Source organism: Phyllobacterium sp. SYP-B3895 (assembly GCF_009647635.1).
Taxonomy (GTDB): domain Bacteria; phylum Pseudomonadota; class Alphaproteobacteria; order Rhizobiales; family Rhizobiaceae; genus Phyllobacterium; species Phyllobacterium pellucidum.
Genome location: NZ_WJIG01000004.1, coordinates 512,379 through 699,260, shown reverse-complemented (window position 1 = coordinate 699,260; position 186,882 = coordinate 512,379). Strand labels below are relative to the sequence as shown.

Below are 186,882 nucleotides of genomic sequence, written 5' to 3'. Positions count from 1 at the left end.
ACGTTGTCCTCGGCATTGTCGGGGCCGTAATCGCCAACGCAATCCTTTCGGTGTTTGGGGTGGTGCTGGGCGGTTGGTTGGGATACTTGGTCGCTGGCTTCATCGGCGCGTGTATTTTGATTGCGGTTGCCAGGATGTTTCGAAGGAACACATAAATAAATATCCGGAGGTTTTATAACCCTCCGGATACTCCATAACTTCCCTCGAGAAGGATCATTGTTAGTAAATCCGACGCTCGCGCACCGGAGCTTAATCTTCATCACTCTTCAACCGTTCCGACGCGACGTCGTAGACCGCGTCGGCCACTCCGATCGCTTGGTCATAGGCGTCCGTTGCTACTTCCTTACCTTTATCCAATAACTCGTCTGCCTTTTCCGAAACGCTTTCCTTGACGCGCTCGGCAGCATCGCCGACTACTTTGTCCTCCACCTCCGTATGGGGGAGTGCCGCGCCGATAGCTGCGCCTACTGCAAAGGCAAGCGCACCTCCGACGAGCGGTTGGTCCCGGAAATGGGAAACGATCGTTTCGTTAAGAACACTGGTCTGATTGCGCACCGAAGCACCTGCCGCCTGGGTTTTCTCTCCCAGCGTTCGCGCATGTTCGCTCGTCTTGCCAGATATTCCGGCCGCTGTATCGCTTACCTGATCCCATGTGTCCGAAAGCCAGTCTGCGGCGCTGTCCCACAAGGCCCCGGTCTGATCCTTGATGGCGGAAATGCGGCCGCCGGCAGAGTCCGCGAAGCCACGGTAGGTTTTGCCGGTCTCGTCGACGAAATCGCCGGCACGTTTTCCTGCGGCGTCCTTCAATGCCTTGAACCGCTGGCCCGCATCATCGACAAAGTGCGAATATTGCGCTCCTTCATCCTCTTCCGTCCCCTCAACTTGCCAGATGTCACCGGTGATGGTCGCAAGCGGATACGGCTGCGCGTCCTCTCGAAATTCTCTCTTCGTCGGCGCGCTACTACCAGCCCCAGCCATAAGCCAGGCTAAACTAACGCCCATCATCGCCACGGGTATCGGATTCGTTTTCATGGCAGTGCCAAGGTTGGCTACGTAGTCGCCGCCACCACTGTTTTTGAAGTACCCCATGACCTCGTCGATCAATTGGCCGGGAGACATCCGGTCTTGAATAGCATCGATGCGCCCTTCGATACGCTTTCGGTCCTGATCAATGTCCCGTTGTATCTCGGCTGCAGTCTGTGCGTTTAAATCCAAAGTCATGATGTCTTCTCCTTAATCACATCAGCGTCGCGGCTGATTGATGCTGCGGTGCGCTCGAGTTTCCAGTTGTTTGCTTTTAGTGCGGAGACGCCTTTTGAGATGGTCGCCCAAGCTGCAATCGCTACGAGAATGCCGACGATAAGGGCCGCAGCCGCATTTGATCCGGGTTGGCTATAACCCTGCGCAACCAAGACGGTGGTTAACCCGGCAACAACGGCACCGAGCAGCACTCCCATGGCTCCGATTGCCAGCACCAAGCCGATGGCCAGGGCTTCGATGCCGCCGAGCGCTCGCGAAACGCTCTCCGACGCTTCGGCCTTGGCAAGAGTAATTTCTTTGCGCACCAGCCCTGAAACATCGGTCAAAAGTCCGCCGATTAACTCCGGCAACGGTCTGTTTTGATTAACTTCAGACATCAGCTTTCTCCTGACCGGACTTGTTGGAACCGCCCGTTTCACGAGCTCCCTTGGGGGCGGATGCCGTCAAAAACCGACTGGCCACGAGGCCTGCAAGCGCGGCAGCCCCGAGGAAAGCAAGGGGTTGCCGGCGGCCAAAGTCCTCAGCCATCGCGGCAACGTCTCTCAGCTTTTTATCTTCGACGTCCCTGGCAAAAGACTGGATGGAAGTGCCCAAGTCTTCGGCATACTTTGCAATTTCAGTGTCATCCGCATTTTGCATTTCTGCCCCCACTTTCTGCAGGGCAGCACCAAGAGAAGCTGCATAGCGGGCAGCGACGTTTTTGTGATCGGCCGCCACTTGTTCGGCCTTTTCGGCGACACCCTGAATATGTTCCTTGGCCTTGTCTTTGACCGTACCAAGGTCATCTGCAGCCTTGCGTTTGAGGTCTTCGAAGCTTGTCTCGTTTTCGACGACGCCGGTCAGTGGGATGCTCGGTCGTTCTTCAGAGTGAGCGGAATCGTACTGGTCTGTTGGGTTCTCTTGCATCGATAAATCTCCCGGAAAATGGGGTGAAGCTATGAAGCTCGAACAGCAAGCCCACCTTTTTGTTCCGGACAGAGCCTCTTTAACATTTGAGGGTAACCACCCTGAGCAGTTGGTTCGCGACGAGAGCCACCATCGCCTGCGTGTCAGATATTGTTCGACTGCTAGTTGGAACAAACGTCTCTCGGCGCCCTTTGATCAATAACCGCTGCACCCCCGCCGCGGATTTGCAGGAAGGACATCACTATGGCTAAGACACTCGAAATTCTGTTTCACGAGACTCTCAAGGACATCTATTACGCCGAAAATCAAATCCTAAAGGCTTTGCCCAAAATGGCAGAGGCCGCTAACTCCGAGGATCTGAAAGCCGCATTTGAAAAACATCACGCCGAGACACAGGGCCAAATCGATCGACTTGAGCAAGTGTTCGAAATTATCGGAGAAGAACCGACCGGCAAGAAGTGTGACGCGATCGAGGGTATCCTGGCTGAGGGCGAGGAGATCATGAACGAGTTTGAAGGCGAGCCCGCGCTTGATGCTGGTCTCGCTTCTGCAGCCCAGGCGGTAGAACACTACGAAATCGCCCGCTATGGCACTCTGGCAAAGTGGGCGGAGCAACTTGACATGACGGATGTTCAAGCACTGCTCGAAGCGACACTTGAGGAAGAAGAGGCTACGGATGAAGCGCTGTCGGCACTTGCGGAAGGCAGGCTCAACGAGTTTGCCGTCGCAGCCTAACTTCATAAAGAAGCGCGCCCCAGCAGGGCGCGCTTTTCTCCGCTTAACTATGACGAGGTCCTCCGGGCGCGCATAATCTACGGCCGACCAGGCGCGCGTCGATGAACTCTCGGCGCTCGGACAAGGTCGACCGCGAGCACGCCGCCATCAAGCTCTACCTAGCCGCGGCAACTTTCGGATTATGAGGTGGGCCGGGCGCGCGAACTTTTCGGCGCCTTCGTCAAGCTCGAACAGGTCGGCGACATCATCGTGCGCAACATGCTGGCGCGCGTGCAAAAGAAGATGGCCCGGAAGCTGCAGTTTACCGATGAGGGCGGCGCGAACTCAGCGATTTCCATGCAAGGTTCTGACCAATGCGAGAATGGCGTTCAACGTCCTCGTGAAGTGTCATAACCGTACAAGGTGGCGCGCTGAGCACAGGGGGGTCATGCTGACGATCGCTCCCGCCACCAATCCTGTGCTTGGAGTTTCCAGTAGGTAATTTGTGCTGCGGACAAGCCGCCCAGGCCTCCGGCCCACACGAGGCCGAACGGTTTAAACAACTGATAGCGATCCGACTGGCCCAGAATGGCCTCAGCGACAACTTTGCCGGCAATCGCGGTGGTGTTCAGTCCATGACCTCCAAATGCCGTGCAGAACCACACGTCCGGGTATAATTGGCCGATTTGGGGCATGAAGTGTCGCGCATATGACATTAGCCCAGACCAGGAAGTCTCAATCTTCAAATCAGCAAGCTGTGGGTAAGTGCTGACCATTTCCCGTCGTAGTTCAAGGGCGAGCGCTCGAGGCGACGCGGCTCTAGTTGTGATGCGCCCGCCCCAGAGCAGACGCTTGCCGCCATCGACGATGCGGTAGTAATCGCCGGCTCGCCGATTGTCGCCAATTGCGTCGGTCGTGGCGACAGCCTGGCGGATGAGGTCTGGAGCTTCTTCGGTCAGCATGACATAGGTGGCAATAGGCAGAAAGCTGCGTTTTATTTTCGGGAACAATCCTGTTGTGTACCCTCCGCTTGCGACGATGACACGTCGCGTTCTTACCTCGCCTCGATTTGTCCGCACGATCTTCTCGGATCGACTTAAATCGCAGGATAAGGCCGGGCTGCCTTCAAATATTCTTCCGCCAAGCCGCTGGATTTCGCGCGCCAAAGAACGAAGGTAATTCAGCGGATGCATGTGAAACGCGTGTGGATCACGCAGTGCTTGGAAATAGCGTTTCGAGTGAAGCACCTCCTGTACCTGGTCCCGATTCATATACTTGACTGAATAATCAAATTCGCGCTGGAGATAGCCGGCATGCGCGAGAAGAGATTTGCTGTTTTCATAGCGCACCACTCTCATTATTCCGTGCGTGGGGGCTGCGCTGGCGATCTCAAGTTCATCAATTATATCGCGCACGAACTTCATGCCTTCGATAGACAGGGCGTGGAGTTTGCGGGCGTGGTCAGGGCCCACGGCACGCTCGATCGCATCGCCGCCATTGGCATAACCCGGACTTACAAAACCGCCATTGCGTCCTGAAGCACCCCAGCCGATGCGTTCGGCTTCTAGCAGAACCACTGTCTGCCCGGCCTTCAGCAACTGCAAAGCCGTCGTTACACCGGCGAGGCCGGCTCCGATAACGCAGGTCTCGCATTCCGCGACGCCAGACAATGCCGGATAGGTGTAGTTGTCATCGATCGTTCGCCGGTAGAAAGTATCGATATAACTCATTGCTCTGGCTTCCAGGTCACAAAGTAACACACGGCTTTGAGTCTCCCTGTTAGAGGGGTCGACAATCAGTGACGTAGAATCTTACTCAGGAAGGTGCGACTTCGATCCGTCTTTGGATCTGAGAAAAACTCCTCCGGTGTACCGGTTTCTATGATAGCGCCCTCATCCATGAATACGACCCGATGCGCAACTTTACGGGCAAAACCCATCTCATGGGTCACCACCATCATCGTCATGCCCTCTTCGGCGACACCCACCATCACGTCCAGTACCTCACTGATCATCTCTGGATCGAGAGCCGATGTAGGCTCATCGAAGAGCATGATTTTTGGGCGCATACAAAGGCAGCGCGCGATAGCGACACGTTGCTGCTGGCCGCCGGAAAGCTCGGACGGATAGGCGTTAAACTTATCGCCGAGCCCGACTTTCGCCAGCATCTCGCGGCCCGAAGCCTCGGCCTCACCGCGAGCGATTTTTCGCACATGGATCGGAGCGAGCGTTACGTTTTCGAGCGCCGTCTTATGTGGATAAAGATTGAAAGCCTGGAAAACGAAGCCAATTTCGGTACGCAGTTCGATCATGTTGGTGGCGCGGTCGCCGATACGCTGTCCATCGACGATAAGGTCGCCGTCCTTGATCGTCTCGAGTCCATTAATGCAGCGGATGAGCGTGCTCTTGCCTGAACCGCTTGGGCCGCACACGACCACGACTTCGCGCTGCTCAACACTAAGCGTGATATTCTTGAGAACATGAAGCGCGCCGAACCATTTGTTCACGCCGTGAAACTCGATCATAACTTGCTGCTTTCGTTGATAGGACACGTCACAATTGTACCTCGCCATGGGCGGCGCCCATGCGTCTCTCCAGACGGCGGGCGAGCACGATGAGCGGATAGCACACGACAAAATAACCGATGCCGACAATTGCGAACACGAGCAATCCATTGGGTACCCGTTGAACCACAAGCCAGCCGACCCGGGTAAGGTCCGTCAGGCCGATAGCGGAAACAACAGACGAATCCTTGATGAGAAGCACATATTGGCCAACAAGCGGCGGTAGGGAAACACGCATCGCTTGCGGCAGGACTACCTGACGCATCCGCTGCCACTGCGACAGGCCCGACGCGAGCGCAGCCTCAACTTGTCCGGTTGGCACCGAACGGATACCTGCGGCAACGATCTCGCAAATGAAGCAAGCCGCGAGGTTAGTCAGGGCCATAATGCCGGCAGTGAAGGCATCGAGCTCAACACCAAGTTCCGGCAGGATGAAAAAGATCAGGAAGATTTGCACGAGGAATGGGGTTCCCCGGATCAGGTCGACCCACAATCCGATCGCAGAATCCAACAAGCGGCTGCCGCTCGTGCGCAGGACACCGAGCGCAAAGCCAAGGATGGTACCGAGCAGCAGACTTATTCCAGAAAGGGCAATCGTCATGCCGAGCCCCCGCAACGCCAAGGGATAGCTGCCCATCAGGCTCTGGAGCTGGAACCAGATCATATGCGACTCCCGGCCGGGCGCGCGCCTAGCCAGCGCGCCGAGAATGCTGCCACTGACTTCAATCCGTAATAAAGGATGAGATAGCACGCAGCTGTCGTGATGAAGCCTTCTGCGGGCATGAACCTGTCGGACGCCAGCAACTGGCCTGCCCTCGTCAGTTCGGCTACAGAAATCAAGGACAGCAACGCCGAGTCTTTCACTAAAACGATGGCTTGTCCGAGCAGCGGCGGAATGGTTACCCGGATGGCCTGTGGCAGGATCACCAAGCGCATGCGCTGGGAATAGGTCATCCCGGACGCAATGCCTGCCTCCACCTGTCCACGCGAAATCGACAGGATGCCGGCGCGGATGATCTCGGCAATGTAGGCACCGCTGTTTAAAGCCAATGCGAGAATGCCGACGAAAAGCTCCGGCAACACGAAACCAAGCCGTGGCAGGCCGAAATAAAGAAAATAAAGCTGTGCCAGCAGTGGGGTCGCACGGATCGCGTCGATATAGATTTTTGCCGGAAGTTGCAAAAGCTGCGAACGCTGCAAGTTCATCGCACAAAGGATGATGCCAATAGCGAGGGCGCCGCCGAACGAAACGATCGACAGCCACAGCGTTGCAGCAAATCCCTGCCCGAACAGGGGCAGATATTCGACGATGGTGCGGAAGCTGAAGTTTTCTAGCATGCCGGGAAGATTCCTCAGGCGGCGGGACAGGCGCTAAAAAGCGGCCAGACGGCGCGCGTGAGGCGAACCCGCTCCACGCAACGCCGTCCGCGACCTGCTATTGATGGTCTTTCTTCCAATCTTCCGAATTTACCCAGTAATCCAGGTTCTTCTGCAGACGGCCATCGAGTGCTACCTGGTCGAGGAAGAGATTCATCCAAACGAGAAGGTCCTGCTCGTCATAGCGTGTGGCGAAAGCCAGCGGCTCTTTCGACAGGACTTCCGGCATGATGGTTATGCTTCCCGCCGGATAGGCGGCCTGTTGACCCTTTACAGCCGAGACATCGTTTACGCCGCAATCGGCCTGGCCATTAACGACAGCATCGAGCAGGAGCGGGCCACCACCTTTATAACTCTTGATTTCGGCATCAGGGAAAGTCTCCTTTGCCACTTTTTCGCCGGTCGCTCCGAGAAGCACGGCGATTTTCGTGCCCTTGGCTTTACATGCATCCATGGTGCCGAACTTGCTGTCAGTTTTGGCAAAGACAGCGCTTCCCGTGTACATGAAAGGCTTGGTGAAGGCCACCTTCATCGCCCGCGCCAGTGTAGGGGTCATGTCTGCAACAAGCAGATCGGCCTTGCCGGAAAGCAACGCTGGGATCAGACCGTCCCAATCATAATCTTGGAACGTGATTTTTACCCCCATTTCCTTCGCCATCATTTCGGCAAGCTCGACAGAGCTGCCCGTGCGTTTCCCCGCTTGGTCGACCATGGAAAAAGGAGGGCCCTGGGTCTGAACTGCGACCCGGAGTTCTCCGCGCTTGGTTATGTCGTCGAGAGATCCGGCGTTCGCGAGGCTTGCAGTGGTCAGCAGTGCCAGGCCTGCGACAAATAGTTTGGCGATCTTCATTAATATTCCTCCCTTTGATTGTTAAATGTTTCCGCCCTATTGGGCACTTGCTTCCGACGTCCGCAGTCTCCCAGAAACGTCGCAGACTTAGCTTCCGCGTCTAAGTGTTCGGATTTCCTTCGCCAAGACTTCGCTCCTCGAGGTACCTCCTTTGAAATAAATGAAAGCGATCAAGTCGCCACTGCGCGCACAGGCACTTCGGGACCACTTGACCAACACCCCTTGGGCAGACTGACCCATTTGTTACAGGCTGCCATGACAACGAATGTTTCTGTACGCGTGATCTCGCCCGGTTCGCCGACTCCCGGGATCAGTTCACTCGTGACGCGATAGAGGTCAGCGACATCCCCAGCCACGACAACATCAACGATTATGTCGAAACGGCCGGTTACAACGCATGCTGAGTTGACGAACGGGAGCTCTGCAATACGAAGCGCAATCTCGCGTGCACGGCCATGTCCTTTGGCATTGATACCGACGATCGCAGAAATTAATTCGGGTCGCTCAGACAGATTCAGCAGTCCAACAATTTTGATAAGGTTTTGGCCCAGAAGGTTGCGAAGGCGCGAGCGCACGGTTGGCACTGAGATCGCCATGCCCTCGGCAAGACGATTCACGCCGACCTGCGCATCTTGCGACAGCAATTGCACGAGTTTGCGATCCGTATGGTCAAGGTGTTCTCTCAATATAATTCTTTCATAAAAGGAAAAAAGCTTGACGGTATCTTTCCCATTATTAGCGAACTTATACCAATTTTTTTCTTATGCAATGATTTGACTGGCTCATAGCGTAGCAATCCTCGCAGCCTTTTCGGCCTGCCAGCGCTACAGATAGGCATACTCGACAATGGTGCCGGAGTGATAGCGCGGCTCAGTCATGATCGTTTGCAAGCTGGGTGTCGAGCCGGTCGAGGATCATGGTGCGCAGTTGGGGCGGCGTTTCGTCGATGCCGTGGACGCGACGCGGATCGTTGGTCTTCATCAACTTTTCAAAGGTCTCAACAGAGAGGACAACGACGCTTTCGCGTCCGTGCTTGGTCAGGACGACTGGCTCTTTTTGCGCCTGATCGTGGAACCGGCCAAAGTGGCGGATGAATTCGGCGGTGGTGACTTTGATCGTCATGGTGCGGGCTTTCCTGAATAACTCTTATTATACATATAATTCAGTGTTAGTCAGTAAAGGGTGGCTTGCCCCGCCCTCGGCACCGCCCATCTCATTCGATACGACTAACAATTTTCACTTGTGGGCTGAGCGCCACCCGGCCCTTGGCCGGCCCAAGGTGTACTTTCCTGTCTGGCCCGCGGCTTGACAAACTTTCTCGGGTAATCACGAACGGGATGCGGCCACGTGCACCTTGTGCTATTTGTCTATCAATACGGGGCCGGAACACGGATTGTTCACATGTCCGAGATTGAGGGGTTCTCGACACTGGTCGGCGAAGTTTATGATGCTGCGCTAAACCCTGACCTGTGGCCAAGAGTGTTTGATCTCGCCTGCGGGTTCATCGGCGGGAGCTCGGCCAATCTTATTTCGCACAGTGCGGTTGGCAAAAATCCTGATTTTTACTTCGCTGCCAATCAAGATCCTCAGTATATTCAACTCTATTCTGAAAAATACTTTAAGATTAATCCGATCTTTCCAACCGTGATATTTTTCGATGTCGAAGAGACACATTGGGTTCCTGATGTCCTCCCACGCCACGAGTTCTGCCGGACGCGGTTTTTTCAGGAATTCCTGCTGCCCCAGGGCTACATGGATGGTCTGTTCACAAACCTCGAAAAAACGCCAACCGGTTGCGCACTTTTCACCGTTTTCCGCCGCATGAGCGATGGTATGGTCGACGACCGGATGCGCCAACGGTTCAACCTCATCGTCCCGCATGTCCGGCGGGCCCTTCTGATCGGAAGAGTGATCGATCTCAAGAAGGTCGAGGCCGCGGCCCTTGCTGACAGCCTCGATACGCTTGCGTCCGCGATGTTCCTAGTCGACGGCACCGGCCGTGTCGTTCACGCCAATGTCAGCGGCCACATCATGGTGGCCGAAGCGAGTGTCGTGCGAGCGCGCAACGGCCGACTTGGGGCGATCGACCAGGCGGCTGACCGGGCGTTGCTGGATAGCTTCAACGCTTCGGACGGCGGCGATGCGACGTTGGGCCGGAGGGGTATCGCAGTGCCGCTGCGGGCGCACAATGGTGAGCGGTTTGTCGCCAACGTGCTAACCCTGACCTCCGGTGCGCGGCGTCGGGCGGGTATCTCCTACGAGGCCGTGGCAACTGTCTTCATTCACAAAGCTGCACTGGATTTGCCATCGCCGCCAGAGGCGGTCGCGCAGGAGTTTCGCCTGACGCCGGCGGAATTGCGGGTTCTCTTTGCTATCATCGAGGTCGGCGGCGTTGCGGACGTGGCAGCGGTGCTTGGACTTTCTGAGGCGACCGTCAAGACGCACCTGCAACGCCTGTTCCACAAGACTGGCAGCGCCCGGCAGTCCGATCTGGTGAAACTGGTTGCCGGCTATTCAAACGCCCTCGTCGGCTGATCCCCTCGGATCATACGGATCTGGCCCGCATCAACCGAACGGTTGACGCGGACAAGATGTGTAGCTGCTAGAACAAGATCATAGCGAACAGTCCGAGACATAAAGGAGGTTCCCATGAGCGCTTTGGCTCGCAGCGTCGGCTTAATTTTCTTTGCCCTGACAACGGTTGCCCATGGCGCAAGCCAGACAACGCAAGTCGGCGGCTCCGGGGGTAGCCCCTTCAAGATCTTGTGTCCCCCAAATCATGTCCTGATCGGATTCAATATGAGCACGGGCAGTGCACTCGACGCAATTGCACCGGCCTGCAAAAGGCTTAAGGCAGACGGTGCGACACTGATGCCGATCAGCAATCCCGGCGCAACCGGCGGCAATGGTGGTCACTCGAACCGCGTGAACTGTATAGGCGCCAACACCTTCGTTGCGCGTTTGAATGTCTTCGTCGACCGTTTCGAGATCGTCAATCACATTGAAATTCAATGTCGCACATTGGCGAACAGTGCACCATCCGGCATATTCCGACCGCAAGAAGGCATCGGTGGGCAAGCCGTGCGCAGTTTCACTGTAGAATGCCAAACAGGCCATATACCGAACGGAATCATTGGCCGGAGTGGCGCGCTTATCGACCGGCTTGGTCTGCACTGCGACGCCTCAAGTGTGATCGCTCCGCGACAACTCCAGGCTATCCGCCGGTATTGGCCCTATTGACCTCGCCATTTGGAGACCGCTGCGACACCGATACGCGGGCGCATAGCGAAAATCATTGCCGTTGTGGGTACCGCCGCCCCCGTTGCCGTTCGGCGGCTTGCTGATAGGATGCGAGGAGCTCGGAGGGGTGTCTAAATTAACGAAAGTGCGCGCAGCGGCGCCGAGATGCCCCGCCACGAGGCAGCACCATTCAGGTCTGGAGGCAAATCCATGAAACAGGGTGCGGGGATCGGGCGTCGGGCGGTGGTCGGCGTGGTGGCCGGAGCACTTCTTGTGCTCCCATTCAACGGTGCGCCGCCGGCCCGCGCCGCCAATCTGCCGGTGATTGCGTTCTTCAGGAGTTCGCCTGCCGGACCCTTCGCTTCCCTTGTAGAGGCCTTCCGCAAGGGGGTGGCCGAAGAAGGGCTGGTTGAGGGCGAGACCGTCGTGATCGAATATCGCTGGGCCGACAACAAGCCGGAACTGCTGCCGCAGATCGCAGCGGAACTGGTGTCTGCCAAAGTCTCCGTGATCGTGGGCAACAGCGTCGCTGTGGAAGCGGCGCGAGCCGCTACTTCCGACATCCCCATTGTTTTCGTGTCGGCCGACGATCCGGTCAAGGCGGGCCTCGTCGATAATCTGGCCCGGCCGAACGCCAATTTGACAGGTGTCACGTTCTTCGGCGGCGGCGAGCTTGCGGGTAAGCGAACCGAAATCCTGATGGAGCTGGCGCCCGCCGCGGTCGATGTCGCCTTGCTGATCGACACGAAATATCCCGGGTTCGAAGCAAATCGCGCCAAGGCCGAGTCTGCAATCACCTCGATTGGACGGCGGCTGATTGTTGCAGAAGTCAGTGGCGTCGAGGAGCTTGAAGCTGCCTTCGACCGGATTTCCGCAGCAGGAGCCGACGCGGTTGTGATCGGCGGCAGTCCCTTCCTGACGAGCCAGCGCGCCACGATCGTCAAACTAGCGGCCAAGCACAAGCTCCCCGCCATCTATGACCAGAAGGACTACGTGATCGACGGCGGTCTAATCAGTTACGCCTCGAGCTTCTCGGAGGCCTATCGTCAGGCGGGCGTCTATGCCGCGCGAATGGTCAAGGGCGCGGCTGCTTCTGAATTGCCGGTCATCCAGCCGACCGTGTTTGAACTTGCGGTCAACCTTTCCACAGCCAAAGCCCTCGGAATAGAAGTGCCGCGCTCCATTTTACTGATGGCGGACGAGGTGATTGAGTAAGCTCATCTATTCGCACACCCGTCCCTCTTTCATCTTGATGGCGAATACGCGGGTGTCTGCTTCGAACCCTTTCAACAGGCGCTCTCCAAGGTCATCCAGTGGAATAGCAGGTCCGATCTGCCGTGCAGTGGCAGCGTCGATGAGGATCTGCCCATCTTTCGCCGCGGAGCAAAGGCGCGACGCCAGATTGACCACGGGTCCGATAGCCGTGTATTCGAGCCGCCCCTCATAGCCGATCCGACCTACCGTCGCGGCACCCGCTGCCATCCCCATCCCGAACCCAATACCATAGCCGACGGAAGTCCAGCGGAAGACGAGTTCCTGAACCGCCTCCTGTATATCCACCGCCATACGCGCTGCACGCCCTACCGGATCGTCACGCGGCACGGGGGCATTCAACAGCAGCATAAAACCATCACCAGAAAAGCCGGTTTGCGTCGCTTCGTGCTTCTGCACCAGCTGACCGAGCACGGTGAAGAACTCTTCCAGTACCGCCATGATTTCGCCCGGCTCCGCTTTCGCCGAGAAGGCTGTAAAATTGCGCAGGTCCCCGAACACCACCACGACATCGGCCTGCTTGCTTTCCAGCAGTTTCTCGGAGCCCTCGATCTCAATCAGCTCCGCCACTTGCGGCGCAAGAAACTGCCTCAGCCGGGCGATGCGCTCCGAACGCTCTTTCGAAAGCGCGATTTCGTCGGCCATTATGTTAAATCGTTGCGCCAGTTCCTCGAGTTCATCGCCGCTGTCGATGCGAACGCGATGATCGAACTGTCCCGCACCGATTTTGCTGGCGCCCTGTTCCAGCAAGCGGATGGGACCGGTGATTCTGCCTGCGAGCACGTAAGCGAGTGCAGCCGATACCCCGATACCTGCGATGAGGAGGACGCCGGTCCGCCACAACGCGGCATAGATCGGAGCGAACGCCTCCGATAGGGGTTGCTCGACATACACGGTCCAATTTGGTCCGGGAACGATGGCGCTGCCGGCGATCACCCACGCCCCGCTATCCCCGCGCCGGACAATCACCGGGTCCGATCGGACCGGCACCTGCGTTATATCATCGGCCACAGCCTGCCGTTCGGGAACTGCCATAAGGTCTCCCGGGTCCTCGCCACGAAGCACCCGGACAATTTCGGGGTGCGCGATCAGCCGCCCTATGCGGTCGCGGACATGGGCGTGTCCCTTCTGGCCGACCCTGATGTTGGCGATCACGCTCCAGATCAGCTTCAGGTTGACTTCCGCGATCGCCACCCCGGTGCTACTCTTCTCGCCCGCAATCGCGATAGCCATATAGGGCTCCGATCCTCGCGAGAAATGGACCGACCCAAACCGGCTCCCGTTTTCCATCAATTCCTGAAAGCTGGCTTCGTTCGACAGATCACGCCCGCTGTCCATGATGTCCGGCACGACGCGGGAGACGCGCAGGAGTTCCTTGCCTTGGCGGTCGGCCTGCGCGAACTCGGTGATGGCGGGCGCTTGGCGCAGCAGGCGAAGGGCGTCGAACCGCCGTTCCTCAGGGCTCACAGAGGCGACAGGCAACTGGACGGTCCATCCCATCTGGTCAATGATTGAGTTCAGGAAACTGCTGATGCGTTCCGACGATGCGCGCGCCTCCGACAAGAGCCTGGAATCAATGGAGGCGCGCTGGTCGCGATATCCAAGCCATGCCTCGATCGTTCCGCCGATGATGATCGGCAGCAGAACTGCAGCAAAAATCGTCGTAAAGTATTTCCTGAATAAGCTACGCCTCAATGGTCCGGCAGCTGTTGTCACTGCTGATCGCCTATGCCTGTTGGCTGTCTGAAACGCGGTGTTCCAACGCGGATTGAATATGCGAGGCTTTCAGCCGTTGCAGGGCGAGAGCAATTGTGGCCCTGTCCGTTCGACGGAGAGCATCACAGCCGCCTCCGCCCACGGCCGCTGCGTATCTCTGCACTTTTAAGTTGATCCAGAATTGCGCGACGGTCAATGCGCACGATTCACCAGGCAGACGGGTTGTAGCCTCACCTCGCTACGCGATGGCTGCGGCAGGTTCGGCTAGGTGCTATATTTGTTGCCGGGTCCCAACATCACTCGCTTAAGGTCGGCCGTGGGCGCAAAGCCGTCGTGGAATGCATTCGCCTGGCAAGGCTGACAAGTCCGCCGACTACTCCTTCGCCGGATCTCGCCAGGCCCGCTCGAACGGCAGGCGCCAGGCATGGGGTGCGATGAGCTGGTGGATCGATTTCGGGCCCCAGCCGCCCTGATCATAGAGGCGCACCGGTGGCGGGTTTTCCAAGAGCGGTTGCGAGATTTCCCAGAGCCGCTCTATACCCTCGGCGGTGGTAAACAGCGTGTGATCGCCACGCATGGCGTCGAGGATCAGGCGCTCGTAGGCCTCGAGCACTTCGCCGATAAGACCGGTTTCGCTCATTGCGAACTGCAACGACAGCTTGTCGAGCCTGAACCCTGGGCCGGGTCGCTTGCCATAGAAGGACAACGAGACCTTTGAGGCATCCGCAAGGTCGAACGTAAGGTGGTCCGGTCCTTGCGCCCCAACACCCGAGCCGGCCGGAAACATCGACTTGGGAGGCTCTCGGAAGGCGATCGAGATGATGCGCTGGCCCTCCGCAAGACGCTTTCCCGTGCGCAGGAAGAAGGGCACGCCCGCCCAGCGCCAATTGTCGATGGCACATTTGAGGGCGATGAACGTATCGGTGTCACTCTCCGGATCAACTCCCGGCTCCTTGCGGTAGCCGATGTATTGGCCGCGCACAACATCGCGTGGCTCGATCGGCAACATGGAGCGGAACACTTTGTTCTTTTCTTCCGAGATCGGCGCCGGCTCCAAGGCCGTGGGCGGCTCCATCGCCATGAAGGCCAGGATTTGAAAGAGGTGGGTCACCACCATGTCGCGATAGGCGCCCGTCGTCTCGTAGAAGGCCGCGCGGGTGGAAAGCCCCAGCGTCTCCGGAACGTCGATCTGGACATGGTTTATGAAGTTGCGGTTCCAGATTGGCTCGAAAAGTCCGTTGGCGAAGCGGAAAGCGAGGATGTTCTGCGCCGGTTCCTTGCCGAGGAAGTGGTCGATACGGAAAATCTGCTTTTCGTCGAAAACCTCGTGCAGTCTCTTGTTCAGTTCCATCGCACTGACAAGGTCCGTGCCGAACGGCTTTTCCATAATGATGCGGCAACCCTCAACGAGTTTCGCCTCAGCAAGGAGTTGCACGGCCGAAAGCGCCGCCCTCGGCGGCACGGAGAGATAATGCACGCGCCGCGTTTCCGGCCCAAGCGCCTCCTCGGCCCTGTTCACCGCTTCCTTTAATAAGCCCGCGCCAGCGGAAAGCGGGACATAGTCAAGCGATGCGGAGAAATCTTCCCATTCGGGCTCGGTGAATTTGCGGGTCAGGAACGTGCTGAGCGACTCGCGTGCGATGGCGCGAAAACCGTCGGCATCGATCTCGTCGAGGGAGACACCGACGATGCGGCACCCGGGTATAAAGCCAGCCCTAACAAGATGGAACAGGCCCGGAAGAAGCTTGCGCCGGCAGAGATCGCCCGTTGCCCCGAAGAGGACGACGACCTGCGGATAGCCGGGTCCGACCCGAGTCAAATTCTTTTGCACAATGCCCGCTCCACTTTCTGCTGTTGCCCAGCCTTTGGCAGGCTGCCCCTGATGCTTGCCGCCCCGCAGCATACCTCGCCCGATTGAAGGCTGAATAGAGACATGAATAACCCTGTCGATCAAGGATTTACGGGTTTCTCCATCCCTCAGGCGTTCGCATCAACCGAACGGTTGACGCGGGCAAGATGTGTCGCTGCTAAAACAAAACCATGGTGAACGGCGGGAGACAGTAAGGAGGTTCGCCCATGAGCGCTTTGGCTCGCATCGTCGGCTTGCCCATCTTTGCCCTAACAAGGTTGCCGCTGGCGCAGGCCAGACAACTCAAGTCGGCGGCTCCAGAGGCAGCCTCTTCAGGGTTTTTTGGGCCCCAAATCAATTCCTGATCGGATTCTGCATGAGAACAGGCATGCGCAAATCGTTTGCGTTTGTAACAGTGGGAGGGTGAACAAAATGAGTGGCACAGTCTGTGTAATATCCGAAAGTGGCGAGGTCTTGCGGTATGACGGCAATGGAACTTCCTGGCACCATATCGGTGGCTCCGCCGTCGAACCCGCAGTCCAGATTATCAGCGGCGACTGGGGGCTGGTAGCCAGGAAAGGCTTCACCGGAAATACCTACCACTTCTACAACGGCGGCAACGAATGGGAAGACATGGGCGGCCCTCGCGGTATGGCTTCTATCGGACACGAGACAGCTTTTGCATTTCCCAGAGATGATGTCCCGGACCTGCCGCTCGGCGTCTATCAATTCGATGGCTACGATCAGAACAATGGTTCGCCGCTCTGGAGTAAAATCGGCCCCGCTGAACAGGGCTGTCTCGCCGGAAAATGGGGCGTGGTCGGCTACCGCGGCGGCGGCTTCGGCCCCGACACCAAATTTTATCATTACACGGGTACGCCGAACGTGTGGGACCACATCGGCTACGGCACTGGAGGCTTAGCCATGGTGGTTGGCCAAGACACGGTGTACAGGGTAGGCTCCGATTGGGCCCTTGAACAATACGATGGCACTGGAACATCCTGGACCAAGATCAGCGAGCCCCTGGTCAACCACGGAGTAACCATGGCCTATGGGCTCTTTGGACTGGTGTATTCAGACCACAACACGAACAGCATGTACCTCTATCTTGGCGAGCCGAACGCCTGGCAGCGTATTGGTCCTCATCGGCCTTGGTTCGCTGTCACTGATGACACAGTCTATGCGATCCCTCTTGATAGGAGTGGGGTGTACCGTTACGACGGCGACACCTGGACCAGAATTCTCAGGGGCCGTGTCAAGGATAACTATATCGTCGCTACGGACTAGATCGCTATGCGTGGCTTCTGACCCATACTTCCTGACCGGTAGTCCTCGGTGGCTGGAGTGCTCACGGAAAGACGCTATTTCGAACTATAGATTGCTACAACCCGAAAGGGGGCTTATTGTGTATCGAATGGTGCAGCCGAACTCTACAATGTAGAGGTGTGCAATGGATTTCATTGAACGTTGGTTTGGCGTCTCTCCCGATGGCGGGGATGGATCGACCGAGGCGCTCTATATCGCTGTAGTTCTTCTCGTCATTGCGTTGATTCTCGGTCGCCGGCTGATCGCGAAAGCGCTCGGGCGATGGCGCTCCTGAAAGCTGCTTCGCGATACTACCGGCAAAGGCCAGTTCTTCATCGCTCGTAACTTGAATTACTCAAGGAAAAGAGGAACCTCCAATGGCAAAGGCACGCCGTGATCGTCCCCCTCGATCACGACCCGATTACCACAATGGTAAAGGCGATGGGCACGAACCTTTCGATGATCCAGAGGAGCACCTCGAGATCGAGAGCAGAAGGTTCCGAGATGGTCTGCCTCCAACGCCGGAACTCTATGCGCGCGCTCGTGCGCAGTGGAATCGTCTGCCCGGCTCCCTGATGAGGTCGCCGATGGACCCTGTCGCCAGCGATTCCGGCACCGATGAGCAACAAACTTCGCAGCCTGAGCACAGGGACAGGGATCGGGGCGAACAATGAGCCTGAACGGCACCGTCTGGGCACCCATTGGCCCCAGTCCAATCGACCAGGGTGCGATCTTGGCGAATGGGCAGGTCACCGCCATCGCCGTCAACCCGAACAATCCCGACATCATTTTCATCGGTACTGCGTGGGGCGGAGTTTGGCGCACGCGCGATGGGGGCACGACCTGGACGCCGATCTTCGACCGGGCACCCTCGCTCGGCGTCGGCGAACCCGGCGCCATAGCGATTGACCCGACCAATAGCGACATTCTCTATGTAGGAACCAGCAATCGGAACGGCTCGCAGTTCTCGAGCGATGCAACGCAACCATCCGCCGGCTTGTTCAAGTCGACCGATGGTGGTGCGAGTTGGATCCGCCTCGGCTCCCCCTACCCTTTAAGCACTCCAAGTAACGCAAGCATTTTCTTTAATCAGGTCATCAACGTCGTCATCGTCGATCCCGCCAACAGCCAGATAATATACCTCGCGTCCAATCGCGGCCTCTTCGTTTCGACAGATGGCGGGTTCAACTGGACCCAGGGGACAGCCCCTTTCGGAGACGCACGCTCGTTGGTGCTGGACCCGACCTCGCCCCCCGCCGGACGCATCTTGTTCGCAGGTATCACCAGCGTTGGGGTGGTGCAGTCCACCAACGGTGGGCAGACATGGGTCACGATCGTCAACGCCACCACCCCGGTCGTGTCCACCAGCCTCACCGCCGGCGGATTTAGCGGATTTAGCAAGGTCGTCGTCGCATTGGCACCGCCGACTTCGCCGCCGAACGCCGCGGGCATCCAGGTGCTCTACGCGACGATGGTCGGGACAGGCGTCGCGTTTACCGCCCCGGATTGCATCGGACTGTTTCAGAGCACGGACCAGGGCGGCACCTGGACAACACGCGCGACGGCGGCGGTCCTTGGTGCGGCTGTCGGTACGAGCTACCGCGGTTACGCCTGTCATATGGCCGTCGATCCCGCTTCCCCCGGTGACGGGGCGGGCGACACCATCTATCTTGGCACGCTGGGTCAGGCGCGGTCCACCGACGCAGGTTCGACCTTCGCGGGCTTGAACGGGCTTCACGCCGACACCCACGCATGGGGTTTCGCGCCGCAGGCAGGGCCCTTATCTGTCGTTTATTGCGGCAATGACGGAGGCATCTTCAGGTGCACGGCCGGCGTCAACTTCACGTCGCTCAACGGAGGCGGTTTCCAAGCGACCCTGTTCTACAATATCGACGTAAAGCCGGACGCAACGGCGAGCGTGACACTCGGCGCTCTTCAGGACAATGGTATCGTCACGACGGCTGGCGCGGCCGCCCCGACCTGGAAGATGGGCGCTGGCGGCGACGGCTTCGACGTCGCGCATGACGGGCAACTGGCGACGCAGGTTTACGGAAGGAGCAACTCGACGATCCTTCGATCGACGGATGACGGGGACTCCTACGCAGGGATCTCGCCGCCATGGCCACCCGCTGAAGTCGGGGTCTTTCTCGCCGCCGTCGCGACCGACCCGAACACGAGCGGCTGCGTATATGCGAGCAGCAATCAAAATCTCTGGCAAAGTACCGACGGCGGCGCGACCTGGCCCAATACCGCACCCATTCCCGGAACCGCCAGCGAGGTGGACGTCGCACCGACCAACAGCAACAATGTGGTCGTCACCGTTGGAGGCCGGGTTCTCGTTTCCACCGATGCGCTGGTGCCGGGAGGTTTCACCCTCAACGACATCACGCGCAATCTTCCCGGTCGATTTGTCGGAGGCGTTGCCTTCGATCCCAACGACCCCGCGACGATCTACGCTGTGCTCGGCGGGTTCAGCGGCACGCCCGGCGGCCACGTCTTTCGGACCTCGCTCACAGCGGCGACCTGGACCGATATTTCTCCGCCGCTCGATCTCCCGTTCAACGCCATTGCGCTCGATGGCACCGAGACACCCACTGCACTCTACACCGGGACCGATTTCGGGGTCCTTCGTTCCGTCGATGGAGGAGCGAACTGGAGTGTGCTCGACGATATTCACTTCCCAGGCGCGCCCGTGTTCGAACTGGTCCATCACCAGGGCGAGTTGCGAGCCGCGACCTTCGGCCGGGGCGTCTTTTCATTCGTGAGGCCGAATGGTCCGTCGATCGCAATCAACCTGGAGAACGACCTCGAGTTCGGTACGGTCTGCAAGGGTCCGCAATTCCTGACGCTTGAGATTTTTAACGTCGGTGTGTCGGATCTTGTCGTTACGAGCGTCCAGCGCCTGATGGGGTCGACGGGCTTCTCGGTGCTCGCCACGCCCGGCACGCCACTGGTCATCGCAGCCGGCGAGCATGTCGACTTCACCGTGAAGTATGTCCCGACAGGCCTTGTCGCTGAAGCTGCGACCATCCGCATCCTTAGCAACGACCCGACGGCTCCGGCGGTCGACCTGTCGGTAACCGGCGTGCCAGGCAAACCGCGCCTGAGCACCGCGATCGCCGACGCCGGCGATTTCGGCAATGCATGTCTGCGAAGCTTCGTCGACAAGTGCCTGACCCTGAACAATAGCGGGACGTGTCCGCTGAGTGTGACGGGCATCGCGTCGTCATCACCCGAATTCGAACTACCGAGCGTTTTGTCCTACCCGCTGGTTCTCGGCGCTGGCGACTCCATCGCATTGCCGGTACGGTTGCGCCCGGCAAGCTTCGGCGCGAAGGCGGCGACGCTTAGCATCTTCAGCGATGACCCAGCGGGAGTGCATTTGGTCGTCGTCTCGGGTAACGCACCAGCACCCGAACTCGACTTGGTGATCCCCGATACCGGCAATTTTGGCAAAGTATGTGTCGATGCCTTCAAGGACCTGCCGCTTACTTTGATCAACAGCGGAGCGTGTACGCTCACGGTAACGGCCATTGTATCGTCCGCGGGCGAGTTCCTGGTCCCGGGTGTCGCGACTTATCCGATCAGGATTGCGCCGGCTACCGCGGTGGCCATGCCGATCCGGCTGGCACCATCGAGCTTCGGCGCAAAGTCGGCCACTATCACCGTCAACAGCGACGACCCCTCAGGGCCGAAGATGGTTTCGGTCTCGGGCAAGACACCTGCGGGGCGGCTCGTCGTCACGGGATCCACGTGCATAGGCGGCGTCAAGGAATGCTGTCTGGGTGAGCGCACCATCGCCATCTGCAACATTGGGGAATGCAACCTTCACGTCACCGGCGTTGGCTTCAAGCGCAAGAGCAGACACTGGAAGCTCATCAACAACCCGTTCCCGGCGACACTGCATCCGGGTTCGTGCTTAAACGTGCTGATCAGGTACAAGGCGACGGAGAAGTGCCCAAGGGCGTGCGAGCTCATCATCACCAGCGACGATCCGCTGACGCCGGTCAAGACACTCGATGTGATGGCCTACACCATCCCGAACAACTGCGGTTGCAGCAAGTGTTGTGACGATTGTCGCCAAGGCGGCTGCAACAAGGCGCACGACGCCTGCTGCAATGCACAGGCGATCGACGGCTGCTGCGATGACGAGGGTGAGGAATGCGACGACGAATAGCAGGCATCGACGATGAGACGTGACGGCCGTACCGCTGGGCCTCATGAAGACCTGCAAGAAGCTCGGCATCTTCTTCTATCACTATCTCGGCGACCGGCTTGGCATTGTCGATCGTCATCAGGGCATCCCGCCCCGAGCAAGCCTTGTTAGCGCAAACGTCTGAGCACTACGGATTCAGATCAGAACCCAGGACAATGCTCGCCAAATAGTGGGTGCCCATCAAATCTGCCCCGTACAGCAAGATATCGTATGCGAACCGGTTGAAGGATGAAGTGTGGCTCGCGAGCGATAGCCAGGTCCTAAGGTATCCTGTCTACGTCGGGTCATATCGTACTTTCGTTCGATTTTTTGCGTGGGCCCTGTCGGTATGGAAGCTCCAGCTTCGTCCTGCGGACAGAGGTCCATTCAACAGGAGGATGCACGATGAAGGTTACGCAACATCTTTGGTTCGAGAAAGACATGGAGGCGGCAATCCGCTTCTACACCTCGCTGATTGGCGGCTCTTCCGTCGAATGGGTCTCGACCATTCCGGCAGATACGCCAAGCGGACCGGCGGGGAGCGTTAAACTCGCAGGCTTTACCCTCGGCGATCAACGCTACATGGCTATCGAAGCCGGACCGCTCGATCCGTTCAATCACAGTTTTTCGATCATCGTCGAGTGCGAGACCCAAGGTGAGATCGACCGCCTGTGGGAGGCGTTGCAAGAGGGAGGCTCGACCGAGCAATGCGGATGGTTGCGCGATCGCTGGGGTTTGTCCTGGCAAATTACCCCCAAGCGTCTCGGTGAATTGATGAGCGACCCCGACCCGGCGAAGGCCAAGCGTGTCACCGAGGCCATGCTCAAGATGAAGAAATTCGACATTGCCGGACTGGAAGCTGCAGCAAAGGGCTGACCCTCCAGAAAGCCGAGGCATCTAAGGAATTCTTCCAAGACTTCGCGGCACAATGGGGCGGCCGCACATTGCCGCCGCCCCGTTGATTGCTGCTTAGCGCAGCGACTGGAGCCCCGTTCTAAGTTCGGTAGTGAACAGCGCCGGCTGTTCCCAGGCAGCGAAGTGGCCACCCTTGTCGAGCTTGTTGTAGTGGATCAGCTTGGGATAGGCCTTCTCCACCCAACTCCGGGGCGCCGTATAGATCTCGTCGGGGAAAGCGCTTACTGCCACCGGGATCGTGACGTTCTTCGGCGCGAAGAATGGAAGCTTGTTTTCAATAGAGACGAGCCGAAGACACGCCCGTATTCGTCAGCCAGTAGAGCGTAATGTTGTCGAGAATGTCGTCTCGCGTAAGGCCCTCGGTTTTACCGTCGAAGATGCGCGTGATGAGTTCATAACTGCGGATGTCGTGATCGAGTATCCAGGCGGCGAGACCGACGGGCGAATCCTCAATCGCATAAAGGGTCTGGGGTCGGTTCCCCATCTCCTGCGCGTAAGCCAGCCCATGCTTGTAGAAGAAGGCAAGCTGGTCATAGGCATTCTTCTCTTCAGGCGACAGTCCCTCGGGAGGCGCCGCTCCTGCGAAAGCCGCCTTATCGATCTCAGGCGGAACTGCGCCGGCCATATTGGTATGAATGCCGATCAGTTCCGGCGGCGCCTGCACGCCCATCTGATCGACAATTAGCGCGCCCCAATCACCGCCCTGCGCGACAAATTTCGTGTAGCCGAGGCGCTTCATCAACGCGGTCCAGGCGGCTGCGATGCGGACGGCGTCCCAGCCTGTAGTGGTCGGCTTACCGGAAAAGCCGTAGCCGGGCATTGACGGTATGACGACGTGAAAGGCGTCCTTTTCCGTGCCGCCGTGTGCTGTCGGGTTTGTGAGCGGGTCAATGATCTTCAGTTGTTCGATGATCGAGCCGGGCCACCCATGTGTGACGATGAGCGGCAATGCGTTCTCATGTTTCGAGCGGGCGTGGATAAAGTGAATCTCCAGCCCGTCAATCTCGGTTGTAAACTGCGGCAAGGCGTTGAGCCGGGCCTCGACTTTTCGCCAGTCGTAATCCGTTCCCCAATAGCCGGCGAGTGCCTTGATCGTCGCGAGCTGCACACCTTGTGTTGCATCCGTCACCACTTCTTGCGGCGGCAGTTTGGTAGCGGCGATGCGCCGACGCAGATCTTCGAGTTGGGCGTCCGGAATGTTCACCGTGAACGGGCGGATTTCTTCCGTCGCGGCCATAGCGTCCGGTCCGGCAAAAAGGCTCGCCGTGGTTGCAGCCGCAATCCCCAGTGCGGCAGTGCTCAAGAACTCGCGCCGGCTTTGTCGGATAGGTCTGACCGCCGGCACTGATGAATGCTCGTTGGGATATTCTGTGTCTGCCATTGTAGTGCTCCCGTTGGTCGGGCCCAAACAGAGAGACATGTCCTGCAGGTGATACGCTTAAGGTTACGCCGGTAGCATCTCATGTACTCTGTAGATGTGGCCCGTGCGAAAATCACCACGCCGCGATGCCAACAAGAGGAGTGAACGGCGTGCGTGCGGGACCGATGATCCTTTCCAAACATACCCGCGGACAAGTACGTTACGGTAACATCGCTTGCCTTCGCTTTTATCGACGCGCGGCTGGCAGTCGTTCCAACCCGGTGACTAACCCCTGCCCGACGTTGGCGTTTCACGGCGCTCAGCTGCTTCAAGCATCTGAGCCGCCTTGGTATAGCCCCCGCCCAATCCGTCGAGGAAATGCAAATGCGAATTGGGCTGTCCCGATGGTACCAGACAGGTCATCAGGGCATGCGACTGTCGATGCAATCCGAAGTTGATTTCGCCGCGCGCCCTTGCCTCGATGAGCAAGGCTTCCACTGTCTCGATTTGTTCGGTTGTGCAATCCAGCGTCAGGCGCAACCCATCGTCAAACTTGCGGAAATCGGAATTGGAAGCGATCTCCGTCCACATTTTCGCATCGATGTATTTCTTGCTGTCCCTTGGGATGCCGATCTCCTCGGGAAGCGGATGAGAGCGGCGCGAACCGGTATCGAAGACTGCAAGGACCGCTCGCGCGACCTTGGCGAAGGCTTCGGGGTGCGTATTTTCCGACGGCTCTACCAGAAGTGACAGGATCTCCCCTCGCCGGCTGGGAAAGGGTGTCCAGTCGCAGGTAAGCCCAGACAGGTCAGGCTTGGTGTTGTCTGTACCCTGCTCGACGAGAAAACGCCCGCCCTTGATCTGCTGCTCGGCCCATTTCACCCCGCCTCCGGCAAACATAGCATAGGTGGCCTGTTCCGACGCCGCGTAGCGGGCGATTCTGACATCGCGTCCAGCGGCGCGAATGTCTCCAATGGGCACCAGGCCAGTTCGCAACTTGAGATTGAGATCGCTTTGCGCAAATCTTGAGACCTGCCGCATCACCGATGTTGCGATCCTATGGCCGTGTGGCGGCAACGCGAACGCGGCGCCGTCGCCGCGAAACACAAACGGAAAATCGAACGACCCCCAAGCATTGCCGAGCGCGGCTATGATCGTCGCCCCGGCGTAGTTTACGTCTTCATATCGCCCTGCCTCGATCGCAGAGGTTGAATCGATGACGTCCGTTATTCCGATGATCCAATCGTCCGGCAAAGCCTCATAGATGGCGGGGTCGAGCACGCGTGAAAACTCGCTGTAGGCCGGGCTTGACCTTCCATTGTCATCGATCATCGAACGCGCTCCTGTTGGGATGTCACTTTTATCAAAGTGGTCGGCCTGCCATGTTTGAACAGACCGACCGATCTGGCCTCATATGAGTTTGGTCGCAACTTCAATATTGCCGTGCACTGCCTTGGAATACGGGCAAATCGTATGAGCCGCTTCGAGCAACTCTTCGGCCAGAGCGCGGTCGATTCCCGGCACGCTTACATTGAGTCGCGCCCGGAGAAAATAGGAGCCCTCGTCGACATTCAGGTCGATTTCGGCGTCAACTTCAGTCGCTGCTGGAAGCTTGATATTCCTTTGGGCGGCGGCGACCTCAATCGCTCCCATGTAGCAAGCGGACCAAGCGGCGCCGAATAGATTTTCGGCGGCAGGATGCGGCTGCGGCACTTTGAGGTCCAGCTTGCCGTCGCTACTGCGCGTGCTGCCGTCGCGCCCGCTCGTGTTATGGGTCTTTCCAGTAAAAAGGAGCTTCTCGGTCATCGTCAAATCCTCGCGTTATTATCTCGTATCCGATTCTTTCGGATGCGATGTAAATAGCCGGATGCAACCCTAATGTCAATACCATTGCGATTTAATCGTATGCGATCTATATAGGATCAATCCAAATTATGTCCCAGGAGGCGTCATGTCTGTTTCGAAAGCCAAAGGCACGGACTTGACCGCGCCTTCTTCTACGGTGCCCGCCAATGAGCGCCGACAGCTATCGAATTTTCTGTGTTTCGCGGTTTACTCGGCGAATTTGGCGTTTGGCCGTGCGTACAAACCCATCCTCGACAAGCTTGGCCTGACCTATACCCAATATATCACTCTGGTCGCGCTTTCCGAAGGGGACGATCTGACCGTTGGCGCGCTTGGTGAGAAATTATTTCTCGAATCCAATACGCTGACGCCCATTCTCAAGAAACTCGAGACAACAGGCTATCTGCAACGTCGCCGCGATCCAGCGGACGAACGGCAGGTGCGCGTGAGCCTACTGCCTGCGGGACGGAAACTTCTCGATAAAATCCCTGCCGCGTCGGTTGTTGACGCCACCGGCCTCGGTGAGGATTTTCCAGAAGTGCAGAAATCGGTGACGAAACTGCGCGACAACCTTTTGCGGGCGACGCAAGGCCGCAGCGGCACGGCGTCAGAGGACGATGACCGCGAATCCGGCACATAGAGCGGTATGTCGATGATCCGCCCGTGGCATGTGGCTGACCCTGGCTTCTGGATGGCTATTGCCTCCACTGGCGGCTTGAATCCCCCACCGAAAAGTAATACCTTCTGCGACAGGAGCATTACCAGAGGCAGAAAATGACCACCACCGTGACGACGAAAGGGCAAGTGACGATCCCCAAGCCCGTGCGTGACTTCCTGGGAATTGGGCCGGGGAGCAAGGTCGATTTTCACCGGGCGGTCGATGGCAGCGTCGTCATTACCCGCGCCGACAACAAGCAGCCGAAGAGCCGTTTTGGGAGCCTGCGCGGCCACGCTGGTTCGGGTCTCGATACGGATGCAATCCTTGCCCTCACCCGCGGTGAGAAGTGATCCTCGTTGATACCAATGTGTTGCTCGATCTTGTCACCAACGACCCGAAATGGGCCGACTGGTCGATCGCGCAGTTGGAGGCCGCGTCGTTGCGGGGCCCCCTGCTGATCAACGACGTTGTCTACGCCGAACTTGCGGTTCGCTACAATCGCATCGAACACCTCGACGCGTTCATTGATGAGGCCGGACTGGAAATAATACCAATGCCGAGAGAAGCGCTCTTCCTTGCCGGTAAAGTCTTCTTGCAATATCGCAAGGCAGGGGGGGCCCGCACAGGCGTGCTGCCTGACTTTTTCATAGGAGCCCAGGCGGCCGTGGCCCGGTTGACTTTGCTTACGCGTGACGTCGGACGATACCGTACCTACTTTCCAACACTGACGCTGGTGACACCCGGCAGCTAGATCACTCCTATAATTAGGCATGATGCTGCTAACCAATGCGGTTAGGTCGCTACGCCCCGCGTATTATAGAATGATTTTGTCTCTCCATTCATTGTCGAAAACGCCGACAACGAAGGAGATAAGTTATGAAGATTGTCATTATTGGTGGGACCGGGCTCATCGGGTCGAAGACTGCGCTACGCCTGCGCAATAAGGGACACGAGGTGCTCGCCGTGTCGCCAAACACCGGTGTGAACACCATCACAGGTGAAGGCCTGGCGGAAGCGCTCGTCGGCGCCGAGGTCGTCGTCGACCTGGCAAACGCGCCTTCATGGGAAGACAAGGCTGTGCTTGAGTTCTTCGAAACGTCGGGCCGCAACCTGCTCGCCGCCGCAGCCAAGGCCGGCGTAAAGCACCACGTCGCCCTGTCGATCGTCGGAACGGAACGGCTGCCTGAAAATGGCTATTTCCGGGCCAAACTTGCCCAGGAAAAACTCATCAAAGAATCGCCAATTCCATACACGGTCGTCCATTCCACCCAGTTTTTTGAGTTCCTGAAGGGCATCGCCGATGAGGCGACAGTCGGCACCGTCGCTCGTCTTTCTCCCGCAGCTTTCCAGCCCATCGCCTCGGACGACGTTGCCGATGTGATGGCCGATGTCGCCACCGGCAAGCCCCTCAACGGAACGATGGAAATTGCAGGGCCTGAGCGCGCTCCCATGAACGCGATCATTGCCCGGTATCTGCAAGCCGCCAACGATCCTCGAACGGTCGAGGCAGACGTGCATGCGCGCTATTTTGGGTCTGAGCTCAACGATCAGTCGATCGTGCCTGGCGAGGGTGCACGGATCGGCAAGATCACCTTCCAGGACTGGTTCCGCCAGGCCCAACAGCCAAAGTAAGCCACCCATCTATTTGCGTTCAACAACCTAAGGGATCACGACAATGAAATCAGCTTTGTTGAGGCTATTTGTATCCGCCGCCGTTTGTCTCGTTGGCACCTTGCCGTCGGTCGCCGCTGGCGACACTGCAAAAGTCACGCCGCTCATGAAAAAGGACCTCCCGAACTATCCCGGCAAGGAGGGCTTGATGATCTCGGTCGAATATGGCCCGGGTGGCTCATCACCTATTCACAAACACGAAGCAAACGCATTCGTCTATGTGCTTGAGGGTTCAATCGTGATGCAGGTCAAGGGAGAAAAGGAAGTCACCGTGTCGCCGGGCGAGACCTTCTACGAGAGTCCTGACGACATTCACCTGATCAGCCGCAATGCCAGCAAGACCAAACCGGCGAAATTCATCGTCGTGCTGCTGAAGAAAAAGGATGCCCCGGTTGTCATGCCGGTGAAATAAACTGCGCGAGACACAACGCTAAAGGTTAGGGTAACGGGGAGAAATGCGATGCGGGGTGTGGGTTCGCCGTATACGCCAAAGACATCCATCGAGCGCTGGCTGGATGCCCGCATGCCGCTGCCCCGGCTGGTGTACGATTCGTTCATCATCTACCCCGTCCCGCGCAATCTGAACTACGCCTATTCCTTCGGCGGCATTCTCACGGTCATGCTGGTTTCGCAGATCCTGACCGGCGTCGTCCTGGCGATGCATTATGCTCCCAATACTGTGCTCGCCTTCGATTCAGTCGAAAAGATCATGCGTGACGTGAATTCCGGCTGGCTGTTGCGCTATCTGCATTCGAACGGTGCGTCGTTCTTCTTCATCGCAGTCTATATTCATATCGGCAGGGGCCTTTACTATGGCTCCTTCAAGTCGCCGCGCGAGCTTTTGTGGGTCCTCGGCTGCACCAACTTCCTGTTGATGATGGCGACGGCCTTCATGGGCTACGTGCTGCCCTGGGGACAGATGTCGTTCTGGGGCGCCACCGTCATCACCAACTTCTTCACCGCCATACCGGTGGCAGGCCGGTGGGTACGGCAACTGTTGTTGGGGGGTTTCGCCGTCGACAATCCCACCCTCAACCGCTTCTTTGCGCTGCACTACTTGCTGCCATTCATGCTTGTCGGCGTGGTGACCTTGCATGTCTGGGCCTTGCATGTGGTCGGCCAGAACAACCCGATCGGCATTGACGTAAAGTCGAGCGCCGACGTCGTTGACTTTACGCCCCACGCAACAGTTAAGGACGCGCTTGGAATTGTCGTTTTCTCGCTCGTATTGGCCTATTTCGTCTTCTATATGCCGAACTTTCTCGGCCATCCGGACAATTACACGGTTGCCGAGCCACTGAAGACGCCGGCACACATCGTGCCTGAATGGTACTTCCTCCCGTTCTACGCCATCTTGCGTGCCATCACGTTCAGCATTGGACCGATCGATTCGAAGCTCGGCGGCGTATTGGCCATGTTCGCCGCGATCGCCGTGTTGTTTTTCGTACCGTGGCTCGACACGTCAAAGGTGCGCTCGGCGGTGTACCGTCCTTGGTACAGGCTGTTCTTTGCGCTCTTCGTCGCCAACGGCCTCTTCCTCGGCTGGCTGGGCTCACGGCCGCCGGAAGGCGTTTACGTCATCCTGTCCCAGTTCGCGACGCTCTACTATTTCGCATTCTTCATCGTCATCATGCCGCTGCTGGGGCTCATCGAAACACCGCGTCGACTGCCGAATTCGATAACCGAAGCTGTCCTCGAGCAAACAAGGCAGGCAGCAGAACGGGACTGAAGACATAAATCGCAATAGACTTTGGCGATGCGCCAACCCTGGCGAATTTTGCGGACGGCCGGCATGTCAAGTTCACGGTGCCTTTGCTGAGAATCCGCAGACTAGGCCTGGCGTCCATTTCTTCGGCATGCGTTGCTTGGGGAAAGCGATCCTTGTTGACGTTGGTGCTTCCTGAACATTGAACTCACTAGCGAACGAAACGAATTTCTCGAGGAGGTCGTCATGAAATCGTTGAATGTGGCCATTCTTGTTGTAAGCGCAACTGCATTGCTTTCGGCCTGTGCCACGAACGAACAGGATCGGCGTGCAGGAACTGGCGCAGTGGTCGGTGCGGGCGTCGGCGCCGTTGCCGGCCAAGCCATCGGCAACAATACGCGCAGCACCGTGGGTGGCGCTGCTGGGGGTGCCCTCCTTGGCGCTGTCGTTGGTACAGCATCGACGCCGAGCCAGGACCGGAGCAAGTGCCGTTATCGGCGCAGCGACGGCACGATCTTCATCGCGCCCTGCTGAGCGCAGATCGGCGCTAGTGGCCGATCGTCCCGACCGCAATAATAACGATGACATACCAAAGGACGCATAGGCAGTAGGTTTGGCCGTTTCCGGTATAGACCTTTCTGACCCCGTCCGCAGCGCCTAGCGTTAACGCCGACACACCGCGCCAGAATGTGATCGCGACCGGCTTCAACACGCGCGCAAGCGTCGGCTGATAGAATGCGTAAAAGACCGCGACGCCCGTCGTCGGGGTCCTGCGGTAGCCGTATACGTAGCGAAGCCAGACCACGAAGAAGAGGACCGCGGCAAGCGCCACCGTTATCGCCATGACGGGTAGCGGATTCCAGTAACCGTAAATGGTTTCGAGCGACATGCCTTCCCACACCAGCGTCGATGCAAAGGTCGGGTCGATCGCCGCGGATACTGGCTCCATGAAGATCTTCGGGAAAAAGGTCAAAGCCAGTATGGCTGCGACCAGCACATACTGCGGTATAAGCAACGCCAGGGGCGCTTCCTGAACAGCGTCAAGTCCGGCCCTTCGCTCCCCGAGAAAAACCGAATAGGCCAGGCGGAACATGTAGAGGAAGCCGACGAACGTCGCGACGACAGCCATCGCTGCCAGTCCGTACCAGCCCTTCTCCACCAGGGCGCTGAGCAGCAGCCATTTTCCCCCGAAACCGGCAAGCGGCGGCAGGCCTGACATTGAGATGAGCGCCGTGGCGACGGCCGCAAAAGTGAAAGGCATGTTGCGCACCAATCCGCCGCTTCCATCGATCAGACGCGTTCCGGTTCGCAGGATGATGCCGGCTGCGGCAAGGAATAAAATGCCTTTCACCATCATGTGGTTGGCGACGAGATAAAGCGCTGTGACCCAGCCGAGATGGCTCATCAGTGCGATGGCAGTGACAATATAGCCGAGTTGACTCATGCTCGAATAGGCCAGCATGCGCTTCATGTCATTCTGCTGCAACGCCATCAGAGCCCCGAATACGGTTGTCAGCAGGCCGACCCAACCCACGACATGCGCCATGTCGAGCCCGATCTGCGAGCGAATGGCCAGATATGTGACTGAAAACAGTCCAAAGATGGCGACCTTGCTGACGACAGCTGACAACATCGCCGAAAGGTCGTCGTCGGCTTCCGCATAGGCGCCCGGTAGCCAGACATGGACACCAGCGGCACCCGCTTTGATGAGGAAGCCGATTGCCAGCAGGACGAATGCCGGCCAGGCATCGTTTCCGGCTGCGCCAAACGCAGCAAGATCCATCGTACCATTGGCGGCAGCGGCAATGGCAAAGCCAGTGAGCAGGCAGAAGGCAGAAGCAATGGAAAACAACAGGAATGGCAGCGCGTAAGCATGTGCGCCGCGCGCTTGGGCGATCAGGAAATAGGACGCGAGCGTGATCATCTCCCAGCTGAAGAAAAATTCGAGGCTGGTTTTCATCCGCAGAAGCGCTGCGATGGAAAGCAGCAGGAGCGCCATGAGTGGGTAATAACCCGGGCGAGGATCGGTGCGATAAAGACTTGCCGCAGCGACGACCAGACCGCCTGCAAGAAGCAGCACCGCAAACAGCCGGCTTATGCCCTCTGCGGGAGAAATGATCCACACGCCAACGACAAGAACGAGGACGAGCATCAACACGGATTTCAATCGGCCCGGAAGCCGGTCGAGTAGACAAAGAAAGCCCGCCCCGCCAAGCGGCGCAAACAGCCAGAGAGAGGCGGCACCTGAAAGGCTTGCCGCGATATAGCCGGAAAGGCAGAGAAGCAGGGCACACATTCCCGCCGGTACGAGATGACCGGGCGAGACGTCCACGATCTCCACTTCCGGCGCGGCACGGGTCGCCTGCTTGAACCAGCGGAACATATACGCGATCTCGAAAAGCGATCCGACCAGAATAACGGCGATCCATCCATACTGCCCGGCATTGGCCACTCTCATGACCAGTTCCCACTTGGACCAGAACCCCGGAAAAGGCGGAAGGCCGCCAATGGCAAGGAGCAGCATGGCGAAGACCAGCAGGAGTAGCGGACGTCCGGCGATGGCAGCCCAGCCATTGACCTTATCCCGGTCGACAGCGCCTGCCAGAAAGAAGAGACCGGCCTTTGCCAAGAGGTGATTGACGAAGAGACCGCCAACCACAAGCGGCATCGACGCGTCGGAGCCAAGCTGCCGCATCAGCGCAAGCGCGAGCGTCAGCAATCCCATTTGTGCCATCGACGAATAGCCGAGGATGCGCTGAACATTGGTCTGGCGCAGCCCTGCGAGGTTGGAGAACAGAAACGTGGCGCCCCCCGAAACCGCAATAAGTGTGAGAAAATCGTCAAAAAGCGGGAGCAATTTGAACAGGGCAAAGAACACGCCTGCCGAGACCACACCGGACACGAGCGCCGCGATGCCGCTCGACGCTGACTCGTAAACATCGAGGCCCCAGCCATTGGCAGGAAACGGCTTCAATTCGATAAGAAGGCAGGCGAGCACGAGCAGAAGTGCCGTCGTTCCGATCGGGCCCGCTATCTGGTCACGGTGAACGATCAGATCATCGATGTTGAGCGTGCCGGTCACATGATAAAGCAGGACGGTTCCAAGCAGGAAAAAGGTCGATGCAAGCACAGTCGCCAGAATGTATTTGAAGCCGGCGGCGAGCGCGGCGGGGGTCCCGTAGAAGCCCAACAGGCCATAGGTCGCGATCGATACAATTTCCAGGAACACGAACAAGTTGAACAGATCACGCGTCATCACCATGCCGTTCACGCCCATGATCAGCAGCAGAAAGAGCAACAGGGCTGCGTAACTTTGACGGAGCTGGCCCCACAGGTGCCAAGCAGCCAGAAGCCCGACAATGTTGATGCTGAAGGCACAGATGGCTTCCCAAGGGCCAATGCGTAGATTGATCGAATAGGGTGGCACATTGCCGGCCGTAAAACTCTCCAGCGCAGGCTGCCCATGATAAACCGCCCACAGGCAGGCAGCACTGATGGCTGTCATCCCAACAAGTGCAAGGCCGAACGCGACCGCGGGCAAAGGCTTGGCGATCCGGTAAAGCAGCGGGATAAGAAAGCTGCCGCCAAGGCCGAACAGGAAAATGTTCAGCGGTTGCAACAACGCCTCTACCATTTCGACTCCGTGAAGGCGTCGATATCAAGCGTCTTCTTTGCATCGTACAGGCGTATCGCGAAGGACAACATGATCGCAGTGACGGAAAAACCGATCACGATGGCGGTGACAACCAGCGCCGACGGAACAGGGTCCACAGCGTTCGCCGCAGCGTCGGCCTTTTCCAATGCGGCATCGATGATTGGCGCAGTACCTCCGGTCACATATCCGGTTGCCACCATGACGATGTGAATGCCGGTGTCGATCAGCGAAAACCCGATGATGATGCGCAGGATATTGCGGTGGGCAAATATTCCCCAAAATCCGATCAGGATCAAAAGAAACCCCGTAACGAGCAAAATTTGCGAAACCGGCAGTCCCATCAACGTACCTCGCCTGCCATGTCAGCTTCGGAACCGATCGATGACGACACTCAGCTCCGCGCCGACCTTGATGCCAAGCAGTGCCGATATCACCGGGATCGCCCCAGCGCTGACGAACGTGCCAAATTTACCGAGCGGGAGAATATGGCTGTCGAGAAATCCGCCAGCAAAAACAATGCCGAGGACGCCTATCGAGACATAAATTACGCCTGCGAGCGACTCCGTCACGCTGAGGAAGCCGTGATGGAGTTGGCTGGCCGGGCTCGCCAGCATCAGCAACATGACGCCGGATGCCACCACAGCGCCGCCTTGAAAACCACCGCCGGCTGAAAGATGGCCGTTCATGATCACATAGGTGCCAAAGAGGAAAATGAGCGGCAAGATCACTTCAGCTCCGGTGCGAACGAGCTCGCTCGGTTCGCGCCCTCCGGCACTTGGCGCATCTTGCCCAGTCTTGCTTTTGAGGAGCACGCCAACACTCGCAGCCACCATGAAAAGTACGGCCACTTCCCCAAGCGTATCGAAGCCACGATAGGTGATCAGGATTCCGGTCACCACATTCGGCGCACCAAGTTCGCGCGGGACCTGCGTGAGATAGTATTCAGCAAGCGGCGATATCGTCTGGCGTTCGGTATATCCTGTAATCAGGCAGAAAAAGATCACCCCCAACATGATCACAGCGAGAATGGCGAAGCTTCGTTTCATTGGGCGCCCTTCCCTTTCTGATCGTTCTCCGCGTCACGCAATGCGTCGGTGAAGGTCGACGCTGCCATTGGAATGCCGATCCTGTGAGCGGCACGCGAAAGTGCGTGGGATGACAGGGGATTCGTCATCAGCACGAAATAGGCAACAATCAGCAGCTTCAGGCTCCAATCGGGGTGGTAAAAGCCCAGCCCGACAAGAACGAGAATGTTGCCGAGTGTCGATGCCTTGGTGCCGGCCTGTATGCGCGTGAAAGCATCGGGCATGCGCAAAAGACCGAGCCCGGCGGAAAACAGAAAAAATGCACCGGCAAGGATTATGATACTGCCGATCAGTTCCATCATGGCTCTCTCCCGCCATCGGTCTTGAGCATCGTATAGAGGAAGATCAGGGTCGCTAGTCCAGAACCGATAGCCGCCTCTGCCATCGCCACATCGGGAGCCGCAAGCAATACGTAGGAGACGGCGGCAAACAAGCTGGCAAGGCCCGCGCTGATCATCGCGGCGAGCAGGTTGCTGAGCCAAACGGCAAGGACGCCGCTCACAAGGATGCCGGCACAAACGAGGATCACCAGAAGTTCCAGCATGGCGCTACGACCTCCGCTCGAGGTAACGCGCGATTGCAAGCACTGCAAGAAAGCTCAGAAGGCCATAGACGAGCGCCACGTCGATATAGACGAAACGGCCCGACAAGTGGGCGTAAAGGGCGATAAGCGAGATTGAGACAACCGTCAGCATGTCGATGGCAACGACCCTGTCGACGATCGTGCGCCCGATGACGAGCCGGATGATACCGCATGTGATGCTCAGGAAGATCAGGGCACCGGCAATCTTCAGGATGATATCAGCCAAAGACCGCTCCCAGATGTTTCTCGAAGGGCGCTGCGATCATTTCAGTCGCAAGCCCTGGATCGACGGTCTTGACGTCCAGCCAGTGAATGAAAATCACATCGTCTTGGATATCCATGACCAGGGAGCCGGGAGTGAGCGCAATTGAGTTGGCAAGAGCCAGACGTCCTATCGGCGATTTGAGCCCCGTATTGATCTTGACGATGCCGGGGTGAATGTCGATGCGCGGCGAATAGACATAACGCAGCATATTCAGATTGGCCTTCACCAACTCCACAAAGAAGACACCGGTATAGGCAATGAAATGGACCACGCTTTTCGGGGTCAATATCACCTGCCACCAGGTGCCGCTGCGACGCATGAAGATCCAGTCGATGACCACTGCGATCACGGCGCCAGTGAGGACGACCGGAAGCTCGATACTGGCATTCATGATCAGCCAAAGCGCAAACAGCAGCAGCCAGAGGCTGATCGAGCCCAAGGGCGAAGGTGCGACGCCATTGTGAGCTGTCCCACGGTCTGAAGCCATCGAAGCGACCCTCGTAGAAAATCGGGATGATGCAACCGGCTGGCAGTAGTTATGCCACGCATTAACCGGTTCTATTATAAGCGAATTTCTAGGAAGAATGCTTTCGAATTGTTGCTGGCTTTTTGGTTTTTATTTGCCGGAGGGACTGCTTTTGTTCTGGCGAATAGTATCCGGTGCAAAGGTTTGGGACTGGATGCCAATCACACCATCGCGGCCGAAAGTTAAAGTGATTGCGGGGTCGCCTGGCGGCCGGCACGATTCGGCGAAATCAGCATCTGCTTGTGGGGCGAAATGATATCGACATCCGAGACAAAATTCTCCGTATGGGCACTGATGGCCATGGTGGTCGGATCGATGGTCGGCGCAGGCATCTTCTCCCTGCCCCAAGGCTTCGGCCGCGTCACAGGGCCTTTCGGCGCATTGATCGCCTGGTCGATCGCCGGCGTCGGAATGCTCATGCTGGCCTTCGTGTTCCAGGTCCTTTCCCGCCGTAAACCGGACCTCGATGCCGGCATCTACGCATATGCCAAGGCCGGCTTCGGCAATTATCTCGGCTTCCTGTCGGCCCTCGGCTACTGGTCGGCAGCGTGCCTAGGCAATGTTTCGTATTTCGTGCTGATCAAATCGACGCTCGGCCTGTTCTTTCCGGTCTTCGGCGATGGCAATACGGTCATCGCCGTCGTCGCCTCATCCGTCATCCTGTGGAGTTTTCACACGCTGATCCTGAAGGGTGTGAAGGGGGCGGCGTCGATCAATACGATCGTCACCTTCGCCAAGATCATACCGATCCTTCTATTCATCGTCTTCGTCATCTACGGCTTCAAGGCAGACGTGTTTGCCCTCAATTTCTGGGGCGGCGAAGACGTCAGTTTCAGCAACATCGCCAGTCAGGTGCGCGGCACTATGTTGGTCACGGTCTTCGTGTTCGTCGGCATCGAAGGCGCAAGCGTTTACTCCCGCTACGCGCGCAACCGCAATGATGTCGGCGTGGCCACGGTTGTTGGCTTCCTCGGCGTGCTTTGCCTTCTCGTCCTCGTTACCATCCTGTCCTATGGCGTGATGTTGCGCACCGATCTTGCCCAGTTGCGCAACCCGTCGATGGCGGGCGTGCTCGAGGCGGTGGTCGGACCCTGGGGCGCGATATTCGTCAGCTTCGGCCTGCTGATTTCGGTTCTCGGCGCGTATCTATCGTGGGTGCTTCTTGCCGCGGAAATTCTCTTCTCCGCCTCGAAATACGAGACGATGCCGCGGTTTCTCTCCCATGAAAACAAGAATGGAGTGCCGTCGCATGCACTCTGGCTGACCAATATCATCGTGCAGTCGTTTCTGATCATCACGCTTTTCACTGAATATGCGTTTCGCCTCGCGATCGAGTTGACGAGTTCGATGATCCTCATCCCCTATCTGCTCGTGGCAGCCTACGGGTTCAAGCTTGCCTGGACAGGCGAAACCTATGACCGCGATCCCGCCGGCCACCGGACCGACCTGATCAGGGGCTTGGTTGCGCTCGTCTATACTTCAGGTCTCATCTATGCCGCAGGCGCCAAGCATCTTCTGCTCTCGCTTGTACTCTACGGCCCAGGCACGATCTTGTTCATCATGGCCCGGCGCGAGCAGGGCAGGAAGGTCTTTACACCAACAGAAATGATCATGTTCGCCATTGCGGCTCTCGGGGCGGCTATCGCGATTTTCGGCATCGCCACGGGACGCATCACCATCTGAATCAGCAAAAAAAATGGGCCGCTCCAAGCGGCCCCAGGGATAGTTCAGATAAGTCCGGCTAATCAGTAGTCGACCGGATCGCGGGCGATCGGGCAGGTCATGCAATGGCCGCCACCCCGGCCACGGCCAAGTTCGGCGCCACTGATGGTGATTACTTCGATGCCTTCCTTGCGCAGCAAAGTATTGGTGTAGGTGTTGCGGTCATAGGCATAAACGACACCCGGCGAAGCGCAAACGAGATTGGCGCCGCTGTCCCACTGCGTGCGTTCACGCATATAGTCGTTGCCGCCCGTCTCGACGACGCGCATTTTCTTGAGGCCAAGCGCATCGCGTACGGTCTCGACGAACGTGCCCTTGTCTTTGTGAAGTTCGACAGTTCCTTCCTTGTCGCCGGGGCGATAGGAGAAAGCGTCGATACCGTTGACGATATCCGGATAGAGCAGCACGCAATCGCGGTCGGCAAAGGTGAACACCGTATCGAGGTGCATTGCTGCCCGCAGCTTCGGCATGGCCGCAACGATCACGCGCTCGGCGGCACCTTTTTCGAAAAGCTTGGCCGCGAGCTGGCTGATAGCCTGGCGCGAGGTGCGCTCGCTCATGCCGATAAGAACATTGCCCTTGCCGATGGGCATGACATCGCCGCCTTCGAGCGTAGCGAGACCCCAATCCTCAGTCGGATCGCCCCACCAGACATTGACCTTGCCGGCAAAGCTCGGATGGAACTTGTAGATCGAGGTCGTGAGGATCGTCTCCTCATGGCGCGCAGGCCAGTAGAGCGGGTTCAAGGTAACGCCGCCATAGATCCAGCACGTCGTATCACGGGTATAGAGCGTATTGGGCAGTGGCGGCAGCAGATACTCATTGACGCCTGCAGCGTCCCTGACAAGTTTCAGCATCTCGCCGCCATGGGTCTCTGGAAACTCATAGGTGGAAAGGCCGCCGATGAGGGTCTCCGCCAGTTCGCGGTTGGAAAGTCCCTCGAGATAGCTGCGGATCTCGTCCACCAGTCCCAAGCCAACCTGATTGACGACAACCTGATTGTCGAGAATCCACTTCTTGCCTTCAGGAACCGCAACGGTCTCGGTAAGGAGATTATGCATTTCCAGCACTTCGATACCGCGGTCACGCATCTTGGTGATGAAATCGAAGTGATCGCGCTTGGCGGTATCGACCCAGAGCACATCGTCGAAGAGCAAGTTGTCGCAATTGCTGGGTGTCAGCCTTTGATGCGCGCGCCCCGGTGCGCATACCATGACTTTCCGCAGTTGCCCGACCTCGGAATGGACCCCGAAGTCGCTGGTTTGAGTATTTGGAGAAGCTGACATGGTTGTACCTCCCGAGGTAGCTTAAATTGTGATGTAGCCGGATATGAGCCCGATCAGCGCGGCGACACAGCCGATCGCTGCGGCAGCGAAAATCAACCAATCGACAGTTGTGTTGAATATGGGCTTGCCGCGTTCGCGGCGGGCCCAGAAATAGAGAATGGTTCCCGGCGCGTAGAGCAGCGCCGAAAGGAGTACGAATTTCAGTCCGCCCGCCGCAATCATGAACAGGGTGTAGACAGCGGCAACGCCGGCAACGATCAGATCGCGCTGGCGCTCCTCAGGCTTCTTTTCGTAGGTCTCCCCTCGCCGCGCCAGCATGACGCCATAAGCGGCGACGAAGAGATAGGGTATCAGCGACATGGCGCTGGTAAGGCTCAGCATCAGCGCAAAGGCGTCTCGCGACCAGTAGGTGCTGATGACGAAAAGCTGAACCACGATGTTTGTCAGCCACAACGCGGCCGCCGGAACCTTGTTTGAATTCTCGGTCCCGAACACCCTTGGCATATCCTCCTTCTGCGCGGCGATGTAGAGAACTTCCGCACAGACCAGCGACCAGGCGAGATAGGCGCCGAGCACCGAAATGATCACGCCGACGCTGATGAATATGGCGCCCCAGTGGCCGACGACGGCTTCGAGAACGCCGGCCATCGACGGCTGTCCCAGAGCCGCGATATCGGCGCGGGCCATGACCGAATAGGGTAGCAGCGACACCAGCACCATGAGCGTGGTGACGCCGATGAAGCCGAGGATGGTGGCGGTACCGACATCCGACCGTTTTGAGGCGTAGCGTGAGTAATTGCTCGCGCCCTCGATACCGAGGAACACGAAGACGGTGACCAGCATCGTTGCCCGCACCTGATCGAAGATGCGCGAGTCCGGCATGCCGACGCCGCCCCAGAAGTTGGCGCTGAACATGTCGCCCTTGAACATGACGATGAGGATCAGAATGAAGGTGAGGATGGGCACGATCTTCGCGACGGTGACGACCGTGTTGATGAACGCGGCCTGTTGGACGCCTCTCAGGATCGTAAAATGAAACAACCAGATGCCGATTGATGCGACGACGATGGCGACCACCGTATTGCCATCTCCGAAGACCGGGAAGAACAGTCCGAGCGTGGACTTGATCAGCACCCAGTAGGAGACGTTGCCGATGCAGCTGCCGATCCAGTAACCGAACGCCGAAAGGAAGCCCGGATAATCGCCGAAGCCCGCCTTGGCATAGGCGAAGACACCAGCATCGAGTTCGGGCTTGCGCTCGGCAAGCGACTGGAAAACGCGGGCAAGCATATACATGCCAGTCCCGGCAATGCACCAGGCGATGATCGCCCCGAAGGGACCCGTTGCGTTACCAAACGTGCGCGGTAGCGAGAAAATGCCGGCGCCCACCATCGACCCCACGACCATGGCAGTCAGCGCGAACAATGAGAACTTTTGAGTAGAACCTGAGGCCATGAGTTACCCCCCAAGAATTGGTCAGGTTAGGGGAGCGCAAGGTGTGGCTCCGTCAAAGATTATAGGAGGTTTCAATTCTCTATGTGATCAGCACAGAATCCCACGAATAGGCTGCGCGTCTCTAATTTTGCTGCCGTGGGCGGCTACGTCGGAGTATTGCGGACAAACGCCAGCAAATGCGATAGCGACAACACAAGGATGCCAACTGCAATGCGGCGGTTTCTGTCGCGCCGAGCATTACCCGGCGCAACGCAGCGCCTTTAAATCCCTGATCTTCATGCAAACTTCCGGTGGGCGAAAATCCCGCATGGTCCTGGGCCACGCTGAGCACTTAACGAGCGTGCGCCAACGCCAGCATCGCGGAGCATACCTCAAGGCCGCTTCTCGCACTGCGGAAATTGGGATTCCGGGCGGGCATTTGGGATTTCTGACCAATCACAAACGATTGGCAGACGTTATAGTCGAATGGCCCCGCAGACGTATGCTTTGTCCCATTTCACGAGAGTTTCCTGGAGTCCATGAGAATGCTGGTTTCAGTGAATAAATCGATGCGAAGGGTGCGCGCGCTGGGCGCGTTCATAGGCCTTCTGATGGCAGGTCCAATGCTTGCAGGATGCCGGGATGAAGCCAAGGATGAGCCTCCGGTCATTCGCCCGGTGCGAACGGTCACGGTTGAGCAGCGCAAGCTGGGCGACAGCGTCAGCCTTACCGGACATGTCGAGGCCGAGAACCAGGTCTCCTTCGCGTTTCGCCTTGGCGGCCGCATGATCGAACGCCTTGCCAACGTCGGTGACCCGGTCGAACCCGGGAAGATTCTCGCCCGCATGGACCCGCAAAATGAAATCAGCGCGCTGCGCACCGCACAGGCAACCCTCGTCGCCGCCGAGGGGCAACTCGTCAAGACGAGCAATGCATTCGCACGGCAGGAAACGCTGCTGAGACAGGGCTTCACCACGCGCGCGCAATATGATGCGGCACAGCAGGCTATGCGCGCGGCGCAATCGCAGGTCGACAGTTCGCAGGCGCAGCTGGAAAATGCCGAGGATCGCGTGGGCTTCACCGAGCTCTACGCAGATGCGGCGGGCACCGTAACCGCTGTCGGCGCCGAGCCCGGCGAGGTCGTCCAGGCGGGGCAAATGGTGCTGCAGGTTGCGCGCCAAGATGGACGCGATGCGATATTCGACGTGCCGGCGCAACTGCTGCGACAGGCGCACGACACAGCGATTGTCGAGGTTGCGCTGACTGACGATCCGACGGTAAAGGCCACCGGACGGGTGCGCGAAGTGGCGCCGCAGGCCGATCCGACGACGCGGACCTTCAGGGTGCGCGTCGGCCTCAGCGACACGCCCGCTGCCATGCGGCTTGGATCGACCGTGACGGGCCGTGTGACGGTTGATTCATCGCCTGAGATCGCGATACCAGCGACGGCCCTCACCAAGTTCAACAGCCAGCCCGCGGTCTGGATTGTCGACCAGGACAAGAAGACCGTGTCGACGCGCAATGTCGAAGTGGTTCGCTTCGATCCCGCCACTGTCATCATTTCGCAGGGCCTCACGCCCGGTGAGGTCGTCGTGACGGCCGGCGTCCAGGCCTTGCATGACGGCCAGGAAGTGCGTCTGCTCGGATCCACCCAATGAACGGCTTCAATCTCTCCGCCTGGGCGCTGAAGAGCCGCTCGCTCGTGATCTATGCGATGATTGCCGTCGTCGTTGCCGGCGTATTCGCCTTCATCAATCTTGGCCGCAACGAGGATCCAGCCTTTACCATCAAGACCATGGTCGTCAGGGCCGGCTGGCCCGGGGCAACCCTTGACGATACGCTGAAACAGGTGACCGAACGGCTCGAGCGCAAGCTGCAGGAAATACCCGAAGTCGATTTCCTGCGCAGTTTTACCAATGCGGGCGTGACGACCATCTTCGTCAACCTCAAGGACGCAACGACGGCGGCCGAAGTTCCCGATGTCTGGTATCAGGTACGAAAGAGCATAGGCGACATTCGCCCGACCTTGCCGGCGGGTATCGTCGGCCCCGGATTCGACGATGATTTCGGCGATACATTCGGCATCATCTACGGTTTCACGGCGGACGGCTTTACCCAGCGTGAACTCGCCGACTATGTCGATGAGGCGCGTTCGCGCCTGCTGCATGTGCCGGACGTATCCAAGATCGAAGCGCTCGGCGCTCAGCCTGAACGCATCTTCATCGAGTTTTCCACCGAACAGATGGCCGGCCTCGGCATCGACAGGACCGCCGTGATCGCCGCCTTGCAGGCGCAAAATGTGGTCAGCCCTTCGGGTACGCTGCGAACCGCCGACGAGCGCTTGAGCCTGCGCGTCAGCGGCGCCTTTGATTCCGAAGAGGACCTTCGCAACCTGAATTTCGTCGCAAATGGCAGGCTTATCCGGCTGCGCGACATTGCCGAAATTCACCGCGCCTATGCGGACCCGCCGCAGCCGATGTTCCGGGTGAACGGCAAGCCTGCCATGGGCCTTGCGATATCGATGCGTGAAGGCGGCGATATTCTCGCGCTCGGCCACAACATTACCGCGGCGATGAAAGAGATCACCGCGAACATGCCGATCGGCATCGAAACGACGCTCGTCGCCAATCAACCGCAGGTGGTCGACGACGCAATCGGCGAGTTCACGGAATCGCTCTGGCAGGCAATCGTCATCATAATGGCCGTCAGTTTCATCAGCTTGGGCATACGCGCTGGAACCGTCGTCGCCCTCGCGATACCACTGTCGCTAGCGATGGTCTTTGCGGTGATGCAGATCCTCGGGATCGATCTGCAGCGCGTCTCCCTTGGCGCCCTGATCATCGCGCTCAGCCTGCTCGTCGACGATGCCATGACGACGGTCGATTCCATGACGACCCGGCTAGCACTCGGCGATGAAAAGGAAGAGGCCGCGAGCTTCACGTTCCGGACGCTCGCTGCCGCCATGCTGGCCGGCACCCTGGTCACTGCAACCGGCTTCGTGCCGATCGGCTTTGCGCGCAGCTCCGCCGGCGAATATACATTCTCGATCTTTGCCGTCGTGAGTATCGCGCTGGTCGTATCCTGGCTTGGCGCCGTGATCTTCTCACCGCTCCTCGGCGTTGCGCTGCTGAAGAAGCCCGACAAGATCGAGACGGGAAAGCCCTCCATCATTCTTCGCTTCTTCCGCAGCCTGCTTGTCGGCGCGCTGCGCATGCGCTGGTTGACGATCGGCATCACGCTTGCATGTTTCGTGCTCGCCCTTTTGGCGCTTCCGCTGGTGCCCCGGCAGTTCTTTCCTTCGTCCGACCGTCCCGAACTGCTTGTCGATATAAGGCTGCCGCAGAACGCGTCCATCGAGGCGAGCCAGCAGGCATCGAACCAACTTGACGCGCTCCTCAGGGACGATCCGGACGTGGCACATTGGAGCACCAATGTCGGGCGCGGCGCCATCCGCTTCTACCTGCCGCTCAACGTCGAATTGCCCAATGAATTCTTCTCGCAAGCGGTCGTTGTTGCGAAAGACGTTCCGGGCCGTGAGCGGCTCCGCGCGCGACTTCAGCAGGAATTGGCGGAAAAGGTGCCAAGCGCCATTTCGCGTGTCTCGCTGCTCGAACTCGGTCCGCCAGTTGGCTGGCCGGTGCAATATCGTGTAAGCGGCCCTGATGCCAACGAGGTGCGCGAGATCGCTCAGCGCCTCGCACAGGTTATGGGCGCCAATTCGCAGCTCAACCGCATCAATTTCGACTGGATCGAACCGGCTCGCTCCATCCGCGTCCATATCGATCAGGATCAGGCGCGCCTCCTGGGCCTGAGTTCGCAGGCGCTGGCGACGGCGCTCAATACCGTCGTGTCCGGAATGGCGGTAACGCAGGTGCGCGATGATATATATCTGGTCGACGTCGTCGTGCGGTCGACCGACGAGCAGCGCGTATCGCTCGACAATCTGCGCACGCTGCAGTTCCCGCTTCCCAATGGCCGTACGGTACCGCTCAGCCAGTTCGCGACCTTTGAAGTCGACCAGGAGTTCCCGGTGATATGGCGGCGGGACCGCGTGCCGACACTCACCGTGCAGGCGGATGTGACGACGGGCGGTTCGCCGGAAGCGATCGTCCAGGCAATGGAACCGGAAATCGACAAACTCAATGCCACGTTGCAGGTGCCCTATCGCATTGTCGCAGGCGGCACCGTGGAGGAAAGCGCCAAGTCGCAGGCGTCCGTGATTGCCGTTGTACCGATCATGCTGTTCCTGATGATCACCATACTCATGGTGCAACTGAAGAGCTTCAGCCGCCTGTTCCTGGTGATGAGCGTTGTTCCGATGGGATTGATCGGTGTCGTCGGTTCGCTCTTCATCTTCAACCGGCCCTTAGGCTTTGTCGCCATTCTTGGTATCCTGTCGCTGCTCGGGCTTATCGCCAAGAATGCCGTCATACTCATCGAACAGATCGAGACGGAGCGGGCCAAGGGAACGGATGTGTGGAATGCCGTCATCGACGCCACGGTGTCGCGCTTCCGCCCGATCATGCTCACCGCGATATCCACCGTGCTCGGCATGATTCCGATAGCCTGGACCATCTTCTGGGGACCGATGGCAATTGCGATCATGGGCGGCTTGCTGGTGGCAACCGTTCTTACACTGATCTTCCTGCCGGCCCTCTACGTGGCCTCCTTCCGCGTCAAGGAACCAACAACCGATCAACCTTCGCGCCAACCTGCGCCAAGCCCAGCATAGATCGCATGAAAGGATGCGGTCATGGATGGCCGTATTGTGGTCGGCAAAGTCCTTTGACGACCCCTGCGAAGCTTTGGCCTAACAACGGGCACTTGTCGGCAGGAGATCGTCAGTCGTGCAACCCGTTTGGTAACAGTTACGTACTGAACAGACGATAGAGGTTGTGCCATACTATTCAAGACGAGCATTCGTAACTGCGTGATTTGTCACTTCGGGGAATTTTTGGGGTAGCAATGCCAGCATTTTCTTCAGCAAGAACGGATCGAACCAGTTTGCCCGGTACGGACAGCATGCACGGGCAAACGTTTTCACTCTACCGCTGCGGCGCATGGTGACGGCATGAACGCCCATGACCACACCACACCGTCTGAAGCGTCGCTTGATCACAACTTTGCCCAAGCGGCCGCGATATCTCCTATCGACTGCCCTCCATTGCCTTCGAAGCGGTCTCCCTATCCTTCGACGATACCCGCGTTCAAGTTCGACACCCGGGTCGTGCCGCTTGACGATCAATATGAATCCTGGCGCAAGAGTTTCTCCTCCATGCTGGAGTTCGGGGACCGCAGGGACAAGGCGAACGGCTTTGAAGGCCGGCAAACCGTCTGGGACCTCGGCAATCTTGCCTTTTCCAGGATCAGGACCAACGCACTCGAATTTGCGAGCGTTCCCGGTCATACGCGCAGGGAAGCGCTCGATCACTGGACAATGACACTTCCGCTCGACGGAGCGATAAGCACCCTCGGTCCGGCGGGCAGTTTTGCAGGCGGCGCGGGCATCGTGCAGATCCATTCGCTCGGACGTTGGTTCGAAGGCAATGTAACGGACAGCGATATGCTGATGCTTTTCGTCCCGCGTGACTTCGACCCGGACGTCGCCCATGCGCTTAGCGCCGCGGAGTTTTCCTCCGTCGATACGGCGATGGGCCGGCTGCTCGCCGACTACTTCATGGGGCTGGCCAAGCGGCTGCCGGGGGTCGAGGCGGAGAATATTCCAGAACTGGTGGGCGCGACGCGCGCGATGATCAGGGCTTGCGTCATGCCTTCGCCCGGCACCATCGAGGAGGCGCAGGCGCCGATCACGCGCGTTCTTCTCGAAAAGGCGCGCAGTATCGTAAACGCCAGATTGTTTGATCCCTCATTCAACGCCGAAGCGCTGCGGCGCGATCTCGCAATCTCGCGGACCGGGCTTTACCGGATGTTCGAACCTTTCGGCGGCGTCATGCATTACGTACAGCACCAACGGCTCCTCGATGCGCATGCGGCACTAGCTGATCCGAATGACAAGCGCCGCATCGTCGAAATTGCCGAGCAGCGTTGCTTCAGCGACGGCGCGGAATTCAGCCGGGCATTCAAGCGGGAATTCGGTTACACACCCACGGAGGTGCGCGCGGGACGCAAGAGCGGGATACCGCGCAGGCCGGCAAGCGAAATCACCAGTGCTGCTCCCGAAGAACGTCTCGGTCTTCTCCTGCGCAAGCTCCACGGTTGATCTGCAACAATTGATGAGGTTTTCGATGCGTCATGAAGATGTGGATGAACGATTGAGAAAACTCGGCGTGAATGTCGGTCCCTTCACCTTCACCGTATTGCTCCTGATCGGCGTCATCGTTGCGGCGGGTCTTGGCTGGCTCTTGTACTAGTCTCGCCTGCTGGCTGGAGGTATTGACTACGATGTTCGACAGTGACGATTGGAAACTGGCGATTGAGGATACGCGGTTTCGGCAAAATGCCATCGTCGCCCTCATTCATTCGAGCAACAATCAGGCCTTGGGACTTCTGCGGCTGTTTTCCGTCATTGCCCTTGCCACGGCGACCGGGGCGGTTACGTCACTTGCCGCAGGCGAATTCTCGCCGGCCGTCGGCTGGGAGCTTGCGTCCCTGACATTGGTGCTTGTCTGGTCCTCATGGCAGTGTTTCCGGGCCCTCGAAGTCGGGGATATCGACCTGCCCGGCCGCGATGCCGAATTCTGGCTGCGTGCGGCGGAAGCCGGAGACGACCGGCCTGCCTTTTCCCGCCAATATCTTGAAGGGTTCAGGGAACGCTACCGGACCAACCGCAGGGTAAGCGAGCGTCAGGCACGCGCGCTGAGGAGAGCAAAACTTGGAGGAATAATTGCGCCCCTCATCGGCATCGCCGTGGGCTTGATCCTCGCCTTCTTCCAAATACACTATGCTTGAACTCGCGCGCGCTCACTGTGTCATGGTCGTGATGGCGAATTGGATACCCATTCAGTGCTCAGTCGAAGCGTATTGATCCTCCGTGCAATCCTGCTGATGCTCGTCGCGGGCGGCATTGCCGCATGCGCCTCCCCGGCCCGCGGTGTTCTCGCGCCCGTGGCTCCGCCATCGCCCGACACCGCAAAGGTTGATATCCTGGTGGCCACGACCCGCGCGCCCACGACGCAGAAAGGGGTCTTCTTCAGCGGCGAGCGCGGCAGCGATTTGAGCTTGGCCAATGTCGTGGTTTCAATTCCGCCGAACCGTCAACCCGGTACAATTCAGTGGCCGCGCCGGCTTCCTGGCGATCCTGAGCGGAGTTTTGTAACGACAGCGGTGAACCCGATCAAGATCGGAGATATTCGTACCTGGTACCGATCGCATGCGGTAAGCGACAGGCGCGTATTGATCTTCGTTCACGGCTTTAACACCCGGTTTGAGGATTCGGTGTTTCGCTTCGCGCAGATTGTTCACGACTCGCGCGCGGAGGTCAGCCCGGTCCTGTTCTCCTGGCCATCGCGCGGGGCCCTGCTCGATTATAATTACGATCGGGAAAGCACCAATTTTTCCCGCTCCGAACTGGTCTATGTCATTCAGCAGGCGGTAAAAAGCCCCGACGTCTCCGAAATCACGATTGTCGGCCATTCGATGGGCAGTTGGCCAGTGATGGAAGCACTGCGCGATATATCGATGCAGAACAAGCGCATATCGCCCAAGATCACCGACGTCATCCTTGCCTCGCCGGATCTCGATATCGACGTTTTCCGCAAGCAGCTCACGGATATCGGCCAGGAACGGCCGCATATCTCAATATTCGTTTCGGCGAACGACAGGGCGCTGCGCCTTTCGAGGTTAATATCCGGCCAGGTAACGCGCGTAGGGGGCGTCGACCTTACCGACGCGGCCTACAAGGCCCAGCTTGAAAAGGCGACCGGGATTACGGTCTATGACCTTACTCAACTGCGCGACGGCGACAGTCTCAACCACACCCAGTTTGCAACGAGTCCCGAGGTTGTCCGCCTATTCGGCGAACGGCTGTTGCGAGGACAATCGCTGTCCGACGCCGATCCGAATGCGACAGGAAATTTCGGTGCCACCGCAATCGAGGCCGGCCAGACCATTGGCACCGTGACAGGTGCTGCGCTAAGCGCGCCTATCCGCATTTTCGAGAGTGCCGTGCGTCGCTGATACGCGGCTATCGGCTGTGGGTAATTCAATCCGGCGTTATCGCCGAGGCAGCCATTCCTTCTTGATCGCCAATACCTTTCCGGGCCCGTGCGCTGCCGCAAAGAGCAGACCGGCGGCAAAAGTAAAATGGTCGATGAAGAATCCGAACTCGGCCTGGTTTCCGGCCCAGTGTGACGGGCCGTGAAACGCAAATGCCAGAAACAGAACGTAGGCGGCAGCTACAAGTGCTGCTTCGGAAAAATAGGCGCCGGTCAGGAAGCATGCGATGAGAGCAAGCTCAAGCAGCGCAGCTAGCCACGCCAGCAGGGTGGGAAATGGAAATCCTGCCCCCGCGATATACGTCGCCGTTCCGCCGATATCCATCAACTTGAAGCTCACAGCCATGATGAAGACGAGCGCGAAGATAAGTCGCCCCACCAGAATCGCCGCCGTCGTCCATCCCGCATTGCCTGTTGCCGTTGTCATACTGGTCCTCCTGAAGCAAGTCTCGAAGCTTTCGCTGCAAGGACGAGTGCTGCGGACCATTTCCGACACCACGCGGGCAATTTTCTTTTTTGAAGCCGATCTGTACCTGAATGGGCTCCGGCAGCGCTTATGGTCCTTGACGATCAGAAACTGTTGCGCTCGTGATAAGTACGCAGGAAAGACTGGATACGCGCATCCTGGGGATGATGCAGGATGCGGTCGGGGCTATCGACGCCCACGAGTTCGCCCTTTTCCATGAATCCGACCTGATCGGCGACGTGCGCGGCGAAACCCATTTCGTGGGTGACCACCACCATCGTCATCCCCTCCCCGGCCAGTGTCCTCATGACGCTCAGCACCTCGCCCACCAGCTCCGGGTCGAGTGCGGACGTCGGCTCGTCGAAGAGCATGAGCCTCGGTTCCATGGCGATGGCGCGGGCAATTGCAACGCGTTGTTGCTGTCCGCCGGAGAGCCGCGAAGGATGGTTTGCCATCTTGTCCGCCAGCCCCACCTTGGCCAGCGCCTCCACAGCGCGCCGATCGGCGTCGGCTTTGGACATGCGGCGCACGCGGATCAGCCCCTCTGCGACATTCTCCTTGGCAGTCATATGCGGCCACAGATTGAACTGCTGGAACACCATGCCGATCGAGCGGCGCATCTCGCGGAGCTTGCGGCCCGACATCTTCTTGTTGGGCGCCTCATAGCCAATCAACTGGCCATCAATGCGGACTTCGCCGGAATCATATTCTTCAAGGAAATTGATGCAGCGGAGCAGCGTCGACTTGCCGGAACCGGAAGGTCCGATGAGACAGGTGACCTTGCCGGGCAGAATCGACAGGTCGACATCCTTCAGCGCCTGAAACTTGCCGTAGAATTTGTTGACCTTACGCATTTCGACGGATGACGCTGCAAGCATCTTACGTCCTTTCAATCAGATGTTTCGTGATACGCGCTTCCAGTTTGTGGCCGACGCGCGAGATCGTCTCCACCAAGCCCCAGAAGAACAGCGCCAGCACCAGGTTTGCCTCGACATAACGGAAGGTTTCGGCCGACATGCGCTGCACCTGGTACAGCAATTCGGGAACGGTGATGATCGACAAAATCACGGTTTCCTTGGTCAGGATGATCGAGAAGTTCACCAGCGCCGGCAAGGCGGAGACCAAGCCGAGGGGCAGCAGGATACGCCGCACAATATGCCCTTCGGCCATGCCGATGGCGCGGGCGGCTTCGATCTGCCCATCGGGCACTGCCCGGAATCCCGAACGGAATATTTCGGCGAAATAGGGGCTGCCATAGATTGTCAGCCCGAGCAGGCCGGCTGGCAATGCATCGAGGCGCAGGCCGATGAGTGGGCCACCGTAATAAAGCACGAACAATTGCACGAGGAACGGTGTGCCGCGGATAACTTCGATATAGGCCTGGATGATCCACGTCACCCAGCGCGGTGCATAGCGTTGAATGAGCGCAATGACGAGGCCGAGCGCCATGCCGAAGACGGTGCCAAGCGCCCAGCAGACGATGGTATTGGCGAACCCCTTGAGCAGCGACGGGCCATATTGCTGCAACATGCTCCAATCCATCAGACGGCCGTCCTGTGTTCGAGGTAGCGTCCAAGCGCCGCGAGGCACAGATTGATCGCCAGATAAATGCAGGCGGCGGCGATGTAGACCTCAAGCGGCCGGAAGGTGGTAGCGGCCTGCGCCTGGCTGGCGCGGGTAATTTCGAGAATACCGACAACCGAGACCAGCGAGGAAGCCTTCACCAGAAGAATAAGTTCGTTGATCAATGCCGGTAGCGAAAGCGTCACGGCTTGCGGAAGAATGACCCGGATCCATACGTCGAATGGCGTCATGCCGATGGCGACCGCCGCCTCTGCCTGTCCCCTAGGCAGCGCCGCTATCGCACCGCGCCAGATTTCGGAGATATAGGCGCTGGCGCAGATACCAACGGTCACCACGGCAGCGACCATTGCGGGAACGTCGAGGCCAATGACCGGCAGCGCGTAGTAGAACACCAGCAATTGCACCAGGAGCGGCACGCCGCGCAGGAAACTGACCCAGATGGCTGCAAGGCGACGCAGCAGCGGGTAAGGCGACAGGCGAGCTGCGCAGACCAGCGTGCCGATCACAAGACCCAGTCCGATACCGAGTACAGAGATCAGCAGCGTGTATCGCGCTGCCCACAACAACGGCTCGAAGCTTTGAAGGAAAACCGCTAAGGAAAACATCCGCCCTCACTTGACCCAAGATGTGCGGGCGGAGGTCACTCCGCCCGCCGCAACTTACTTGGTCGGAACCTCACGCGGCAGTTCGGTGTAGGTGCCGAGCCACTTCTCCTGGATCGCCTTGACGCGGCCGTCGTCGGTCATCTTAAGCACCGCATCGTTGATGGCCTTGTTGAAGCTTTCGCTGTCGGCATCCTTGCGCAGCACCCATGCGAAATACTTCGGCTCGCCGAACTGGGCAGGGGTGAAGAGAGCAAAGCTCTCAGGACGGCTCTTTACGAGATAGGTAAGGTTCGGAAGCGAGCCCGCAACCGCATCGAGACGGCCGGCAGCGAGGTCGGCATAGGCTTCGTCGGTGGTGCCATATTCCTTGATCGTTACACCGCCAAGCTTCTGGCCATAGGCTTCAAGCTGCTTGAATTGCGCGGTGCCCTGCTGCACGCCGACGGTCTTGCCCTTGATGTCTTCCGGCTTGGTGAGTTCGGTGTTGCTCGCAGCCTTCAGCAGCGAAACGGTGGCATCGGCGATGGGCAAGGTGAAGCCGTAGCGCTCGAGACGCTCCGGGGTGATGGTAACGGGGGCGATCACGATGTCGAACTTCTTGACTTCAAGACCCGGCAGCTCGGCGGTCCACGGGATATCCTGGTAGACCGGCTCGACACCGATTTCCTTGGCAACCTGGTCGAACAGGTCCTTGGTCATGCCCTCATACGTGCCGTTGTTGAGCATGTCGAAGGGTGCATAGTGCATGTCGGTGGCGGTGACGATCTTGCCCGCGGCCTTGACGTCCGCAAGCTGGTCCGCCTCGGCGGCGCTGGCAAGACAGAGTGCGGCCAAGCCGACAAGCGCCCCTTTGAAGGTCATGTGAATGCTCATTTCAGTTCTCCTAGTTGTTCCCACGGGATTGACACGGCGGGCACTTATTGTGTCGCCGTATTTTTTAGATCAGAGAAATGCCTCGCCGATCGAGGCCGATGTCGCTCCTCGACCGGCTGTTATGTTCGCGTTGGCGAAAGCGCGACGGATCACGCTTTTCGCCAGATTATTCCACAGCGCAGGAGTCCACCGCCGCCCGGTATCTTCCGCTTCGCTGCGCAACCTTACCATGCCAGAATGCAACGAAAAGTACTCAATAAGCGGATTCGGCAAAGCAGCAAGACCGGCGTCTGGCCGGTCACCACTGGATAGGAACGCGACGAGCGGAGGCATTACCCTCCGCCGGTTCTTGCCGGTTGTTCCTACGGCGATCGCTGGGAAACCATTGGATGCATTACGCTTTGACTGATGCACGGGTCGCCTTCGGTCAGTTCAGCATATGGCCGGAAATGATAATGCGCTGGATTTCACTCGAGCCTTCGTAGATCCGCATGATCCGAAGATCGCGATTGATCCGTTCGATGGGGAAATCACGCGTATATCCATAGCCTCCATGCAGTTGCAGCGCGATATCCGCAATACGGCCCGCAGCTTCTGATGCGTGCAACTTGGCCATGGAGGCCGCGAGCGAAAACCGCCCGCCACCTGCATGCGCCAGATCCCGTTGTCGCGCCGCGTCCTGCGCAACGAGCAATGCCGAGCGATAGGCCAAACCCATATCGGCGATCATCCAGCGTATGCCCTGCCGGTCACTCAGTGGCTGCCCGCCGATGACACGCTCCTTTGCGTAGGCGATCGCAGCTTGCATTGCAGCCTCGGCCATGCCGAGGCATTGCGCGGCAACCTCGATACGGCCATTGTCAAGCACTTGCATGGCCGTGCGAAAACCCTTGCCTTCCTCCCCCAGCAGCGCATCGGACGGCAGCTCGCAGTCGATATTCAGTGTAAAGACATGACCGCCTTTGAGACCCATTGTCTCTTCAGCCGCACCAGCTTCAAGCCCCGGTGTCCCCTTGGGAAGGATAAAGGCCGAAATGCCGCGATGTCCCTTTTCCGGATCGGTCACGGCATAGAGAATAATGAAATCCGCGACGCCGCCATTGGAGATGAAGCATTTCGTGCCTTTGACATGCCAACCCGCGCTCGTGCGGCGCGCCCGAGTCTTCATGTCGGCAGGATCGGATCCGGCTGTGGGTTCGGTCAGTGCGAATGATCCCAAAGCCTCGCCCGTTGCCGCCTTGGGCAGCCATTTCTGTTTTTGCGCTTCCGTTCCGCCCATGAGAATGGAGTCGGTCGCCAGATAGTGCGCGGTCAGCGCAGAAGCAGTTGAACCGCAGGCTCCGGCGACGATCGCCACTGCCCGCAGCAGCGCAGTTGCCGAGATGGAGCTCCCGCCATAGGCTTCCGGCAGATTTGCGCCCAGCATTCCGGCTTCGGTCAAAACCGCGAGTTGTTCATGGACGAAGGTAGAGGCTTCGTCGGTCGCCGCTGCTTTGGTCGCGATGCGTTCTGCACACAGCCGCCCAAGCACGTCGCAGAACAGCCGCTCCTCGTCGGCCAGCATGTACCATTCATCCGTCATGCGCGCTTCTCCAGTCCGAACTCCCGCAGAATTGTTTCGCGATCGCCGCCGAGCTGGGGCGCCGAAGCTGCTGCAACCGGCTTTTCGCCGTCGAAGCGAACCGGCTGACCGACTGTCGGCGCCTCCCCCAGCACTGGATGCTGAAGTAGGCGGACCAGTCCACGCGCGGCCGAATGCTCATTCGAAATTGCCTGGGCAATGTCCCAGATCGGGGCAGCCGGCAGACCAGCCGCAGAGAGAGCGGCAATGGCCTCTTCGGTGGTCAGCTTGCGCGACCAGTTTTCGATCAAGGCCTTCAAAGCTGGTTCATGTTCGGTGCGGCTGGCATCTGTGGCAAAACGCGGGTCGTCCAAGGCCTCCGGGGCGCCGACAAGTTGAGCAAGCGCGGTAAACTGCCTTGGGTTCAGAACGGTTATCACCACCTGACCATCGCTGGTGGCAAAGCAGCCAAAGGGCGTCGAGAGCGGATGGCGATTGCCGACGCGTTGCGGCAATAGGCCAGCATAGAGGTGCAGCGCATGGCTGGTCGTCAACACTGAAAACAGGGCGTCATACATGGCGACGTCAAGTGTGGCGCCCTTCCCTGTGGAATTGCGTTGCACCAGCGCGGCCATGATGGACCAGCTGGCAAACAATCCGGCGAGCAGATCGGCAATGCTTTCACCGGTCTTGAGCGGGGCGCCTCCCTCCTCGCCGGTGCTCGCCATCAGACCGGACATGGCCTGCACGATGAGGTCATAGGCCGGCAAATCCTTGAATGGTCCCTCCTGGCCAAAACCGGAGATCGAGCAATAGATAAGCTTGGGGTTCGCCGCTCGCAGCGCCGCGGCGCCAAGGCCCAAGCGCTCGGCCACGCCGGGACGAAAATTCTCGACCACCACGTCTACTCGCTCGGCGAGCATCTGTGCCAGCGCCTGGTCTTCCGGAACCTTGAGGTCCAGTACGATGCTGCGTTTGCCGCGATTATTAAGAGTAAAAAGTGCGCTTTCACCATGGCTGAACGGGCCTACATGGCGATAATCATCGCCTGCCGGCGGTTCGAGCTTGATGACCTCGGCTCCGAGATCTGCCAGGAGCGCCGTGCAGTAAGGACCCGCCAACACACGCGACAGATCCAGCACCTTGATCCCCGCCAGCGGCCGGTTCATGCCGGCGCCTCCGACATTGGACGCGCCGCAAAATTGCTGGCTGCCGTATAACGGGAACGGTACATCTGCACTCCTCCATAGCGCGCTGTCACGGAATATGTCTACACATAAGCCCGCAAATATGTCTATACTTATTTTCTGGATATGTCTAAACTTGCCCGCATTCCGCTGGATATTTATCGGCGGAAGCAGCCATAGGCGGCAAACCATGCGCAAGGCCCAAAGCATCGCTGACGAGGTACGTCGTCGCATTGTCGAACTGAAGTGGCGTGAAGGCGAACGCATACCGGACGAGGCGGATCTGGCGGTCGAGTTCAGCGCCGCGCGGGCAACGGTCAACAAGGCGTTGCAAGTGCTCGCCGATGAAGGCCTTCTCGATCGCCGGCGTCGCGCGGGCACGCGGGTGGTGGTCAATCCGGTGCGCAAGGCAACCTTCTCGATTCCCATCGTGCGTGAGCAGGTCGAGGACGCGGGCCTGATCTACAGCCACCGTGTCGTTGCGCAGCGGCTAAGTCCGATTCCCGTACACATCGGGGCACGCCTCGGTCTTCCGGAAGGGGAACGGCTGGTCCATCTCAGGGCGGTGCATTACGCCGACGGCAAACCCTACCAGCTCGAAGACCGCTGGATTAATCCGCACGTCGTGCCGGGACTTGAACACGCCGGCTTCCGGGATTTGAATGCCAATGAATGGCTGGTGCGCAACGCACCCTATCTGCGGGCTGAATTCTCTTTTTCAGCTGAGAATGCCGACCGCCGCGATGCACGATTATTGCAGACGAGGCAAGGCCAGGCATTGTTGATCCTGCATCGCACCACCTGGAATGATCTTGGGCCCATTACCACAGTCCGGGTGGCCTTTCAGCCGGGCCACAGTTTCGGCGCCGACGAGGGCCGAGACCAAACGGCCAAAATCTGAAAGACAGCCGGAAGGCTTTCGCAGACGTTATGCCCAATCCGGAATCGGGCTGACTGTGTATGGGTGGCTGTTAACAACCTACTGTGGAACGCAACGCGGCTCCTTCGCGGCGAGCCATCACTTTCCAATTGCACGCTTCCGCTCTTCGTAGATCTCTTCCTGGAGATATTAGATGAAAGTTCCGGCAAAAGGTTCCGCAATCGCGAGTATTAGCAACCAGACGGATGGATTATCGAAGCAGACGAGGGCCAAGGCCAACAAATTGCGAAGATCCACGTTGGAAATAACGCTAAGGTCCAACGGACAGTTCTGCGGGACATGCCGTTCTTCAATTTTTAGGTGTAACCATCGGGCAACTGTTGACGTGAGAAGTATGAACTTTCCCAACGACGTAGAGCATTTCCTTTGTACGAATCAATTCAATCGCCTAGTTTTCCCAAATGTTGAAGAGGACCTCCTGTCTGATCTTGCTACTTCTGGTTGGCGGCTGCGCGTCCGGGGGGCCGCCTCAGATCCTGGCATCGACGCGAACCGTCGACGCGCAGCAGGCCTATGCGCTACCGCCGCCTGGCGGTCCATCCATCGTCAGCGTCGTCGAACGGTCCTACAACAATGCCGTTCAACAGGAAATTCTGTTGGCAACGTCCGCCCGCACGCCTGGGCAGAATGTCCTGCGCGTACAGCTGTTCGGACCGGTGAAGGCAAACCTTTCGGGCGGTGATACGCTGCGCGACCGTCAGCTTGGTACAACGAATATCGATCGCGAGCTCCGCGGCACGCTGCCGGGCGTTCCAATGCATCGTTCTCCCAACTTCGTGCAGAACCGCTACGGTGCCTTCGGTTTCGCCAGCGGGCATTCACGCTCCGGCGATACTTGCGTCTATGCCTGGCAGCGCATCCGGCCACCTGAAACACAATCGCGCTGGTTTACCGGGCGCGGCTCGATCCAGATCCGGCTGCGTCTTTGCGACGCGCGCTTGACCGAAGAACAATTGCTGGCGTTCATGTATGGCTTTACCATCAACGCAGCCTTCAACAATTACAGCTGGAACCCTTATGGCGAACCGGCCGGCGTGCCGGAAAGTCTTGGCCGCCCGGGCGCCAATGTCTTTCCAGCTGGGCCTGACATGCCGCCATCCGCCGCATTGATGCCTCCCCCGGCGCCGCAACCAGTTGCAGTGGCGCCAAAACGGCGCGCACTGTCCCCCGCGGCGCCCGCTGTCGAGACCCGTCCGGCAAGACCTGCGCCGATCGGACCCATCGTACCGCCCCCGCCTGTATCGGGTGCGGCCCCGCCCATGCCCGCACCGGCCCAGATCAATCGTGCCGTTGTTCCACCCCCGCCACCAGCCGCCCAATAAACCGGAGCCAAAACGCAGTTACATTCATTGGGGAATGACCCTCCCATTAACCCACCGCCGCCAGGACATGAGATGAATTCTTCGCCCGCCCGCCTATCGAAATGCACGGCCGTCCATGCGTAAGTTCCTCATCATCCTGATGTGGCTCGTAACGTCGATCAGCGTTCTGCTGCTGGTCACGCTCCCGGTGAATCTGCAGACGCAGCTGATCGCCGGCGCCTCGGTACTATTCCTCATGATGGTGTTGAAGACGCTGAATGCCGGCGGCATCTGGCGGTTGATCGCCCTCGCTTTCGGTACGGCCATCGTCATGCGCTATGTTTACTGGCGTACGACGAGCACGCTGCCTCCGGTCAACCAGCTCGAAAACTTCATTCCAGGTTTCCTGCTCTATCTCGCCGAGATTTACAGCGTGATGATGTTGGCGCTCAGCCTTTTTGTCGTCTCGATGCCACTGCCGCACCGCACGACACGGCCGGCAACCAAAGGTGAATTGCCAAGCGTTGACGTGTTCATCCCGACCTATAACGAGGACATCGAACTGCTTGCAAACACCATGGCCGCAGCCAAGGCCATGGACTATCCGGCTGACAAGCTCACCGTATGGATACTCGATGACGGCGGTACGCTGCAAAAGCGCAATGCCGACAAGATTGTCGAATCCCACATCGCTGAAAAGCGCTTCAAGGATCTCTCGGAGCTCTGCGAGGCTTTGGGCGTTCACTACCTGACGCGTGAAAAGAACGTCCATGCCAAGGCTGGCAATCTCAATAACGGCCTTGAACATTCCACCGGGGAACTGATTGCCGTGTTCGACGCGGATCACGCGCCAACACGCGATTTCCTGCTCGAAACGGTCGGGTATTTCGATGAGGACGACAAACTGTTTCTCGTGCAGACGCCGCACTTCTTCCTCAACCCGGATCCGCTGGAGCGCAATCTGCGGACATTCGAGGAAATGCCATCCGAAAACGAAATGTTCTACGGCATCATCCAGCGCGGGCTCGATAAATGGAACGCGGCTTTCTTTTGCGGATCGGCCGCGGTGCTCCGCCGCGAGGCCCTGAATGTTACCGGCGGCTTCAGCGGTATCAGCATTACGGAAGATTGCGAGACAGCCATCGCGCTCCATTCGAAGGGCTGGAACAGCGTCTATCTCGACAAGCCACTCATTGCAGGATTGCAACCCGCCACATTCGCAAGTTTCATCGGCCAGCGCAGCCGCTGGGCGCAGGGGATGATGCAAATCCTGCGGTTCCGCTTCCCGTTATTCAATGGCGGGCTCACGATCCCGCAACGCCTTTGCTACCTCTCTTCGACGTTGTTCTGGCTCTTTCCATTCCCGCGGGCAATCTTCCTGGTCGCGCCGCTGTTCTATCTGTTCTTCGGGCTTGAAATCTTCACGGCATCGGGCGGCGAATTCCTCGCCTATACGCTGATCTACATGGTCGTGAACCTGATGATGCAGAACTATCTTTACGGCGCATTCCGCTGGCCGTGGATTTCCGAGCTCTACGAATATGTCCAGACCGTGCATCTCCTGCCTGCGGTCGTATCGGTTGCCCTGAACCCGCGCAAGCCGACATTCAAGGTCACCGCGAAGGACGAGCGTATCGACCGAAGCCGCCTTTCGGAATTGAGCACGCCCTTCTTTGTCATCTTCCTGGTACTGCTTGTCGGCGTGGGGGTAACGATTTATCGAATTTACACCGAACCGTACAAAGCGGATGTGACGCTTGTCGTGGGTGCGTGGAATCTTCTCAATCTGGTTTTCGCGGGCTGTGCGCTTGGGGTTGTATCCGAGCGCGGTGACAAGCGGCCTTCGCGACGCGTCAAGGTGAGCCGCCGCTGCGAATTTCGCGTGGGCGAGCGCTGGCTGCAAGGAACGATCGACGACGTGTCGGTGAATGGTCTGCGCGTCCAGGTGCTGGGCGACGTGGCCGAGGCGGTTTCTATCGGCATGCTGACAGACGTCCGCTTCAAGACATTCGCAACGGGAGATCTCGGCGATCTTCCCTTGCAGGTCCGCAATGTCAGAAAGCAAGCTGGAGAAACGTCGGTCGGCTGCATGTTCATGCCTGACCAGCCCTCCGATCATTCCTTGATCGCCGATCTGATCTTTGCCAATTCGGCTCAGTGGACCAAGTTCCAGCTGGATCGGCGTGGCAATCCTGGCCTGTTCAAGGGTACGATCTGGTTTTTCGGGGTCGCCATATTCCAGACATATCGTGGATTTTCCTATCTTTTCCGCCACTTGACTGGAAGAGGTAAAAAGGAATGGGAGGGTACGCTATGAAGCGGCTGCTTAACGCCTGCCTGTTTCTCGGCCTTTCCACCCTGAGTTCTTACGCGCAGGTTGCGCCTTTCGACATGTCGCCGGAGCGCCCCGCCGAACCCGCACCTGTCGAGAAGCCGGCCGCGCCGTTCTCGCCACTCCCCGGCCAACAAGCACCGGCCGCGCCCGCCCCCGCTCCCAAATTGCCGCCGGCGCCGATCAGGGCCGACGGACAATGGCGACGCTATATAGTTCCTCAGGACAGTCTTTCGTTCAGCGGTGAGAACGGTGACAAGACGTGGGCGGTTTTCATTACTGCGGATCAGGCGGCAGCTCCCGCCACTCTGACAATGGCCTATCAGAGCAGTCTGGTCGTGGCGCCGGAGTGGTCCACCATGACCGTTTCGATCAACAACGCCCGCATCATCAGCGAGCCGGTACAGTCGCCGGAGGGCCGGAAGACTTTGACGGCGAAGATACCGGCCGGCGTCCTGAAAGAGGGGCTCAACACATTCCGCATAAACACCAGCCTTCGCCACCGCACCGACTGCACGGTGCAATCGACCTACGAATTGTGGACTGAAGTCGATCCGTCAAAGACTTATCTTTCTTTCACCGGGGACAATCCGCGCAGGCTCAAGAAGCTGGACGACATACGTGCAATCGGTGTCGACGGGACCGGACGAACGGCGTTCAACATTGTCGTTCCCGCCATTGACCGCACCCAAGCGACGGCTCCCATGCTTCACACAGCTCAGGGGTTGGCGATCCTTGCCAATATGCCGAACCAGACCGTGACGGTCTCGTCCACCCTGCCGGCAGAGCAGTCGCCCGGCGCGCTGACGGTCCTCCTTGGTACCGACGAGGAACTCCAAACCCTCGCGCTGTGGGCAGGAGACAGTCGAACGGCGCCCGGCGTTGCATTTGTGGACGACCCTGCAACCGGCAGCTCGATCCTCCGCTTTCGCGGCGCCGATTGGCAATCTGTCACCAATGCGGTTGCCGGGTTTGTCGACCCGCTGAAGCGCGATCTCAGCGTGCCGCGGACGTTCATTTCTACGCAGACATGGCGGTCACCCGACGTGCCGCTTTTCATTTCTGCATCGCGGGTAAAGCTCAGCGAACTTGGGGTCGATACGAAGAATTTCACCGGACGCCGGCTGCGAACAGAATTTGCTATTGGCGTTCCTTCGGATTTCTACGCGAACGAGTATGGAAAGGCGACCATTCTCCTCGACGCCGCCTACTCGGAAGACGTTTTGCCGGGCAGCCAGATCAATATTTACGTCAACGACAATATTGCCGCCACATTACCTATAACCACTTCAGGCGGCGAAATTCTGCGGCATTTTCCGATCAGCTTCACCATGCGGCACTTCCGGCCCGGCGTGAACCTGATCACCATCGAGGCCGCGCTCACCACCAAGACCGATTCCATCTGCGCGCCTGGATCCAACGCATCCTCGACGACGCGGTTCGCGCTCTTCGATTCGTCTGAATTCGTCATTCCAAGTTTTGCCAGGATCGGTACCCTCCCCAACCTTGCCGGCTTGAGCGGAACGAGCTTCCCCTATAACCGTTCGAGCAAGCCATTGCCTGTCGTGATGAACAACGCCGGGGAAAAAAGCCTGTCGGCGGCCGCAACGCTGCTTGCCCGCATGGCCGTGGCTGCCGGGCGGCCGATGGAGGTCGACCCGAGGGCTACCGCGAATTCCGCCATGAATTCAAATGCCCTGTTTATCGGCGCCATCCCGCAAATCGAATCGAGCGTCCTGACGCAGACCGGGATTTCCGAAAACACTCGGACGATCTGGAGCGCCGTCAAAGGCAATGTCGAACCGGCACCCGAGGAAAATACGCAGAGCGACTTCAACGAGTGGCGCGAGCGGCTTTCCGGAAGAGGTTGGCGCGGCCAGATTTCCTCTTTTGACGACTGGCTGAACCGCACGTTCAACATTTCCCTGGCGAGCCTCATGACCTCCGATGAGAGCGATGCGCCCTATACGCCGGAACCTGCCGCTACGCTGCTTGTTGCCCAGCGGCCAAATCCGAACGGCGACGGGGTGTGGACGGTGGCAACGTCGGCAACAGACGACAATCTCATCGAGGGCGTCCGCGCCCTGACGCGGCAGGATCACTGGCCCGAACTCCAGGGCCATATTTCCATCTACAAAGCCGGCACCGACGAAATGCAGATGGTACCGGTGGGTAACTACACCTTTGTTCAGTCACAGCCACTGTCATTTTCGAACATGAGACTGGTCATCGCCAATTGGCTCTCCGGCAATATATTGTGGTTTTCATTGATCCTTGTTGTCCTTGCCTGCTTGCTTGGCATCACGACCTCGCGGATGCTGGCAAATCTCGGGAGGCGCATATGAGAGCCTATGCCTGCCTTCTATGTCTTTTGCTCGCCTGGGCCGGCAGCGGAGTTGCGATGGCACAAACCTTGTCGGGAACCGTGAAACCTGCGGATTGGGCCGCCTATAAATCACGCTTCATCGATGCAGGTGGGCGGGTGATCGACGATGCGAACGGCAATATCAGCCATAGTGAAGGCCAGGGTTATGGATTGCTGCTCGCATACCTTGCCAACAGCAAAGCGGATTTCGATCTGATCTGGTCATTTACAAAAACCGAGCTTTTGTTGCGCGACGACGGCCTCGCCATGTGGAAATGGGATCCTTCAGCAAAGCCGCACATTACCGACAGCAACAATGCCTCCGATGGCGATATTCTGATCGCCTATGCGCTGTTGCTGGCGGGAGGCGAGTGGGAGCGCAACGATTTCATCGGCGCCGCAAAAACGATCATCGGCGGAATTGGCAAATCGAACGTTGTCAAATGGCAGGACCGCCTGCTTCTGCTGCCGGGTGCCAAGGGATTTTCCGAAACCGACCGCACTGACGGTCCGATCATCAATCTGTCCTATTGGGTCTTCGAGGCCTTTCCGAAATTTGCCTCGATCGACAAGACGACTGACTGGATGCAATTGAGCATGACTGGCGTCGGGCTACTCAATAAGGCCAGTGCCGGTCCGCGGTCGCTGCCCACAGACTGGATGTCAGCGAAAACCCAGTTAAAGCCCGCCAAGGGATTTCCCGCGGAATTTGGGTACAATGCCTTGCGCATTCCTCTTTACCTCATGCGTGCCCGCATCTACGACCGGGAATTGCTTACGAGATTGCGCAAGGGCATGACCTCGGAAAGCGGCCAGGTGGTCATTACCGACAGCGACAGCGGAAACGTGAAGGAAACGCTCTCCGATGCGGGGTATGCGATCATTCCGGCACTCGTCGCTTGCGTGCTGGACAAGGTAAAACTGCCGGATGCCGTACGCTCGTTCGAACCGTCTCTATACTACCCGTCAACGCTGCATTTATTATCGCTTTCGTTCGCCCATAGTCAGCATCCGGAATGTTTATGAAGAAGCCGGTCCTCATCATCGCACCCCTGATAGTCGCTTGCGCCGCAGCCTTTGCGCTTCAGCAAAGCTATCTGCCGGAGTCGGCGACGGCCGGAGAGACGATCCGGTCGGCGCTGTTGGGAGGCGCAAAAGGCAGTTCGGCCCAAGCGGATTCAGCCGGTGAATATGTCGTCGCGCAGTCCGGCCGAACGCCTGCCCGCCGCACACAGCCTGCACCGGAGCAGCCGCCGGCTCCCACGACGACGCCGAAAGTCGATGAAACCGCGTTGCGCTATTTTGCCCGCCAGGGCGACCAGCGCCGACTGGCGGCGGAGATCGCCCGGTTGCGGGCGCTCTACCCCGATTGGACGCCCCCCGCCGATCCCCTCGCCGTGCCCGTTCAGACCGATGCGTCGCTCGATGCCATGTGGAAGCTCTATGCCGACGGCAAACTCGCCGAATTGCGCAAGGCCGTGCAGGATAGGCAGAGTACAGAACAAGGCTGGACACCGCCCGCCGATCTGATGGACCGATTGGACCTTGCGGAAGCGCGCGAGCAACTGATCAATGCCTCCGACCTGAAGCAGTACGATACGGTTATCCGCGTCGGCGCGGCCCACAACAGTCTGATGACCTGCAGCGAGATCGACGTGCTGTGGCGGACGGCCGAAGCCTTCGCCAAAACCGATCGCGAGGCCCGGGCGAAAGCTGCCTACGCATATATCCTCGACACCTGTACCGATCCGGCTGAACGGCTTGCGACGGTACAGAAGGCGTTGCCGCTGCTGACGCGGCCCGATCTCGACACCTTGTTGGCAAAGGCCAAAATCCTGCCCGACGGGAAGAGCGAATTCGATTCGATACGCGACGACCTTGCGCGCAAAGCCGTCGCCGACGCAGGGTCCGATCCGAAACTTGTCGTACCCCAGCCAGATGTCGAGCGGGTGGAGAAACTTGCGACCGCTACAACAGGGCCTTCCGATCCGCTTATCCTCGGTTGGTATTATCTGCGCCGCAATAATTTCGAGGCGGCGGAAAAATGGTTCAAGCTTTCATATGATCGCGAAAGCGCGCCGTCATCCGCACAAGGCCTCGCCCTTGCGATGATCGCGCGCTCGCGCCCGGCAGAAGCCGAAGCAGTCATGTATGAATGGCGCGACAGCTCGGACGACACAAAGGCGGTCTACATGGCTGCCGTGGCAAATCTTCTGGCGCAGGACCCGCCGGTGGAGATTGCGCCCGCGATCCTGCAACGGATGGTGCCAGAGGTCGTGGAAGCAAAGGATGCCAATGCCGCGCAGCAGCTCGGTTGGTACGCCTATCTGCTCAATCAGTTCGAGACCGCTTCAGGCTGGTTCTCGATGGCCCTGCAGTGGAAGCCGGACGACGAACCATCGTCGTACGGGCTCGTACTGACGCGCCAACAGCTCGGTGATGCGGCAGGCGTAGCGGCGATCCAGCGGCGCTGGGCTGGTCGTTCGGAGCGCATCGCGCGGCTCGGTGAACAGCGCAAGACGCGGCAACCCGGGCTAGCGCCCTCGCCCGAGCGGTTCGGCGACACGCTGGAGCAAACGCAACTGCGGCCGACCCTGACCACGCCGCTTGCGCTGCAGGATATGCCAGCCCCGACTTCCCCTCCCACCCCACCGGCGGCGCCTCGGACCCTGGCGGACCAGGTCGCCGAGACCATTTCCCGCCAGCGAGCCGACGCATACGACCAGCCTGCACTCCAAACCGAGCAGGAGCCTCGACCAAGATCGCCGGAAGCGCGTCCGCGTCAGGCGCCCCGCGCGGCCACCAACAATGCCGGCGCGCGTTCGGTCCGCGGCTGCACGACAACAATCGACCCGCAGGCACTTTCACCCGAGAACGCGTTGTCGCGCGGCTGGTGCCTGATGGATATCAATCGCCCACTCGAGGCAGCCGCAGCATTCGAACGCGGCCTCCTGAGCCGGTCGGAGGCACAGCGGAGCGACGCCGCCTACGGCCAAAGCCTTGCCTATCTGCGTGCCGGTCTCAGCGACAAGGCCGCGGTGGCCGCCTCAAAGGCTCGCCAGCAGCAATCCCGCCAGATCGAACTCGACATCGCGCTGCTTTCGTCGCGCGCAACGGAGGCCTTCAACGCCGGCCGTCCGAACGAGGCCATCCTCGCGCTCGACCAGCGGGCGCGGATCGCTCCCGAACGCACCGATCTCATGATCCTGCGCGGCTATTCCTACATGAAGTTGAACCGGCTCGCCGATGCCTTGCGCATTTTTGAGGCCGTTGCGGCGACGGGTAACAAGGAAGGCTTGCGGGGGATAGCAACGATAAGGGCGATAAGGAACAAAGAGTACTGAGTCAGAGTAAATAGGCAGCTTGCAAATGCCAAGGATCACGAACGACCCAGGATGTGTTCGACAAGGCGAGCTGCTTCGTCGGCGACCGCCAATATGATGCCAGACTTGCGTGTCGAGCCGAAATCCAGTCCCGCGAAATAGAGGCCGGGCAGAACGCCGACGCCATCCTTGTGAACCGGCTGTCCGGCGGCGTCGAGCGCATTGGCAAGCCTTACATAGCTGAAATCGCCCTTGAAGCCGGTGCACCACACCACACTCGTGATACCGTACCCGGCAAGATCGAGCGAATTGATGGCGGGATCCGGCCGATGCCACTCGACCGTCTCCGCTGGGTCAGGAACCGGAACCGGCGCATCGATGTGGGCTCGCACGATATATTCATCGATGTAGCGTTTGGCATTGTCCGAGGCTTCGTCTCCAAAGCGAACATTTGCTTCGACATCGTCGGCGAAAGCGAGGCGGCCATCCACAACGCCGGTCAATCGGCCGAGAAGCGCAATCCCCTGGGCGGCGAGCGCCTGAAGGCTTATCGTGTGCTCCGACCCGAGCACACCACGCGCCGGGATGCGTCCCGCCGACCGAATGATCTCCTCTCGCCGCAGGTCGAGAAATCCGCTTTCATCAAGCCAGATCATGATATCGCGCCCGCGGTAACGCCGTGGAAGCCGCCCGACGCGGCTCGTCGCAAGGAATACCGTCCGGCCCGCTAGCGCCAGTTCCTCGGCGATCTGCGCGCCGGATTGACCGCTTCCAACCACAAGAACCGCTCCGCGCGGCAGACCGGCAGGACTTCGATAGCCGGAAGCGTCTGGCTGATAAATGTCAGGCGGCATCGCAGTTGACGAGACCGGACGCACCGGACGATTGAGGCTGCCGCTTGCGATGATCACGTTGCGCGCCCAAAGTGTTCCGCGTGAGGTGTTCAGCCGATAGGCGCCATTTTGGTGCGTAAGTTCGCTCACTGCTGTATCGGGCTCGATCGGCAGTCCGTTCCTCCCGGCGAAATCCTCAAGCAGGGCGACGAACTGGTCGCGCGTCAGGGCGCCGTACGGATCCGTACCCTCGTAGCGATCGCCAGGCATGACGGTTTGCACGTTGGGCGTATTCATACGAAAGGCATCCCACCGCTGCGTGCGCCACGTCTCTCCTATGCGACCGCGCTCCAGTACGCTATGGCGCAAGCCCCGTCGTGCCAGCCAATAGCTTACACCGAGGCCCGCCCAGCCGGCCCCGATGACAACAGCGTCGAGAACATCGCCACTACTATCCATTCGCTGCGGTGATTTCATGATCGGCATCCCCCGAGCCATCCCCGATCGTTATTAAGCCTTGTTGACGGCAACGAGTCCAGCGCCGCCGATCTCTTCCCGATGAGCTATCCGCTTGGTCTGTTAGGAGACGCAACAAGGAACCAGAAGCAACGGTCGCAAGTTGCTGCTCAAAGGAGATACCGATGTCAAACACTGCCAAAGACCGCGATTCCGACAAGACCCCAAAAGCGGATGCCAAGGGACAATTTGCGCGCACGGGCCACGGCTCGGACAATGACGGCGTCGTAAGCGCGAACCCCCGCGTGCTGTCGGGAAAGTCGGATGGTGACGCGACATTCAAGACAGATGCAAAAGCGAATGAACGTGACAGGCGGGCACCGGCTAAATAATCGGCGGTGCTTGCAGGCCGATCGCGATCATCGGCTGCAACGATCTCGGCATGAAGCTCTGATTCGAACCAATGTTCAATCGAAGACTGTCCCAACATTTGGAAATGGCCAGAACCGACGAAATTTTGGAAGCTCGGCTCTAGCTCAGGCTGATCCGGCCTCGGCAGGTCTGGTCCGGAACGTTCCAGGAATTGTGTCGTTAAGAACTGAAGACAATACACGTTGACGTTTAAGATCGGTCGGAGAGGTTGAATGCGTTTCCTGCGAAACAATGGGCTGACAATTGCGCTGTTTCTGGCCTTTGCCGGGAGCGTGGTCGGCATGATCTGGTCCGGTTGGCGGCAACAAAACCATGAGTTGAGTCTTCATGGGCAAGCGCTCCTGTCTCTGACCGGCTACCTGTCCGATGAGGCATTCTGGTCCGCCTTGTTTGAAAACTGGGAAAGCGAGTGGTTGCAGATGGCAACCTACGTTGTGTTGACGGCTTATCTTTTTCAAAAGGGCTCTTCTGAATCGCGCGATCCCGACAAGCCTGAAAAAAAGCAGGTCTCCGGCAGCGGAAGCTGGATTTACGATCATTCCCTGGGATTGGCACTGTTGAGTTTGTTCGGCTTATCCTTTGCCGGGCATTTCTTCGCAAGCCTCGCCACTTACAACTCTGAGGCCGCCTTGCACGGGGAGGCGGCGCTAACGCCGTTGAGCTATATGGGCAATGCCCAGTTCTGGTTCGAGTCGTTTCAAAATTGGCAATCGGAGTTCTTCTCGACTGCCATGCTCGTCGTTCTGTCCATCTTTCTGCGGTATCGTGGGTCCCCGGAATCCAAGGAAGTTATGGCGGCTAATCAACAGACCGGAGATTAGCGACGGCGCGATATATGGGATCGTGGTCCTATCGCGGTCCTTGTGACCGGATATCGGCAAGCCATCGCGCGGTGTTACGGAACGCTAGTGTATCTCCCGCGTTGGAAGCCTGTAGATATCCCACTAGGAGAACACACTGATGGCCGACAAAACACTCGAAACACTGTTTCATGAAACGTTGAAAGACGTCTACTACGCCGAGCGCAAGATTTTGAAGGCATTGCCCAAGATGGCACGTGGCGCAACCTCGCCTGACTTAAAAGCCGCTTTCGAGAAGCACCGCGGCGAGACCGAAATCCATGTCGAACGTCTCCAGGAGGTATTCGAGATTTTGGGCAAGCCGGCACGTGGCAAGACTTGCGACGCTATCGAAGGTATCCTCGCCGAAGGCGACGAAATCCTCGAAGATTTCAAGGGACAGCCAGCTCTCGATGCGGGCCTAGCCTCAGCCGCGCAAGCCGTCGAACATTACGAAATGGCTCGCTACGGGACATTGGCCCGCTGGGCCGGCGAGCTTGGCCTAAAGGATGCGCAGAAGCTTCTCGTCACCACTTTGCAAGAAGAAACAAAAACCGACGAAGCTTTGACCGCATTGGCGGAAGGCGCTTTGAATCCGGCAGCCATGGCTGCCTGATTCGACAGGGAGCGCTTTCAAAAGGCGCTCCCCCTCTTCTCCAGCGTCAATGTTCCATGTTGTCAACGGACAGGCGTCATGCGCTGGGCGATATCGACTTCCCATAGCGGTCGAGCAGGACCGCGACATCCTTCAGAATCGCTGTCAGGAGTCTGGTCCTATCAATCGCGATTGTCAGGTCCCGACGCTCAAACAGCGCTATGCAGATCTCGCCGGGATCGTGTCGCGATTGGTAGGCCAGTCCATCAGGCTGGTCGGGATGATCCCATAGTGCGTCAGCCCACTGCCCGCATGGCTCATACGGCCCTGTGGAAATCGAGTTGTCCGTGCCCAGCGCCTGCAACCCCGTTCCGTGCACCCGCACGATACGAAGATCGCGTTGCGATCTGAGTTCGGTTGCGGCTCGACTGGTAATTTCGGACGCGGCCACCATCAGCCGCTGCGGGTTACGCAGGATTGTTTCCGCCAGTGCACCGCTCAGTGACATTCCCACATAGAGTACTCCGAAGCGGCCGCCGGCGCTGTCGAAGCGATTTGTGGGCGAGCCGCCTTTTCCCGGTCCGAAGAAGACCGGGGAAAGTGTGGAACGGTGGATGCGATGCAGCACCGTTCCGGCAGGCAGTAGGTCGATTGGCAAGGGCTTTGTGTCGAGCCAGGCAGGTGGCGGCGGCGCGGCCCCGGAAGGGCCCCGCTGATCAGTGCTTGCCGCCATCAGGCAAAGCCATCTGATCCATCCGCGCGGACAAGCCGTAAGACGGCGTCAACCTCTCCGTGCCGCAGCGTCTCAAGTGGTGACCGCCCGCCAAGCACCGTGTCGGGAGCAAGCAAGAAGTCGAGCGTCGCCCATGGACCTGCCGACGCAAGGCCACGCACGACATCGGCGATCCCGGCAATCACCTCACCCTCATTGAGTTGGCAGGTTGGATAGCGCCAGTCGCCGCCTTCGCGAATAGCCAGCATAGTATTCGACCGCCGTCTCTTGTCGACCGCCTGTCTGGTGATGCCAAGGATTCGGCCCGCTTCGTCTGCGGACAATACGCCGCCCGAAAGCTTGAGCAGCCGCTGGCGATGTTCGACATTCCGGGCGAGCGCCGGGACCAGCGGATCGAGATCGGTCACCGCCGATCCCAATATATCCGAGCGGCTGAGTAGCTGGGCAAGCGAGCCGGCGTCGGTCGGGGCGGCAAGCGCCTCCGTTAACGTCTTCGCCGACGCATTCGCGGAGATGCGCTCCAGCGCCGACATTGCCCGTCGAAGGAACGCCGCCTGGACCGAATTCGGATCAGCATGAATATTGAGCGTCAGGCTCGGCGCAGCATGTTCGCGGGCCATCGCGACCTCCAGTGGTTGTCTTTGTATTTATATGGTTCAAGAATATACAAAGTCAACCTACTCTACTACGAGGCACCGCGCACGAGGTCGATGCCGTTTGCGCTTGCCCATTGCCCGATGTCCTGCCGCGTCAAGGCGCATGCCATCATATCCGGAAACTGATCCCGCGTGCAGGCAAAGACCGGACAATCCATCGCGGCGATCGCGCCGGCATTGCGCACGTCGTAGCTCGGCCGGCCTTCGTCGGACAGCGCCAGCAGCACGATTACGTTGACACCCGACTGCTTGAATGCCGCTACGCGCGCCAGCATCGACGCTACGTGTCCGCCCTCGCAGAGATCCGTGACGAGAACGAGGTGCGTCTTGCCTGGGCGGTCGATTTTCGTCTCACAATAGGCAAGCGCCGCATTGATGTCGGTGCCACCACCCAGTTGAACCCCGAAAAGCACCTTTACCGGGTCCGCCAGATCCTCGGTCAGGTCGACGATGGCCGTATCGAAGCAGATGAGTTTCGTCGAAAGAACCGGCAGGGACGCCATGACCGCCGCAAAGATCGACGCATAGACGACGGATGTCGCCATCGAACCCGATTGATCGACGCACAGCACAACGTGATCGAGATCGGCTCTCGTGCGGGTCTTGCGGGCGAAACCGATCAGAGTCTCCGGCACCACTGTGTTGTAGCGCTCCTGGTAGTGGCGAAGATTGGCACGGATCGTTCGCGGCCAGTCGATATCGGCGTGCCGCGGCCGACGCGTCCGCCGCGACCGGTTGAGAGCGCCGGACAGTTTCTCAACCGTCTTTGCCCGAAGCCGCTGCATCAGGTCATCAACGACCTTGTCGACCACCATCCTGGCGGTCTCCAGCGTCCTTTCGGGCATCGATCCTCGCAGCGAGATGAGGTCGGCGACGAGATGCACATCTGCTTCCAATGTCGCAAGGAATTCCGGCTCCAGCATCAGTGCCTTCAGATTGAGACGTTCGAAGGCGTCCTTCTGGATGATCTGCACGACCGGTGCGGGGAAGAATTCGCGGATATCGCCGAGCCAGCGCGAGACCTTCGGCGAAGAAGCACCGAGCCCGCCGCGCTTCCCCCGCGTCTCCGACGCGTAGAGAGCAGACAGCGCGTGGCCCAGTCGCTGGTCGCGTTCGCCAAGTCCATCCATGTCGTCATCGCCAAGTGCCAGTTTCCAGCGGCGGATTTGTTCCGACGTCATGCGCTTATTCCCAGGATTTGCTTCAGCAGCGGCAGCGCGCGTTCGAAGGCGGTATTCTCTTCGCTCGGGGATCGCACTGGCCTCCGCTCCTTTCTGCCCCCAGCGATGCGCTCCAGCACTCGCTGTCGGCCGACGGAATCAAGGCCGGCAAGGGCGCGTCGGAAGAGCGGCAGGCTCTCGACGAAAGTCTCCTCGTCCAGTCCGCAAAGCCATTCGTCGATCAGAAAGAGCAGCGTCTGGTCCTGGATAAGCACGTCCGCGGACCCGGCAACGAATGCTTCGATGAAAGCGCCGGCGCGGGACGCCGTTTCACCAAGCACATGCCGCGAGAAGGCAGCCGACACCTGCAACTCATCCCACAGGCCGAGATCGTGCAGGCGGCGCAGGCTGAAACCGATGAGAGGCGCAAGGGATTGCGCATCATCGACCATAAGCGCGAGTTGACGCCGCCACTCCTCGAGCAGTCCTGAATCTCCAAAAAAGGCGAGAGCTTCGTCATAGGCGCGCATTGCGTTCAAGCGCTGCAACGTTGCCTCGTCGTCGAGCTGGCGAGATCCGACGCGGACACCGGCATTGGCTTCTGCACTAAGCGCCGTGATCAGTGCACGCAATTCCAGCTCCGGTAGCTTGCGGGCGGTGCCGTAGCGCACGATCCGCACGAGCGGAGCGACCGCGTTCATCACGTCGGTAATATCGTTGTTGTGCACCGCGGTCGCCTGCAGAAGGTTGATGCAGGTGCTGGCAGCCTGCGGAAGATCGGCAACCAGTGCGTAGCGGACAAGTTCGGCAAGTTGCGCTATGCCATCCGTTTTGTGGGCGCGTTCGACAGTCGCGGACGCCGCGGCCTGCTCAATGGTAAGCCCCCAGATCAGGGCTTCGGCCAGGCGGACAGACATGTCGGGAGACCAGGACACGCTCCAGATCTCGCGATAGGTTCCCCGACCCGCCTCGGCGTCAATCAGGCGGCCCCAATTAACGCGGATAAGATTGAGACGGTGCAGCAAGGTTGATTTGAGGAGGCCTGCCTCGCTGCGAAGATCGAGCTTTATTTCGCTCGGCTGCTCGTCCGGCTTGAGCCGCGTCTTGCGGCACCAAAGCTCGAAATCCTTCGCCAGCGGCATTTGCGGAACCGCCTTATCGATCTTGCCTATACGGCTGTCGATATAAAGTTTCCGCTCGATCATCGCCAACTGGATATCGTCTCCGTGGCAAAGGCTCGAAAGGGATGCATCCCGCATTTCGGCAAGGCCAGGCATGGCGATCCCGCGCATGCTTGCAAGTGCGAGCGCGAGGCGCGCGGCCTCTATGGCGGAAGCTGTCGAAGCGTCGAACCCCTCCTGCCGCAAAAGCGCCGCCGTCCGGGCCTGCCAGCCGGCCGCAAAGGCCTCTGGTCCATCGTGACGGTCGCCCGAATAAAGGTCCCAGAGATGCCGATACCATCCCGGAGAAACCACGCCTGCGCCGTATCCGGAGGCACGGCTCAGCCGCCCATCGCTCCAGGGCGCCCAGGTCGCTTCGACCTTTATTTTCGGAAGATCCTTTATGATTGCACGGTCCTCGGCAACGGTCGTGGCCGTGCTCAGCCCGCCGATGTGCCAGGCGCCTACCACCACCGCGACTTCGCCGTCGTGCTGCTTCAGCGCATCCCTTACATGGATCCGCATGAAAGCTTCGCGGCGCTCTTCGCGCAGCCGCTCCGCCGCGCTCCTATCATCGAAGCCGCCGGAATTCTGGCGCAATTCGGTCATGGCCGTTTCAATGGCGGCGAAGATGTCGAGGGGCGACTGGCCGCCACCATATTGTTCGATCAAACCGTTCCAGAAGGTTTCCCCGTCACTGTATCCGGCTGCGCCGGCAAGCACATCGAGAGGATCGAGGCGCCCTGCGTGACCGGGCTCGTTCCCGCTCTCGTCCGCTTCAGCGTCAGCGTCTGCCGCTACGTCCTCTTCGCGCCCGGCCTTGGCGAGCGCCAGCGAAACAGCGGCGGGCCAATCGATGAACCGCACCGGACGGCCGCGCGCGAGGGCCCATTGCATCGCAACCCACTCCGGCGAGAACTCGGCAAACGGGGCAAAAGCCGCATTGGCAGCTTCTTCGGCTGCGTAGAACAACATCGCCAGCGGCGGCTTCATGCCGGGGAGCGCCGCATATTGGATCAACGCATCGCCCTCGGGCGGGCCCTCGATCAGCACACAGGCGGGATCGAGCGCATCCAGCGCACCCTTCAACAGGGCCGCCGAGCCCGGGCCGTGGTGGCGAATTCCAAAAAGATGCGCCTGGCGCTTCACGGCTCAGACCACTTCGCGAATAGCTTCGTAGAGGTCGCTCCAGCCATCGCGCGTACGCAGGACGGTTTCGAGATATTCAGACAGCGCAACGCCGTCCTGCACCGGATCCTTGACAACTGCACCGACGATGTTGGCAGCAAGGGCATTTGCATCGATACGGCCATCGCCAAAATGCGCAGCTTCCGCCCATGCCGACACGCCGACGGAGATCGCCTCCGCAGTTGACAGCGTGCCGGTCGAGGTCTTGAGCTTGATCTTGCCATTCAACGTCTTGCCGTCACGGATCTCCCGGAACAGGACAACGATGCGGGCGAGTTCCTTGTCCGCAGGCTGGATCGCCGGCAGTCTTAGATTGTTGCCGATCTCGTTGACGCGTTTGACGACGATCTGCGTCTCCTCCTCCAGCGTGACCGGCGACGGCAAGACCACGACGTTGAAGCGACGCTTCAGTGCTGAGGATAGATCGTTGACACCCTTGTCGCGATTGTTGGCGGTAGCGATGATGTTGAAGCCGCGTTCAGCATTGATTGCAATGTCGAGCTCCGGCACCGGCAGGGTCTTTTCCGAAAGGACGGTGATCAGCGTATCCTGCACCTCGGACCCCATGCGGGTCAGTTCTTCAAGCCGAAGGAGCGTGCCCTCTTCCATCGCCCGAACCAGAGGCGTCTTGACCAGGGCCTCCGGCGACGGCCCCTTGGCGAGGAGCAGCGCATAGTTCCAGCCGTAGCGGATCTGGTTCTCGTCCGTGCCGGCGGTGCACTGAATCAAACGTTGCGAGGAACCGGAAATCGCGGCGGCGAGGTGTTCGGAGACCCAGGATTTGGCGGTGCCCGGCAAGCCGAGCAGCAGCAGCGCCCGGTCAGTCGCGAGCGTCGCGATCGCCGTCTCGATCAGCCGGCGGCTACCGACATATTTGGCCGAGATAGGCGTTCCATCGGCAGCATCGCCGCCCAGTAGATAGGTAGCGACCGCCTGAGGTGAGAGCTTCCAATTGGTGGGACGGGGACGATCGTCGACCTTTGCGAGCGCCTCCAGTTCGGCCGAGTAAATCTCTTCCGCAGGACGACGAAGTAAAGCTTCAGACATCTATGGTCTCCAGTTTGTCCATGAGATCGAGAAAAAGGATGGCGTTGCCGCACTGCGCCGGATCGAAGGCGGCAAGTTGGGTGCGAAGCAGGGAGCGCATCGGTGCCGGGCACATGATGGCCATACTGGCTGCAATATCCGTATCAAGGTACGTCTTTTCATTGCCGAACGATTGCCACTGCTTGGATCGCAGCAGGTCACTGAAGACGGCTTGTGTCGCCTCGCCGCCGAGAAAACGCGCCATCTGGCCTATGATCCACCGTGCAGTGTCGTTCGTCCACCTGTCCGGGCGGAAGACATAGGCGGCCCAAACCTGACGCATCTCGGGCGGATATTCTGCCAGCAGATCAGCCTCCAGCCGCATGAACGGCTCCCAACTGGCATAGAGATGATCATCGGTGATCAATTTCACGATATCGAGGCGCTTGTCCTGTGTGGCCATGAACAGCAAGGCGACCAGAAGTTCGTCTTGCTTGGCTGCTGCCACCATCGCCTCCACCGAGAGCGACAGGGCGTTGGCGAGCTTATCCAGTCCGACGGGGCCGAAGGTTTCGTTGAGCCAGGCCATCACGGTGTTTTCCCTCACCGTTGCGGGCAACTCCAGCGCGAGGCTTTTCTTCTCGAAAAGGATGCCGGACTTCGTGACCTTGACGCGCTCCAGTGCAGCGCGCAGAGGCGGATCGTCCCCTTCAAAGCCCGGCAACCGAACCAGCAGTCTTGCAGCAAGGTCGCGCACGCGAGGCGCGCGATCCTTATCGAGACCCTTGAGAAAAGGCGCGTCGGTTTCCGACAGGTTCTCCCGCAAAGCTTCGAGAAGTCGAACGCGGCTTTCGGCGCTTTCAGACTGCCAGGCCGCCGCCACCAGGCCACGCGCCGCTTCCGGGTCCGACATGCGGCGTTTCTGGATGTATCCCGCCTTGACGGCGGGCGTCGCATACATCCAGTTGTTGTCATTCAGGCTGTCGGGTGCGAAGTAGTTTTGCTGCTGCGTGACAGGGACCTCCCGTTGCGAAAAAGCAAGGGCTTCGGCACCGAGATGCTCCGCATATGCCCTCACCATGGTCTCGAGCTTTGGCAGGTCGAACGGATGCAACCGAAGCCTTCTCTCGGTCAGTTTGCGAACGATGGCGGCTGTCAGCCGGCTCGATGCCTGGTTCTTGGCGGTGAGGAGCCGCAGCAGAAGCTTTCTTGCTGCGTCCGGCACGATTGTCGCGTTATCAACGACAGCGTTCCCGGCATCAAACTTTTCCGGCGATATGGGACGCTCCAATCGCATCGCCTGGCCCGCCAGCGCGAGAGCCTGCAGGGCGTCGCTGACACCTGCGGCGTCGAGCGGCAGTCCGTCCTTTGCGCCGGAGAGAAGGCGCGGCACGATCACATCTGTCAGACTGGATACGTTCACGCTGTCCACCGCCCGAGTATTGTTTCCGCCCAGAACAACGTGAACTCATAGCCATCCCAAAGACCTGCACCGTCGATGTTTTCGAGTTGCAGAAGCGGCCAGACCGCATCGGCTTGCGATTTCGCCACCGGCAGGCAGATCGTTTCATCATCGAGATAGATGTTCTCCCCCGAGGTCCGGAGCCGGGCCGCGCGAAACATCACTGGAAACTCGCCAAGCCAGGGCTTTGCAATCAACGCATCCTCGTAACGGCCGTAGGCCGATGCGAGGTCTTCGGCGGGAAGGTTCAACGGTGCGTCGGACGGCAGGGTACTCCCGGTCTGGACCGCGATCTGTGCTCGCAGCGGAACGCTAGACGGATAGAAGACGAGCTCTGCATCGAATGTGTCGCCGATGCCATAGACGCCCGCGGACACACCTGCCGCAACCGGGACGTATTCGATGAGAACGGCGGGCCGGTCGCTGCCCAGGAGCCAGGTTTCGATACGCCGCAGCGTGTCAGGCTGGGTCTCGCTGCGGGTAGCCCAGACGCGCCAGGTATCCGATATGCGGAGCGCCGCCTCATCATCGAGCAATGCGGCACGCGTGATATTCCAACCAACCATCTGGCGGACGTCCTGACGCAGCGGATCGGCGAGGTGGACCTGACGGCGATAGGCGGCGGCCAGAAGATGCAGCATTGCAAGTTCGGTGATTGCCGCAGTCGGACGGGCCGGTGCGGGAAGCACAAAAAGTCGCGTCGGCAGGGTATCCACACGCAGCGCCAGGCCGGGCGCCTTGGCATCAAACAGGCGTTGTGCCATCACCCGGCATGCGGCCGAAGCTTTGGCCGGAAACGCGGCAAGACCGCCATCCAGTTGATCGCCAAGCCAGATATCCAGTTCATCGAGGCCATTGGCGATTGAAGCCTCACGCTCGATCCGGCTTCGCTCGCGGGCAGCGGCGGCGCGGGCATCCGCTTTTGGATCAGCCGGGGCCTCGGCGTCTTCAACCGCCTCGATCGAGACCCGAGGTTTATCAGCAGCGTTCGTGGCGGGCCCGGCAGAAGGGCCACGGCGGCGCGATACCCATTCGGCTACCCACTCGGGAGCCGCTGCGGTCGCAAATTCTGCCTCGCCTTCAGCGCGTAGCCACATGAGCGCGAGGCCGTGCTTGCAAGGAAACTTTCGGATTGGACAACTACATTTATACCCGGCGTCGATTTCCGAGACGACGGTCCGGTAAGGCGTGGAGCCCGACCCCTGGCACTCGCCCCAGACCAGGCCAAAGCCGTCCTGGGCGAGCGTCGGCCAATTTGAGCGGTTGAGGAGTTTCTTCGCCGCCGCGAGCGATGCCTGATCCGGCGCAAGCGCTTCGAGCCTTGCCAGGGTCAGGCTCAATGAACCCTCCGGCACGGTTGCATCTGCCTGGAGCTCTTCGTTTTCGCGCTGCTTTCCGAAGTTTCAGTCCGGTCTAACATAGGCTTTGATTACATATTCTTACGTAAAATTCGTCTAATACAAGCTAATAGTCGCAATCTTACGTTACGTCCTCTCCCCGAGTAAAGCAGCCCAAAGTTGTCTTTGGATGTGTTCGGGCGGAGCGCTTGAGCGAGTTGCGATCAGCTCGACCGGATCACGTATTCTGCCAATTCCTAGGCACCTTGCGCCTCAGCCACGAGACGCAGGTCAGCGTGAAACCGCTTGATTTCCAAGTGCTGGTGATCGAGGTCCGGCAGGCGCAGCAGGTAGGAGGGATGAACCGTCGCAAGAAGCGATCGTGTACCATCGAGCGGCATCAGGACGCCTCGAACATCGGTCAAGCGTCCCTGCCGCCCGGTCAGCGAAGCCAAGGCGGTCACGCCGAGAGCAACCACGAGTTGCGGCTTCACAAGATCGATCTCCTGCCGCAGCCACCATTTGCACGCCTCGATCTCGCCGGCATTGGGCTTTTGATGTATGCGTCGCTTACCCCGCGGCACATATTTGAAATGCTTGACGGCGTTGGTGATGTAGACGTTTCTGCGATCGATGCCGACGTCCGCCAATGCATTGTCGAATACTTTGCCAGCCGGACCGACAAAGGGGCGTCCCGCCAAATCCTCCTGATCGCCTGGCTGTTCCCCGACAAACATTACCCTCGCATCGGCCGCGCCTTCGCCGATTACGGTTTGCGTGGCGTTGCAGTGAAGCGAGCAGCGGGTACACCGCCGCGCTTCTGATCCAAGCTCCTCGAGCGAGCCCGGGACAGCAATTTCGTGGTCCCCGGAAATTCGAAGCGTGGTCGCTTCCTGCAAGCGATCGTGGAAAAGCGGCGGCATCGTGGGCTGCCGCTGCCGCATTTCCATTACGCTTCTTTCGGCGTTTCCGACGAGTCCAGGTATCAGCACTGCCTCGGGAAGGTTCTTCCAGTACTTTTTCGGCATTTCCGCGCGCATTGCCTTCAACTTCAAACGTGCCGGATTGAAGATGCTCGCGTAATAGGTGCGCCAGAGATCGTCAGTTGTATCGGAGGCAATCGATTTTTCCGCGGGCTCCCGCGACGTGACAAGATTTTGGCCGTCCCACATCATCGACCCCCTGGGTGTGGCGATGATCCAATCCATATCCGTGAAACGCCGCTGGAAAAACGGCGCTACACGCTCCACGATAAAGTGGTCGGGTTCAAACCACGCCACGAACTGTCTTCGTGCGCCGACTTCCTGGTGGACGACTTCCTTGAAGCGCACAAACGCCTTCATCTTGTGGCTGTCGCGCCGCACCGATTTTTCCAGTTTCAGTGCTGCCGCCACGTCCTCGTCACAAGCCACGTTCAACAGGCTCTTGTCACTCTGCATCCGCGACAGGATACGGTACAACAGGCCAAACCGTGCGGGGCTGCTATGGCAGATAGCGGTTTCGGCGAGGTCGATAAATCTTTCAGTTGCAGTGACGGCATGGGACCCGTTCGCCGCTTCGCCAGCGTCGGGGATCGAAAGACCGAGCATGTTGGATGCCCCTGCGGCATCGCTCCACATGACGTCGTTGGATTCAATGCCGTGCGACAGCAAGCGCCGCGCGGCATCGCGCCATTCGATGAAATCTCCCCTGCCCTCCAGAATGACGCTTCTCATCAGAGCAGTGCGAGTTGTTCGGGTTTCTTTTGGAACATGTGGTTGAGGTCGGCGCTGTCAATCAGCCGGTGCGGCGACCAACCGTCAGCGACAATGAACGCCTTGACCTTTTTCAACGACACGCCAAGCCGCTGCAGATCTTCGAGGCGTAGGCGCCGATGCCGCCGCCCCGAAAGGATCGCCTTGACCGTCTTCGTTCCAAGCCCGGGAATGCGCAGAAGGATTTCGCGCGCCGACCGGTTGATATCCACGGGAAATCGCTCACGATGCGCCAGAGCCCAGGCGAGCTTTGGGTCCATGTTTAAATCCAGCATTCCGTCCGGCCGCGCCGATGTGATTTCCTCAATGTCGAAACCATAGAAGCGATAAAGCCAATCCGCCTGATAGAGCCTGTGCTCGCGTTCGAGCGGCGGCCGGATCAGCGGCAGGTTCTTCGACGCGTCCGGTATGGGACTGAACGCGGAATAATATACCCGGCGCAGCTGGTATCCACCGTAAAGGCGCGAGCTGGCGCGCAGGATCGTCGCATCGCTGGCACCATCTGCGCCGACGATCATCTGCGTGCTCTGGCCTGCCGGAACAAAATGCTTCCGCCGCTGTGTCTGCAGCGTCGGCTCGTTTGCCGCCTCAATTTTCAGTCGCAGGTCGGCCATCGATTTTCGTATTTCGCCCGGCCGCTTGTCCGGTGCAAAACGGGCAATGCCCGAATCCGTGGGCAATTCGATGTTGATGGAAAGGCGATCGGCATAGAGGCCGGCCTCCTCGATCAAATGCGGCGAAGCGTCGGGTATCGTCTTCAGATGAATATAGCCGCGAAAGCCGTGGGTCGTGCGCAATTCGCGGGCAACGCGTACCATTTGTTCCATGGTGTTGTCCGATGAGCGGATGATGCCCGATGAAAGGAACAGGCCTTCGATATAATTGCGCCGGTAGAATTCGAGCGTGAGCCAGACCACTTCCTCCGCCGTAAAGCGTGCCCGCTCAACATTGCTCGAAGATCGGTTGATGCAGTAGGCGCAATCGAAGATGCAGAAGTTCGTAAGAAGAATTTTGAGGAGCGATATACAGCGCCCATCCGGTGCGTAAGCGTGGCATATGCCTGCGCCCTCGGTCGATCCTAATCCGCCCGACCTGGACGAATCGCGCTTCACAGTTCCGCTGGAGGCACATGAAGCGTCGTACTTTGCTGCATCCGACAAGATGGCCAACCGGTGTTTTAAGCTCTTCTTCATAATGTTCATGATATGTTCTTGCTGCAGTTACGTCAAGACTGACCTTTCTCGCAGGGGACTGGACCAATCGGAACCCATCAACCGAAAATAGCGCGCACCCTGGAACGGCAGGAAAGCGGTTCCCGGCCGATCCGGCCTTGTTTATCGAGCCGACTTGCATTTCGCGCCGGCGGTCTTTGTGGATCAGGGCAAGTGCCGGGGCGCTTTGCTTCAGCCTTGTCGATTTTATGTTGCACTTGAAACTTAGCGTTTGACGCCGCCTGCCAATGGTTCTCTAACTGGATGCAGCGCTGGGTCTTCTGACGGCATGCCAGCGCTTGCGAGCGTTCAGTGCTCCCGCCATCACGAGCAGGAGAGCGATATGGCCAAAGGTCAACAACGTAGCAACAAGGAAGTTCGAAAACCCAAACAGGCCAAGGCCCAAGAAGTGAAAGCGGCGCCTGCAGCCTTTAGCACGACGGCGAAGCGCCTGGAGAACCCCAAAGGGCGCTGACGACAGTTGGGTTCTGCTACCCCCTCTCGCGGCGTAGCGCGAGAATATGCCGGATCTTGCGTGCGAGTGCCTCACGCTGATAGGGCTTGGAGAGAAGCTCCACGCCCGGGTCGAGCCGCCCGCCATGGACGATGGCATTTTCCGTATAGCCAGACGTGAAAAGCACGGCAATCTGCGGCTGGCGCTGGCGGGCCTGGCGCGCTAGCTCGGGACTTCCGAGCGGTCCGGGCATGACGACATCGGTAAAAAGCACGTCGATCGGAACGCCGCTCTCTATTATCGATAGCGCGCTCGCCGCGTCCTTGGCCTTGAGTACGCGGTAACCGAGATCACCCAGCATTTCAACGACGGTCGCCCTCACCTCCTCGTCATCCTCGGCAACGAGGATCGTCTCGGTGCCGCCTATCGTCGGGCCAAGATCGGTCTCGATCAACTCGTCTTCGTTCTGCTGCGCGCGCGGCAGATAGAGTTTTACCGTCGTGCCCTGGCCAACTTCCGAATAGATCTTGACGTGACCGCCTGACTGCCTGACGAAACCATAGACCATTGAGAGGCCAAGCCCGGTGCCGCGACCGACCGACTTCGTTGAGAAGAACGGTTCGAACGCCTGGGCGAGGACGGCGGGCGTCATGCCTGTCCCCGTATCCGTAACCGCCAGCATCACGAACTGACCGGCTTCCGCCTCCGGATTGCGCCGCACATAGGCATCGTCGAGCGAAGCATTGCCGACCTCGATCGTCAGCCTGCCGCCATCGGGCATGGCATCCCTCGCGTTGATTGCGAGATTGAGCAGCGCGTTCTCGATCTGCGCCGGGTCAATCAGGGTATTCCACAGCCCGCCGGAGCGAACGATCTCAATCTCGATCGATTCACCGATGGTCCGTCGCATCATGTCGCCCATCCCGGCGATGAAACGGCCGATATTGACGACCTTGGGTTCGAGTGCCTGCCTGCGTCCGAACGCAAGAAGCTGGCTCGCCAGCTTCGATCCGCGGCTTACCCCCGCCAAGGCGTTTTCGATCCGCCGTTCGCCCCGCGCGTTGCCGGCCATGTCCTTGGCCAGGAGTTGGAGATTGCCCGATATGATCTGCAGGAGATTGTTGAAATCGTGGGCAACGCCGCCGGTGAGCTGACCCAATGCTTCCATCTTTTGCGACTGGCGCAGTTGTTCTTCCGTTTTCGATCGCTCGGCGATTTCGTCGAGAACCCGCTGTTCCAGCGTGGCGTTAAGCCGTTGCAGCGCCTCTTCCGCGTTGCGCCGGACGGTGAGTTCGCGATCGGCCGCCTGAAACAGCCTGGCGTTGTCGATGGCGGTCGCTGCCTGACCCGCCACGCCGACGAGGAGCGTTTCATGATCAGGCTGGAACTTGCCAGGTTCGTTATGTCCGAAGAACAACCCGCCGAGTACCTCTCCGGTCCGCGAAGTCACGGGTACCGCGAGATAGCTCCGAACCGGCAGGTGACCCTTCGGCATGCCCTTGTGAGGAGCATTTCTGCCATAGCGCGGATCTGCGATAATATCGTGCGAGAGGACGACGCCTTCGCCCTTGAACGTCGGCTCGAATACCGCCGTATTGCGCGGCATCGGAAATTTCGAAAAGGCATCCTTGTCGACGCCGGAGAGCGCGTAGAGCATGTAGCTCTCGCCCTCCTTGTTGAGAACATTGTAAAAGAATGCGCCAAACTGCGCGCCCGTCAGCTCCACGCCTGCGTCAGTCACCATCTGCACCACTTTGCCAAGATCAAGCTCGGCGGCAATATTGGCGCCCGTACGGTTCAATATCTGAAGCAGGCGCGTTTCATTGCGAAGGGCTTCTTCGGCTTTGATCTTTGCAGTCGTCTCGACAACGATCGCCATGACGCCGCAGGGCACACCGTCCTCGTTAATCAGCGGCGAATAGTCGAGATTCATCCAGACCCGTTCCGGCTTGCCGCTGCGATGAAGGACGAGCTCCTGATCCAGATAGGCGAGCGTTTTGCCCTCCAGCCCGACTTTCATGACATTGTCGTTGAAATCGGCGACCTCCGGCCAGCCTTTTCTCACCTCGCTGCCGAGCAGCTGTGGGTGTCGCCCGCCGGCAAAGAGCGAGTAGGCGTCGTTATAGATCATGATGCCGAGTTCGCCCCATAGCGTCACGATCGGCACTGGTGAATGAAGAATGAGCGAGATCGTCGACTTCAGACTTTGCGGCCAGGCGTCAATTGGGCCTAGCGGCGTCAAGGTCCAGTCATATGCTGCGATCAGCCGGGCAAGTTCGCCGTCGACGCGCAGGAATGTGTGATCGTTGACAAGTGACACTCCTTCTTCAGCGCGCATATTGGCTCCCACAGCTCCAGGCGTTGATCAATTGCATAGCTAAGAACGTTAAGTCTTTGCAACTCCCCTGCAAAACGCACTAACGCAGAGGTGGTGTGAAAGGTTGTTCCCGGCGGTGTAATGCCGATCCCTCCTGCCGCCTCATTTCGCGAGCGCCTTGGCGATCTGGGATGCAAGTTCCGCTTGCGTATAGGGTTTGCCGAGCCGTGGCAGATCAATTCCCGACCCGGGCGGCAGGTCTGCATATCCGGTTGCAACAAGGATCGGCAGTTGCGGATTTAGCGACAATGCGCTTTCCGCAAGTTCAGCACCGGTCATGTGCGGCATGGAGTAGTCTGTGATCAAAAGGTCGATTTCCTTGCCACTTTCGAGGAATTTCAGCGCATCGGCGCCGGAATTCGCCTCGTAGACCTCATGGCCGAGGTCTTCCAACATGTCCACGGTGCTCATGGCGATCAGAGCGTCGTCATCGACAACCAGTATGCGCGCCCTGACGCCGCTGCCGGCAGTGCTGGCTTCTTCACTGACAGGTTCTGCTTGCTTCACGGCACCGGTAACTGGCAGCCACAGTTCTGCGGTGGTCCCTTTGCCGAGCCGGCTTGTCATGCGGAGCGCGCCCTTGAGTTGGAGAGCAAGGCCGTGAATCATGGAAAGGCCCAGTCCTGTTCCCTTGCCGAGTTCCTTGGTTGAAAAAAACGGGTCAATCGCGCGCTTCAGCGTCTCCGGCGCCATGCCCAGACCAGTATCGCTGACGCCCAGAATAATATAGTCGCCGGTACCAAGGTCATCGGTTGTCGCAGCGATGTCGGCACGCCTGAGGCTGACGACGACGGCGCCGCCATCCGACATCGCGTCGCGTGAGTTGACCACGAGGTTGAGGAGGGCAAGCTCGATCTGGTTGGCATCGGCGAGCACCGGCGGCAGGGCATCGGGAACGTCGTAGCTGATGTGAACTCCGTTTCCGACGGATTTCGCCAGGAGGTCGTGCATGCCGCCGACAAGCGCGACCAAATCGGTGGGTTCGAGCTGCAGGTCCTGACGGCGCGCGAAGGCAAGCAGACGCTGCGTCAGGGCGGCGCCCCGTTGCGCCCCTTGCAAAGCGCCGTCGACAAGCCGCGCCGCCTTCGAATTGTCGGCAACCGACTTGCGCAACAGGTCGAGATTGCCCAGCACCGCCATCAGCAGATTGTTGAAATCGTGCGCAACGCCGCCGGTCAACTGGCCGATCGCTTCCATCTTTTGCGCTTGCCGCAACTGGTCTTCGGCGACCTCGCGCTGGCGGATTTCGTCAAGCAGCGTGCGGTGAGCCTGTTCGAGTTCACGCGTTCGCTTGAAAACCCGATCCTCGAGAGTCTCGTTCAGCTGGACAAGTTCGGCCTCGGCGATTTTTCTGTTGGTGATATCGGAACATACCCCGACCAGCCGCTCGGGCTGGCCGAGCCTGTCGGAAACGACGCGTGCCCGTGCGTCGGCCCAGTGGGCGCTGCCGTCCGGCCACACCGTTCGGTGTTCGACCTGGAAATCGCGTCCGGTGCCTTTCGTCGTCGTAATGGCCGTGAGGACAAGTTGCCTGTCGTCAGGATCGATGCTCGCAATGAGATCGTCATAGGTGAGGGCCTGATCGGCGCTTCGACCGAAGATGCCCCTGAACACATCGGATGTGATCAGTCCGTTGTTGGTAAAATCGAGTTCCCACGTGCCGAGATTGCCGGCAAGAAGCGCCGTTTGCAGGCGCTCTTCGCCCTCGCGAAGTTCTTCGAGGCGGCTGAGGGCCTCATATTGCCGCCCGCGCGCCTTGAGCGCCGTCTTGGCGACACTGACAAAGGTGGTGGCATGGAACGGCCGCTCGAGAAACGTCACGTTGCCGAGAACCTCGGACAGTCGCGCGGCCGCTGGATTGCGCTCAGGACCGCCGCCGCGATGCGTCACGATTATGAATGGCAGATCCGACCAGCTCGGCTGAACTTCGACCCATGCGGCGAGGGGCTTCAGGTCGGCGTTCCTTATGGCTTCCTCGGTAATCACCACAAAGCTGGCGCTCTCGCCAAGTCGGGAGGTCAGTACGTCGAGGCTCGGACAGACCTCTGACGCGATTGACGCTTCCGCGAGAATGGCGGCAGCAACAGCCGCGTCACGGCCCATCGGAGCGTGTATAAGCGCCCGAGTGACATGATCGTTAAGAATTTTCATCCCCTACGCCCAACGCCAGCAGCGGATCGGCCTTGCCGACGAATGTGGGAACGCCGCGCAAAACACCTTGGAATTCATCAAGAGGCTGGCCGAGAGAAAGGCCATTCTTCGTTATCCGGAACTCGCGGATGGTATCCTCGTGATTTCCAGTGCGTTTCTTTATGACAGAGACCGCACGCCGCACCTTGCCGCGCGCCTCGAAATAGCGAAGCAGCACTACGGTATCGGCAAGGTACGTAACGTCGACGGGCGCCTTCATGTCGCCGACAAGCCCGTGCTGCGCCACCGTGAGAATGGTGGTCGTGCCCTGGCGGTTCAGATATTGCAGCAATTCGTGCATGTGCAAGACGAGGGCATTTTCCTCGGGCATAGATGCCTGATAGCCGTTGAGGCTGTCGATGATCACGGTCCTTAGGTTGGCGCTATCGACGCGCTCCCTCACCCTATGTGCAAATTCACCCGGCGAAAGTTCCGCTGCGTCCACCTGCTCGATGTGGAGGTTGCCTTCGTCGCGCATTTTTTCGAGGTCTATGCCGATGGCGCGGGTGCGATCGAAGAGAAGGCCCAATTCTTCATCGAAGACGAAGATTGCCGCTTTCTCGCCGCGCCGGATGGCAGAAACCACGAATTGCAGCCCAAAGGTGGTCTTGCCCGTTCCCGCAGGACCGAGAACGAGACAACTCGATCCCCGCCCGAGCCCGCCCCCGAGAAGATCGTCGAGCTCTCCGATGCCGCTCGAGAGCCGGTCGCGTGTAAACTGCTTGCGATGTTCGAGAGCGACGAGGCGCGGAAAGGCGACGACGCCTCCCGTCTGAATGATGAAATCGTGATAGCCACCGCGAAATGCCTGACCACGATATTTGACAATACGCAGGCGACGGCGCTCGGAACCGTAGTTCGGCGCCAATTCTTCAAGCTTGATGACACCGTGGACGACGCTGTGCACTGTCTTGTCGAGCACGTCCGAAGTCAGATCATCGAGCAGCAGGACCGTTGCGTTGCGCTTGGCGAAATAGTGCTTCAAAGCCAGTATCTGTCGACGATAGCGCAGCGAACCTTGCGCCAGCAGGCGAATTTCCGAAAGGCTGTCGAGAACAACTCGCTTCGGCTGGAGACGCTCGAACGTCTCGAAGATTGCCTTGGTCGTTTCGCCAAGTTCAAGGTCGGATGAATATAGCAGACTTTGCTGTTGATCGGCGTCCAACAGGCTTTCGGGGGGTACCAGTTCGTAAACGTCGATGTTGTCACCGATGATCAAGCCGTGGGATAGAGCACCCTCGCGCAGTTCGTCCTCAGTTTCCGACAATGTGACGTAGAGGCCCTTCTCGCCTGCAGCAGCCCCTTCGAGCAGAAAGCGCAACGCTATGGTCGTCTTGCCTGTGCCCGGATTGCCTTCAAGCAAGAAAACCCGCCCTTCGCTCAAGCCACCCGACAAGATGTCATCCAGTCCCGGTACGCCCGTGCGCGCTTTTTTCGAAGTCGTGGGTGCAACCATGCTTTGCTTCGTTCCCTTTGCCATCCAATAAGCACACGCAATTGCTCTCGCTCCCTAGCGTAGCAATTGAATGAAGGGCGGAATAGAGAAGTGCGCCCCCTGCGCTGTCTGAGAGCCAATAACGTCGCGGCGCGGCGATCGTTCCACGCGGCTCAAAATATATAGGTAATTAGTATCATGCAGCCAGGCGACAGGGCCTGACTCTTTGCTAGACCGTGCTATTTCGGATCAACGTAACCGCCCGGCTTGGCATCGTGCGGCAGCGACCAGCCGAAATAGACTTCAACCGCAGCAATCTTGCCATCGCGGATTGTCAGTATCTCGGTATTGCGAAACCGGTGTCCATCAGACCGCTTGCCCTCATAGGTGACGAATACCTCGTTGCCTTGCGCCACAAGGTGGATGAAGCTAAATGCCTCTATGCTATAACTCGTCGGCCAGCAGCGCTCAAGATAGGTCTGCCGGTCGATGCCGTTGTCGAGCGGACTGGTGAAACAAAAATCCTCTGCGACGAGGCGCTCCATGGCGTCTCTGTCCTTCGCCACATAGGCGTCGTAACTCGCGCGGGCGACGGCAATATTGTTGTCAACCATCACGATCTCCCTAAGGCAATCGTTTGACTACTGCGTTCCATTTGGTTTGGCCGGCTGTTGATCGCCTCCGGAACCCGTCTGCGGCGTGGGATTGGTCTGCGCCGGGGTGTTCACGGTAGGTTCGTTTGTTGCCGGAGTTGCTGGCGCTGCCGTTGTGCTGTTCTCAGCTTTCGGCGTGTTGTCGGTGCTTCGGCCGTATAATTCCGCAGCGCCCCAAGCAACAATGGCAAGGAGCAGGCCCCCGATGAGAATCTTGAGCACCGGGCGGCCGGGCGGTCCCTGACGAGCCTCGTTGGCAGTCTCCTGTACCGGAGCTTTCGCCGTATCATTGTCCATGACGACATCCTTTTCATTTAGATAGGAACCGACGAAGCAGCGGGAAGTTCCGTTGCGCCTGACTTTCCGCAAGTGCAAAGACGCTCCCCCGACGATGGCCGGGGAGCGCCCAAAATTCATGCGTTCATCAGAGCGGGCGGTATTCACGCGCCCGCTCGCGTTCGCGTACGAGCTCTTCTTCTGTAAGATCCGGGTTACGTTCGTCAAACCCCTGCCAACCCTCTTCCCGATACATTGCGCGGCGCGCGTTGACATCGACCGGAGTGTTGTCGTCAAGGATCGAGCGCACAAGGTCGGTCTGGCTCTCTTCGGCCTGGACCGTGACGAGCGTCCCGCCTCGGCGAACGCCCTCAGCGTAGACGTGGGCATCTTCCTCACTGACACCAGCGCCTGTCATCGAGCCGATGATTCCGCCCGCGGCGCCGCCCGCAACTGCGCCTGCTGCAGCACCCGCAGCCGTTGCAGCAAGCCATCCGGCCGCCACCACGGGTCCAACGCCCGGAATGGCCAGCATTCCAAGACCAGCGAGAAGGCCACCGGCACCGCCTACAACAGCGCCCACGCCTGCGCCGGCCGCTGCACCTTCGCCCGCATTGCTTTCACCGTCACCAGCGCCGCCGCGGCGCACGATGCTTATGTCTGAAGACGCGACACCCGCATCTTCCAGGGCGTTTACGGCCGCACGCGCATCATCATAATCGTCAAACAGTCCAGTAACTATCGTCATTAGGATTCTCCCTTGATATCTTTATTTGGCGGATGCTGTGATATTGCCCTGGAAGTCGAGCTTTACCTCGACCGACTTTCCGTCCTTCATGGCAGTACCAGTCCAGATCCCGTCCTCGCCCTTCGTCAGGCCATTTACATCGGTGTAACCCTGCCCTTCGATGCGTTCCTTGGCCTGACCTTCGGTGAAGCTATTTGCGCCTGGAACGGGAGCCGCAGGATTGGTTGTGTCTGGCGTTGCAACCGCCGGCGTCTGTGCGTCCGGCTTTGTGGTGGTGTCCTGGGCATAAGCTGCCGAAAGAATGGAAAGTGCGCCAAGCGCAAGTGCGATACGTTTCATGGTTTCTCCTTTTTATGATCGGCGATCATGCAAGAACTAACCCATAGATCAGCGTGAAGTTCCGCGCTGATCCGCGGCTTGAGGGCAGTTTATTTTTTTGCATTTCCGGAACTTTTGGGGCTGTGCTGTCATGGTTCCATAGCTGCTGCCCCGCGGTAGGATGAGGTTCAGGCAGCGGGTGCCCCAGGGACCATGCTCCGGATGACTGGGGCAGTGTCACCTTCGCGCTGAGGATCCCGCGGCAGGTGACTCTTTCTAGATTTGAACCGGCTTGACGTTGTCTATTCTGATGTTTCCACTGATAATTCCGCGCGCAAGGTCGGTTCGATCGCGCTCGATTTCGATGACCGAATAGAGTTTGTCATCTCGGAAGGCGCTTGCGTTTATGGTGGTAACATCGTCCGCCGGCGCCGCGTCGATCTCCATGAAGTCAAGTTCGCCGCCCGCTGCGACAATCCTGGCGTCGCCTGTTGTTCGGGCAGCGACCGTTACTTCGCCCTGATAAGGCGAGTTTTGCCATCGCGGATCATCCGCCGACGCGGTCGGGACCAATCGGTAAACGTTGAGCGCCTCGCCGCTTCCAACTTCTGACGAAGACCGGCTTTCGGCATCGGCAATTTGCGCTTGGCTTTCCACGGACTGGCCAAAGCTGGTGGGACTGCTTCTTCCTGTCTTATCTTCTTGACCAATGGACACAGCGAACCTCCTGTTGAATGTTCGCCAACGCCACCCCGCCGGGATTGTTCCACGCGGGGCGTCGTCCCCCGGCATTGCCTGCGGCCGACAGTCGATTTCGACGGCCGCTCGGGATGGGCGAGTCATCAGGAAGGACGCCTAACCGGTCTTATCTTCCCACATTGTCGAGCGGAGAAGCGCCTGCATTTGCTCAGCCAGGTCCAGTTCGCCTCGCGCCTCGATTTCCAGTAAATATCGGGCCTTGGCCTTACGGTCCGCTTCGCCAACTGCTGGATAGGCGCATACAGCCAGCAGCGCCTTTTCCTCAGCTCGGCTGGCACTCTCGTGGTCGTGGCTACTTCTAATCGTTTTTTGGAACGCCGCGTACATGGCCTTGTGCGCGGCGATCAGCGCCTGCAGATCGCGGGACAATGGCAGATCCCGGTCTGTCGATGCGGTGGCGGGAGCCCGACCCGCAACCGTTGAGGCGATGATTGCACCGCCGGAATTGAGAAAGAAGGCGCGGCGATTGATCCTGGACATGACATCTCCACTTCACTTCAACGCAGTCGCGCGATCGTAGCACGACCGATGGCGCGTTCATGTCAGGAGATGTCAGAACACAGCGGTCCCTCGTGATGCTCGTTTAAAACGCTTCCGGTTCGTAATCTCGCAGGCCCTGCTCTTTCGCGAATAGCACACAAGCGCCATAGGATCCCCGCGGGTCATAAGCGAAGCCTTTTGCGGCGAGGGCCTGCGTGATCTCACGGATGCCCGACAATCCGTAGAGATGATCGTGCAGTTCAAGAAAGACCCGATCGATGCCGGCAAGCTCAGACTTGCAAAGCAGATCCTGTTCGGCGCCCTCAATATCCATGACGAGAATGTTGATGGCGTGGTGCGCGATGAAATCGTCAATGTTCGTTGAAGTCAGCGATATTTCGCGTTCGTAAGGACCTTGGTTTTTATCCATGGAAGACATCCAGAGGTCCTTTCGGACATAGAACGGGATGGTGTGCGGTTCGCCCGCTGCCAGCAATCCTTGGGACAAAACAACGTTGCCGACGCTGTTGGCACTGATCACGCGTTGAGCGAGTGCTGCTGTCGATGGATTTGCTTCGAATGACCACACCTGGACACCTGGAATCTTTGCGATCAGCGAAGTGATCACTCCGATCCCTGCCCCCAACTCCAGCACCCGGTCATTCGGCCTGACGGCCTTGAACACCCACTTGGCTTCTTTTGCCTCGTAGCAGCCACTTGTAAGCGCCTGCCAGATAACTGGTGAAACTTCATCTGATGCCAGTGGCACCGCAATTCCGTGGACGGTCAGCAATTCGAACTCAAACTCCCTTGTTGGCTGAGGAATGGCTGGCGGGTCAAAGGACCAAGCGGCTAGCTACCCATGCCCGACACTGCCTTCACATCAATAAGACCTTCATACTCAGTCAGGCTTACGCCATTGCTGGCCTGGCGGAGATGGTCCAGTTGCGTCGCGGGTACGGGCCGGCCGATCAAGAAGCCTTGCACCTGCTCGCATCCGACCTGTTTGACGCAAGCGAACTGTTCCTCGGTCTCGATACCTTCCGCTATCGTCGTCATTCCCAGGCTTCGCCCGACGCCCGTCACAAGTTCCACGATGGCGAAGGCATCTGCGCGGGTGGTGACATCGCGGATGAAAGAACGATCGATCTTGATCTTGTCGAAGGGGAAGCTCCTGAGACTGCCAAGCGAGGAATATCCAGTGCCAAAATCGTCCATCGCAATCTGGATGCCGACTGCCTTTAGTTGCGTCAAGGTTTCGAGCGTCTGTTCATTCTTGTCCAGGAGAACGGACTCGGTGATCTCCAGCTCGAGCCGGTCCGGGTCGAGGCCGCTTTGAGTGACGATGGTGACGACGCTCTGAATGAGATTTCGGCTGCGGAACTGAACCGGCGACAGGTTGACCGCGACTTTGAGCGAGCGTGGCCAACGGGCAGCTTCCGTGCAGGCCGTCCTTAAGACCCAATCCCCCAATTCATGGATCAACCCGATGTTTTCTGCCACTGGAATGAATTCGGATGGGGGAACTTGCCCACGTATCGGATGAAACCACCGCAGGAGGGCTTCATAGCCACAAATCTCACGGGTAATCGTGTTGACTTGTGGTTGGTAGAATATCTCCAGTTCGCCCTTGCGCAGCGCCTGCTTGAGATCGGCTTCGAACGACTTCTTTTCCGTCAGCCTTGTTTGCATCTGGGACTGGAAGACACACGCATGCCCGGAGCCGAGAGACTTTGCTTCGTAGAGCGCAAGGTCTGCCTGTTTGAACAATTCATCGGTACCGGACCCGATCACCGACAGGGCAACGCCGACACAGGTGCCGATCTTTATCTCACGCTCGCTGACAAGGTAGGGAAAGCTGATTTCATCCATGACATCGCGGGCAAAATCAAAAGCCTGTTGCTCGTTCAGCCCCGCGGTCAGGATGGCGAACTCATCTCCGCCCAACCGGCAGACGAGGTCGCCTTCGCCACCAAGCTTTGTGAGGCGGCTTGCCACACCCTGGAGCAGGCCATCACCGACGTCATGGCCCAGCGTATCGTTCACATCCTTGAAGCCATCGAGGTCAAGGAGAAAGATCACAGCCGTTGGTCCACCGGCTGTCGCTGTTTTCAACCGGTTTTCCAGATCCTGCCGGAACAGCACACGATTGGGAAGGCCGGTCAGGGCGTCATGGTGGGCGACATGTTTCAGCCGGTAGTTCTGCAGCTTCAATTCACCCGAAGCCTCACGGAGATTGTCTGTAAGGTCCTTCATCTTGCGGTGAGCACCGTCGAGAAGGCTGTTGTGGCGCAGAAGGAGAACAACGAGCCCCACCCCGCAGAGTATGAGCCCGCCCGCAAGGCCCGTATAGATCAGATGGAGCTGTCGCAATTCTGCCTGGGCGGCGTCTATCAGACCGACATCATATTCAACCGCGGTAGATGCAAGCGCTGTCATCGACGCATCGAGGGCGGCCATGGTTTTCAGTGTCGCTTTGAGGCCCTCGGTATCGAGGGTCTCGAACCGCTGATCAAGCACATCGAGCACCTTGGTTAGATCTGAAAGCAGTTCACGGCGCTGCGCGTCATCCTCGATAAAGCTATGGAGACTACCCTGCTTGAGCAGCTGTAACCGACCGATCATGATATCAAGTCGCAGGCGAACCTCATCGCGATCGGCGTCGTCCATACCCATGGCATAGGCGGCCACGCGATGTTCGAGCCTCATATATTCGGAGACAGTCTGTCCGATGGCCCAGGAGTCATTATAGCGGGCAAACTTCTGCAGCGCAGTTTGGCGCTCCGCAATGACATAGGCGATGTAGGCCGTCGCCACGACAAAGCAACAGATAATGATCCCTAGAAACCGTTTCACTGCGTCTCTACTCGATGATCAGTTTGGCCACCTGCCACGCGGATCGTGTGTAATAAGTCTGACTTTGCAGCTGCGGATCGCTTTCATAAGGATAGACAATAAACAACGGTCCCTTATCGCGGACCGGCATATATTCTCCATCGCGCTTGAGGGCGAGCACGACCTTGAATTTCTTGAAATCATCCAGCGGAATCGTTGTCACATAGTCGTTGAGCGCAACCGCCGTCACTTTCGTTCCGGTGGCGCCGACCAGTTCCATCAGCTTGTCGAGCGGCACACCCTCGAAGCGTACGCGCTTGTCATACCAAGGCGTTGTCGTTTCAATGGTCTGCAAGCCGATGGCTTCCAGCATCGCACGGTCGAATTCGGCCGTGGAGCCCTTGTTTGTGTTTTCAATTTTCCCGGAAATAACCAAAATAGGCTTGCCATCAGGCTTGGCAAGTGAACCAGCAGAAGCGCCCGAAATCGTCGCGATCGACAAGGCCAGGTAGATGATTAGGCGGATTAGGCTCATTACATTTCTCCATGATCCATTAGTTTAATAGAGCAAATGAGCTAGACCAGCATCAAAAATAAACATCCGAAGCAATTCGCCGCACAGTTTCTTCGAATATCGACCCGCAGCACTCCTCAATCCGGCATTCTGAGGTGTAGGGTGCGAACCAACCTTTGCGGGAAATCAGCCCCGCCTCTGGCCGATATCAGTCGGAACTCACAGGACTTCGCGGAGCATTCATGTTCGACCACGTCAAATTCGGCGTCACCAACTATTCGGCAAGCAAAGCGTTCTTCCTCAAGGCACTCGAACCGCTCGGCGTAGCGGTTGTCTCGGAGGGGTCGCCGACATACGGCGTCGAAATGAGCTCCAAGGGCAAGGCATCGCTTTGCCTGTACCAATCCGATGAGAAGTCAGCACATCTTCACTTGGCATTCACGGCCGAGAATCGAAGGCAGGTCGAAGCTTTCTATCGCGCTGCTCTCGAGGCTGGCGGCAAAGACAATGGTGCGCTCGGTCTTCGCCCGCACTACCACGCGAACTACTATGCAGCTTTTGTCATTGGTCCGGACGGGCACAACATCGAAGCGGTTTGTCACACAGCCGTAGCCTGAAACTCCGCAGTCACTTCATGTCGACAGTTTCGCCGGCAGTGTAGAAAACCATGGGAGGGCCGTACTCGTCTCCTTGCTTCACGTCCTGGCTCCAGGCAATGACGCCTGCATGCTTTGACGCCAAATCATCGGCAGCCGTCTGCGCTTCTTCTTCTCCGTCGAACCGTTGCGGTTCGCCGGATCGAAACAATTCTCCAGCTTCACCCTGATCATACACCGCTACAAAATAAACCTGTTTCATCCCATCTCCTGAAGGCACTGGACGATCTCGCCGAAATCGATTCCCAGTCCATGACAATTCTCGTTGCTTGTCAGACTGAAACGCGCAAGCCAAATGGGTGTTCCAAAGCGGGGACCGGCAGACGCAGCCAAGAGACACTGGATTTTGCAGGCAATGACTCGTTCACGACAGTTGGACCGCTGCGACGGCTTTTCAGATCACATCATCCAGGATTTTCGGCGGGCCATGGGCTTCGTTCTGGACAGATACCGCCACGATCCCCTCATCCTCTGCCATCCACGCGTCCAGGAGGGTGTAGGCAACCGCAAGCAGGGTTGGTCCCACGAATATTCCAAGAATTCCGAATGAGATCAGGCCGCCGATGACGCCTGCGAAGATCAGCAACAGCGGCAGGTCCGCGCCCTTTCGGATCAAGAACGGCCGCAGGAACCCGTCCATTGTCCCGGCGATGATGGCAAACAGCAAAAGGACCGTCGCCCAGAGGGTGTCGCCGCTGTAGTACATCCAGAATACGGCCGGCGCCAACACCAAGGCAGGGCCGATCTGCATCAGGCAAAGGACAAAGACCAGGGCCGTCAATACGCCAGCCAATGGTATGCCGACGACGAGAAGGCCGATCGCGCTTACGGCGGTCTGCGCGACAGCCGTGACGACCACGCCAAGAGCAACGCCGCGGATAGCCCGACCAGCGAGACGTACCGCCATTTCACCCCGGTCACCTCCAAGCCGATGCCCGAACCGGACGGCTGTCGCAGCCCCCTGCTCACCTTTTGCGTACATGATGGCGGCTATCGCGGTCGTCAAAAGAAACTCGAGGACCATGCCGCCAAGGCTTCCCGCTGCCGCCGCGAACCAGTGTGCAAAGGAGCCGGCGTAGGGCTGGAGCCTCGGCCCGAGTTCATTCACGCCAAGGCGCCCAAGCCGTTCCCAGCTGTCGTGCAGTCGATCTCCGACCAGCGGAATTTCATTAAGCCAGATTGGCGGCTGGGGTAATTTGAGTGCAAGCGCGGTCTGGATGTTGTCCGTGATGCGATCCATGTTGTCCATGATGAGACTGATTGCCAGCAGGAACGGCACGATAAGGACAAGGAGAAGGACGACGGTCATGACAAACACGGCAACGCCGCGGCGGTTGCCCGTGTGACGCTGTACCCAGATCATTAGCGGCCACGTGGCGATGACCAAGGTCAAGGCCCAGATAATTGCCGCAAGAAATGGCAGCATGATCCAGATCGAGCTGACAAGCAGCCCGCCAATAAAGAGGACCGCGAGTGTCACGCGGGTAATATCCTGGTTTCGAGCACTGGTCGAAGGAGCAGTTCCCATCAGCTGATCGTCTCCCGTCCGCTTTGGCCCGGAGCCAGCCTTGCCATCGCCAGGACCTGGTTTGAGTACCTGTGTTCGCCTGTTATCTCGATGCCCAACCAAACAGGACGCGGATATAAATCGCTTTCGCTTTGCAACTCGATTTCTGCGACCGTCAGTCCCTGGTGGATGCCGTGGTATACATCAATTTCCCAGCGCTGGCCTGCATCGACGAGTTCATGGCGGGTCTTTTCAACAACAACGCCTATGCAGTGACGAAATATCTGGAGAGCGTCCGCGTAGGGGATTTCATATTGGAATTCTTCGCGTCTAAGTGGACCAAGACGAACCTTTACTGTGAGCGTCGCCCGTAGATTATCAATGGTTCGAACCCGCACCGATCGTTGTCCGGCTGCCAGCAGATAGGCCTGGCGCAAAGTTGAACCGTTGGAGGCATGTTTCCTCCAGCGTTTGTCCTTGACGAGGTATTTGCGTTCGATCTCGATAGCCAATTTTGCAAGTCCGGTACGTTGTGGTTCAGTCCGCTGCGTTCGGTCGGGACCAGCCTTATTAAGGATAGCCCTTGGACCCGAGCGCTTCAGCGATCTCCTTCGCGAGACTGTCGGCCATCTCCGCGAATTCGTCGCGCCGTTTCTCACGAATATGAACAGGCAGGTGTTGAGCATTTTCAAGCGCGCGTTCAGCTGCCGCAAGGTCGGAGCATAGCTCCTTAAATGCTTCGTTTCCCAGCATGAGTTGTCGAATGCGAAATGCGGATTCCGGAAATCTGCGAAGAGCCGCAGCCAATCCATCTTCCCGCTCCGTGTCCCAGGATCGCAACGTCATCGGTGCCTCCGCTGACTGCTTTCGTTCATCGTCCCATAGTATTGGAATAACTTCAGTTAGAGGCGTAAGATACTGTACCATACAGCCGTGAAGGACGGTTGCTTGTTCGGGGAAACAAGGGGTGAGCGTTGCCGCAGACGGCGTGCCGGTAGACAAGCAAGCTCTGCCGACGGATGCCGATGTCCTTGCGCAACTTGATCGCATTCGATCGAGTGCAGAATTCGATGTGCCTGAGCGCGCGCGCAGATTCCTGACCTATGTTGTTGAAGAGGCAATTGCGGGCCGCGGCAACCGGATCAAGGCCTACTCGATCGCCATGGAAGTCTTTGGGCGCGATTCATCGTTTGACGCGCAATTGGACCCCGTGGTCCGGATCCAGGCGGGTCTGATCAGGCGCGGCCTCGAACATTATTATCTCGTTGCCGGCAATGACGATCCAGTCGTTATCACCATGCCCAAGGGCGGCTACATTCCCAACTTCTCGCGCAAGGATCCGGTAACGGCGCCCGATAGCTATTTTAAGCCCATTCATGGAAAAAACCTCGGCCGTTTCTTCGAGCGCGCGTCTTCTGGCAAATGGTCAGTACTGGTCGTGACCGCCATTGTCGTTGGCTCAGTCATGTTCGCTGGCGGCTATCTGTTTCGCCTGGACCCGCTGGACTTTACGGGCGGAAATAATATCAGGCAGGCTGGCCCCGACATCCCGAAAGTGCTGGTCGAACCAATCGAAGACCTTTCGGGGACACAGCGCTCTGCAAATATTGCGCAGGATTTGACTGATGAAGTCATCAGTCAGCTCGCGAAATTCAAGGAAGTTGTCGTCGTGGCAGGACGCTCATCCAACGCTTCCAGCACGTTGTTTAGGATCAACGACCCGCGACCAAGCTTTGCGCTGCAAGGGCGTGTTCGCATCGAGGGGGAGAAGCTTCGGTTAAGCACGCGGCTCATGAATCGCGCCGACAGCTCCATTGTGTGGACCGGCAACTACGAGAACGACCTAAAAGCCGAGGGTCTGGTCCAACTTCAGGCCGACATAGCCCGTTCCGTGGCGACCTCGCTGGCGCAACCTTACGGCATTCTCTTTCAGAAGGATTCGGCTCAGCTCGCACAATCACCGCCAAATAATATCGAGGCCTATACCTGCACTTTGGCCTATTATCGCTACCGCGCAAACCTTAATCCGCAAACCCACACTTCGGTCCAGAGCTGCTTGAAGCGAGCCGTCGAGCGCTATCCGGGCTATGCAACTGCCTGGGCACTCCTTTCATTGACCTATCTCGATGAGGTCCGCTTTCGATACCGCCTGGACTCGCTGCCCGCCCCGTCGCTAGAGCTTGCGGCCTCGGCCGCAAAGCGGGCCATCGAACTCGATCCGCAAAACGTACGTGGTCTGCAGGCGGAGATGCTGACGTACTTCTTCCGGGGTCAAGTCCAGGAGTCACTGCAGATTGGCGCACGCGCCTACGCGATCAACCCCAACGACACGGAACTATCGGGTGAGTATGGGTTCCGCCTGGCATTATCGGGAAAATGGGACGAGGGTTGCAAGCTGATCGCTTCGGCGGTCTCGCGCAATCCGGGACCGTCCGGATATTTCGAGGCAGCGCTTGCCGTTTGCTCATACGTGGCGGGCGATTATGTTGCAGCCGAACAATGGTCGCAATTGTCGGACCTTGGCCCCAATCCGATCTTTCATATCATACGCATGGCGATCCTTGGAAAACTCGGCAAGCTCGAGGAAGCCGACATCGAACGGAAGTGGCTTGAACAAAATGCTCCGGCTTTTCTCCCAGACATCAGGAATGTCGTCGCCACTCGCATCCTTCGACCGGAAGACCAGTTGATCTTTATCGATGGACTGAGAAAAGCGGGCCTTGCGATCCCGGGAAACTAACCGCTTTGCTGCCCGCTCTGTAAGCGGGCGCCGTATATTACACGATGCTACACGTATTGGCGTTCGCATCGGTCTACACTCTAACCACATGAAACGGGCACAGCGCCCGCTCGAGGGAGGTAGCCGTGTTTCTCGATTACTCCGCGTTGGGTGTGCTCTTGTTCGTGGCCTTGACCCCGATCGATGGGGTCATCGCCATTCACAATATCGATTAAGATGGTCGCGGCAACGCATCCCTGGCCTGTTTTTAAGAGCCTGGCGGGCTATCGGGCCAATTGGCTGGGACGCGACATCGGCGCGGGTCTGGCGGTGGCCGCCGTTGGATTGCCCAGCGCTATAGCTTATCCGGCAATTGTCGGCCTGCCCCCGGAAACAGGTATTTACGCCAGTATCGCGGCACCAATCGCCTATGCACTATTGGGACCATCTCAAAGGCTCGTACTCGGACCCGATGCGGCTACGATGACGGTGCTCGGCGCCGCCATCGCGTCAATCATAGCGTCGATGCCGGCGGACGCCGGGGTTGACCGTGTAACCATAGCTTCGGCGTTGGGGCTCGCGGTCGGGGGTGTCTGCCTGGCAGCACGGCTATTGCGGCTCGGGGTCGTTGCCACGTTTCTGTCCCGCCCGATTCTGGTCGGCTTTTTCGCCGGTATCGCGATATCCATTGTCGTCGGTCAGATTGGCCGGCTGACGGGAGTGAAGATACGATCGGAAGGGCTTGTCGCGCCCGTGCTCGAACTGATCGGCAAAAGCGCCGAAATCCATTGGCCATCCCTGCTGCTTGGTGCAAGCATGTTTGTTCTCCTGCAAGCGGCAAACAGATTGCGGCTCCCCATTCCCGGGCCAGTCCTTGTCGTCGTCCTCGCCGTGGTCCTCTCGGCACTTCTTGGATTTCGCGAAATGGGCGTGAAGGTGGTGGGAGACATTCCCCTCGGACTCCCATCGTTTTCTATTCCCTCGTTTCGTGGGCTGCCATTGGACAAGATGCTGCTCGGTGCTGCCGCGGTTTTTCTTGTGAGCTTTGGCGCGGGCATTATTACGGCGCGCAGTTTCGCGGCGCGCTCGGGTGAAGCGGTCGACGCCAATGGTGAACTGATTGGGCTCTCGGCCGGCAATATTGCTGCCGGTCTCTTCGGCGCATTTCCGATCAGCATGTCGGACTCACGGACGGCGATCGCGTTCGCGGCGGGCGGCAGATCGCAAATTGTCGGGCTCGTCTCGGCAGCTACCCTGATCGCCACACTGCTCTTCCTCGGAGAAGCATTGCGAATTTTACCCTTGCCAGCGCTTGGAGCAATCCTCGTATCCGCGGCCATCGGCTTGATCGATATCGGCGAGTTGAAACGCATCTGGCAAATCAGCCGGCCCGAATTCGTGTTCGCCATGATAACCATGTGGGGCGCGATAAGCTTTGGCGTGCTAAATGGGGTGGTCATCGCTATCGCCGCGACCCTGGTCTACTTGTTGCGCAAGTCGATGTACCCGCGCGACGCGCAGCTCGGCCGCATTCCTGGCCGGGACGGACTTTATAAGCTGCATCGCTCGCCCGAGGCCGCGCCGATACAAGGTCTCGTGCTCTATGTAATCCAGGGCAGCCTCCTTTTCGTCAACGCCGATTACGTTGGGGAACGCATCAAGACAACGGTTCGCAAATTGGCGTCGGGATGCCGCTGGTTCGTCATAGACGCCAGCGCAATCGTCCAGGTCGACAGCACGGCTGCTGCAATGCTCGACGAAGTCAGGGAGGACCTTGCTGCCAAGGACATCAGGCTGTGCCTTGCGGAGGTCCACACAGAGGTGAGGGAAATACTCGAACGCAGCGGCGTGATCGAGCGCATCGGCACGCAATATGTCTTCGATGATTTGGAAGACGCGGTCGCTGCTTTTCAAACTGAAGCAGAGCGGCCTCGCGCCCAAGAAGGATTGTTGTCATCGGCATTGCCGATGCACGTTTCGGAGGTGAAAAGATGAGTAAGGACAATCACAAATCTGCTGCCACGGAAGGTGACGACAAGAAGGGTTTCAAGGACCGCTACAACAAGGAGATGAGGAAGCTTCAGATCGAGCTTGCGCATCTGCAGGCGTGGGTAAAGAAATCAGGCGCCCGTGTCGTCATCCTGTTCGAGGGGCGCGATGCAGCCGGCAAGGGGGGCATGATCAAACGGATTACCGAACGCGTGAGCCCGCGGGTTTTTCGTGTCATCGCCCTGCCAGCGCCAAGTGATCGGGAAAAATCCCAGATCTTCATGCAGCGCTACATCGGATACCTTCCCGCTGCCGGTGAGATCGTGATCTTTGACCGGAGCTGGTACAACCGGGCAGGTGTCGATCGTGTGATGGGCTTTTGCAGTGAAAAAAAGGCCCGCCGCTTCCTTGAGCTGGCTCCGCGTTTTGAAGCAGCCATCGTCGAGAGTGGCATCATTCTGCTGAAGTATTTCCTGACAGTCAGCGAGGAGGAGCAAGATCGCCGCTTCCGTCGTCGCATTGACGATCCATTGCGGCAATGGAAGCTCAGTCCTATGGACATAACATCCTATCAGCGGTGGTGGGACTATACGCGGGCCTATGACGAAATGCTCAAAATGACGGACAGCCAACACGCGCCGTGGTGGATCGTGCCATCCGACGACAAGGAGCGCGCGCGCATAAATTGCATTTCTCACATCCTCAAATCGATCCCTTATGAAAGGGTCAAGTTTGACGAACCCGATCTTGGCAAACGTCAAAAGCGGCCCAGCGACTACATCGACCCCGAGATGACCCTAAACGTGGTTCCGAGGATTCTCTAAGCGATGAGGTGCTGGCCTCGTATTCTCGACGAAGTGGAGGAAAGAGATGTCTGACAAAAAAGAACTTGACGTGAACGCGATGCCTCCGAGTGCGACGGAGCTTCGCCAGGAAGTTAAGAAGCGGGAGTCGGAGGAGGCAAAAAAGCAGGCAAAAGCCAAGTCCGTCCAAGAGCAGAAGATCGCCGATTTCGCCGAAGACTTTCTCAAGAGCCATGTCGGTGAGGCGGACATTCTCGCTGTACGCCGCGCTGTGGCGGCTGCGGTCGAAAATGGCAAATTCGAAGCCATGGTCTATACCTTCTCCTCAGACCTTTGTTCGGACAGCGGTCGTGCGATCAATAGCGGCGACAAGAGCTGGCCTGAGACCCTTCAGGGGAAGGCGAAGGAATTTTACGATCGCTACCAGAAATTCGGTAAGCCGCAAGGCTTCAGGCTCAAGGCAATGATCATCAGTTTCCCCAATGGAATGCCCGGCGACGTCGGCTTCTTCCTGAATTGGGGTTCCGATCTAGGCAGCTGAACAGCAAGTTACTCAAAAGGAAGCCGAAACATGAAGTTAGCGCTTTTGCTGGTCTTGCTTTCTGTGTCGCCGGTCAACGCAATGAGTGCAGCCGAACTCTTGAAAGCCGATAAGGGATTCGCCTCAGGCTACATTTTCGGTGCGATCGAATATCAGATTGCCGTCGCATGCGATGACGATGTCTCGGTGCGCCGTCAGGAAATTCGCAAGTGTCTTGTCGATGGCAAATTCAAGTCCCAACAGCTCTATGGGACAGTCATCAGCTTCATCAAAATTCATCCTGAACAAACGAGCGCGGTGGGTGCGATTGTTCACGCGGTGGACGAAATTTGCCCGCGCTCCGGGAGATAAGCAACAATGAAAGCCACGAACGCCTGTGTGTTGAAATCAGCGATTGCCATGCGCCAGATCTCGTTGGCATTGGCAATCTCCTGCCTCAGCGTGTCCGCCCTCGCGGAGGCGCCATCCTTCGCAAAACTTCAAGCGATGTGCGGCAATGTGAAGGACCCATTGGACCATGGATATTGTGTAGGATTTCTTGAAGCGGTTGCACTTCGTATTGTCCACGACAACAAGCACTGCACGGTCCTTCAAGAATATATTGACCACCCCAACTCAAGCCTCGCATTCCCGGATTTGATTGCAGACGTGGACCCCAAGGAATATTCAGGGAGCGCTCTTGAAGGCGTCGAGAAGTATTTCCTCAACAAAGGGTGCATGTAGGTCATCGGTGAGGCAATGAGCGCGAAAGCCAGGGAAACACGGCGCATTTTCTTCAGAGAGTTCTTTCGCCAGCTCGGCGTTGTTTGGCCAATCCTGTCCGGAATTCTTTTGTTGATGGTGGGGTTTGGGCTCGTGATTGGCAGAATAGAAGATTGGCAGGCAATGGACACCCTCTACTTCACCTTCGTTACCGGCCTGACAATAGGCTATGGTGATCTCGCGCCGACCCACGCTTTATCGCGCTTGCTGGCTGTCGGAATTGGTTTTTGTGGAATCGTGCTGACCGGGCTCATTGCGGCGGTCAGCGTGCAAGCGCTTATAGCCGCAGCCACAGCCAGGAAGCCATGACTATCGCATGCAGTGGATTTTAGTTTCGCATAATTTTTAATTCAAACAGAGCACAGGAGAAGATCATGCATTTATTCGCTTGGACTACCCTAGCAGTCGCTGTCCTCGCCGTTCCATGTGAGGCCGCGGTCACAAAATATGGTTCGGCGGCGGGCTGGGACATATATGTCGACGACACCATGGGCCCTGGTTGTCTTATCATGCGGGATAATCCGGATGGTGAAACACAGGCGCAGATCGGTATCGATGCGACCGCGGCCCCCCGCGGCTTTCTCGCGCTTTATACCAAGACACCCACAAAAATTACCGCAGGTGAAAAGCTTGATGTCGTTTTCGATGTCGATGGTCAGAAATACACGGGCGTAGCCAAGGGACAGCAGATGCAAGGATATGACGGCGCTTATGTTCCGTTCGACAACCTCGATTTCATCTACGACCTCGCCAAGAAGAAGGCGCTAACGATCACCGCGAAAGGACGCAAAACCGTAGTGGTAAATCTCACTGGCACCGATGACGCGTTCAAGGCGTTGCGGGCTTGTCAGGCCGCCCAGAAATAGCCGGAAGCCTTTTCTGATGCCCGCGACATGGCCCCATCCATGTCGCGGGATCACCCTGGTCAGGCCAGCAACATCACCAGCACCATGCCCCAGATGGTCAGCAGCGTATTCCCCACCGCATAGGTAACCGTATAGCCGAGGCCAGGGATCGTGCTCTTTGCCCGGTCATTGATCATGCCAAGGGAAGCAGTGGTCGTGCGAGCGCCTGAACAGCACCCCAAGAGGATGGCGGGATGGAATCGGAATACGTATTTCCCGACATACATGGCGAGGACGAGCGGGATGGTCGTCACGACAATGCCCCAGAGGAAGAGGCTGAAACCGAGTTGCTTCAACCCCGCGACAAAGCCCGGCCCGGAAGAAATTCCGACCACCGCAATGAAAATATTGAGGCCGACCGAATTCATGAACCAGACGGTCGACGAGGGAATGCGGCCGAATGTTGGATGTACCGAGCGCAGCCAGCCGAAGAAGAGCCCTGAAATCAGCGCACCGCCTGACGTCGACAGAGTGAGCGGAACGCTGCCGATCTTGAAGACAAAGGCGCCAACGAGCGCACCGATAGCGATAGCCCCGCCTATGAAGGCGACATCGGCGATGTCGGTCTGCCGGTCGGGTACGCCGAGAGCCTTGGTCGCTGCTGTGGTATCCTGGGTCCGCCCCACGATTGTGACGATATCGCCGCGGTTGATTTGAGTGTTCGGCAGGATTGGGATCGATATTGCGGTGGCGCCCCGCGTTATCTTTCGCAGAAACACACCACGTGCTGACGGCATTTTTGCGAGTTCAGCCAGGGTCTTTCCATCGACCTCCTTATTGGTCACAAATACGTCAACGCCTTCAGCCGGAACCGCCAAAAGCTGCGGATCGTCGATTTCTTCGGCGGTGTGGCCAATGACATTCACGAGGACTTCGCGGCGCCCGGCAACGGCGACGATGTCGCCCGCCTGGATCACAGTGTCGGCGGTGGCGTCCAAGAGCTTGCCGCCGCGGCGGATGCGCTCGATAAAAACCCGTTGCTCCGGAAGGAGTGCTTCGGCTTCGTGCGCCGTCTTGCCGATGATGGGTCCACCTTCGCGCACGCGGTAGGCACGCAATTCGTAGTGGTGCCAGGCCGTACCAGCGCCCCCGATTTCCTTGTCGCCGCCGCCTTGGTCCTGCTCGTAGCGTTTGCACTCCGCTTCTAGATCGATCCCGAGCAAGGCGGGTCCGAGAAGAGCAAGCACAATAGCTGAGCCTACGGTGCCGAAGATATAAGTAACGGCATAGGCAACAGGCATTGCATCAAGCAAGGCCTTCGTCTGGTCGGGCGGCAGCGCGAGGCGATTGATGGCATCGGTGGCAAGCCCCATGGAAGCCGAAATCGTCTGCGAACCCGCGTAGAGGCCGACAGCGGAGCCGACGTCATAGCCCGCGAGAATTGCGCCAAAATAAGCGGTCGCCAGACAGAACAGGCAAACAACGACCGCAAACAGAGCCTGAGGAATCCCATCTTTGGCGATGCCCCTCACGAATTGCGGGCCAACGCCGTAGCCAATGGCGAACAGAAACATCAGGAAAAATGTTGCCTTCAACGGCGGCGAGATGGTGATGCCGAGCTGTCCTATGAGGACGGCGGCAATGAGGGTGGCCGTGACCGCGCCTAGTCCAAGGCCCTTATAGGTGAAGGACCCGAAATAGTAACCGAGCGCAAGAGACAGGAAGATGGCGATTTCGGGATAGCTACGCAGCACATTAACGAACCAGTCAATCATCATGCCCCTCCCAGAAAGCTGAAAGAAACGCCCCGCGATCCAACAATTTGGAACGGTCCATCGTTGTCGGCCGGAACAGATCAATCATGCGAGTTTTACACTGCGGAGCCCATGGAAAAAGTAGTATCCTGTATCATACTGTATGGTACGTGCTGCAAACCTAGAGGGTTTGCTAGTCTCAACTGTGACGACTTCAAGTAATTTGAAGAGTTGCACTATGGCTTACCAGCTTCCCGATTCTGCTCGCCGAAGTGAAAGCCGGAACGAATTTTTCCAAAACTGCCGTGGCTACTTTGTATTACCGGGGAGGAAGACCCTATGACAGTCATCGATTACCGCGACTACGAGAAGATGAGCCCGTTTGAAATCAAGGACGGATTGATCAAGCTCGCGAAACGCAGTTCACAGAAATCGGCAAAGGTGCTGCTCAATGCAGGGCGCGGTAATCCAAACTGGATTGCGACCAGGCCCCGCGAGGGGTTCTTCCTGTTCGGCCAGTTCGCCTTGTCCGAATGCCGCCGTACGATGGACAATCCCACCGCTGGTGTTGCCGGCATGCCGCAGCAGAAGGACATCGCCGAGCGCTTCAAGGCCTGGATCGAGAAGCATGCCGATATGCAGGGGGCAGACTTCCTGACAAAGATGGTTGAACATGCCGTCACGGCCTTCGGATTTGACGCCGATGCCTTTGTCTTCGAGCTGACGGATTCGATCATTGGCGATAATTACCCCGTGCCTGACCGCATGCTGGTCCATGCCGAACAGGTGGCGCACCGCTACCTCATGTGGGCGATGTGCGGCGACAAGGTTCCACCCGGTAAATTCGACCTTTATGCGGTGGAAGGCGGCACTGCCGCGATGTGTTACATCTTCAAGTCATTGATCGCCAACCGTATCCTCAAAAAGGGCGATACGATCGCGCTGGGGACGCCCATATTCACGCCGTACATCGAAATCGCGGAACTTGAAGACTATGCGTTCAAGGCCGTCCACATCAAGGCAACGCAAGAGCATCGCTTCCAATACTCGGACGAAGAGATAAAAAAGCTCGAGGATCCGAAGATAAAGGCCTTCTTCGTCGTTAACCCCGGCAACCCTACTTCGATGGCGATCGATGCGCCTACAATCAAGAAGATCGTGGATCTCGTCAAGAAGAAGCGGCCCGACTTGCTGCTTCTGACCGACGATGTCTATGGCACCTTCGTGCCGGGCTTCCGCTCATTGGTCGCCGAACTGCCGGAGAATACCATCGGCGTCTACTCGTTTTCAAAATACTTCGGTTGCACTGGCTGGCGGCTTGGCCTTATCGCCATTCATGAGAAGAACATACTGGACGAGATGACAAAGAAGCTCCCTCAAAAGGAACTGGAGGCTGTCGACAAGCGCTACATCTCGATCACGCTCGAGCCCCGCAAGCTCAAAATGATTGACCGGATCGTTGCTGACAGTCGCGACGTCGCTCTCAATCACACCGCAGGGCTGTCCCTGCCGCAACAGGTGATGATGACCATGTTTTCGCTCAGCGAATTGATGGACACCGAAAAGCTTTACCAGAAGGCGTGCATGGATATCTGTCACAGCCGCGTCGATAGTCTTCTTGAAGGCCTGCCGCTTGATGTCCAGCCAAATCCAAACTTTGCCTACTATTACGGCACGATCGACTTCGAATTCTGGCTGCGCAGATATGTCGGCGACGACATGGTGAAGTGGCTGAAAAAGCATGTCCATCCGCTCGACCTCGTCTATCGCCTGGCGGAAGACCATTCGATCGTGCTTCTCAATGGCGGCGGTTTCGATGCGCCGAACTGGAGCGTCCGCGTCTCCTTCGCCAATCTTTCCGATGATGTCTATGACGATATTGGCAGAGGCGTCCGCGCTGTTGCACGTGGATATATTGATACGTTCAACGCCTCTAAAAAAGGAAAATAGGCTTGGCACGTGCAATTAGCCGGCAAACTCACGAGCGATCGTGGGGCTGACGGACGATAGACAGAGGGCACCATTCGGAGGGCAAATATGTACAGGGTTCGAGTAGCGCTTTTGGTCACGCTGTTTGCCACAGTGACCGGATATGGTGCGCAAGCAGCCACAATAAAGGATCTCCAGGGTGCCTGGGCGATGAAAGGTAGCAAATGCGAAGAGATCTTTCAGAAGGTCGGCAGTAAAATCGAATTCAAGGATCGGATTGCTTCAACCACAACCGGCCTCCTTTTCGCTGGGAACAAGGTTGCGGGGCCGATGGCGGTCTGTACGGTCACGAAGATTCGAACGAAGTCGTCGCATCTTTCGGCCCAGCTATCCTGTGAGACGTCGATGATCGTTGAAAACGTTTCCGTCGGGTTCGACATTCCCAACCCGTCGGAGCTTAAGCGGTTCGATCCCTTCGGCGAGAACACATATGTAACTTACCAGAAGTGCAATTTATAGCGGCAGCAGGCGGCATGTATTGACAGAACGAATTGTCTGACCTAAGTCAGATAAAATGACTTACGACCCCGTTTTTCGCGTCCGTCGCTTCAACCGTGCTGTCACCGCCGAAGTCGGAGCTCTCGATACCTCGTTCCTCGGACGCGGCCGTCCGCTTGGCGCGGCGCGCGTACTTAATTTGATCGGCCAAGGACAATCCGATGTTGCGGCTATCCGCGATGATCTCGATCTCGACTCGGGTCTCATGAGCCGTCTGCTGCGCAGCCTTGAAGAAGAAGGTCTCATTGAGACTGTATCCAATCCGCAGGATGCGCGTCGGCGCATCGCCAGGTTGACCAAAACCGGCCGCTCCGAGTTTCAGGCATACGAAGCGCTTTCCAATGCGCAGGCGACAACATTTCTGGCGCGCCATTCCCAGCCGGAAGAACTTCTGCGCGCCATGGATATCGTTGCTTCCGCGCTGAGGCGCAGCCACATCGCAATCGAGGAGAAAGATCCTCGACATGCGGACGCCGCCTATTGTCTCGGTGAATACTACGCCGAGCTCGGGCGCCGTTTCGAGAAGGGTTTCGACGTTTCGCTGTCGCGTGATCCGGACGCCGGGGATATGATCCGCCCGCGCGGTGTATTCCTGGTAGCCACATCGGATTCTCTGCCGATAGGCTGTGTCGGGTTGAAGGGCAGTGGCGGCGAGGTTGCGGAGATCAAAAGGCTTTGGGTCGCGCCATCGGCACGGGGACTTGGGCTGGCAAAACGGCTTATGGCTGCCGCCGAAAATTTCGCCCGTGAGCTATCCATAGAGGTCCTGCGTCTGGATACGAATAGTGCGCTGACCGAAGCGCAGCAGCTTTATCGCAGAACCGGTTGGACTGAGATCGCACGTTTCAATGACGACCCCTACCCTGACACCTTCTTCGAGAAGCGCCTCTAAAGCGGCGGCGGCCCAGACCGCCGTTGGTCGATCGTGCGTGATTTGATCCCGTCTACCCATTATACGGCCAGCTATACCCTCCTGGTTAATGGATGAGCGAACCTATGCTTTGGTATCGCTGCCCAATGCTGCAGGGCCATCAGCTTTACCAGCGCGCGTAACATATGCCCTCGCGCGCCGAATGGTGCGCTCAAAGGCAATCCCATTTCTGATGCCGCCAAAGGCCGTTCGAAACGCCGGTTTGGCGGCGTTATCGCCCGTTTCCGCTGCGTCGGCTCGCCCGTCGGCCGTGGTAGCCGGACCTATACGACCGTATGGCCCGGTCTGTCCCTGACCCCAATTGTCCGCAAACAGGCCGCGAAATAACGTCAACCATGCCGTGCACAAGACGGCGGTCAGCAGGCGAAGAAACAGGAGAACTGATATGAATTTACAGACCTCACACCCCGCCGTTAAACCTGCGCCCGACGAGCTGGTCCCGTCGCGCTACGCACTGAAGATCGGCGAGATTGACGTAATGGTTGTAAGCGATGGTGTACTGCCGTTGCCAGGCAAGATGTTAGGCCACAACGCCGATGCTGCCGACCGGGCGGCTTGGCTCAGCTACAATTTCCTGCCCACGGATAAGCTCGACTGGGGGCTGAACGTGGTCGTGGTGCGTAGTGGCGGCAAGACCATCCTCATCGACGCCGGGCTGGGGGACGACCCCAACTTGAACTTGCCGCGTGCCGGGCAGCTGGCCCATCGGCTGCAGGCCGCCGGCATCGAGCTTGCGTCGGTGACCGACGTGATCCTGACACACATGCACATGGACCACATTGGCATGTTTCTCGTCGACGGGGTGAAGGAGCAGCTGCGTTCCGACCTGCGGATCCACGTGGCGGAAGCCGAAGTCGAGTTCTGGACACACCCGGATTTCTCCCACGTCTCCATGCCTGAGGGCTTCCCGGATGCGCTTCGTGCGGCGGCCAAGCGGTTCGCAGAAGAGTACCGCAGCAATCTGCAGACGTTCGAGGAAGAGTACGAGGTTGCGCCCGGGGTGGTCGCCACCCGCACCGGCGGTCATACCCCGGGGCACAGCGTGGTGCGCCTCGCGTCCGGCAACGACCGGTTGATGTTCGCCGGCGACGCCGTGTTCGCGGTCGGCTTCGAGCATCCCGACTGGTTCAACGGCTTCGAACACGACCCCGAGGAAGCGGCCCGGGTCCGCGTCCGCCTTTTGAAGGAGCTGGCAGCGACCGGCGAGCTGCTGGTAGCAACGCACCTGCCGTTCCCATCCATCGGCCATGTGGCGGTCGAGGGGGATGCCTTTCGCTGGGTTCCCATATTCTGGGATTACTGACCGGACCGGGGCGTGAACCACTACGTCGCGTGGTCCACGCCCTGGCTCCTGCATTACTAAAGTCGTCCGTACCGACATGCCGGCGTCACGGGCTGCTTTGAGCATGAAATCGATAATTGATGGCTTAGTGAAAGAACCGGCCAAGGACCACGGAGAACCCCATCCACCCGTTGGTCCCCGATGAATAAATTGGCGTGCCCGCGTGTTTAGTTTGAATGGCCTTGTTCGAGGAGGCATTGAATGCCTGTAACAGGATAGGCAGGACTGGACATAGAAAACACAATGGAGCGAGCCGCTGACGACGACATTCGCCAAATCCGCTCCACCAACTGAAACGGCCGAATTATTCGGTGGAATGACGCTTGCCCGTCAGTTCATCCTCGCTGCGAGCGCCGTGTTGATTGTAGGCATGGCCATCATTGCCTTCTGGGTCACCTCCCGCATTGAGGAGTCCGTTACCCGCAATGCGGCATCCGCCACCGCGCTCTATGTCGACAGTATCATCGCCCCCCTCACCCAGGAGCTGGCCGACTCGGACACTCTTGGGGAAGGTGCGCGCCTGGCATTGACGGAGACACTTGGACAGGGTGTGCTTGGCGACAAGATTGTGTCCTTCAAAGTGTGGAAGCCAGATGGCAGCGTAGTCTTCAGCAATCAACCTGAAATCGTAGGTCGCCGTTTTCCAATCAGCGATCGTTTGCAGGGAGCTTTCGCGGGCACGGTTCAGGCTGAGTTCGACAAACTCGACAGCGCTGAAAATGCGCCGGAACGCGCCAAGGGAATTCCGCTCCTAGAAATCTACAGCCCTATCCGGCAGCCATGGTCCGGCCGGGTGATCGGCGTTGCGGAGTTTTATGAGATCGCCACGGACCTGAAAGCCGATCTAAACCGCGCCCGCCTGCGCAGCTGGATTGTCGTTGGTCTGGTCACACTCGCCATGCTCGGGGTGCTTTTTGGGATCGTGGCGCGCGGCAGCCGCCTGATCACACGGCAAGCCGAGATCTTGAGAGTCAGGTTCGACGAACTAAATCGCCTGTTGAATTCAAATCGGGCGCTTCGATTACGGGCGGAGCAGGCCGCGCACCGCACCGCGGCGCTCAATGAGCGATATCTTCGCCGCATCTCGGCTGATCTGCACGACGGTCCCTCCCAACTCATCGCTTTCGCCTGTCTGCGGCTCGAAACTGCAACAAAGGGATCGGTGATGGGTCCTGATCTCGAAACAGTCACGACTTCGCTCGAGGAAGCACTGCAGGAGGTCCGCAATATCTGTCATGGGCTGATGCTGCCGGAACTCGACGACCTTGAAACGCGGGAGATTTGCATGCGGGTGATCAAGGCGCATGAAAGCAGAACCAGAACGAGCGTTGAATTCCAATGCGGTGACAACCTCCCGGAATTGAACCAGGCCGAAAAGATCGGCCTCTACCGATTTGTCCAGGAAAGCCTCAACAATGCGTTTCGCCATGCGAACGGGATAGGCCAGAAGGTCACCGTCGTATCTGCAAACGAGGGGCTAAGCGCGACAGTGGCCGATGGAGGCAAGGGCTTTGATCCAGCCAGGGCAGACAAGGGCCTTGGATTGACCGGACTTGAGGAGCGATTTGCAGGTTTGGGTGGGACATTCGTCGTCAACTCATCGCCGGGGCACGGCACGATCGTTACAATGCATCTACCGGGAGGGCGGGACGCATGACCACGGCAAGCATCAGGATTATCATCGTTGACGATCATCCATTCTTTCGGCAAGGCGTTGCTGTCAGTCTTTCCGAGCAGGGATTCACAGTTGTTGGCGAAGGTTCGAGCGCCGATGACGCCGTCCGCCTGGTCAACGAGCTGCGGCCTGACGTAGCGCTTCTCGACCTGTCGATGCCGGGCGGAGGACTGAGTGCGCTCCTCACTATTCTGGAAGCCAGCCCGGAGTTGAAGGTCGTCATCCTCACCGTCTCGGAGAGCGACGAGGATGTGTTGCAGGCACTACGGAGCGGGGCCCACGGCTATGTTCTGAAGGGTGTCCGGGCAGCAGGCCTCTGCGAAATCATCCAGAATGTCGTTGCCGGCGAACGCTATGTTTCACCGGCGCTCGCAGCGCGCATCCTTACGGAAATGCGCGGTTCGGGCGCAACGGTAGCGCCGAGCCAGCCTGTTGCCGAAATTGCCGATGCCATTCACTCCCGGACGCCGCGCGAGGAACAAATCCTTACGCTCGTCTCCAACGGCAAAAGCAATAAGGAAGTCGCACGCGAAATCGGCCTGCAGGAAAAAACCATCAAACATCACATGACCAGCATTCTGCAGAAACTACAGGTGCGCAATCGCACCGAAGCTGCCTTGTTGCTGCGCGAGGCGCGCTGGCAATCCTGAAACGGCCTAGCGGGAGCTGCTTTTGTCGATGCGGAGCGCATCGGCAGGGATCGCCTTCCTGTTGATGACCGAGCGGCCCTGTGGGTCGAAGATTTCGTAGCGGCCGTTACGGATGCGCTCGGTCCATCCTCCCTGATAGACGCGTTCCTGCCCTGCGGAACGGGAGGGTGTTGCCTGCGATTCGCTGTCACTTGAGTTTGCGCGAGAATTCTCTGAACCGGATCCCGAACTACTGGATCCTCGCGAACCGCCCGATCCAGAGCCTGAATTGCTCGATCCGGAGCCGGAATTGTCCGAACCCCCACCGGATCCGGAATTCGACCCCGATCCCGAACTGCCGGAACCGGAGCTACCGCTACCCGATCCTCCACTTGAGCCGGAACCGGAGCTTCCCGAAGATCCGGAACCCGATCCCTTGTCGCCCCAGGCATAGCTCGTCGGGCCAATAACCCCCGACAACAGGGCAACGGCAAGCAAGGAGACACGGATTGCAGAGGCAGCCCTGCAATCTGTCGCGATGGAACGGATACCTGCCCGATTCAAAACTCACCTCATATGACTCTGTGCCGCCGCTTCGTACAGCGCGACGACACAGTTTTTCGGCAACGTCGGTCTGCCACTCAGCAAACGCCTATTCCGGCGTCACCTGTAAGCATAACACGTTGATCGCTGACTTTCCTGCGTTGATGCAATCCACGATCGTCGTTCTGGTCGTGGATACCCCGGTGGACACCGTGATCGTCGTTCTGATCGTGGACGCCTTGGTGGACACCGTGATCGTCCCCCGGCGCATCGTCAGCGCCGCGTCCATGCCTGGCTTCACCGCGACCGCCATGATCGTCGCCTGCGGGATCATCAGCCCCACGACCATGATGGCCTCCGTCGTCATTGCCCCGGTCTCCGTGATCATCACCGCCGCCGTTGTCACCGCGGCCGCCGTGGTCATCGCCACCGCCATCATGATCGCTGCCCCGGCCACTATTGTCCGAGCCACTGCGGGCCATCAGGATCATGTTAGTCGTGCCGGATTCGGTCAGATGGGGATCGAACTGAGTGGAAGCGCTGGTACTAGCAGTCAGTCCGAGAAAGCTTAGTGCGATCACTCCGGCACCGGTCATAATGGATTGAGCGATTTTCATGGGTCAAATCTCCCTAAGGAGGCCGCGGCCCGCCTTGGCGGGAAGGGCCGGCGAGCCACGGTGGCCCGTCTTCTTCCCTAACTAAACCGCCGTCCATCAGGAAATTATACGTCCTACAGACCTATACGCGACCCGTTAGGACCTTAGTCTTACCCGCTCGACCTGGCGCGCCAAGTCGAGGTTTCTTCATCCTCGAACAGTTTTCAACGAGCGCCGCCCCCGCAGCAGGATGACTGTTTTACGAAACGCGCGAATCTTGAAAAGAATAGTCTACCAACTTGGTAGACATTGTGGAAACATTTCGTCTCGTCCTCGCCACTTTGGCTGATGGGTAAATAGAGAGGGTACAACCGTGCGCATCAAAACAGTTCTCGGAGCTTTCGGTCTGATTGCTTCGCTTATCGCCTCCGCGCATGCAGAGGATACGAAAAAAGTCGTCATCGCATATCAGACCGGCGCGGTTCCATACCTTGTCGGCATTGCCAATGGCGAACTTGCCAAGGGAACCGGATGGGATATCGAGTTCCGCCGCTTCAACTCCGGCGCCGATATTTTTGCGGCGATCGCTTCGGGCGACGTCCAGATCGGCGACGTAGGTTCCAGCCCCTACGCGGCGTCGGTCAGCAAGGACCTCGACGTCAAGGGAATCTACATTACGGCGGGCGCTGGCGACAGCGAAGCCCTGGTCGTTCGGCCGGAGATCAAGTCCGCGGCTGTTCTCAAGGGCAAGAAGTTTTCAGCAGCTCCGGTCTCCACCGACCACTATCAGCTGCTGGCCTATTTGAAGCAGGAAGGCCTGACCGAAAATGATGCTCAGGTCATTGCGATGCCCCAGCCGCAGATCGTCGCCGCATGGAAGCGTGGCGACATCGATGGCGCGTTCGTCTGGGATCCGGCGCTTTCCGAACTGAAAAAGGATGGCAAGGTCTTGATCACCTCTGGCGAAGTCTCCAAGCGCGGCGCGCCCGTGTTCAGCTCGCTCGTCGTAACCGGCGACTTCTCGAAGAAGAACCCTGACTTTCTCGCCAAATATGTCGGTCTCATCGACAAGTATTACGTCGACTTTGCCAACCACCCTGATGCCTGGGGCCCGGCGTCCGACAATATCAAGCTGATCGCCAAGCTTCAGGGCGGCACGCCCGAAGAAAATGCCGGCTGGCTCAACACCACCGTGGTTGTTCCGTTGGATCAGCAGGTCACCGATGCATGGCTTGGCGGCGGGGACAAGGGGAGCGTCGCCAAGACGCTGAAGGACACGGCTGCATTCCTCAAGGAGCAGAAGAAGATAACGGCGGTCAAAGACGGCTACGGCGACTTCGTCGACCCGCAGTATGCAGCAGCCGCACTTGCTTCCAACTGAAATCTTGCAACCGCATGGCGGCCGCCACTTGCCGGCCGCCATCCTCATTGGAACTCGACAATGCTTTCAATCCGCAACGCCACCGTAAAGTTCGAAGCCGCCGACGGAACGGAAATTCACGCGCTCGATCGGGTTTCGTTCGACATTCCGCCGGACTCCATCGTTGTCGCACTCGGTGCGTCGGGATGTGGAAAGTCAACCCTGCTCAATGCCATTGCCGGCTTTCAATCGCTGACCGAGGGACAGATTCTTATCGATGGCCTACCCGTCGATAAGCCCGGCGGTGATCGCGGTGTCGTCTTCCAGAAGGATACGCTCCTGCCCTGGTCGAATGTCATCGACAATGTCGCGCTTGGCTTGCGCTACCGCGGAGTGCCCAAGCTTGAAAGGTATCGTCAGGCGCGCGAACTCCTGCAACTGGTCGGCCTGTCGGATTTCGAGACCAAGCCCCCTTATGAACTCTCCGGTGGCATGCGTCAGCGGGTCGGCATAGCGCGTGCACTCGCCACCGACCCCAAGATACTGCTGATGGACGAGCCCTTCGGCGCACTTGACAGCCTCACCAGGGAAAACATGCAACAGCTTCTGGCGACGGTCTGGGCCAAGACGCGAAAGCAGGTCTTCTTCATCACGCACTCGATCGAAGAAGCTCTGGCGCTCGGCACCCATATTCTGGTGATGTCCCCACGGCCTGGGCGTATCGTCGCTCGCTACGAGGCCGATTTTGTCCGGACATTTGCAGCAACCGGTGACCTCGGACCCATCCTCGCCCACCCCCGATTCGTGTCACTGCGTGAAGAAATACGCTCGATCATCCACACGCCCGCCAGCCACAACGAGCGACACGCGGCCTGATAACTATATGCCGCGATTGCAGAGAGGAGCTCATGATGAGCGCAGTGATAGACCCCGCAGTGGCCATTTCCGAAGTCAAGAGACAACGGACGCAGCAGCCGCGTCGCATTAAAAAGACGCATGGGACCGCCGTGATCAGTTTCGCGACCCTGATCGGGTTGCTGGCCTTGTGGATCATCGCAACGAAGTATCACTTCGCCTCAGCGCTATTCCTGCCCTCACCATCAGATGTCGCGGTGCAGGCCGTCGCCGTCGCTTCGGAAGGCTATGCGAACGGGACCCTCCTCGATCACATCCTTGCCAGCCTTGGACGCATAGGCGTCGCCCTCGCTTTCGGGATCGGCCTCGGCATTCCGGTTGGCCTGCTCATGGGCCTCAACCGCTGGGCCAAGGGCATCCTCGGTGTTCCCATCGACATCTACTGGGGCCTTCCGCCTCTCGCTTACCTGCCGCTCATGATTATATGGCTCGGAATCGGTGAGGCGTCCAAGATTGTTCTGCTCAGTCTGGCCGCGTTCGCCCCCATTTGCTTCGCGGCTCAGGCGGGTGTCCGCTCGGTACCGCAGGAGCGCATCAACGCTGCCCGCTCGCTCGGCGCGACATCCTATCAGGTATTCACGTCGATCATTTTTCCTTCGGCGCTTCCGGAGATCTTCACTGGCGTGCGCATTGCAATCGGCGCGACCCTTTCAACGCTGGTGGCGGCGGAGCTGATCGCTGCGCAGTCCGGCGTCGGCTATATGATCATGTCGGCTGCCAATTTCCTTGCAACAGACGTTGTCTTTGTCGGGCTCATCGTCATCGCAATCTTCGCCTTCGCGTTCGCCACGGGGATGCGCTTTCTCGAAAATCGTATCGCGCCCTGGAAGGGCAAACTCTAATTTAAGGTTTGAAACCATGACTGCATCTGCTGGTCCACTGGACATATACTGGTACCTCCCGACCCACGGCGACGGCCCCTACCTTGGCAGCGACGAACGTCATCGCCCGCCGACCTTCGGTTATATGCGCGATATCGCCCAGGCGGCGGACCGTTTGGGCTTCAAGGGCGTGCTCCTGCCAACGGGGCCATACTGCGAAGACGCCTGGATCACGGCAGCGGCGCTCGTGCCACTGACGGAACGGCTTCGCTTTCTCGTTGCGCTTCGCCCCGGGAGCGGGACCCCTGCAATGTTCGCGCGTCACGCTGCCGCGCTTGACCGGATCTCCAACGGACGGGCGCTGTTCAATGTCGTGACTGGAGCCGATCCCAAGGATCTCGCGGGCGACGGCAACAAACTCGGCCATGGTGAACGCTACGAACAGACCGACGAGTTTCTCACGATCTGGCGACGGATACTTTCTGGGGAAGCAGCAGATTTCGAAGGCAAATATCTTTCTTCCCACGGCCGCGGCCTCTCCTTCCCTCCAGTCCAGTCGCCGCATCCGCCAATCTGGTTCGGCGGCTCTTCAGACGCTGGCATCGACGTTGCCGCGCGGCATGCGGATGTCTATCTGAGCTGGGGAGAGCCCGTGCACCAGCTTGGAGAAAAGCTCGGCCGCGTACGGGCACGCGCTCTTGCCCAGGGCCGCAGGATTCGTTTTGGCCTGCGCATCCATCTCATCGTACGAGAGACCGAAGAGAAGGCCTGGGCTGCCGCGGACGACCTTATCAGCCGGATCACAGACGATCAGATCGCCGCAGCCCAGAACGAGTTCCTTAATGTTTCGCAATCCGTCGGGCAAAAGCGGATGTCGGCGCTGCATGGCGGACGCCGTGACAAGCTGGTCGTCGGCCCCAACCTATGGGCTGGTCTTGGTCTGGTGCGGGGCGGCGCCGGCACTGCGCTCGTCGGAAGCCCAGAGAATGTCGCTGCCCGCCTCAGGGAGTATCAGGCAATCGGCATCGACACGATTATCGGTTCGGGATATCCGCATCTTGAAGAAGCGTTCAGTGTGGCGGAATTGCTTTTCCCTCAACTCGGGGTCACAGGCGAAAGCGCACACACTGTTGGTGCAGACAACCAGACCTTCGAAAGCGGTGTGAGACCCAAACGCACGGCCTGAAATCATGAATGGTGTCGACGACCTTTGACGGAACCGATGCACGGGCCGGCAAAGGCGTCGCCTCGTTTATGCGGCTGTTGACAGCGTGGCAGCCGTCGATCAGCCTTGGCTAACGCCGATTGCGATTTAAACTCCAAGCCTTGCTCGGGTTGGTCGCGGGCGCGTTGCTGAGCCGGAGGAATCGATGGCTAAACACAGGATCTATACGACGAGCTTCGCCAGCGTCTATCCTCATTATGTTGCCAAGGCCGAGAAAAAGGGACGCACAAAGGCAGAGGTCGACCAGATCATGTCTTGGTTGACTGGCTATGACGCGACGGCGTTGCAAACTCAGCTTGGACAACAAACCGATTTTGAAACATTCTTTGCCGAGGCCCCTCACCCCAATCCTTTGAGAACCTTGATCACGGGCGTGGTTTGCGGCGTTCGAGTGGAGGATGTCGAGGAGCCGATCATGCGGGAAATCCGCTACCTGGATAAGCTGATTGAGGAACTGGCTCGCGGAAAAGCCATGGATCGCATTTTGCGAGAGAATTAGTTCCGGACGATCGATCCTTTTCCGTGTCGCTGTGTGCATGCCGATGACGTTAAATGCCACAACCCAATTTGTTCAATGATGGGGTTGGGGCGGTCAACGCCTCTGCATCGCCGTGGACTCCCTCAGCCGCCTTTCTGACAGATCAATAACCTTGGGGTGCCCCACCAACTGCGGCGGGAACGCGGGCGGCTTCACCACGGTGTCTGCGAACACAAGAAGTTCATCGCACCATAAAATAGTAATCTGTTGACAGTCTTCAATTTGCTGCCTACCTTCACTGCAGTGGCCACAGGAGCGGCAACACGTTGCCGCCAACACTTGGGAGGTGTGATGGCATTTCTGGAACTCGACGGTTTGACGAAGAGCTACGGTAGCCTGACAGTCGTAAAAGGCGTGAATTTGTCGGTCGATCAGGGCAAGCTGGTTTGCCTGCTTGGCCCATCCGGCTGCGGCAAAACCACAACCTTGCGGCTCATCGCAGGATTTGCTCCAGCGAATGGCGGAGAAATACGCGTCGGCGGCAAGGTCGTCTCTTCATCGCGCGGTACCGTTCCGCCTGAAGCCCGCAACATGTCGATGATCTTCCAGAGCTATGCGCTCTGGCCGCACATGACAGTCTTTGAAAACGTGGCTTACGGCTTGAAGTTGCGCCGAATGTCGCAATCTCAAGTCACCGAACTCGTCCGCACCATTCTGACCGCCACTCAGCTTATCCAGCTTGCGGACCGCTATCCGGGCGAATTGTCCGGAGGACAGCAGCAACGTGTGTCGTTGGCGCGGGCATTGGTGATCAAACCCGAAATACTGCTGCTGGACGAGCCCCTGTCCAATCTCGACGCCAATTTGCGCGAAGAGATGCGGTTCGAAATCCGCAGGCTCCATGACGAATTCCGCTACACGACTGTCTACGTTACCCACGATCAGGCCGAAGCAATGACCACGGCAGACATTATCGTGGTGATGAACGACGGCCGCATAGAGCAGTCAGGGTCCCCTGAGGACATCTACGAGCGGCCCGCGACTGAATTTGTGGCGAGGTTTATCGGCGGGACCAACATCCTCAGCGGAACGCGAAACGACAAGGAAAGCGTCCTGTGTCAGTCCGGCCTTGTGCTGCGCTGTGGCAACGGCACGGCTGACGGCACCACAAAGACAGCGGTTTCGATCCGCCACCACGACATTGAACTCTCGACCAAGCCGAACGGTGCCAACACCAACACGACAATTGGCACGGTTACTCGGCAGATCTATCTCGGTTCGCACCGGGATTACCTCGTTTCCATCGCCGGTGGAGAAATGGTGCGCACCGTCGCACCAGTCAACGTCGCGATCCCGGTCGGCCAGGAGGTATGGCTGCATTTCCCGCCAGAGAAATGCCGGGCGCTCGCGCAATAAGGGAGGAACTACGCATGTGGAAGAAAGCGCTGTCTGCCGCGCTGTTCGCTTCGGGGCTCGCGGTATCGTCCGCGGCCTTTGCCGAGGCGCCAGCCCCCTATCAGATTACGCCAGAACTGGAGGCTGCCGCCAAAGCCGAGGGCAAGGTCGTGTTCTATACGGCCACCGACGTTGCGGTCGCCGAGAAATTGGCTGAGCAATTCAAGACGAAATACCCGGGCATCGATGTCCAGGTGGAACGCGCCGGATCGGAACGGGTATTCCAGCGCATCGGCCAGGAATATTCGACCGGCATCTATAATGCCGACGTGATCGAAACATCCGACGCTGTGCATTTCGAATATTTCAAACGCCAAGGCTGGCTCACCCCCATGGTGCCGCAGGAAGTCGCGGATAAATGGCCGGCGGACGAACGTGACCCCGATGGCAATTTTGCCGCCTATCGCGCGCATCTTTCCGTCCTTGCATACCGCTCCGACCTTATGAAAGAGGAAGAGGCGCCGAAAACGTGGGAAGACCTGCTCGACCCGCGCTTCAAGGACAAGATGGTGAAGGCGCATCCGGGCTATAGCGGCACCGTAATGACCTCGACCTTCGTGCTTAGCCAGCTTCTCGGCTGGGAATATTTCGAGAAGCTTGGCAAGCAGAACATCATGCAGGTCCAGTCCTCGACCGAGCCGCCGAAGAAGCTTGCGCAGGGCGAACGTGCTCTCGAGGTGGACGGCAATGAATACAACGTCTTTCGTTTGATCGATGAAGGCAAGCCGATCAAGATCATCTATCCGGACGAGGGCACGCCGCTGGCGGTCGGAAATGCGGCCGTTCTCAAGCAGGCACCGCATCCCAATGCTGCCAAGCTGTTCTATGCCTATCTTTTCTCGCTCGATGCGCAGCAGCTCAACAGCGATTTCGGCGGCTTGAGGTCCTTCCATCCCGATGTGAAGGAAAAGGAGGGGCGCACCCCGCTTTCCAAGATCAAGATCCTTCATTCTGATCCGGCAAAACTCGAGCCTGAGATCCAGACCATCAAATCCAACTACGAAAAGTATTTCGGGACATAATTGATCATGACCAGTATCGCTCAGGTTCAGGGTCGGCGCAGCGGCATCGACCTTTCATGGCCAACTTTCGCTCTGTTATCCCTCATCCTGAGCGTTCTGGTACTCCTGCCACTGTTCTGGCTCGCCTTCTACAGTTTTCGTAGCGATACGGGTGGAGGGGCGACGCTCGACAATTTTATCGCACTCGTTGCCGATCCGACCTTGCTGCGGGCATATGGACTGGCGATTGCCATGGCGCTCGGCGTGGGACTGCTGTCCTGCGTCGTTGCCACGCCAATGGCCTGGCTGGTGGCCAGAACGGACCTGCCCGGCCGGCGCATCATCCGCATGCTGGTGACTGCATCGTTCGTTACACCGCCCTTTCTCGGCGCCATCGCCTATGAGATTCTTGCCGCGCCCAATAGCGGGCTTGTGAACATCATCTACCGGAGTGTGTTCCGCCTCGATTCATCCCAGTATCTGGTGAACATCTACACATTCGGCGGCCTGATCTTCGCCATTGCCTGCTTCACGTTTCCATACGTCTTTACCCTAGTTGCCAACGCGCTCGACAAGGTCCCGTCGGATCTCGAGGATGCCTCCTCGATCCTTGGCGGCAAATCCATGACCACATTGCGCAAGGTGACAATACCACTGGTATTGCCCGCAATGCTCGCGGGGACATTGATCGCCATCCTGCAAGCGCTGACCATGTTCGGGTCGCCGGCCATCCTAGCGCTTCCCGCAGGATTTCACGTGATCACTACGAAGATCTGGAGCCTGTTTCAGTTTCCGCCCCGTCTCGGTCTCGCAGCTGCGGCGGCGTTGCCGCTGCTCATCATCACCATCATCCTTTTGCGCGCGCAGAAGTCGATCCTCGGCCGGAAGGGATACACCGTTCTCGGCGGCAAGAGCGGAACTCCGCGGGTAACGGAACTCGGGCGCTGGAAATGGGCCGCCATTTTATTCGTGTTCTCGATCCTCAGCCTGACGATCCTCCTGCCCTACCTTGCCATCCTCAAGACGGCCTTTACAGGCACGGTTGGCGACCCGATCAATCTCTCCACGCTGACCCTTAGTCACTGGAGGTTCGTGCTGTTCGAGTTTTCGGCGACGCAGCTTGCTCTGCGCAACACGTTCCTTCTTGGCTTCCTGACGGCGACGGCTGTGACGGCTATTGCTCTGATCGTGTCGTACCTCGTTACGCGCCGTTCAGTGCCGGGTTCCCGCTTCCTGGGTGTCCTTGCGACGGCGCCGGTGGCAATCCCCGGGATCGTGCTGGGCGTCGGCCTGTTCCTTAGCTATGCCAACCCGACATTCCAGCTTTATGGAACCATCTGGATCCTGTTGATCGCCTTCATGACCATCGAATTGCCCGCAGGATACCAGCAGATGTCATCCGCCTTTTCGGGCGTTCACCCGGAGCTCGAGGAAGCGGGCCGCATCATGGGCGCGTCACGTCTGCGCACCCTGTGGGACATCACGGCACCGTTGCTGCGTACGAGCGTGGTGGCTGCCTGGTGTTTCGTTTTCGTCGGCACCATTCGCGAACTCTCCGCGACGATTTTGCTGACCACAGCCAATACCAAGCTGGTTTCGGTCATCATCTACGATCTCAACGAGAGCGGTGATCTCGGGGCGATCTGCGTTCTCGGCATTATCTTGCTCGCCGCTTCCTTCGCCGTCGTTTTCGTGGCCAACCGGGTGCCGGTGCTCGGGGGATCGCAAATGAATGCGCGGGGTTAAGGCATATCGTGTGCTAAAATCGCGGTGGACCCCGCCATCGAGCAGGGTCGCCAACCTAAGCATTTGCTGCTAAACGAAAGCTTGGGAGCAAAACTCGAAAGGACTGAGTTTGGACCCGTTTCATAGACCCGTCACGATGGCTTGCTCATGACCGACACAACGAACGCACCACAGAATTTGTCCGCGATCGATTTTCTCCGCACCCGTTCGCTTGCAAATGTGGTCCAGGCCGAGATCGAGCGGATGATCATCGACGGCGAACTCAAGCCCAACGAACGGGTCAACGAAAACGGCCTCTCCCAACGCCTGGGCGTGAGCCGGGGGCCAATTCGCGAAGCATGCAGCGCGCTCGCGGCGATGGGGCTCATCGAAATCATTCCCAATCGGGGCTTCTTCATTCGGGCGCTGACCAATGACGAAGCACAGGACCTTTCGGAGGCGCGCGCCGGCGTTTTCGGGTGCATGGCGATGATCCTTGCCGAGCGCATAACCGATGCCCAGATCGGGATCCTGCGAGCACTCCTTGCCCGGATGGACGAGATCGTCAAACTTGGCGACGTTCACGTCTACTATCCGGTCAACCTCGAGTTTCACAAGCAGATCACCCACATGGCCGGTAATAACCGGCTGGAGCTCATTTATCAGAGCTTTGTGCGCGAATTGCACATTCAGCGGTACCGTGCGCTCTCGAGCCACGATGTGTTGCATATTTCAAACGAGGAGCATCGCGCCATTGTCGATGCGCTCGAAGCCCGCGACCCGATACGCAGCCTGATTGCGGCGCGTACGCATATTCTGAACGGCATCGTCCGCACCCGCCGCGCCGGCCAGCCGACAGGCACCTAAAGCCCGCGCCGCTCAAAGAGCCCCTTACCAGACCTAACCTTTGGTCAAGTGAACGCGTGCTTGGCTTTTTACCCGATTTCTCAATCAGCTTGCCAACATAAAACTGTTGACAATTAACAATCTCACCAGCATGGTCAAACTCGAATTGCCGCAAGGCAGCGCCAAAAGAGGATTGAGCATGAACCAGAATAATCAGGCAGATGCCGAACTGACGAAGTACGTTGCCAATTTTGTTGTCGAGACGAAGTTTGACGACCTTCCGAGCGAAGTTATCGAGCTCGGCAAGAAATCGATACTTGATGGTTTCGGCCTCGCCCTCTCCGGTTCAGTCGCGAAAAGCGGCGAATTGGTTCGCCAACACCTGGATGACCTTGGCCTCGCCGACGGCGCGGCAACCGTGATCGGCGGCGGCCGGAAGGTTGCACCTCGCTTTGCGGCCTTCGCCAATGGCGTCGGCATCCATGCCGACGACTATGACGACACGCAGCTCGCCGTGGCCAAGGATCGCGTCTACGGTCTGTTGACGCATCCCACCGCACCGGCATTGCCGGCGGCACTGGCGGTAGCGGAACTCGTCAATGGCACGGGCAAGGACCTGATGCTCGCCTATCACCTCGGCGTGGAAGTCGAATGCAAGATCGCAGAGGCGATTGCTCCCCGGCACTATCAGACAGGGTTTCACGCCACTGCAACCTGCGGAACCTTTGCGGCGGCCGCGGCAAGCGCGCGGCTTATGGGCTTCGACGTGCCGACCACGCAACGCGCCCTGTCGATCGCAGGAAGCCAGTCCGCCGGACTGCGCGAGAATTTCGGGACCATGACCAAGCCCTTCCACGCGGGCCGTTCCTCCGAAAGCGGCGTCGCAGCGGCGCAGTTTGCGTCCTATGGCTGGACTGCCGCTGCGCGTATTCTCGAGGCGCCCCGGGGGTTCTTCTCAGCTGCCGGCGGCGGATACGACCAGAACGCGATCCTAAACAAGCTCGGTGCCCCGTGGACATTCGCGAACCCCGGCATTTCCATCAAGCCGCATCCTTCAGGCTCGCTCACCCATCCCGGGATGACCGAGATGCTACGGCTCATCAAGGAGCATGACATCCGGGCCGAAGATGTGGAACGCGTTCGTGTCGGCACGAATTCCAACATGCCGAACGCCCTTATCCACCATCGCCCGAAGGACGAATTGCAGGCAAAATTCTCGATGGAATTCTGCATGGCAATCCTCTTGCTCGACGGTCGTGCCGGTCTCAACGAGTTCACAGATGCAGCCGTCGAACGCGACGACGTAAAGGCAATGATTGAAAAGGTCGATTTCGTCATCGATGACGAGGCCGAGGCAGCGGGCTACCATCTGATGACGACATTGATCGACATCCATCTTAAGGACGGACGCAAAATTTCCGGACGCGCGGATTTCGGCAAAGGCAGTCCTGCTTTCCCCATGAGCTACGATGAAGTCGCCGATAAATTTCGCGAGAACGCCGAGTTCGCCGGCATGGCACGGGCAAGGGCAGACGAGATCGTTGAACTTGTCCGCGGCCTCGAACGGCTTTCGTCATTAGACGATCTGACATCACGCCTGATTTCGGTCGGCTGACAAACGGCCCGGAATGCCCGATTCAGGAACCCTTTGGCGTGGGCAAGGTCCAAAACTCTTCGACCGCGCTCCCGCCCGGGTCGCTCTGGCGCTGCTTATCGGCGTATTGGGGGCAATCGCTGCCAGGATGGTTGCGATGCCCCTGCCCTATCTTCTCGGTCCGCTGCTGACGTGCGCCGGCGCGTCGATACTCAGCGCGCCGATCTCGCCCGTGCCCTATGGCCGCGAACTTGGACAGGTTGCTGTGGGACTTGCCATCGGCTTGCGGTTCATCCCTACGGTCGTCATCGCCATCATCGCCATGCTGCCATTCATGCTGGCGGCAACGATCCTGATGATCATCGCGACCATGATTGCCGCCTTCATGATCAGCAAGCTCGCCGCGCTCGACCTTAGAACCTCGTTCTTTGCTACCGCCGCTGCGGGCTTGGCCGAGATGGCCGTGGTTGCCCATCAGAAGGGCGCCGACAGCGACACGGTGGCGGTCGTCCACCTTATTCGCGTGACATCGATCGTAACGGTCGTGCCGTTCCTCGTCACCATCTTCGGGGAAGATGGTGGCATCACCGCGGTGCCAATACCCTTCCGGGCCGAGGCAATGCCACTTGTTGCGCTCTACGTCCTGGCGGCCGTTGCGGGGTATTTGGCGAGCCCCTGGAAGATCCCCAATACCTGGCTGCTCGTTCCTGCGCTCATCGGCGGGCTCGTGGCCGGCTTCGGGTTCGGCCCCTTTGCCGTCCCTTCGACTGTCCTGGTGGTCGCTCAAGTCGTCATCGGAATCTGGCTGGGCTGCCGCTTTCGCCGTTCCTTGCTTGGGCGCTTGTCCAGGGTGACGTTCTCTGCATTTGCAACTACGGCATTTCTGCTTGCGGTCGCTCTGGGCTTGGCCTGGCTGCTTTCGGCGGCAACGGGCCTTTCCTTTGTCACCAGTCTCCTCGCTGTTGCACCCGCGGGCGTAACCGAAATGGTGCTTACGGCAACGGCAATGCACCTCGACACGACAACCGTGACAGCATTCCAGATCACGCGAATAGCGGTCGTCATGACCACGATCCTCATCAGCTTTCGAATATTTGAACACCTTGCGCGTCGCTTCGGCGCCGCATCTGAATGAAAGGACTGCACAGATGACTGCCCATCTCGTAATCGGGATACTGAACGGTGATGATATCGGCCATGAAATCGTCCCGGCAGCGGTCGAAGTCACCCGCGCCGCCGCGGCGAGGACCGGCCTCGAGATCGACTGGCGTCCGATGCCAATCGGACGCAGCGCGCTGGATACGCACGGCTCGACCTTTCCTGAAGGCACCATGGAGACCCTCGCCAACATGGACGGCTTCATTCTGGGTCCGATCGGACACCAGGCCTATCCGAAGGTTCCGGGGGCGATCAATCCGCATCCGATCATGCGCAAGGGGTTCAATCTGTTTGCCAATGTCCGGCCTACAAAATCCTTTCCAGGGCTCGGCGCCATTCATGAGGGCATCGACCTTGTGATCGTGCGGGAAAACAATGAAGGTTTCCAGCCGGACCGAAATGTGGTGGCAGGTTCCGGCGAATTCCGGCCGACCGAAGATGTCACCATCTCGGTCCGGGTTATCACGCGCGTCGGTTCAGCACGGGTGGCCCGCGCGGCGCTCGAGATTGCGCAGCAGCGCAAGAAGCGCCTGACGCTCGTTCACAAGAACACCGTGTTCAAACTTGGCTGCGGGATGTTCGTCGAGGAATGCCATCGGGTGGCCAAGGAATTTCCGGACGTCACTGTCGACGAGGTGATCGTCGACACGATGGCCATGCGTCTTATTCGCGATCCGCAGAGCTTCGATGTGATCGTCACGACAAACATGTTCGGCGACATCCTGACGGATGAAGCGGCCGGTCTCGTCGGCGGACTCGGCATGGCGCCCGGCCTTTGCATCGGCGAAGGCAATCTGGCGATGGCCCAGGCCACTCATGGGTCAGCGCCGGACATCGCCGGAAAGGGCATTGCCAATCCCTTTGCAATGATCGAATCCGCCCGCATGATGATCGAATGGCTCGGGCACAATCGCGGGATAGCGAAGGCTGTCGAGGCGGCGTCGATCATGGAGCGGGCAATCGCTATTGCGCTGGCCAATCCCGCCACCCGCACGCGCGATATCCGGGGAACTGCCGATACCGCCGGCATGACCCGAGGCATACTGGCGGCAATCGGTTAAGGGTCGCCCGCCCTCACCGCTCACGTAAGGTGGGCGGGAGGGCGGTGATGCTCAGGCGGCAAAAGGCAGCGGCTCTTCCCCGGTAAAGAATTTGCCGAACGCATCATAGACGATATCCGGCCGTTGCTCGGCGGGATAATGCCCGGTCGGAATTGCCCAGCCGCGTAAATCTGGAGCCCATGGTTTCCAGGCTTCAAGCGGTTTGAAGTGTCGACCGCAATGGCTGTTTGCGCCCCAGAGCACCAGGACAGGGCAATCGATCGTCTTCTTGCCGAAATCGGCGGTATCCATTGCAAGATCAACACTGACAGTGGCCCGATAATCCTCACAGACAGCATGTATCTGTTCAGGCGTGGTGCAGCGCTTGTACTCGGCCATTGCTTCGGGGGAGAATATTTCGAGGCCCACCCCCTTCTTGTTCAGTTTGTAATCGATGTAATAGGCGAGATCGGCCGTCAGCAGCTTTTCGGGAAATGGCGCCTTCTGCGCCATGAAAAACCAATGATAGGCCTCGATACCCCACCCCAGCGTCACATTTGTCAGCGCATGATGGGTTGGCACAATATCGAGGGCGGCCAGGCGCTCGATACGATCGGGATAGTCCAGGCCCATTCGAAAAGCGACACGAGCGCCGCGGTCGTGACCCGCCACCTGAAACCTGTCGAACCCCAGCTTCGACATGATTTCCGCATTATCCTCGCCCATTGCCCTGAACGAATAGCCAGAATGGTCCTCACCCCCATCCGGTTTCGAGCTGTCGCCGTAGCCGCGCAGGTCGGGAGTCACAACGGTAAACCGCCTGGCAAGTGCCGGTGCTATCCTGTGCCAGCTCACATGTGTCAGCGGATTGCCGTGCAGGAGCAGCAGCGGCGGACCCTCACCGCCAATCGCGACGTTGACTTCGGCGCCAGCCGTTCGGATGCGCTCATAGCGAAAGCCGTGCATGAGCTTTCCCTTTTCTTCAGCGAATGGCGGCATTGCGGATATCGGTTCGATCGGCGCCATAATATGTCTCCTTGCTTTGGTCCAGACGAGCATATGCTTTCAGGTACAGGAACTCATGCCCTTTTTGGTAAATTGTCAACAGTTTGTAATTGACAATCTTGCGAATATTCGGCATCGGAGTATCTTGGGAGCGCAGCAGCGGGAGTTATTTTCATGAGGACACATCAGATAGCGGCCATTCCTGGGGACGGAATTGGCAAGGAAGTGGTCGCTGCCGGCCTGCGCGTTCTCGATGCAAGTGCCCGTCGCGACGGCAACTTCCAGGCCGCGATCACAGAATTTCCGTGGGGATCGGATTTCTACAAACAACACGGTCATCTCATGCCTGATGACGGCATCGAGCAGTTGAAAAGATACGACGCTATTTATTTCGGGGCTGTCGGTGCTCCTGACGTGCCGGATCACCTGACCCTATGGGGTCTGCGCCTCGCCATATGCCAGCCGTTCGACCAATATGCCAACGTCCGTCCGACGAGGATTCTGCCGGGGATCGAAAGTCCGCTGCGTGGCGTAACAGCCAAGGACCTTGACTGGGTCATCGTCCGTGAAAACTCGGAAGGCGAATATGCCGGCCAGGGCGGTCGCTCGCATCGGGGGCTGCCGGAAGAAATCGCTACGGAAGTCTCGATCTTCACCCGCGTCGGCGTTACCCGCATCATGCGCTTTGCTTTCGAACTCGCGCAGTCGCGGCCGCGAAAGCTGCTGACCGTCGTCACCAAATCCAATGCACAGCGACACGGGATGGTATTGTGGGATGAAATCGCCAAGGACGTTGCAGCCGAATTTCCCGACGTGACCTGGGACAAGATGCTCGTCGATGCAATGACGGTACGCATGACTCTCAATCCTGCCTCTCTTGATACTATTGTCGCGACCAATCTTCATGCCGATATTCTTTCCGATCTCGCAGCAGCCCTTGCCGGATCGATCGGCATTGCACCCACGGCAAACCTTAATCCGGAACGGCAATACCCCTCGATGTTCGAGCCGATCCATGGTTCGGCGTTCGATATCACCGGCAAGGGGATCGCCAATCCGGTTGGAACCTTCTGGTCAGCAGTAATGATGCTCGAACACCTTGGCGAAACGGCTGCAGCTGCACGCCTGATGCGCGCAATCGAACGCGTGACCGCCGACCCGTCATTGCACACACCGGACCTGCGCGGCAGCGCGACCACGGACATGGTCACGGAAGCGGTCTGCGCTGCCATCCTTGGCGACAACGAATAAGGACGCATTCACATGACTGCAAACAGCTTCAGGATTGCCGTTATCGCCGGCGACGGCATCGGCAAGGAAGTCATGCCGGAGGGACTACGCGTCCTTACGGCGGTCGCTGAAAAGTTCGACCTCGATCTCAAATTCGACAGCTTCGACTTTGCCTCGTGCGACTACTACGCCGAGCATGGCCGCATGATGCCGGAGAACTGGAAGGAACTGATTGGCGGGCACGATGCCATTTACTTCGGTGCTGTTGGCTGGCCCGAGACGGTTCCCGATCATATCTCTCTATGGGGCTCGCTTCTGCAGTTTCGCCGGGAGTTCGACCAGTATGTGAATTTGCGGCCCGTCCGCCTGATGCCCGGCGTGCCGTCGCCGCTGGCCGGACGCGAGCCCGGCGATATCGACTTCTTCGTGGTTCGCGAGAACACCGAGGGCGAATATTCCTCCATCGGCGGCAAGATGTATCCGGGAACCGAGCGCGAGATCGTCGTGCAGGAAACGGTGATGAGCCGGGTCGGCATCGACCGCATTCTCCGCTTTGCCTTTGAGCTTGCCCAAAGCCGTACCAAGAAGCATCTGACGTCGGCAACAAAATCCAATGGCATTTCGATCACCATGCCCTACTGGGATGAGCGCGTCGAAGAGATGGCCAAGAGCTATGGCGACGTGCGCTGGGACAAGTATCACATCGATATCCTTTGCGCGCATTTCGTGCTCAATCCGGATCGCTTCGATGTGGTCGTGGCCTCCAATCTCTTCGGTGACATTCTCTCCGATCTTGGTCCTGCCTGTACGGGTACGATTGGAATTGCGCCGTCCGGCAACATCAATCCGGAACGCCTGTTCCCCTCGCTCTTCGAACCTGTCCATGGCTCGGCGCCGGATATCGCCGGCAAGGGCATCGCCAATCCGATCGGCCAAATATGGGCGGGCGCCATGATGCTCGATCATCTGGGTCATCCGCAGGCGGCAGCGGCAATCGTGACGGCAATAGAAAGCGTCCTTATGGATCCGGCGCTGCGTACGGGAGATCTGGGCGGACGAGCCGACACCATCACCTGCGGTCGTGCGATCGCCGAGGCCGTCCGGCTGCCCGAAGAACAGATGAGGAAACCATGAACAGCGAACGCCCCGTCATCGCGCTCACCGCCGGCGATTGTACCGGCATCGGACCCGAGCAGACCGCCCGCATCCTGCATGACCAGCGCATGGCCGATGTGGCCCGCATCGTTGTCGTGGGCGACGCTCGCACCCTCGATCTCGGGAAACGGCAGGCCGGCGTATCGTTTGCATATCGAACCTACCAGTCTCCGGCTTCCGTCGACTGGTCGGATAACGCCGTGCCGCTGATCGACCTCGGCAACACCGATCCTTCGCTCTATGAGCCGGGCATAGCGAGCGCCGAATCCGGCCAATTGACCGGAGACACGCTGGCCCGTGCGATCGACTTCGCGCTGGCAGGCGAGGTCGATGCGGTAACCTTTGCTCCGTTGAACAAGCGGGCCATGTACGATGGCGGCTGGAAATTCCCGGATGAACACAAGATGTTCGCCCATCTCCTCGGTCATCACAGCTATTTCAGCGAGATGAACGTGCTCGACGGTCAATGGATGTCCCGTGTTACCTCGCATGTCTCGTTGCGCCAGGCAGTCGACCAGATCACGCGACCGGCCATTGAGGAGGCGATCGTCCTTGCCACGACCATGATGCGCAAGGCCGGCATAGCGAAACCCCGTCTTGCGGTCGCAGCGCTTAATCCGCATGCCGGAGAGAACGGTCTTTTCGGTACGGACGAGATCGAAATTATCCGTCCAGCCGTAGAGGCCATGGCGGCCAAGGGTATTGACTGCAAAGGGCCGTTTCCATCCGATACGGTCTATCTCAAGGCCTTTGCGGGAGAATTTGATGGGGTTCTTGCCATGTATCACGATCAGGGGCAGATCGCGACGAAGATGCGGGGCTTCAACCGGGGCGTAACGGTCACGGCGGGGCTCGATACGGTGTTTACGACGCCTGCGCACGGCACGGCATTCGATATCGTCGGCAAAGGAGTTGCCGATACCGGCGCTTTCGAAAACGCAATTAGGCTCGCAAGCCAATTGGTGCGCTTCAAACAGCTTGATTTCTAAGGTTTAAAACCCAGTTGCGGCGAGCGCAGCGACCAGGCCGCCGAGAACCAGCACGCCGAGCACCGGAAATCTCGGCATCCACAGGAAGATGGCGGCGGCGAGGCCAATAATGGCAATGGCCGATGGTCCGCCGTGCGACAGCCGGAACAGCGAGATGATTCCGGCGATGATCAGTCCAATGCCCACAGGAGCCAGTCCTTCGCGCATGGCACGGTGCCAGCGTTTCTGGCGATGGTTGTTGGTCAATTTGAACACCGCATAGCACAGCATCGAAGACGGCACGAACAGCGCGAGCGTCGCTATTGCCGCGCCCAGCCAACCCGCCACCCGCCAGCCGATGACGGTTGCCAGCATCATGCCCGGACCCGGTGCCGCCCGCGACACGGCAAAAAGATCGAGGAACTCCCGGGAACTCACCCAACCATGAACGGTCACGGCTTCGTGCTGGATACCCGCCACGATTGCGCTGCCGCCCCCGATTGAAGTCAGGGAAAACGGGACGAACACGAGGGCTATGGCAACGAGTGTGTCGAACCGCACGATCACGCCCTGCGCCAAGACAGAGCGACGCTGATTGGCGCCAGCACAAGCACCACCGGTATCAGCGGCATCTCAAGCACTCCAACGAGGAATGCGGTGATAACAACGATTGCGACCGAGGGAGGAAAGCGCATGGCCCGCCGAAGGCCGTGGATGCACATGACGACCAGCAAACCCATCGCCGCAAAGGCCACTCCGTCGGAGATGGCGGGCAGCAATGCAAAGCCTGCCAGCGCATCGAACACCTGGCAAAGCGCAATGACGGCGAAGAACGGGCCAACGAGGAAGCCAACGACGCAACTTAGCGCTCCAATGGGGCCGCGAAGTTGTTCGCCCATGCAAATGACCAGATTGACCACATTCGCACCAGGCAACATCTGTGAGATAGCAAGACTGCTGGCGAAGTCATCTTCATCGATCCAGCGATGTTGCAGCACGAACCCCTGATACAGCCAGCCGGTCAGGCCGCCGCCAAAGCTCAATATGCCTATCTTGAAGCAGAGCAGGAAAAGCGAACGCAGGCGCGGCGGCGGCAAGGAATCGGAAAGATCTGACACGGGCAATGCCGTCCTTTCACTGAGACCCTCAGGAGGGTGGACCGCCCATGGATCAAGCCTGTATTCGAGTCCAACACACCCCTGGCGGATCAGGGCAGGAAAGCGCCGCCATTGACGTGCAGGGTCTGGCCGGTCACAAACCGGGCCGGCTCGCTCGCGAAATACATGACCGCAGCTGCAACTTCTTCAGGCGTTCCGCGCCTTCCCACAAGCGTGCGCGTGGTGTTGTGGTGCGCGGGCTCACCGCCAGACGATGCATGCACGCGGTTCGTATCGATCATTCCCGGAGAAACCAGGTTCACCGTTACTCCACGCGGTCCAAGTTCATGGGCCAGTGCCTTGGTGAAGCCGTCGAGCCCGGCCTTGGCCGATATGACATGGGCGCGGTGCACCGCGCCGGTGTAAGCCGTCAATCCGCCAATGTTTATGATGGTACCCCTTCCGCCGGAGAGTAAATGAGGGATCGCCGCGCGGCTCATGAGGAACGCGCCATCGAGCGTCACGCTCATTACTTCCCGCCAATCCTCGAACGACAAGGCTTCAATGGGGGCTTCACGCCGTATGGCGGCATTGTTGACGAGGATGTCGAGGCGCCCGAGCTGTGCGGCCGCATGCCCGACGAGGCGATCGGCATCGGCTTCATTCGCCACATCACCAAGAAGGACGACGGCGCGGCTGCCCCGTTGCTCGACCTCACGTGCAACAGCCTCCGCCGCCGCCTGATCCGCTCTGGCCACAATGGCGATCCCGGCGCCGGCGTCAGCCAGGGCAAGGGCGATCGCCCGACCGATGTTGCGCGAGGCACCGGTTACCAGCGCGACCTGTCCGTCGAGTTCCCGCCGCGTTGTTTGATCCGCGTTCATGCGCGTGCTCCCGCCAAATCGATAGCGCCGCCGGCCGCGATTTGGTCTAGGGATGCGCGCAGCGCCGCAATGCTGCGCTCCCGCAGGCCACCAAAGCGCAGATTCGCTTCGAACTTGCTCTCCATCTCGGCGTCAGGCAAGGGTTCGCGCGCTCCGCCGCGCATATAGGGCTGGTGGAATTCATGAACCGTGCCGTCTTTCAAAACCGCCTTGAGGTGGCCGGTAAAATTCGACGGATAGGGATCGGCCGGATTGATTACATACGAGATCTTGGCTGCCAGCGCTCGGATCGCGGCATCGCGCACCCGCTCATCGGTAAACTGCCCCAGCCCGGCCTCCCCATCCAGGAATCCGACTGCCATGCAATAGGGTGTCGAAAACTTGCCGGCATAACCATTCGGCGGCCTTCGTTTTTCGGCCAATGGTTCCCATAGACGATGAACCGTGCCCTCCCCCACCTTGCAGACGATGGATGCAATGTCCTCGGCCCGAATACGGAGCGCCGCCAGCTTCTTGGCGCAATCGATGAAGGGCTGGGTCATGGTTCCGCAGGCGTAGGGTTTGAATGCCAGCGTCTCGACGATCCACTGCTTGCCCAGCCCCTCGAGCAACGGCATGAAATCGGGTGCCTTGGACGGAGCAAAGGCCCTGTACATTCCATGTGAGCCTTCGAAAACGCTTATGGGACCTGTGAAGCCGGCTTCTGCGAGCAGGGCGGCTCGCACGCCGGCCTGCGCTGCAGCGCCCGCATGCAGACGCTTTGTCGAGCTGCCATCTGCAAGATACTCAATGATGCCGGAAGCAAGGCTGCCCGAAATTCCGAGGGCACGTCCAATCACGTCGGCCCCCAGCCCCAGCGCTGCACAGACAGCGGCCGCCGCTGCCGGCGCGCCGAATATGGCAGTCGGATGAAAGCCCGCCTTGTGCGTTGCCTGCGGTGCTACCAGGCTCATCCGGCACATGAGTTCAGCGCCCACCGCGATGCCCCGCATGGCGGCGCGCCCGTCAAGTCCGCGCCTTTCGGCGATCGCAAGGACCGCGGAGACAACCACCGCGCCGGCATGAATGGGACCACCCTCGAAGGTGTCGTCGAAATCTTCGCCGTGTGCAGCTGTGCCATTGACGAGCGCTGCATCGTAAAGCCCGAGTTGGCGTTCATGACCGAAAGCGGTGCAGCTTCCGGCATCCACGGCACTTGCCAGTGCCGCTCCGACATAGTCGGTGCCGCGGGCAGCAACGGCCAGACCGACAATATCGAACAGGAGCCGCCGGCTGACTGCGTCGACGGCGGCCGGCGGTGTGCATTCCGCGGCAAAACTCGCCAGTCTTGCCGCGACGGGCAACACTGGGGGAACGGTCTGGTTCATGAACGGGCTTCCTCTATTCTGGTCTTGCGGGCGTCGCGCACTTCGCGGCTAAGCGAGAAAACGACGAATATGAGCGCGATGGAAAGCAGCGCCACGGCGATGGGATCCTGAAGAAAGATCATGTGGTCACCCCCCGAAAGCACCAGCGAGCGGCGATAACTCGATTCGACCATGTGGCCGAGTACGACGCCAAGAATCATCGGCAGGACCGGGAATCCGGCGATGCGCATAAGGAAGCCGACCAGGCCAAGCGCGAGCGCAATTCCAAGGTCGAACAGGCTGTTGTTCAGCGTGAAAATGCCCGACAGGATAAGCGCGAAGATGAAGCCAGCGCGGTAGGGGCGCGGACGATTGACCAGCCAAATGCAGGCCGGAAGGATGATGATGCCGACACCGATTTGCGCAATGATCGCAATGAACGAGCCGACGTAAATGCTGTCGATCACCTGGGCGCTCTGTTCGAACAGGCGCGGTCCAGGAATCAGCCCGTGCATCAAAAGGCCGCCAAGCAGGACGGCCGTCGAATTGGAACTCGGGATGCCGAAGCTGAGAAGCGGGATCAGCGCGGTGCTTGCCACCGTGTTATTGGCGGCCTCAGGCGCAGCGACGCCCTCCTCGGACCCCTTGCCAAACAAATGCGGTGTCTTCGACCAGCGCTTTGCCTCGTTATAGGACATGAACGCTGCAATCGAACCGCCGCCGCCGGGGGTGAGCCCTTCGAACAGGCCAAGCACGCAGCCGATGAATTGCGAACGCTTGAGCCTGTTCATGACAGCAAGGCTTGGCAGCTTGATCTTGATTTTCTGATTGAGCTGCGCCGTGTTGGTCGACCCCGATTGGCTCATCAACTCCGTCAACGCAAAGAGGCCGACCATCACCAGCACCGGTTCGACGCCGCCCAAGAGGTCGGGTATGTCGAAGGTAAAGCGTGTCACCCCGGATATCGGATCGGTGCCCACTGTTGCGATCATCAGGCCGACAGTTGCAGCCGCAAGACCCTTGATCAGCGAGCCTCCGCTCATCGAGGCAATCACGCTGAGGCCAAGGATACCGAGCCCGAAATAGGAGGCAGGCGTAAATGCCAGCGCCAGCCACGACAGTGGCTCCGTCAGCATTATCAGCATCGCGAGGCCGAACAGGCTGCCGATCACCCCCGACATCAGGGAGATACCGAGCGCTTCGCCGGCGCGCCCCTGGCGATTGAGTTCGTAACCGTCGATCACAGTGGCCGCGGAAGAATTGGTGCCCGGCGTCCTGATCAGGATCGCCGGGATCGATCCGCCATACTCGGCGCCGATATAGACGCAGGCGAGCAAGGCTATCGCCTGCGCAGGATCCATCGTATAGGTGAACGGCAGTACAAGGGCCATGGTGATGGAAGCCGAAATGCCCGGCAGGGCGCCGCCGAGAATGCCCCAGGTGAGGCCGGCGATGGAAACGAAAATGAGCGGCGTTTCCGTCAGAAGCCTGATTATGTCCATAATCGTCGCCATCAAAATAACCCCTGTACCAGCGAACCTGCCGGCTGGTGGACCCCGAGCAGTTTGACGAAGACGGCCCAGTAGAAAATGCCACCGCCAATGGCGGCAACCGGTACGATCCAAGTGCGCGGCGCGCCCTCGTAAAGCGCGATCCCCCCGATGAGGAGGGCGGTACCGATGACGTAGCCGACGAAAGGCAAAAGGATCACGTAGGCGGCACCGAACAGCAAGAAGCCAACGGCACGCGGAAGACGCGCGTCTCCTTCATCGTCATCCGCTCCCGCCGCCACCTGCCGTGCCTGGCTTGCGAGCAACGTCCGCCCCATAAGCAGTATTCCGAGGATGGCAAGTACGATGGCAAGCACATGCGGCAGTCCGGCCGCGCCAACCTCGTCCGACAAAGTGCTGTCGGCGATTTCACCTGCCCAGGCATAGTAGGTACCTGCGCCAGCAAGGAGAACGAGGCCGCTGATAAGGTCTTTTCTCATGGATCAACCCTTAACGATGATCGACGAGGGGCCAGCCTTTTTCGCCAGCCCCCGCGATCAATCTCACTTGATGGCGCCCGTCGATTTCAGGAATTCCTCGGTCGACGTGGCAAAATTGTTGATGAATGCCGGATAGTCCTTTTCTCCGATCAACTGGGGAACGAGCACTTCGGCCGTATAGGCTTTCTTGTATTCCGGATCGGCCAGCAGGTTCTTTATCGCCTCGTCCCAGACCGCCTTGGTGGCATCCGGAACGCCCTTGGGGCCAGCGAGGCCACGGAACTTCACCAGGCTGACGTCGTAGCCCAATTCCTTTACGGTAGGCACATCGGGCTTTTCGGTGATGCGTTCAGGATTGAATGTAGCGAGCAGCGTAATCTTGCCGGCATCGAGTTGCGATCGAAGCTCCTGGATCTCGCCAATACCGATGTCGAGCGTGCCGTTGAGAACATTGAGCATCATGTCGCCGCCGCCCTCATGAGTGACGATTGCCGGTGTCACGCCTGCGGCGCGCTTCAGCTGCTCGGCCGCCTGCCGTTCCAGGGATGCGGGATTGGCTGCGCCCCACCGACCGCGTTCTTTCTTGGCATGCTCGATCACGTCCTTCAGCGACTTGTAGGGCCCATCCGTTCGCGTGTAGATCACTTCGCTGTCGGCGAAGATGTTCACCAGCGGATCCATGTCCTTGTAGGTGCTCTGCGGCTTGCTCATCAAGGATGTGTAGATGTAAGTCGGCGTCGTCGCGTAAAAGACGCTTCCGTCGGCTGGCCCGCTCGCAACCCGAGCCATGGCCTTGGCGCCGCTGCCACCCTGGACATTTTCCACGATGAAGGTGGCGTCGATGTACTTGCCGAGATATTTGGTCATTTCGCGCAGGAACACGTCGCTGCCACCGCCGGGACTTGAGTGCGTCACCAGCGTCACCACCTTGTTCGGGTATGGCAGTGGTTCAGCTTGGGCATTTGCGCCAGAAACAATCGCTAGCGTGGCAAGGCCAAGCACTGCCTGGCCGATAGACTTGATGAATGTCATTTCTCTCTCCCATTTAGCTACCGTTTCTCCAGAACGGCTTCCTCAAAACTGAGTTCACGGGGCTTTTCCTTCCCCGCTGATCAATTCCATGCAGCGGCCGACGTCGGCGCCGTCATCGATATTTCGCACGAGCGCGAGTAATTCTTCCTGCGCTTCACGATCAATGACGCCCTCGGCGCACATGCGGAACTTGTCATCCAGACCGGCATCGCTGATCGGGTTGGACGGGCCGCCCCGATAGCGCTCGTCCGCCTCCTGCACCAATGTCCGGCCGTCCTTCGTAACCACTTCGATGCGCGACCGTATGCGGTCGTACCCCGCCGCGTCGATAGCCGGATCGTTTATCACGTCGGTTCGTGCCTGAAGATCCTGCATCGCCTCGCCGGCAACAAAGCTGTCCTCGAATTCATGATGGCTTGCCCGCCGGCACAGAATGATCATGGCGAGCAGTGCGGGCATGGAGAACTTCGCCTGCAGATGGTTCTGCGCAATCGGATAGCGGATCGGTTCGATGATGTTTTTGCCAGCAAAGAACCTGATGCGCTCTACCTCTTCAGGCTTGAGATCATGGTCGATCACCAGCTTCAACATCGCATCCATTGATTGATGCGTGAGAATGCCCGAAGGGTACGGCTTTATACTGACGCCGGGCTCGATTATCGTCAGGGGCGCGGCGAATCCCGCGGCTGCCTTATCCAGATCGAGACCCTCACCCATCACCGAGAAGAAACCCCACTGACCGTCGAGGACTGAAGGGTCAGCCTCGAAGCCGCGTGCGGCAAGCAGCGCTGCGGTTACGCCATTCTCGCAGGCCCGGCCGACATGGAGCGGCTTCGTCATGGTGCCGAAATTGGCGCGTATTCCAGCGGCAAAACTTGCGGCCAATCCGAGCGCGTGTGCGAGCGCGTCGCCCTTCAACCCGAGGAGTTTCGCGGCAGCCGCCGTCGCCCCGAACGTGCCGACGGTACCGCTCGTATGGTGGCCGCGTCGATAGTGGCGTGGTTTCATCCATTCCGCGATCTTGCATTCGACTTCGAAACCCACCTGGAAAGCGAGCATCAATTCACGCCCATCCACGATCCCTTCGCGGCTGGCAATGATAAGCGCGGCGGTCAGGGGTGGAACAGACGGATGCGTGAGCAGGCCGTAGACATGGGCCGGATCGTGCGAAACCTGCGTATCATCCCAATCGTGGGCGTGTCCGGCAGTGCCCCATACGCGGGCGGCCAGGGGGGCCGGAACCTTCTTCGTCCCGGCACCCGGCAGGGGGGCGTCCTCGCGCCCGGCCTGATCCAATGCATCGCCAATAAGGATTTCAACCGAAGCCTCGCGGCTACCGGCCAGATACAGGCCCGCCGTATCGACCATGCAACGCCGGCCAATAATGAGCGCCTCTTCCGGCAAATCCGCATAGGTCGTGCGTTCTATGAAACGTATGGCCTGGGCCGTAATGTCGAGTGAGGGAGTCACACATATCTCCAGTGCTATGCAAGGGGGTTTGTCGCCGCCATGAGCCGGCCCTTCGCCGTCTCGACATGGTTGGCGTGAGCTTTGAAGGCCTGCGCTGGGTCGCGAGCGGCGATGGCATCGACCATTCTGTGATGTTCCAGGTTGGAAGCGTGGATCGCGTCGCCGTGCATCAGGCTGTGGGCCCGGTGGAGCCTGAGCTGCTTGACCAGCGTCAGATACTGCTGAGCCAGAACTTCGTTACCTGATTGAACGACAATGAATTCATGCAAGGCGAAATTAAGCGAGATGTAGCGGGCATGGTCATCCGCGCCGATGGCTTCGTCCATGTCCTCGACGAAGCGCCTCAGCCTTGCAATATCATCGTCGGTCGCGCGTTCTGCCAGAACCTTTCCGGCAAGGCCGAAGAGCACCGTGCGCACGTCATAAACGTCGGATGCTTCCGCTGCGCTGAGCCGGCGGACGAAGAAGCCCCGGTTGGGGACCTGCTCGATGAGGCCTGACGACTCGAGCGATCGGAGTGCTTCGCGGACAGGTCCGCGGCTGATGCCGAACCGGAACGCAATCTCCTTTTCATTCAAATGGCCGCCAGGCGCTACCTCGCCGTCGAGAATGAATCGTTCGATCTCCTGTTCCAACAGTCCCGGAAGGGACGTGGACCTGAGAATTTCGAAGGCTGTCTGATTCATCCGCCTATTCCTGTTTCAACAGGAGATAGATTGCAGATTGCTTATTGTCAACAATTTATTGCAAACTGCTGCTTATTGGCATCTTCATGTTAGAGCAACGTAAACTTTGCGACCCAGCCGGATGCTGGGTCGGTCTTGTCTGCGTATTGGAACTTTACCTGCGGCGTTTCACCGTTCGCGGTCGTTGATCCTCACAATCGCGTCGGTGTCGTAGAACGCCTGTCGCAGCGGGAATCTAGAGGAACCGGAGAGCACCTTAATTAGCCGGCAAAGCGCATCTCAGGAACGCCCCTGATGCCAAGCCCAGTAATTGCAAACAGGCTGCCACGCAAAACCCCATCTCCAGGAAAGCGCGGTAGCGGTGGCTTTGCCATGGAGGTTACGTAGAGAATGTCGAGGTTCGGGCCGCCGAACATGACACTGGTCACTTTTTTCACCGGCATATCAATGACCCGGTCCACCGTCCCGTCCGGCCTGTAGCGGATCACCTTCCCGTCATAGACTTGCGCGTTCCACAAGCATCCCTCGGCATCCACCGTGGAACCGTCGGCAGCGCCGCCCGTCGATGTGTCGAGTTTCACGAACGTGCGGCGATTGGAGACTGTCCCTTTGGCCTGGTCGTAATCATAAGCCCAGATCTCGCCCGACCAGGAATCCGCGAAATAGAATGTACTTCCGTCCGGGCTCCAGCACGGACCGTTCGAAACAATGATGCCCTCATCGAGGGTATGAACGCTCAAATCGGGATCGACCCGGTAGAGCGCACCATTGGGACCGCTCTCCATCGTGTCCATAGAGCCCGCAACGAAACGGCCCTGCTTATCCACCTTGCCGTCATTGATGCGATTTTCGTGCTTATCGGGTTCAGGATCGTGAATGAGGTCGACGTCGCCTGTCTTGAAGTCGAGGAGATGAAAGCCCCGGGCGAGTGAGACGATTGCCCCGTTTCCATCCTTGCGCAGCGCCATGGAACCGATTTTCATCGGCACATCCCAGGCGCGCAGTTCACGCCCGTCGGCGGTAGCCCGGAAAACGCGTCCGTCGAAACTGTCGATCCAGTAGAGTCGTTCCTGCTCAACGTCCCATAGCGGGCCCTCGCCGAGGGTTGTCTTGACGTCTACCACCACTTCTATTTTCATGTCGCTCCCCTATCCTTTGAAACGCGGTTCCGGCAATCCGCGGACACCCAGCCCATGAACCGCAAACATGCAGCCCGCTTCGCGCTCGCGATGGTATTGGTTGTTGAATGGCCGGGCCATCGACGTTACGAACGCAATGTCAAGTTCCGGTCCGCCGAACGTGATGCTTGTGGTCGATTGGACCGGCAGGCCAACGATGCGATCGATAACTCCATTCGGGTCGAAGCGGATCAGGCGCCCGGAATACACCTCGACACTCCACACGTAGCCTTCCGAATCCACCGTCGCGCCATCCGGATAGCCGCGCAGACACTCGAAACTCGTGAAGATGCGGCGCGAGCCTACAGCGCCGGTCGCCGTGTCATAGGCATATGCATGGATCTTCCGTGTGCCGGTGTCGGCGAAATAAAGGGTTGCGCCGTCGGGACTGAAGCACGGGCCATTCGAGCAGACGATGCCGGTATCAAGGGTGTGAAGCGACAGGTCCGGGTCAAGGCGGTAAAGCGTGCCGACCGGATCCCGCTCCTCGAAATCCATCGAGCCTGCAATAAAGCGGCCCTGGCGATCAACTTTCCCGTCATTCAGCCGCGGACGAAGTTCTCCCGGATGCGTTTCGTGGAGCAGTTCCACTGCTCCCGTTGCGAAGTCCAGCGTATAAAACCCGTTTCTCAGCGAAACGATCGCTCCGCCCTTGGCTCGCAAAGCCATCGACCCAATGGGCTCCGGCATTTTCCAGGTCTTGCGGTCCCCGCCATTTGCATCGCAGGAATAAACGGCCGGCGCGTATGAGTCGATCCAGTAAAGCCGTTGCTGTTCGACATCCCATAGAGGACCCTCACCGAGCTCATTCCGGTCGCTGCTGAAAACTTCGATGCGCAACATGGCTCTCTCCTAGAACGCGACCTTGTCGCCTCCCTTGAGTTGAAGAATCTCGCGAGCCTCATCGGGCGTTGCCACCTCCATTCCTAGGCCTTCGATGATCTTGCGCGCCAGCAACACCTGTTCGGCATTCGACTTGGCGAGTTTACCCTTGCCCGCCCACAGGCTGTCCTCAAGGCCTACCCTGATATTGCCTCCAAGAGCCGCAGCCTGAGCGGCGATGCGCAACTGGCTCGAACCCGCGCCGAGAACGGACCACCGGAAACTATCGCCGAAGAGCCGATCTGCCGTGCGTTTCATGTGGGCGACGTCTTCCGGATGCGTCCCGATTGCGCCGAGCAGCCCGAACACCGACTGCACGAAGAACGGTGCCTTGACGAGACCGCGATCCGCGAAATGCGCGAGGTTGTAGAGATGCGCAATGTCATAGCATTCGAATTCAAAGCGCGTGCCATTGTCGTAGCAGGTTGCCAGAATGTACTCTATATCCTTGAAACTGTTGCGAAAAACGAGATCTCGGGTGGCTTCCAGATGCGGCTTTTCCCAGTCGAACTTGAATTCCTTGTATTTGTCGACAAGGTGATAGAGGCCGAAATTGATAGAACCCATGTTGAGCGAGGCCACCTCGGGCTTGAACGTCGCTGCCGGTTTAACCCGTTCCTCGACCTTCATATAGGGACTACCACCCGTGGTGATGTTTATCGCGGCCTTCGTGTTCTGCTTGATCCGGGGCAGAAACCTGGCGAAAGCTTCAGGCGTTTGGTCCGGTTTCCCAGTTTCAGGGTCGCGCGCGTGCAGATGCAGGATCGCAGCTCCGGCATCTGCTGCTGCCAGCGCTTCCTTGGCGATTTCGTCGGGCGTGATCGGCAAATAAGGCGACATCGTCGGCGTGTGGATCGCACCCGTGATGGCGCAGGTGATGATGACCTTGCCCTTGATCGTTGATCCTCCGGTCACTCTCGCTGTCTCGCTCATCGTCCGAACTCCTGCGTTGATTTTTGCTTGTGTGCCGCGAGTGCCATCAGGCGGCGGTCACGCCAGACCTGGCGTTCCACCAGCTTTTCCTTGGGCAGCTTCTCGCGCCGGCCGGATTCGACGGTCTCCAGCACGTCGCCAGCCCAGTCGACGCGGCGCTGCATCTGCGGGAACAACCGCTCGTAGATAATCTGATATCTCTCCACATAGTCGCGAACCCCGCCGGGAGCATTCAGGTCGATCGTCTCGAACGGCCCCATGAACGACCAGCGCAAGGCAAGACCGTCCCTGATGCCTATATCGACGTCCTCGACCGTGGCGTATCCATCAGCGACAAGCCGAAACGCTTCCTCGAGCAATGCGCCCTGCATTCTGTTCATGATGAACCCGTCCAGCTCGCGCTTCATCACAAGCGGTGCATGACCGGCAGCGACCAAGAATGCCCGCGTCCGCTCCACTACGTCTGGCGATGTCCATGGCGCAGGCACGACCTCCGCCGCTGGTATCAGGTAAGGCGGGTTGATCGGATGGACGACAAGGCAGCGATGGCGGTTCGCCAGATGTTCGGTAAATTTCGACGGCAGCAGTGCCGACGTCGAACTGGCGATCACCGCAGAAGGACTGGCCGCCTCGTCGAGCTGGGAGAAAACCTTGATCTTGATCTTGAGGTCTTCGGGCGTGTTCTCCTGGATGTGGATCGCACCGTCCAGGGCCCTTGCCAAATCTGCTTCGGGGGTAATCCTTTTCAGCACCGCTTCCGGTGTATGCCCGTTCAGAAGATCATTTCGCTCAAGGTCGGTGAGAACATCGGCAACATAATCGCGGGCCTTGGCAACGGCCTCGGACGACTGATCCCATAGGGCGACCTCATAGCCTGCCCTGGCGAAGCTTATCGCCCAGGCCCTGCCGATAAAGCCGCTACCGATAATCGCTGTTTTCTCCGTCATTTTTCCCTCACAAGGTCTCGACATTGCCGTCGACGCCGAGCGACTGGCCAGAAATATTGACCCCGGCATTGGAAAGCAGAAATGCGACCATATTCGCCACGTCATAGGGGCTGACCATCCGCCGAAGCGAAACGTTCTGCAGGTAGCGTTCAGTCATCTCTTCGTGAGATATGCCCAACTGTTTCGCACGGTTGCTGATGACGTTTTCAATCCTTGGTCCCTCAACGATACCGGGCAGGATGGCATTTACTCTGATGGCATGAGGTCCGAGTTCCTTGGCAAGGCTTTGGGTAAAACCGACCACGCCGAACTTGGCCGCCGAATAGGGCGAGCGGAACGCATAACCGTGCCTGCCTGCGGCTGACGACATGTTGACGATCGATCCGCCACCGGCGGCTTTGAGCAGGGGTGTCGCGCGCCGGGCGCAGAGAAACTGTCCGGTCAGGCAGATGTCGATGCATCGCCGCCAGTCTTCGGTGCTGATCTCGTCAACACCTCCGGTCGGTCCGGCAATTCCAGCGTTATTGATCAGAGCGTCGAGCCCGCCCAAAGACGCCGACACTTCATCGAACATGCGGTCGACATCGGCCTCGCTGGAAACGTCGGCAACGGTTGCGAGAGCCGGCTTCATCGAAGCGCTCGCTTCTTCAAGCAAAGCCCGTGAAATGTCGCAGATTGCCACGCGCGCACCGAGCGCCGATAGCGTTGAAGCGATAGCAAATCCGATGCCCGAACCGCCTGCGGTTACCAGTATACGCTGTCCGCGCACGCCGCCCAAGAACTCTTCCGCCGATGCTGGAGCCACCCTGTTCATCATTCATCCCCTCTTAAGATCGCTTCTCACGAAGCGCCATGACCGCGCCAAGCACGACAAGTCCAAACAGGATCGCGCGTGTGGCGTAAGGCAACGTTGTTCCGGCGAGGAACATCTGCAGTGCCGTAAGCAGGAGTACGCCTCCGAGCATCCCGAGATAGTGTCCGCGCCCGCCCGTTATCAAAGCGCCACCGACCACCACCACGGCAATGGACGGCAGCAGGTAATCATCGCCCATGCCAAGGCTCGCTTGCCCGGAGAATCCGGTGAGCAAAATGCCGACGAGACCAGCGCAAAAACCGGAAAGGACATAGACGAGAATGAGCGTGCGCCCGACCGCGATCCCGGAAAGCTGTGCGGCACGCAGGCCATTGCCGATACCGTAGACCCTGCGGCCGAAGGCGGTTCTTCCGAGGAGGAGCACCGACACTACGACGAACAGCACCATGAAAGGTACAACGGGCGTCACAGCCCAGATCTTGCCGGTCATGAACCAGCGAAGCATGGGCGAGGAGAAGCCGGCTGGCGTCCCTTGCGAATAAACCAGCGCAAAACCTTGCAGGATCCCGTTCATTGCCAGCGTCATCACGATCGGCGAAATGCCAAGGATCACGATACCGACGCCGTTTATAAAACCGATCGCTGCAGCGATCAAAAGGACGGCAGGCAGGGCATAGGTCAAGGCAGCGTCGGAGCCATTGACGATCCCTGCGAGCAGGATCCCCGAAATGCCGATCGTCCAAGGTACCGAAAGGTCAAGGCCGCCGGTGAGGATCACCGTTCCCTGTCCGAGCGCCAGGATGGCAAGGAAGGTGGAGAGAACCGCCAGCGAGTTCCAATAGGTTGGATTTAAAACGGCTCGGCCAAGCCACAGCTGCGTGACAATGATGACGAGGAGAAGGCAAACATAGGCAGGAAGCGCATAGCGGATGGTCTCGCGGTTGCGCGACAGAAATGATGCCGACACCGGCTTGAAACGCGTTGGGCCGGCAAGCTTCAATCTCCGGTCGGTCCGGTCGAGCTGCGATGGCAGCAAGCCGTTTCGCCAGGCGGAAAACTGGGCGCCCGCGCTGCGGATCTGCTTGGCAAGGGTGGAACTGTACGAAATGGAGCCCGCGAGGACCGCCAGAATGAGGATCGTGCCCTCGGCAATGGTGGAGTAGTAAGCGGATACATTGAGCACCAGCAGGATATTCACGACCATCATCAGGATATAGGCCCCGAACACAGTGCCCAGCGGGCCGCCGCGCCCGCCGCCAAGGCGCGTTCCGCCAACGACCACAGCTGCAAACATCGAAAGCAGCAGCGGATTTCCAACCAGCGGATCGGCACTTCCCGTCTGGGCGCTGATGAAGACGCCCGCCAGGCCATAGCAGCCTCCGGCAATGACATAGACCAGGAATTTGGTCAGCTTGACGCGGATGCCGATGGCCGCGGCAGCGTCCGGATCACTACCGACAGCATATATGGCTGTTCCGAGGCGCGTATTCTTCAACCAGAGCCAGGCGAGAAGAACGATGCCGATTACCACGAGCGGCATGGGAAGCCATCCGGTAACGGCGTCCCCGAGATAAAACATGCCGAGATCGGGAGCGACGAAGCCGCCTGGTTTGTCCATGACGAGCAAAGTCAGACCCTGGATGATGAACATAGTGGACAGGGTGACGACGATGGGTTGCAGCCGGAAAAAAGCGATAAAAATGCCGTTGAACGCGCCGGTCAACATTCCGACACCGATCCCGACGCATGTCCAATAGAGCACGCTCGTCTCAGCGGCCGCCGGATCCATGCTCTGCGCAAGAACGACGTTGACCAGCGATATGACCGCCCCTGCCGAAAGATCAAACCCGCCCGACAATACGACAATGGTCTGGCCGATGGCGGCGAGCGCCGAAGTCGCCCCACCGCTCGAGAGGAATGAAATATCGAAATAGCTGAGTGGCCCCGTGCTGACGAGATCGACGATGCCTAGCAGGCCAAGAAACACGACGATCGCAATGAGCACACTGCGACGCTCCGGCGACATGGCCAGAAACCGGAGCCTGTCGCGTCTGGGGGCCGCCATATTGGTCATCGTCATTCGGCAGCCTCCTGCGTCGGTGTTTCGTGACCGAGGGCCGGGCGCATAATTGAAGTTTCCGTAAGCTGGTCACGCGTCAGGAACGCCGCAACGCGACCATCGTAGAGGACAAGGACGCGATCGCATAAATGCACGAGTTCCGGGATTTCGGTCGAGTGCAGCAGGACGGAACCGCCGGAATCGGTAAAATTTCGCATCATCACATAAAGCTCATGTTTCGTGCCGACGTCGATGCCACGGGTCGGATCGAACAAAAGCAGGATGCGGCTCTGCGCCACGAGCCACTTGGCAATCGCAATCTTTTGTTGATTACCGCCAGAAAACGATCCTGCCCTCGTCCAAAGAGCGCGTTCGTCCACTTCGACTGTGCCGAAGGCGGTGCGGACCGCCTCTTGCTCAAGACCGGTTTGAATCAAGCCGAATCGCGAAAATCGCTGGATTACCGGAAGGGAAGCATTGACCGTGCCGTTGAGTTTCAGAAACAGGCCTTCGGTCTTGCGGTCTTCGGGTACGAGCCCGATGGCAATGTTGGGTTTCAGGGCGTCCGCCGGCGAGCCAAACCGCACCTTGCGACCATCGACGAGGATGTCGCCGCGCACGACCTCCGTCATCCCGAAGCAGGCCAGAAAAAGGTCGAGCTGACCCATGCCCTGCAGGCCGGCGACGCCGAGAATCTCGCCCTTTCGCAAATCAAAGCTGGCATCTTGCAGTTTTTTACCTGCAACGAGATTGCGCACCCCAAGTACCGGCGCGCCAAAAGCAGAGTCATTTTTCGGTCGTTCGGGGAAAGTCTGCGCGATGCTGCGGCCAACGATGCTCTCTATGACCTGTGCATCGGTAATGGATTCCACCGAGCAAGTCGTTATATGCTGGCCGTTGCGCAATATCGTCAGCGTGTCGCAAAATGCCCGGACCTCGCGCATGCGGTGTGTGATGAAGACGATGGTCGTTCCTGCCGACTTCAATTTGGCAATGATACGGCCGAGCCACTCGACGTCACCGCCGGCGAGCGTCGATGTCGGCTCGTCGAGAAGCAGTATGCGGGGCTTGCGGTAGATGGCGCGCGCGATCTCGATTTTCTGCTGGACGGCCAAATCCAGCGTCCCGACTTCGGCATCGAGATCCACCGAAAAGTCGAGTTCCTTCAAATGCTCGACAATGGCGCGTCGCGCCGAGGCGCGGCGGATCATGCCTGTAACCCCCATCGGCGCATAGGGCATAAGCAGGTTATCAAGGACAGTGAGGTCGCGGGCCAGAGTCATTTCCTGGAACGCAGTTTGCACGCCACGTGCATGGGCATATCGCGGCGCCTTCAGTGTCACCTTCTCTCCGAATACCGATATCTGACCCTCATCCGGGCGCAGGAGGCCCGACAGGAGCTTCACGATCGTCGACTTGCCAGCACCGTTTTCGCCAAGAAGCGCGTGGGTACTTCCGGGAGCGATCGCGAATGACACGCCGTTCACCGCAACCGTCGCACCGAATGCCTTGCGAAGGTCCGCAACTTCTATCGCGGCTTGTTCAACTGCTGATTTCATCCCGGAGGGTCCTGCCTTTATTATGATAATTGGGCCGGCAAGCGTGGAGCGGCCAATCCGCTCCACGCTCTGTCCTCTAGTTTTCAGGTTGGCCTACGAGTGCCGCGTTCAGACCAATTTCTGGTGTCTGATCGGAAAAGATCGAGGCGAACCAACCGGGATTCGAGACGATCGCGGGCTTGAAGGCATTGCAGCCCTCCTTCATTTCCTGCCAGGTGCCTTCCTGGCACAGCTTGATCGTTTCGTTCGTTACCAAAGGCAGTGGCAATACCGTCTTTTTCGGCACATCCTTGCCTTCGATCGCCTCAACAGCGAGCTTCAGGGCCAGAGCACCGGAATAAGGCGGCGAGGCATAGGAAATGCGTGGGGCACCGAGCGGTGCATAGGGCGAAGTGGCCCCTTCGACTTCAGTGCCGGCCGGAAGCATCTGTATACGCCCGCCATTCGATCCCTCGCCCGCGCATGGGAGCAACTGTTCCGGCTTCTTGCCGGCTTCAAGCTGCATGGAGTTTGCCGTGAAGCAACCCACCTGCATCCAGAGCCCGTTGATCTCGTCCCAGTTGCGGGTAGCCAGAATCTTCGACAATTCCGTACGGGCAACTGCCTGACTCCACATGCCGACGGCTTCACCGACGATCTTGATGTCTGGATACTTGGCGAAAACTTCCTTTGCCGCCTTGGTGCGCAGATTATCGACGGAAGTCCCGGGCACGCCGGTGATCGCAATGATATTGCCCTTGCCGTTGAGCTTCTTCACCAGCCATTCCGCCGTAACGCGGCCAGCCTCTTCCTGATCGATCGCTATATTATAAGCGCATGGCTCGGTGATTTCGCCGTCATAGGCAAATACCTTTACGCCCTTGTCGCAAGCATTCTTGACGACCTGGTTAAGCGCAGTCGGAGAGATCGGAAACACGACGATTGCCTCGGCGCCTGCCTGCACCATCGCGTTGATTTGCTGAATCTGGCGTTGAGCATTAGGCCCGGCCACCTGAACTTGCAGGTCGACTTTGTCGGCGAGACTCTTATGGGCTGCCATCGCCTTGACCATGTTGGCGGCTTCCGCCTGCCAGTCATTGCCGATGAAGCTCATGCTCAGGAAGATTTTATGCTTTTCAGCAGCGTCCGCATGCCCGCCAGCCAGAGTAGCCCCGGCGGCAATCCCAGCGCATACGACAAGGCGCTGGATTCTCGATATGACATCCATCGTATAACTCCTCCCCTTTGTGCGAAACACCTCCCAAGACGCTTCCTCAAACGTCTTGCCGTTCCGCTGCAAGGACCGTATCACCATTTGATCAAAGATCAATGATAAATTAATATAACAAAGCCGATGCGTGTGATAAACAGACATGACTTGACGCGCTCCTGCAGAGGCTGCATTGCGGGCAGCAGACATCACGGGGACAACGGCCCCGACACAGAAGGCATAGCAAATGGCTGAGGCTGGTTTTAAACGGCCAGGAGTTGAGATAGTCCCGCTGTCAAGAGAGACCTTGCAGGACCGCGTATATCGCCAAGTCACAGGGCTCATCCTGGAGGGTGGCATTGTGCCGGGCGAGATGGTTCCGGTGCAGAGCCTCGCTGATGCTTTCGGCGTGAGCGCCATGCCCGTACGCGAGGCTCTAAGGCGGTTGACGGCCGCCAACGCCTTGACGGTCGTCTCGGGCCGATCGATCGGCATACCGCGCTTGAGCCGCGCCAAGCTGACGGATCTGCGGAATGTGCGCATTGAGATTGAAGCCTTGGCAGGAAAATGGGCTGCTGAACGCATACAGCAGGAAGAGCTGGATGCCCTGCGCGTCGTGCTGGAGTCGCTTGAGGCAGGGAATGCGTCTGGAAACATAAAATCCTATCTACGCGCGAATTATGCCTTCCATTTTTCCATTTACCGCGCTGCCGGCTCCGAAAGCATCCTCAACATCATCGAGAATCTGTGGTTGCAGGTGAGTCCATACTTCAACATGCTGCACGATTCCGGCAACTACACCAAGGCCAATGAACATCACCGGGCGATGTTCGCTGCCCTGAGCGCCCATGACGGGGATCGGGTCAAACTGGCAATACAATCCGATATCGACGCGGCTTATGAAGTTCTTTTGGAACTTGTGACCTGACACCGATATCCACCGATGTTTCAATCTGCGACCGGACTTCAATTCTCCGTAGACGCTGCCGATCGAGTTTACATCGAATTCCGTAATTGGATCTCGGCCACGACCATGCAAAGCTGTTGATAATAATAACAAACCACCGATCGAATAGATCGGAATGGCCCGGGGGCGAAATGTCCAAATTTTCGATCGCATTTGTCGACGATCATCCCATTCTTCTAGAAGGTATCGCCAGTATCTTTGCGAGCGACAACGCCTATCACGTTGTTGGGAAAGGCGGCACAGCGGCGGATGCCCTCGATATAACCAATCGCTTGAAGCCGAACGTCCTTATCGTCGACCTGAATATGCCGGGTGATACGCTCGAGGCGATGACATCCATTTCACAAACTATGCCCGAAACGAAGATCGTGGCTTTCACCTCCGCCGTCGGTGTCGACAGCGCGGTTGAGGCTTTCGAAGCCGGCGCCAGCGGCTACGTGCTGAAGGGCAGCAGCGCCGACGACCTTCGTCAGGCGGTCCGGGCAGTTCTTGGCGGCGAAACCTACATCACGCAAAGCCTTGCGGCGCAGGTCATCCTCGCGCTCCGCCGCGTCTCGATGCAAAAGAACAAGAGCGAGGCGATACGCTTGAGCGTTCGCGAAGAGCAAATCGTAAACCTGCTTCTCGAAGGACGGACCAACAAGGAAATCGGCGAGCAGCTCGACATCAGCGTAAAGACCGTCAAGCACTACATGACCATCCTCATGCAGAAGCTGCATGCGCGCAACCGGCTGGAAGTCGTGCTTGCGGCGCAGAAACGCCTGCCTGGCTCCGTGGGGAGCCAGACCCGGCAACTCCTCAACTAACCGATTGTTCTGACTGGAAGGCTGCTTCATTCCTCACGGAATGCGCGTCGAAACTGATCCATAAGGGGCTTTGACAGGAACGACAAAGCGGTGCGGTTCTCGGTTGATATGAACGCCTCGACAGGCATTCCCGGCTTCAGTTCATTTCCCGCCAACCCTTCCATTTCCTCCTCGCTCACTTCGATCTCGGCCAGGTAGTAGACCTGACCGGTGGTCGTATCGGTCGAGGTGGAAGGTGAAACAAATGCGACCGTGCCGGAGACTTCGGGCGTGGTCCGTTGATTGAATGCGGAAAAGCGAAGCTTGGCTTTTTGTCCGGTCGATACCTGGTCGATATCGGTCGGCTGGATGCGCGCCACGATCTTGAGCTTCGCATTGTCGGGGACGAGCGTGATCAATTGAGCGGCGGGCGTCACCACACCTCCGATCGTATGCACGGCAAGCTCGTTGATAGTGCCCGCGAGCGGCGCCCGAATATCGGTGCGGGACAGCCGGTCTTCGACGGCAACACGGCGTTCGTTGAGTTCGGCGATCTTCGGTTCGATCGTCGTCAGTTCGCGCTGGGCCTCGTTTCGGGCCGTCTCGTCGACGGAAAGTATCTGCAATTGCAATTCGCTGCAGCGCGACCTTGCCCTTGCAATACCGGCTTCCGCTTCAGCGCGGGTGGCGCGAAGGCTCGCCAACTCGCGTTCGATCACATAGATGCGGTTGCCTTCGATCAGCTTCTTGTCGGCAAGTCCCTTGATCTTTCCATGTTCGAGCTCAACGAGACGGATCTCTTCGTTCTTCGCGTCACGCTGTGCCTCAAGGCCTTTGATCTCTTCGCCTAGCTGGGCAATGCCAAGATCAAGTTGCCTTTTCTGGCTGTTGCGGTGCCCGCGATTGCCACGCAGCAGGCGTTCTTCGCCGGCAAGCGTCATTGCGGAATGCTGATCGCTGCCGAGCGTCCGTTCCGGCAATATAAGATGATCAAGATCATCGCGTTCGGAAACGAGGCGGGCTTTCCTTACCGTCAATTCGACCAGCTGCGAGCGGATGATCGCAAGTTCAGCACGCGTTTGGGCATCGTCGAGCCGCAGCATGACCTGGCCCTTTTGAACGAAATCACCCTCGCGCACCGCTATTTCGGAAACAATGCCGCCATCCCGGTGCTGAATGGCCTTGAGGTTACGGTCGACCTTGACGGAACCTGACGCGATGACTGCGCCGGTAAGCTGCGCGGTGGCTGCCCATCCGCCGGCACCGGCCAGCAGCAAGAATCCGAATGCCAGGCCGCAAATTATCCTGGCACGCAGCCGGAAATGTTCGTCGTCGGCTACGGCTATTGCCGCAACACTGTTTCGCAAGGCTTGCCGATTTTTCATGGTTCTCGTTCCCCTGTTCTATAACTGCATTCAAACGTTCTCGACGAACATCAGCATGTGATGGCCGTCGAGGCTGATCGTCAGCTCCTGATAGCCGTCGCCATCCAGATCCGCTTCGATCAAAGTACGGTTCATATTCTCGGTCTGTGCATGGCTGATACGTATCGAAAGATCAGGTCGTTCTGTTTCGCCGTAAATGTTTTCGAAGCGGTCTTCGATTGCGTCCATCACTTCATTGAAGATGTCGTATTGCGAGATGCGAATACGGTCGCCGACCATGAAGTCCAGTATCTCGTGGATGATGGCTGCGCCGTCACCTTTTGCTTTGAACTCGAAGATGTCATCGCCATTTCCGCCGGTAAGAGAAACGGTGTCGCTCGCGGCGATCAGGTGATCGTTGCCCTCGCCGCCAATGACGCGTTCAAAGCCGTCAATAATGTCGGAGCCGACCATGACGCCGGTCGCGGTGCCATTGTCCATGTCGATGACGATCCCGGCTCCCGATTGGGCATAGCTGATAGTATCGACGCCCGCCGAACCGATAAACCGGTCATTGGCGCCGTCGGCTGCAGCAAGGATTGTATCATTGCCGCTTCCAGCGTCGATTGTGTCGCAACCGCCGCCATCCACTATGGTGTCGTCGCCCTCATTCGTGAAGATCGCGTCGTCGAGAAGGCTGCCTATGACTGTGTCGTCACCAGCTCCGGTTCTGTATATCTCGAAACCCGAGATCGTATCCTCCCCGATCTCGACGCCCGTAGCGCACCCGGTCGTGGCATCGAGGGCAATATCGCGTCGCGCGGAAGAAAAGTCGATCGCATCGATCCCGGCATCGCCGGAGTAGCTGTCGGCAACGGCATCCATGTCGCCTGCAACCACGTCATTGCCCTGGCCGCCAGCCACCGTGTCTGAACCGTCGCCGCCCGAGAGAAAATCATTCCCGCCGCCGCCATCGAGTTTGTCTGCGCCGCTTGCGCCGAAAAGGCGGTCGTTTCCATCACCCCCGAAAACACTGTCGTCGCCGTCTCCTCCGTCCAGAACGTCATCGCCGGAATCGCCCAGCAAGCTGTCATTGCCGCTGCCGCCGAAGATCAGATCGCTGCCTTCGCCACCGGAAATCCAATCGTCGCCATCGTCGCCGAACGCGATGTCGTTGCCGGAGCCGGCAAACACGCGATCATTGCCCGCACCGCCCGAAATCCAGTCATTGCCGCTTCCACCAAAGAGAATATCGTTGCCGGCTCCTCCGTAGATCGTGTCGTCGCCGGAACCGCCCACGACATTGTCATCGCCATCGCTGGCAAAAATGCTGTCCTTGCCCGCGCGCGCGTCGATGATATCGTCGCCGCTCGTGCCGCTGATATCGTCGGCTGCATCGGTGCCGACAAAAACACCTCCGGTATCGCCTGAAGGTTCAGCCACCACGGCAAAATATGCGGTCTGCCAGATGCTGAGCGCCCCATCGGTGATCTGATAGTTGATCGTGACGGGCCCAAGCTCCATCGCCTCGAACATCCATCCGCCCGACGAATGCGTGATGGTGCCGGAGGACGTGCTGACATTGCTTATCGAGAGCGCGTCACCATCCGGATCGGTCGTGTTGCGCAGCAGATCTGCCAGGGTGATATAGGCCAAACCGCAGCCGACAACGTCGTGAAGTTGGACGGGACCTGCGGTTCGTGGCGCACGGTTCTGGTGCGGCTTTTCCGTCGTGGGTTCGTCATCCTCGTCAGGATCTTGGTCCTGTTCGAACGCAACCGCGCCATCGTTCCCACCCCATTCGTCGGACCCGCCGCCTGCGCCAGGGGCCGGCGACCGGGCCGCGAAATCCGGGGGATTGTCGTTGGCGGCGCGCAGCGACAGGGAAACGGGTCCAAAGCCCCGAACGAAGTCCTCGATCGAGAAATCCATCTTTTGTGGCGGCGCGACCATTGTTGCCGCGGCTGAGCTCGACACGACACCGACGTCGAAGCTGGAGTTCCGCGTCGGGGTCAGGATTGGCGCGTCGCGGTCGCGTACCGCCAAACCGGCTACGTCGGAAACATCCTCCGCCCAGGAATCAGATTTTCCGACGAGCTTCAGGACGGGCGGGGTCGGATCCTCCACGTCGGCTTCAGGTTCGCCTTCCTCGCTTGCAGCCGACTTCTGGTCATCCGGCCAGAAGCTCTTCAGATACAGCATGATGCCGGTGAGCACGATGACGACATATCGCGGCAAGGAGGACCGCTTTTTCTCTGAAAGGAGATAACGGGCCTGCGGATCGGCCTCCACACCATCGACTTTGGTTGATTTGATGTCGATGATCATGCCGGTACCCTCTCCGCTTGCTCGGCGCGGACCGGTCGCTTTTCGACTGGTTGAGCCGGGGCCCCAAGTATTTCGTTTCTCTCGCCAAATGCCGTGAGCTTGCCGGCCTGAACGACGGCGACGAGATTGACCGAAGCAAGGGCGCTCGGCCGATGAGCGATTACGATCGCGATGCAGCCGCGGGTACGGATGTCCTGGATGGCGCGCGTCAGCGCTGCTTCCCCTTCCGCATCGAGATTGGAATTGGGTTCGTCGAGCAGCACAACGAATGGATTGCCGTAAAGTGATCGGGCAAGGCCGATGCGCTGCCTCTGTCCGGCTGAAAGAGCCGTGCCTTGCGGTCCCAGTTGCGTATGGTAGCCGTCCGGCATGCGCACGATCATTTCGTGTATCCCGGCATTGCGCGCAGCTTCGACGATAGCGCGAGGATCGGGCTGCGGCGCGAGCCGGCAGATATTTTCCTCGATCGTACCATCGAGCAATCCCACATCCTGGGGCAGATAGCCGATGTGGTCGCCAATGACATCGCTGCGCCATTGGGTGAGTTCCGCATCGTCAAGCCGCACGCTGCCCCGAAGCACGGGCCAGATGCCGGTCAGGGCCCGGATCAGCGTGGTCTTGCCGCCGCCGCTCGGGCCTATGATACCGAGTGCGTCGCCTGCCTTGATCTCGAAGCTGACGTCGCTCAGGAGAACCCGACCCGTCCCGGGAGCGGCAACGGTAATCTTTTCCACCTTGAGGCTCATGCACGGGGTCGGAAGGTCCATCGGGAGGTCGGCATTACTGAGCGCGATGACCGTTTCCCTGATGCGCAGCCACGCACCACGGGCAGCAACGACGCCTTTCCAGTTCGATATGGCGAGGTCAACCGGGGCCATCGCCCGCGCCGATGCTACTGACGCCGCGATAATGGCGCCGGACGAGAGTTCGCCTTGGATCGTGAGATAGGCACCGAGGCCAAGAATGGCCGATTGCAGGATCATCCGTAGCACGCGGGAGATCGCGCCGAAGGTCCCGCTGATGTCATTTGTGCGGGTTTGAAGCTGCAAATGTTGCGCATTGGCTTCGGTGAAGCGGGCAATGGCGCGGTGGGCAAACCCCATTGCACACAGGATATCGGCGTTGCGGGCATTGGAGTCGGCGATAGCATTCCGGGCAATCGCGGACTGGTGCGAGGCGCCCGCCAGCCGGCGCGTCATGAGTTCGGTAGCGACCGTCAGGCAGACAAGGATGAATGCTCCTCCCAGGGTCAAGGCGCCAAGCATCGGATGCAGAAGGTAGACGAAGACGAGGTAGAGCGGCATCCACGGCAGATCGAACAGCGCAACCGGTCCCTGGCTTCCCAGAAAGCCGCGGACCGTGTCGACGTCACGACCACGCTCGAGTGCTTCCGCGGTCGAAAAGCCGAAGCGCGGCATGTCGATTGCGACCTGATGAGCAAGGGGAGCAAGCTTCTTGTCAAGCCGCGCTCCCACCCGCACGAGGATCTGGGAGCGAATGACATCGAACAGGCCCTGGAACAGATAGAGCCCAATTGCCAGGAGCGAGAGGGCGACGAGTGTAGGTATGCTTCCGCTGGTCAATGCCCGATCGTAGATCTGCAGCATGTAGAACGAGCCGGTCAGAGCAAGAATGTTGATGACGCCTGACAGCGAGAAAACGAAGAAAAATACGCTGCGCAGGCCTTTGACAAATTGTTGGGTTGCGTCGCTGTTTTTGGCGGTCCGGTTGTTGCTCTTGGCCATTAGTGATCCCCGATCTTTGCGATTTCTTATGGAGGGCTGGCGGGCCGGCATGGCCCGCCATCAAGCAATTACAGTTCGAAGTCCGATGCGGTCAGCGTGTGTGTTCCCTTGATGCTGATCTTGAACTCCGCGCCGCTTCCACCATCCTGATTGCCGTGAACCACGGTGTAGTCGCCGTCGCCGCGCACTTCATGCGTAACCTTCAGCGCACCCTCGGCGTTGAACCCCGATCCCGTGACCAACGTGAAGGCCTGATTTCCGGCAGTGGAACCCTTGGCATCAATGCCGCTGAGGTCAATTTTGTCGCCGGGCTGGAAGCCATGGATGGTATCGCCGTCGGCATCGCCAGCGGAAAGGAAGCGGAACGTATCGTTGCCCGCGCCTCCGTCGATTATGTTGACGGCCGCGCTTGCAACTATCGTGTCATTGCCGCTACCGGTGATGACATTCTCGATGCCCCAGAGCGTGTCGCTGCCGGTGAGGCTGCTCGTGGCGCTACCCCGGCCCATGAAACCTGAGCCGAGATCGACATTGATGTTGGCGGTAATTGCCGCCATATCCAATGTGTCGCTGCCGACAGAGCAGGCGGACGATTCATCGCCGTAGTAGACATCGTTGCCGTCATTGGCGGACGCTACGAAATGGTCGTTTCCCGCGCCGCCATGAGCGATATCATCGCCTGCCCCGCCATCAATGATGTCGCGGCCATCGCCACCGAAGAGCCGGTCGGCGCCCGCGTCTCCGTAGAGCATATCGTCGTCGCCGCCGCCAAAGAGATCGTCGTTCCCCGCGCCGCCGAACAGCATGTCCCGGCCACCTTCGCCGCTAAGATAATCGTCGCCATCCGCGCCGCGAATTATGTCCCGGCCTGAACCGCCAAGAGCACTGTCATTGCCGGCAAGGCCGAGGATCGTATCGTCATTGGCGGTTCCGACGAGAACATCGTCGCCGGCAGTACCGACGCCCGTGTACTGGCCAGTCGATTCGCCTGGGGCATCGACATCGTCATCATCATCGTGATCGCCGCCATCATCTTCGTCGTCGTCGTCATCATCATCGCCGGGAAGATGCGGATAGTCGTCGTCATCGCCGTCCGGATCATAGCCCTCATCGGCAAACTGCGGCATGCCCTCGAGCGCGGTGAAAGTGATGCTGTAGTCATCGCCGACAAGCGTGGTCTGTCCTGTTTCGCTGATCGAAACTTCATAGTCCGCGATCGTCGTTCCAGCCGGGAGTGCAATCACATCCTGCGGACGGAGTGAACCCACGATCGTGTCATTGCCGCCGTTCGACCGGAAGACAATGCGATGTGCAGACCCGAGCGAGGTGATATCGACCATGTCGTCCCCGGTCGTACCCTCGATCGTGATCGTATTGGGACGGAGGCTCGTGGCGGAGAAATCCCCGATGATTTCGATGGTGTCTCCACCGGCCGTACCTGAAGCTGCCGGATCAACACCGTTGATACGGATTTCCTCGATGTCGGTCAGCTCGGCAATGACATTGGCAAAGCCGGTTCCATTGCGCGTTACGACTATTTCGGGCGTGCGCCCATTGAAGCTGGAAAGGTTATTTCCGGGAACCGCATCCCATGCAGCGAGCGTATAGATCCGGTATGTCTCGGCCGAGGCATTGCCGTTGATCACGAATGTATCGCCGGCTGTCCCTTCGGTGCCGCCATTGACGATATCCCGTTCATCGGTGGCTGCCGAGGCATTGGCATTCCAGATAATGATGTCGTCGCCGCCGAGCGCGTTGATGATGTCATTGCCGAGATTGCCGTCGAGCGTATTGTTACCGTTGGTCCCCGTGATTGTTGTGCCGAAATCATTGCCTGTCACCGGAGTGGACGGGGTCGTAAAGATGAAGTCCGCAGCGGTGATGGTGCTGTTGTCGACCTCCTCCAGCCTGATCGATCCGATGACATTACTGCCGGCATCGCGGATCGTGATCAGCGTATCGTCGACTGCACCGTCTTCTATATCCTCGATCTGTATGCGGGATGCGCCCGTCGTTCCGATGTCGGATGCCGACAGGCCGAAAGCGCTGAGATCGATACGATCCTGACCCTGCGCCGCATTGGCATCGAAGCCATTGATAATATCAGCGCCGAAGTTGCTGGCCGTATAGCGGATAATATCGTCGGTGCCGTTCGAAGTGGTGAGGTTGATGATATCGTTGCCGTCACCGCCGATGATGACGTTGTCGCCGGTTCCGGCATTGATCGTATCATTTCCCGTGCCGCCATCGATGAAATCGTTGCCGCCACCGCCATTGATCGTGTCGTTGCCGCCTGCGCCGAAGAGCTGGTTGTCGCCGCCATTGCCGTTGATGACATTGGCTTCTGAATTGCCGGTGCCGTTGATGTCGCCATTGCCGCCAAGGGTAAGGTTTTCGACAAATGCGCCGAGCTGGTAGGTCTGGTCGGTCTGCACGGTATCCGTGCCGCCCGTCGCAGTTTCTACGATCACGTCGCCGGCCGTCACGACATAGGTGTCGTTGCCATCGAGGCCGATCAGGGTATCGAATCCATCACCGCCTTCGATACGATTGGCGAGCTGATTGCCCGTGCCGGCAAAGGCGCCAGCGCCGGTGAAGGTTAGATTCTCAACATTTGCGCCGAGGGTGTAGGCGGCAAGTGTGATTTCAACCGTATCGGTTCCTTCGTTCAAAGCTTCAATGACGACGTCCCCGGCGTCATCGACCTGGTAAACATCATTGTTGGTACCCCCGACCATCGTGTCAGCACCAAGGCCGCCGATTAGTTCGTCATTGCCCGATCCACCGACGAGAAGGTCGTCCCCGTCACCACCGTCAAGATCGTCATCGCCCGCATTGCCAAACAGCAGGTCGTTGCCGTCATTGCCAAAGAGGTCATCGCCGCCGGACGTTCCGGCAAGCACGGTGTTCACCCCTGCTGCTGCAGTGCGGGTCCCGTTGTCGTCGGTGCTGATGGCGAAATCGCCATCAAGCGCATAACCCTCATAGGTACCGCCCTTGAAGTTGACGAACTCCACCGCCTCGCCCGGTTGGTCGAAATGATCGACCACCGTAATTTGCTGGCCGTTGAACTGGATCAGCAGATTGTCATTGGCGCTGGCGGGTGACGTGAGTTCGCTGAAGGCGAGGCCCGTAAGCGCGCCAGCCGCGATGGAGATGCGGTCGGTACCGCTGGTTTCGGTGATTGTGTCACTGCCATCGCCAAGGCCGAACGCATAGGTGTCGTCGCCGCTGCCGCCGTTCAAAGTATCGTTGCCCGTCCCTCCCAATAGAATGTCGTTCCCCGCAAGGCCGTTGAGTATGTCGTTGCCGGCTTTGCCAACAATGAGATCGTCGTCACCGATACCATTCAACGTTTCCGATGCTGCCGTACCTTCGATCACGTTGAGTACGCCGTCAGTGAAGCGCAGCTTCTCGATACCGCGCACGGTATCGCGACCATCCGATACCGGATTTGGATTGGCCTCGTTCTCGCCTGCGTCATCGTCCTGCTGCGGCTCGACAAAACCGCTATGGTCGATATAGAGGCTCGCATCACTGTTAAGCCCGAACGTATAGTTGGCGCGAACGTCGGTATAAACTGCCGTGTCGATATCACCGGCGACATTGCCGTCCAGTATTTCGCGGACGATCGACAATTGTCCCGGCTTGATTTCTCCAGAAAGCATGCGCGGGGCAAGTTCCGTCATGCTGTCGACGCTGAACGCTGTCCACGTCTGACCCGGCAGCGGCGTCACCAGAATGCGTACATTGAGCCATTTGTCGCCGTCGATTACATCGTTGCCGGCGAGACCTTTGATGATGTCGTCGCCCCCGCCGCCAAGAAGAATGTCGGAGGCGTCGGCCGTGTCCACGACAACCTGTTCGACCACGCCGTTGTTGCCGGTTTGCGATGTACGCACAATGTGGGCCACGAGAGCCCTAAGGCCTGTGATGAGATCCACGTTCTTTTCAAGAAGTGCATTGGAATAGGAGTCGAGCGCGGCGTCCGGGCCGGGGATTGCCGCTGTACCAGTGGCTTCGGCACGCGTATTCACCGCTTCGCGGCGACCCGTGAGGGTGTCGTCATGGATCCAGCCGGACAAGCCCTCGACCAGATCGAAGCGATCGCGGAGAATGAAGGCTTCCTGGGTTGCAAAGAGCGGTATGCCGAGATCGGAATTGGCCGCGTTGACATCGCCCTTGTGAATGGCCCAGTCAAATCCGGCCATGCCGTTGCTGCGCTGGATACCCTCGCTCTGGAACATGATGTCATCGCCGGATTCCCCATCGTAGTCGGCGTCGCCGCTGCCACCGTTGAGGACATCGTGGCCAATGATGGAGGAGTTGAAAAAGAGTTCCGAGTTTTCGCCCGCAAGCGTATCGAAGCGTTGGCCGCCTTCGAGCCAGTCATCGCCCTCATTGCCCAGAAGGAAGTCGCCGCCGGTACCGCCGAGGATGAAGTCGTTGCCAGTGCCGCCGAACGCTTCCTTGCCGTCGGGGCCGGTAATGATGAAGTCGTTGCCCTCGTTGCCGAAGATCAGCGACAGGCCGGAACCGCCATGGATGACGTCATTTCCTGCATTGCCATGCAGGAAATCGGCTTCGCCGATGTCGGTGCCGGCATTGGTGATGATGTCATCGCCATCACCGCCAAAAACCTTGTCGACACCGTAGCCCGCCTCGATCCGGTCATTGCCGCCCCGCCCCCAGATGGCATCGTCGCCGCCGCCGGAAATGATCGTGTCGTCGTTTTCGGTGCCGCCGATGGTAAAATGCTCATTGCTGTTGACGCGGATGTAGCTTGCATCCGTCACCGTGTCGTTGATCAGGTTGCCATTGGCGTCGCGACGTTCCACCAGCCGCGAGAACGCCTGCAGGGTCGGATCGTCCTGGACCGGGTCGGCGCCTAGCTGCTTGCTGATGTCCATTTCGAGCGTTGGCATCTGGAACGCCGAGAACACATTGCCAGGGAGTGCCGTCGATCCCGGCTCGCCGAGATCGGTATTGCGCATGACGATCTCTGCGAACGTGTTGTTCTCAAGCTCGTTGAGAAGATTGAGACCCTGGGTACGCGACAGATAATAGAACCGGTCGGCGTCCTGCAGGTTCTCCATTGTCATCTGGAATACAAAACTGAAGGTCGAGCCGAGCATGCCGCCGAACGACATCTTCTTTTCGGCAAGACCGCCTATCCAGAAGTCGACATTGTTGAGGCCGCCCAGGACCCCGCCCGCGTAACTTCCCGAAGCATTGAGGAAGTCGAGCCGGTCGGCTGGAGCGCCAGCGCCACCAAGCACGAGGAGCGTTGCAGCTGAGCGCTTGGCCTCGACCGTCAAGGCCTGGGTGATGCTGTCATGTGTGCCATAGGCCGCAATGAAGTTGATGATCGATGCGGGATTCTTGAGGTTAAGCGCAAAGTCCGCCCAACTCTGATAGGGCTTGAGCAGCGTATCGCCCGTTCCGTCGTAAAATTTCTGGCGCGCTGCATTCAGTGGCGGCGTTCCCACATCGCGCCCGCGGGCGATGTTGATCGTGGCAAGATCGAGCGGTACGCCGAGCAATTGGTTGCGCAGCACGTCGGTGACGAATTCATCGATCTCGTTGCCCATCTGCCGGGTCATGCCGCGGATAATCGCTCCGGCCGCCGTATCGGCATCGCCGGCATTGGCAAAGGCAACCGGATTGAGGAAGCCATCGAAGAGCGCGAGATCGTCGACGACGGGATCACCATTCTCATCGAGGGAAATGCGGGCAATATCCTCGCGCAGCATCGAATGGCCGAACCGGTATACAACGTGCGCAAATTCGGCCGCGATATTCGGGTTGATATCGGCTGAAGGTTCGAACACGAAGGCATCGATATCCGGCTGCATCATGCGGCCGAATTCCTCGAAGACCAGATGCTGGTATTCCATTTCGTTGGTGAAGCGTCCCGCCTGGAACAGGCGCTCGCCGTCCCAGACAAGCGCAGCCAGTTCCTCGGGCGTTGCCGGCATGGCAGCAACATCGACGAGCAGCCAGTCGTTAAGGAAATCGAGATCACCCGACGAAAGAGCGATCTCCTTGGTCTGATCGATAAGGCGATTGTGCTCGGAATGGAAAACGTGATGGACAGCGGTCAGTGCGATGTTTTCATTGGCTCTGCCGTCGCCTGCCACATAATGAGCGTCAAGCATTTCATTGTCGTAAGCCAATTGGCCGCCGCGGGTGTTGAAGCCGCCGGCAGTACCATCGGCATTGAAATATCCTATGCCTGAGTCGGTATCGGCCTGCAGGGCTCCTAACGCGTCAAGGATGGGAACTGCCGCATGAGCGATGTCGTCGAGGAACGCATGGCCTGTCAGAATGGCGCCTTGGGTGCTGACGGGTTCGGCCGGGTTACCCTCGCGCAGCACATCGTCCGCCGTTCCCAATTGGCCATCGGGGCCAAGCCCGACGACGAGTTGCGGATAGCCATTGGGTCCGGGTATGAAGTTGCCGTATTCATCCGCCGCTATCAGCGGAATTTTGCCGACATCAGCGTCGGTGAGACGAATACCGAGAACGTTGGCGGCTTGCGCCTTGATGTCTGCCCAGGTTGCAAGGCCCCCCGCGGTGCCCTCCAGCAGGTAGCCAGTGGCAATCGGCTTGCCATCTGGACCGGCAACATACTCGCGCATGAAAACCTGCTTGGAGGCAGTTGAGCCATAAGTCTGGTTCTGATCGACCCACGGCGTCGTCAGGTTGACCGGATGCGCGGGACCATCGTCGGCCGTATTGGCAATGCCATCGAGGCCAAGTCCGTCATCGGCAGTACCGATCAGGCCGTCACGGCCAGCATCAACGGTCACGCGGGTCAATGCCATGAAATTGGTGTGACTGCCGGGAACGTAGAGCGGATCGTCCGGCTGTAGCGGCACATAGACTGTGCCATTGCCGCCCTTGGCGACAAGATCGAGACCATGGTCGAAAAATTGGCCGAAGATGGTCATCCAACCATTGTAGGGCGAGGAAAGACCATCGTCGGGGGACACATTGGGAATAAGAACGCTGTTGCCGTCCATCTCGACGCCATGCTCCTGCAGCAAGCCATCGAGCACGCCCTTGGCAAGTGTATAGGCATTCGACGGTGTCTGGCCTGGTCCCGGAGCCGGAATGGCTTTGAATATGGTATGGGCGTTGACGATTTCGGTGAGTGCCGTAGTCAGTGCGGCGCCTCTCACCCCTGCATGCATCAGGGCCGCACTAATCGCGGCTGGATTGTTGAGTGTCTGATCGACGATTAGGTTGGAGATAAGGCGGGGATCGGCATCGATCACCGTTCCGCTACCTGGGACATAGGTCTGGCCAAGGCCCGTCCCGCTCGCGGGCCGGCCGTCACCGCCGCCACTGCCGCCAACGCCATAATCGTTGTTGTCATAGATCATGCCAGGGCCGAAGACGAGACTGTCGCCGTCAGCATCGTTCATGTAGTTCGGGTCAAAAATACCGGGGAAGCTCTGGTCGGCTGCACCCCAATTCTCCCGGCCTGGGATGAGGTTGTTGTAGCTGCCATCGACGGTGCGAAGACCATAGGGAAGCAGGTGCGCCTGGGTAAGGCCATCATTGCCATTATAGCCCGCCACCAGTTCGCCCAGGTCACCGCCCGCTGCGTGCGCTTCCGCTATCTTGATCTGCTTAAGGATAAACTCGAGATCGTGCTTTACCAACGTTACCATGACAGTCTCCCACGGAACTATGCTGTTGTCCTCGCCTCTGCTTCAAAGACGAAGCGGGCATTGTGGGAAGCATCTCTCGAACGGGTCACGGATGTAACGGAACAAGGTCTGCCCAATTCCACTGTTCCAGGTCGTAAATCGCATTGTCGCAAGGTCGGAAAATGAATCAGACCTAAGGCTGATGGTCGATTGGACCAACGGCCTATGGAACACATGTCCTAATCTCCTAGCGGTCGCGCGTTCCTGCCGTATATTGGGGTCTGATCGGCTGGCTTCGGGAGGAATGCTTGCAAGCTAAATGGAGGCAAGAAATCAAGGCGTGGTTTGGCGAGAAAAGCCTGTCAACGCAATTTGCCCTTGCCGGCGGCGTGTTCATGCTCGGAGCCATGTTTCTTGCAGGGTCCGTTGTTTCGAATATCGTATCGAAGGTTACTATCGAAGACACCGCCAGTGCGACCGCACTGTTTCTCCAAAGCTTGATCACCCCTCTCGTTCACGACCTCGCAACGGTCGAATCTCTGTCGGCAGAACAGATCCAAAGGCTGGACGCTTTGCTAGGCGGCGATGAATTCAGCAAAAGGTTTCCGCACCTCGAGATCTGGAAGGATGACGGCCTGATCGTCTATTCCAGATCGGCGGAGATTATCGGGCGAAGATTTACGGCACCGCATGGCCTCGTCGACGCTCTTGCCGGAGAAGTATCGGCGCAGTATGCGGACCTGTCGGCCGCCGAACACACGGTGCGGGAATTCAACAAATCCTATCTCGAAATTTACGTCCCTATTCGCGAACTCCTTTCTGGCGATATCATTGCCGTTGCCGAAATCCACGAGGTGCCCAGCCAACTCGAGGAAAAGCTGACCCTTGTGCAACGACGCACTTGGCTGGCCATTGTGGCGGCGACCCTCCTTATTGTTCTCGGGCTGTTTGGAATCGTTTATCGCGGCAGCCGGTTGATCGATGTGCAGAAAGCCGGCCTCGTGCAGCGCCTTAAAAAGATCGAACAGATTTCCGAGCACAATCGTTGTCTGCGCGAACGATCGCAGCAAGCCTCAAGCCGTGTTGCCGAGTTCAATGAAAGGGCGCTTCGCAACATCGGCGCCGATCTGCATGATGGTCCGGCGCAGTTGATCACGCTGGCGGCACTAAAACTGGATGAGGTGCACCGTGCCCCGAATGGAGCCGCGCGGAAAATTGAGCTCAAGAAAATCGGCGGCGCGCTTTCGGAAGCACTGGATGAGATACGTTCGATCTCGAAAGGCCTGATGTTGCCGGATATCGAGAAGCTGGCACTTTCCGATTTGATTTTTCGCGTTGCGCGAAGTCACGAGCAGCGAACGAATACCAAAGTGGACGTAGACTGCCTGCCAATCACGGAGCCCCTCCCCCTTGCCATCAAAATCTGCGTCTATCGCTTCGTTCAGGAAGGGTTGACCAACGCCTTCCGCCATGCGCGCGGTCACGAGCAATCCGTCACATGCACCTTTGACGGGATGCAGCTCAATGTTTCAGTTAAAAGCGGAAACAACCTTCAAGACAGAGATCCCCCGGTCTGGCGCGAAGGCATGGGTCTCAACGGGCTGCGGGATCGTGTCGAAAGCCTGGGAGGATCATTTCAGGTGTATTCGGGCCAGAACAGCGCCAACCGAATCGAGATGAGCCTTGATTTCAGGACTTAGCCGAGCGCCCTTGTCGCACGCATTGCGAGCGCCCGGCACGTTCTCACCAGTGACGCCATAGCCTGGTGACCATGCGGCAACGATCTTTGGACCCTGGCCGCATTATGGTTAACAAATTGTTTTATTAGCATATATTCGTGATAATTGAACCTAACGAGACATTCGTTTCTGTGTCTTGGATAATTTGATCAACGAATGAATTTCAGTTTGTCGGACACGTTTTGTCGAACTCACGTCCGGCGATCGCGTAAACAACGTCGCGTGGATCGGTGTGCTCGGCGGTTCCCTAGGTCAAACATGTCCTCGACCGGGCAGGAAACTCGGCCTTCTGGGCGTAAACTAAGGCAACCTCCATCCTCATTCCCCTGCCACCAGCGTCGGGCCTATCCCATTGGCTTTGAGCGCCGCCATCAGCATGGGGCCGACGGTAAACTCCCCTGCCCGCGCCTTCTCCGTCAAGGCCCGCAGATAGCCGCCGGCGGAATTGATGTGCTGGGCCCGTTCGAGGATCAGGGCGATGACGATGGCGGTGTTTTCTTCGCCAAAGACGTCGAGCGCCTCCGCATAGGCCGAGGGCGAAATGCCAAGGTAACCTCGTACCTGCGCCGCCGTCGCCATGAAGCCGCGCCAGTTGTCGATGCCGGCCGCCGCATAGTCGGTAATTTCCGGACACGCCTTCATCACCAGCCCCAATGGATAGGTCTTGGTGACATCCTCGGCCTTCTGCCGGATGGGCTCGGATCTCGCGCCTTGGCTTCTTCTTGAGCCGGGTTCAAAGTCAGATTGAGAGTCGGTATTTGAATTCTGTTGCTGCGGCTCAGTCTGAGACTCATTGCCGCTCGTATTTCTGGTATTAATGTTGTTTTCCAGAAGGATAGCGACTTCCTCATGCAAATCCGCCAATGCAGCGAGGATCGGCTCCAGCGCGGCGAGGACCGCCTGGCGCGGAATGGCCTCGACCAGGGTGCGCAGACGCTGCCACAGCGTCGCCCAGTCGCCTGGGATGGCTTCGGCAATGGCAACCTCGATCAGCTTGGCTATATCGCGGCGATGCAGGGTAATACGCTCACGCACGAGCTTCAGCGCCCGTTTTTCAGCGCGCACACTTTCTGCTGCGGCTTCGATCTCCTCGGCGCGGGCAAGCAGGGGCGCCAGCGAAAAGCCGAAAGCGTCGGTAATCTCCCCTCCCCTGCCCTTGCGCGAATAGCGCTTGCCGTTGGGGCTGTCCTTGCGGGTGATGAGGCCGCATTCGACCAGCGCTGCCAGATGCCGGCGCAGGGTCGCGCTCGCCATGCCGTGCGCGCGCATTGAGAGCTGAGCGTTGGAGGGAAAGACGACGAGCCCGTTAGCGCTGGAAAGTTCATTGTCCGGCAGGAACGACAACAGCGCATTGAGAACGGCAAGCGCCCGATCGCCGATGCCGATGATGTCCTTGCCTTCGCACAGCCAACGATAGATCTGCCATTTGTCGGCCGTCTTGTCCCGATCCACCGTCTGCGCCTGGCGCTGGGCCTCCAACTGGCCAAGCGACATCGCCCGCCGCCCGAAGGGCGTCGTTATGAGATTTCCGAGCATCTCGTTTCACCTTTTCAAAAAGGCAAAAGAACTCAACTCGCCAAAACGACGCCAATGACTCTTGACAGTGATTCGGGGAAATGCGATTCTCAAGTTGCTACAGATGAGAAGGGCTTCCACGACGGCAACGTTTGGGGGCCTTTTTCTTTTGCGGTTTAGTCTCCCGTTGTTTCCTTGGCTGACTTCCTGAAAGCCTCATAGAGATCTCCCAGATTGTCAGCGATCCATTCGGCAAAGCTTGGGCCGTTGCTCGCCTCGAGCGTAACCGTGGCCTTCTTTGCAGTTGTTTTCAGCGTAACGCTGACAGACTTGTCACTTGGAGCCCAAACCTTGGCCGCGGTGGCTGCTCGCGCCTTATCAGGCTTTCGGCTCACGATCTCGACGGCCTTTTGAAAGCGCTGGTCACTGGACATGGCCCGGCAGTTGTCCGCGGACAACAATGCCAACAAGTCCTTGAGCCTTGACTTCGGTGCAAGGTCAGCAAACTCCATCCACCGCCGCCTCCCGACCTCCGGTGCCGCGCCGATTGCCTCAATAAGTTCGATCGGAATTTGCCGTACAACCGAGATCATCTTCGAGAGAGCCGCCTTGTCTACGCCAAGCGCAGCCATTATCGTATCGCGCGAGAACGACCGTTCTTCGAGACGAACCGCAAAGAGGGCCCGCTCGATATAAGAAAGGTTGGTTCGCGCATTATTCTCCTGGCCCTGACTAACCACCAGCTGATCATCGGAAAGCTCCCGGATGACGGCGCGCACCCTGGTGCCCAGTTGCCTGACCGCCGCCAGCCGGCGGTGACCGTAGGCGACTTGGTAGCGCCCTTTATCCTCCGGATGCGGACGCACGAGGATAGGCACTTGCTGGCCGTGGCTCTTGATCTGTTCTACGAGTTCGGCAAGTTCTACCGCATCGATCCCAAGGCGATCGCTGATGAAAGACCCGTCAACGATGGCAGGATCGAGCTCGACGATCGTCTGCCCTTCGGCTAGCTGTTTCTCGATATCCTGCGCACGCTCGAACTTTTGCGTGATGCTGCCGAGCGTCTTTGTGATGCCGCCAATGGGCGTGCTGCGCACGGCAGGCGCGACAAAGCCGGCGAGCGGTCTCGTGGCGGTCATTGGCGTTGCCGTATCCGTTGCGGCACTCTCGGCGGCGGAAACCTCGATGAGGTTCTTGCGGGCCATTATTTCCTCCCCCAGGTAGCGTTGAGGAGACCTTCGATTTCGGAATTGACCGCGTTCAACGACTCCATCGCCCGGTCGTAGGTGCCCCGCGTAAACTGGCTCCGCTCGACCTCGTAGAGCGTCTGCTTGGTCACGCCCGCATCGGAAATGGCGGTCGATTTCAGCATGGGATTGTGTAGCATTCGATTGCCGAAAATCGCCCGCATGAACCCGGTCATCTGGTTCTGCGGCCCATCATTGGGTTCATAGCGCGTTACGAGATAGCGCATCCAATCATAGCTTGTGCGGCCACCTGCCCGCTCTACCACGGCCATCATCTCGCTGGTCATGGCCAGAAACTGCGACATGGACATCACGTCGAGCATTTGTGGATGTACGGTAATCAAGACCGACGTTGCTGCGCACAGCGCGGACATCGTCAGGAAGCCGAGTTGTGGCGGGCAATCGATGATGACGACGTCGTAAAGGCTTTCAATGTCGGCGAGCACCTCGCCTATGCGCGCGAAGAACATCGTCTCCGCCGATCCCGATGTGATCGCGCGTGGCGTTTCGTGCTCGAACTCCATGAGTTCCAGATTGCCCGGCACGATATGGAGGTTTTGTGTATATGTGGCCCGCACGATCTCTGCGATCGGTCGCGGGTCCTCATAGCGTATCGCACCGTAGAGCGTTTCGCCCTCGCCCACATCGAGTTCCGGTTGATGGCCGAAGAGCGCTGACAGCGAAGCCTGGGGATCGAGATCCACCGCCAGAACACGCTGGCCGCGCAGCGCGAGATATTGCGCCAGATGCGCAGAGGTCGTCGTCTTGGCCGATCCACCCTTGAAGTTCATCACCGCGATGACCTGCAGCTTTTCTCCAGGCCGCCGGTTGGGTACGTATTTTTGCGATCCGTTCTTTTCGTCGAGGGAGCGCCGGATCCGCTCCATATCGGCTGGCGTATACATCCGCCTGCCGTTTGCAAGGGGTTCCGGTCCGTGTCCTTCCGAGGCCACCTGCCGCAGATAGCCTTCACCAATACCGATATAGTAGGCGGCCTCCGCCGGCGTGAACTGCCGGATGCTTTTCTGGGACGTGGGCGAGAATATCTTCTGCTGATGAAGCTGAAGCTGGCGTGACAATTCCAGCGAATCCGCGGACAACATCGATGGCAGGTGCTCCTGCTCGCCGCTTTGGATTGGTGTCTGTAACATCGGTGATCCTCGAACTGCGCAATTGACGAAACTTTAGCTCAAACTGCGCAGTTACAATATGGCCCGATTCGTAAAGAATTCACAAACATTTAACCATGGCGCGAATTGGCTGCCCAAGCGGCTGTTGTCCGCGGACAACTTTGGTAATTTAAAGCCACCTGCATCCCTTTTGAGTTAGGCCCCGGAACTGCCGCAGCCTTACGATAGGGGAGGGGAGATCGTCGTCGCCATAACGCCTGGTATAGAGCCAGCATCCCTCGTTCTTCGCACTGGAAATATACCCTCCACAGTCAACAGCCAGCCACACGGATAGCCACGTTCTCCTCTCAAGAAATATTGCGGGAAATTCATTCCCGCCCCTGACAATTGCGATTTCCTTCACTAAAGTGGCTCTCAAGGCTGAAGGTGCGCCTGCCGTCCGCACTCCAGAAATGGAGCATGGTGAACGCCTTCGCATAATGTTTCCTGACCTTCCAAACGTCGGGCGAAATTATCTGCAACGCGGGCACGGGTATGAATTTCGCCAGATGAAAGGAAACGTTATGCGTGATTACCGCAATGCGAAAGCTATGGCGAAAGTGCTGAAAGATGCATTCGCCGAACGCGAACAGGCCATCAAACAAAGCGAAGCACTCGAGATTGTGGCCCGGCAGTTTGGCCTGGCGAACTGGAACATCCTTGCCGCGCGGATCGATGGCGTAGCAGAGAACAGTGCCATCGCCTTTGAACAGGCTGTCCCTATCGTCAGAATATTCGACGTGGCGAAGGCGCACGAGTTCTATCTGGGGTTCCTGGGCTTCAAGGTCGATTGGGAACATCGCTACGGCGACAACTTTCCGCTTTACACACAAATCTCCCGCGGCGGCCTGCGGCTACACCTGTCCGAACATGCAGGCGATGCAACGCCGGGCGGCAACATGGTCATCTACATGAAGGGAATACGAACGTTCCACGCGGAGCTTTCAGCAAAAAACTACCGCTACATGAAGCCTGGACTTCATGACGAGGGCACTCGGCTTGAACTCGAGGTGACCGACCCCTTCAACAATCACATGCGATTCATGGAAGTGAAGGACGCGCAATCCACTTAACCGCCAAAGGCGAGGGGAATGTCAAACGCCCAGCTCGAGCGTTTGGCGTCGGCGGGGATCGGAGGGAAGGGCGCAGCACGCCTGACTGTCTCAATCCCCGCCCGATCGACGGCGGGATTGCCAGAACTGCGGCCGACCGCAACGCTCGATACGCTGCCATTATTGGCGACGACGAAGGAAACGATCAACTCACCGCGCAATCGCCCCTGGCGGCGCAAAGCGCGCCGAAGCTTCGACGTCACCGTACCCGGATAGTTTGATACCGCCGCATTTCCCTCAACGGTGGACTTTCCTTTGGCGTTGCCATCAGAACTTTTGTCGCCATCGTTCTTGCCGTCGGCAACGCCGACGCGCGCTGTGCGCTCATTCGAGCCCTTACGCCCCTGTGCTGCTAGCGGCTTGGCGGGCTTAGCCGGCTTTGCTTCGCTCTGCGTCTTTGCCGTTCGCTGCACGGGTTTTTGAACCGGGGCAGGGTCGGTCTTCTCGACGATGTGCGGCGCTTCCGCCGGACGCTCGGCAGGCTCTTCAACCGGCTGGACTGAATCGGTCTTAACATCCGCCGCCTGCGTTACCGGGGCGACGCTGCCGTGTTCAGACGGAACCTGCACCGCAAGCACTTCAAATGCGTCAGCGGGTGCAACGATTGCTGGCGTCTCCTCGACAGCCGTGACATTTTCTGCCGGTTCAACAGGCATAATCGCTTCCGCAGGTACCGGTGTCTCAATTGGGGCGTCGCTTGCGGCAGGGGAGGGCGCTACTTCGACATTTTCCACCGGTATCGGGATTGGTGCCTGCATCGATATCAGTGTGACATTGGTCGCATCAGGGAGTTGATCCGGCTCACCTGAGCTGTTCATGTCGACCGCGCCGTCGCCAAGCAAAGACGCCATGGTCTGCTGGCTTCCCGCGATCAGGACTTCGTCTGCGATGAAGCCGACCATGAAGAGTGCCAGCGCGGCATGAAAGCCGCACGACAGAAGAAGCTTGCGATACCAGCTTGTTGCGACAGGCACCGGCGTGCTTGACAGGCTTTCGCCTGCGGTGGCATCCGGCGAAAGATCCATCGCCGACGCGCCCGGCAGTCGTTGATGCTCTTCGGGATGCGCGTAGGAGAGGAGCAGACTGGTATCAGAGACAAGATGCAGCGCTGGCGGCTCCGCCAACCTGACAGGCTGGGGTTCGGAACGAAATGCCAGCGCGTAGGCCATCACTCAGCTCCCGAACTGCACCGATGATTTGGTGACGGGCTTCAACTGCCGGATACAGGCTTTCGGGTCGATCCCCGCGCCGGAGCACTCCGTTGCATCGTTGATGAGGACACGCGTCACCTTTGTACAGTCCGTGTCGCCGAGATCGAAGCGCCGCACCTTGGTCTTGCCTTCGGGGAGATCCTTGAAGTCAAGGACCGTAATGCGGTCGACGACGTTCGCTTCGTTGAACAGCGCGATCTCGAACGCCGCCTTATCGAGCGGTGCTTTGAGGTTATTGCTGACGACGAAGGTAAGGCGGCAGCCCTTTTCGGAGGGCTGCAGCGCATTCAATTCCAGAGTCAGGGCTGGCGCCGGGGTGGACTCTTCCCCCGACGCCAGCCCTGTTGCGGCAAGAAGTGATATGGCTGTAACAGCGGTCATGCTAAAGCCAAGACTTGCTGCAAATTTCATGGTTACCATCCAAATTGTTTGGCCAAGGTGAGTTTGAAGGTCCGGCCCTTGGCATCTGTGCCGGACAGATTCTCGCGATATTGCCGATCGAAGATGTTCTCGACAGCGAAGCGGGCTTCGAAACCGGCATATTTGCCGTCCGCGGGCTTCCAGCTCGTGAAGATGTCGTGAACGCCGTAGCCCGGTGTCGGCTGGCCGGTGAAGCCTGTATCGGTGTGGGCGGCGAATTGGCCGCGCCAGCCATACTCCACGCCGTAATCGACCATCCGGCCGCCAACCGTCATCGTCAGTTGCTGCGCGGGGATCGTTGTCAGCGGAGCACCCGTCTGCTCGTCCTCGCCCTTTATGTTGCTGTAGGCGAGGCGAGTGAAGAAGACCTCAGCGTCATAGGACCCTTCGACTTCAACGCCATAAATTTTCGCTTCGGCGATGTTAACGTAGTAGGTGACGGGCAAGCGGCTGCGGTTGTTTGGATTGGTGCTGATGAGGTTGCGGATCTGGTTGTAGAACCCGGTGGTCTTCAGTTGCAACGTATCGCCGGCCCGCATCAGATCGTAACCGGCGACAGAAAAGCCGGCTTCGTAATTGTTCGACGTCTCCTTCTCGAGATCCAGGCTGGCAGTGCGACCGCCAGGATAGGTCCCGCGTCCAGGGCCGGACGTTGAGTAGAACTCATCAATGGTCGGGAACCGTTCCGTGTGGGCCACCGACCCGAACACCGAGAAGCTGTCGTTGAACTTATAAAGCGCTGCAAGCTTCGGCGAAATTGCATCATCCGAGGTGTCTTCGGCACTGGCGATACTTTCGCCCGGCGATGTATCGCGGTAGTCATAACGGATGCCGGGGATCAAGGTCAGCTTTTCCCGCCACACGAATTCGTCCTGGGCGTAGAACCCGTACTTGTTCTCGGTTCCCTCAGGATGGAACAGAATCGGTCCAGGCCTGACACCGCCGAGCGATTCGGCATCGCGATCCTGACGGCTGATTTGCGTGCCGATCGTCAGGTAGTTCTCGAAATCGTCAGCCTTGTACTCAAAGGTATTTTCGAGACGAGCCTGCAACGTCTGGTACGAATAATCCGAATCGTCGAACAGCTGGTCGGGCATCCCTATTCCCGAGGCATTGGTCTGTTCGTTCGCCGTGTCCGAATAGGAGAGTTCGAACTTGAGATTGAGCCATGGATTGTCGCTGGCGGGATTCTCGTACCTGAACACGGCCGTCTGGTCAGTCACCTTGCGATCGACCGTTCCAAAATCAAAATTGTCAGTCTGTGAATAGGCCTGATCGTCGCCGCTGCCCTGCCAGCGCTGATAGGAAAGGCGGATGGTCTGTTCGTTCCCATCACCGAAACGATAGGTGCCTTTCGCCAGACCCGACCAGGATTCGAAATTCGAACCCTGGATCGTGTCACCATCGCCGTCCTTGTAATCGTCGCCCTGGCGATAATTGCCCATCCCGAGGAATTCGAAATTCTCGTTCAGGCGCGTCGCATAAATGGTCGAGCCTAGAATGCCCGTACCATTGGAATCATAGGCGCTCTTTACGCGCACGGCGTTGTTCTGACCGTTGACGAGAAAATCTGCTGCGTCTTTCGTCGTCAGATTGATGACGCCGCCGAGCGCTCCAGAACCGTAGAGGGTTGACGAAGCCGGGCCGCGCAGGACCTCGACCTGCTTGTAAAGCTCGGGATCGCTGAAAAAGGATCCCATGCGGTACTGCTCGTAGAATTTGGGTGTGCCATCGACATTGATGATGATCTTCGATTCGTCCGCCGCTGCAGCTCCGCCGATGCCGCGGATGTTGAACGCCTCGCCAAAAATGCGGTCACTGCCGATGGCGGTGACACCGGGCACGTCGCGCAACGTATCGCCGATCGTCGTCGGCTGGTCCTGATCCATCTGTTCCTGATCGACCACGGTAACAGCCTGCGGCGTATCGATCGCGATCTTGTCAACGCCGGCGCCAATCACCAGTCGCTGCAGCAGCGTCACGCGCCCCTTCTTTGCAGCTTCACCCTCGGGCTGTTGCGCCCCCGGTTGTACGTTTGCCGTGGCCTGCTGCGCCCCCGCAACCGTCGAGCCAATCATTACCATCAGCGCCGCTCCGCCGAGCAGAGCAGCTGTATTCCGTGCAATAAGCCCCATAATTACCCATTCTCTCCAGAGTCTGAATGCTGGCTGGCTTAAAGGCGCTCTTGAAAAAGCTCATTGCTCGCTTGCAAACGATTGTTTCTAGAAGGTCATTTCAAATCTTGACTGGTTACTCTTCTTTGTGTTGAGTAATAAAGGTGACTATCAGAGTCAAGTTTGAAAAATGGCATTTTTGCCCGCATCAGACTTTCATTCGAGAACAAACACCAAGGGGCGCTCGCTATGGCTGAACCAGTAAAATGTACTCCCGAAACCATTCGGCAAGCTCGTGCTGAAAATCCGAAAATGCGCGAGCGCGACCTTGCGCAGCAACTCGGCGTCTCGGAAGCCGATCTCGTCGCTGCCTATTGCGGAATCAGCGTCGTGCGCATCAGCCCGCGCATCGAGATGTTTCTGACCGACATTGCTTCGCTCGGCGAAGTTATGGCGCTTACCCGTAACGAAAGCGCCGTGCATGAGAAGATCGGAACTTACGAAAACGCCCATGTCAGCAAACATGCCAGCATGGTTCTCGGCGAACAGATCGACATGCGAATCTTCCAGGGCCATTGGGCCCATGGTTTTGCAGTTGCCAAAGAAGACGAGGACGGTAGCGTGCGCCGCAGCCTGCAATTCTTCGACGCAGCAGGCGAAGCAATACACAAGATTCATTTGCGGCCTGCTTCCAGCCTCGAGGCGTATGAAGAGCTGGTCGCCAAGCTGCGCCTCGACGACCAGTCGCAGAGGATCGAACTGACTTCATTGCCCGAAATCGAGGAAAAGAAACTGGCGATCGAAGAACTCGACGCCGCCAGCCTGCGTGATCGATGGGAGAAAATGCGCGACGTCCACGAATTCTTCGGCATATTGCGGTCGTTGAGCATGACGCGCCACCAGGCGGTGCAAGTCATCGGCGACGATTTCGCTTGGCGTCTCGACGGGCAGACGGTGACCACGATGCTGCACCAGGCGGCCAAGGGCGAAATGCCGATCATGTGCTTTATCGGCAATCGCGGTTGCATTCAAATTCACAGCGGACCGGTCAAGGCGGTCAAGCCTATGGGGCCCTGGATCAACATCCTCGACGAGACGTTCCACATGCATCTGCGGACCGATCATATCGCCGAAGTATGGGCCGTACGTAAGCCGACCAAAGATGGCCACGTCACATCCCTGGAGGCTTACGATGCGAAAGGCGCGTTGATCGTGCAGTTTTTCGGCAAGCGGGCCGAAGGATCGGGCGAACGCAGCGACTGGCGCGACCTCGTAGAAAATCTTCCCACCCTCATGCATGCGGCGGCGTGAGGCGATCATGACACTCAGAACAATTGTCTGCGCCGGCTTCCTTTTGGCAACGCTTGGCGTGCCAAGCCAGGCCGAAGAGGTTACTGGAGCGTTGCCCGACGCGAGCCGTATTGTGTCGATCGGCGACTCGATCACCGAGATCATCTATGCGCTGGGCGAAGAGTCGCGGCTCGTCGGCAGGGACTCGACGAGTACGTTCCCTGATGCAGCAAACAAGCTCCCCGACATCGGTTATATGCGCGCACTGTCTCCCGAGGGCGTGCTCTCGATCAATCCGACGGCAATTATCGCCGTCGAAGGCAGCGGACCAAACGAGACGATCGATGTCCTGAAGAAGGCGAGCGTTCCCATGGTCTCCGTGCCCGAGAGCTATTCGGGCCTGGGCATTGTCGCCAAAGTCGAGGTCGTCGGCAAAGCCCTCGGAGCCGAGGCCAAAGCGAAAGCGCTTGCCGGCGAACTCGAAAAGAAGCTCGCATCAGCCGCGGCGGAGACCAAGGATATTCAGGAGCGCAAACGCGTCCTGTTCATCCTCAGCGCGCAGGGCGGCAAGATCATGAGCTCCGGCTCCAAGACGGCTGCCAACGGGATCATCGAACTTGCAGGCGCCGAGAATGCGATTACTGGCGTCGAGGGCTACAAGCCGCTCACCGACGAGGCGATCATTACCGCAAAACCGGATGTCATTCTCGTCATGGACAGGGGAGGGGATCATGCGGCCGCCAACGCTGACCTCCTTGCCAACAAGGCCATTGCCGCGACACCGGCCGGCGCTTCGAAATCGATTATACGCATGAACGGGCAATATCTCCTCGGTTTCGGTCCACGCACACCCAACGCCGTGCATGACCTTGCCAAGGCAATTTATGGCGACAAACTCAGCCAATGAGCGAAGCCTTGACCACAAAACTCATGGGGCGGCGCCAGACATCGGCGAGGCACCTCGCCGATGGCGATCGATCCCATCTGGCAAGGGCAGTCATCGTCATCTTGTGTGGCTGCCTTCTGGTTTCCATGGCGTTCAGCCTTACGGCCGGCGCATCGGATGCGTCTGCTCTTTCCGTGCTCTCCGGTTTGTTCTCCGCTTCTCAGGACAATCTGGACGCAGTATCGCTCCGCGACCGGATCATCGTCTACGACATCAGATTGCCGCGGGTCATCCTTGGCGCACTGATCGGTGCTTCGCTGGCGGTGTCAGGGGCGGTCATGCAGGGCCTCTTCCGCAATCCGCTCGCCGATCCCGGCATTGTCGGGGTCTCGGCTGGCGCAGGACTCGGGGCGGTTAGCATGATCGTGCTTGGCGGCACGGCGCTCGCGCCCCTGATCGCATTCTTCGGCAGTTACGCCCTGCCGCTTGCGGCGTTTGCAGGCGCCTTGAGCTTCACCGCGATTCTCTACCGAGTTGCCACCCGGCGCGGGCAAACGTCGATTGCAACGATGCTGCTCGCCGGCATCGCGCTTGGCGCCATGGCTGGCGCCTACATGGGCATACTGGTCTATGTTGCCGATGACAGGCAGTTGCGTGATCTCACCTTCTGGGGGCTTGGTTCCCTTGCCGGCGCCAGTTGGATCAAGATCGCGGCAGCCGGACCGTTCATCATCGCCTCGCTTCTTGCCTCCCCGTTCCTCGCGCAAGGCCTGAACGGGCTCGCCCTTGGGGAAGCCTCCGCCGGCCACCTCGGCATTCCGGTGCAGAGGCTGAAGTATATCGCAATCGTAACAGTCGCCGCGGCGACCGGCGCATCCGTTGCAGTCAGCGGCGGCATCGGCTTCGTAGGGATTGTCGTACCGCATCTCCTGCGCATCGTTATCGGCCCGGATCACCGCTACCTCCTGCCCGCCGCGGCGCTGCTCGGCGCATGCATGCTGCTGCTTGCCGATACGGTGAGCCGGACGATCGTTGCCCCGTCGGAACTGCCGATAGGCATTGTCACCGCCGCTGTTGGAGCACCATTCTTCCTCTGGATATTGCTGCGCAGGCGCGGCATCCTTGATCTCTAGGACCCGCACAATGGCGAATTCCCATTTCATTGACGTGAGCGACGTAACTGTCTTCCTTGGCCGCAAAAAGATCATCGACGGCGCTGCTTTCACGGCTGAAGCCGGAAAATTCACCGTCGTCGTAGGGCCGAACGGATCGGGTAAGACGACTTTGCTTCGGGCGATGGCGGGCGACCTGCCATTTACGGGCCGCATCAGCCTCAACGGTACACCGATCGACAGGATGAAACCCTGGCAGATGGCTGCCGCGCGCGCCATCCTGCCGCAAGCCACCTCGCTCTCATTTCCGTTCACCGTCCGGGAAATCGTCAAGCTGGGAGTGATCGCCGGTCGTACCGGTGCAGGGCCGGCAAGGGATCTGCCGGATCTTGCCCTGGACCTTGTGGACCTCGCCGGCTTCGGCGGCCGGTTCTACCAGGAGCTCTCAGGCGGCGAGCAACAGCGCGTGCAACTTGCCCGTGTTCTCTGCCAGGTCTGGCAACCCGTGCTTGACGGACAGCCGCGTTTTCTCTTCCTCGATGAGCCGGTGTCGAGCCTGGACATCAAGCATCAGTTGATCATCATGCGGATCGCGCGCGACTTTGCTGAACGCGGGGGAGGGGTCGTTGCGATCCTGCATGATCTCAATCTCACCGCGATGTATGGCGACAAGGTTGTTATCATGAATCGCGGTCATACCGATTGCGTCGGCACGCCGTCTGAGGTGCTCACGGATGAGCGCATCTTACGGGTCTATGATTGTGCGCTGAAGGTCGGCGCATTTCCGGCGCCGGGCACGCCGTTTGTCCTGCCGCATTCTGTATTGTCCTGAATAGTAGCCGCAAGCCAGGGCGGAACGTCGTGCTCAGGCAGCACCCGGGCAAAACCGTCCCCGCCGCAAAAGGCAGACATTTCACAGCATAGGCTATTTCAGGTTGCATGAAGCGGAGACTCGCTCTCCCTTCGATGCCGAATTCTATCGCGCCCCGCCTATGCTAACCGGCATCCCGAGGATAAAAGGGGCGAAAGCGGCGCACTATTCGTGCTTCGAGAAGGTTGAAATGGCTCAGAAACCAGCGACGTTGAAGGATGTGGCAGCTTTTGCGAACGTCTCCCGTGCGACGGCTGCTCGTGCGCTCAACAGCTATGGTTACGTTGGCGATGAGACCGCGCAGCGCGTCCAGGAAGCGGCGGAAAAGCTCGGTTACAGGGGCAATCGCCTGGCACAGGCGCTGCGCAACGGCCAATTGCCGATCATCGGGTGCATTCTCGGTGACATTCAGAATCCATTTTTCGCCCGGATCGCGCACGATATCGAGGCTTTGGCGCGCCAAAGCCGGTACAATCTCATTATCGGGAGCAGCGAAGAGCAACTGGAACAGGAAGTCTCCTTGCTGGCGAGCCTGCAATCCCTGAGTATTCGAGGCTTCATCGTCGCGCCGACATCGGACGAGAACAACATCCATCTTAAGCGCCTGATCGAGGAAAACGTCCCGCTGGTGCTGATCGACCGTGTTGTGCAAGGAATCGATTGCGACAGTGTCGTCGTCGATAATGAAGGCGGAGCGCGCAAGGCCATCGAATACCTGATCGCCATGGGCCACCGACGCATCGGCCTTCTCCAGGACGATACGCGCATCTTCACGTCGCGCGCACGCCTGAGCGGCTATCAAAGCGCGCTTGTTGCCGCAGGCATCGATCCGGACGACAGGATGATTTCCGTATCCCAATCGACCGTCGAACACGCAATCGATGCGACCATTCGACTGTTCAGCCAGAAATCGCCACCGACTGCACTCTTCACCGTCGACAGTTTGATGACCCAAGGCGCGCTATTGGCATTTCGTTCGATGGGAATCTCCATCCCGCATGACGTGTCGCTCATCGGATTCGACGACTTCAACCTGGCGACATTTACCGATCCGCAGATCACAGTCGTTGCACAGCCGGTGTCGGAAATCGGCCTTGCAGCAGCCCGGCTCCTTTTTGAACGGCTCTCCGGACATAACCGCCAGACAAGACAAATTCGCTTTGAAACCAAGCTGTTGGTCAGAGGTTCGGTGAGCCGTCGACAGGACGTTTGAGCCAGACCGCGCTTCTCAGCAAAAAAATCCCCCAACCCACTTGTCAGCGTGAAATTCTTGTGCGCTAAATATGTGTGAGATCGATCTCACATTGTCTTAACGAACATTCGCGCAAGACGGTACCTCGCTCTCCAGCGGTGTTGATATGCGCAAACGGGAAGGTTCTAATGCTCAACTTCGATAAAGATCGCTTTGTGAAGATACAAAGTGGCGCAGTCGCAATCGCCGATGACGTGCGCGCCCTGGTGCGCAAGCTGCTCGACGATGGCCTCGAACGGATTTTCTTCATGGGCACGGGCGGCGTGCAGTTTCTGACGCAGCCGGCGATCGAACTTGCCCGCAACGGAACTGTTTTCCCGGTCTCCGCGGCATTTCCGGCGCAGGTCGTTCTCGAAGCGCCGGCTGGCCTTGATGAACGGGCGCTCGTCATTCTTCCGTCGCTATCGGGAACAACCAAGGAAAGCGTCCAGCTTATGGCTTTCCTGAAGGAGCGCGGCGTCAAGACGCTTTCCCTCACCGGGCACAAGAACACGCCTTTGGGTCTCGATGCGGACTACAATTTCACCAACTTCGCCGAAGACGATACATCCTCAGAATCGTTCTACCTGCAAACTCTCCTGATCGTTCTCGCCCTGCTGGCCGAGCGCGGTGAATTTGCGGACTTCGATGCGACTGTGGCAGAGCTTAAGAAGCTGCCGGAATTGCTCGTTTCGGTGAAGGAAGATTACGAGGCCGGCGCTGCCGCGCTCGCCCAGGAAATCAAGGACGAGCCTTATCACATCTTCACCGGCGCGGGTTCGGTCTGGCCGGAAGCGCATTATTACGGGATGTGCATCCTGGAGGAAATGCAGTGGATCCGCACACGTCCGGTACATGCGTCCGATTTCTTCCACGGCACGCTGGAGTTGGTCGAACCCGGTGTCAGCCTGTTCATCTTCAAGGGTGAGGATGCCTGCCGCCCACTGACCGATCGCGTCGAAAACTTCGCAAAACGCTATACCGACAAGGTTCGGGTTCTGGACGCAGCCGCTGTCAAGCTGCCGGGAATTTCCGAAAACACGCGCAAGCTGATCTCTCCGATCATCCTCGCCACCATGCTGGAGCGTCTGAGCGCCCATCTCGAAGTTTTGCGCGACCATCCGCTGACAACGCGCCGCTACTACAAGCGCGTCGAATACTGAGATTGTCCCGATCCGATCACGTCGGATCGGGATTGATTCATTCACAGAAACGAAAGATCAAAAAAGAGAGGAACTGCGAAATGAAAAGCACCACGTTTTTAAGCACGACGAGTCTCGCTTCTTTCATGGCGGCCGGATTGATTGCTGGCAGCGCAAATGTCGCGCTGGCAAAAGACCCGGTCGTCGCGGATCCGGATGCAAAAGTTGAATATTCGGGCACGCTCAGCATTCTCACCAAGTTCGGTCTGCAGCAGCTTTCTCCGTTTTTCGTCGATGCCGCCAAGGAATACGAAAAGCTTCATCCGGGCGTCAAAGTCGAGCTTATCCAGGAGAGCGACGACAGCGTGAAGGGCAAGACGAAGGCTCTCGTTGCGTCCAATTCCTTGCCTGATATCTATTTCTCCTGGACCGGCAGCTGGGGCGAAAACTTCGTCCGCGGCAATCGCGCGGTCGACCTCAGCAAGGTGATCGGTCCCGATACCGCCTGGGGCAAGCAACTTGCCGGCGCCGCAGTCAGCGCCTTCCAGTACAATGGCAAGCTCTATGGCATCCCCCTCTATCTCGATGCCAAGTTCATGGGCTACAGCAAGCCGCTGTTCGAAAAAGCCGGCGTTTCCGAGCCCAAGACCTTCGATGAATTGCTGAGCGCCTGCGCGGCACTGCGCAAGTCGGGCGTGACACCGATCTCCTTCGGCAACAAGGAAGGCTGGCCGGCGGTTCATTATGCCGGACAGCTGCTCTCCTATAACGTGCCGCAAGCGACGCTCGAGAAGGATTTCACGCCGGCCACGGCCGACTACTCCGATCCGGGCTATGTGCTGAGCCTGACCCAGTTCAAGCAGCTGATCGATGAATGTTCGGATGGTTCCGGGACGAACGGCTCGTCCTATGCATCGGCGCTGCAGCAGTTCTCCAATGCCAAGTCGGCGATGTATTATCAGGAAATCATCGAGTTCGATCAGAGCACTGCCGACGGCGCCTTGAAGCGGGACGATTTCGGCTACTTCAAACTGCCGGCACCGAAGGACGCGAAGGGCGACGTGAAGTCGATCGAAGGCGCGCCGGAAGGTTACATGATCAATGCCGCTTCGAAGAACATTCCTCTTGCCATCGACTTCATGAAGTTCGTCACTTCTGCGGATAATGGCAAGGTCCTGTCGGCTCCGCCTTATGGCCAGCCGAGTGCGACAGTCGGAGGATATTCCGCCGATACTATGAACCCGGCGGTCGTCGGTGGCCTGAAGGTTATCGCAGACTCTTCCTATCTCATGCCCTGGCTCGATACGGCCAACCCACCACGCGTGGCGGCTGCCTGGCTTTCGGGCCTGCAGGCACTCATCGGCGGCTCGCAGACTCCCGAGCAGGTCATGGAACAGGTGAAGAAAGCTGCGGCTTCTTCAAAGTAAGAAAGCTCTCAGACAATGACTGTCGTGAAGCATGACTATAAGGGTGAAGCCGCCGCGATCGGCTTCACCCTGCGGAGGAAAGCCGGGAATGATCAGACCAGCCCGTTGTCCGGCTTGCTGTCGTTCCGCTGGGTGCTGGTCGCATTCGTTCTGATCCTTTGGTTTGTCTATTATCCAATCATCGACAACTTCATCGTCAGCACGAAGAACCAGGATATTTTCACCGGCGAAACCGCCTTTGTCGGCCTCGACAACTATCGCCGGCTCCAGAGCGATCCGATCGTCTGGACCGCGATCCTCAACAACACGCTTTATGCGGTCATCTCGATTGTTTTTCAGGTATTCGGCGCATTCGTGCTCGCCGCGCTCATCGAGGGTCTCGACAACGAAAGATGGCGCAGGTTCTGGCGCGCCGTCTATTTCATCCCCTCGGCGATTTCGATCACAGTGACCGGCCTGCTGTTCTACTTCATCTACCAGCCGGACATCGGTCTGCTTGATTCCTTTCTCACACAGATTGGCCTCGGGAATTGGTCGCGGGCGTGGCTCGGCGAAGAGCACACGGCGATCTATGCGATCATAGCCATGAGCCAATGGCAGGGTTTCGGCTATTCGACGCTGCTGTTCGGCATTGCGATCCAGAAGATACCGCGCGAACTCTACGATGCGGCGATCATGGACGGGGCAGGCACCTGGCGGCGGCTGTGGAACATCACCATGCCTCTGACACGAGAGATGACGGGCCTGATGGTCATTGTCACGATCACCGGCGCCTTCCAGGTTTTCAACGAGGTCATGGTCATGACGGCCGGCGGTCCGAACAATTCCAGCCAGGTGCTTGGAACCTGGCTCTATCAACAGGGCTTCATCGAAAACGACTTTGGATATGGCGCCGCCGTGGCGACCGTGATCTTCGTCATCACCTTGCTGACCGGCTTCGCCCAGCTCTGGTACACAAGGAAGCGGAGGGTGCATCTGTGAGCGTCACCCTTCAATCCCCAGAGCGGGAACCGGTCGATTTCGTTCAAATGTTGGCAAAGGTCTGCCTTGTCACCTTTCTTGTCAGCCTCGGCGTCATCGTCATCTATCCATTGATCTGGATGGCCCTGAACGGCTTCAAGAGCAACTCGGAGATCTTCGGCAATCCATTTGCGCTTCCGACCAGCTTTACAATCGGAAACTATATTTCTGCCTGGAACCAGGGCATCCGTAATTACATCGCGACGAGCATAATCGTGACGCTTGGTTCCGCCATCTGCACCGTTCTCGTAAGCGCGTGGACCGCATACGGCCTGACCCGGTCAAGCCTGCCAGGGAAGCCTTATTTCGTAGGCATCGTGCTTGGCGGTCTCATGCTGAGCCCGACTGTCGCGGTAATCCCGCTGGTGCGCATGATGCAGGATCTCGGCCTCTACAACACCTATTGGGCGTTGATCATTCTTTATACAGCCTTCCGCATCCCGTTCACGACCTTTCTCATTCGCGCCTACATGCTCGGACTCCCACGCGATCTCGATGAAGCAGCGATCATGGACGGCGCGACCGAGGGACAGATCTTCTGGAAGGTGATCCTGCCGCTGTGCAAGCCGATACTTGTATCCTGTGTCATCCTGCATGTGCTCTTCGCCTGGAATGAATATCTCTTCGCGATGATTTTCACGAGCGGCGCAGACTTGCAGACACTGCCTGTCGGCCTGACATCGATCATGGCGAAACACGGAACCAATTACGCCATCGTCTTCGCTGCGATGACATTGTCAGCACTTCCCATCGTCATCGTTTTCTTCGCCGCGCAGCGCTTCTTCATCCGGGGTCTTGCCGAAGGCATCGGCAAATAAGGGGAGCTGGAAATGTTGAGACGTGAACAACTCATCGGAGCGAATTTCTCCTTTCAGCACCACCCGTTCCGCTGGGTCGCGGAGCAGCTGCGCCGCATGGGATTCAGCCGCATGGAGCTGTGGGGAATTGCTCCCCACCTCGACCTCTTCAACGATAGCAATTCTCGCCCGAGGGAAGTGAAGGCCGTCCTGCTCGACAATCAGCTTTCGGTTCACTGCTTCACGCCGGAACAGGTGCTCTATCCCATCAACATCGCATCGGGCGACGACACCTATCGCGAGAAGAGTGTGGAGCGCTTTCTCCATGCTGCCGATATTTGTGCTGAACTTGGTGCGAAATACCTGTTTCTGACACCGGGCCGTGGGTTCGAAAGTGAAAGCCGCGAGCGCGCATGGGCTCGCTCGATCGAGTCAGTCAACACGATTGCCCGGCACGCCAAAAGCAACGGGGTTGCCTGTCTTCTGGAACCCCTGCAACGTACCGAGAGCAATATCGTCAACAACGCGGATGATCTCTTTGCCTTCTGGCGCGAGCTCGACGTAGATAATGTCGACGTCGTTCTCGATATCGTGGCCATGGCAACGGCGAAGGACAGCGTCGGCGCCTACGTCGAGAAGTTCGGCGAGCGCCTTTCCCATGTTCACATCGTTGACGGGACGCCGGCCGGCCACCTGGTCTGGGGCGATGGCACCCTGCCATTGCACGACTATCTCGCCGAACTCGATAAGAGTTCCTTTACAGGAACGCTCACCTTCGAACCGTTCGGCAATGGATCTTATGCGCTCGATCCCGTTTCGGCCTGGCAACGCTGTCTGACCGCGATTGCTCCTCTTCTTGACCGTGCGGAGCAATGATGCAGAACGCCAGTCCAACGCTGATTGCTGTCGGCGACAATTGCCTTGATGCCTACCTGACCAAAGGCTTCGTCACGGTAGGAGGAAATGCGCTCAATGTCGCGGTTCAATGGCAACGACAGGGCCACAATGCGCGCTATTTCGGCGCCCTCGGCCATGATGAAGAAGCCGGAATCATGCTCGACGAGATCGAGCGTGTCGGCCTCGCTCCGCGCGACGTGGAACTGCTGACGGGGAGTTCCGCGGTAACCCTCCTTGCCGACGATGCCGGCGAGCGGCGTTTCCTGCTCGAGTCCCTCGGCGTCGGGGCAGGCTATTTTCCGAAAGGCGAACATTATGCTGCGCTGCTGCGGGCCGACTGGGTCCATCTCGGCACAAATGCGAGCGAAGAGCTGCTGCGCCGGCTTGTAGCGGATGGCGTAAGGTTCAGCGTCGACCTGTCGACACGACACTTCGATTTGCCGCTGGATAATGTACCGCTGGTTTTTGCGTCAGGTCCAGACGATCCGGACGAACCGGTCAAGCCGCTCATCGAAAAGTTTAAGCGAGCAGGGGCCCGCGAAGTCGTGGTCACATGCGGCAAGCGCGGCTCCTTCTACGATAATGGCAGCGCTCTGTTCTTCGCGGATTCCGTCCCGGTAGCTGTCGTTGATACCTGCGGCGCCGGCGACAGCTTCATCGCAACATTCATCGTTAGCCGCTTTCTTGAAGGCTGCTCGGAGGAAACCGCGCTCAATCGTTCGGCCGTGCGGGCTGCGGAAACCTGTACGCATCTCGGCGGGTTTCCGCAGGCGATCCTGCCTATACCGCAATGGCTTCTCGACAAATACGACAGCGTCATCCGTATGGCGCAAAGGGCTTGAGCATGAGCAGCATCAAAATGAGACCGCCGGTTGCGGCCCCAAGAGGAGACCGGTCCTTTTGGTTGCAGAGCATTGCCGCCGATGCCGCAACGACACCGCTCAAGGGCAGCGAGACGTGCGATATTGCGATCGTCGGCGGTGGTTACGCCGGTCTGTGGACTGCGCTGCGGATAAAGGAGCATGCGCCCGAGACGCGCGTTACGATCCTCGAAGCTGATTTTTGCGGGTCGGGCGCTTCGGGCCGCAATGGGGGGCAAGTCCACACCTGGTTCGCCGAGATCGACATGCTACGGGATCTCGTCGGTACTGAAGACGCGCTCATGTTGTGCCGCGCTACTGCCGACGCCATCGATGAACTCAAGACCTTGCAGGATTCCGGCACGATCGACATGGATTTGCGACTGGACGGCTGGTTGTGGACGGCAAGTTCCGCCGCCCAGGAAGGGGCGTGGTCGAAGGCCTATGATCTCACCGGGTCATTGGGCGAGAAGCGATTTCGGACCCTTGACCGGGCCGACATGCTGAAGCGGACCGGTTCTTCCGCGTCCTACCTTGGCATCGTGGAAGACCGGGCAGGGACGGTCCAGCCGGCAAAGCTGGCGCTGGGTTTGCGCCAGCTTGCAATCTCGAAAGGCGTCATTATTCACGAACAGAGTCCGGTTCTGGAGATCGTACCCGGGGCACAACCGCAACTGCGCACGGCTCAGGGTACGTTGTCTGCCAAGAAGATCGTCCTAGCTGCCAACGCATGGCTTTCGGCGATTCCGGAACTGCACCCCTATCTTTATGTAGTCAGCAGTCAGCTCATCGCAACCGCGCCTGCTGCCGACATACTGGACGGTATCGGTTGGGTCGACGGTGCATCGATCTGCGATGCCCAACACCACGTGCTCTACTACCAGCGCACCCCTTCAGGCCGGGTGATCTTCGGCCGGGGAACTGGCGGCATCGCGTATCAGGACCGCATCGGCTCCAGCTTCAACCGGAGCGGAGACAAGGGTTCAGACAATATCCGCGAGCTGCACCGCGTCTATCCGCAACTTAAAGAAGTTGAGGTGCAATATGACTGGAGCGGCCCAATCGACTGTACTGCCCAGCATCTGCCGGTTTTCGATCATCTGAAAAACCATCGGAACATCTTCTACGCTGTCGGTTTCAACGGTACCGGGATTGCCCAGACGCCAGTTGCCGGCCGCATCATGGCAAGCCTCGTTTTGGGACGCGACGACAAGTGGAGCAGGTGCGGGCTGGTCGGCATTGGCCGCCGGACGAAGCTGCCGCCCGAACCGTTGCGCTATGTCGGTGCGAAGATCGTCAGGCGCGCCATTCGCCGCAAGAATGACGTGGAAATTCTCAATCAGAAGCCGGATCGGATCACGCGATTCCTGGCCAATCTTGCTCCCTGAGTGATGGGAAGCAAATATAAGGAACGGAACGATGGCTGACTTGTCGCTGAGAAACATACGTAAGTCATACTCCAATCTGGAGGTCCTTCACGGCATCGATCTCGACATTAAATCGGGTGAGTTCATCGTTTTTGTGGGCCCCTCGGGCTGTGGAAAATCGACACTGCTTCGCTCGATTGCCGGGTTGGAAACGATTACATCCGGCGACCTCATCATT

The 186,882-nt window shown here is 58.6% G+C and carries 169 protein-coding genes and 2 pseudogenes (1 of these 171 cut by a window edge); 84 read left to right on the top strand and 87 right to left on the bottom strand.

Translation table 11 applies throughout. From position 1 onward, the window contains the following. The coding region (locus tag GF108_RS20970; protein WP_153670314.1) for a GlsB/YeaQ/YmgE family stress response membrane protein at positions 1-155 on the top strand (155 nt) is incomplete at its 5' end. A gap of 94 nt (positions 156-249) precedes the next feature. Here GF108_RS20970 and GF108_RS20965 read toward each other — a convergent pair. From GF108_RS20965 to GF108_RS20955, 3 genes are read right to left on the bottom strand one after another with little or no spacing between them, the layout of a single operon-like run. Further along, positions 250-1,221, bottom strand: coding sequence for a DUF3618 domain-containing protein (locus GF108_RS20965; RefSeq protein ID WP_153670246.1), 972 nt, complete (start codon positions 1,219-1,221; stop codon positions 250-252). After that, positions 1,218-1,637: a phage holin family protein gene (locus GF108_RS20960; RefSeq protein WP_153670245.1), complete on the bottom strand. Its 420-nt coding sequence runs from the start codon at positions 1,635-1,637 to the stop codon at positions 1,218-1,220. Before GF108_RS20960 ends, GF108_RS20965 begins: the two co-directional genes overlap by 4 nt. Beyond that, a complete protein-coding gene (locus tag GF108_RS20955) occupies positions 1,630-2,166 on the bottom strand; it encodes a nutrient deprivation-induced protein (protein ID WP_153670244.1) in 537 nt (178 codons plus the stop codon). The genes GF108_RS20960 and GF108_RS20955 overlap by 8 nt, the downstream gene beginning before the upstream one ends. 243 nt (positions 2,167-2,409) lie before the next feature. Between GF108_RS20955 and GF108_RS20950 the strand changes: the two genes are divergently transcribed. Together GF108_RS20950 and GF108_RS20945 are read left to right on the top strand one after the other, a co-directional pair. Next, positions 2,410-2,901 (top strand): ferritin-like domain-containing protein, encoded by a 492-nt coding sequence (locus GF108_RS20950; RefSeq protein WP_153670243.1) that lies wholly within the window; start codon positions 2,410-2,412, stop codon positions 2,899-2,901. A gap of 85 nt (positions 2,902-2,986) precedes the next feature. Continuing rightward, positions 2,987-3,301, top strand: a pseudogene (locus GF108_RS20945) (Na/Pi cotransporter family protein); the annotation flags it as partial. A 25-nt stretch (positions 3,302-3,326) separates the two neighbouring features. Here GF108_RS20945 and GF108_RS20940 read toward each other — a convergent pair. From GF108_RS20940 to GF108_RS22230, 8 genes are all read right to left on the bottom strand, one after another. Continuing rightward, the gene (locus tag GF108_RS20940) at positions 3,327-4,610 is read right to left on the bottom strand and encodes an FAD-binding oxidoreductase (protein ID WP_153670242.1); all 1,284 of its coding nucleotides are present in this window, start codon (positions 4,608-4,610) and stop codon (positions 3,327-3,329) included. A 65-nt stretch (positions 4,611-4,675) separates the two neighbouring features. Continuing rightward, a complete protein-coding gene (locus GF108_RS20935; protein WP_153670241.1) occupies positions 4,676-5,404 on the bottom strand; it encodes an amino acid ABC transporter ATP-binding protein in 729 nt (242 codons plus the stop codon). A gap of 28 nt (positions 5,405-5,432) precedes the next feature. Continuing rightward, positions 5,433-6,107, bottom strand: coding sequence for an amino acid ABC transporter permease (locus tag GF108_RS20930; RefSeq protein WP_153670240.1), 675 nt, complete (start codon positions 6,105-6,107; stop codon positions 5,433-5,435). Beyond that, positions 6,104-6,781: an amino acid ABC transporter permease gene (locus GF108_RS20925; RefSeq protein WP_153670239.1), complete on the bottom strand. Its 678-nt coding sequence runs from the start codon at positions 6,779-6,781 to the stop codon at positions 6,104-6,106. Before GF108_RS20925 ends, GF108_RS20930 begins: the two co-directional genes overlap by 4 nt. 97 nt (positions 6,782-6,878) lie before the next feature. After that, positions 6,879-7,670, bottom strand: coding sequence for an ABC transporter substrate-binding protein (locus GF108_RS20920; protein ID WP_153670238.1), 792 nt, complete (start codon positions 7,668-7,670; stop codon positions 6,879-6,881). Between the two features lie 170 nt (positions 7,671-7,840). Then, the gene (locus GF108_RS20915) at positions 7,841-8,356 is read right to left on the bottom strand and encodes an Lrp/AsnC family transcriptional regulator (RefSeq protein ID WP_091944618.1); all 516 of its coding nucleotides are present in this window, start codon (positions 8,354-8,356) and stop codon (positions 7,841-7,843) included. A 184-nt stretch (positions 8,357-8,540) separates the two neighbouring features. Further along, positions 8,541-8,792 carry a type II toxin-antitoxin system prevent-host-death family antitoxin gene (locus tag GF108_RS20910; RefSeq protein ID WP_153670237.1) on the bottom strand — a complete coding sequence of 84 codons (252 nt, stop codon included), beginning with the start codon at positions 8,790-8,792 and terminating at the stop codon, positions 8,541-8,543. A gap of 333 nt (positions 8,793-9,125) precedes the next feature. Then, entirely contained in the window at positions 9,126-9,551 is a 426-nt protein-coding gene (locus tag GF108_RS22230; RefSeq protein WP_172982694.1) for a hypothetical protein, read from the bottom strand. Between GF108_RS22230 and GF108_RS22225 the strand changes: the two genes are divergently transcribed. The 3 genes from GF108_RS22225 (at position 9,519) to GF108_RS20895 (ending at position 12,125) form a co-directional block, all read left to right on the top strand. Then, positions 9,519-10,205, top strand: coding sequence for a LuxR C-terminal-related transcriptional regulator (locus GF108_RS22225; RefSeq protein ID WP_172982693.1), 687 nt, complete (start codon positions 9,519-9,521; stop codon positions 10,203-10,205). The two genes, GF108_RS22230 and GF108_RS22225, sit on opposite strands and share 33 nt — an antisense overlap. Positions 10,206-10,328: 123 nt before the next feature. Further along, entirely contained in the window at positions 10,329-10,910 is a 582-nt protein-coding gene (locus GF108_RS22220) for a hypothetical protein (protein WP_172982692.1), read from the top strand. Positions 10,911-11,120: 210 nt separating this feature from the next. Then, entirely contained in the window at positions 11,121-12,125 is a 1,005-nt protein-coding gene (locus GF108_RS20895; RefSeq protein WP_172982691.1) for an ABC transporter substrate-binding protein, read from the top strand. 6 nt (positions 12,126-12,131) lie between these two features. Here GF108_RS20895 and GF108_RS20890 read toward each other — a convergent pair whose 3' ends face one another. Together GF108_RS20890 and zwf are read right to left on the bottom strand one after the other, a co-directional pair. Continuing rightward, positions 12,132-13,898: an adenylate/guanylate cyclase domain-containing protein gene (locus GF108_RS20890; protein WP_370462247.1), complete on the bottom strand. Its 1,767-nt coding sequence runs from the start codon at positions 13,896-13,898 to the stop codon at positions 12,132-12,134. A gap of 373 nt (positions 13,899-14,271) precedes the next feature. Then, complete coding sequence (gene zwf, locus GF108_RS20885; RefSeq protein ID WP_370462262.1) at positions 14,272-15,732, bottom strand: glucose-6-phosphate dehydrogenase; 1,461 nt, start codon at positions 15,730-15,732, stop codon at positions 14,272-14,274. Positions 15,733-16,179: 447 nt separating this feature from the next. Here zwf and GF108_RS20880 point away from each other — a divergent pair, with 447 nt between their 5' ends. The 5 genes from GF108_RS20880 (at position 16,180) to GF108_RS20860 (ending at position 22,123) form a co-directional block, all read left to right on the top strand. Beyond that, positions 16,180-17,034: a hypothetical protein gene (locus GF108_RS20880; RefSeq protein WP_153670233.1), complete on the top strand. Its 855-nt coding sequence runs from the start codon at positions 16,180-16,182 to the stop codon at positions 17,032-17,034. A 163-nt stretch (positions 17,035-17,197) separates the two neighbouring features. Then, on the top strand, positions 17,198-17,347 hold the full coding sequence (locus tag GF108_RS20875) for a hypothetical protein (protein ID WP_153670232.1): 150 nt from the start codon (positions 17,198-17,200) through the stop codon (positions 17,345-17,347). Positions 17,348-17,722: 375 nt separating this feature from the next. Continuing rightward, entirely contained in the window at positions 17,723-21,229 is a 3,507-nt protein-coding gene (locus tag GF108_RS20870) for a choice-of-anchor D domain-containing protein (RefSeq protein WP_153670231.1), read from the top strand. A gap of 19 nt (positions 21,230-21,248) precedes the next feature. Beyond that, entirely contained in the window at positions 21,249-21,392 is a 144-nt protein-coding gene (locus tag GF108_RS20865) for a hypothetical protein (protein ID WP_153670230.1), read from the top strand. 260 nt (positions 21,393-21,652) lie between these two features. Next, positions 21,653-22,123 (top strand): VOC family protein, encoded by a 471-nt coding sequence (locus GF108_RS20860; RefSeq protein WP_091951610.1) that lies wholly within the window; start codon positions 21,653-21,655, stop codon positions 22,121-22,123. Positions 22,124-22,216: 93 nt separating this feature from the next. On the opposite strand, the pseudogene GF108_RS20855 reads toward GF108_RS20860, so the two are convergent. The 3 genes and pseudogenes from GF108_RS20855 to GF108_RS20845 all read right to left on the bottom strand — a co-directional run bounded on the left by GF108_RS20855 (position 22,217) and on the right by GF108_RS20845 (position 25,328). Further along, positions 22,217-23,543 (bottom strand): annotated as a pseudogene (locus GF108_RS20855) (epoxide hydrolase family protein). A 264-nt stretch (positions 23,544-23,807) separates the two neighbouring features. Beyond that, positions 23,808-24,854 carry a DUF3095 family protein gene (locus tag GF108_RS20850; protein WP_153670229.1) on the bottom strand — a complete coding sequence of 349 codons (1,047 nt, stop codon included), beginning with the start codon at positions 24,852-24,854 and terminating at the stop codon, positions 23,808-23,810. A gap of 78 nt (positions 24,855-24,932) precedes the next feature. Continuing rightward, a complete protein-coding gene (locus tag GF108_RS20845) occupies positions 24,933-25,328 on the bottom strand; it encodes an Ohr family peroxiredoxin (protein ID WP_153670228.1) in 396 nt (131 codons plus the stop codon). A gap of 145 nt (positions 25,329-25,473) precedes the next feature. Between GF108_RS20845 and GF108_RS20840 the strand changes: the two genes are divergently transcribed. The 7 genes from GF108_RS20840 (at position 25,474) to GF108_RS20810 (ending at position 29,935) form a co-directional block, all read left to right on the top strand. Further along, positions 25,474-26,007 (top strand): MarR family winged helix-turn-helix transcriptional regulator, encoded by a 534-nt coding sequence (locus tag GF108_RS20840; RefSeq protein WP_153670227.1) that lies wholly within the window; start codon positions 25,474-25,476, stop codon positions 26,005-26,007. Between the two features lie 134 nt (positions 26,008-26,141). Continuing rightward, positions 26,142-26,375: an AbrB/MazE/SpoVT family DNA-binding domain-containing protein gene (locus GF108_RS20835; RefSeq protein WP_113281076.1), complete on the top strand. Its 234-nt coding sequence runs from the start codon at positions 26,142-26,144 to the stop codon at positions 26,373-26,375. After that, positions 26,372-26,776 carry a type II toxin-antitoxin system VapC family toxin gene (locus tag GF108_RS20830; protein ID WP_370462246.1) on the top strand — a complete coding sequence of 135 codons (405 nt, stop codon included), beginning with the start codon at positions 26,372-26,374 and terminating at the stop codon, positions 26,774-26,776. The genes GF108_RS20835 and GF108_RS20830 overlap by 4 nt, the downstream gene beginning before the upstream one ends. A 125-nt stretch (positions 26,777-26,901) precedes the next feature. Next, positions 26,902-27,657: an SDR family oxidoreductase gene (locus GF108_RS20825; RefSeq protein WP_153670226.1), complete on the top strand. Its 756-nt coding sequence runs from the start codon at positions 26,902-26,904 to the stop codon at positions 27,655-27,657. A gap of 43 nt (positions 27,658-27,700) precedes the next feature. Then, on the top strand, positions 27,701-28,108 hold the full coding sequence (locus GF108_RS20820; RefSeq protein ID WP_153670225.1) for a cupin domain-containing protein: 408 nt from the start codon (positions 27,701-27,703) through the stop codon (positions 28,106-28,108). A 48-nt stretch (positions 28,109-28,156) separates the two neighbouring features. Beyond that, positions 28,157-29,425, top strand: coding sequence for a cytochrome b N-terminal domain-containing protein (locus tag GF108_RS20815; protein ID WP_153670224.1), 1,269 nt, complete (start codon positions 28,157-28,159; stop codon positions 29,423-29,425). A gap of 222 nt (positions 29,426-29,647) precedes the next feature. Beyond that, positions 29,648-29,935, top strand: coding sequence for a glycine zipper 2TM domain-containing protein (locus GF108_RS20810; RefSeq protein ID WP_153670223.1), 288 nt, complete (start codon positions 29,648-29,650; stop codon positions 29,933-29,935). Between the two features lie 13 nt (positions 29,936-29,948). Here the strand turns inward: GF108_RS20810 and GF108_RS20805 are convergent, their stop codons facing one another. The 7 genes from GF108_RS20805 to GF108_RS20775 are packed head-to-tail and all read right to left on the bottom strand — an operon-like array spanning position 29,949 to position 35,476. Further along, entirely contained in the window at positions 29,949-33,035 is a 3,087-nt protein-coding gene (locus tag GF108_RS20805) for a proton-conducting transporter membrane subunit (protein ID WP_153670222.1), read from the bottom strand. Next, positions 33,029-33,397 (bottom strand): sodium:proton antiporter, encoded by a 369-nt coding sequence (locus tag GF108_RS20800; RefSeq protein WP_153670221.1) that lies wholly within the window; start codon positions 33,395-33,397, stop codon positions 33,029-33,031. The genes GF108_RS20805 and GF108_RS20800 overlap by 7 nt, the downstream gene beginning before the upstream one ends. A 21-nt stretch (positions 33,398-33,418) precedes the next feature. Continuing rightward, entirely contained in the window at positions 33,419-34,102 is a 684-nt protein-coding gene (mbhE, locus tag GF108_RS20795; protein ID WP_153670220.1) for a hydrogen gas-evolving membrane-bound hydrogenase subunit E, read from the bottom strand. Then, complete coding sequence (gene mnhG, locus GF108_RS20790; protein ID WP_153670219.1) at positions 34,099-34,443, bottom strand: monovalent cation/H(+) antiporter subunit G; 345 nt, start codon at positions 34,441-34,443, stop codon at positions 34,099-34,101. The genes mbhE and mnhG overlap by 4 nt, the downstream gene beginning before the upstream one ends. Further along, a complete protein-coding gene (locus tag GF108_RS20785) occupies positions 34,440-34,685 on the bottom strand; it encodes a hydrogenase subunit MbhD domain-containing protein (protein ID WP_153670218.1) in 246 nt (81 codons plus the stop codon). Before GF108_RS20785 ends, mnhG begins: the two co-directional genes overlap by 4 nt. A 4-nt stretch (positions 34,686-34,689) precedes the next feature. After that, complete coding sequence (locus tag GF108_RS20780) at positions 34,690-34,950, bottom strand: monovalent cation/H+ antiporter complex subunit F (protein ID WP_027232784.1); 261 nt, start codon at positions 34,948-34,950, stop codon at positions 34,690-34,692. Beyond that, the gene (locus GF108_RS20775) at positions 34,943-35,476 is read right to left on the bottom strand and encodes a Na+/H+ antiporter subunit E (protein WP_153670217.1); all 534 of its coding nucleotides are present in this window, start codon (positions 35,474-35,476) and stop codon (positions 34,943-34,945) included. The genes GF108_RS20780 and GF108_RS20775 overlap by 8 nt, the downstream gene beginning before the upstream one ends. A 291-nt stretch (positions 35,477-35,767) precedes the next feature. On the opposite strand from GF108_RS20775, the gene GF108_RS20770 reads away from it, so the two are divergent. Beyond that, positions 35,768-37,198, top strand: coding sequence for a basic amino acid/polyamine antiporter (locus GF108_RS20770; protein ID WP_153670216.1), 1,431 nt, complete (start codon positions 35,768-35,770; stop codon positions 37,196-37,198). A 62-nt stretch (positions 37,199-37,260) separates the two neighbouring features. Here the strand turns inward: GF108_RS20770 and arcA are convergent, their stop codons facing one another. Next, positions 37,261-38,523 carry an arginine deiminase gene (gene arcA / locus GF108_RS20765; RefSeq protein ID WP_153670215.1) on the bottom strand — a complete coding sequence of 421 codons (1,263 nt, stop codon included), beginning with the start codon at positions 38,521-38,523 and terminating at the stop codon, positions 37,261-37,263. A gap of 21 nt (positions 38,524-38,544) precedes the next feature. Continuing rightward, entirely contained in the window at positions 38,545-39,978 is a 1,434-nt protein-coding gene (locus GF108_RS20760) for a basic amino acid/polyamine antiporter (RefSeq protein WP_153670214.1), read from the bottom strand. 524 nt (positions 39,979-40,502) lie between these two features. Between GF108_RS20760 and GF108_RS20755 the strand changes: the two genes are divergently transcribed. The 6 genes from GF108_RS20755 (at position 40,503) to GF108_RS20735 (ending at position 48,093) form a co-directional block, all read left to right on the top strand. Then, the gene (locus GF108_RS20755) at positions 40,503-41,615 is read left to right on the top strand and encodes an efflux RND transporter periplasmic adaptor subunit (RefSeq protein WP_246664048.1); all 1,113 of its coding nucleotides are present in this window, start codon (positions 40,503-40,505) and stop codon (positions 41,613-41,615) included. Next, positions 41,612-44,689, top strand: coding sequence for an efflux RND transporter permease subunit (locus GF108_RS20750; protein ID WP_153670212.1), 3,078 nt, complete (start codon positions 41,612-41,614; stop codon positions 44,687-44,689). The genes GF108_RS20755 and GF108_RS20750 overlap by 4 nt, the downstream gene beginning before the upstream one ends. A 339-nt stretch (positions 44,690-45,028) precedes the next feature. Next, a complete protein-coding gene (locus GF108_RS20745; RefSeq protein ID WP_153670211.1) occupies positions 45,029-46,177 on the top strand; it encodes a helix-turn-helix domain-containing protein in 1,149 nt (382 codons plus the stop codon). A gap of 25 nt (positions 46,178-46,202) precedes the next feature. Further along, positions 46,203-46,328, top strand: a complete 126-nt coding sequence (locus GF108_RS22605) for a hypothetical protein (RefSeq protein WP_255453115.1) — start codon at positions 46,203-46,205, stop codon at positions 46,326-46,328. A 31-nt stretch (positions 46,329-46,359) separates the two neighbouring features. Continuing rightward, positions 46,360-46,866: a hypothetical protein gene (locus GF108_RS20740; protein ID WP_153670210.1), complete on the top strand. Its 507-nt coding sequence runs from the start codon at positions 46,360-46,362 to the stop codon at positions 46,864-46,866. 72 nt (positions 46,867-46,938) lie between these two features. Continuing rightward, positions 46,939-48,093, top strand: a complete 1,155-nt coding sequence (locus tag GF108_RS20735; protein ID WP_246664047.1) for an alpha/beta hydrolase — start codon at positions 46,939-46,941, stop codon at positions 48,091-48,093. A gap of 36 nt (positions 48,094-48,129) precedes the next feature. Here the strand turns inward: GF108_RS20735 and GF108_RS20730 are convergent, their stop codons facing one another. The 7 genes from GF108_RS20730 to GF108_RS20700 form a co-directional block, all read right to left on the bottom strand. Continuing rightward, the gene (locus tag GF108_RS20730; protein WP_153670209.1) at positions 48,130-48,558 is read right to left on the bottom strand and encodes a DoxX family membrane protein; all 429 of its coding nucleotides are present in this window, start codon (positions 48,556-48,558) and stop codon (positions 48,130-48,132) included. 143 nt (positions 48,559-48,701) lie between these two features. Next, a complete protein-coding gene (locus GF108_RS20725; protein ID WP_027232774.1) occupies positions 48,702-49,475 on the bottom strand; it encodes an amino acid ABC transporter ATP-binding protein in 774 nt (257 codons plus the stop codon). Between the two features lies 1 nt (position 49,476). Then, positions 49,477-50,139, bottom strand: coding sequence for an amino acid ABC transporter permease (locus tag GF108_RS20720; RefSeq protein WP_153670208.1), 663 nt, complete (start codon positions 50,137-50,139; stop codon positions 49,477-49,479). After that, positions 50,139-50,786: an amino acid ABC transporter permease gene (locus GF108_RS20715; RefSeq protein WP_153670207.1), complete on the bottom strand. Its 648-nt coding sequence runs from the start codon at positions 50,784-50,786 to the stop codon at positions 50,139-50,141. The genes GF108_RS20720 and GF108_RS20715 overlap by 1 nt, the downstream gene beginning before the upstream one ends. Before the next feature lie 54 nt (positions 50,787-50,840). Further along, positions 50,841-51,659, bottom strand: coding sequence for a transporter substrate-binding domain-containing protein (locus GF108_RS20710; RefSeq protein ID WP_153670206.1), 819 nt, complete (start codon positions 51,657-51,659; stop codon positions 50,841-50,843). A 427-nt stretch (positions 51,660-52,086) separates the two neighbouring features. After that, positions 52,087-53,241, bottom strand: coding sequence for an acyl-CoA dehydrogenase family protein (locus GF108_RS20705; protein ID WP_153670205.1), 1,155 nt, complete (start codon positions 53,239-53,241; stop codon positions 52,087-52,089). Then, positions 53,238-54,389 (bottom strand): CaiB/BaiF CoA-transferase family protein, encoded by a 1,152-nt coding sequence (locus GF108_RS20700; RefSeq protein ID WP_153670204.1) that lies wholly within the window; start codon positions 54,387-54,389, stop codon positions 53,238-53,240. Before GF108_RS20700 ends, GF108_RS20705 begins: the two co-directional genes overlap by 4 nt. Positions 54,390-54,597: 208 nt before the next feature. On the opposite strand from GF108_RS20700, the gene GF108_RS20695 reads away from it, so the two are divergent. The 6 genes from GF108_RS20695 to GF108_RS20670 all read left to right on the top strand — a co-directional run bounded on the left by GF108_RS20695 (position 54,598) and on the right by GF108_RS20670 (position 64,689). Then, positions 54,598-55,308 (top strand): GntR family transcriptional regulator, encoded by a 711-nt coding sequence (locus GF108_RS20695; RefSeq protein WP_153670203.1) that lies wholly within the window; start codon positions 54,598-54,600, stop codon positions 55,306-55,308. A gap of 467 nt (positions 55,309-55,775) precedes the next feature. Further along, positions 55,776-56,669 (top strand): cellulose biosynthesis protein BcsN, encoded by an 894-nt coding sequence (bcsN, locus tag GF108_RS20690; protein ID WP_172982690.1) that lies wholly within the window; start codon positions 55,776-55,778, stop codon positions 56,667-56,669. 115 nt (positions 56,670-56,784) lie between these two features. Next, entirely contained in the window at positions 56,785-58,965 is a 2,181-nt protein-coding gene (gene bcsA, locus GF108_RS20685) for a UDP-forming cellulose synthase catalytic subunit (protein ID WP_153670201.1), read from the top strand. Further along, complete coding sequence (locus GF108_RS20680) at positions 58,962-61,325, top strand: cellulose biosynthesis cyclic di-GMP-binding regulatory protein BcsB (protein ID WP_172982689.1); 2,364 nt, start codon at positions 58,962-58,964, stop codon at positions 61,323-61,325. The genes bcsA and GF108_RS20680 overlap by 4 nt, the downstream gene beginning before the upstream one ends. Next, the gene (locus GF108_RS20675; RefSeq protein ID WP_153670199.1) at positions 61,322-62,371 is read left to right on the top strand and encodes a glycosyl hydrolase family 8; all 1,050 of its coding nucleotides are present in this window, start codon (positions 61,322-61,324) and stop codon (positions 62,369-62,371) included. Before GF108_RS20680 ends, GF108_RS20675 begins: the two co-directional genes overlap by 4 nt. Continuing rightward, positions 62,368-64,689, top strand: coding sequence for a cellulose synthase (locus GF108_RS20670; RefSeq protein ID WP_153670198.1), 2,322 nt, complete (start codon positions 62,368-62,370; stop codon positions 64,687-64,689). Before GF108_RS20675 ends, GF108_RS20670 begins: the two co-directional genes overlap by 4 nt. Positions 64,690-64,724: 35 nt before the next feature. On the opposite strand, the gene GF108_RS20665 is transcribed toward GF108_RS20670, so the two are convergent. Further along, positions 64,725-65,978: a flavin-containing monooxygenase gene (locus tag GF108_RS20665; protein ID WP_370462245.1), complete on the bottom strand. Its 1,254-nt coding sequence runs from the start codon at positions 65,976-65,978 to the stop codon at positions 64,725-64,727. Between the two features lie 164 nt (positions 65,979-66,142). On the opposite strand from GF108_RS20665, the gene GF108_RS20660 reads away from it, so the two are divergent. The 3 genes from GF108_RS20660 to GF108_RS20650 all read left to right on the top strand — a co-directional run bounded on the left by GF108_RS20660 (position 66,143) and on the right by GF108_RS20650 (position 67,844). Continuing rightward, entirely contained in the window at positions 66,143-66,349 is a 207-nt protein-coding gene (locus tag GF108_RS20660) for a hypothetical protein (protein ID WP_153670196.1), read from the top strand. 252 nt (positions 66,350-66,601) lie between these two features. Then, positions 66,602-67,210, top strand: a complete 609-nt coding sequence (locus GF108_RS20655) for a DUF6766 family protein (protein WP_153670195.1) — start codon at positions 66,602-66,604, stop codon at positions 67,208-67,210. 139 nt (positions 67,211-67,349) lie between these two features. Next, positions 67,350-67,844 carry a ferritin-like domain-containing protein gene (locus GF108_RS20650; RefSeq protein WP_027232762.1) on the top strand — a complete coding sequence of 165 codons (495 nt, stop codon included), beginning with the start codon at positions 67,350-67,352 and terminating at the stop codon, positions 67,842-67,844. Between the two features lie 76 nt (positions 67,845-67,920). Here the strand turns inward: GF108_RS20650 and GF108_RS20645 are convergent, their stop codons facing one another. From GF108_RS20645 to GF108_RS20605, 9 genes are all read right to left on the bottom strand, one after another. After that, positions 67,921-68,556, bottom strand: a complete 636-nt coding sequence (locus GF108_RS20645) for an RES family NAD+ phosphorylase (protein ID WP_153670194.1) — start codon at positions 68,554-68,556, stop codon at positions 67,921-67,923. Beyond that, positions 68,556-69,176 (bottom strand): DNA-binding protein, encoded by a 621-nt coding sequence (locus GF108_RS20640; RefSeq protein ID WP_153670193.1) that lies wholly within the window; start codon positions 69,174-69,176, stop codon positions 68,556-68,558. The genes GF108_RS20645 and GF108_RS20640 overlap by 1 nt, the downstream gene beginning before the upstream one ends. Before the next feature lie 65 nt (positions 69,177-69,241). After that, entirely contained in the window at positions 69,242-70,393 is a 1,152-nt protein-coding gene (locus GF108_RS20635; protein WP_153670192.1) for a VWA domain-containing protein, read from the bottom strand. Continuing rightward, positions 70,390-72,681 (bottom strand): DUF5682 family protein, encoded by a 2,292-nt coding sequence (locus GF108_RS20630; RefSeq protein ID WP_370462244.1) that lies wholly within the window; start codon positions 72,679-72,681, stop codon positions 70,390-70,392. Before GF108_RS20630 ends, GF108_RS20635 begins: the two co-directional genes overlap by 4 nt. A 3-nt stretch (positions 72,682-72,684) precedes the next feature. Next, positions 72,685-73,767, bottom strand: a complete 1,083-nt coding sequence (locus GF108_RS20625) for an AAA family ATPase (RefSeq protein ID WP_153670191.1) — start codon at positions 73,765-73,767, stop codon at positions 72,685-72,687. Beyond that, complete coding sequence (locus GF108_RS20620; RefSeq protein WP_153670190.1) at positions 73,760-75,169, bottom strand: DUF5691 domain-containing protein; 1,410 nt, start codon at positions 75,167-75,169, stop codon at positions 73,760-73,762. Before GF108_RS20620 ends, GF108_RS20625 begins: the two co-directional genes overlap by 8 nt. Beyond that, the gene (locus tag GF108_RS20615; protein WP_153670189.1) at positions 75,166-76,548 is read right to left on the bottom strand and encodes an SWIM zinc finger family protein; all 1,383 of its coding nucleotides are present in this window, start codon (positions 76,546-76,548) and stop codon (positions 75,166-75,168) included. The genes GF108_RS20620 and GF108_RS20615 overlap by 4 nt, the downstream gene beginning before the upstream one ends. Before the next feature lie 254 nt (positions 76,549-76,802). Further along, complete coding sequence (locus GF108_RS20610; protein ID WP_153670188.1) at positions 76,803-78,260, bottom strand: UdgX family uracil-DNA binding protein; 1,458 nt, start codon at positions 78,258-78,260, stop codon at positions 76,803-76,805. Then, positions 78,260-79,492, bottom strand: a complete 1,233-nt coding sequence (locus tag GF108_RS20605; RefSeq protein ID WP_153670308.1) for a putative DNA modification/repair radical SAM protein — start codon at positions 79,490-79,492, stop codon at positions 78,260-78,262. The genes GF108_RS20610 and GF108_RS20605 overlap by 1 nt, the downstream gene beginning before the upstream one ends. A gap of 361 nt (positions 79,493-79,853) precedes the next feature. On the opposite strand from GF108_RS20605, the gene GF108_RS22600 reads away from it, so the two are divergent. Next, a complete protein-coding gene (locus tag GF108_RS22600; protein WP_255453114.1) occupies positions 79,854-79,985 on the top strand; it encodes a hypothetical protein in 132 nt (43 codons plus the stop codon). 16 nt (positions 79,986-80,001) lie between these two features. Here GF108_RS22600 and GF108_RS20600 read toward each other — a convergent pair whose 3' ends face one another. The 12 genes from GF108_RS20600 to GF108_RS20545 all read right to left on the bottom strand — a co-directional run bounded on the left by GF108_RS20600 (position 80,002) and on the right by GF108_RS20545 (position 92,570). Further along, the gene (locus GF108_RS20600; RefSeq protein WP_153670187.1) at positions 80,002-82,302 is read right to left on the bottom strand and encodes an ATP-binding protein; all 2,301 of its coding nucleotides are present in this window, start codon (positions 82,300-82,302) and stop codon (positions 80,002-80,004) included. A gap of 141 nt (positions 82,303-82,443) precedes the next feature. Next, positions 82,444-84,492 (bottom strand): PAS domain-containing hybrid sensor histidine kinase/response regulator, encoded by a 2,049-nt coding sequence (locus GF108_RS20595; protein ID WP_153670186.1) that lies wholly within the window; start codon positions 84,490-84,492, stop codon positions 82,444-82,446. Next, a complete protein-coding gene (locus tag GF108_RS20590) occupies positions 84,479-85,987 on the bottom strand; it encodes an ATPase domain-containing protein (protein WP_153670185.1) in 1,509 nt (502 codons plus the stop codon). The genes GF108_RS20595 and GF108_RS20590 overlap by 14 nt, the downstream gene beginning before the upstream one ends. Positions 85,988-86,205: 218 nt before the next feature. Next, entirely contained in the window at positions 86,206-86,580 is a 375-nt protein-coding gene (locus GF108_RS20585) for a nuclear transport factor 2 family protein (protein ID WP_153670184.1), read from the bottom strand. Between the two features lie 27 nt (positions 86,581-86,607). Next, on the bottom strand, positions 86,608-86,916 hold the full coding sequence (locus tag GF108_RS20580; protein WP_153670183.1) for a hypothetical protein: 309 nt from the start codon (positions 86,914-86,916) through the stop codon (positions 86,608-86,610). A 127-nt stretch (positions 86,917-87,043) separates the two neighbouring features. Further along, complete coding sequence (locus GF108_RS20575; RefSeq protein ID WP_027232749.1) at positions 87,044-87,643, bottom strand: hypothetical protein; 600 nt, start codon at positions 87,641-87,643, stop codon at positions 87,044-87,046. 21 nt (positions 87,644-87,664) lie between these two features. Next, complete coding sequence (locus GF108_RS20570; RefSeq protein WP_153670182.1) at positions 87,665-87,982, bottom strand: PepSY domain-containing protein; 318 nt, start codon at positions 87,980-87,982, stop codon at positions 87,665-87,667. A 255-nt stretch (positions 87,983-88,237) separates the two neighbouring features. Beyond that, the gene (locus GF108_RS20565) at positions 88,238-88,678 is read right to left on the bottom strand and encodes a hypothetical protein (protein WP_174208387.1); all 441 of its coding nucleotides are present in this window, start codon (positions 88,676-88,678) and stop codon (positions 88,238-88,240) included. Positions 88,679-88,816: 138 nt separating this feature from the next. Continuing rightward, on the bottom strand, positions 88,817-89,200 hold the full coding sequence (locus GF108_RS20560) for a hypothetical protein (protein WP_153670181.1): 384 nt from the start codon (positions 89,198-89,200) through the stop codon (positions 88,817-88,819). 103 nt (positions 89,201-89,303) lie between these two features. Then, positions 89,304-89,993 carry an FkbM family methyltransferase gene (locus GF108_RS20555; protein WP_153670180.1) on the bottom strand — a complete coding sequence of 230 codons (690 nt, stop codon included), beginning with the start codon at positions 89,991-89,993 and terminating at the stop codon, positions 89,304-89,306. Positions 89,994-90,052: 59 nt separating this feature from the next. Beyond that, positions 90,053-92,056, bottom strand: a complete 2,004-nt coding sequence (locus tag GF108_RS20550; RefSeq protein WP_370462243.1) for a putative bifunctional diguanylate cyclase/phosphodiesterase — start codon at positions 92,054-92,056, stop codon at positions 90,053-90,055. A 7-nt stretch (positions 92,057-92,063) separates the two neighbouring features. Then, positions 92,064-92,570, bottom strand: coding sequence for a molybdopterin-dependent oxidoreductase (locus tag GF108_RS20545; RefSeq protein ID WP_027232744.1), 507 nt, complete (start codon positions 92,568-92,570; stop codon positions 92,064-92,066). Positions 92,571-92,791: 221 nt separating this feature from the next. On the opposite strand from GF108_RS20545, the gene GF108_RS20540 reads away from it, so the two are divergent. Then, entirely contained in the window at positions 92,792-93,166 is a 375-nt protein-coding gene (locus GF108_RS20540; protein WP_153670179.1) for a VOC family protein, read from the top strand. A gap of 10 nt (positions 93,167-93,176) precedes the next feature. Here GF108_RS20540 and GF108_RS20535 read toward each other — a convergent pair whose 3' ends face one another. The 4 genes from GF108_RS20535 to GF108_RS20520 all read right to left on the bottom strand — a co-directional run bounded on the left by GF108_RS20535 (position 93,177) and on the right by GF108_RS20520 (position 95,558). Continuing rightward, a complete protein-coding gene (locus GF108_RS20535) occupies positions 93,177-93,407 on the bottom strand; it encodes a hypothetical protein (RefSeq protein ID WP_153670178.1) in 231 nt (76 codons plus the stop codon). A gap of 192 nt (positions 93,408-93,599) precedes the next feature. After that, on the bottom strand, positions 93,600-94,733 hold the full coding sequence (ydiK, locus tag GF108_RS20530; protein ID WP_153670177.1) for an AI-2E family transporter YdiK: 1,134 nt from the start codon (positions 94,731-94,733) through the stop codon (positions 93,600-93,602). Continuing rightward, positions 94,733-95,224, bottom strand: a complete 492-nt coding sequence (locus tag GF108_RS20525) for a CYTH domain-containing protein (RefSeq protein ID WP_153670176.1) — start codon at positions 95,222-95,224, stop codon at positions 94,733-94,735. Before GF108_RS20525 ends, ydiK begins: the two co-directional genes overlap by 1 nt. Before the next feature lie 58 nt (positions 95,225-95,282). Further along, positions 95,283-95,558, bottom strand: coding sequence for a hypothetical protein (locus tag GF108_RS20520; protein ID WP_153670175.1), 276 nt, complete (start codon positions 95,556-95,558; stop codon positions 95,283-95,285). 121 nt (positions 95,559-95,679) lie between these two features. Here GF108_RS20520 and GF108_RS20515 point away from each other — a divergent pair, with 121 nt between their 5' ends. The 8 genes from GF108_RS20515 (at position 95,680) to GF108_RS20480 (ending at position 102,392) form a co-directional block, all read left to right on the top strand. Further along, the gene (locus GF108_RS20515; protein WP_370462242.1) at positions 95,680-97,452 is read left to right on the top strand and encodes a hypothetical protein; all 1,773 of its coding nucleotides are present in this window, start codon (positions 95,680-95,682) and stop codon (positions 97,450-97,452) included. 216 nt (positions 97,453-97,668) lie between these two features. Then, a complete protein-coding gene (locus GF108_RS20510; protein ID WP_153670174.1) occupies positions 97,669-99,426 on the top strand; it encodes a SulP family inorganic anion transporter in 1,758 nt (585 codons plus the stop codon). Beyond that, on the top strand, positions 99,423-100,244 hold the full coding sequence (gene ppk2, locus GF108_RS20505; protein ID WP_153670173.1) for a polyphosphate kinase 2: 822 nt from the start codon (positions 99,423-99,425) through the stop codon (positions 100,242-100,244). The genes GF108_RS20510 and ppk2 overlap by 4 nt, the downstream gene beginning before the upstream one ends. A gap of 46 nt (positions 100,245-100,290) precedes the next feature. Further along, the gene (locus tag GF108_RS20500) at positions 100,291-100,764 is read left to right on the top strand and encodes a histidine kinase (protein WP_153670172.1); all 474 of its coding nucleotides are present in this window, start codon (positions 100,291-100,293) and stop codon (positions 100,762-100,764) included. A 30-nt stretch (positions 100,765-100,794) separates the two neighbouring features. Further along, on the top strand, positions 100,795-101,115 hold the full coding sequence (locus tag GF108_RS20495; protein WP_153670171.1) for a hypothetical protein: 321 nt from the start codon (positions 100,795-100,797) through the stop codon (positions 101,113-101,115). A gap of 6 nt (positions 101,116-101,121) precedes the next feature. Beyond that, positions 101,122-101,487, top strand: coding sequence for a hypothetical protein (locus GF108_RS20490; protein ID WP_245273570.1), 366 nt, complete (start codon positions 101,122-101,124; stop codon positions 101,485-101,487). 15 nt (positions 101,488-101,502) lie between these two features. Then, positions 101,503-101,835 (top strand): potassium channel family protein, encoded by a 333-nt coding sequence (locus GF108_RS20485; RefSeq protein ID WP_153670170.1) that lies wholly within the window; start codon positions 101,503-101,505, stop codon positions 101,833-101,835. Between the two features lie 65 nt (positions 101,836-101,900). Further along, positions 101,901-102,392, top strand: coding sequence for a hypothetical protein (locus GF108_RS20480; protein ID WP_027232734.1), 492 nt, complete (start codon positions 101,901-101,903; stop codon positions 102,390-102,392). 59 nt (positions 102,393-102,451) lie between these two features. On the opposite strand, the gene aspT is transcribed toward GF108_RS20480, so the two are convergent. Further along, positions 102,452-104,146 carry an aspartate-alanine antiporter gene (aspT, locus tag GF108_RS20475; RefSeq protein ID WP_153670169.1) on the bottom strand — a complete coding sequence of 565 codons (1,695 nt, stop codon included), beginning with the start codon at positions 104,144-104,146 and terminating at the stop codon, positions 102,452-102,454. A gap of 318 nt (positions 104,147-104,464) precedes the next feature. Between aspT and GF108_RS20470 the strand changes: the two genes are divergently transcribed. The 20 genes from GF108_RS20470 to GF108_RS20375 all read left to right on the top strand — a co-directional run bounded on the left by GF108_RS20470 (position 104,465) and on the right by GF108_RS20375 (position 125,967). Next, on the top strand, positions 104,465-106,075 hold the full coding sequence (locus GF108_RS20470) for a bifunctional aspartate transaminase/aspartate 4-decarboxylase (RefSeq protein WP_153670168.1): 1,611 nt from the start codon (positions 104,465-104,467) through the stop codon (positions 106,073-106,075). A gap of 111 nt (positions 106,076-106,186) precedes the next feature. Next, the gene (locus tag GF108_RS20465) at positions 106,187-106,573 is read left to right on the top strand and encodes a hypothetical protein (RefSeq protein ID WP_153670167.1); all 387 of its coding nucleotides are present in this window, start codon (positions 106,187-106,189) and stop codon (positions 106,571-106,573) included. A 55-nt stretch (positions 106,574-106,628) separates the two neighbouring features. Continuing rightward, positions 106,629-107,504, top strand: a complete 876-nt coding sequence (locus GF108_RS20460; RefSeq protein ID WP_153670166.1) for a helix-turn-helix domain-containing GNAT family N-acetyltransferase — start codon at positions 106,629-106,631, stop codon at positions 107,502-107,504. A gap of 424 nt (positions 107,505-107,928) precedes the next feature. Further along, positions 107,929-108,846, top strand: a complete 918-nt coding sequence (locus GF108_RS20455; protein ID WP_153670165.1) for an MBL fold metallo-hydrolase — start codon at positions 107,929-107,931, stop codon at positions 108,844-108,846. Between the two features lie 355 nt (positions 108,847-109,201). After that, the gene (locus GF108_RS20450) at positions 109,202-110,542 is read left to right on the top strand and encodes a sensor histidine kinase (protein WP_153670164.1); all 1,341 of its coding nucleotides are present in this window, start codon (positions 109,202-109,204) and stop codon (positions 110,540-110,542) included. Further along, positions 110,539-111,210: a response regulator transcription factor gene (locus GF108_RS20445; RefSeq protein WP_153670163.1), complete on the top strand. Its 672-nt coding sequence runs from the start codon at positions 110,539-110,541 to the stop codon at positions 111,208-111,210. Before GF108_RS20450 ends, GF108_RS20445 begins: the two co-directional genes overlap by 4 nt. Before the next feature lie 289 nt (positions 111,211-111,499). Then, positions 111,500-111,643 carry a hypothetical protein gene (locus GF108_RS20440; protein ID WP_153670162.1) on the top strand — a complete coding sequence of 48 codons (144 nt, stop codon included), beginning with the start codon at positions 111,500-111,502 and terminating at the stop codon, positions 111,641-111,643. Between the two features lie 229 nt (positions 111,644-111,872). Continuing rightward, on the top strand, positions 111,873-112,304 hold the full coding sequence (locus GF108_RS20435) for a hypothetical protein (RefSeq protein ID WP_153670161.1): 432 nt from the start codon (positions 111,873-111,875) through the stop codon (positions 112,302-112,304). A gap of 397 nt (positions 112,305-112,701) precedes the next feature. Continuing rightward, positions 112,702-113,709, top strand: coding sequence for a glycine betaine ABC transporter substrate-binding protein (locus GF108_RS20430; RefSeq protein ID WP_370462241.1), 1,008 nt, complete (start codon positions 112,702-112,704; stop codon positions 113,707-113,709). A gap of 60 nt (positions 113,710-113,769) precedes the next feature. Continuing rightward, a complete protein-coding gene (locus GF108_RS20425) occupies positions 113,770-114,564 on the top strand; it encodes a taurine ABC transporter ATP-binding protein (protein ID WP_153670160.1) in 795 nt (264 codons plus the stop codon). A 35-nt stretch (positions 114,565-114,599) separates the two neighbouring features. Continuing rightward, on the top strand, positions 114,600-115,445 hold the full coding sequence (locus GF108_RS20420; protein WP_153670159.1) for an ABC transporter permease subunit: 846 nt from the start codon (positions 114,600-114,602) through the stop codon (positions 115,443-115,445). A gap of 16 nt (positions 115,446-115,461) precedes the next feature. Further along, entirely contained in the window at positions 115,462-116,610 is a 1,149-nt protein-coding gene (gene ssuD / locus GF108_RS20415) for an FMNH2-dependent alkanesulfonate monooxygenase (RefSeq protein ID WP_153670158.1), read from the top strand. A 184-nt stretch (positions 116,611-116,794) separates the two neighbouring features. Beyond that, entirely contained in the window at positions 116,795-117,148 is a 354-nt protein-coding gene (locus GF108_RS20410) for a DUF2200 domain-containing protein (protein WP_153670157.1), read from the top strand. Between the two features lie 330 nt (positions 117,149-117,478). Further along, a complete protein-coding gene (locus GF108_RS20405; RefSeq protein WP_091951423.1) occupies positions 117,479-118,543 on the top strand; it encodes an ABC transporter ATP-binding protein in 1,065 nt (354 codons plus the stop codon). A gap of 14 nt (positions 118,544-118,557) precedes the next feature. Continuing rightward, positions 118,558-119,604: an ABC transporter substrate-binding protein gene (locus GF108_RS20400; protein WP_027232720.1), complete on the top strand. Its 1,047-nt coding sequence runs from the start codon at positions 118,558-118,560 to the stop codon at positions 119,602-119,604. Positions 119,605-119,610: 6 nt separating this feature from the next. Next, positions 119,611-121,329 (top strand): iron ABC transporter permease, encoded by a 1,719-nt coding sequence (locus GF108_RS20395; RefSeq protein WP_051615237.1) that lies wholly within the window; start codon positions 119,611-119,613, stop codon positions 121,327-121,329. 147 nt (positions 121,330-121,476) lie between these two features. Next, entirely contained in the window at positions 121,477-122,175 is a 699-nt protein-coding gene (locus GF108_RS20390) for an FCD domain-containing protein (protein ID WP_091951425.1), read from the top strand. Between the two features lie 178 nt (positions 122,176-122,353). Continuing rightward, positions 122,354-123,769 carry an MmgE/PrpD family protein gene (locus tag GF108_RS20385; protein WP_172982688.1) on the top strand — a complete coding sequence of 472 codons (1,416 nt, stop codon included), beginning with the start codon at positions 122,354-122,356 and terminating at the stop codon, positions 123,767-123,769. A gap of 13 nt (positions 123,770-123,782) precedes the next feature. Further along, positions 123,783-124,883, top strand: coding sequence for an AbrB family transcriptional regulator (locus tag GF108_RS20380; protein ID WP_153670156.1), 1,101 nt, complete (start codon positions 123,783-123,785; stop codon positions 124,881-124,883). A gap of 13 nt (positions 124,884-124,896) precedes the next feature. Further along, a complete protein-coding gene (locus tag GF108_RS20375; RefSeq protein WP_153670155.1) occupies positions 124,897-125,967 on the top strand; it encodes an isocitrate/isopropylmalate dehydrogenase family protein in 1,071 nt (356 codons plus the stop codon). A gap of 51 nt (positions 125,968-126,018) precedes the next feature. Here the strand turns inward: GF108_RS20375 and GF108_RS20370 are convergent, their stop codons facing one another. Beyond that, a complete protein-coding gene (locus tag GF108_RS20370; RefSeq protein ID WP_246664045.1) occupies positions 126,019-126,972 on the bottom strand; it encodes an alpha/beta fold hydrolase in 954 nt (317 codons plus the stop codon). A gap of 153 nt (positions 126,973-127,125) precedes the next feature. Between GF108_RS20370 and GF108_RS20365 the strand changes: the two genes are divergently transcribed. From GF108_RS20365 to GF108_RS20355, 3 genes are read left to right on the top strand one after another with little or no spacing between them, the layout of a single operon-like run. Next, positions 127,126-128,202, top strand: a complete 1,077-nt coding sequence (locus tag GF108_RS20365; RefSeq protein ID WP_153670154.1) for a tartrate dehydrogenase — start codon at positions 127,126-127,128, stop codon at positions 128,200-128,202. Between the two features lie 12 nt (positions 128,203-128,214). Further along, positions 128,215-129,315, top strand: a complete 1,101-nt coding sequence (locus GF108_RS20360) for a tartrate dehydrogenase (protein ID WP_153670153.1) — start codon at positions 128,215-128,217, stop codon at positions 129,313-129,315. Continuing rightward, positions 129,312-130,325 (top strand): PdxA family protein, encoded by a 1,014-nt coding sequence (locus GF108_RS20355; RefSeq protein WP_153670152.1) that lies wholly within the window; start codon positions 129,312-129,314, stop codon positions 130,323-130,325. The genes GF108_RS20360 and GF108_RS20355 overlap by 4 nt, the downstream gene beginning before the upstream one ends. Before the next feature lie 3 nt (positions 130,326-130,328). On the opposite strand, the gene GF108_RS20350 is transcribed toward GF108_RS20355, so the two are convergent. The 17 genes from GF108_RS20350 to GF108_RS20270 all read right to left on the bottom strand — a co-directional run bounded on the left by GF108_RS20350 (position 130,329) and on the right by GF108_RS20270 (position 148,388). Beyond that, positions 130,329-130,865 carry a chromate transporter gene (locus GF108_RS20350; protein ID WP_370462240.1) on the bottom strand — a complete coding sequence of 179 codons (537 nt, stop codon included), beginning with the start codon at positions 130,863-130,865 and terminating at the stop codon, positions 130,329-130,331. A gap of 2 nt (positions 130,866-130,867) precedes the next feature. Further along, positions 130,868-131,422, bottom strand: coding sequence for a chromate transporter (locus GF108_RS20345; protein WP_172982687.1), 555 nt, complete (start codon positions 131,420-131,422; stop codon positions 130,868-130,870). An 89-nt stretch (positions 131,423-131,511) separates the two neighbouring features. Next, positions 131,512-132,285, bottom strand: coding sequence for an SDR family NAD(P)-dependent oxidoreductase (locus tag GF108_RS20340; RefSeq protein WP_153670149.1), 774 nt, complete (start codon positions 132,283-132,285; stop codon positions 131,512-131,514). Beyond that, entirely contained in the window at positions 132,282-133,652 is a 1,371-nt protein-coding gene (locus GF108_RS20335; protein ID WP_153670148.1) for an MmgE/PrpD family protein, read from the bottom strand. The genes GF108_RS20340 and GF108_RS20335 overlap by 4 nt, the downstream gene beginning before the upstream one ends. Continuing rightward, positions 133,649-135,145 (bottom strand): tripartite tricarboxylate transporter permease, encoded by a 1,497-nt coding sequence (locus GF108_RS20330; RefSeq protein WP_153670147.1) that lies wholly within the window; start codon positions 135,143-135,145, stop codon positions 133,649-133,651. Before GF108_RS20330 ends, GF108_RS20335 begins: the two co-directional genes overlap by 4 nt. Next, positions 135,145-135,621, bottom strand: a complete 477-nt coding sequence (locus GF108_RS20325) for a tripartite tricarboxylate transporter TctB family protein (protein WP_153670146.1) — start codon at positions 135,619-135,621, stop codon at positions 135,145-135,147. Before GF108_RS20325 ends, GF108_RS20330 begins: the two co-directional genes overlap by 1 nt. Positions 135,622-135,684: 63 nt before the next feature. After that, a complete protein-coding gene (locus GF108_RS20320; protein ID WP_027232704.1) occupies positions 135,685-136,653 on the bottom strand; it encodes a tripartite tricarboxylate transporter substrate binding protein in 969 nt (322 codons plus the stop codon). A gap of 54 nt (positions 136,654-136,707) precedes the next feature. After that, positions 136,708-138,123 carry an MmgE/PrpD family protein gene (locus GF108_RS20315; RefSeq protein ID WP_370462239.1) on the bottom strand — a complete coding sequence of 472 codons (1,416 nt, stop codon included), beginning with the start codon at positions 138,121-138,123 and terminating at the stop codon, positions 136,708-136,710. A 14-nt stretch (positions 138,124-138,137) separates the two neighbouring features. Continuing rightward, positions 138,138-138,809 (bottom strand): FCD domain-containing protein, encoded by a 672-nt coding sequence (locus tag GF108_RS20310; RefSeq protein ID WP_153670144.1) that lies wholly within the window; start codon positions 138,807-138,809, stop codon positions 138,138-138,140. 260 nt (positions 138,810-139,069) lie between these two features. After that, positions 139,070-139,948: an SMP-30/gluconolactonase/LRE family protein gene (locus GF108_RS20305; RefSeq protein ID WP_153670143.1), complete on the bottom strand. Its 879-nt coding sequence runs from the start codon at positions 139,946-139,948 to the stop codon at positions 139,070-139,072. A gap of 9 nt (positions 139,949-139,957) precedes the next feature. Further along, the gene (locus GF108_RS20300; protein WP_246664044.1) at positions 139,958-140,830 is read right to left on the bottom strand and encodes an SMP-30/gluconolactonase/LRE family protein; all 873 of its coding nucleotides are present in this window, start codon (positions 140,828-140,830) and stop codon (positions 139,958-139,960) included. Between the two features lie 9 nt (positions 140,831-140,839). Beyond that, entirely contained in the window at positions 140,840-141,802 is a 963-nt protein-coding gene (locus GF108_RS20295) for a 3-keto-5-aminohexanoate cleavage protein (RefSeq protein WP_036814903.1), read from the bottom strand. Then, positions 141,799-142,749: a 3-hydroxyacyl-CoA dehydrogenase gene (locus GF108_RS20290; protein WP_153670142.1), complete on the bottom strand. Its 951-nt coding sequence runs from the start codon at positions 142,747-142,749 to the stop codon at positions 141,799-141,801. Before GF108_RS20290 ends, GF108_RS20295 begins: the two co-directional genes overlap by 4 nt. 7 nt (positions 142,750-142,756) lie before the next feature. Further along, a complete protein-coding gene (locus tag GF108_RS20285) occupies positions 142,757-143,563 on the bottom strand; it encodes an SDR family oxidoreductase (RefSeq protein ID WP_153670301.1) in 807 nt (268 codons plus the stop codon). Positions 143,564-143,576: 13 nt separating this feature from the next. Beyond that, entirely contained in the window at positions 143,577-145,628 is a 2,052-nt protein-coding gene (locus tag GF108_RS20280; protein WP_370462261.1) for an ABC transporter permease, read from the bottom strand. Between the two features lie 11 nt (positions 145,629-145,639). Continuing rightward, positions 145,640-147,181: a sugar ABC transporter ATP-binding protein gene (locus GF108_RS20275; RefSeq protein ID WP_153670140.1), complete on the bottom strand. Its 1,542-nt coding sequence runs from the start codon at positions 147,179-147,181 to the stop codon at positions 145,640-145,642. A gap of 76 nt (positions 147,182-147,257) precedes the next feature. Beyond that, on the bottom strand, positions 147,258-148,388 hold the full coding sequence (locus GF108_RS20270; RefSeq protein WP_091951462.1) for a sugar ABC transporter substrate-binding protein: 1,131 nt from the start codon (positions 148,386-148,388) through the stop codon (positions 147,258-147,260). 229 nt (positions 148,389-148,617) lie between these two features. Between GF108_RS20270 and GF108_RS20265 the strand changes: the two genes are divergently transcribed. Next, a complete protein-coding gene (locus GF108_RS20265; protein ID WP_027232693.1) occupies positions 148,618-149,298 on the top strand; it encodes a GntR family transcriptional regulator in 681 nt (226 codons plus the stop codon). Positions 149,299-149,468: 170 nt separating this feature from the next. Next, positions 149,469-150,143 carry a response regulator transcription factor gene (locus GF108_RS20260; protein WP_027232692.1) on the top strand — a complete coding sequence of 225 codons (675 nt, stop codon included), beginning with the start codon at positions 149,469-149,471 and terminating at the stop codon, positions 150,141-150,143. A 26-nt stretch (positions 150,144-150,169) separates the two neighbouring features. Here the strand turns inward: GF108_RS20260 and GF108_RS20255 are convergent, their stop codons facing one another. The 4 genes from GF108_RS20255 to GF108_RS20240 form a co-directional block, all read right to left on the bottom strand. Next, the gene (locus GF108_RS20255) at positions 150,170-151,507 is read right to left on the bottom strand and encodes an HlyD family type I secretion periplasmic adaptor subunit (RefSeq protein ID WP_153670139.1); all 1,338 of its coding nucleotides are present in this window, start codon (positions 151,505-151,507) and stop codon (positions 150,170-150,172) included. A 30-nt stretch (positions 151,508-151,537) separates the two neighbouring features. After that, positions 151,538-153,814: a calcium-binding protein gene (locus tag GF108_RS20250; RefSeq protein ID WP_153670138.1), complete on the bottom strand. Its 2,277-nt coding sequence runs from the start codon at positions 153,812-153,814 to the stop codon at positions 151,538-151,540. Then, on the bottom strand, positions 153,811-155,559 hold the full coding sequence (locus tag GF108_RS20245; RefSeq protein WP_153670137.1) for a type I secretion system permease/ATPase: 1,749 nt from the start codon (positions 155,557-155,559) through the stop codon (positions 153,811-153,813). The genes GF108_RS20250 and GF108_RS20245 overlap by 4 nt, the downstream gene beginning before the upstream one ends. A 68-nt stretch (positions 155,560-155,627) precedes the next feature. Further along, positions 155,628-163,238 (bottom strand): peroxidase family protein, encoded by a 7,611-nt coding sequence (locus GF108_RS20240; protein WP_153670136.1) that lies wholly within the window; start codon positions 163,236-163,238, stop codon positions 155,628-155,630. Between the two features lie 740 nt (positions 163,239-163,978). Between GF108_RS20240 and GF108_RS20235 the strand changes: the two genes are divergently transcribed. Continuing rightward, positions 163,979-164,917: a sensor histidine kinase gene (locus GF108_RS20235; RefSeq protein WP_172982686.1), complete on the top strand. Its 939-nt coding sequence runs from the start codon at positions 163,979-163,981 to the stop codon at positions 164,915-164,917. Positions 164,918-165,274: 357 nt separating this feature from the next. Here the strand turns inward: GF108_RS20235 and repC are convergent, their stop codons facing one another. The 3 genes from repC to repA form a co-directional block, all read right to left on the bottom strand. Then, positions 165,275-166,492: a plasmid replication protein RepC gene (repC, locus tag GF108_RS20230; protein WP_153670134.1), complete on the bottom strand. Its 1,218-nt coding sequence runs from the start codon at positions 166,490-166,492 to the stop codon at positions 165,275-165,277. A gap of 155 nt (positions 166,493-166,647) precedes the next feature. Next, positions 166,648-167,676 carry a plasmid partitioning protein RepB gene (repB, locus tag GF108_RS20225; protein ID WP_153670133.1) on the bottom strand — a complete coding sequence of 343 codons (1,029 nt, stop codon included), beginning with the start codon at positions 167,674-167,676 and terminating at the stop codon, positions 166,648-166,650. Then, the gene (repA, locus tag GF108_RS20220; protein ID WP_153670132.1) at positions 167,676-168,869 is read right to left on the bottom strand and encodes a plasmid partitioning protein RepA; all 1,194 of its coding nucleotides are present in this window, start codon (positions 168,867-168,869) and stop codon (positions 167,676-167,678) included. The genes repB and repA overlap by 1 nt, the downstream gene beginning before the upstream one ends. Positions 168,870-169,411: 542 nt before the next feature. Between repA and GF108_RS20215 the strand changes: the two genes are divergently transcribed. Then, complete coding sequence (locus GF108_RS20215) at positions 169,412-169,960, top strand: glyoxalase superfamily protein (RefSeq protein WP_153670131.1); 549 nt, start codon at positions 169,412-169,414, stop codon at positions 169,958-169,960. Here the strand turns inward: GF108_RS20215 and GF108_RS20210 are convergent. The 3 genes from GF108_RS20210 to GF108_RS20200 are packed head-to-tail and all read right to left on the bottom strand — an operon-like array spanning position 169,957 to position 173,765. After that, positions 169,957-171,168, bottom strand: coding sequence for an energy transducer TonB (locus GF108_RS20210; RefSeq protein ID WP_153670130.1), 1,212 nt, complete (start codon positions 171,166-171,168; stop codon positions 169,957-169,959). The two genes, GF108_RS20215 and GF108_RS20210, sit on opposite strands and share 4 nt — an antisense overlap. Positions 171,169-171,171: 3 nt before the next feature. Then, positions 171,172-171,621 (bottom strand): hypothetical protein, encoded by a 450-nt coding sequence (locus GF108_RS20205; protein ID WP_153670129.1) that lies wholly within the window; start codon positions 171,619-171,621, stop codon positions 171,172-171,174. Positions 171,622-171,623: 2 nt separating this feature from the next. Continuing rightward, on the bottom strand, positions 171,624-173,765 hold the full coding sequence (locus tag GF108_RS20200) for a TonB-dependent hemoglobin/transferrin/lactoferrin family receptor (RefSeq protein WP_153670128.1): 2,142 nt from the start codon (positions 173,763-173,765) through the stop codon (positions 171,624-171,626). Positions 173,766-173,993: 228 nt separating this feature from the next. On the opposite strand from GF108_RS20200, the gene GF108_RS20195 reads away from it, so the two are divergent. The 13 genes from GF108_RS20195 to GF108_RS20135 all read left to right on the top strand — a co-directional run. Further along, positions 173,994-175,055, top strand: a complete 1,062-nt coding sequence (locus GF108_RS20195; protein ID WP_153670127.1) for a hemin-degrading factor — start codon at positions 173,994-173,996, stop codon at positions 175,053-175,055. Between the two features lie 7 nt (positions 175,056-175,062). Further along, positions 175,063-175,941, top strand: a complete 879-nt coding sequence (locus GF108_RS20190) for a hemin ABC transporter substrate-binding protein (protein WP_153670126.1) — start codon at positions 175,063-175,065, stop codon at positions 175,939-175,941. Positions 175,942-175,964: 23 nt separating this feature from the next. Beyond that, the gene (locus GF108_RS20185; protein WP_153670300.1) at positions 175,965-177,053 is read left to right on the top strand and encodes an iron ABC transporter permease; all 1,089 of its coding nucleotides are present in this window, start codon (positions 175,965-175,967) and stop codon (positions 177,051-177,053) included. A gap of 10 nt (positions 177,054-177,063) precedes the next feature. Beyond that, positions 177,064-177,864 carry a heme ABC transporter ATP-binding protein gene (locus GF108_RS20180; RefSeq protein WP_153670125.1) on the top strand — a complete coding sequence of 267 codons (801 nt, stop codon included), beginning with the start codon at positions 177,064-177,066 and terminating at the stop codon, positions 177,862-177,864. A gap of 229 nt (positions 177,865-178,093) precedes the next feature. Then, positions 178,094-179,116 carry a LacI family DNA-binding transcriptional regulator gene (locus GF108_RS20175; RefSeq protein WP_153670124.1) on the top strand — a complete coding sequence of 341 codons (1,023 nt, stop codon included), beginning with the start codon at positions 178,094-178,096 and terminating at the stop codon, positions 179,114-179,116. Positions 179,117-179,283: 167 nt separating this feature from the next. Continuing rightward, positions 179,284-180,297 carry an SIS domain-containing protein gene (locus GF108_RS20170; RefSeq protein WP_153670123.1) on the top strand — a complete coding sequence of 338 codons (1,014 nt, stop codon included), beginning with the start codon at positions 179,284-179,286 and terminating at the stop codon, positions 180,295-180,297. 80 nt (positions 180,298-180,377) lie between these two features. Next, entirely contained in the window at positions 180,378-181,703 is a 1,326-nt protein-coding gene (locus GF108_RS20165; protein WP_153670122.1) for an ABC transporter substrate-binding protein, read from the top strand. Between the two features lie 15 nt (positions 181,704-181,718). Beyond that, on the top strand, positions 181,719-182,684 hold the full coding sequence (locus GF108_RS20160) for a carbohydrate ABC transporter permease (protein ID WP_091924305.1): 966 nt from the start codon (positions 181,719-181,721) through the stop codon (positions 182,682-182,684). Next, positions 182,681-183,541 carry a carbohydrate ABC transporter permease gene (locus tag GF108_RS20155; protein ID WP_228020358.1) on the top strand — a complete coding sequence of 287 codons (861 nt, stop codon included), beginning with the start codon at positions 182,681-182,683 and terminating at the stop codon, positions 183,539-183,541. Before GF108_RS20160 ends, GF108_RS20155 begins: the two co-directional genes overlap by 4 nt. Positions 183,542-183,553: 12 nt before the next feature. Beyond that, positions 183,554-184,396, top strand: coding sequence for a sugar phosphate isomerase/epimerase (locus GF108_RS20150; RefSeq protein ID WP_153670121.1), 843 nt, complete (start codon positions 183,554-183,556; stop codon positions 184,394-184,396). Then, positions 184,396-185,259 (top strand): PfkB family carbohydrate kinase, encoded by an 864-nt coding sequence (locus GF108_RS20145; RefSeq protein ID WP_153670120.1) that lies wholly within the window; start codon positions 184,396-184,398, stop codon positions 185,257-185,259. The genes GF108_RS20150 and GF108_RS20145 overlap by 1 nt, the downstream gene beginning before the upstream one ends. Before the next feature lie 62 nt (positions 185,260-185,321). Further along, positions 185,322-186,665 (top strand): FAD-binding oxidoreductase, encoded by a 1,344-nt coding sequence (locus tag GF108_RS20140; RefSeq protein ID WP_246664043.1) that lies wholly within the window; start codon positions 185,322-185,324, stop codon positions 186,663-186,665. A gap of 31 nt (positions 186,666-186,696) precedes the next feature. Next, positions 186,697-186,882: the 5' portion of an ABC transporter ATP-binding protein gene (locus GF108_RS20135; RefSeq protein WP_153670118.1), read on the top strand. 957 nt of this gene lie beyond the right edge of the window; only the first 186 of its 1,143 coding nucleotides appear in the window; its start codon is at positions 186,697-186,699; its stop codon lies beyond the right edge, outside the window.

Coding starts and splice junctions, on each gene's coding strand:
- GF108_RS20965 (WP_153670246.1), bottom strand. CDS start 1,221: ATGACTTTGGATTTAAACGCACAGACTGCAGCCGAGATACAACGGGAC.
- GF108_RS20960 (WP_153670245.1), bottom strand. CDS start 1,637: ATGTCTGAAGTTAATCAAAACAGACCGTTGCCGGAGTTAATCGGCGGA.
- GF108_RS20955 (WP_153670244.1), bottom strand. CDS start 2,166: ATGCAAGAGAACCCAACAGACCAGTACGATTCCGCTCACTCTGAAGAA.
- GF108_RS20950 (WP_153670243.1), top strand. CDS start 2,410: ATGGCTAAGACACTCGAAATTCTGTTTCACGAGACTCTCAAGGACATC.
- GF108_RS20940 (WP_153670242.1), bottom strand. CDS start 4,610: ATGAGTTATATCGATACTTTCTACCGGCGAACGATCGATGACAACTAC.
- GF108_RS20935 (WP_153670241.1), bottom strand. CDS start 5,404: ATGATCGAGTTTCACGGCGTGAACAAATGGTTCGGCGCGCTTCATGTT.
- GF108_RS20930 (WP_153670240.1), bottom strand. CDS start 6,107: ATGATCTGGTTCCAGCTCCAGAGCCTGATGGGCAGCTATCCCTTGGCG.
- GF108_RS20925 (WP_153670239.1), bottom strand. CDS start 6,781: ATGCTAGAAAACTTCAGCTTCCGCACCATCGTCGAATATCTGCCCCTG.
- GF108_RS20920 (WP_153670238.1), bottom strand. CDS start 7,670: ATGAAGATCGCCAAACTATTTGTCGCAGGCCTGGCACTGCTGACCACT.
- GF108_RS20910 (WP_153670237.1), bottom strand. CDS start 8,792: ATGACGATCAAAGTCACCACCGCCGAATTCATCCGCCACTTTGGCCGG.
- GF108_RS22225 (WP_172982693.1), top strand. CDS start 9,519: ATGCGCCAACGGTTCAACCTCATCGTCCCGCATGTCCGGCGGGCCCTT.
- GF108_RS22230 (WP_172982694.1), bottom strand. CDS start 9,551: ATGCGGGACGATGAGGTTGAACCGTTGGCGCATCCGGTCGTCGACCAT.
- GF108_RS20895 (WP_172982691.1), top strand. CDS start 11,121: ATGAAACAGGGTGCGGGGATCGGGCGTCGGGCGGTGGTCGGCGTGGTG.
- GF108_RS20880 (WP_153670233.1), top strand. CDS start 16,180: ATGAGTGGCACAGTCTGTGTAATATCCGAAAGTGGCGAGGTCTTGCGG.
- GF108_RS20875 (WP_153670232.1), top strand. CDS start 17,198: ATGGATTTCATTGAACGTTGGTTTGGCGTCTCTCCCGATGGCGGGGAT.
- GF108_RS20870 (WP_153670231.1), top strand. CDS start 17,723: ATGAGCCTGAACGGCACCGTCTGGGCACCCATTGGCCCCAGTCCAATC.
- GF108_RS20860 (WP_091951610.1), top strand. CDS start 21,653: ATGAAGGTTACGCAACATCTTTGGTTCGAGAAAGACATGGAGGCGGCA.
- GF108_RS20850 (WP_153670229.1), bottom strand. CDS start 24,854: ATGATCGATGACAATGGAAGGTCAAGCCCGGCCTACAGCGAGTTTTCA.
- GF108_RS20845 (WP_153670228.1), bottom strand. CDS start 25,328: ATGACCGAGAAGCTCCTTTTTACTGGAAAGACCCATAACACGAGCGGG.
- GF108_RS20840 (WP_153670227.1), top strand. CDS start 25,474: ATGTCTGTTTCGAAAGCCAAAGGCACGGACTTGACCGCGCCTTCTTCT.
- GF108_RS20835 (WP_113281076.1), top strand. CDS start 26,142: ATGACCACCACCGTGACGACGAAAGGGCAAGTGACGATCCCCAAGCCC.
- GF108_RS20825 (WP_153670226.1), top strand. CDS start 26,902: ATGAAGATTGTCATTATTGGTGGGACCGGGCTCATCGGGTCGAAGACT.
- GF108_RS20820 (WP_153670225.1), top strand. CDS start 27,701: ATGAAATCAGCTTTGTTGAGGCTATTTGTATCCGCCGCCGTTTGTCTC.
- GF108_RS20815 (WP_153670224.1), top strand. CDS start 28,157: ATGCGGGGTGTGGGTTCGCCGTATACGCCAAAGACATCCATCGAGCGC.
- GF108_RS20810 (WP_153670223.1), top strand. CDS start 29,648: ATGAAATCGTTGAATGTGGCCATTCTTGTTGTAAGCGCAACTGCATTG.
- GF108_RS20805 (WP_153670222.1), bottom strand. CDS start 33,035: ATGGTAGAGGCGTTGTTGCAACCGCTGAACATTTTCCTGTTCGGCCTT.
- GF108_RS20800 (WP_153670221.1), bottom strand. CDS start 33,397: ATGGGACTGCCGGTTTCGCAAATTTTGCTCGTTACGGGGTTTCTTTTG.
- mbhE (WP_153670220.1), bottom strand. CDS start 34,102: ATGAAACGAAGCTTCGCCATTCTCGCTGTGATCATGTTGGGGGTGATC.
- mnhG (WP_153670219.1), bottom strand. CDS start 34,443: ATGATGGAACTGATCGGCAGTATCATAATCCTTGCCGGTGCATTTTTT.
- GF108_RS20785 (WP_153670218.1), bottom strand. CDS start 34,685: ATGCTGGAACTTCTGGTGATCCTCGTTTGTGCCGGCATCCTTGTGAGC.
- GF108_RS20775 (WP_153670217.1), bottom strand. CDS start 35,476: ATGGCTTCAGACCGTGGGACAGCTCACAATGGCGTCGCACCTTCGCCC.
- GF108_RS20770 (WP_153670216.1), top strand. CDS start 35,768: ATGATATCGACATCCGAGACAAAATTCTCCGTATGGGCACTGATGGCC.
- arcA (WP_153670215.1), bottom strand. CDS start 38,523: ATGTCAGCTTCTCCAAATACTCAAACCAGCGACTTCGGGGTCCATTCC.
- GF108_RS20760 (WP_153670214.1), bottom strand. CDS start 39,978: ATGGCCTCAGGTTCTACTCAAAAGTTCTCATTGTTCGCGCTGACTGCC.
- GF108_RS20755 (WP_246664048.1), top strand. CDS start 40,503: ATGCTGGTTTCAGTGAATAAATCGATGCGAAGGGTGCGCGCGCTGGGC.
- GF108_RS20750 (WP_153670212.1), top strand. CDS start 41,612: ATGAACGGCTTCAATCTCTCCGCCTGGGCGCTGAAGAGCCGCTCGCTC.
- GF108_RS20745 (WP_153670211.1), top strand. CDS start 45,029: ATGAACGCCCATGACCACACCACACCGTCTGAAGCGTCGCTTGATCAC.
- GF108_RS22605 (WP_255453115.1), top strand. CDS start 46,203: ATGCGTCATGAAGATGTGGATGAACGATTGAGAAAACTCGGCGTGAAT.
- GF108_RS20740 (WP_153670210.1), top strand. CDS start 46,360: ATGTTCGACAGTGACGATTGGAAACTGGCGATTGAGGATACGCGGTTT.
- GF108_RS20730 (WP_153670209.1), bottom strand. CDS start 48,558: ATGACAACGGCAACAGGCAATGCGGGATGGACGACGGCGGCGATTCTG.
- GF108_RS20725 (WP_027232774.1), bottom strand. CDS start 49,475: ATGCTTGCAGCGTCATCCGTCGAAATGCGTAAGGTCAACAAATTCTAC.
- GF108_RS20720 (WP_153670208.1), bottom strand. CDS start 50,139: ATGGATTGGAGCATGTTGCAGCAATATGGCCCGTCGCTGCTCAAGGGG.
- GF108_RS20715 (WP_153670207.1), bottom strand. CDS start 50,786: ATGTTTTCCTTAGCGGTTTTCCTTCAAAGCTTCGAGCCGTTGTTGTGG.
- GF108_RS20710 (WP_153670206.1), bottom strand. CDS start 51,659: ATGAGCATTCACATGACCTTCAAAGGGGCGCTTGTCGGCTTGGCCGCA.
- GF108_RS20705 (WP_153670205.1), bottom strand. CDS start 53,241: ATGACGGATGAATGGTACATGCTGGCCGACGAGGAGCGGCTGTTCTGC.
- GF108_RS20700 (WP_153670204.1), bottom strand. CDS start 54,389: ATGAACCGGCCGCTGGCGGGGATCAAGGTGCTGGATCTGTCGCGTGTG.
- GF108_RS20695 (WP_153670203.1), top strand. CDS start 54,598: ATGCGCAAGGCCCAAAGCATCGCTGACGAGGTACGTCGTCGCATTGTC.
- bcsA (WP_153670201.1), top strand. CDS start 56,785: ATGCGTAAGTTCCTCATCATCCTGATGTGGCTCGTAACGTCGATCAGC.
- GF108_RS20680 (WP_172982689.1), top strand. CDS start 58,962: ATGAAGCGGCTGCTTAACGCCTGCCTGTTTCTCGGCCTTTCCACCCTG.
- GF108_RS20675 (WP_153670199.1), top strand. CDS start 61,322: ATGAGAGCCTATGCCTGCCTTCTATGTCTTTTGCTCGCCTGGGCCGGC.
- GF108_RS20670 (WP_153670198.1), top strand. CDS start 62,368: ATGAAGAAGCCGGTCCTCATCATCGCACCCCTGATAGTCGCTTGCGCC.
- GF108_RS20665 (WP_370462245.1), bottom strand. CDS start 65,978: ATGAAATCACCGCAGCGAATGGATAGTAGTGGCGATGTTCTCGACGCT.
- GF108_RS20660 (WP_153670196.1), top strand. CDS start 66,143: ATGTCAAACACTGCCAAAGACCGCGATTCCGACAAGACCCCAAAAGCG.
- GF108_RS20655 (WP_153670195.1), top strand. CDS start 66,602: ATGCGTTTCCTGCGAAACAATGGGCTGACAATTGCGCTGTTTCTGGCC.
- GF108_RS20650 (WP_027232762.1), top strand. CDS start 67,350: ATGGCCGACAAAACACTCGAAACACTGTTTCATGAAACGTTGAAAGAC.
- GF108_RS20645 (WP_153670194.1), bottom strand. CDS start 68,556: ATGGCGGCAAGCACTGATCAGCGGGGCCCTTCCGGGGCCGCGCCGCCG.
- GF108_RS20640 (WP_153670193.1), bottom strand. CDS start 69,176: ATGGCCCGCGAACATGCTGCGCCGAGCCTGACGCTCAATATTCATGCT.
- GF108_RS20635 (WP_153670192.1), bottom strand. CDS start 70,393: ATGACGTCGGAACAAATCCGCCGCTGGAAACTGGCACTTGGCGATGAC.
- GF108_RS20625 (WP_153670191.1), bottom strand. CDS start 73,767: ATGTCTGAAGCTTTACTTCGTCGTCCTGCGGAAGAGATTTACTCGGCC.
- GF108_RS20610 (WP_153670188.1), bottom strand. CDS start 78,260: ATGAGAAGCGTCATTCTGGAGGGCAGGGGAGATTTCATCGAATGGCGC.
- GF108_RS20605 (WP_153670308.1), bottom strand. CDS start 79,492: ATGAAGAAGAGCTTAAAACACCGGTTGGCCATCTTGTCGGATGCAGCA.
- GF108_RS22600 (WP_255453114.1), top strand. CDS start 79,854: ATGGCCAAAGGTCAACAACGTAGCAACAAGGAAGTTCGAAAACCCAAA.
- GF108_RS20600 (WP_153670187.1), bottom strand. CDS start 82,302: ATGCGCGCTGAAGAAGGAGTGTCACTTGTCAACGATCACACATTCCTG.
- GF108_RS20595 (WP_153670186.1), bottom strand. CDS start 84,492: ATGAAAATTCTTAACGATCATGTCACTCGGGCGCTTATACACGCTCCG.
- GF108_RS20590 (WP_153670185.1), bottom strand. CDS start 85,987: ATGGTTGCACCCACGACTTCGAAAAAAGCGCGCACGGGCGTACCGGGA.
- GF108_RS20585 (WP_153670184.1), bottom strand. CDS start 86,580: ATGGTTGACAACAATATTGCCGTCGCCCGCGCGAGTTACGACGCCTAT.
- GF108_RS20580 (WP_153670183.1), bottom strand. CDS start 86,916: ATGGACAATGATACGGCGAAAGCTCCGGTACAGGAGACTGCCAACGAG.
- GF108_RS20575 (WP_027232749.1), bottom strand. CDS start 87,643: ATGACGATAGTTACTGGACTGTTTGACGATTATGATGATGCGCGTGCG.
- GF108_RS20570 (WP_153670182.1), bottom strand. CDS start 87,982: ATGAAACGTATCGCACTTGCGCTTGGCGCACTTTCCATTCTTTCGGCA.
- GF108_RS20560 (WP_153670181.1), bottom strand. CDS start 89,200: ATGTCCAGGATCAATCGCCGCGCCTTCTTTCTCAATTCCGGCGGTGCA.
- GF108_RS20545 (WP_027232744.1), bottom strand. CDS start 92,570: ATGAGCCTAATCCGCCTAATCATCTACCTGGCCTTGTCGATCGCGACG.
- GF108_RS20540 (WP_153670179.1), top strand. CDS start 92,792: ATGTTCGACCACGTCAAATTCGGCGTCACCAACTATTCGGCAAGCAAA.
- GF108_RS20535 (WP_153670178.1), bottom strand. CDS start 93,407: ATGAAACAGGTTTATTTTGTAGCGGTGTATGATCAGGGTGAAGCTGGA.
- ydiK (WP_153670177.1), bottom strand. CDS start 94,733: ATGGGAACTGCTCCTTCGACCAGTGCTCGAAACCAGGATATTACCCGC.
- GF108_RS20520 (WP_153670175.1), bottom strand. CDS start 95,558: ATGACGTTGCGATCCTGGGACACGGAGCGGGAAGATGGATTGGCTGCG.
- GF108_RS20510 (WP_153670174.1), top strand. CDS start 97,669: ATGGTCGCGGCAACGCATCCCTGGCCTGTTTTTAAGAGCCTGGCGGGC.
- ppk2 (WP_153670173.1), top strand. CDS start 99,423: ATGAGTAAGGACAATCACAAATCTGCTGCCACGGAAGGTGACGACAAG.
- GF108_RS20500 (WP_153670172.1), top strand. CDS start 100,291: ATGTCTGACAAAAAAGAACTTGACGTGAACGCGATGCCTCCGAGTGCG.
- GF108_RS20495 (WP_153670171.1), top strand. CDS start 100,795: ATGAAGTTAGCGCTTTTGCTGGTCTTGCTTTCTGTGTCGCCGGTCAAC.
- GF108_RS20490 (WP_245273570.1), top strand. CDS start 101,122: ATGAAAGCCACGAACGCCTGTGTGTTGAAATCAGCGATTGCCATGCGC.
- GF108_RS20485 (WP_153670170.1), top strand. CDS start 101,503: ATGAGCGCGAAAGCCAGGGAAACACGGCGCATTTTCTTCAGAGAGTTC.
- GF108_RS20480 (WP_027232734.1), top strand. CDS start 101,901: ATGCATTTATTCGCTTGGACTACCCTAGCAGTCGCTGTCCTCGCCGTT.
- aspT (WP_153670169.1), bottom strand. CDS start 104,146: ATGATTGACTGGTTCGTTAATGTGCTGCGTAGCTATCCCGAAATCGCC.
- GF108_RS20470 (WP_153670168.1), top strand. CDS start 104,465: ATGACAGTCATCGATTACCGCGACTACGAGAAGATGAGCCCGTTTGAA.
- GF108_RS20460 (WP_153670166.1), top strand. CDS start 106,629: ATGACTTACGACCCCGTTTTTCGCGTCCGTCGCTTCAACCGTGCTGTC.
- GF108_RS20455 (WP_153670165.1), top strand. CDS start 107,929: ATGAATTTACAGACCTCACACCCCGCCGTTAAACCTGCGCCCGACGAG.
- GF108_RS20450 (WP_153670164.1), top strand. CDS start 109,202: ATGACGCTTGCCCGTCAGTTCATCCTCGCTGCGAGCGCCGTGTTGATT.
- GF108_RS20445 (WP_153670163.1), top strand. CDS start 110,539: ATGACCACGGCAAGCATCAGGATTATCATCGTTGACGATCATCCATTC.
- GF108_RS20425 (WP_153670160.1), top strand. CDS start 113,770: ATGCTTTCAATCCGCAACGCCACCGTAAAGTTCGAAGCCGCCGACGGA.
- GF108_RS20420 (WP_153670159.1), top strand. CDS start 114,600: ATGAGCGCAGTGATAGACCCCGCAGTGGCCATTTCCGAAGTCAAGAGA.
- ssuD (WP_153670158.1), top strand. CDS start 115,462: ATGACTGCATCTGCTGGTCCACTGGACATATACTGGTACCTCCCGACC.
- GF108_RS20410 (WP_153670157.1), top strand. CDS start 116,795: ATGGCTAAACACAGGATCTATACGACGAGCTTCGCCAGCGTCTATCCT.
- GF108_RS20405 (WP_091951423.1), top strand. CDS start 117,479: ATGGCATTTCTGGAACTCGACGGTTTGACGAAGAGCTACGGTAGCCTG.
- GF108_RS20400 (WP_027232720.1), top strand. CDS start 118,558: ATGTGGAAGAAAGCGCTGTCTGCCGCGCTGTTCGCTTCGGGGCTCGCG.
- GF108_RS20395 (WP_051615237.1), top strand. CDS start 119,611: ATGACCAGTATCGCTCAGGTTCAGGGTCGGCGCAGCGGCATCGACCTT.
- GF108_RS20390 (WP_091951425.1), top strand. CDS start 121,477: ATGACCGACACAACGAACGCACCACAGAATTTGTCCGCGATCGATTTT.
- GF108_RS20385 (WP_172982688.1), top strand. CDS start 122,354: ATGAACCAGAATAATCAGGCAGATGCCGAACTGACGAAGTACGTTGCC.
- GF108_RS20380 (WP_153670156.1), top strand. CDS start 123,783: ATGCCCGATTCAGGAACCCTTTGGCGTGGGCAAGGTCCAAAACTCTTC.
- GF108_RS20375 (WP_153670155.1), top strand. CDS start 124,897: ATGACTGCCCATCTCGTAATCGGGATACTGAACGGTGATGATATCGGC.
- GF108_RS20370 (WP_246664045.1), bottom strand. CDS start 126,972: ATGGCGCCGATCGAACCGATATCCGCAATGCCGCCATTCGCTGAAGAA.
- GF108_RS20365 (WP_153670154.1), top strand. CDS start 127,126: ATGAGGACACATCAGATAGCGGCCATTCCTGGGGACGGAATTGGCAAG.
- GF108_RS20360 (WP_153670153.1), top strand. CDS start 128,215: ATGACTGCAAACAGCTTCAGGATTGCCGTTATCGCCGGCGACGGCATC.
- GF108_RS20355 (WP_153670152.1), top strand. CDS start 129,312: ATGAACAGCGAACGCCCCGTCATCGCGCTCACCGCCGGCGATTGTACC.
- GF108_RS20340 (WP_153670149.1), bottom strand. CDS start 132,285: ATGAACGCGGATCAAACAACGCGGCGGGAACTCGACGGACAGGTCGCG.
- GF108_RS20335 (WP_153670148.1), bottom strand. CDS start 133,652: ATGAACCAGACCGTTCCCCCAGTGTTGCCCGTCGCGGCAAGACTGGCG.
- GF108_RS20330 (WP_153670147.1), bottom strand. CDS start 135,145: ATGGCGACGATTATGGACATAATCAGGCTTCTGACGGAAACGCCGCTC.
- GF108_RS20325 (WP_153670146.1), bottom strand. CDS start 135,621: ATGAGAAAAGACCTTATCAGCGGCCTCGTTCTCCTTGCTGGCGCAGGT.
- GF108_RS20320 (WP_027232704.1), bottom strand. CDS start 136,653: ATGACATTCATCAAGTCTATCGGCCAGGCAGTGCTTGGCCTTGCCACG.
- GF108_RS20310 (WP_153670144.1), bottom strand. CDS start 138,809: ATGAATCAGACAGCCTTCGAAATTCTCAGGTCCACGTCCCTTCCGGGA.
- GF108_RS20305 (WP_153670143.1), bottom strand. CDS start 139,948: ATGAAAATAGAAGTGGTGGTAGACGTCAAGACAACCCTCGGCGAGGGC.
- GF108_RS20300 (WP_246664044.1), bottom strand. CDS start 140,830: ATGTTGCGCATCGAAGTTTTCAGCAGCGACCGGAATGAGCTCGGTGAG.
- GF108_RS20295 (WP_036814903.1), bottom strand. CDS start 141,802: ATGAGCGAGACAGCGAGAGTGACCGGAGGATCAACGATCAAGGGCAAG.
- GF108_RS20290 (WP_153670142.1), bottom strand. CDS start 142,749: ATGACGGAGAAAACAGCGATTATCGGTAGCGGCTTTATCGGCAGGGCC.
- GF108_RS20285 (WP_153670301.1), bottom strand. CDS start 143,563: ATGAACAGGGTGGCTCCAGCATCGGCGGAAGAGTTCTTGGGCGGCGTG.
- GF108_RS20280 (WP_370462261.1), bottom strand. CDS start 145,628: ATGGCGGCCCCCAGACGCGACAGGCTCCGGTTTCTGGCCATGTCGCCG.
- GF108_RS20275 (WP_153670140.1), bottom strand. CDS start 147,181: ATGAAATCAGCAGTTGAACAAGCCGCGATAGAAGTTGCGGACCTTCGC.
- GF108_RS20270 (WP_091951462.1), bottom strand. CDS start 148,388: ATGGATGTCATATCGAGAATCCAGCGCCTTGTCGTATGCGCTGGGATT.
- GF108_RS20265 (WP_027232693.1), top strand. CDS start 148,618: ATGGCTGAGGCTGGTTTTAAACGGCCAGGAGTTGAGATAGTCCCGCTG.
- GF108_RS20260 (WP_027232692.1), top strand. CDS start 149,469: ATGTCCAAATTTTCGATCGCATTTGTCGACGATCATCCCATTCTTCTA.
- GF108_RS20255 (WP_153670139.1), bottom strand. CDS start 151,507: ATGAAAAATCGGCAAGCCTTGCGAAACAGTGTTGCGGCAATAGCCGTA.
- GF108_RS20250 (WP_153670138.1), bottom strand. CDS start 153,814: ATGATCATCGACATCAAATCAACCAAAGTCGATGGTGTGGAGGCCGAT.
- GF108_RS20245 (WP_153670137.1), bottom strand. CDS start 155,559: ATGGCCAAGAGCAACAACCGGACCGCCAAAAACAGCGACGCAACCCAA.
- GF108_RS20240 (WP_153670136.1), bottom strand. CDS start 163,238: ATGGTAACGTTGGTAAAGCACGATCTCGAGTTTATCCTTAAGCAGATC.
- repC (WP_153670134.1), bottom strand. CDS start 166,492: ATGCTCGGAAATCTCATAACGACGCCCTTCGGGCGGCGGGCGATGTCG.
- repB (WP_153670133.1), bottom strand. CDS start 167,676: ATGGCCCGCAAGAACCTCATCGAGGTTTCCGCCGCCGAGAGTGCCGCA.
- repA (WP_153670132.1), bottom strand. CDS start 168,869: ATGTTACAGACACCAATCCAAAGCGGCGAGCAGGAGCACCTGCCATCG.
- GF108_RS20215 (WP_153670131.1), top strand. CDS start 169,412: ATGCGTGATTACCGCAATGCGAAAGCTATGGCGAAAGTGCTGAAAGAT.
- GF108_RS20210 (WP_153670130.1), bottom strand. CDS start 171,168: ATGGCCTACGCGCTGGCATTTCGTTCCGAACCCCAGCCTGTCAGGTTG.
- GF108_RS20205 (WP_153670129.1), bottom strand. CDS start 171,621: ATGAAATTTGCAGCAAGTCTTGGCTTTAGCATGACCGCTGTTACAGCC.
- GF108_RS20200 (WP_153670128.1), bottom strand. CDS start 173,765: ATGGGGCTTATTGCACGGAATACAGCTGCTCTGCTCGGCGGAGCGGCG.
- GF108_RS20195 (WP_153670127.1), top strand. CDS start 173,994: ATGGCTGAACCAGTAAAATGTACTCCCGAAACCATTCGGCAAGCTCGT.
- GF108_RS20190 (WP_153670126.1), top strand. CDS start 175,063: ATGACACTCAGAACAATTGTCTGCGCCGGCTTCCTTTTGGCAACGCTT.
- GF108_RS20185 (WP_153670300.1), top strand. CDS start 175,965: ATGGGGCGGCGCCAGACATCGGCGAGGCACCTCGCCGATGGCGATCGA.
- GF108_RS20180 (WP_153670125.1), top strand. CDS start 177,064: ATGGCGAATTCCCATTTCATTGACGTGAGCGACGTAACTGTCTTCCTT.
- GF108_RS20175 (WP_153670124.1), top strand. CDS start 178,094: ATGGCTCAGAAACCAGCGACGTTGAAGGATGTGGCAGCTTTTGCGAAC.
- GF108_RS20170 (WP_153670123.1), top strand. CDS start 179,284: ATGCTCAACTTCGATAAAGATCGCTTTGTGAAGATACAAAGTGGCGCA.
- GF108_RS20165 (WP_153670122.1), top strand. CDS start 180,378: ATGAAAAGCACCACGTTTTTAAGCACGACGAGTCTCGCTTCTTTCATG.
- GF108_RS20160 (WP_091924305.1), top strand. CDS start 181,719: ATGACTGTCGTGAAGCATGACTATAAGGGTGAAGCCGCCGCGATCGGC.
- GF108_RS20150 (WP_153670121.1), top strand. CDS start 183,554: ATGTTGAGACGTGAACAACTCATCGGAGCGAATTTCTCCTTTCAGCAC.
- GF108_RS20145 (WP_153670120.1), top strand. CDS start 184,396: ATGCAGAACGCCAGTCCAACGCTGATTGCTGTCGGCGACAATTGCCTT.